This window comes from Georgenia sp. SUBG003 (assembly GCF_000715355.2).
Taxonomy (GTDB): Bacteria; Actinomycetota; Actinomycetes; order Actinomycetales; family Actinomycetaceae; genus Georgenia.
Genome location: NZ_CP180204.1, coordinates 3518375 through 3742379, shown reverse-complemented (window position 1 = coordinate 3742379; position 224005 = coordinate 3518375). Strand labels below are relative to the sequence as shown.

Here is a 224005-nt window from a genome sequence, read left to right as displayed (position 1 = left end):
CGGCGTCTACCACGACGCCGGGGACGTGCCGCTGCGCACCCTGCTCGACGCCGGGGCGCGCGTGGCCCTCGGAGCGGACGACCCGCTGCTGTTCCTCTCCCGGCTCAACGACCAGTACCGCGTCGCCCGGGAGGACCACGGTCTCGACGACGCGGCCCTGGCCTCGCTGGCGCGCAGCTCGATCGACGTCTCGCTCGCGTCGGAGACGTCCAAGCGGGCCATGCTCGCCGACGTCGACGCCTGGCTGGCAGCCCCGGTTATGGTCGGATGAGGCCGAGCCGGTGCCCCTCGGGGGCGAGGCTGCGCCGCGGCGCCCTCGAGGTGCGTCCGCAGGGGGCGACGGCGCTCGGACCTGCCGACCGGCTGTGCAGCTCGCTGCTGCGCGTGGGCCGTACCTGGGTCCGTGTGCACCGCCTCCTCGGCGAGTCCAGGGGCCCGGCCGCCGGTGCCGTGGGCGACCGTCCGCCGGCGTTCGTGCTGCTGCACGGTGCGGGGCTGTCCGCCCGGGAGTTCGCGCCGCTCGCCCGTGCGCTCGCGCCCGCCGGGCCGGTGCTGCTGCTGGACCTGCCGGGGCACGGCGGGCTCCCCCGGCCGCCGGGGTGCACGCCCGAGATCGCCGGCCTCGCCGCTGTCGTGGTGGAGGTGCTGGACCGGCAGGGTGTGCGGGAGGCCGTGCTCGTGGGTCACTCGATGGGTGCCCAGGTGGCCGCCGAGCTGCGCGCGTGCCGCCCGGACCTCGTGGCGGGTGCGGTGCTGGTCGGGCCGGTCGTCGACGCGGCCAGGGCGCGGGCTCCTCGCCCAGGCCGTCCGGTTCGCGAGGTCGAGCGTGCACGAGTCGGGGCGCACGGTCGCCGTCGCCCTGCGGGGCTACGCCGCCTCCGGGGTGCGGTGGATGACCGAGGTGCTGCCGGCGATGGTGCGCTACCCGATCGAGCGCCGCCTTGCCGGACCGCTCGCGCCGGTCGCCCTGGTACGTGGCGAGCACGACGTCATCGCGCCCCCGCGGTGGCTGGAGTCGCTGGAGCAGCGGCTCGGCGAGGCGGCCGCGGGGAGCGTGACGGTGCCCGGCGCCGCGCACAACGTCGTCGTCGAGGACTTCGAGATCGTGGCTCGCGTCGCCCTCGAGGTCCTGGACCGGGCCCGCGGGGGCGCACGGTGAGCCCGGACCGGTTGCGGCTCCGGACCCGGGCAGCCGACTACGCCTACGCCGTGCGCCACGAGGCCCGGGCGCTGCTCGGCCGCCGCACGGACCCAGGCGGCGACGACGACCGTCAAGGACCCCGAGGACTGGACCACCGGCGACGAGCCGGCGACAGGCGCAGATGAGCTACCTGAGCACGCTCGCGCGCGAGGCGGGCAGGGAGCTGCCCGAGAGGCTCAGCAAGGCGGACGCGTCGAAGCTGATCGACGAGCTTCAGGGGCAGAGCGGCGGTGGCGACAGCTGACCGCCTCCGCACGCGAAAGAACCCCGGGCTGACGCCCGGGGCTTCGTGCATTCTCTGGTGGAGCTAGAGGGATTCGAACCCTCGACCTCTTCCATGCCATGGAAGCCGTCGAGGCGCGGCCCGTCCGGCCCGCGGCTGCGCCTCGGGCGCTGGTGCTGCTGGGATCCCTGGGGCTGACGGTCGGCGCCGTCGTCGTCGCGCTCAACGTCTTCACCGGAGAGAGCGCCTCCGGGACCTGCGTGGCGACTCTCGACGACGGCACGCGCGCCGCACTCGACGCCGACCAGGCGGACAACGCCGCGCTGATGGCCGCGATCGCGGTGCGCCGGGAGCTGCCCGCGCGCGGGGTCACCGTCGCGGTGGCGACGGCGCTGCAGGAGTCCAAGCTCCGCAACATCGACTACGGCGACCGGGACTCGGTGGGGCTGTTCCAGCAGCGTCCCTCCCAGGGCTGGGGCACCGTCGAGCAGATCATGGACCCCGTCTACTCGACGAACGCGTTCTACGACGTCCTCGTCACCGTCGAGAGCTGGGAGTCCAAGGCCGTCACCGAGGCGGCGCAGGACGTCCAGCGTTCCGCGTTCCCCGACGCGTACGCGCGGCACGAGGGCCGCGGGCGCGCCTTCGCCTCCGCGCTGACCGGTCACTCCCCCGCAACCCTCGTCTGCCACCTCGACGACGTCCCCGAGGACGACGGCGCCACCGCCGGGACCGCCGCGGGGACGACGACGGAGGACGGACCCACGGCGGGTGGCACGACGGCGGCCGCTCCCGCCCTGGCCGGCACGGAGCCCGCCCCCACGGCGCCGCAGCGCCTGGCCGCCGTGCGCGACCGTCTCGGACGGGACTTCGGCGCGATCGACGTCGAGGTGGCGCCCGGTGGCGTCCTCGTCGTGGACGCGGCGTCCCTGCCACCCGGGCTCGACGCGGCCCCCACGCGTCGCGCCTGGGCCGTCGCCCAGTGGGCGGTGGCCACGGCGAGCACCACGGACGCCCGGGTGGTGGCGACCGACGGCCGGGCATGGGTGCGGGCCGACGGTGACGGCGCCGCCTGGACGCCGGTGGCCGAGGCCGACGTGCCCTCCGCCGTCGTCGACGCGATGACGCAGTCCGGGCCGGGCAGCGTCGTCATCGGGTGAGCGGACCGGGGGTCCGCCGTTCCGGCCACCCTGCTCTCCGCGCCCACCGCTCGCCCGTCCCCGCCCACCGGTGCTGTCGGTGCCCAGCACGACGGTCTCGTCCTCCGCGGTGGTCTCCGCCTCGGCCGCTGCCGCCGCCGGCACCGGCCGACGTCGTGCCTCGCGGCCGGCGAGCACCTGCAGCGCGAGGAGCGCGAGGCCCGCGATCAGCAGCAGACCACCGAGGATGAGCCGGGCACCAGCCAGGGCGTCCGGACCTCGACGTCCCACGTCATGGAGACCTCCGGCGCCGGGGCGGTGCCGTCGGTCGCGGCCAGCAGGCTCCACCGGCCGTCGCGGTCGGCCCAGTCAAGCTCGGCGCTGCCGGTACCGGCCTGCTGCACCACCCACAGGTCGGAGCCGGCGGGGTCCGGCAGTGCGGCCGGCTCGGACGGCTCCTCCGTCGCCCCCTCGGTGGGCTCCTCGCCGGCGTCCCCGGCCGCGACGTCACCGACCTCCAGCTGCTCCCAGCTCTCGAGCCCCGTGATGCGGGTGTGCGCCGCCGTCCCCACCCATGCGTCCACGTCGGCGGTGCGGCCGACGGCGAGGACCACCGGCTCGTCGCCCCCCCGCCGTGGCCTCGATCCTCACGTCGGGTCCGACGGCGTCGAGGACCCCGGCGTCGGAGACGACGACGGGCGTGTCGGGCCGGGTCGGCAGGGAGAGCGTTGCGGTGTCCGTCGGTCGCCAGATCGTCGCCGAGGCGATCGCAGCCAGAATGGCGATCGCACCAAGGACGATGAGCGCGACGGAGAGGGTCCGTCGAGTCACGTGGGTGGGTTTCCTCCCGTCGGGATGCCGGGCGGCATCGTCAACTCGCCAGAATACGGCGCACGCCCGCCCCGCGCCTCACCACGTGCGCGATCCCCACCATGCCAGCCCGGGCGCCGGGGCGCACGTGCGCGCCCCGACGCCGCACGACCGAGCCACGCCACCGCGCGACCGTGCGCCCGGACGCAGCGCGACGGAGCGCCCACCGCGGCTAACGTGGACGACGGACCAGCGAGGGAGAGAGGGCGGCGGACATGCAGGAGCCCCGGACGAACGAGGACCGGCCGGCCTTCCCGGTGGTCATGCGCGGCTACGACAGGGCGCAGGTGGACCAGCGCATCCACGCGCTGGAGACCTCCCTGACCGACGCCCGCCGCGAGGTGGCCACGCTCGACTCGCGCCTGCTGAAGATCTCCGGGGAGCTCTCGGAGGCCCAGCAGCGCCTGAGGGAGAACGAGCGCCCCACCTACGCCGGCCTCGGCTCGCGCGTGGAGCGGCTGCTGCGCTCGGCGGAGGAGCAGGCGCTCGACGTCGTCACTCGCGCGAACGCCGACGCCGAGCGGACGCTGACCCGGGCGGCCCAGGCCGCCAAGGCGCTGACGGAACGCGCGGAGCAGGAGTCGGCGGCGCTGCTCGCCGACGCCCGCCGCGGGTGCTCCGGCCGGGGCTGAGCCTCGAGGGCTCGGGGAGCGCGCGCACCGCCATGAGGGCGGGCAGCACGACGGCGACGTGAAGCAGGTAGGGGAGCACCTCGGGCGCGGCGCCCACTCCGCCGTCGCCGCGGTGAGCACCGGACCGAGACCGAACCCCACGCTCAGGCCGATCGACGCGCGCCTGGCCCCCGCCCCGACGGCGGCGTGGTCGAACGGCGGGGCGGACAGCTCCTTCACCCAGCTCGTGGCCGCGGCCATGGCGAGGCCGACGGAGACGCCCGTGACGAACCGGCCGGGGAAGAGCAGCCAGGCACTCAGCGGCCCCGTCGCCATGACGGCGGATCCCAGCAGCGCGGCCAGCACCGCCCACGTCGTCACCGGACGACGCCCGAGCCGGTCGGAGGCGGGCCCGCCGACCATGAGGGCCGGGATCAGGCCGAGGACGTACACGCCGAGCACGGCGTTGACCCACACCGAGGACAGTCCGAGCGTGTCCCGGTAGAGCAGCATCAGCGGCGTGAACTGGTTGCCGCCCCAGCCGACGAGGGTGAGGACGAGCGTGGCCGGGACCCAGGGCGCGACACCGCGACGCGGGTGTGCCGGGCCGGCCACGTCCACGGCCGTCGTCCTACGCGGGGAAGGGGTACCCATGAGGCGGAGATGCTAGTCCTGCGGTCGTCCGTCGCCGCCGGGGTCTCGCAGGCGGCCGCCCACCCCGTCGCACCGGCGTGGCGCACCGACAGGCTCGCGACCTCGACGCCGCGGGCCAGGGCGTCGAGCCACCCCGCGCCGGAGGCGAGCGGCCGGCGGACGTCTCGACGGGCCGGGAACCGACCCCTCAACGCCGCCGGAACGCCGCCCGCGGAACGGCCTGCCGCGCCAGGCCCGCCAGCTGACGGCCGCGGTGGGCGATGCCCCACGCCGTCGTCCGCCACAGCGCCTCCAGGACGATCGCTCGGCTCATCTTGCTCTGACCCTCGTCGCGCTCGACGAAGGTGATCGGCAGCTCCACGATCGCACCGCCGCCGCGGTGCACGCGCCACGTCATGTCGACCTGGAAGCAGTACCCCTGGGACTCGATCTCCCGCAGAGGGAGGCGGCCCAGCGTCGCGGCCCGGTACACGCGGAAACCCCCGGTGGCGTCCTGCACGGGGAGCCCCAGGGCGAGGCGGACCCACAGGTTCCCGCCGCGCGAGAGCAGCTCGCGGTGCGCCGGCCAGTTCACCACCTGCCCCCCGGGCACCCACCGGGACCCGAGCACGAGGTCGGGCTCGTCCGGCTCCGCGGCCCGCGCGAGGAGGGCGGGCAGGTCCTCGGCGCGGTGCGAGCCGTCCGCGTCCATCTCCACCACGAGCTCGTAGTCGCGGGCGAGCGCCCAGCCGAACCCGGCGACGTAGGCCCGGCCCAGTCCCTCCTTGGCGGCGCGGTGGAGCACGTGTACCCCGGGGTCCGCGGCCGCGGCGGCGTCGGCGAGATCGCCGGTGCCGTCGGGACTGGCGTCGTCGACGACGAGAATGTCGGCGTCGGGCACGGCCTGCCTCGTCCGCCGGACGGCACGGGGCAGCGCGTCCCGCTCGTTGTAGGTCGGGACGATGACGAGCGTCCTCATCGGCGCCCTCTCCCCCGGGCCGTCGCACCGGCCCCGCGGTGCCGCGCGCGGGCGGCAGCGGTCATGGCGGTGCTGGTCAAGACGAAGGCCTCTCCTGGCTGCCTACGAGGTGAGCTGTCGGGTTCGGGCGGGAGAACGCCCGGCACGCCCCGGCCACCGGCCGGCCACGCGCTTCACCCCAAGACCCGGACCAGAAGCCCGGGCCACGAACACTGGGTCCCCCGTCCCTGCCGCGGGATCTCGCACCGACCCCGGGCGGCGGCAGGGTTCGGCATCCCGCCCGGAGACTCCACGAGGAGGGTTCGTGGAGCGAGTAGGACACTACCCATGGACCATCCGTATGTCACGTTTGGATCACGACCGTGTCTCATGTCACCGAGGCGCCCCTCCTTCCCGACACATCGCATCCATATCGAGGCAGGGCAAAAGTCCCAGATCACGGGCTTCCGGCCCACGATCAAGCGCTCGCTGACGGCCGGGTCGACGCGGAACTGCCCGTGTCGCGGTAACGGCACCGTGAACCGCGGCACGGAACTCAGGCGTCGTCACGCCGCGGTCATCGGGACGGAGCGCGAACGCGAGCATCCGGACGGTGTTCGGGGCGCTCGTGAGGACGGAGTGAGAGCGCGGTCGGCCGGAGGTGTTCGGGGCGCTCGTGAGGGTGGAGGGATGTCCCCGACGTTGCCAGGGAGGACCGGACGGCGCTGACCGACCGGACCGGACCGGGTCAGCGGGTGACGAACAGGTGCCGCGTGATCTCCTCCGGCACGTCGAGCTCGACGTCGGCGCCGGGCGCGTGGAGCGACACGAGATCGACCCCGTCGCGGACGCGCAGCTCCAGGCGCCGGCCGGGGCGCAGCCCGGCCTCCGCCATGCGCGCCAGCAGGTCCACGTCCACCTGCAGGGGCTCACCGATCCGCTCGAGGACGACCTCGTGGGCCTCGGCTTCCGCGCTGCCGGCGGCCGCGGAGGCGCCGGCCGGCTGGAGTTCCGCGACGACGTCGGACAGGGACCGCACCTCCGGCTGCGAGGGGGCCGGGACAGCCCCCTCCCCCCAGGTCCTGCAGCCCCGGGATCGGGTTGCCGTACGGGTCGACGTGCGGGTGGTCCAGGAGGTCGAGGAGACGTCGCTCGACGCGCTCGCTCATCACGTGCTCCCAGCGGCACGCCTCCTCGTGGACGTGGGGCCAGTCCAGCCCCACGACGTCCACGAGCAGCCGCTCCGCGAGCCGGTGCTTGCGCATGACCTTGGTGGCCTTCTCGCGGCCCTCCTCGGTGAGCTCGAGCTGGCGGCTGCCGGTGAGCACCAGCAGCCCGTCCCGCTCCATGCGGGCGACGGTCTGGGAGACGGTCGGTCCGGAGTGCCCGAGACGTTCGGCGATGCGGGCGCGCAGCGGGACCACGCCCTCCTCCTCAAGCTCGTACACCGTCTTGAGGTACATCTCCGTGGTGTCGATCAGGTCGCTCACGTATCAGCCGCTCCTTCCGCCCGCGCCGGCACCGGCTGTGCCGGCGCGCAAGCCGTCCGCCCCCAAGGATAGGGACGAACGACGACGACGTGGCGCCCGTCCGGACGGCACCGGGCGTCGTGGTCCGGGCGGCGGCGCCCAGACGCTGCCCGTCACCGCCGCCCGCGACGCCGGCCTGCCCGGCGGAGCTCCTCGACGGCGTCGCCGCACTGACCCGCGACTCATCCGGAGGGCCGCATGAGCGCCACACCGCTGCCGGGGCACGCAGCCGGGGCCGACGGCGCCGGCGAGCCGGGCCCCGCCCTGCACCTCGTCACCTCCGACCCGCTGTACGACGCGGTCGCCCAGCGCGCGGCCGCGGCGGTCATCGACGGCTACTCGACGTCCTTCGGGTGGGCGTGCAGGCTGCTGCGCGAGCCGGTGCGCACCCAGGTGCGCAACATCTACGCGCTGGTGCGCCTGGCGGACGAGGTCGTGGACGGGCGTGCCGGGGCGGGCGACCCGGTCCAGGCCGGAGGGGTCCTCACCGCGCTGGAGGAGGAGACCTACGAGGCGCTGCGCACCGGGCGCAGCACCAACCTCGTGGTCCACGCGTTCGCGCTGACCGCGCGCGCCGTCGGCATCGGCCCGGAGCTTCTGGTGCCGTTCTTCGCCTCGATGCGCACCGACCTGACCGTCACCGCCCACGACGCCCGCAGCCTCGACGCCTACGTGTACGGGTCGGCGGAGGTGGTGGGGCTGATGTGCCTGAAGGCCTTCGTCGCCGCGCCCGACGCCCGCGGCGCCTCCTACGCGCGACTGAGCCCCGGGGCCCGGCGCCTGGGGGCCGCGTTCCAGAAGGTGAACTTCCTGCGCGACCTCGCCGACGACCACGACCAGCTCGGCCGCACCTACTTCCCCGACGTGGACGTCGACGAGCTCGACGACGCCCGGCGCGACCAGCTCCTCGACGACATCGACGCCGACCTCGCCGCCGCCGCGCGGTCGGCGGCCCACCTGCCGCCGAGCAGCCGCTCCGCGGTGCTCGCGGCCCACGGGCTGTTCGCCGAGCGTGCGTCCGGGGCGAGGGCGTCCGCAGAGCCGGCCGCGGCGACGGCAGGCACGAGAACGTCCACCGGCAGGTCCGTCGTACCGGGCACCGTCGGGGCCTCGCGCTGGGTCGTCTGCGTCATGGCGGACACGCTAACCCCGCCCACCGACACGGCCGTCACCGCAGCGCCGAGGTGCGGACGGCGCGGAGCCCCCCGCCGCGTCAACGGGGCGCAGCGGGCCCGCATAGGCTGGGGCGATGAGCCGATCCAGCACGCCCGTGGGCAGACGCACCGGGTCGGGCTGGGTGATCGGCCGGGTGGGCGGCATCCCCGTGGTGCTCGCGCCGTCGTGGCTGCTCGTCGCCGCCGTCCTCGTGACGCTGTACTACCCGGTCGTGCGTCAGTTCGTCCCCGGCGTCGGCACGGGGACCGTGGTGCTCACCACGCTCGCGTTCGTCGTGATGCTGTTCGTCTCCGTGCTGGTCCACGAGCTCGCGCACGGGCTGACCGGGCAGCGGCTGGGCGCCCGTCCCCGCGAGTACGTCCTGACGTTCTGGGGCGGGCACACCTCCTTCGAGACGGAGCTCCGGGGCCCCGGCTCCTCCGCCGTCGTCTCCGCCGTCGGCCCCCTCGCCAACGCCGCGCTCGCGCTCGGCGCCTGGGCGGCGACGGCCGCCCTGGACCTCACCGGACCGGGCCAGCTGGTGCTGTGGGGCGCGATGATCTCGAACGGGTTCGTCGCCGGGTTCAACCTCCTGCCCGGGCTCCCGCTCGACGGCGGGCAGATCCTCGAGGCGCTCGTCTGGGCCGCCACCGGTGACCGCACCCGCGGGACCGTCGTGGCCGCGTGGGGCGGGCGCGCCGTCGTCGTCGCCGTCCTGCTGTGGTTCCTCGGCCGCCCGCTGCTGGAGGGCCGGCAGCCCGACCTGTCCACCGGCATCTGGATGATCCTGCTGGGCGCGTTCATGTGGTCCGGCGCGGGCCAGGCGCTGCGACGCGCCGAGGCGCGGCGCGCCGCCGAGGGGATCGACCTGCGCCGGATGGCCGTGCCGACGCTCGTGCTCGACGACGCCGCCACCCCGAGCTTCGCGAGCAGGTGCTCGCCCGCGCCGTCGCCCTGGGACCGCGCTGGCTCGGCGGCCACGGCGCCCAGGTCACCACGCTGGCCACCCGCGGCCTGGACGACCTCGAGCCGTACTTCGTGCGCTACCTGCCGCAGCTGCTGCTCGCGGCCACGGTCACCCCCGCGACGCTCGCCGTCGTCCTGGCGCTCGACCTCTCCTCCGCCCTCATCGTCACCGTGACGATCCCGCTCATCCCGGTGTTCATGTGGCTGATCGGGGTGCTCACCCAGCGCTTCGCCGCGGACAAGCTCGCGGCCATGGAGCGCCTCGGCGGCCAGCTCCTCGACCTGCTCGCCGGGCTGTCCACGCTCAAGGCGCTGGGGCGCGAGCACGGCCCGGGCCGCCGGGTCGGGCAGCTCGGGGAGGCGTACACGCGCACCACCATGGCGACCCTGAAGGTCGCGTTCCTCTCCGGCGCGGTCCTTGAGTTCCTCGCGTCGATCTCCGTGGCCCTGGTCGCGGTGACGATCGGCATGCGCCTGGTCTACGGCGACGTCGACCTCACCACCGCCCTCGCGGTCCTCATGCTCGCCCCCGAGGTCTACAGGCCGCTGCGGGAGGTGGGCACGCAGTTCCACGCCGCGGCCGACGGCGTGGCCGCCGCCGACCAGGCCCTCGGGATCCTCGACCAGCGGCCGGCCGCCGCGGGGACCGCCGCCGCGCCCGACCTGCGGCGCACCGACGTCGTCCTCGACGCCGTCACGGTCGTCCGCGGCCCGCTCGACCGCCGGGTCGCCCGCACCGTCCACCCCGCCCCGGCCGAGGCCCGGGTCGGGCGGCACGGGCACGAGGACGAACAGGTTCTCGTGGCCCGCCGGTGCCACGGTGGGGTCGGTGCGCGAGGGGGCGCACACGTACGCCGACGCCGGGTCGGGCACGCGGGGGCCTGCGCCCGAAGATGTCCGCGAAGTTCCGGTCCCAGTCGGCGGTGAAGAACAGCGAGTGGTGCGCGAGCTGCGGCAGCTCGCCGCGCACGCCGAGGTAGACGAGCACCGCGCCCGGGCCCGGGTCGCGCCGGTCCCAGTACCGCTGGGGATAGGTCTGCAGGTGCGGCGGCAGCAGCTCGGTCTCGAGGTGGTGCAGGTCCGCCGCGCCGACGACGACGTCCGCCTCGCTGGCGTGCTCGGCTCCCGCCGCGTCGCGCCACCGCACCCCCGTGACGCGGGCCCGGCGGCCGCTCCTCCGGCCGGCGGGCGAGGCCCCACCGGGACCGGGACGACGGCGCGCGGGCGGCTGCGTCGTCGTCACCGCGGTGACGGTGGCACCGGTGCGCAGGACCACGCCCTCGCGCTCGGCGAGCCGGGCGACCGCCTCGACCAGCCGGCCGAAGCCACCCTGCGGGTAGTGCACGCCGTCGGCGAGGTCGAGGTGGCTCATGAGGTGGTACATGCTCGGCGCGCGGTCGGGCGAGGAGCCGAGGAAGACGGCGGGGTAGCCGAGGATCTGCCGCAGCCGCGGGTCCGTGAAGTGCCGGGCGACGTGCGCGCCGAGCGGGCGCAGCAGCAGCTCGACGAGGCGCCGGGACCGGCGCAGGACGTCCGGGCGCACGAGCGTGGTGAAGGACTCGAAGCTCGTGTAGAGGAAGCGGCGGACGGCGAGGTCGTACGCCTCGCGCGCCGAGCCGAGGTACCGGCGCAGCCGCTCCCCCGCGCCCGGCTCGAGCGCCTCGAAGGTGGCGACGTTGATCTCCAGGTCCGCGCGCACGTCCACGTGGCCGGGGTGGTTCTCGAAGAAGACGCGGTAGCCGGGGTCGAGGCGCGTGAGGTCGAGCTGCTCGGCGGCGGAGGTGCCGAGCAGGGCGAAGAAGTGGTCGAAGACCTCCGGCATGAGGTACCAGCTCGGGCCGGTGTCGAAGCGGAAGCCGTCATGCTCCCAGGTGCCCGCGCGGCCGCCGAGCGCGTCGCGCTGCTCGAGCAGCTCGACGTCGTAGCCGTCGCGGGCGAGCAGGGCCGCCGAGGCGAGCCCGGCGATCCCGCCCCCGACGACGACGGCGCGGCGGCGGCGTCGCCGCGTCCCGGCGGGCGGCGGGCCGACCCGCGACGTCGGCGCTCACCCCTGGGGCGCCCCCGCCCGGTACCCGACCCCGCGCACGGTCACGACGACCTCTGGGTGCTCGGCATCCTTCTCCACCTTCGCGCGCAGCCGCTGCACGTGGACGTTGACCAGCCGCGTGTCGGCGGCGTGCCGGTAGCCCCAGACCTGCTCCAGCAGGACCTCGCGGGTGAAGACCTGCCACGGCTTGCGCGCGAGCGCCACGATGAGGTCGAACTCCAGGGGCGTGAGGGCGATGGCCTCGCCGTCGCGGGAGACCTCGTGGCCGGCGACGTCGATCTCGAGGTCGCCGATGCGCAGCCGCTCGGGCTCGGTCTGCTCCTGGCGCCGCAGGCGCGCGCGGACCCGGGCGACGAGCTCCTTGGGCTTGAACGGCTTGGCGATGTAGTCGTCCGCGCCGGCCTCGAGCCCGGCCACGACGTCGACCGTGTCCGACTTGGCGGTCAGCATGACGATCGGGACGTCCGACTCGGACCGGATCATGCGGCAGATCTGGATGCCGTCCAGGCCGGGGAGCATGAGGTCGAGCAGGACGAGGTCCGGCTGCTCGGCACGGAACATCTCCGGCGCTGGGTGCCGTCGGCGCAGAACACGGCGTCGAAGCCCTCGGCCTCGAGCACGATGCCGATCATCTCGGCGAGGGCGGTGTCGTCGTCGACCACGAGGAGTCGGGCAGTCATGCCCCCTATGTTCCCATCCCGGAGGGGCCGGGCCGCGCAGGCCGTGCCGCACGAGCCCGCGCAGCGCCCCGACGTGGGACGATGGCCCCGGTTGAACGACCGGGGGCGGGGCGAGGGTCCCGCAGGAAGGCAGTCCATGTCGAGCGACGAGGGCCGGCAGCGGGAGCAGGACCAGCCCGCGCCCGAGGGCGCGGGGCGCCGCGACGACGCGTGGGGCGAGGCGGGCGCAGACCGGTACGGGCAGTACGGCGGGGCGCCGCGGTACGGGCAGTACGGCGGGCCCGGCCACGAGCAGTACGGCGAGCCCCGCCAGGGGCAGTCGACGTCCTCGGCGGAGGCGTACGCGACCCGGCGCGCGACCTCACCGGTCGCGGGGTCGAACACCTCCCCCGACCGCGTCGAGCTGCCGGGGAACGGCCCGCCGTCCACCCAGTGCGCCACCGTCGAGGTGGCCGTGGCGGACGCGGTGGTCTGGGCGGCAGTCATCGTCGGTCTCCTCGTGGTTCATGCCTTCGCCAGGACGTGCGCGCGCAGCGCGGGGATGACGTGCTCACCGTACTCGCGCAGCGTCTCCTCCTTGTTGTCGTGCATGAGGTAGCCGGCGAACTGCGTGACGCCGAGCCCGGCGAGCTCCTTGAGGCGGGCCACGTGCTCCTCCCACGTGCCGAGGAGGCAGAACCGCTCGACCACCTCGTCGGGCACGAAGTCCGTGTGGGTGTTCCCGGCCCGGCCGTGCTCGTTGTAGTCGTAGTCCTTGCGGCCTGCGATGTAGTCGGTCAGGGAGCGCGGCAGCTGCGAGTCCGTGCCGTAGCGGGCGACGAGCTCCGCCACGTGGTTGCCGACCATGCCGCCGAACCAGCGGGTCTGGTCGTGCATGTGGGCGCGGTCCTCGCCGACGTACATCGGTGCGGCGACGCAGAACTGCAGGGCGTCCGGGTCTCGTCCGGCTTTCGCGGCGGCCTCGCGCACCACGCGGATCGTCCAGGCGGTGACGTCCGGGTCGGCGAGCTGGAGGATGAACCCGTCGGCGACGTCACCGGTCAGGGCGAGGGTCTTGGGGCCGTACCCGGCCACCCAGACCTCCAGCTGCGACGTGAGCGTCCACGGGAAGCGCACGGTGGAGCCGTTGACCCGCACCGGCCGGGCGTTGCCGAGCTCGCGGATCACGTGCACCGCCTCGCGCAGCTGGGCCAGCGTGGCCGGGCGGCCGTTGAGCACCCGGACGGCGGAGTCGCCGCGCCCGATCCCGCACACCGTCCGGTTGCCGAACATCTCGTTGAGCGTGGCGAAGGCCGACGCGGTCACGGTCACGTCCCGGGTGAGCGGGTTGGTGACCATCGGGCCGACCATCACCTTGCGGGTGTGGGCGAGGATCTGGCTGTAGACGACGAAGGGCTCCTGCCACAGCAGGTGGGAGTCGAACGTCCACACGTGGGAGAAGCCGTGCGTCTCCGCCAGGCGGGCGAGATCCACCACCCGCGACGCCGGCGGGTTGTTCTGCAGCACGACACCGAAGTCCATGGGTCAGGCCTCCTCTACACGAGGTACTGCGACAGGCAGCGGCGCAGGTACTGGCCGTGGCCGGCCCGGCCACGGAACTGACCATCGTCGACCACGACCGTCCCCCGCGAGATGACGGTGTCCACATGGCCGTCGACCTCGAACCCTTCGTAGGCGGAGTAGTCCATGTTCATGTGGTGCGTCCGGCCGACCCCGATGCTCGTGTGCCCGTTCGGGTCGTAGACCACGACGTCGCCGTCAGCCCCCGGGGCGATGACGCCCTTGCGCCCGTACAGGCCGAACATCCGGGCCGGCGTCACGCAGCACAGCTCCACCCACCGCTCGAGGGTGATCTCGCCGGTGACGACTCCCTGGTACAGCAGGTCCATCCGGTGCTCCACCCCCGCCGATCCCGTTGGGGATCCTGGCGAAGTTCCCGACGCCCATCTCCTTCTGGTCCTTCATGCAGAACGGGCAGTGGTCGGTGGAGACGACCTGGAGGTGGTTGGTGCGCAGGGAGTGCCACAGGTGGTTCTGATGACCCTCCGCCCGCGAGCGCAGCGGGGTCGAGCAGACCCACTTGGCGCCCTCGAAGCCGGGGGCGCCGAGCTGCTCCTCGAGGGAGAGGTAGAGGTACTGCGGGCACGTCTCGCCGAAGACGTTCTGCCCGCGGGCGCGGGCCGCGGCGATCTGGTCGGCGGCCTGCCTCGCGGAGACGTGGACGATGTACAGGGGCGCGCCGGTGAGGTCGGCCAGCATGATCAGGCGGTGGGTGGCCTCCTCCTCGGCCTGCCACGGCCGGGTGAGGCCGTGGTAGACCGGGTCGGTCTCCCCGCGCTCGATCGCCTGCTGGACCAGCACGTCGATGACGGAGCCGTTCTCCGCGTGGCCCATGATCATCGCACCGGTGTCCGCGGCGCGCTGCATCGCCTTGAGGATCTGGCCGTCGCCGGACAGGAAGACGCCCTTGTAGGCGGTGAAGAGCTTGAAGGAGGTGACGCCCTCGTCCATCAGCTCGTTCATGGCCGTGAGGGTGGAGTCCTGCACGTCCGAGAGGATCTGGTGGAACCCGTAGTCGATCGCGCAGCTGCCGCGGGCCTTCTCGTGCCAGGCCTGGTACTGCTCCACCGGGTGCTGCCCGGGGTACTGGACCACGAAGTCGACGATCGTCGTGGTGCCTCCCCACGCTGCCGCCGTCGTCCCGGACTCGAAGGTATCCGAGGCGAAGGTGCCTCCGAAGGGCATCTCCATGTGGGTGTGGGCGTCGATGCCGCCCGGTATGACGTACTTTCCGGTCGCGTCGATCACGGTGTCGACGTTGGCGGCGACGTCGAAGCCCAGGATCGTCGACCCCGGGGGCAGGACGGCCGCGACGGTCTCGCCGTCGATGAGGACGTCGGCCTCCGAGCGGCCGGTCGAGCTGACGACGGTGCCGCCCGTGACGAGTGTCTTCACGGTCCTGGCTCCGTCACGGCGCCGTGACGGCGATGTAGGAGTCCGGCCGGCGGTCGCGGTAGAACTGCCAGCGGTCGCGGACCTCGCGGATGAGATCGAGGTCGATCTCCCAGACCTTCAGCTGCGGCTCGGTGCTCGAGGCCCACTCCCCCACGAACATCCCGTCCGGGCCGACCACGTAGGAGCTGCCGTAGAAGGGCACCGCGTCGTCGCCGTACTCGTTGGTCTCGGCGCCCACCCGGTTGGCCGCGGCGACGAAGTACTCGTTGGCCAGCGCCGCGGCCGGCTGCTCCAGCTCCCAGTTGCGGTTGGAGATGCCGGGCGCCGTGGCGTTGGGGTTGAAGACGATCTCGGCACCGTTCAGGCCCAGCTCCCGCCAGCCCTCGGGGAAGTGCCGGTCGTAGCAGATGTAGAGGCCTACCTTCCCGATCGCGGTGTCGAACACGGGGTAGCCGAGATTGCCGGGGCGGAAGTAGAACTTCTCCCAGAACTTCGGCAGGTGCGGCAGGTGGTGCTTGCGGTACCTGCCCAGGATGCTGCCGTCCGCGTCGACGATGACGGCCGTGTTGTAGTAGATCCCCGGCCGCTCCTCCTCGTAGATCGGCAGGACGATGACCATGCCCAGCTCCTTGGCCAGGGCGGCGAACCGCTCGGTGGTCGGGCCGGGGACGGGCTCGGCGTAGGCGTAGTACCTCGTGTCCTGGGTGATGCCGAAGTAGGGGCCGTAGAAGAGCTCCTGGAAGCAGATCGCCTCGGCTCCCTGGGCGGCCGCCTCGCGCGTCCAGTCCTCGTGACGGGCGATCATCGACTCCTTGTCACCCGTCCACGGGGTCTGGGTCAGGGCGATCTTCCGGACGGTCATCGAGTCCTCCATCAGGGGGTGCGACACGGTGCGGTTCTGACTCCCCCGGCCACGCTGCCGGCGGTCTCGCTAGGTGCCCATGGTGCACCGCGGCGCGTACGTGCGGGTGCGAATGCGGCGCAGGACCTGGCTACCATGAGTTCCGGACCCCGGGTCGGCACTGACCTGGAGCGACGGCCTGGACGTGGGTCACGGTCCGCCGAGGCGCAGCGCAGTGACTGCGGCGACCAGCCCCACAACCTCCGGAGCCTTCTCGTGCCCCCCGCTTCGCCCACCTTCTCCGCCCGCCTCGCCGCAACGGCCACGCCCGGTGACCTCCCCGCGTCGCAGCGCCCCCTCCCCCGGTCCGGTCGCTCTCCCCGACGGCGGATCCTGGCCGTCCTCGCCGCCCTCGCCGTGGGTGGGTCTCTCACCGCGTGCGCCGGGTCGGACGCCTTCGGCCCCGGCGGGCCGGCCGGGGCCCGGGCGGCTCCGTGCCGCCCGCAGGCACCTGGCGGCTCCCTCCCCGCCACACCGGACGACGCCGTCGCGCACGCGCGCACGGCTACCCACCCGCCCGCACCCGCGGGCGGACCACCGAAGGAGAGAGCGGTCATGACGGTACGGAGAACTTCACGGACGGCGGCGCTCGCGCTGGCCGTCTCCGGCGTCGTCGGCGTGAGCGGCGCACTGGCGACCACCAACCCCGGCGGCCGGCCGGAGACCCCGCCCGGGCTCGACCAGCAGCTCGAGCTCGGCGTCGAGGTCCTGCTCGAGGACCAGATCGACATGCTGGAGGGCAAGCGGGTCGGCCTCATCACCAACCCCACCGGCACGACGAGCGACCTGACGCACACCATCGACGCCCTCATCGCCGGCCAGGAGGAGGGCGACTACGAGCTCACGGCCCTGTACGGCCCCGAGCACGGCGTGCGCGGCGGCGTCCCGGCGGGCGCCTACGTCGAGAGCTACACCGACGAGCGCACCGGCCTGCCCGTCTACTCGCTCTACGGGCCGACCCGGACGCCGAGCGCCGAGATGCTCGCGGACGTCGACGTCCTCCTCTTCGACATCCAGGACATCGGCGCGCGCTTCTACACCTACATCTGGACGATGTACTACGCGATGGAGGCCGCCGCGGAGAACGGCAAGACGTTCGTCGTCCTCGACCGGCCCAACCCGCTCGGCGACCGCATCGACGGTCCCGTGCTCGACTACCCGCAGATCAGTTCCTTCGTCGGCCTGCGCGAGATCCCGCTGCAGCACGGCCTGACGGTCGGCGAGCTCGCGCGGCTCTTCAACGACGAGTTCCTCGAGACGCCGGCGGACCTGAAGGTGGTCGAGATGGAGGGTTACGACCGGTCCTCCATCGTCAGCGACTGGGACCTGCCCTGGGTCCTGCCCTCGCCGAACATCCCCACCCGCGAGACGGCGATCGTCTACCCCGGCACCGGGCTCATCGAGTCGATCAACGTCTCCGAGGGGCGCGGCACCACCACGCCGTTCCTGTGGTTCGGGGCGCCGTACATCGACGAGACCGAGTCCTACGCCCTGGCCGAGGACCTCAACGCCCGCGGCCTCGAGGGCGTGACGTTCCGGCCCATGTCCGCCACCCCGAGCGCCAGCAAGCACGCCGGGCGCTTCTCCGGCGGCGTCCAGGTCCACGTCCTCGACGAGGCCGCGTACGAGCCGGTGCGCACCGGCCTGCACGTCCTCGACGCGCTCTTCGACCACATCGACGAGGTCGACTGGCGCGAGGGCGAGAAGTGTCGCACCGAGGCCGACCTGTGCTGGATCGACCAGCTCTCCGGCACCAAGGACGTGCGCGCCCAGCTCGAGGCCGGCGTGGACCCGGACGAGATCGTCGCCGGCTGGGCGGACGAGCTCGCCGCCTTCGACGAGCTCGCGGAGAGCTACCGCCTCTACGACGACGGGCCGGGCCGGCCCGACCACGCCGGCACGCCCGGCGAGGGCGCGAAGGGCTGACACCGGCAGCGCGCCAGCCGTTCCGGCCGCCCGCCGTCACGCCTCCGGGACGACGGCGCAACCGCACCACCCCACCCCTGCCCGGCGGTCCCTCGCGGGACCGCGGCCGGTCCACCTCGCCTGGAGGGCGTCATGAACAAGACTCTGACCGCGGCGGCTCTGGGAGCCGCGCTCGCGGGGGCCGCCGTCGTCCCCGCGGGAGCCGCGACCCACGCCCGGCGCCCGCGACCGCGACCCCCGCCGACCGCCAGCACCATGGCCACCACGAATGCCGCGCAGGCCCCGGCCGACGCCGGGACCCGGCCGCTCCGCCGCCGCCACCGCCGACCCCCTGGGACCGGACCACCTCCCCCGCCGCGCACGCTCGAGGACGGGAGGACCAGGGCGTGCGGGTCCGCCATCACCGGGCGCGAGCGCAGCGCGGCGAGTCCCTGCTGCTCCCCGTGCAGCCGGGCGCGGACCGCGTGCCGGATCCGCTGGCGGGCGTGCGTGAGCTGGCGCCGCTCCTCGGCGACGTCGGGCACGATCCGCTTCGCGGCGTCGGTGGGTGTCGACGCCCGGTAGTCGGCGACGAGGTCCAGCAGCGGGGTGTCGGTCTCGTGCCCGATCGCGGAGACGAGCGGGGTGCGGCACGCGGACGCCGCCCGCACGAGGGACTCGTTGGAGAAGGGCAGCAGGTCCTCGACCGCGCCGCCGCCCCGGGCGACCACGATCACCTCGACGGCCGGGTCGGCGTCGAGCTCGGTGATCGCCTCGCACACCGCGGCCACCGCACGGGAGCCCTGCACCGCCACCTCGCGGATCTCGAAGCGGACGGACGGCCAGCGGGCCCGCGCGTTGACCACCACGTCGTGCTCCGCCTTCGACTCACGCCCGCACACGAGCCCCACGGTGCGCGGCAGGAACGGCAGCGGGGTCTTCCGGCCGGCGTCGAACAGCCCCTCGGCGGCCAGCACCCGCTTGAGGTGCTCGATGCGCGCGAGCAGCTCGCCGACGCCCACCGGGCGCAGCGCGTCCGCCTGCAGCTGCAGCGTGCCCCGCTTGGGCCAGAAGACGGGCCTGGCGTGCACGACCACGTGCGCGCCCTCGTGCAGCGGGGCCTCGACCGCCGCCAGCACCCGGGCGCTCACGCTCACCGGCAGCGACATGTCCGCATCGGTGTCCCGCAGCGTCAGGAACGCCAGCGTGGCGCCCGGGCGCCGGTTGAGCTGGACCACCTGGCCCTCGACCCACAGCGGCGCCATCCGGCTGACGTACTCGGCGATCTTCGAGGAGAGCAGGCGGACCGGCCACGGGTTCTCCGCGGTTGTCTCCAGCGCCCCGTGCGGCGAGGCGGCGCGGGGCGGGGGGAGTGGTGGTCGGACGTCACGGTGCCCACGGGCGTCACAGGCCTTCGAGCACCTCGACGGCGCGCGGGTCGGAGTCGGTGAGCAGCTTCCTGCAGCGGGCGTCCTCGTCGTCCTCGCCGATGGCCGCGGCCGCGTCGGCGAGGGCGAGCACCGAGAGCAGGAAGCCCTGGTTGGGCAGGTGCGCGGCGGGGACCGGGCCGGCGCCGCGCCACCCGGCGCGGCGCAGCGCGTCGAGCCCGCGGTGGTAGCCGGTGCGCGCGAACGCGTAAGGCGACGCCCGGAGGCGTAAGCGGGCAGGAGGAGAGAGAGCGCACGGCCCCGGCGGGCACCGCCCAGCGGGGCGCGGACGTGGCCTCCTCCACGAACGGGGCCGCCTCCGCCGGCAGGAACGTCACGCAGCGCCGCCCTGCGCGGACCGCGTGCCGGTGGCGTCGAGCACGCCGGACGCGTGATCGAGCCCGTGCGCCGGGGCGTCGCCGACGCTCACGCCGACCGCCACGGCCTGCACCACCGGTGCGACCAGCTCCCGCTGGGCGACGTCCGGGACCGCACCCGTGACCAGGACGAGGTCGTGAGGGCTGTCCGGGAGCGCCAGCCCGACGACGCACACGCCGTACCGCGGACGGTCGCCGTCGGCGTGGGGGTCGGGGTGGGCGGCCCCGTCGGGGTCGGGGCCACGGGCGCCGGCCGTGTCCGGGCCGGTGCCGCTGAGGTCCACCTGCACCGCCGCACGCCCGTCCACCATGGTGAGGTCCGTGACCGCGTCGACGGTCCCGACGGCGCCCGTCAGCGCCGCACGCTCGACGAGCCCCGCCGGGTTCAGCTCGGGCTGGTCGACGTGGTGCAGGGTGGTCGTGAAGGCCCACACGGCGGCCTGGTCCTCCACGAAGGTCAGCACCAGCCCGGCCGAGACGACGCCGGTGCCGGCGACCTCGCGGCGCTGCGCCGCGAGCGTCTCGTACAGCGCGTCGGCCGCCCGGTCCCCCACCGTGGCGCGGGCCGGTTCGACCATCTCGCGCCAGTGCTCGCGGGCCCGGTCGTCGTCGGCGAAGGCGGCGACCTCCACCCAGCCGGGCGGGGTGGGGACCCAGACGCCCGGCTTGGCCGTCGCGGTTCCGGCCGGGACGACGTCGTCACTCATCGGGCGGCCTGCTTGTCCGTCACGAAACCCTCACCCGAGAAGACGTTCTCGAACCGCTCCCGTGTGCGCGAGACCGGGTTGCCGACCGTGTTGACGCCCTCGATCGTCGAGCGCACGCCCGACGCCTGGTCGTGGGCCTTGGTCAGCAGGTAGCCCCAGGTCGCGAGCGGACCGACAGGGCTGTACTGCAGGGTCGCAGTCGCTGTCGCCCCCGCCCCGCCCGTGCCGCGCGAGACCCCGGCGAGCGCCGGGACCATCCCGGACATCCCGCCGGCGTTGCCGGCCATGCCGAGGAAGCCGGACGCGAGCTTGCCCAGCGCGCCACCGGTGAGCACACCGGCGAGGCCGAGCAGCATCTCCTGCGGCCCCTCGCGCCCGCCGGCCACCTGCAGGGCGTCGATCCCCACGGCGCCGACGCCGAGCCACAGCCCGACCGTCCCGGCGGTGCTGATCATGCCCATGACCGCCGCGAGCCCGACGGGGTTCATGACGGCGACGACGACGGCCGCGGCCAGCAGCAGCACGACGGCGATCCCGACGGCGACGGTCAGGATGTCGACGATGTCCTCCAGCACCGGGAGGACGTACTCCTGGAAGTCGTCCCACAGGTCGCCGAGCCCGTCGAGCAGCCCGGAGAACATGCCCGCCTCAGGGGCGGCGTCCCCGGCGTCCTGCAGCCGGGCGGCCACGTCCTCCGCCTCGGCGGCGTAGCTGCCCGCGAGGGAGTGCGCCTCGGCACGGACCTCGTCCAGGGCCGACGTCGCGAGGTGCAGGCGCATGCCGGCGCCCTCGACGTCGCGTCCGGGTCCTCGCTGCCCTGGGCCGCGCTGAGCGCGGTGGCGGCGCGGTCGACGTTCTCCATCGCCGCACGGGCCCGCGCCTCCAGCGCCTCGGCACGGCGCTGGAAGCCCGCCAGGGAGACCGCCCAGGTGTCCAGGGCGTTCGCCGCGGTGGCGAAGCTCTCGGCGGCGGTCACCACGCGGGGCGTCAGCTCGCCGTCGACGGTCGAGTGGAAGGCCTCGGCCGTCCTGCCCTGCCAGTCCTGCTGGCCGGTGCCGCCGAGCACGTCCCCCCGCCTCGCGGATCTCGGCGGCCGCCCGGGCGACCCGCTCGGCCAGCGACTGGGCGGAGGCGAGGTTGCCGGGTGCCGGGTCGAAGCCCAGCGCCGGGAAGTAGCTCATGACTCCTCCGAGCTGAGAGAGGCCGCGAGCTGGGCGTCCAGCTCGACGAAGGTCTGCCGGATCGTGGTCAGGGCGCTCGCCGCGGCGCCCGAGAGCTCCGACAGCTCCGCGATGCCGTGCTCCCAGGTGCCGGCGAAGGATCGGAGTCGCCCCTGCAGGCCCGCATGACCGCTGACGTCCTCCGGCACAGCGCCCATGGCCTGGGCCGGCCCCGTGAGCCTGGTGCCGATGTCGGACAGTGTCCGCTCGGTGCGTCCGAGCGCCGCCATGTCGATGAACAGGTCTGCCACGTTCCCCCTCCTGTGCCTGCGTTCCGGGCCGGTCGACGAGCCGGGTCAGATGCCGGCGGCGAGCTGAGCGTCGGTGTCCGCCAGCGCCTGCGCGGCGTTGGTCAGGTACTGCGATAGGTCCTGCAGACCCTCGATCGTCTGCTGCGCCCCGGTGGTGAACTGCTGGTAGGACTCGTTGAACCGCACCGAGGCCTGGTCCGTGACGAACCCGGACTCCACCAGCCCCTGGATCTGCGCCTGCAGCCGGTTCAGGTCCGCGATGATCTGGTCCTTCGCCGTGACCAGGTTGTTGGCCTCGCGCTGCATCTCGTCGTAGGAGACGTTGATGTTCGACATCGTGCGTCACTCCCCCTCGTGGGATCGAGGACCCGCCGCCTGCCGGCGGGATCCGCTGGGAACATTCCTACCGGTCCGAAATGCGCCTTGTCGCCCACCGGCCATGGGGACAACTCCCCCCCGGGGGACAACTCCCCCGGGTCAGCTCCCCGGGTCATTCCTCGCCGATGTCCTCGTTCCACAGCGCCGGTTCGGCGGCGACGAACTCGCGCATCAGCGCCACGCACGCGGGATCGTCGAGCACGACCACCTCGACCCCGCGCGAGCGCAGCAGGTCCTCCGCACCCAGGAACGTGCGGTTCTCGCCGATCACCACACGCGGGATGCCGTAGAGAAGGATCGCTCCCGCGCACATGTCGCACGGGGACAGGGTGGTCACCATCGTCGCGCGGGCGTAGACGCGCGCGGGCAGCCGCCCCGCGTTGGCGAGGCAGTCGGTCTCGCCGTGCAGGATCGGGCTGCCGTCCTGCACGCGGCGGTTGCGTCCGACGGCGAGCACCTCGCCGTCGACGACGAGCGCCGCGCCGATGGGCACGCCCCCCTGCGCGGGACCCGTGACGGCTCGGCGCGGAGCCCCCCGACGGCGCGGCGCGCGGACGCCGTGTCGGTGGCTGCTGGCATCGTTCGCGGCATGGAGATGACCACAGTCCTGCTGCTCCTGCTGACTCTCGTCGTGGGGACCGTCCTCGGTTACGCCGTGGCGGTCGCGCGGGGCGCCGCGCTGCGCGGGGACGGCGCCACCGCGGCGGAGGTCGCCGAGCTCCGCGCACGGGCGGCGGCCGCGCAGGCCCGCGCCGACCGCCTCACCGAGGAGGTCGAGCAGCTGCACGAGCGCGCCCGTCAGGACCAGGACGTCCTGCGCGCCCTCGCACCGGTCCAGGCGACGCTCGCGCAGGTGGGCGAGCACGTCGCCCTGCTCGAGCGCGAACGCACCGAGCAGTTCACCGTCCTCACCGAGCAGCTCCACCACGCCCGGCGCACGGACGCCGAGCTGCAGCGGACGACGGCGCAGCTGGAGTCCGCGCTCCGCTCCACCTCGGCCCGGGGCCAGTGGGGCGAGATCGAGCTCCGTCGCGTTCTGGAGGCCTCCGGGATGCTGCGGCACGTCGACTTCACCGAGCAGCGTGCGCTGGGCGCGGCGGGGTCCCCGGGACGGTCGCGCACCGGGGGCGGCCGGCCCGACGTCGTCGTCCACCTGCCCGGCGAGAAGTACCTGGCGGTGGACGCCAAGGTTCCGATGGACGCCTACCTCGAGGCGAGCGCGCTGGGCGAGCGCCCCACGGGCGAGGACGCCGACCGACGCGAGCGGCTGCTCGCGGCCCACTCCCGGGCGCTGCGCGGGCACGTCGACGCGCTCGCGAGGCGGGCCTACCACGAGCAGCTGCCGGGCTCGCCGGAGCTCGTGGTCATGTTTGTCCCGTCCGAGGGGCTGCTGGCCGCCGCCCTGGAGGCGGACCCGACGCTGCTGGAGCACGCGCTGCGCCAGGGGGTCGCCCCCACGTCACCGTCCTCGTTGCTCGCGCTCCTGCGCACGGTGGCCTCGGTCTGGTCGGCCGAGCAGGTGAGCGCCGAGGCCAAGGAGCTGCTCGAGCTGGGCCGCACCCTGTACGACCGGCTCGGGGTCGTCGCCTCGCACCTGGGCGGCCTGGGACGCTCGCTGCGCTCGAGCGTGCAGCACTACAACCGGGCGGTCGCGTCGATCGAGCAGCGCCTGCTCGTCACGGCCCGCGACCTGGAGTCGATCGGCGGGCGGGACCTCGAGGTCGAGCCGATCTCCGCGGACGACGCGCAGGTGCGCACGTTCACGGCGCCGGAGCTCGTCACCGAGGACGACGCCGGGACCGCGATGTTCGCCGGTCGCGCCGGCTAGCGCTCGGCCCCGCGGCTGCGGCTGGTGCTCAGCCCCGCGGCGCGGCGGCCGCCCAGCGGCTGGCGCACCGGACCGGTCACCTCCTCGACCCGCCGCCAGGGTCTGCGCGCGGTGGCGGGCCGCTGCACCAGGACGTACCCGAACCCCGATGCCCTCGACGCCGCGGGCCCCGAAGTCGGCCAGCCACGCGGCGTACGCGGCCTCGTACCCGGCGCGGTCGAGCTCGGGGCGCATCCCGCCGTCGCGCAGCCACAGCTCGGCGTACTCGGCCGGGTCCTGGACCTCCCGCTGCACGACCCAGGCGTCGCACCCCTCCGGCAGCCAGCTCGCCACACGCTCGCGCCAGTCCTGGCCGGCGTGGTGCTCCCAGTTCCCGAGGAGCTGCGCCACCCCGCCAGGCGCCAGGTGCCGGCCGACGGCGGAGACGAGGTCGTGCACGAGGTCGTCCCCCCCGCGCCCGCCGTCCCGGTACTCCATGACCGGCAGGCCCGCGTCGTAGGCGGAGGCCGGGGTGATCACGAACGGCGGGTTGGACACCACCAGGTCGAAGATCTCCCCCGCCACCGGCTCGAGCAGCGACCCCTCGCGCAGGTCCAGGTCGACCCCGGCGAGGGCGGCGTTGAACGCTGCGAAGCCGAGCGCCCGTGCCGAGAGGTCGGTCGCGACGACGTGCTGGCTGTGGCGGGACGCGTGGAGCGCCTGCACCCCGCACCCCGTGCCGAGGTCGAGCGTCCGCCGCCGCGGGGCGCGCATCGTCACCTGCGCGAGCGTGAGAGAGGCGCCGCCGATCCCCAGCACGTGGTCGGACCGCAGCACACCGCCGGTCGCCAGCTCGCCGAGGTCGGACGCCACCCACCACCTGGCCGTGCCGGCCCCGTCCGCGGCCGCGTACGGTCGCAGGTCGACGGACGGCGGTCGCGGCGTCCGCCGGACCGGCACCGGCCGTGCGCACGAGTCCGAGGCGCTGGGCGCCCTCGGCCCCGGCCGCCGGCAGGGCCCGGTCGAGCTCGGCGCGGGGTGACGTCGTCGCCGAGCATGAACAGGCGCAGGAGCACCGCGGCAGGGTGGTCGTTGCCGCGCGCCGCCAGCAGCGCCGGCAGCCCCGGGCCGGCGGCGGGGCATGCTGCGCCGCCCGCGCGGGCCGTCCACCCGGGGCGGGCTCTCCGGCCGCCACCTGCGGACGGCGTTTGCCGCATATCTGCGCCGAATACTTCGCTCCGGGTTCCCTCTTTCAAGGGGTGTGCAGGGGTCCGGGTCGTCTCGTAGCCTGGCTGCATCCGGGGGGTCACGTTCAAATGATGAGTGCCGTCTGGGGAACACATGCCGTACGTGCTGGGCATCGACATCGGGACGACCTCCACGGTTGCCGCGACGACGCGACCGGACGAGGACCCCGCGCCTCAGCTCCTCGGGCTCGGGACGCGCGGCGCCGCCGTGCCGTCCGTGCTCTACCTCGACGAGGTGGGCGACGTCCTGGTCGGCGAGGCCGCCGAGCGGCGCCTCCTCTCGCACCCCGAGCGCGTGGTGCGCGAGGTGAAGCGGCGCGTCGGGGACACGGTCCCCGTCTCGGTGGGTGACGTCGCGGTGGCGCCGCACGATCTGTTCGCGGCGCAGGCCCGCTGGGTGGCCGACCGCGCGGAGGAGAGGGAGGGCGAGGCGCCCGCCGCCGTCGCCGTCGCCGTGCCCGCCACGTGGGGGTCCTACCGGGTCGGGCTGGTCCGCGACGCCCTCGCGGACGCCGGACTGACCGGCGTGACCCTGGTGAGCGAGCCGCGGGCCGCGGCCCGTCACTACCTCGCCCAGCAGCGCGTCGCCGAGGGCGCCACCGTCGCCGTGTACGACTTCGGCGGCGGGACGTTCGACGCGGCGGTCCTGCGCAAGACCGGCCCCGACACCTGCGAGATCCTCGGCAGGCCGGAGGGGCTGGACCGGCTCGGCGGCTCCGACCTCGACGAGCTGGTGCTCGCCCACGTCGCTGACGCCGTCGGGGACCGCCTGACCGGCCTTGACCCTGCGGCGCCCGGCGTGCTCGCCGGCCTGGCGCGGCTGCGGCGCGAGTGCACCGAGGCGAAGGAGGCGCTCTCCGCGGACGCCGAGACCACGGTCCCGGTGCTGCTGCCCGGCCTGCAGACCCAGGTCCGGATCGTGCGCGCCGAGCTCGAGGAGCTCATCACTCCCGCCGTGGAGGAGACGGCCACGGCGCTCGCGGCCGCCCTCGACGCCGCCGACGTGACGCCGGAGGAGCTGGAGGCGATCCTCCTGGTGGGCGGCTCCTCGCGCATCCCGCTGGTCGCCGAGCTGCTCTCGGCGCGCTTCCGCCGACCGGTCGCGGTCGACACCGACCCGCAGGGGTCCGTGGCGCTCGGCGCGGCACGGGCCGCGGCGGGGGGCCCAGGAGTGTGTGACCGGAGGCAGCCGACGCCGGAGTCGGAGCGCCGGAGATGCCCCTGGCGGGCTCCCTCGGCTCCGCGGGTCGGCCCGCGGCGTCTCAGCCGAAGCGCTCGACCAGGGCGGCGCTCTGGTGCGGACCGAGCCCGCGGACCCGTCGTGCCTCGGAGATGCCGATCTCCGCCATCAGCGACCGGGCGGTGGCCTTGCCGACGCCCGGGAGCGACTCCAGCAGAGAGACCACCTTCAACTTGCTGAGCGCCTCGTCCTCCTTCGCGGCCTCGAGCACCTCCGAGAGGGAGACCTGTGAGTACTTGAGCTTGCTCTTCACCTCGGCGCGGGTGGCTCGGGCGGCGGCGGCCTTCGCAAGGGCGTCGGCTCGTTGCTCAGGGGTCAACGGCGGCAGTGCCACGATCGGTCACCTCGTCAGCTCACGGATGGTGCGATGTCAGGACGTTAGCGGTCCCCCGGACGCCCGGCAACGGCGGGCCGTCCCGGCGGCCCTGCAGGTCACCGGCGCGGGCAGGCCTTGGCGCACCGCCCCGCGAGGCCGTCGGCGTTACCGGGGATGCAGCCTTGGCGGGGCTGGCGGGGGCCACCGCGATGTCGACGCCGGCCGCCCGGGCCATCACCTCGTTGCGCAGCGCCTGCGCCTCCGCCTCGTGCAGGAAGCCGATCACCACGTTCGACTCGCCGCCGCCGGCCGTCTCGACCCGCACCTGGGCGAGCCCGAACAGCCGGCCCAGGAGCGGCTGCACCACGTCGACGGCCTGGATGCGGACCAGGCGGGCATGGCGCTGCTGGCGGAAGAGGATGCCCGTGTGCAGGTCGACCGACTCGCTGGTGACCACGAACCGCGTGCGGCGCCACGCGAGCATGGAGTACAGCCCCGCCACCAGAGCGACGAGCACGAGCACCCCGACGACGGCGAGCACCACCGTCGTGCGGTAACGGGCCACCGACTCCCACACGCCGGGCAGGTTGGTGATCTGGTCGGAGATCTGCCAGATCGTGGCGGCGACGACCGCCGCCACGACCTTCCAGGCGTTCAGGAGCGGGGTGATCTTGTGGACGCGGCGCCAGGCCACGGCGTCGTCCTTGCCGGTGCCGCCGCCCGGGGCGTCGTGGCCGTCCGCGGCGGCCGCGCCGACGGGCCCACCGCGTGGGAGAGCCGCGCGGAGACGGCGTCCACCTCCGCCAGGGCGGTGCGCAGCGAGACGGACGGCCGCGCCACTGCGTCGGCGAGCACCGCCCGCACCTGCGCGATGCCGGTGTGCTCCAGCGCGGACGTCGGGAGCACCCGCACCCCGGCCAGCCCTTCGGAGGCCAGGAGCTGACGCACGTCGTCGGCCACCGTCGCGACGGCGCGCGGGGACAGCGTGTCGGCGTGGTTCACCAGCACGAGCATGGCCTCGCTACGCCCGGCGAGCGCCGTGAGGTAGCGGTCGTGCAGCGCGTTGTCGGCGTACTTCTGGGGGTCGACCACCCAGACGAGCACGTCGACGAGCGGCAGCAGCCGGTCCACCTGGACGGCGTGGTCCCGCGCGATCGAGTCGTGGTCGGGCAGGTCGAGCAGGATCATGCCGCTCAGCGCCCGCTCGTGGTCGCCGTCGAGAACCGACTCGCGCTGGATGCGACGCGCCGGCGAGACCTGCAGGAAGTCGAGCAGCTCCTCCGCCGCACCGCCCCACACGCACGCCGCGGCCACCTCTGTGGTGGGCCGCAGGGCTCCGACGTCGGCGAACCGCAGACCCGAGATGGCGTTGAACAGCGAGGACTTGCCGGAGCCCGTGCCACCGACCAGCGCCACGACGGTGCGGTCCGCCCCGAGGGCGAGCCGCTCGGCGACGGCATCCAGGTCCGAGCGCGCCCGGGCGGCCTCGAAGGGGTCGATCAGACCGTCGGCGGCGCCGAGCGCGAGCACCAGCGAGTCGGCCCGGTCGGCGAGCGCCGCCGCGTCGACGTCGGCGGGAGCCGCCGGGGCGTCGGCACCCAGCGCAGCCGTGGGGACGGTGACGGTGGTGGTGGTAGTCATGCATGCTCCTTCAGCTCGGACGCTCGCAGCCGCAGCGCGGTGCCCGGCTGCAGCGGCAGCGCGTCCAGGTCCTCGAGGTACGGCTCGACGGCGGCGCGCACGGTGGTCGCCGCCAGCCGGGCGAGGTCGTCCCGCGCCTCGTCCACCAGCGCGTCGCTGCCGGTCAGGCGTCGCACGGCCGCGGCGCGGCGGCTGCGGCGTCACGCGCGCGACGGGCGCGGTGCGGGCGGTCGGGCTGCTCGCCCGCGGCCTTCAGGTCGCCGCGGAGGTTCTTCGGCAGCGAGAACATGATGTCCTCGGTCGCCGTGCGGACCTCCTCCACGCCGGTGTAGCCCAGCGACTTCAGCCGGTTGATCACGTCACGCACGAGGATCTCCGGCACGGACGCCCCGGAGGTCACCCCGACGCTGGTGGCGCCCGCCAGCCACGCGGGGTCGACCTCGTCGGCCTTGTCCACGCGGTAGGCCGACCCGGCGCCCGCCTCGAGGGCCACCTCCACGAGCCGGACCGAGTTGGAGGAGTTCGCGGAGCCGACGACGATAACCACGTCCGCGTGCGGCGCCAGCTTCTTGACCGCGACCTGCCGGTTCTGGGTGGCGTAGCAGATGTCGTCGCTCGGCGGGTCCTGCAGGTGCGGGAAGCGCTCGCGCAGCAGCTTCACCGTCTGCATCGTCTCGTCGACCGAGAGGGTGGTCTGGGAGAGCCAGATGACCTTCTCCGGGTCGCGCACCTGGACCCTGTCCACCTCGTCCGGCCCGTTGACCACCTGGATGTGCTCGGGCGCCTCGCCCTGGGTGCCCTCCACCTCCTCGTGGCCGTCGTGGCCGATGAGGAGGATGTCGAAGTCGTCCCTGGCGAAGCGGACGGCCTCCTTGTGGACCTTCGTCACCAGCGGGCACGTCGCGTCGATGGTGGCGAGGTTGCGGGCGGCGGCCTGCGCGTGCACCGCCGGCGAGACGCCGTGGGCGGAGAACACGACGCGAGCCCCCTCGGGCACCTCGTCGGTCTCGGACACGAAGATCGCGCCGCGCTCGGAGAGCGTCTCGACGACGAACTTGTTGTGGACGATCTCCTTGCGCACGTACACCGGTGCGCCGTAGAGCTCCAGCGCCTTCTCGACGGCGTCGACGGCACGGTCGACACCGGCGCAGTAGCCGCGCGGCGCCGCGAGCAGGATGCGCTTCCCGTCGGGCGCCGGGGTGCTCTCGACCGTGCCGGGGAACGCGGACGCGCCGGCGAGGGAGCTCACCCTCGGCGCGGGTCCGGAGGACGCGGGGGTGGTCGTGGGCGTGGTCACCCGGCCAGGGTACGTGCGAAGCCGCGAGCAGGGCTATCGAGGTGTCCGAAAGCACAGGCGGCGGGCCGGTGTCACGGGCGGGTGCGACGATGGCCCCCATGAACCGGAACCTTCTCGAGCCCGACCCGGTCCTGCTGCCCCAGGACCACCCGACGTGGCCGCGCGCACGGCGCTCGACGCGGGCGAGGACCCGCGCGCCGTCGCCGCCCGCCACCCGGCCCCTGCCAGCTCCTGCTGCCGGCCCGCACCTCGCCGCGGACCTGCGAGTCTGCCACGGGCGGGGCTCCGTCCAGCGCGTCACGCGGTCCTTCCTGGGCCAGGTCATGGCCACCTCCGCCTGCGCGGCCTGCCAGGGCCACGGCACGGTCATCCCGGACCCCGTGCCAGGACTGCTCCGGCGAGGGCCGGGTGCGCACGCGCCAGACCCTCCGGGTCGAGGTGCCCGCGGGCGTGGACTCCGGCACCCGCATCCGCATGAGCGGGCAGGGCGAGGTCGGTCCCGGCGGCGGGCCCGCCGGCGACCTCTACGTCGAGATCCGCGAGAAGCCGCACCCGGTGTTCGTCCGCCGCGGCGACGACCTGCACTGCACCCTCGGCCTGCCCATGACGGCCGCCGCCCTCGGCACCGTGACCACGCTCGACACCTTCGACGGCGCCCGGGAGATCGACATCGAGCCGGGCACGCAGCCCGAGCAGGTGTACACCCTGCGCGACCTGGGCGTCGGGCACCTGCACCGCGGCGGTCGCGGGGACCTGCACGTGCACGTCGACGTCCAGGTGCCCACCCGGCTGGACGAGCGGCAGCGCGAGCTGCTCGCCGAGCTGGCCGAGCTGCGCGGCGAGGTCCAGCCTGAGCCGCGTCTGGCCACCTCCGGCACCGGGGTCTTCGCCAAGCTTCGCGACCGGCTCTCCGGCCGCTGAGCCGACCGGTGACCACCGCCGTCTTCCACGCCGACGCCCGGACCCTGGCGACGGCGGCGCCGGCCGCCCGGGTCGGAGCGGTTCCAGGGCCGCCTGGCCGACGGCGCACGCACGCCCGAGGGGTACCGCGCCCTGGTCGACCGGTTCGCCGCGGGCATCCCCGCCTGGTCTCCGGTGGCGTGGGCGGGGGACGCCGCGCACCTCGTCGAGTACGTCGTCCACCACGAGGACGTCCGCCGGGCGGGGCCGGACCCGGCGGAGCCGCGGGTCCTGCCGACGGACCTGGTGCTGGCGGTGTGGGAGCGCCTGGTCCCGCTGGCCAGGATGGCCTACCGGTCCAGCCCGGTGGGCGTGGTGCTCGCCGTGCCGGGCGGGCCGCGGCGCGTGGTGCGCCGGGGCGCCGACGCGGTCGTCGTCCTCGGCGACCCGGTCGAGCTGGCGCTGCACGCCCTGGGCCGCGAGGAGGTCGCGGAGGTGGACGTGCTCGGGCGGGACGAGGTCGTGGACCGGTTCCTCGCGAGCCGGTCGTAGCGGCGCGGCGGCCGGACCGCGAGGAAGGGAACACCACGGCCGCGCCGGTGGTTGCCCACCTCGGCCCGGCGGAGCGGCAGCCGGACCGGACGGCCGGGACGGGGCGAGGAAGGTGGCACATGACAGAGCTCGAGCGCGAGCAGGCGTACGTCGACGGGCTCTACGCCCGCGTCGACGAGCTGCGCGCGCAGGTGGCCGAGGAGCTCTCGGAGGCGCTGCGCGAGCGCGGCGTCTCGGCTCGCGACCTCGTCGAGCGCGAGGCGAGGGTGGACCGGCTGACCGAACGGGCCGTCGCCCTCGACCACGCCGAGAACGGGCTGTGCTTCGGGCGCCTCGACCTCGACGACGGACAGGCGCGCCACATCGGCCGGACGGGCCTGCGCGGCCCCGCCCCCGACCGCACGCCGCTGCTCCTGGACTGGCGCGCCCCCGGCGCCCGGCCGTTCTACGTCGCCACCCCGGCGGACAACCACGGCGTCGTCCGGCGCCGGCACCTGCGCACGGACGGCCGGCGCGTCGAGGCGCTCGAGGACGAGCTGCTCGACCTCGACGTCGCGCCCGGCAGCGTCCAGCTGCAGGGCGAGGGCGCCCTCATGGCCGCGCTGACGGAGCACCGCACCGGCCGGATGCGGGACATCGTCACCACGCTGCAGGCGGAGCAGGACGAGGTCGTCCGCGCCGGCACCGACGGCGTGCTCGTCGTCCAGGGCGGCCCGGGCACCGGAAAGACCGCCGTGGCCCTGCACCGCGCCGCCTACCTCCTCTACGCCCAGCCCTCGGTCGCGCGACGCGGCGTGCTCGTCGTCGGCCCGACGCCGACGTTCCTCGACTACATCGAGCAGGTCCTGCCCTCCCTCGGGGAGACGCAGGTGGTGCTGACCACGCCCGAGACCCTCGTGCCCGGGGTGGCGCCCGTGCGCCGGGAGGAGCCGGCGGTGGAACGGCTCAAGGGCGACATCGTCATGGCCGAGGTTCTCGCCCGCGCCGTCCGGGCGCGGCAGGCCCCCCGACGACGACGTCGAGATCACCTTCGAGGGCGACGTGTACCGGCTGCCCGCGCACCTGCTGCAGGCGGCCGCCGAGCGGGCCCGCCGTTCGGGCCGCCCGCACAACGTCGCCCGCCGGCACTTCCGCGCCGAGGTCGTCACCGCGCTCGCCCTCGAGGTCGTCGGTGCGAGCTTCCGGCTGATGCAGGACGTCGAGGAGGGCCTCGAGGACGAGCTGGCCGCCGTCGACAGGTCGCTGGCCAGGAACCCGGACGCCGTCGTGGCCCGGGTCGACGCCGCCGGCAGCCAGGTCGACGGGCTCGCCGCCGCGCACGAGGTGCCCCTCGTGGAGCGCGAGCTCCTCGCCGACCCGGCGGTGGCCGCCGAGCTCGAGGACCTCTGGCCGCTGCTGACGCCCGAGACCCTGGTGCGCTCGCTCTTCGCGGACCCGCGCCTGCTCGCCGCCGCCTCGTCGGGTCTGCTGGACGACGACGAGCGGAACCTCCTGCGGCGCGACGTCGGGACGGAGTGGTGCGTCGCGGACGTCCCGCTGCTGGACGAGGCGGCGGAGCTGCTCGGCGTCGACGAGTCCGCTGCGCGGGCGAAGGAGGAGGCACGGCGCCGGGAGAACGCCCGCTTCGCGCGTCAGGTGCTGCGCTCGAACGACCTGCTCGGCGAGGAGGGCGACGGCGACACGGTCCGCGCCGGCGCCCTCCTCAGCGACGACGAGCTCGCCCGCCGCCACGGTGAGACGGACCGTCGCACCTTCGCCGAGCGCGCCGCGGCGGACCGCACGTGGGTGTACGGCCACGTGATCGTCGACGAGGCCCAGGAGGTCTCCGCGATGACGTGGCGCACGCTGTTCCGTCGGTGCCCGGCCGGGTCGATGACCGTGGTCGGGGACGTCCATCAGGCGTCCGGCCCGACGGCGGTCGAGAGCTGGGAGCTCGCGCTCGCGCCTCACACCCGGGCCCGCGTGCGCCGTGCCGAGCTCACCGTCAGCTACCGCACCCCGCAGGAGGTCATGGACGCCGCGCTGCCGGTGCTGCGCGCACTGGACGCGGCCGCCCCCCGCTCCCGTCTGCGCACGGTCCACCGGTGCCGTGCCCGCGCGGGTGCGGGTCGCGGAGGAGGCCGCGTCCAGGAGGACGACCATCTGCTGCATGTACTCGAACTCGAGGTGGCCGGGGTCCTCCAGGTCGAGCGAGGAGCTCTCGGTGCTCCCGAGCAGCAGCGTCACGCGGTTCGGGGCGCCCGGGTCACGGCGCAGGCTCGCCGTCCCGAGCGAGGTCTCGACCGGTCCGGTCGGCAGGTCGGCCACCCTCGGGGCGGCACGGGCGGGACGACGACGACGGTCTGGCACCGGGCCACGTTAGCCTGGGGCCGGGCGGCGAGAGGGGGTGCGTGGTGAGCAGAGCTCCCCGCAGCGCCGCTGCCCGGCGTTCCTGGGGCGACGACGACTCCGGCTGCACCATCCTGCACGTCGACATGGACGCTTTCTTCGTCTCCGTCGAGCTGCTCGACCGTCCGGAGCTGCGCGGCCGGCCCGTCATCGTGGGCGGCGACCACCGGGGCGTGGTCGCGGCGGCCAGCTACGAGGCCCGGGCGTTCGGCGTGCACTCCGCGATGCCCGCGGCGCGGGCGAAGGTGCTGTGCCCGCAGGCGGTGGTGCTGCCGGGGAGGCACGACCGCTACGCGGAGGTCTCGCGCGAGGTGATGTCGGTGCTCGCCGACGTGACTCCGGCGATGGAGCAGGTGAGCATCGACGAGGCGTTCCTCGACGTCGCCGGCGCCGTGCGCCGCATGGGGCCGCCGGTGGAGATCGCCACATGGATCCGCCAGGAGGTGCACCGACGGTGCGGCGTACCGGCGTCGGTCGGCGTGGCCGCGAGCAAGCACGTGGCGAAGCTGGCGTCCACCCACGCCAAGCCGGACGGACTCCTGTTGGTCCCTGCGGACGCGACGGTGGCCTTCCTCCACTCCCTGCCGGTCGGAGCGCTGTGGGGAGTGGGGGAGAAGACCCAGGAGGCGCTGGAGCGGCACGGCATCGAGACCGTTGCGCAGCTGGCCGCCACCCCGCTCACCGTGCTCCACCGGACCCTCGGTGTCGCCGCGGGCCAACGGCTCCACGAGCTGGCCTGGGGCATCGACCCGCGCCGCGTGGAACCGACGCGGGTGGAGAAGTCCGTCGGTACGGAGACCACGTTCGCGGAGGACGTCACGGACCGTTCCCGCCTCGAGAAGGTCCTGCTCCGTCAGGCGCACGAGTGCGCCGCGCGGCTGCGCGCGGACGGGATGCTCGCGAGAACCGTCGCGATCAAGGTCCGCCACGCCGACTTCACCACCCTGAGCCGGTCGCGGACCCTGCCGGTGCCCACCGACCTCGCGCACGGCATCAACGTCGCCGCCAGGGAGCTCCTCGCCGGCGTCGAGATCCCGCCGGGCGGGATCCGGCTCCTCGGCGTCCGCGCGGAGCGGCTGACACCGGCAGCCACCACGGGCGTCCAGGGCGTCCTCGACGACGACCCTCAGCGGGCGCTCGCCGAGCGGGCGATGGACGGCGTCCGCGCGCGTTTCGGCTCCCAGGTTCTCCGCCCGGCCACGTTGCTCGACAACAAACGGGACTCCGCTTTCAAGAGCGCGTCCGGGGACCTATCCTGATCTCCATACCGCCGGTGACAGGCGGCTCGTGGCGAGACTGGAGGTCCAATGCCTCTCTCCGAATATGAGCAGCGGATGCTCCAGCAGATGGAGCAGCAGCTGCGCTCCGACGACCCCAAGCTCGCCAACACGCTGGCCGACAAGTCGCGGCCGAACGTGCGCAGGCTCAGCCTGGGCATCCTGCTCTTCCTGCTCGGTCTGGGCGGCCTGGTCGGCGGTGTGGCGACCGGGTACAACTGGCTCGGCGTGCTTGTCGGTGTGCTCGGGTTCCTGGCGATGCTCGGTGGCGTCATGCTGGCGATCACCGGACCGCGCGGCGGTGCTGCCAAGGGAGGCGGCCGCGGCGGTGTCCGGCGTCCCGGTGGCAAGGTGCCCCCGTCCGGCGGGTTCATGCAGCGGCAGGAAGACCGGTGGAACCGGCGCAACGAGGAGCGCGGGCGCTGAGGCCCGCACGTCGTACCCCTCGCTGACGCAGCCCGTGGCCTGACGGTCACGGGCTGCTTGCTTCCCAGGACCGGTTGACGGGCGGGCAGTTCCCCAGAGCCGCCCCCACCTCGCTCGCTGGTGGCTCGCTCCACCTTGCTCCCCGGGGCCGCCTCCACTTCGCTCCCCGGGGCCGCCTCCACTTCGCTCCCCGGGGCCGCCTCCACCTCGCTCCCCGGGGCTCGCTCCACCTTGCTCCCCGGGCCGCCTCCACCTCGCTCCCCGGGGCTCGGCCCAGCGCTGCCCGAGCGGGCGCAGCTCCACCTCGCGGGCCGCGGGAGCACCGAGGTCCGCGAGCTCGGGCACGGCCGCGTCCGTCGCGCCGTCGGAGCCACGGGGGCGCCGCACGTCGATCTCCAGGCGGTCGGCGGACAGCGACTCGACCTTGCCCGCGCCCCACTCGACCACGGTGACGGAGTCCTCGAGCGAGGTGTCCAGGTCGAGGGCGTCGACCTCGTCCAGGGACCCGAGCCGGTAGGCGTCCACGTGGACCAGGTCGGGGCCGGCGCCCAGCGACGGGTGCACCCGGGCGATGATGAACGTCGGGGAGGCGACCTGGCCCCGCACCCCCAGCCCGTCCCCGATGCCCTGGGTGAGGGTGGTCTTCCCGGCGCCGAGGTCGCCGGACAGAAGGACGAGGTCCCCCGCCCGGAGCACGGCGGCGAGGCGCCGCCCGAGGTCGCGGGTGGCGTCGGGGTCGGCGAGGGTCAGGGTGTAGGTCACGGGCGAACCTCCGGGTCGACGTGCAGGCGCGGCACCCGGGCGCCGAGCCGGGTGACGATCTCGTAGTTGATGGTGCCGCTCGCCTCGGCCCAGTCGTCGACGCTGGGCACGCCGTCTCCGTGCCCGAAGAGGACGGCGACGTCGCCCTCGCGCACGTCGGCGGCGTCCGGCCCGAGGTCGACGACCACCTGGTCCATGCAGACGCGGCCGGCCACGTGCAGACGGCGCCCGGCCACGGTGACCGGGCCGCGGTTCGACGCCGCCCGCGGGACGCCGTCGCCGTAGCCGAGGGGGACGACGGCGACATAGGTGTCCGCCGTCGTCCGGGCGGTGTGCCCGTAGGACAGCGGGGTGCCCGCCGGGACGGCCTTGACCACGGTCAGCCTCGCCTCGAGCCGCATCGCCGGCCGCAGGCCGAGCGCGGCGGAGCCGGCGACGTCCGGCGCCGGGGTGAGGCCGTAGACGGCGATGCCGGGGCGCACGAGGTCGAAGTGCGTGGCGGGATGGAACAAGGTGCCCGACGACGCCGCGAGATGGCGGACCTCGGGGTGCACGCCCGCCCGCGCCGCCTCCTCGAGGGCGGCGGTGAAGATCGCCGTCTGCTCGGCCGTCACCGGGCTGCCGACCTCGTCGGCGCAGGCCAGGTGGGACCAGATCCCGACGACGTCGACGGTCCCCTCGGCCCGGGCCCGGCGGGCCGCGTCGAGCAGGGTCCCCGAACCGCCTCGGGGCGCGCGCCGCCCCTCCCCATGCCGGTGTCGACCTTGAGGTGGACCCGCGCGACGCGTCCGGTCGCGCGGGCGGCGCGCCGGCTGGAGACGCACTACCGGACCTGTGCGACATCGAGTTCACCATCGAACGCGGCAAGCTGTGGCTGCTGCAGACCCGGGTGGGCAAGCGCACCGCGGCCGCGGCGTTCCGGGTGGCGACCCAGCTGGTGGACGAGCATCTGATCACCATGGACGAGGCGATCTCGCGGGTCTCGGGGCCCAGCTGTCCCAGCTGCTGTTCCCGCAGTTCGACGGCGACGCGGACCGCCAGCTGCTCACCCGCGCCATGGCGGCCTCGCCCGGCGCCGCCGTGGGCGAGATCGTCATGGACAACGCCCAGGCCCTCGAGCGGTCGAACGCGGGCGCGAACGTGATCCTCGTGCGGCGGGAGACCAACCCCGACGACCTGCAGGGGATGATGGTCGCCGCCGGCGTCCTCACGGCCGAGCCGGCAACGCCGGCGCCGACCGCGGCCGAGAGCCCCGCGTCGACCGAGCCGGCGGCGCCCGCCGAGGAGTTGGCGGAGTCTGCGGCGTTCCTCAAGGTGAACTTCACGTTCACCGACAAGGACGGCTACACCTACCTCGTCGACGGCCCGGTCACCATCCTGCGCACCTACTCCGACACCTTCACCGCCCCGCCCGGGCAGATGAACGTCCGATTCGAGTTCGCGCCATCGTTCACCGTCACCAACACCACGCCCGGCCGGCAGGCCCCGCTCCCGACCGTTGGCTTCGCACCGCTGTGGGACGCGGACTCCCTCGTCTGCCAGCACCTGCCCTTCCCCCCAGCCTGCCGGGGACGGCACCTGCAAGATCCTCGGGGCCTACGTCGACAGCAACACCAACGTTGACCCCACCGAGCAGGACATGGCCCCTGACGAGATGCGCGAGGTCATGGACTGGTCCGCCACGGAAGCGACCGTGCCGGAGGACGTCGGCCCCGCGCTGATCGAGGCGCTGCTGAGTCCCGACGTCTGGGTGGTCTTCGCAGAGGACGTGCAGCAGAGCGACCGAGCGAACGACCTGTACGAGACGGAGCGCTTCATCCTGCAAACGATCGACAAAGGGTGACTGCACGCCCGTGAGCGCAGCCGCGCGGACCCGCCCGACAGCCGCGCCGCACGCCCACTCACCCGCTTGGACGGTTCCTCCGCCGCATCACCCGGCCGCGCCGGCGTGCCCGGGGAGTGAGGACCTGCGACCCTGACACATCGACGAATACGACGGCGACGAGGGTGGTTGGTCCCGCCACCCCCGACCGCACCTCACGTCCGCCGGGGGCTGCATAAAGTATCGCCGGCTTGCCGCACCTATTGCACGCCGGCGATACGGCCGGACGTGCCGGCTCCGAGCCGCGCTCAATCACAGAAGCGCTGCTGGGCGTTCTGGCGGGTGGTGCCGAGCGTGTCGCCGATCTCTTGCCAGGTCGCACCGTCGCGACGGGCGAGCCGCACGGCGTGCCGCTCCATCTCACGCACGGCGCGGGCCACGGCGCGCAGGCCGGCGAGAGCGTCGAGCCCGCGGTCCTGTTCCAGCGCGCCCAGTGCGTCCTGCAGCGCCCGGGGCGCGCCCGAGCGGAGTGCCTCGAGGGAGGGCGGCGGGAGCGCGACGTCGACCTCGGAAGGATCGGTGACCGCCAGGCCCGGCAGGGCGTCCTGGCGGGGCGGTGACACCGCGGTCGCTGCGCCGCCGGGCTGGACGGTCGACGCCATCAGTACCACCCGCCGGGGTGCCCGCACTGCCAGAGATCATCGTCGACCCAGACCGGCATGAGGTCGGCGGGCACCGCGTGGTTGTCCACGACCCAGGACCCGACCCGCTCGGGGCCGAGGTAGAGGCGCTCGGCCGCCCGAAAGCGGAGCGCCTCCCCGGGGCCGAGCCGGACCTCGATCGGGCGCGGCTGCCCGGCCGGGACGGCGATGTCGTACGAGCCGTAGCGCAGCGACCACACCTGGCGGCCACTACCGTCCGTGTCGAGGGCGACCACGTCGGGGATGTTCGACTCCGCGACCGACACCGCCGCGTCGGTCGCGTTGGCGAGCGTTCCAGTAAGGACCCAGTCCCACCACCCCTCGACGCCGCTCGGGACGGCAGTGGCGTCGTCGACGGAAGCGACGAGCGTTCCGACCGGGCACTGCACCTCCGGCACGGGCGGCGCGGGCTCGGGCTGGGCCGGCGGGGCCGGCGCGAACCAGTCGGCGGGCGGCGGGGCGCATCTCACAGCGCCCGGGCTGTCCCGCTCGCCGGCACCAGCGACAATGTCGCGGTGAGCGCACTGCAGATCGGACCCGTCGGCGTGGGCACCCCCGTGGTCCTGGCCCCCATGGCCGGAGTGACGAACCCGCCGTTCCGGAAGCTGTGCCGGGAGGCCGGCGTCGACGGCCTGCCGGAGGGCGCCGCGCCGGCCGTGCCCGGGTCGCACGCACCCGCGGGGCTCTACGTCACCGAGATGATCACGTCGCGTGCGCTCGTCGAGCGCACGCCCGAGACGATGCGCATGATCACCCCCGACCCCGACGAGCCCGTCCGGTCGGTCCAGCTCTACGGCGTCGACCCGGCGACGATCGCCGCCGCGGTCCGCATCCTCGTGGCCGAGGACCGCGCCGACCACGTCGACCTCAACTTCGGGTGCCCGGTGCCGAAGGTGACGCGCAAGGGCGGGGGAGGGGCGCTGCCGTGGAAGCGGGACCTCTTCGACGCCATCGTCACCGACGCCGTGAGGGCGGCCCGCGAGGCCTCGTCCGGGCGTGAGAAGGAGGTTCCGGTCACCGTCAAGATGCGGATGGGCATCGACGACGAGCACCTCACCTACCTGGACGCCGGGAGGATCGCCGAACGGGCCGGGGTCGCCGCGGTCGCGCTGCACGCCCGGACGGTCGCCCAGCACTACTCGGGCCAGGCCCGCTGGGAGTCGATCGCCCGGCTCAGGGAGGCCGTGACGACCATCCCGGTGCTGGGCAACGGCGACATCTGGTCGGCCGAGGACGCCACCGAGATGATGCGGCAGACCGGCTGCGACGGCGTGGTCGTCGGTCGTGGCTGCCAGGGACGCCCCTGGCTGTTCACCGATCTCGTGGCGGCCGCGCACGGCTCGGACCGCCGGGTCACCCCCGGGCTGGGCGACGTCGCCGCCGTGGTCCGCCGGCACGCCGAGCTGATGGTCGAGCACTTCGGCGAGGAACCCCGCGCCCTCCGGGAGATGCGCAAGCACATGTCCTGGTATCTCAAGGGTTACGTGGCCGGCGGGGAGGCCCGCCACGCCCTCGGCCTGGTCTCGAGCCTCGCCGAGCTCGACGACCGCCTCGCAGCCCTCGACCTGGACCAGCCCTACCCGGGCGAGGCCGCGGAGGGGCAGCGCGGGCGCGCCGGCACCCCGAAGCAGCCCCACCTGCCCGACGGCTGGCTCAGCAGCCGGGACGTCGACGAGGAACTGCGCGGCGTCCTCGCCCAGGCCGAGCTCTCCGTCTCGGGCGGGTGAGCCCTGCCCCCGCGGCGCCCCGCCGGCGCGGGCCGGGCCCCCTGTCCCCCGCGACGGCGGCCATCGCGGCAACCGCCGAGGCCCCGCAGATCGCGGTGCCGGTGGCCAGCAGCAGGCGCAGCGTGGCCGGCACCCGCAGCAGCCGGCCCACGAGCAGCGTGAGTGCCCACGTGCCGACGACCGTGAGGACGACGACGGCGATCGCGCCCCACCCGAGGTCGATCACCTCGGGGACCGAGAGCTGCAGGCCGAGCAGCACCACGCCGAGCCGCAGGACCGTGCGGGCGCTGTAGCGCACGCCCTCCTCCGCGGCGGCCGGCAGGAGCCGGGTGTTGCGCAGCAGCACACCGACGAGGATGGCGACGAGCAGCGCGGAGACCACCGGCACGGCGCGGTTGGCGGCCAGCGCCAGGAGGGCGACGACGGCGGTCAGGGCGAGTCCGGGCGCACGCTGGCGCCAGGTGGTCAGATCGGGCACCGCCCAAGGATGCACGCTCCGCGGGCGCGTCCTGGACCGCGGCCGGTCCGCATCCCGAGCAGATCCAGGTCCCCGACCGGTCCGCACACCCCGGCGGGCTCCGCTCCCCAACGGGACCACACCCCCGGCGGGCCCCGCTTCCCGAGCGCTGCTCGACACCTCGAGCGCAGGTGCACCACCCGCGCTCGAGGTGTCGAGCAGCGGTGGGGGTCAGCGTTTCTCCGCAGCTCCGCGCAGACGACGCGTGCAACGGGCCGAAACGGGTGCGAGCGTGCTTGAGTTGCCGCGTGGGCGGCTCGCGGCAGGCACGGCGGACGCCCTCGCCGCGCCGGACGACCTCGCCGCGCCGGACGACCTCGCCGAGAGCCGCCACGAGGCCGGGTGCGCCCGGCACGACCCTGGCACCGTTCCCCGCGACGACGACGGCGACGACCGCGACGGCGACCCCGCCGGCCAGCCCCAGCGCCGAGGTGACGCTCTCGTGCCTGCGTGCGGCGACGAGTGTGGCGGCCGGGGTGTTCTCGGGCCGGCTCCCGCGCCCGGCACGGGCGATCCAGGTCGAGAGCACGACGGCGACCGTGACGGGGACGAGCACGAGGACGAACGAGAACAGCGCCATGGTCTCCACTCCCTCAATGAACTAATGCATTGGTACAAAAAGTGTGGTGGTGGCGGGACGCGGACGTCAAGCCCGGGCGGGTCAGCGGAGGGCGCCGAGCTCCCGGACGGCGGACCCCACCGCTGCGAGGAGGTCGCCGTCACCGAGCACCCGGAAGTGGCCGGCACCCGCGAGCCGGACGTTGCGCAGGGCGCCCGGGAGCTCGCCCGTACCGGGGATGTGCGGGTCCCACGAGGGGGCGAGGGCGACGATGCGCGCGTTGACGCCACGCTCGCGGGCGAGGGCGAGGATCTGGCGGTCACGGGGGGCGAAGTGCCGCACCGCCGAGCCGGGCGGGAAGAGCCGGGCGTACACCGACCCCGACCAGGGGGTCGCGACGGCGACCATGCCCGCCACCCGTGCGCCGCCGGCGGCGAGCATGAGGGTCTTGCCGACGAGCCCGCCCTTGGAGTGGGCGACCAGCACCACGCCGGAGAGGTCCTGCTCCGCGAGGTACCGGGCGGCGCGCGCGGCGGTCTCGACGACGGGCCGCCGGTTGATCCCGAGCGTGCTCACCACGTGGACCGGGTGGCCGGCGGCCGCGAGGTGCGCGGCGAGCGGTTCGAGGAAGCGCCACGTCTCGTACACGCCCGGCAGCAGGAGGACCGGGGTCCCGGCGGCAGCGCCGGCGTCCGGCGCCGCGCCTCCGCCCGAGCCGGTCCGCACCAGGCCGGGCACCCCGTCCGGGGCCTCGGCGTGGGCGGCGCGCACCCGCAGCACGCCGTCGCGCCGGTCCGCCTTGAGGTCCACCCGTGCGACCAGGTGCTCGCCGAGCAGGAACGGCAGCACGTAGTAGCCGTGCGTGCGCCTGGCCCGGGGCGTGTAGATCTCGATCCGGTAGTGCATGCCCCACAGGTCCAGGAGCCGGCGGCGCTCGAACACGAGCGGGTCGAACGGGGCGAGCAGCGCCCGGGCGGCGGTCCGTCGGGGCACCCGGGCGTCGGCGTGGACGAAGGCGGCACGGGTCCAGCTGGTCACGCGCACCGGCACCAGCGTCCCCTCCTCCACCAGCTCGTTCACCGCGCGCGCCGTGGCGTCGGTACGCAGCCGGAAGTAGTCGGCCAGGCACCGCACGCTCCCCACGCCGTGCGCGCGGGCGGCGATGCGCACGAGCTCACGCACGGCGTCGGCCTCGTCCGGCACCGGGGCGGCGAGCACGTCCGGCGGCAGCACCCTCTCCGTGAGGTCGTAGGCACGCTCGAACTGGGCGTTCCGGCCGGCGGCCGCCACCTCGCCGATCTCGAACAGGTGCTCCAGCGCATGCTTGGCGGGGGTCCAGTTCCAGCCCCAGTGCTCCTTCGCGCCTCTCTCGTGCCCCAGGACGGCGTGCAGCTCCCGCGCGGTGACCGGGCCGTGCCGGGCGACCAGGTCCCGCACCGCCTCGACGAGCCCCGGCTCGTGCGAGAGCTCGCGCCCCCAGTGGCCGCGCTCGCGGTGCCGCTCCATCCGCCAGCGCAGCAGCTGGAAGGTGCGGGGCGGGACGTACGAGGCCTCGTGCGCCCAGTACTCCACCAGCCGGCGGGGTGCCCGCCCGCTCGCCCGGTCCAGCAGCCCCACGTCGTACGGGCCCAGCCGGGAGAAGACGGGCAGCAGGTGCGCCCTGGCGAGGACGTTCACCGAGTCGATCTGCAGCAGCCCGGTCCTGTCGATCACCCGTTGCAGGTGGGCCATCGTGACCCGTCCCCGGCGCCGGGCGCGGCCGGTCCAGCCCCTGGGCGGCGACGGCGGTGCGCCGCGCCTGCCCGGCCGTCATCGTCGCGACCGCCGGTGCCGTCCTGACGTCCGCAGCGCTGCTCACGCCAGCCATCCTGCCGTGCGCCACCCACACCGGGCGACGACGCCCCGGCTCGGCCCGCCGGCACCTCATCCGGCAGCGGCGCGCAGGTCCTCGACCAGCGCGTGGAACGCCTCGTCCCAGCCGGGCCTGCCGCGCAGGCGGAGCACCGCGGATGGATGCGTCGTGACGACCACCCCGGCCGCCCCGGTTTCGACCGCCGCACGTGGCACGTGCGCGCGAACGCGGTGGTCGTCGCCTGGTTCGTGGCGGCCCTCGCCGTCGCCCTCGCCCACCGCTGGGTTCCGGAGCACGGCTGGCTGCTGGTCCACCTCACGCTGCTCGGCGCGGTGACGTCGGCGATCCTCATCTGGTCGAGCCACTTCGCCGACACCCTTCTCGGCCGCCCGGCCCCCGGCGGGCAGCCGTTCATGGTGGCGCGCCTGGCCGCGCACAACCTCGGGGCCGTCGTCGTCATCGCCGGGATCCTCACCGCGAACGACGTCCTGACCACGGTCGGGGGCGTGCTGGTGGCCCTGGTGGGGCTCGTGCACGGCGCCGTCGTCCTGCGCCAGCGGCGCGGGGCCCTCATGGCTCGCTTCGGCAGGCTGTCGTTGTTCTACGTCGCCTCCGTCGCCTTCCTCGCGCTGGGTGCTGGCCTCGGCGTGCTGCTGGCCCGCGCGTCTGACGACGCCGAGGCCCAGGCCCATCTCTACGTCGCCCACGTGGGCACCATGCTTCTCGGGTTCGTCGGCCTCACCGTGCTCGGCACCCTCGTGGTGCTGTGGCCCACCATGCTGCGCACCAAGATGGTTCCCGGCGCCCCGTCGGCGGCCGGCCGGGCGCTGCGCGTGCTCGTCGCCGCGGTGGTGGTCGTCGCCGCGGGCGCGCCCGCGGGCCCGCCACCCGCAGCCGGCACCCCGGCAGCCCGGTCCCCTGGCCCGTCGAGGAGGTCGCGATCACCGGGGCCAGGCTGGGGCCGGCGCTGTACACCGCGCCGTCCGGGACGGCGCTGCTCGTCCCCGCCTACGAGCTCACGGCCGACGACGGACGCACCTGGTCCGTCATCGCCGTCGCCGAGGAGGCGCTGGACCTGGCGGGGTGAGCCGCACGCCGAGCGCGGCCATGCCGGGCTCACCCGCGCACCGGGGGGGGACGGGTGACGCCCTAGTGTGGGGACCATGCGGGTGGACGACGTGCTCTCGAGGCTCCCGTGGCGCCGGAGGCCCGAGGTGACCGGGCTGGTCCTCAGCGGTGGTGGCGCCCGCGCCAGCTTCCAGATCGGGGCGCTGCGATTCCTCTACGACGAGGTCGGGATCCGCCCCGCGGTCATCGCCGGCACGTCGGCGGGGTCGGTGCTCGCCGCGGTGCTCGCCCAGTCCGACGAGCCCGCGGAGCAGCGCCGCCTCGTCGGCGAGCTCGAACGCGTGTGGCGGGAGATGCGGCACAGCTCGGACATGTTCGTGCCGCTCGAGTGGTTCAGCCGGCTGCGCGAACGCGGACCGGAGTGGATGGCGGCGTTCACCCGGCGCCAGCAGCGTCAGGGCCCGCTCGGCAGGACCTTCACCCGGGTGACGAACCTTGCCACCCCGAGGCTGACGACGACGCCCGCCGAGGACCGTCCCGGCGCGGCGACCGCCGTCGAGGTCGCCGCCGCGGCGGCCGAGCGTCGAGGAGGCCCCGGCGGCGGCCCCGACCCTCGAGCGCCCCGAGCCGGTGGCCGGGCGCATGCAGCGCCTGCGCGCCCGCCTCGCAGGCTCGGGGCGGGTCGGCCAGACCCTGCTGTCGATCCTCTCCCGGGGCGACCTGAGCGAGAGCGACTGGGAGGAGATCGAGGAGACCCTCCTCCTCGCCGACGTCGGCATCGGCCCGACGACGGAGCTCATGGACACGCTCCGCACCCGCACCAAGGTGCTCGGCACCACGGACGCGGACACCGTGCGCGCCGTGCTGCGCGAGGAGCTGCTCAAGCTCGTGGACCCGACCATGGACCGCACCCTGCACCTCGGCCCCGTGGTCGCCGACGACGGCGAGCCGCACCCCGCGACCGTCCTGGTGGTCGGCGTCAACGGCACCGGCAAGACGACCACCGTCGGCAAGCTCGCGCGCGTCCTCGTCGCGGAGGACCACGACGTCGTCCTCGGTGCCGCCGACACCTTCCGCGCCGCGGCGGCCGACCAGCTGAGCACCTGGGGGTCGCGCGTCGGCGTGGAGGTCGTGCGGTCCGAGCGCGAGGGCGCCGACCCGGCCGCGGTCGCGTTCGACGCCGTCAGGCACGGCCGCGAGACCGGGGCCGACGTCGTCATGGTCGACACCGCCGGGCGCCTGCAGAACAAGGCCGGGCTCATGGACGAGCTCGGCAAGATCAAGCGCGTGATGTCCCGGCAGGCGCCCGTCCGCGAGGTGCTGCTCGTCCTGGACGCCACCACCGGGCAGAACGGCATGCGGCAGGCCCAGGTCTTCGCCGAGGTCGTCGACGTGACCGGGATCGTCCTGACCAAGCTCGACGGCACCGCCAAGGGCGGCATCGTCGTCGCCGTCCAGCGCGAGCTCGGCGTGCCGGTGAAGTTCGTCGGCCTGGGCGAGGGGCCCGACGACCTCGCCCCCTTCGAGCCCGCGGAGTTCGTGGACGCCCTGCTCTCCTAGCGCGCCACCGGGTGGCGCCGCCGCACTGCCCCCCCACGCCCTCGCCGTCCCGCTCCGTGGGACGGCGGGGGCGTCGCAACATGATCGTCACGATCCGGCCCGATCTGTCACACGGCGGAAACACAACGAGGCGTCCGGCGAAATCTCGCCGCAGGAGTCTGGTCCCCGACCAGCCGATCGAGCTGGTGAGGGAGGAACCATGGAGCTGGATACCGGAGCGACCGCCTGGATGCTGATGTCAGCGTCCCTCGTGCTCCTCATGACCCCCGGGCTGGCGCTCTTCTACGGCGGCATGACCCGGTCGAAGTCTGTGCTGAACATGATGATGATGTCCTTCGGGGCGATGGCCGTGATCGGCGTCATCTACGTGCTGTGGGGCTGGTCGATGTCCTACGGCAGCTCGGTCGGCGGGATCCTCGGGAACCCGTTCGAGCAGTTCGGCCTCGCGGGCACCGTCTACGACGGCGAGGGCAACTTCGTGATCGACGACTACGGCGTGCCCGCCGTCGTCGGCGTCGCCTTCCAGGTGACGTTCGCGATCATCACCACGGCCCTGATCTCCGGCGCCATCGCCGACCGCACCCGCTTCTCCACCTGGATGGTCTTCGTCGCGCTGTGGGTCACCCTGTCCTACTTCCCGATGGCCCACATGGTCTGGGGCGGCGGGCTGCTCAGCGGTGACGGCCCCTTCGGCTCCATCGCGACGCCGATCGACTTCGCGGGCGGCACGGTCGTGCACATCAACGCCGGTGTCGCCGGGTTCGTGCTGGCGCTGATCATCGGCCGGCGCAAGGGCTTCGGCACCGTGCCCATGAAGCCGCACAGCCTCCCGCTGACCATGCTCGGCGCCGCCCTGCTGTGGTTCGGCTGGTTCGGCTTCAACGCCGGCTCGGCGTTCACCGCCGACGGCGTCGCCGGGCTCGCCTGGGTCAACACCACCACCGCCACCGCGGCCGCGGTCCTCGGCTGGCTGGCCACGGAGAAGATCCGCGACGGGCACGCCACCTCGCTCGGGGCGGCCTCCGGCATCGTCGCGGGCCTGGTCGCCATCACACCCGCCGCCGGCTCCCTGTCGCCCGTCGGGTCCATCGCGCTCGGTGCGGTCTCGGGTGTTCTGTGCGCCCTGGCCGTCGGCCTGAAGTACCGCTTCGGCTACGACGACTCCCTCGACGTCGTCGGCGTCCACCTCGTCGGCGGCCTCGTCGGCACGGTCGCCATCGGCTTCCTGGCCACGGAGACCGGCCTGTTCTACGGGGGCGGCCTCAACCAGCTGGTGGTCCAGGTGATCATCGCCGTCGTCGCCATGATCTTCACCGCCGTGGTCACCACCGTGATCGGGCTCGGGCTGAAGGCCGTCATGGGCTGGCGCGTGAGCGAAGATGTGGAGGTGAGCGGCATCGACCAGGCCGAGCACGGTGAGTCCGCCTACGAGGCACTCGGGGTGGGACGGTTCAGCACGGACACCGGCGCAGGTGCACCCGCACCGGTGCGGCGGTCCACGACGGAGGCAAACGCATGAAGCTCGTGACAGCGGTCGTCCAGCCCCACCGGCTCGACGACGTCAAGAAGGCCCTCGAGGCGGCCGGGGTACACGGCATGACCGTCTCCGAGGCGAGCGGCTACGGCCGGCAGCACGGACACACGGAGGTCTACCGCGGCGCGGAGTACACGATCGAGCTCGTGCCGAAGGTCCGGGTGGAGGTCGTCGTCGACGACCGTGACGCGGACGCCGTGGTGGACGCCGTCGTCGGGGCGGCGCAGTCCGGGCGGATCGGTGACGGCAAGGTCTGGACCGTGCCGGTCGAGGACGTCGTCCGGGTGCGCACCGGTGAGCGTGGCGCCGACGCCCTGTGACGTGACCGGGCCCGGCGCAGCTCTCCCGAGGCTGGGGAGCTGCGCCGGGCCCGTCTCGCCGTCCCTCCTCCCGCGCCGGGTGCCGGGCCCGCGCCGGAGCCGCCTACCGCCGTCGGCCAGGCCGAAGCCGACGACCTGCCCCGGCGCGTCGCCGGCGTGCCTGGCCGCCAGGCGGGCGAGGGCGCGGGCGTCGAGCGGGTGGCGCGTGCGCGAGGCGGCGACGATGACGCCCACCTCCACGCCGGTCGCCTCCGACGCCGCCCTGGCCTCGTCGAGGACGATCTCCAGGGCGGGGGTGATGCCGCCGACGAACGGCGCGTACGACGTCGGGTCCACCTGGATCTCCAGGCGCCGCGACCCCTCCGCGGCGTCGTCCTCGGCCGCCTCGCGCACGATCCGCCGCATGGCGGTCTCGGACCGGACGACCGCGCGGGCGGCGTCGTAGGAGCGCTGGAACCGGAACCAGCCGCGTTCGGAGGCGGGCACCCGCAGCGCGTGGGCGTCGGTGAGCGACCCCGGCAGCCGGATCCCCTGCTCGGCCGCGAGCTCCTGCAACGTCGAGACCCTCATCGACCCCGTGAAGTGCAGGTGCAGGTGGGCCTTGGGCAGGGTGGTCAGGTCGCGCACCTGCGTGAGTCTGCCACCGTGGCCTCGTCGGGGCCGTGTCCGGCCGGTACGAGGCGCCGGAACGTGGTCAACTTGCCCCATGAGCGTCCCAGCTGCCGCCGAACGTGAGCCGGCCGACGTCGCGCTGCTCACCGGCACCGAGGCCGGCGACATGCTGGCCGGCGCGCTCGAGGCCGAGGGCGGCCGGCTGCTGAGCTGGCAGGTGCACACCATCCACCACCGCCCCGGCGCCGGCGTCACCGTCGGGTACACCGCGACCGTCGAGCGCGTGGACCACGTCGGCGACGTCGTGCAGAGCGAGGAGTACCTGTGCGCCACCACGGCCCGGCTCTCGCGCGCAGCGGGCCCCGGCCTCGTGCGCCTCGAGCAGCCCGACGGCGGATCCGTGGTGCACCTCTGGCGCCACCCGGCCGACCCGGAGCTTCCGGCGCTCGCGGTGGCCTGCGACGCCACCCTGCTCACCGAGCGCCTCGGGGCCGAGGTCACAGTGGAGCTCCTGGCCTACCGGCCCACCCGGCGCGCGGTGCTGCGGGTGCGCCGGAGCGGGAGCGGTGCCGAGGCGGCGTACCTGAAGGTCGTGCGCCCCTCGGCCGCCGGGGCGTTCGTCGAGCGGCACCGCACGCTGACGGAGGCCGGTGTGCCGGCGCCGGAGGTGCTGCAGGCGGACGAGGACGGGCTGGTGCTGCTCGCCGCCGGTCACGGCACCCCGCTGGCCAACTTGCTGTCGCGGGGCCTGGGGGACGGCGCGGACGCCGTGCTCGGTGCGCTCCTGCGGACGCTGGACCAGCTGCCGTCCGCCGTCCTGGACCTGCCCCGGCGGCCGGCCTGGTCGGAGCGCGCCGACCACTACGCGCACGCGGCGGCCACCGTGCTGCCCGAGCACGCCGCTCGGACGCGGGCGCTCGCCGACGGGATCAACGACCTCATGGTGAACTCCGACCCGGGGCCGCTGGTGCCCACCCACGGAGACTTCTACGAGGCGAACGTCCTCATGGACCCGCGGCCGGACAGCGTCGCGGTGACGGCGCTGCTGGACGTGGACGCCGTCGGCCCCGGCCACCGCGTCGACGACCTCGCCTGCCTCCTCGGCCACGTCTCCGTCCTGCCGCACCTCGCGCCGCAGACCTATCCGTACGTGCCGGACGTGCTCGACGCCTGGACGCGGGCCTGCTCCGCCGTCGTCGACCCGGTGGCGCTGCACGCCCGGTGCGCGGGCGTGGTGCTCTCGCTCGTCGCGGGCGCGCGCCGCACCGACGGGGCCCACTGGCGCTCCGACGCCGAGGGGCGCCTGGCCTGCGCGGAGGCGTGGCTGGCTCACGGCCGGGAGCAGCTCGCGCGCCGAGGGCCTCGCTGAGCCGGCTCGTCCTCGCTGCGGCTGCGCGGGCGCGGGCCTCGGTGCGCCCGCGCGGGCCTCGGACCGACTGCGGGGGCCTCGCCGGGGCTGCCCGACGGCGATGAGAAAGCTGTCATCTTCGCCTCCTTCTCGTCTCACCCCGGTCCGAGAGAGTTGCCGTCATCGAGGGAGAGGCCGCCGCCTCTCCCTACACACCGAAGGAGGGACACACCATGAACCGCAAGTTCTGGATCACCACCGGCACCCTGAGCGTCCTCGCCGCCGCGAGCGGCGCGGGGGTCGCCTTCGCCGACACGAACGACGGTCAGGACGTCTCCGGCGTCGAGGTCCCGGCGCCCGGGGCCGACGGCACCGCGACGCCCGGCACCGACGGCACGGCAGCCCCCGGGTCGACGGTGACGCCGGCGCGCCGAGCGTCCACCGCCGCGCCTGCCGCGAGGCGTGGACCCTCGGACGGGCGAGGCACGACGGCTGCGTCCGCGCCAGGATGGGTCCATGGCGCAGACTCAGGAGACGGTCGTCGAGACGGACCAGCTCGACAGCAGGACCGCCGAGCAGGTGCTCGCGCTCGCCGACGCGGTGGCCGCGGCCGACGGGGTGGAGGCCCTGTCCGAGCAGACCCAGCTCGACCTGCGTGCCCCGGTCCGTCCGGTCCGCCACCTCCTCGTGCGCGGCTCGGACGGTCCCGAGGCGCCCCTGCTCGCGTACGCCCAGGTCGACGCCGACGGGACGAGCGCCGAGCTCGCCGTCCACCCGGGCGAGCGCCGCCGCGGCATCGGCCGCGCCCTCCTGGACGCGGTCCGCGCGGCGGCACCCGGGGGTGGCCGTGTGGGCGCACGGCGACCTGCCGGGCGCGTGCGCTGGCCGCCTCCGCCGGCATGGACCGTGTGCGCGAGCTGCTCCAGATGGCTCTCGAGCTCCCCGGGCCGTCCGGCGGGTCCGCCGCCGGCCCCGGGGCGGCCGGGCCGCAGGTGCGGACGTTCCGCGTGGGCGAGGACGAGGCGGCCTGGGTGCGGCAGAACGCCCGTGCCTTCGCGGACCACCCCGAGCAGGGGCGCATGACCGTCGAGGACCTGCGGGCCCGCGAGCGCGAGGAGTGGTTCGACGCGTCGCTCTTCTGGCTCGTGCACTCCGACGACGGCACCGAGGTCCTCGCGTCCATGTGGGTCAAGGTCGTCCCCGGCGAGGACTCCGGCGAGATCTACGTGCTCGGCGTCGACCCGGGGGCGCAGGGCCGGGGCCTCGGCTCGGCGCTCACCGTCTTGGCGCTCGACGAGATGTCGCGCCGTGGCCTGCGCCGCGCCACGCTGTACGTCGAGGGGGACAACCTGGCGGCCCGTCGGACGTACGAGAACAAGGGCTTCCGCCGTGTCGCCACCGACGCCCAGTACCGGTGAGGCGACGGGCGGGCGGGGAGTCCGCGGGCACGTCACCCCCCCGGACACCTTCCGGTGCAACGATGTCACCCATGAGCGACACGGAGGAGATTCACGTGGACGACGAGCGCGGCGACGGCAGCCTCGCGGAGGACGCCGCCCCGGGGCTGCTCTCCCAGGACGACGCCGCGGGCGGGTCCGACGGTGCCCGCACCGTCCTCGCGCGGGCGGAGGCCGGCCACCTCGGCGGCGCCGTCCTCCAGGAGCTGCTCGGCGGCGGAGACCCCCAGGTCGACCGCGAGGCCGAGGAAGACGTCCGGCCGGACGGCGACGCCGCTTACCTCCATCGTCTCGGGCAGGCGGTCCAGCTCCTCGACGGCGGTGCCGACCAGGCTGCGCGTCCCGGCGGGGTCGAACACACCGGCGCGCAGCTCGAGGCGCGCGGGGGTGCCGCCTTCGGCGAGGAGGAGCTCCGCGTGGGCCGCCACGGGTGCGGTGCACCCGGCCTCCAGGGTGCGCAGGACGGCCCGCTCGGCCAGCACGGTCAGGCGGGTGGCGATGTTGTCGATCGTGCGCATGGGCCCGCCCAGGGCGCCGTGGAGGTCCTCGGTGCGGCACTCGACCGCGAGGGCGCCCTGCCCGGGGGCGGGCAGCATGACGTCGGTGTCGAGGGTCTCGGTGACGTGCGCGAGCAGCCCCAGCCGGGTGAGTCCGGCGGCGGCGAGCACGACGGCGTCGAGGTCGTCCCCGACGCGTCCGAGGCGGGTGCCGACGTTCCCGCGGATGTCGACCACCTCGACGTCCGGGCGGGCCAGGCGCAGCTGCGCGGCCCGGCGGGGGGACCCGGTGCCCACCCGGCGCCGGGGGGCAGGGTCGCCAGCGTCCAGCCGTCGCGGGCGCACAGCACGTCCCGGTGGTCGGCCCGCTCCGGGAAGGCCCCGAGGCTCAGCCCGGCCGTCGGTGCGGTGGGCAGGTCCTTGAGCGAGTGCACGGCGACGTCGCACTCCCCGGCGAGCAGTGCCGCGCGCAGCGCCGCCGCGAAGACGCCCGTGCCGCCGAGCGCGGAGAGGGACGCGTTCGACCTGTCGCCCTCCGTGCGGATGCGGACCAGCTCGACCTCCCGGCCGGAGGCGGCGGCGAGGGCGTCGGCGACCGTCCGGGTCTGGGTGAGGGCGAGGTCGCTGCCCCGGGTGCCGATGCGCAGGGGTGCGGTGGACGAATTCACGGCGTCCAGTGTCGCAACGGTGCGGGGAAATGTCGAAGCAGAGTTTCTGACAATGCGTCACGTCCTTGATCTGACGGGATGTCAGTTCATTTCCTGACAGGGCGTCAGCATCAATTTCCGGACGAGGTTCGGAATACGGTGCGGGAAATCGTGTCGCAAATCACGTCCCCGATTTTCCGGGGGTCTGCGTCCGCCCGCGGTCGAGCGACTCTGCCGCGGCGCGGGCGTGCGGCACGACGGACGCCAGCCCGGTGCCCGCCACCCACGCACCGGTGACGGCGAGGCCGGGCACGGTGGTGACGCGCGCCTGCAGCTCCGTCACGGCCTCGCGGTGGGCGGGCGTGGTCGGGGCGAGCGCCCCCTCGCGGACGACGACGACGGCGTCACGCACCTCGTCGATCGCCTCGCCGAGGAGCACCTCGGCGTCGGCGCGCGCCCGCTCGGCGTCGACCTGTGCCGGCGGTTCCCCGGGACGCCCGTACGGACAGCCGCAGCACGTGCTCTCCCGGAGCGCCCGCAGGCGCAGCTGCTCGGACTGGCCGTGGACGGTGACGAGCTGCTCGACCGATCTCGCCGGAGCACCGCCGTGGGGGGACGGTGCGCCCCGCCGACGGTGGGCCCGGGAGCGCCCCGCCGGGCGGGGACGGTGCGGGCCACGATGAGCTCCCCGTCCTCGACGGCGGCACCGGCCTCCTCGGCGCGCGCGGCGGCCGGGCCCTCCGGGGCGACGACGAATGCGCCCTCGACGACGGCACGCTCCGCCCCGTGACGCACGAGCGCCGGGTCGGCCTTGCCGCCGAGCAGGAGGGCGAGGCTGGTGAGGACCATCGTCTTGCCCGCCCCGGTCTCGCCGGTGATGACGGTGAAGGTGGGCGCCAGGTCGAGCTCGGCGCCCGCGATGACCCCGAGGTTCTCGATCCGGACCTGTTCGATCACGGCCGCGTGCGCACCCCCCGCCACCCCTGCACGGGCAGGTTGAACTTGGCCACCAGCCGCCCGGAGAAGGGCACCTCCGTGAGCCGCGCGAGGCGGACCGGCTGGGCGCCGCGGCACACGGTGATGCGGGACCCGGCGGCGACGTCCATGCGGCGGCGCCCGTCGCACCAGACCACGGCGTTCTTGTTCTCGTAGGGAAGCACCTCGACCTCGAGCACCGAGCGAGGACCGACCACCATGGGCCGGGCGAAGAGCGCGTGGGCGGCGATGGGCACCACCAGCAGCGCCTCGACGTCGGGCCAGACCACGGGGCCGCCGCCGGAGAAGGCGTAGGCGGTGGAGCCGGTGGGCGTGGCGAGGACGACGCCGTCGCAGCCGAAGCTCGACAGGCCCCGCCCGTCGACGCCGATGGTCGCCTCGACCATGCGCGCCCGCTCGCCCTTCTCGACGGCGGCCTCGTTGATCGCCCATCCCTGCTGGCGGGTCCCGTCCGGGGCGGTGGCGACGACGTCGATCGTCATGCGTTCCTCGACGTGGTAGTCCCTGGCGACGGCGCGCTCGACGACGTCGGGCAGCGCCTCGGGCTCTGCCTCGGCGAGAAAGCCGACATGCCCGAGGTTGATGCCCAGCAGGGGCACGTCGTGCTCCCGCGCCACCTCGGCGGCCCGCAGGATCGTGCCGTCGCCGCCGAGGACCATGACGAGCTCGGCGCCGTCGGCGCTGCCGTCCCGCACGACGTCGATGCCGTGGCGCGTCAGGTCGTCGCAGACGCGGTCGGCCGCGCGGACGGCCTCGGGCCGCCCCTCGTGGGTCACGACGAGGATCCGACGGCCGTGCCCGCCTGGCCCGGCGCTCCCCGCCCCGTGCCGGCCGACGAGCTCCTGCCGGAGCGCATGCTCAACGGCGACCCGCTCGCGCGCCGCACCCTGGTGGAGGACCTCTACAAACCGCTCGTCGCGGCGGGCGGGCCCCTGGTGCAGACGCTGGAGGAGTACCTGGCGCAGGGCCGCTCCCTCGAGGGCGCCGCCCGGGCGCTGTACGTCCACCCCAACACCGTCCGCTACCGGCTGCGCCGCATCGGGCAGGTGGTCGGCTGGGACCCCACCGACGCCCGGGAGGGCTTCGTGCTGCAGGTCGCGCTCGCCGTCGGGCGCCTCGCCGGGACCGGCTCCCGGCACAGCGGGCTGTGAGCCCGCGGCCGACCGTGAGATCACGACAGACCCCGTCGACCGCCGTCGCCGGGCACCAGGGACGACGCCGTGTCCCTTCCCACACGTTTGTGGGGAACCGACAAGGCGCCCTCGGCGAGTTGGTAGGCGTCGTAGGCGCGGCGGGACAGGGTGCGGTTGGCAAGGTGGGACGGTGCTAGCCCTCCTCTGCCCTGGTCAGGGCGCCCAGACTCCCGGCATGCTCGCTCCCTGGCTCGAGGAGCCGGCGCTGCGCGAGCGCCTCGGGCGCTACGCCGAGGTCACCGAGCTCGACCTGGTCTCGCTGGGCACCACCGCCGACGCGGACACCATCCGGGACACCCGCGTGGCGCAGCCGCTCATCGTCGCGGCCTCGCTGCTCAGCCACCGCGCGCTGGCGCTGGATGACGTGCCCGCGCCCGACGCCACCGCCGGTCACTCCGTCGGCGAGCTCGCCGCCGTGGCCGTCGCGGGAGTGCTCACGGAGGAGCAGGCGCTGGTTCTCGTGCGCGAGCGCGGGCGGGCGATGGCCGACGCCGCGGCCGCCCGGCCCACCGGCATGACCGCCGTCGTCGGCGGCAGGCCCGAGGAGGTGGCGGAGGTGCTCGCCCGGCACGGGCTGACCGCGGCCAACGTCAACGGCGGCGGCCAGGTGGTGGCGGCCGGCACGGCCGAGCAGGCACGTCGGCCGCCTGGGCGTGGTTGAGCGCCTCCACGGTCTGCGGCATCACGCCGTCGTCCGCGGCGACCACGAGGATCGCGATGTCCGTGACGTCGGCGCCGCGGGCACGCATGGCGGTGAACGCCTCGTGACCCGGGGTGTCGATGAACGTGATCGCGCGGTCCTGGCCCTCGTGATCGGTGCGCACCTGGTACGCGCCGATGTGCTGGGTGATGCCGCCGTGCTCCTCGGCGACGACGTCCGTGGACCGGATGGCGTCGAGGAGCTTGGTCTTGCCGTGGTCGACGTGACCCATGACGGTCACGACCGGCGGCCGCGGCCGCAGGACGTCGTCGGACTCCCCGGCCTCCTCCGCCTCGAGGTCGATGTCGAAGCTCTCGAGGAGCTCGCGGTCCTCGTCCTCCGGGGAGACGATCTCGATGACGTACCCGAGCTCGGACCCGAGGGCCTTGAACGTGTCCTCGTCCAGCGACTGGGTGGCCGTGGCCATCTCGCCGAGGTGGAAGAGCACGGTCACCAGGGACGCCGGGTTGGCGTCGATGCGATCCGCGAAGTCGGCCAGCGAGGCGCCGGCCCGGATGCGGACGATCGTGCTGCCGTCCCCGCGGGGAACCTGCACGCCGCCGAGCGACGGCGCCGACTGCTGCTCGAACTCCTGGCGCTTGGCGCGCTTCGACTTCCGTCCGCGGACGGGACGGCCGCCGGCGCGACCGCGGTGGCCTCGTCGCGCACCGCTGCGTCCGGCGCCTCCGCCGCCAGGCCCAGTCGATCGCGCGCGGCGGGGCCGCGTCCGCCCACGAGCACCTCCGCCTCCGCGGCGGCCTTCGCGTCCCGCAGCGGCAGCCCGGTCGTGCGCGCCTGCGCCAGCAGCGCCAGCTCGGTCAGCTCGTGCGCGCCGGCCCGGACCCGTTCCAGCGCTTCCGTGAGGCCCTCGGCGCCCGGCCGCGGCCGCTCGCGCAGCAGCTGCTCGACGGCGACGAGGGCGGAGCGGGCCTTGAGGTGGTCGGCGCGTGCCTGGAACTGCGCGTCGAGGAGGGCGAGCAGCTGGTCGAGCCCGCTGCGGCGCACCATGGCGTGGGCCAGCGCCGTGGGGTCCGTGGTGCCGCCACGCACGAGCGCCACGCCGAGGCGGATCCCGAAGATCCCGAACCGTTCCAGCAACGCCCGGCGCCGCTCCGGCGCGACGTCGACCGGGGCGGACGGGGCCGCGAACCGGTCGGCGGAGATCAGCATGCGCTCGCGGACCGGCCGGTCCAGCGCGGCCAGGTCGGACAGCGCCGCGAACTCCCACTGGCGCAGCGTCCGCGCGCTCTGCGCCACGAGGCCCGCCACCGGAACGACCCCCAGGGCCAGGGGGCGCAGCGTCGGGTCCTGCCGGTACCGGTCGGCGACGACGCCGGCGGAGATCATCGCGTCGATGCGGCCGGCGCCGATCTCGTCCGCCCGCGAGAGGACGGCGATCGCGTTGACGGTGCCCGACCGGCTGGCCTCCGTGTCACGGAAGGACTCGAGGAAGCCGAGGTCCGAGGCGTGCAGGTGCCGCATGAGGTAGACGACGGCGTCGGCCTGGGCCGGGGCGTCCTGCGGGGTGAGGAAGTCGGTCGTCCGGGCGGAGACGTCCCTCGCGAGGGAGGCGATGCCGGGGGTGTCCACGAGCGTGAGCCGGCGCAGGCTCGGCACGGGCCACTCGATCTCGAGACGTCCGACCCGCTCGGGCGGCACGCCGTCGAGGGTGAGGAGGAGGCGCCCGTCCGCCCGGCGCACCGGCAGCGGCCGGGGGGCGCCGTCGACCGGGAAGAGCGTGACCCGCGGCGTGGCCCCGTACCGGTACCAGGTCACCACCGTGGTGCACTCCCCCGCGTCCGTGGGCGCGATCTCCTCACCCAGGATCGCGTTGAGCAGCGTGGACTTGCCCGCCTTGACCATCCCGGCGACGGCCACGCGCAGCGGCTCGTCGAGGCGCCGCTCGTACGCGCGCAGCATCTCGGCGGCGGGGTCGCCCGACCTGGCGTCGCTATGGTGAGGCCGTGACTGGCGCGTCGCAGAATCCGAAAGCCCGTATCTGGGCGAATGCGATGTTGGCCGTCGGTATGCTCCTCAGCGGAATTGGACTCGTCCTAGGTCTGAGGAGCGACGGCGCGACGTCACTCCGCTATGCGCTCCTGGCAGGATGCGCTGCTCTGTTCGTGGTCTTCATCGTGCAGTTGATCCTTGCGTGGCGGCGGCTCAAAGAGGATCGCCGCCTGGGGCGAAGCGACAGCTCAACACCGCGCTAGGGGTTCTGGATCGGCATACCGATTGCGCCTGAGTGGCATCTCCCCCACAACCGGGACCCCGGGCAATAGCGTTTTAATCCGACGGAGGGCGGTGGGACATGAGCGAGTCGCCGTGGAGTGTTTCGTGGAAGGTGCCGCTGACTCTGTGGTTGCTCGGGCTGATCGCGAAGATCGGGCTGAGTGTGTTCGTGAGTGACAGCCTCGGTAACTGGGTGGGCGGCGTATTGGGGTTCCTTGCTTTGGTGACTTTGGGGCTATGGGTCGCATCTAGGGAGCGGAACTCGGGAGAAAGATCTGACCAGTAGTCGTCTCCCCGCGGGTGGACTGCTTCAAGGAGCAAGACTTCTTCGTCAACGGCGTGAGGATCGAGTCGTTCTTTTCGGTGGACTGGTAGAGCTGGCTAAGGATGAGGCCGGAGTAGTTGCTATATCGCTGGGACCTGTCGGCGCCGGGCGGCGGTCAGACGTTCGACAGAGGCGCGGCCCGGCCGGCGGCCTCAAGCAGCGGCTCCGTGTCGAGTTCGGTGGTGACCGGCGGGATGTCGCGGCCCGGCCAGGAGCACAGGAATCGGAGGGTGCCGGCAGGCGGAAGAGGTGAGAGCCAGAAGGTTGCGGTCACCTCCGCCTCGCTTTCGCCCGCCGAGCCGCTGGTGTACAACGGAATGACCACCGGCGTCTCTGGAGCGCTGTTGCCGACGTCAGCACCGGCAACGGCGGTCGCACCGTCAGGGTACGTAACAGTCCACTGCAGGTGGTCTTCGCTGGTGCTGTATCCGGACACCTGGTCGAAAAGGTCCGGTCCGGGATGCTGTGCATGGACGATCAGGTTGATCTCAATGCCGGCAGGGAAGCAGCGCACGGTGCTGATGGCGACGACGACGTCGGAACCGCGGGCGAGCAGGACGGCCACCGGGGCCACACCGGGCAGGAAGTTCCTCAGCGAGGTGATCCAGGGCGCCGCGTCGTCGGATCCATCGTCCACCAACAGGCTCCCGTCATCATTGATAGAGCGATCAGTCGGACTCTAGCGCCCGCTCCGAGCAAGCCAGCTGCTTGAGCCACGCCTCTGACGCCACCGCGGACCGACTTTGGCCGTGCCTGTAACCGGCCACGCAGTCCATATCCGTTGGTGATGGCGGTTCCTGGGATTGTCAACGGAGAGGGCCAGAGTGAACACGGATCGTCCGGCTCTGTGTTGCTCTACGTTGGCGGGATGGGGACGCCGCTCACAGGGGATGCTCCGCGGACTGACGCAGAACGTGAATTCCTTCTCGCCTTCGCCGCCCACGTCTCTCACTGGGCCGTCCCCGACGTAGCCCTGGACGCTTTCCGGGTCGTCGCGGGCCTCCGCCCGTTGGTGGTGATGACCGACGTGCCCGGGGGTGGATGTACCGCCTGGGCATTGCACCCTGCAGATCGGCTACTGGGACGACGGCCGGGGATGCCGGGCGCTCCAAGGCGAGTGGGGTGATGAGTATCTGCTCGACAACCATGAGTACACGAACGACGGATTGACGGTCTTCGGCCTCCAAGAGGAGCCGGGCACCTACGGGACGCTGGCCGCCAAGTGGCTCGAGCGCCAGCTGCAGCGCCCGGTGGACCGGCAGGACTGGTTACGCGACGCCACAGTGGTGCGGTCTCGCTGGGTGTTGCCGGACACCGGCAAACGAATTGCGCGGACTCAGGACAGAGCCTGGTTCGTGCGAGGCGCCCCGCACCGCACCACGCGGGTACGCGGGGAGCAGCAGAAACGTCCGTAAGCGTGAATTTGAGATTGGCCGGCATCGAATCTCTGCTGGCGCAGTCTCACTTAGCCCCGGGCGAGCGCAGTCACATCGCGAGCGACCTGCGAGAGCTGCTCGCCCGGCTCAAGGGTGATATCGCCGATCGCCCGCCAGCCTTCGTTGTCCCAGTCAGACCGATCGTGGCGCACGACCACGGTCAGGCGAACATGCCCATATTCGTGACCTGCCTCAATCGTGAGGTTCTGCTCGAGCGACTCCCAGCTGCGGGCGTCGTGCCACCCACGCCAATCCCTTTCGAGTCCTTCGAAGAACTCGGCGAGATCGCGAAAACCGATCGGATCATTTCCGAGCACTCGAGCCGTAGCGGTTAGGCCCTCCAATTGGAGAGTCGCTATCAGCACAGCAGCCGTCCCGTCGCCACCCTTGGAGGTCAGCAACAGGTGCTCAGTGAGCGACCCGATTCGTACGGTGGGAATGCCGGACATCAGGTCGCCGCCGCAGGGGCGCCGCCCGGCTGCGGTCCCCGTCTACCGATGAAGCGACCAAACGCTGAAACTAGGGCGAGCAGTGACGACACGCCGGCCGCCCACACGGCAAGGCGAACGTCTTCCGCCCTCGTCTCCGCGGTACCGACAGGTCGAGCTTGATGCGGTGCATCAGGCGGGTACTCCACCGTCAAGTAGCCGCCCGGGGCAGGAACGGCCTCCTCAACGACGTCCTCGGCTCGGACACGAGCGGTAACCGCCGTGCCGGCGTCGACAAACCAGACGACAAGCTCGCGGTCGCCAAGACCGAGCCACCCGTGATCCCAAGCCAGCACCTCGGCATGCGCTGTCGCCATGTCCCCGCGAAACGGCTCCTCCGCATGCCACGTCCACAGCGAAACTCCGGCGAACACCACGCCGAGGACGGCAAAGACAGCGATAAGGCTGACCGGTACAAGCGGATCATGGCCCCGTCGCCGCCACCCGGACATCTCCGGCGATCCGACGTGGCGCCCCGACCTTCTCCTCCCCGCTCCCGACACCACTTCATCCGGGCCCAGGCCCATTACCCACAACACACCAAGAACTAGAACCGCGTAGATCGCCCACACGGCCACGGCCGCGAGCCCGACCATGGCGCCGTCAAAGAACGCGTCCTCCACGCTGCCTTGTGTAACGGCCGCACCTAGCGCCCCGACCCCACCAGCAGCACCAGCGAACGCGAACATTCCCACCAAGAAGCGCATCGGTACACGTCCACCGGAGGCTTCACCAGCGAGATACAGCCGGCACGGCGCGACGAGAAACACCCAGCGCAGTACCGCGACCGCTCGGGCCGACAGCCCCCTCATACGAGCGGTCCGTTCGGCCCGTCGCCCAGGCACCGCCACCGTAGGCGAGCTCGTCTCTCGTTCAGCACACACCAAGTCTGATGCACCGCTGTGCCGGAAACCTGCGATTCCGACGGCAGGTAGACGGATATCAAAGGCGCGGTTCCTCATGACGACAAGGCCGCGTGATCATCGCAGTTACAGCCGTCCGGAACCGTTGGTCTGTCGAGGGGTTGGAGGGCGAAACGTCGGAGAACCCGCCGCCCTGCATGCCACGATGACCGGCATGGGCGTCGCGGATGACGGAGACAAGCGCGGCTCGCTGCCGCCACGGGAGTCATGGCATCACATCCTGCGGCGACCGATGATGTACTCCAACGCCTTCTTCAGCGCCGTCGGCCTGGTGCTCGCTATCTCGTGGATCTTCGCTCGGGGGCGGGACTCGCCCTCATATGTTGTCGCGTCGTTCTCCTTCGTGAGCCTGTTCGTCATGTTCGGATTCGGGGCGTGGGTGGCCTACAAGACCCGGATCGAGGCCGATCTGAACGGTCTCCACATCATCACGATCGTAAGAAAAAAAGACATTCCATTGGACTGATATAGCGGAAATCCGGCCGAGGGGCACGAAAAGGTTCAAGAGGTGGCTCGTTCTAGCCCTGCGTGGGGGGGAGGGCTATCGACTTCCCACTCGACGTCGAACATCTTTCCGCAGTGCGGCGTTGGCACGCGGCTGCGGCCGGGACCCAGCACAGCCCCTGACCGGTTGAAAATGATCCGACGAACGCCTCGGCATGGTCAGAGACGTCCGAAACTGCATCCCACGCGCTGGATAAGACTTAGTTCCGGACGGAGTCTGGACGGTGCGATAGCGTCCAGCTCCAGCACCGTCCGATCTAGGGAAGGTTCCAAATGTGGAGAAAGCTGCCCGCGGGTGCGTCGGCTGTCGTAGTAGTGACCGTGTTTGTCGCTGGCTGCAGCGCCAATAGCGGCGCCGAGGCGATGTCAACTGAGAGCGCTCCGACGGCGTCTTCGTCGACCGCCGCCGTCGTGGCGGACGACGCCGTTTGCGCGGGGTTCAGCGATGTCATGACGATCGTGGAGAACGCGGACATCGGTGTTGGTGATGGGCGCATGGAGCGCCAGGAGCAGCAGGGCTGGTACGGGATCGCCACGCGCGTGCTCGATCGTTTGCCATCAGGCAGAGACGGTGCCGTCAGTCATGCGATCGCCGACCTTCGAAGGATCGCCCCCGCGGTTGCGCCCGGGTCAGGAATGGAAGCGGTCGGCATCGGATCCGCGGAGTGGCACGGCGCCACGGAGGCCCTCGCCGCGGCGTGCCGGGACGCAGGTGTGGAACTGGCGATCGGCGTCTTCACCGGGGGGATGACGCAGGCCTTTCACCACCGGCGTTACCGGGTGTCCTGTCGCCTGTGCTTCCGGTGTTGAGCCGAGTTGAGGGGGGGTGGGGTGCCTCGTTCGGACGTTAGTGCCCCCGAGCGGTCCGGGCTCATGATGCGCGGCTGTGAGCGTGGTTGAGGGTTGCTAGCCCCGAGCGAGGTTCGGTGCGTTGCTGAGCTTCCGATCGAGTGCGTAGGCGAGGGTGCATGCGCCGGTGTAGGCGAACAGGTCCGCGATCCCGAAGGTGGTGCCCAGCACCAGTCGAATGGGCGGCCAGGATTGCGCCGGCTGAGCGGGCAGGCCGGTGAGTTGGAGTGCCTCGATCAGCAGGCAGACCGCTATTGCTGCGCCCGCGATCATTGCCCTGGGCCTGCCGGGAGACAAGATTGCGACGAGCAGATAGATGAGGACGGCGTACAGGGCGTCGCCGGCCGGTCCCGTCCACGCGCCATCGGTAAACGTGCGGATGCTCAGCCCGAGCGCGACGGTTATCAGTGCGATGACGCACAACGTGGCTTGCCTGGTTCTGCTCGATGCGCCGGTGCGCGACAGGGGTGGCGGGTACTGGATGGTCTGCCATGGACTCTCCAACTTGCGTGGAATCCCGCCGCCGTCAGGGCGAGAGTTGCGACTTAGTGTCCCTAACTCAGCGAATTCGATAGTGGTCAGTTAGTCGCCCGCTTGCCGTGAACAGTACGAAGAGCTGTCTGGTTCGTGAAATGCTGAGGATAGTTGTCTGGGTGCGGATCGGAACTTTGCGGGAGATCGGATGAGTAAACGACTCACGTGCATGTCGCTTGCGTGTGCCGTTGTGCTCATCGTTTCGGCCTGCACCGCCTCGGACACCGCGCCCCCGGACAACACAGTGGTGGCCACTTCCGACCCGGCGCCGGTTATGAGCAAGCCGGAACCCTCAGCCGCTGCGCCCACCTCGAGGGCTCCAGCGGCCAAGGGTGGTGATTGCCCGGACCTGGAGTTCGCGGGGCCGGGGGATCCCGAGGCGGTGGCCGGCTGGAAGCAGCAGGTTCCCGTCGACGGTGGGCCACGGGAGTTCGCGACCGGCCCGGCGATCCTGGACGATGGAGGAACGCCCGTGGCGTACACCGTGGCCGCCGGCGACGTGGGGGCTTTCATCGCCGAGCGCTTCTGCGTCAACCTCTCCTACCTGAATGCGATCAACGGGGTGCGCCGGAACGGGGCGACCAACCTGCATCCCGGTGACACGCTCAATCTCGACCCCCATACGATCTTGTCGGTCGGGGACGAGCAGGGTGTCGTCCTCCAGAACCGCCCCCCCGTCGCCCATGCCGTCGCAACGATGAGTAGGTAGGGCATCCCATGCGGACCGTTGGCTACTGAGCCTCGTCAGAGGTTGCGACGGTGTGAGTCCTGCCCCGGTGCCGGCGGCTTATGCACGAGGATGTGACGGTGCGCAGGAATGCAGATCGTGAACTGCCTAAGCAGTATTGCGCCGTCGAAAAGGACATCACCGATCGCTCGGAAGCCACCTTCGTGTCCACCGCCACCACTGCGGAGGCCGTGACGTCTGCACCGTGCACAAGCTTTCGAAAGTGCGTTCCTCCGCGTGATCGGTCACGACCTCAGCGCAGTCATCTGCGCCACCGTCTCAAGACCGTCTGCTCCGCTGGAACCGCCCGCCTCCGCACAGTCGCAAAGCTCGTAAAGACGAGCGGGATCCCCGTGCTCACTGAGATCCTCGGCTACCGCCAGACCACCCCTTACACGCCATGTTGTCGCTCAGCCGCGGCCGCTGCACCGCCACATCGCTGAACGGCGAGCAAGCCGAGCCTTCTTAGCTCAATACGCTGAAGGCGATAAGCGCAGCAATCACGACGAGCGTTACCAAGATCGAGACGAGGATCGGCCATGGGCGTCGGGGGGCTCTGCCGCGGTGCGTCTCGAAAGCTCGGCTGCATCCAGTTGTCGTTGACACCGGGGCGCATTCCGAAAGGAAATCGATCGTTCCCACCATCAGTCATCTCGACCTCCGCAGCCTGTTGAAGAATGGCGCTGTCGGTCAGCCTGCCACAACGAGGGCGGGTCTCCAGCGGAGAACGCAGAACTGTCTGTAGTGCGACGCTGAAGGTGGCTGCAGCTTGGGGCCGCAGCACGGCCTCTGACACCGACTGAGCCGACGCGTGCCTCGGGTATGGCCAGAGACGTTGGTAAGCGACGCGCCGGACGCACACTGTTCTGTTCCGTCGCCGAAGCGCAGCGTTCCGAACTCGCCCGCACTCCCGCGTGGCGGGTACTACATCCAACCGATCCACCGCAGGGATGTCAGGAGGACTCGGGCCATCTCTATAGCCGGTCTACTTTCCATCGAATAGTTTCTTTGCCGCGATAACGACGATGATCCCGTAGCCGACGATCGGGATGGCGAACCAGAGGGAGATCTCGAGCAGTCGGCTTGTCAGGGCAAAAGTGGGAGCTCCGCCAAGGAGGATGAGCACCAGAAGTGCGTTTCGGAGCCGTCGTCTAGTTCGAGAATTCCGCGTCGGGTGCTCATCCGTCGCCATACCCGAGTTCTCCTCCCGCATGTGTCGACGGTAGTGCTCGAACCAGAGAGAGGGCGGCGGTTCCGTCGCTGAGCGAGGTCCGCAGCCCGGTCATTCTTGCGGTACTTGCGTGCACGGCTTCAACCCGTAGCGCAGGTGGCGGCTGCGACGATCGCCGGCGCACACACCCTGAGTGCCGATGCGCGACACCTCCGCCACCATCGCCGCGCCCTCGGCGCGGCCCTGGGGAGGGGGTCACTTGCTCCGGCTCTGATCCATGAGCCGGCGTCCGGCGTCGCGGAGCTCGCCGGCGGGTGAGACGTAGCGATAGAGAGTCTGGCGGGTGACGCCGAGTTCCTTGCAGAGGTCGCCGACGTTGGTGTCGGGCTGCCCAATGGACGCCCGGGCGAGGCGGAGCTTGGCGGGGGGTCATCTTGTTGGGGCGGCCGCCCGTGCGGCCGCGGGCCCGGGCGGCGGCGAGGCCGGCGATGGTGCGTTCGGAGATGAGTTCGCGTTCGAACTCGGCGAGGGCGGCGAAGATGCCGAAGACGAGTTTGCCGGAGGCGGTGGTGGTGTCGATGGCCGCGCCCTGGCCGGTGAGGACCTTCAGGCCGACACCGCGGTCGGTGAGGTCGTGGACGATGTTGACCAGGTGGCGCAGGTTGCGGCCGAGCCGATCGAGCTTCCACACCACGAGGGTGTCACCGGGGCGCAGCGCCTTCAGGCACGCGGCGAGGTGGGGGCGGTTGTCCGTCTTGCCGGAGGCCTTGTCCTCGTAGAGGGCGCCAGGATCAACGCCGGCGGCCAGCAGGGCGTCGCGCTGCAGGTCGGTGGTCTGGGACCCGTCGGCCTTCGAGACCCGCATGTACCCGACCAGCACCGATGCACTCCCTTGTCACTTAAACGACCGATTACGTGACAATTGGGGGGTGCGGCCGTGTCGGCGCTGACTGTGTGTCACTTAACCCGTCACTTAATCTATGTCACGAAAACGGGTCCTCCGCTATTTAAGTGACAGTCGGCCTGGCTTGGTCGGGCGCCAGCCGGACGGGACTACCTGCGTGAGCGAACGACTGCCGCTACTGAGTTTCCTGCACTGTGAAGAGCGGCGCGCAGCATCCTAGCGAGCGGCGAGCAGCCGCCGTGGCACGGGAGGTTGATACCCTCCGTCGGTCTGCAGTTGGAACTCGGGTTAGCCATTTCAAAGTTGCGGCATGTTATTCCTGAGACGCTAGCGCGGTGACGCAATCGCTTATCGGGCTCGCCCGTGTGTCGACGACCCGCGTGGCCTGCCGGACCGCGGCCGACGTCGGTGCCGTCGCGGTGCTGTGCCTCGCGTTCCCGCTGCAGACGCCGGGGCGGCCGGACCGGCCGAGCCGACTGCCCGAGCTGGAGCAGGTCACCGTGCCGGTCCTCGTCGTGCAGGGGGAACGTGACCCCTTCGGCATGCCGCCGTCGGCACCCGGTCGGACGGTCGTCCCGGTCGCGGGCGACCACAGTCTCGGCAAGGACCTCCCGGCGGTCCGTTCCGCCGTCGCCGGCTGGCTCGCCGCGGTCCTCCCCGCCTGACCCTCCTCGGGCGGGCGGGTCGGGTCAGGCGAGGAGGCGGGCCGCGACGTCGTCGTCGAAGGGACCGACGACGACCAGCGAGCGCGGCGCGGCGGCGAGCTCCGCCGCGAGGTCGCGCACCTGCCCGGCGGTCACCTGGGAGATCCGGGCGATCAGCTCGTCCAGGCTGATCAGCTCGCCGTGGACGATCTCCGCCCGCCCGAGGCGGGACATGCGCGAGCCGTTGTCCTCGAGTCCGAGAACCATGTTGCCGCGCAGCTGGCCGACTCCCCGGCGGAGCTCCTCCTCGCTGATGCCCTCCTCGGCGAGGCGCCGCCACTCGGCGTCGAGCAGCTCGGTGACCTGCTCGACGTTGCCGGGTGCACACCCGGCGTACAGCCCGAAGGTGCCCGCCTCGGCGTAGGAGGACGCGAAGGCGTAGGTGGAGTAGGCGAGCCCGCGCTTCTCGCGGATCTCCTGGAACAGGCGCGAGCTCATGCCGCCGCCGAGCACGGTCGTGAGCACCGAGAGCGTGTAGCGGCGCTCGTCGCCGGCCGCGATGCCCGGGCCGCCGAGGAGGACGTTGGCCTGCTCGGTCGGGCGTCCCACGGTCACCGCGGAGCCGCGACCGGGCAGCAGGGCGGACTCCGGGCCGGGGACGACGACGGCGCCGGAGCCCGCCCGCGGCCCCCCACACGGCGGTCGCGGGCGCCTCCACCCGACCGCCGCGCACCGCGGCGAGCAGGTCCGCGCGCATGTGCGCCGCGTCGGAGTAACGGTCGTTGCGGTCCTTCGCGAGAGCCTTGAGGACCACGCGGTCGAGCACCTCGGGGATGTCCGGCGTGACGCTGGACGGGGTCTTCGGGGTCTCGCCGACGTGCTGGTACGCGACGGCCAGGGCCGAGTCACCGGTGAACGGGGGCTGACCGGTGAGCAGCTCATACAGGAGGCAGCCCGTGGAGTAGAGGTCGGAACGGGCGTCGACCACCTCGCCGCGCGCCTGCTCCGGCGAGAGGTACTGCGCCGTGCCGACGACGGCGTGGGTCTGGGTCATCGTGGCGGCGGAGTCGGTCATCGCGCGGGCGATGCCGAAGTCCATGACCTTCACCTGGCCGGTGGGGGTCAGCATGATGTTCCCGGGCTTGATGTCCCGGTGGACGATGCCCTCGCGGTGGGAGTACTCCAGCGCCGAGAGGACACCGACGACGATCTCCACGGCCTCCTCGATCGGCACGGGGTCGCCGCCGGAGAGGAGGCTGCGGACGGTGTGCCCCTCGACGTACTCCATGACGATGAACGGCACGGTGATGTGCTGGCCGCCGGCGGTGGCGACCTGCTCCTCGCCGGTGTCGTACACCGCGACGATGGAGGGGTGGTTCAGCGCCGCGGAGGACTGCGCCTCACGCCGGAAGCGCGCCTGGAACGTCGCGTCCCGGGCGAGGTCCGAGCGCAGCACCTTGATCGCGACGGTGCGGGAGAGGCGGTTGTCGTAGCCGATGTGCACCTCGGCCATGCCGCCGCGACCGATCAGCTCGCCGACCTCGTAACGCCCCGCAAGCACGCGCGGGATCTCGTCCACCACTAGTCGTCCTTCACTGAGATCGTGGGATAGGGAACCGCCGGACCTCCGGCGGCGGAGCTGTCGGCGCCGCCCAGACTACCCAGGGCGGCGGCGACCAGGATCGTGAGCACCAGCAGGATGACGCCCATCGCCCCGAGCCAGAGCCGGTCGGAGGCCAGCTCCGCCCAGGTGGGCAGCCGCCAGCGCGAGGCCGGGCCGGAGCCCGGGCGGGTGGCCGCGTCCCGGGACGCACCGCCGTCGGGCGCGGGCGTGCGACCCGGGTGCGCGGGGGTGCGACCCGTGCGCTCAGGGGTGCGCCCCCGGTCGCTCAGGGGTGAGCCCCGACGGCACGGGGACGCGAGCCGGGCGCCTGGCCGGGGAGCGGCCGCCGGACTCCCGGAGCTCGCGCCGGGTCTGTATCACGGGCACGGCGGGGGTGACGACGGCGGAGCGGGGGCCCGCTGCTGAGGCGGCGGCGGAGCAGGGGCCCACCGGTGAGGCGACGGCGGACGCCGAGGGGACGACGGCCCGGCTGGCACCGGTCGGCCGCGGGGGCCGGCGAGGCGGATCCTGCGCGCGGCGGACCGGGCGAGGGGCGGGGAGGCTGACGCGACGTCCATCCCGTCGCACGCTACCTGCCAGGGCCGCGCTCGCAATCGGCGGGGCGGGACGCGGCCGCGCAGGGCGGGGCGGGACGTGCCCGGGATCGGCGGGCGGGCTTGACGCGCTCATCGGGCTCAGCGGGCGTGAGGCTGGCCGACGGTCACGTCCGCGGCTCGGTTGCACGCCTCTCTCGAGGGCAGCGCCCTGCCCCACCGGTCCCAGCAATCTCTCTGGCCCCAGCAGTGACCTCCAGCCCGATGTTCGTGAGCGGACGCACACGCCCAGGCACCCTCACAGGCGCGCGAGAACGGCGTCGGCGCCTACCCTGGAGAGACCGAGCGGCCCGTCCGGCCGCCCTGACAGGAGCCGCTGCGTGACCACACTTCGCACGGGGCCCGCCGTCGCGGTGGGCAGCTCTGGGCCGACGACGGCACGGGTCGTGGCGCTCGACGCCGCGCGGGCTGTCGCGATCCTCGGGATGCTCGTGGTGAACGTGGGCCCCCGGGACGACACCGGGGCGGCGGCCATGGTGATCCGGGCCGCGCACGGCCGTGCGTCGCTGCTGTTCGTCCTCCTCGCGGGCATCGGGGTCGCCCTGCTCACCCGCCGCGCCCGGCAGGGCGGACCCACGAGACGGGGCACCCTGGTGTGGCGCTCGGCGTTGCTCCTGGTGTCCGGGCTGGCGCTGCAGCTCCTCGACCACGACGTGAAGGTCATCCTGCCGACCTATGCGGTGCTGTTCCTGGTCGCCGTCGCCGTGGCCCGCCTGCCGGACGCCTGGCTGCTGGTGTGCGCCGCCGGGGCGACGGTGCTCGGGCCGCTCGTCTGGATCGCCGGCCAGCGGGGCACAGACTTCGACATGGAGCCCGCGACCCTCGCCAACGCGCCGGCCGAGATCCTCTCCGCCGTGGTCCTCAGCGGGCCCTACCCCGTGGTGACCTGGGTCGCGCCGTTCCTCCTCGGGATGTGGCTCGGCCGCCGTGACCTGACCGACGCTGCGCTGCAGGTGCGGCTCGCCGTCGTCGGGGGCGGCTGCGGGGATCGGCGGGATGGTGGTCTCACGCGTGCTCGTCGGGCTGGTGGGCCAGCCGGGTGAGGAGGTGGGGCCGGACCGCCTGGTCTCCGCCGTCGCGCACTCGCAGATGCCGCTGTGGCTGCTCAGCGGGACGGGCAGCGCGGTGCTCGTCGTCGCCGTCGCGCTTCTTCTCGTGCCACGGGCCGGGGCCTGGGTCCGGCCGCTCGTCGCCGTCGGTCAGCTGTCGCTGACCGTCTACGTCGCGCACCTCTTCGTCATCGCGGCCCTGGTGCGGCCGGGCCCCGGGTCGGCCGCCGACGGCCTGGTGGTCTCGCTGGTGATCGGCGTCGCGGCCGTCGCCTTCGCCACGGCCTGGCGGGCGGCGTTCCGGCGCGGCCCCCTCGAGACGCTGCTGCGCGCACCGAGCCTCTGGCGGCGACGCGACGCCCAGGAGGCCCGACGGCCGTGGCACTCCGGTCGGCCGGCCCGGCCGTGCGGCGCGCTCGGGTCCGCCGTCGTGCCGTCGCGGTGACCCGCCACGAGACCCGTCCCGGCGGGCCCGTAGGGTGGGCTCATGCACGGTGAGTACAAGGTTCCCGGGGGGAAGCTGGTCGCGGTCGACGTCGACGTCGAGGACGGGCGCCTCGCCCGCGCCCGGCTCTCGGGCGACTTCTTCCTCGAGCCCGACGACGCGCTGGAGGACATCAACTCCGCCCTGGACGGCATGCCCGAGACGGCGTCCTCGGCCCAGCTGGCCGCCGCGATCGAGAACGCCGTCGACCACGGTGTCAGCTTCGTCGGTTTCAGCCCGGAGTCGGTGGGGATCGCCGTCCGCCGGGCGCTGGGTCACGCGACGAGCTGGCGCGACCACACCTTCGACGTCATCCACGGCGCACCCGTGCACCCGGCGCTCAACGTCGCGCTCGACCAGGTGATCCCCGAGGAGGTGGCCGCCGGCCGCCGCGGCCCCACCATGCGCATCTGGGAGTGGAACGCCCCGCTGGTGGTCATCGGCTCCTTCCAGTCCGTCCGCAACGAGGTCGACAGCGAGGCGCTGGAGCGTCACGGCATGTCCGTGGTGCGGCGGATCTCCGGCGGTGGGGCCATGTTCATGGAGCCCGGCAACTGCATCACCTACTCGCTGGTGGTCCCCGAGTCCCTCGTCGAGGGCCTCAGCTTCGAGCAGTCCTACGCGTTCCTCGACGACTGGGTGCTCGGCGCGCTGGCCGACGTGGGGGTGAAAGCCCGGTACGTACCGCTCAACGACATCGCCTCCGAGCACGGCAAGATCGGCGGCGCCGCACAGAAGCGGTTCGCCTCGGGCGTGGTGCTCCACCACGTGACCATGAGCTACGACATCGACGCGGACAAGATGCTCGACGTGCTGCGCATCGGCCGCGAGAAGCTCTCCGACAAGGGCATCAGGAGCGCGAACAAGCGCGTGGACCCGATGCGGTCCCAGACCGGGATGGCGCGCGAGGACATCGTCGCCGCGTTCGTCGCACACTTCCGCGGCCGCTACGACACCCGGATGTCGGACTACCGGCCCGACGAGCTCGCGCGTGCGGAGGAACTCATGGAGACGAAGTTCCTCAGCGACGGGTGGACCTACCGCGTGCCGTGAGCCCGGCGCGGCCGGCCCTGGCGGGCGGGCCGCGCGGCGCCGTCGGGCGGCGTCCCGCGCGCGCGGACCGGCGCGCGGGCCGCCGTCGTCCGCGGGTACGTTGCGGACCATGACGGACGACAACCGGACGATGCGCGAGCGGATGCTGGCGGGCGAGCCCTACATCGCCGACGACCCCGAGCTGGCCGAGCAGAACCAGCGGGCCCTGGACCTGATGGACGCCTACAACGCGACGTCGGTGCGGCAGGGACCGCTCCGCCGTCGCCTGCTGGAGGAGCTGCTCGGGTCCGTCGGGGAGCGCACGGAGATCCGTCCGCCGTTCTACGTCGACTACGGCGCGCACATCACCGTCGGGGCGCGGACCTTCGCCAACTTCGGGCTCGTGGCGCTCGACGTCGCCCGGATCACGATCGGCGACGACGTGCAGATCGGGCCGAACGTCCAGCTGCTCACGCCGACGCACCCGATCGAGCCCGGACCGCGACGGGACAAGTGGGAGGCCGCAAAGCCGATCACCATCGGGGACAACGTCTGGCTCGGCGGCGGGGTCGTCGTGTGCCCGGGCGTCACGATCGGCGAGAACACGGTGGTCGGCGCGGGCGCCGTCGTCACCAGGGACCTGCCCGCCAACGTGGTCGCCGTCGGCAACCCGGCGCGGGTCGTGCGGGAGATCGGCGACTGACCGGACCGGTCTCGGCCGGGGCGCGCCCCGCCGGGCAAGGGCCCTCCTGCCCAGGAGGCCACCCGCCGGCGCTCCCATACTGGCGAAAGGGGCTGCGCGGCCCCGCCGTCGTGCGATCGGAGCGACTCGTGGAGCTCGGCATCTTCTCCCTGACCGACATCCGTGCGGCGGTCGACGGCGGACCTCGCCCCACCCCTGGCCAGCGGCTGGACGACGTCGTGGCGTACGGCGTCCTCGCCGACCGGCTGGGCCTCGACGTCTTCGGCGTCGGGGAGCACCACAGCCACGACTTCGCCGTGTCCTCGCCGGCGCCGGTGCTCGCGGCGGTGGCGCGGGCGACCGGTCGCGTTCGGCTGGTCGCGACCGCCACCGTCCTGACCGCGCACGACCCGGTGCGGGTCTACCAGGACTACGCCACGCTGGATCTCCTCAGTCACGGGCGCGGCGAGATCGTCGCGGGGCGCAGCGCGTTCGCCGAGCCCCTGCTCCTCTTCGGCGTGGACCCGGACCGGCTCGACCAGGTCTACGGGGAGAAGCTCGACCTGCTGCTCCGGTGCCGTGACCACGAGCGCGTCACCTGGACGGGCACGTCACGGCCGGACCTGCTGGACGCCGAGGTGCCCCCGCGCCCCTGGGCCGACCCGCTGCCGGTGTGGGTGGGCGTCGGCGGCTCGCCGACCAGCGCCCTGCGTGCCGGCGACCTCGGGCTGCCCATGATGCTCGGTCTCGTCGGCGGCACGCTCGACAACGCCCGCCGCCTGGTGGACACCTACCGTCTCGCCGGCGAGGAGGCGGGCCACGACGCGACGACCCTGAGGGTGGGCCTCGCCGCCTCCCTCTACGTCGGGGCCGCCACCGCGTTCGCCCGGGAGGACGTCTACCCGTACTACCGCCGCTACCTCTCGGCCGGGCCGGGCCGCGCGGGCGGCTGGGACGTCAGTCGCGACCAGATGAACGACCTGTCCGAGCGCGGCGGAGCGCTCCTCGTCGGCGGGCCCGAGCAGGTGTCGGCGAGGATCCTCGACCTGCACGAGCGGCTCGGCGTCGACCGGTTCCTCGGGCAGGTCGACTTCGGTGGCATGCCGCGCGCGATGGTGGAGGAGTCGGTCGGACGGTTCGCCGAGGAGGTGGCCCCCGCCGTCCGGGCGGCCGTCGGCTGACCGGTTCGGGCGCCGCCGTGCGACGGACGGGCGGCCAGACCCTGACGGGGCGGTCCGGCCGCCGCGCCCGTGGAGCCGGCCGAGGACGAGCAGACCGTCGACACCGGCGAGCCGGCCGACGGCGGGGAGCCGGCCGCCGCCGCGGGCGACCTCCTCCCGCTGGGGCAGGCCGCCGAGATCGGCGACTACACCATCACCGTGAACGGCCTGAACCTCGACGCCGACGACGCGATCGCCGAGGCGGACGAGTTCAACCCGCCGGCGGACGGCCGCTACGTCGTCGCCGACGTCTCCGTCGTCTACAACGGCGCGGAGGAGGGCAACCCGTGGATGGACCTGTCCTACATCTTCATGGGCTCCGACAACGCCCAGTACGACGACGGCACCTGCATGGCGATCGAGGAGAACTCCGTCGTCAACGTGCCCACGCTGAACACCGGCGGCGCCGCCGACTACAGCGTCTGCATGGACGTCCCCGTCGAGGCGATCGAGGGCGGCAGCTTCGCCATCGAGCCGCTCTTTTCCCTCGACGAGTCCGACCGGGCCGTGTGGGCGATCAACTGACCCGGCCCGCGGCTCGCTGAGCCGTCACGAGCGAGGCGCCGGAGGATCTCCTCCGGCGCCTCGCTCTTTCGACCTCGGCGATCGCCTCGGGCGGCGTCTTCCTCACCCGGCGTCGAAGCGCTCCTCGCCCTCCTGCTCGGGGCTGTCGACCGGCGCGTCACCGGTCTGCTGCTGGTCCTTCGACGTGCCCGGGGCGTCCTCCTTGAGGTGCTGCGTGGACTCGTCCTGCTCCGGTGTCTGCTCGCTCATGCCCCCAGCGCACCACGTCGGGCGCGGCCCCGCACCCGCTGGCGGCAGGCCCAGCGGCCGCCTGACCCGGGCGTCAGCGTGCCGTCCGCCCGCAGGCAGGAGGAGCGGGTCGGGTTGCGCGGGCGGACCATGGTGCCGTGCCCGCGCCTACCCACCGCCGCCCCCGTGGCCGCCCGCGGTGGCGCCCGACGCGAGGGCGGCGTTCATCGCGTCGATCGCCTGCCTGACCGCCTTCCCGGCCCACTCGCCCTCGGCGATCTGCTTCGCCCTCGCCCGCAGCTCCCGCTTGGTCAGGCCGAGCGGGACGGGATCGACGACCTTGTGCACGGCGCCCAGCGCCGCGAGGAGCGAGATCAGCGCAGCGGTGCGCGCGTCGGCGGCCGCACCGACGCGCAGCGCCTCGACGAGGCGCGCGCGGACCGCGGACTCGGGGACGGCGTTCTCGGTGGGCCAGCGGCGGGTCGGGAGGAGGCCGAGCACCCTGCCGTTCTCGGCGCGGAGCACACCCGCTGCGACGAGGCGGTCGTAGAGCCGGGGGCGGATCTTCTTGCCGAGCTTGGTCACCACGGTGCGAGGCTTCTTACCCTCCTTGGCGACGACGGCGGCCAGGGCCTCGTCGAGCAGGTCGTCGCCGGTCCGGGTGGCGTTCCTGACGATCAGACGCCCCTCCCGGACGCGGTCGTCCGGGCCGGCGACGTCGACGAGCTCGCGGTGGGCGAGCTCGACCAGGAGGGCGCCGCCGAGCGCCACGTCCACCTCCGCGCCGGAGACCAGCAGCTTCCCGGTGGCATCGTCCGTGACGGCGAGCAGCAGGTCTTCTGCGACGAGCATGCCTCGAGCGTAGCCAGCCCGTCGGAAGCGTTGCCAGCCCCTTCGCCCTACGTGCCCCACCTACCGAGGGGCGGGGCAACGACCTCGCACGGGGCGCCCGCGCGAGCCAGCCGTTGGTCGGTGGTCACGAGCGGGACGCCCCGTTCCGCCGCGAGCGCGACGTAGAGGCCGTCGAGCACACGGAGACGCCCCCGGAGCTCGAACGCCGTCCTGAGGTGCGCAGCGGTCGGCGGGACGATCTCCTGCGGCAGCGACGCGACGGCCGCGAGGGCGTCGGCCGCGGCGTACGCCGTGAGCACCTCCGCCCGCTCCAGCCGCGCGAGAGCCGACAGCGCCTCGGCGGGCTGGTGCGCAGGCGCGACGACCTCGTGCCCCTCGAGCTGCCCTGCCGCCCACACGCCGTGACGCTGGTCGGCGACGATCTCGACGAGCGCGGAGGCGTCCAGGACGATCATGCGCCGAACTCCCGGCGCACCTCGTCCATGAGGCTCCCGACGTCCACCTGCCGCTCGGCACGCGGGGGCCGGGCGCGCTCCCGCGACACCCAGTCGGCGACGTCGGCCGTCCGCAGTGCGCGCTCCACCGCCTCCTGCGTCACCGCCGAGAGGGAGATGCCTCGCTCCCTCGCGCGACGGTACAGCTCGTCGGGCAGGTAGACGCTCACCTTCGGCATGCCCCCAATGTACCCCCGCCCGTCGTCATGGCCGGTCCCCAGGCCGCCCGGTCCGGTCGTCCTCCGCCACGTCCGCCGACGGGTCGGCCGTCGTCCCGCCGTCGGCCGTTCCGGTCACGTAGTCGGCGAGCAGGTGCGCGGCGTGCCGCTTGAGGTTGCCGCGGGCGCGGTCGTACATGGCCGTCATACGCGGGTCGGCGTGGCGGGCGGCGATCTGGACGTCGCGCAGCGAGGCGCCGGCGTCAAGGGAGAGCGTGACGAAGGCGTGGCGCAGCACGTGCGGGTGGACGTGCTTGCCGAGGGCCCGGTCCCCGAGCTCGCGGATCCACCGGTAGGCGCTGATCCGGGTGAGCCGGGTATCGCTCGGCCGCAGCAGCAGCGGGCCCGCCGCCCGGTCGCCGGCGGCGGCGTCGACCGCCTCGGCCACCGGGGGCGTGAGCGCACGGACGCGAGGCGGTCCGTGGCCCTCACCGTGCGGCCCGGGTGGGCCGAGGTCCGCGTCCGCGACGGCGGGCCGGGGTTCGACCCCGGCACCGTCCCGGCGGGCCGCCTGGGCGTGCGCGGGAGCATCGTCGGCCGCATGTCCCGGCTGCCGGGCGGCTACGCAGAGGTGCGCTCCACGCCCGGGGCGGGCACCGAGGTCGTGGTGGGGTGGCGGGCGTGAGCGGTCGCGGTCCGGCGCGGCCGGGACTTCTGACGCCGTCACACCCGAGCTCCGGCTCGCGGGTGTTCCGGGGTGGGCGGTGGTCCTGTGCTACGTCGGCTGCAACCTCTTCCTCGTGGCAACCACATCGCTCGGAGCCGGCCCGTTGTGGCCGCAGGTCGTGGCACTGGTGGTGTTCGCGGCCGCGGCGGTGGCCGCCGCCCTGCTCCCCGAGCGTCGGCTGACCCGCCCCGTCACGGCCGTCCTCGCCGTCGTGCCCGGGACGCTCGCGCTGCTCGTGTCCTGGTCCATGCCGACCGACCGGTTCCCCGGCTACGCCGCCTGGCACCTGGGCGCGGGCACGTTCGTGCTGTTCTTCCTCGCGGCACGCGTGCGTCCCGTCTCGGCGTGGTGCGGGATGGCGGGCCTGCTGGCGGTGACGCTGGCGTGGGTGGACACGACGGGCCAGACCTGGGCGGGGCTGCCCGACCTGCTGCTGACCCACCTGAGCCTGCTGGTCATCGGCACCCTGGGCGGCGTCGTGCTGCAGCGCGCCACCCGGCAGGCGGCCTGCCTGGCCGCACGCACCCACGCCCGCAGGGTCGCCCAGGCGGCCCGGCTCGCCGAGGCCGCGGAGCGTAGCCGCCGCGTCGCGGGGCTCGAGAGGACGGTGCGGCCGACGCTGGAGCGCCTGGCGGCCGGGCACGTTCCCGGGCCGGAGGAGCGCCGGGAGCTCGCGGCCCTCGAGGCTGAGCTGCGGGACCGGATCCGCGGCGCCGCGCTCGACGTCCCGGCCGTCGTCACCGCCGTACGGGCGGCAAGGCTGCGAGGCGTGGTGGTGGAGGTCATGGACGACGGCGGACTCGCCGTGGTGCCGGACGCGGCCGCGGTGCTGGCGCCGATCCCGGCCCTCCTGGGCGCGGCCGAGGAGGGCAGGGTCGCCGTGCGGATCCTGCCGCCCGGGCGGCCGGCCGTGGTCTCCGTCGTCGTGGAGACGGCGGAGGGCACGGTCCGCTCGACGATCGACGCTGCGGGCCGGCTGCAGCACGCCGACCTCGTCGCTCACGGCCCGGCGAGCACCACGTCCTCACCGGTCAGCGAGAGCCGGAGGCCGCCGTCGGCCGGGGCGACGTCGACGAGGGTTAGCCCGAGCGGCAGGTCGGGCACGTCCAGGTCCAGGTCGAGCAGGTCCTCCCCCACCAGGGGCGGTAGGTCCTCGACGTCGATCTCCGCGCCGCCGAGCAGCACACGCGTGACCCGCACGCCGATCCCACCGTCGCGGACCTCCGGCCCGGCGACGAGGGCCAGCTCGACCCCGAGCACCTCGGTGGTCAGGTGCACGCCGTCCGGGGCGGAGGCGACGGTCACGCCGGGCACCCTCTGGCGCACCATCTCCTGCAGCGCTTCGTCGGGCAGGGTCCCGACGAGGTCGAGCCGGCCGGCCTTGTTCGGGGACCCGACGGTGACGGCGCGCGCGTGCGCGGTGACGTCGACGAGGCGCACGCCGTCCGTGGCGACCGCGTCGGCCGTCGCGCGGACGCTGTCCAGCTCGCCGGCCGCGGCCTGCGTGAGGAACGGGAAGCCCTCGACCGTGACGTCCGGCTCCCCTGTGACGTCCACCGCCGCCGACAGCTCGCGCGCGATGCTCTCCTCCGCGCTCGCGTGCAGGATCCGGTCGACGGCGACGGCAGCCGCCACCAGGAGGGCCGCCGCGACGAGCGCGGCGAGGAGACGGCGCATGACGTCCACCGTAGGGCGTTTCGAACTACGACGTCCCGAACGACTGCGATATCCCTGTCATTCTGGAAGCATCAAGTATTCCGGGGGGGAAGGAGAGGCCGCAGTGACGGTGCGCGTAGGGATCGTCGACGACCACCAGTCGGTGGTCCTCGGTATCGAGGTGGCTCTCGGGCGTGATCCCGCGTGCGAGGTCGTCGGATCGGCCGGCACCGTTGCGGAGCTCCTCGCGCTCGGTCAGGACATCGACGTCACCATCCTCGACCTCAGGCTCGCGGACGCCACGCACCCCGGGGAGAACGTCCGCGCACTGCGCGCGGCGGGCATGCGCGTGCTCGTCCTCACCGCCGGGGACGACCCGCACGCCATCCGGCTCGCCGCCGGCGCCGGCGCCGTCGGGGTGCTCCAGAAGGCGGCGCCGGTGGAGACCATCGCGGCGGCCGTGGTCGCGGCCACCCAGGACGAGACGGTGCCCTCGGCCACGTGGGCGGCCGCCATCGACGGCGACCCCGACCTCGACTCCGCCGGCCTCTCGCCGCGCGAGGCGGAGGTGCTGGCCCTGTACGCCGCCGGCGAGAAGACCGTGCGGGTGGCTCGCGCTCTCGGCATCAGCGAGCACACGGTGATCGAGCACCTGCGCTCCATCCGCACCAAGTACGCGCGGGACGGCCGCGACGCACCCACGAAGGTCGATCTGTACCGCCGGGCCGTCGAGGACGGCTTCCTCCCGGCCCCTCGCCGACGCCTCCGGTAGTCCGGCCGGCACCGTCCCGCCACGCACCGGCGTGCCGGCCCTGTGTAGGGTCGGATCCGATTCGTGGAGGTGATCATGGACGGCGGGAACGATCTGGAGCGTCAGGCGGCCGACCCGAGCACGCCGTTGACGACTCTCCAGCACCTGGCGCAGCACCATCCGGAGCTGCGCGCGACGATCGCCGAGAACCCCTCGACCTACCCTGCGCTCCTCGAGTGGCTGGGAAGGCTGCGCATGCCCGACGTCGACGCGGCTCTCGCCCGGCGAGCGGCACGCGCCGCGGCCGCCGGGGCCGCGGCGCTCGAGGCTGCGGCCTCCGCGTGGGAGCGTGCAGCGGAGCTGACGCGGGACCCAGCGGAGCGGGCCGACCGGCTCTACGCCGCCGCCCGGGCGGCCTGGCTGGCGGGACAGGGGCAGCGCGCACGGCGGTTGGTCGACATCGCGATCCCCGGCGCCGGCGATCCCGGCTCCCGCGCGGACATGGTGCGCCTGCGGGCGCGGATCGAGTGGAACACCGGCTCCCTGCCGCTGGCCCACCGGATGATCATGGAGGGCGCGGCGCAGGTGGCCCCGCACGACGTCGACCGTGCCCGCGAGATGGCCATGTTCGGCGCCGCTGTCGCGTCCTTCGGCGGCGACTCTGGAGTGGGCATCGACCCGGCCTCCCTCGCGTTCGCCGACGCCGCCACCACCACCCGCACCCGCGCCTTCGCCGACCTGCTGCTCGGTCTCACGCACGTCAACGAGGGCGACTGGGCCGCCGCGGCACCGCCGCTGCGGGCGGCCTTCGCCATCACCGAGGACCTCGACGACGAGAACCAGGACCTGCTGCCGAACCTCGGGATCGCCGCGGTCCACCTCGGCGACGACGCCGGCGTGCGGCGGCACCACGAGCTCCTGCTCGCCCGCGCGCGGAGCACGGGCGCGCTGCTCATGGTGCTGTACTCGCTGACCCGCCGGACGTCGGCGGACGTCACCATGGGCCGGTGGCGTGAGGCGGAGGCCGGCTCCTCGGAGGCGGTGCAGCTGGCCGACACCCTCGGGCAGGCCGGGCTCGCCGCGATGCCGCTCGCCTGGCTCGCCCTGCTCGCCACCCTCCGCGGCGACCCGTCCCGTTCCGAGCTGCTGACCCGCGCCGAGGAGACGGCGGCCAGGCACCCCACCGGGATCACCGCCAGCACGGTGGCGGACCTGCTGCGCTGGTGCCGGGGCGTCGAGACCGCCGCGCGGCCGGACGTCGCGCTGCACCACCTCGAGCAGATGGAGCTCGGCGGCATCCGCCGGATGGCGGCGCTCGACCGGATCGAGACCGCGGTGCGCGCCGGCCGGCCGGGCCTCGCGGCCGCGTGGGTGCGAGATCTCGAGGAGTTCGCGACGGCGACCGCGCAGGCGTGGCCCGCCGCCGCGGCCGCCCACGGGCGCGCGCTGCTCGCGGACGGTGCCGACACCGAGCACCACTTCGAGACCGCGCTCGCCCGTCACGCGGACTCGCCGCGCGTCGTCGACCGTGCCCGGACAGAGCTGGCCTACGGCGAGTTCCTGCGGCGCGGGAGGACCTTCGGCGGGTCGCGTCGCGGTCACCGCGCCACCTCGAGGCCCGCCAGCTGCTCCGCGAGATCCGTCACGGCCGGCACGTTGCGCACCCCGGCCTCCGTCGCCGGGAAGGGCACGACCAGGTACCGCTCCTCCTGCACGGCGGGCAGCGAGGCCGTGACCGGGTTCCCCGCGAGCGCGGCCTTCTTGTGCTCGGCGGTGTTCCACGCGGCGTCGACCAGCACGATGACGTCCGGGTTCGCCTGCGCCACCGCCTCCCAGCCGAGCGACGTCCACGTGTCCTCCACGTCCGCGGCGACGTTCTCGAGCCCGACCGCGTCCATGATCATCTGCGGGGCGCCGATTCCGGCGCGACGTACGGGACGTCCTCGCCGGAGGAGTACCACAGCGCGGTCAGCCCGGCGTCGGACGGGACGACGGCGTCGAGCTCGGCCCTCTGCCCGGCGACCAGGCCGGCCGCCGCGTCGTCCTCGCCGAGCATGCGCCCGACCTCGGTGATCTCGTCGAAGACCAGGTCGAACGTGAGCCGTTCCGGCCGGTGCTCGGCCCCCTTGCACGCCGACGGCGAGACGTACGTCGCGACGCCCAGGTCCTGGTACATGTGCCGCTCGCCGGCGCCGTCGGCACTGAGGTTGGACTCCCACCCGGCGTAGAGGAGGTCCGGCTCGAGCTCGAGGACGGCCTCGGTCGAGGGGTTCTTCTCCGCCAGCACCGGCACGTCCGCGGTCGAGGTGAGGTCGGCCGGCGCCGGCCCGTCGGCGAAGGCGGTCCCCACCAGCCGGTCCCCGGCGCCGAGCGACAGCACCATCTCGGTGGCCGAAGACTTGATGGTGACGATGCGCTCGGGCGGAGCCTCGAGCGTCGCCTCCACGCCGCACGAGGACACGGTCACCGGGAAGCCGCCCGCCGTCGCGCCGGAGGGCGCCGCGCCGTCGGTGCTGCCCGAGGACGACGCCGCCGCCCCGGCTCGTCGTCGACGAGCAGGCGGATCAGCTTGCCGTTGGTGACGTTGACGATGGCCTGCCCGGCCTCCGGGTAGCCGTAGCCGCCCTCCGGGTAGGGCAGCGGGTGGTGCTCGAAGACGCCCGAGACGTACGTGCCGGGGGTGACGTTCGGCTCCCCTCGTCGAAGTTGCCGCGCAACCCGATGTGGCCGTTGGACAGCGCGAACACGGACTCGGTCTGCCCCAGGTGCTCGAGGTCGAGCTCCCTCTCGCGCAGCACCCACGGGTCGCGTCCGAGATCGGCATGTCCCTTCACAGCAGCTCCTCCAGCTCCTTCACGACGACGTCGGCCCCCGCCGCCCGCAGCGCGTCGGCCTGCCCGAGCCTGTCGACGCCCACCCCCGCCATCACAGGCCCTCGGCGGGGCCGCCGACCCGTTCCGCCGTCGGGCACCTGGCCGATTCCCGGACCGTGCTCGCCGAGCCGGATCTCGCCGGCGGCCGCCACCTGGTCCTCGGGGGGACATGTGCTCCCCGCGGGCGCGCTCGGCGGCGGTGAGCACCGGGGGGCCGGTCGCTGACGTGGCGGTCCTCGGAGGAGAGCCACACGGGCCGCGCCGGCCGCTTGCTCACGGGGGCGAAGATCCGCGCGAGCTCGGTCTCGTTCAGCGTCTCGTGCTCGAGCAGCTCGAGCACCAGGTGGTCGAGGACGTCGCGGTAGGTGTTGAGGATCTCCCACGCCTCGTCGTGGGCGGCCTCGATGAGGCTGCGGACCTCCTCGTCGACGATGCGCGCGATGTCCTCGGAGTAGTCGCGCTGGTGGCCGATGTCGCGGCCCAGGAACGGCTCGCCCTGGGTCTGGCCGAGCTTGATGGCGCCGACGCGCGAGCTCATGCCGTACTCGACGACCATCTTGCGGGCGATGGCGGTGGCCTTCTCGATGTCGTTGGAGGCGCCCGTGGTCGGGTCGTGGAAGACGATCTCCTCGGCCACGCGACCGCCCATGGCGTAGGCGAGCTGGTCGAGCAGCTCGTTGCGCGAGGTGGAGTACTTGTCCTCGCTGGGCATGACCATGGTGTAGCCGAGGGCGCGGCCACGCGGCAGGATCGTCACCTTGGTGACCGGGTCGGTGTAGCGCAGGGCGGCGGCGGCCAGGGCGTGGCCGCCCTCGTGGTACGCCGTGACCTTGAGCTCCTTCTCGTTCATCACGCGGGTGCGCTTCTGCGGGCCCGCGATGACCCGGTCGATGGCCTCGTCGAGGGCGCGGTCGTCGATGAGCTGGGCGTTGGAGCGCGCGGTGAGCAGCGCGGCCTCGTTGAGCACGTTGGCCAGGTCCGCGCCGGTGAAGCCGGGGGTGCGCTTGGCCACCATGTCCAGGTCGACGCCCGGCGCCATCGGCTTGCCCTGGGCGTGAACCTTGAGGATCGCGGAGCGGCCGTGCAGGTCGGGCGCCTCGACGGCGACCTGCCGGTCGAACCGGCCCGGGCGCAGCAGGGCCGGGTCGAGCACGTCCGGCCGGTTGGTCGCGGCGATGAGGATGACGTTGGTGTGGACGTCGAAGCCGTCCATCTCGACGAGCAGCTGGTTCAGGGTCTGCTCGCGCTCGTCGTGCCCGCCGCCCATGCCGGTGCCTCGGTGGCGGCCGACGGCGTCGATCTCGTCGACGAAGATGATGGCCGGCGCGTTGGACTTGGCCTGCTCGAAGAGGTCGCGCACACGGGAGGCGCCGACGCCGACGAACATCTCGACGAACTCGGACCCGGAGATGGAGAAGAACGGCACGCCGGCCTCGCCGGCCACGGCACGCGCGAGGAGCGTCTTGCCCGTCCCGGGCGGGCCGTAGAGCAGCACGCCCTTGGGGATCTTGGCGCCGACGGCCTGGAACTTCTCCGGCTCGGCGAGGAACTCCTTGATCTCCTGGAGCTCCTCCACGGCCTCCTCCTCGCCGGCGACGTCGGCGAAGGTGACCTGGGGGTTCTCCTTGTTGACCATCTTGGCCTTGGACTTGCCGAACTTCATCATGCCGCCGGCGCCGCCCTGGGCCCGGGAGAGCAGCCACCAGAAGACGATGAAGATGATGACCATCGGCAGCATGAACGTCAGCAGCGACGTCCAGATGGACGTCGTCGGCACCACGGAGTTGTACCCCTTGTCGGGGTCGGCCGCCTCGACGGCCCGCACCACCTGGTCACCCTGGGGCGCGACGTAGAAGAACTCCACGCTCTCGCCCTTGTCCACGGTGCCGCCCTCGCCGTCGTCGGCCTCGAAGGGCTCGGACAGCGTCAGGCGCACCCGCTGGGCGCCCTCCGTGATCTCGACCTGCTCGACGGTGTCCCCCCCTGAGCAGCTCGAGGCCCTGGGAGGTGTCGATGCGCTGGGTGCCGGACTGCCCCAGGAGGGACCATCCCAGGGAGATGAGCACGAGCATGATCAGGATCCAGACGAGTGGACCCCGCAGCAGATTCTTGGCGTTCATCGAGTGTGGGCTAGGCCCTCGTCCCTCCTGGGTCGCGCGGTTTCCACGACGGTATACGACAAACCTGACCGTGGGCTGGGTGCTGGCTCGATGTTCGCGCAGGGCGGTACGGCTCCTCGCACGGGCGCAGGGCGGTACGGCTCCTCGCACGGGCGCCGGGCCGGGCCGCCGTCGGCGGGCTGGTCAGCCGCCGTAGACGTGGGGGGCGAGGGTGCCGACGAACGGGAGGTGCCGGTACCGCTCGGCGTAGTCGAGCCCGTACCCGACGACGAACTCCGGGGCGATGTCGAAGCCCACGTAGCGCACGTCGACGTCGACCTTCGCCGCCTCCGGCTTGCGCAGCAGCGTCGCGATCTCGACGGACGCCGGGCCGCGGGAGCGCAGGTTGGCGAGCAGCCAGGACAGCGTCAGGCCCGAGTCGATGATGTCCTCGACGATCAGGACGTCGCGCCCGTGCAGGTCCGTGTCCAGGTCCTTGAGGATGCGCACGACGCCGGAGGACTTGGTGCCGGACCCGTAGGAGGAGACCGCCATCCAGTCCATCTGCACCGGCAGGTGAAGCTTGCGGGACAGGTCGGCCATCACCATCACCGCGCCGCGCAGCACCCCGACGAGCAGGACCTCCCGGCCCGCGTAGTCGGCGTCGATCTCGGCGGCCATCTCGGCCAGCCTCGTGTCGATCTGCTCCTGCGTGAGCAGCACCTTCTCCAGGTCCTGCCCCATGTCCTGCGCGTCCACTCGGATCTCCTCGCTGTGCTACGTCCGTGCCGGGCCGACCGGAGCGCCCGGGTCGTCCGGGTGGTCCGGGCCGTCCGGGCCGCGCCGGCCCGGCGCCAGAGTTAGCCTGCCACACCGACGGCGCGCGACCACCGGCCCGGGCAGCGGCACCGGCCCCTGACCGTGGTACCGGGTGACGAGCGCGTCGAGGGCCTCGACGTGGACCGCCGTGGCGCGCGGCGTCGCGCGGGAAGGCACGGCCCGCAACTGGGCGACGGTGACGAAGCTGCTGGAGATGTGCCGCGCCGTCGGCCGTTGACGCCGTCCGCGCCCCGGCCCCTTCTCAGCGGGCCGGCGCAGGCCCCAGCACGGCGGCGACGGCGGAGTACACCAGACGCTCGAGCGGGCCGCGGCCGAGGAAGCGGCGCCACAGCCACGCGCCGGCGAGCGCGACGACGATGAACCACACCAGCACGGCGTTCGACTCCGGGTACCAGACCACCGCGTTGCCGAGGACGGAGATCGCGACGATGTGGAACGAGTACACGCTCAGGGTGGCGGCCCCCGCCGCAGCGACCGGGGAGAGCACCGCGGACGCCGCCCGTCCGGCCGCCGTCCCCGGCCCGGTGAGCAGCAGGCACACGCCCACCACGGCGATCGAGGTGCCGCAGTTCCCGACGACCTCCAGCGTGGAGTCGTCGTGCGCGGCGGCGCTGGCGAGGCGGACCATCAGGGGCGAGGCGTCCGGGCCGAGCGCGTCGAGGACCAGGCGGGAGGTGCCCCACGCGGCCGCGGCGAGGACGGTCCCGGAGCCGACGAGCGCCAGCTGGACCCGGACGGAGCCCAGGTTCGACCGGCCCACGAGCATCCCGAGCAGGACGTACGCGAGGAAGATCAGCGCCGGGTACGCCCCGGTCGCGAACTCGTCCATCGGCAGCTCGACCGGGTCCGCCATCCCCGTGAGCCGGGCGGCCACGCTTGCCCCGCCGCGTTCCAGCGGGGTGGTGAGCAGGAAGATGACGGCCGGGGAGACCACGGCAGCCGTCACCGCACCGAGCAGCAGCGAACGGCGGTCCGCCCCGAGGAACGGCAGGGCCAGCACGAACATCGCCGCGTACGCCGGCAGGATCACCAGCACTGGGGTGCCGAGCAGCACCAGCACCACGCCGATCACGAGCAGCACCCCCGCCCGCACGAGGGTCGCCAGCCGCGCCCGGGTCAGCGCGAGCCCCGACGGCGGCACCTGACGGCCGTTGGCGAGCGCGAGCGAGACGCCGGCCAGCAGCGCGAAGAGCGCGGCGGAGCGGCCGTCCGCGACGACGAACCACTCCGGGGTCGTGCCGGCCGCCCGGTCCGTCGTCGCCGCTGCCGTCGAGGCAGTTGCCGCTTCGCCCGCCGGCTCGCCGGCGTTGCCGGCGGCCCCGCCTCCGCCGGCGGCGCAGGCCGTCAGCACGAGAAGAGCCAGCCCGTTCGAGACGCACGCGAGCAGTCGACGAGTAAGCGGTGGGCGCACGGCATCTCCTTCGGGGCGGTGGATAAGCCGAACCTATCCGGAGGCGGCCTTCCGGGATGGCGGAATCGAACACTGTCCGGACCCTGGCGCCGGGCCACCCGCGCTTCTGCCGTCCCCGTCCCGCTGGTCAGGCGCGGCGAGCAGATAGGTGGTCTGGTGCCTGTAGCAGCGGAGAACCGCCCTTAGAGGCGGCCCACATGGAGGCCTCAGCCGTCGAGTTTGATGGCCACCATTCCTGTCACAACCGCTATCCCGTTGACGGTGGCCACATCGAATGGCAAATGGCCATTCAATGTGTCAGGTCACAGCCGCGTCAGCGAAGCAGCTTCGACATCCGCCGGTCGGCGAGGACCTTCCCGTCCGTCTGGCAGGTCGGGCAGTACTGCAACGAGGAGTCGGCGAAGGAGACCTCCCGGACGGTGTCGCCGCACACGGGGCACGCCTGTCCGGCCCGGCCGTGCACGCGCATGCTGCGCCGCTTGCTGTCCTTCAGCTCCGCCGCCGGCTTGCCCGAGGCCTGCTCTACGGCGGCGGCCAGCACCTCGTGGATCGCGTCGTGCAGCCGTGCGGCGGTCTCGTCGTCGAACGACCTCGTCAGGGCGTAGGGACTGATCCGGGCGGCGTGCAAAATCTCGTCGGAGTAGGCGTTGCCGATGCCGGCGATCACCGACTGGTCCCGCAGCAGCCCCTTGACCTGCTGGTTGCGGGCGGCGAGCAGCAACCGCAGGCGCTCGACCGTCAGGTCGGCCGGATCGACGCCCAGCGTCGCGACCGCCTCGACAGCCTCGGGCCGCGGGACCACGTGCACCGCGAGCCGCTTGCGGGTGCCGGCCTCCGTCAGGTCGAACCCCGCGCCGTCGTCCAGGCGCACCCGCAGGGCGATCGGCGACCGGCCGGGACGGAGCATCGCCTTCGGCACGGTGTCGTACCAGCGCAGCCACCCCCGCCTTGGCGAGGTGGAAGACCAGATGGACCGGCTCGCCGTCGCCGGTGGTGAGATCCAGCCACTTGCCGTGCCGGGCGACCGCGGTGATCTCGCGGCCGACCAGGTCGGTGGGGGCGGGGGAGAAGGTCTTCAGGGCGCTGACGGCGCCGATCTCGACGGCTGCGACGGTGCGGCCGACGGCGCGCTCGCGGAGGAAACCGGCGAGTCCCTCCACCTCCGGCATCTCGGGCATGGCCCCATCCTGCCCTGCGGCGGCCGACCGCGGCAGCGGAAGGCGCCACACGGTGGGCCTGCCGGTCCCGGCGTGTCCCCGCACCGGGCCGGGAGGCTTGCGTCCGGTGCCGGCCGTGGGCGTCGGTAGGCTGGCCCGCGTGCTGATGAAGATGTCGTCCCTTTTTCTGCGGACCCTGCGGGAGGACCCGGCCGACGCCGAGGTCGCCAGCCACCGCCTCCTCGTGCGGGCGGGCTACATCCGCCGGGCCGCGCCCGGGATCTACTCGTGGCTGCCGCTCGGCCTGAAGGTGCTCGCCAAGGTCGAGCAGGTCGTGCGCGAGGAGATGGACGCCATCGGCGGCCAGGAGGTGCACTTCCCGGCGCTCCTCCCCAAGGAGCCCTACGAGGCGACGGGCCGCTGGGTCGAGTACGGCCCGAACCTCTTCCGGCTGCAGGACCGCAAGGGCGCCGACTACCTCCTCGCCCCGACCCACGAGGAGATGTTCACCCTCCTGGTCAAGGACCTGTACAGCTCCTACAAGGAGCTGCCGCTCGCGCTGTACCAGGTGCAGACGAAGTACCGCGACGAGGCGCGTCCGCGCGCCGGTCTCATCCGTGGTCGCGAGTTCATCATGAAGGACGCGTACTCCTTCGACGTGGACGACGCCGGGCTCGAGCGTTCCTACAACCTCCAGCGGCAGGCCTACCAGCGGATCTTCGACCGGCTCGGCCTCGAGTACGTCATCGTCCGGGCCATGAGCGGTGCCATGGGCGGGTCCCGGAGCGAGGAGTTCCTCCACCCGACGGCGATCGGCGAGGACACGTTCGTCCGCTCGCCGGGCGGGTACGCCGCCAACGTCGAGGCCGTCACCACCCCCGTGCCGGACCCGCTGCCCTTCGACGGCCTGCCCCCCGCCGAGGTGCTCGACACCCCGGACTCCCCGACGATCGACACGCTCGTGGACGCCGCGAACCGGCTGCACCCGCGCGAGGACCGGGCCTGGACGGCGGCGGACACGCTCAAGAACGTCGTCCTCGCCCTGAGCCACCCCGACGGCACCCGCGAGGTGATCGCCGTCGGCCTGCCGGGCGACCGGGAGGTCGACCTCAAGCGGCTCCAGGCCGCGGTCGAGCCCGCCGAGGTCGAGCCCGCCACCGAGGAGGACCTCGAGGCGCACCCCGAGCTCGTCAAGGGCTACATCGGCCCCGCCGTGCTCGGCCCCAACGGTGCGCCGCGCGAGAGCGACGACGACGGCAGGCCGGTGGCCGGCACGGGCGCGATCAGGTACCTCCTCGACCCCCGCGTGGTTCCCGGCACCTCCTGGATCACCGGCGCCGACGCCGAGGGCAGGCACGTCTTCGGTCTCGTCGCGGGCCGCGACTTCACCGCCGACGGCACCATCGAGGCCGCCGAGGTCCGCGCCGGCGACCCCGCGCCCGACGGTCCGGACCCCTCGAGCTCGCCCGCGGCATCGAGATCGGCCACATCTTCGCCCTGGGCCGCAAGTACGCCGAGGCCCTCGACCTCAAGGTGCTCGACCAGAACGGCAAGGCCGTCGTCGTCACCATGGGCTCCTACGGCATCGGGATCACCCGCGCGCTCGCCGCGCTGGCCGAGGGCAACAACGACGAGAAGGGGCTGGTCTGGCCGATCCAGGTGGCGCCGGCCCACGTGCACGTGCTCGCCACCGGCAAGGGCCAGGAGATCTTCGACACGGCCGACGGCCTCGCCCGCGAGCTCGAGGCCGTCGGCGTCGAGGTCCTCTACGACGACCGGCAGAAGGTCTCCGCCGGGGTGAAGTTCGCGGACGCCGAGCTGCTCGGCGTACCGCTGAGCCTCGTCGTCGGACGGGGACTGGCCGACGGCGTGGTGGAGATCCGCCACCGGGCCGGCGGCGAGCGGGAAGAGGTCGCGCCCGACCTGGCCGTCGCGCGACTGCGCGAGCTCGTCGACGACGCACTCGCCGGCTGACGACGGGCCGGACGGCGACCACACCTCCCGGCCGTGCCCGGCCTGCTACCCTCGGCGGCGACCTCCTCCACCGACCAGGCCACGTCCGCCGGCACGGACACCGACGGGGAGGTCACCATCGCCGAGAGCGCCTCGGAGGTCAGCGAGGTCACGTCCACCTGGGGCAGGGCCTGGGTGGACCCGGACTCCGGGGCGGCGGCCGCGGTGGACGCGGCCATCGTGATCGCCAGGCCCGAGGACGCCACCGTCAGCAGCGAGCGGCGGGCCGCCGGCCCGGAGACCAGGGACGAGAGCGGGGTGGACGGGCGCCGGGCGGCGCGGTGCCGCGCGCGGGCGGCAGCGGTCATGGCGGTGCTGGTCAAGACGAAGGCCTCTCCTGGCTGCCTACGAGGTGAGCTGTCGGGTTCGGGCGGGAGAACGCCCGGCACGCCCCGGCCACCGGCCGGCCACGCGCTTCACCCCAAGACCCGGACCAGAAGCCCGGGCCACGAACACTGGGTCCCCCGTCCCTGCCGCGGGATCTCGCACCGACCCCGGGCGGCGGCAGGGTTCGGCATCCCGCCCGGAGACTCCACGAGGAGGGTTCGTGGAGCGGTGCAGACGTTAGCGCGTCGGTACCACCAATGTCACGTTTGGGTCACGGACTGTGGACGACGGTTTCGCGGGAGGCCCGGAATGCTGCGGGAACCGACGCGGTGAGATCCGTCACGCCGGCGTGTCTCCCGACGGGGTGGCTCGTCACGGCGGGCTTCCGACGCGACGGTGCGGGCTGGTTATCGCGGGCTGGGTGGGCCGATCCGGGCCGGCGACGAGGTGCGGGCGACGGCCACGCCTGCGCGGTGGCACGTTGAGCCTGGAGCGGCCGAACCCGACCCGGGCCGGCGACGGGGTGCGGGCGACGGGCGCGCCTGCTCGGTGGCACGGTGAGCCGCGAGCGGCAGAACGTTGGAGCGGTTCGGCCCGGACGGGCCCGGGAAGCACGATCGGGTGCCCGCCGCAGAAGCGGGCACCCGATCCGAGTGCGGAGGATGGGGGATTCGAACCCCCGAGGGCGTTAACCCAACACGCTTTCCAAGCGTGCGCCATAGGCCACTAGGCGAATCCTCCTGGGAAAGACGCCTTGCGGCGGACTTTCGAGTGTCGAGGATACCCGACCGGGCGCGGGGCCTCGACCACGGCGGCGTGGGCCGCGGGGTGGGCTTGGTCACCCGTGCGCACAGGTGCGCGGCGGTCCGTTAGACTTGTCGGCGACCCCTCGTGCGGCGTCATCTTGCCGAACTCCCCCAGGGCCGGAAGGCAGCAAGGGTAGGTGAGCTCTGGCGGGTGCACGGGGGGGTCCTCTCATGCCCGTGCGCGGCTGTGCACAGCCCTGACGAGGGTGTGTGCCAGGTGTGGGTGCGCGCGGCTAACCTCGGTCCGTGAGCACAGCCCTGTACCGCCGCTACCGGCCCGAGACCTTCCAGGAGGTCATCGGCCAGGAGCACGTCACCGAACCTCTTATGGCGGCGCTGCGTGCGGACCGGGCCAACCACGCCTATCTCTTCTCCGGGCCTCGCGGCTGCGGCAAGACGACGTCGGCCCGCATCCTGGCCCGCTGCCTGAACTGTGAGAAGGGCCCCACCGACACCCCGTGCGGCACCTGCCCGTCGTGCGTCGAGCTGGCGCGCGGCGGACCGGGCTCCCTGGACGTCGTCGAGATCGACGCCGCCTCCCACAACGGTGTCGACGACGCCCGCGAGCTGCGTGAGCGTGCCAGCTTCGCCCCGGCCCGCGACCGCTACAAGATCTTCATCCTCGACGAGGCCCACATGGTGAGCTCGCAGGGCTTCAACGCCCTGCTCAAGCTCGTCGAGGAGCCCCCCGCCCCCACATCAAATTCATCTTCGCGACGACGGAGCCGGAGAAGGTCATCGGCACGATCCGGTCGCGCACGCACCACTACCCGTTCCGGCTCGTGCCGCCGGAGCAGCTGCTGGCCTACCTCGAGCAGCTGTGCGCCTCCGAGGGCGTCCAGGTCGGTGGTGGGGTGCTCCCGATGGTGGTGCGGGCGGGCGGCGGCTCGGTCCGCGACACCCTGTCCGTGCTCGACCAGCTCATCGCCGGCGCGCAGGACACCGGTCTGGACTACGAGCGCGCGGTCGCGCTGCTGGGCTACACCGACTCGGCGCTGCTGGACGACGTCGTGGACTCCCTCGCGGCCCGTGACGGGGCGAGCCTGTTCCGGGTGGTCGACCGCGTCATCGAGTCCGGCCACGATCCGCGGCGGTTCGTCGAGGACGTCCTCGAACGGCTGCGCGACCTCGTCGTCATCGCGATGGCGGGCGACCACGCCGCGGCCGCGCTGCGCGGCGTGCCGGCGGACCAGCTCGATCGGATGCGGGCCCAGGCCCGCCACCTGGGCGCGGCGCAGCTCTCGCGGGCCGCCGACCTCGTCAACGGCGCCCTCACCGAGATGAGCGGCGCCACCTCACCCCCGTCTGCAGCTCGAACTCCTCTGCGCGCGGCTTCTGCTGCCGGGAGCCGACGAGGGGGACGCCGGCTACGGTGCCCGTCTCGACCGCCTCGAGCGTCAGCTCGTCGACGGCGGGGCCACCCTTCCGCCGCGCGCGCCGGCACTGCGGGGATCGGTCCAGGAGACTCGCGCGCCGCGGCCGGTCCAGGCGGCTCCGGCGTCGCAGACGGTCGACGCGCAGAACGACCGGGCGCCCCAGCAGGACCCCCGGACCCAGGCGCCGCAGGCCGCGCCGGAAGAACGGCCCGTACCGGCAGGGCACGCCTCCCCGGGGCCGGCTCCGTCCCGCACCCCGCGGGCCCGGCGACCACCTACCGGCCGCGCTCACGCGTGCGGCTGCGGGTGCGCCTGCGTCACAAGCTCCTGCACCTGCTGCGCCGCTGGCGCTCCTCGCTCACCGTCCGCGTCGTCGCCTCCACCGTCGTCGGCGGACTGCTGGCGCTGGCGGTCATCGGCGGCGTCCTCTCCCTGCAGATCCGCGACGGCCTCTACGACGAGCGGGTGGGGCAGATGCTCGAGGACGCGGCGCTCCGCCAGCAGGACGCCCAGCAGACCTTCGACTCGGCGACGGCGACCACCAGCCAGCAGGTCCAGTCGGTGGCCAACGCGTGGATCCGTAACCTGGACACCGCCGGCTCCGGCGCCGTCGGCGCCCTGCTGATGCGCTCGCCGGCGGAGACGTCCGCCGTGACGATCGCCGACCCGGGCACCAACACGGGCATCGACCTGCGGGCCCTGGTCACCCCCGAGATGCGCACCGCCGTCGGCACGGCGGGCGGGCAGCACTGGCAGCCGGTGAGGCTGCCCGGCCAGGCGGGCGACGCGCCGGGGGATCGTCGTCGGCTCCCCGGTCACCCTCCCGGCGGCCGGCGCGTACGAGATGTACCTGGTCTACACGCTCTCGCCCGAGGAGGAGACGATCTCCCTGGTGCTGCGGGTGCTCTCGGTCGGGGCCATCGGGCTCGTGGTGCTGCTCGGGGCGATGACGTGGGTGATCACCCGGTGGGTGCTGCGCCCGGTGAAGCAGGCGGCCCTGACGGCGGAGAAGCTGGCCGACGGCATGCTCGACGAGCGGATGGACGTGCGTGGGCGCGACGAGCTCGCCGTGCTGGGGGAGTCCTTCAACGAGATGGCCGCCTCGCTGCAGCGGCAGATCGAGCGGATGGAGGAGCTCTCCCGGCTGCAGCAGCGGTTCGTCTCGGACGTCTCCCACGAGCTGCGCACGCCGCTGACCACCATCCGCATGGCGGGCGAGCTCATCCACGACGCCAAGGACTCCTTCGACCCCGCGGTCCGGCGTTCCGCCGAGCTCCTGCAGACCCAGCTCGACAGGTTCGAGTCGATGCTCGCCGACCTGCTCGAGATCTCGCGCTTCGACGCCGGCGCCGCCGTCCTGGACGTGGAGGAGCGCGACCTGCGCGACCTGGTCGAGCACGTGGTGGAGCTCAACACCATCCTCGCCGACGCGAAGGGCTCCGACGTGCGGGTGGACGCGCCGGACGCCCCGGCCACCGCCGACGTCGACCCGCGCCGGGTCGAGCGCGTGCTGCGCAACCTCCTGTCGAACGCGATCGAGCACGGCGAGGGCCGCCCCATCGACATCACCGTCGGCGTGAACGGCTCGACCGTCGCCGTGAGGGTCCTCGACCACGGGGTCGGGATGGACGAGGAGGCGGCGGCCCACGTGTTCGACCGCTTCTGGCGTGCCGACCCCGCCCGGGCCCGCACCACCGGCGGCACCGGCCTGGGCCTGGCGATCGCCATGGAGGACGCGCGCCTGCACGGCGGCACGCTGCGGGCGTGGGGCCCGGCCGCGAGCCGCCGGCGCACGCGGCCGCCGAGCAGCAGCGCGGTGACGAGAACACCGGCGAAGGCGAGCACGACGAGGGCGGGCACGACGGCCGGCGGGGTGACGGCCCCGATGCGGCCGATGCCCTCGAAGAGGCTGAGGAACCACTCGCCCAGGCGCTGGAGCAGGCCCGGGTCGTCGGAGTAGATCTGCCTGGCGAGCTCCTCCTCCGCCCAGCGCTGCGCCTCCGCGGCGTCCGGGTCGACGGGCACCCCGGACACCGGCACGAGGGTCGGCCCCACCTCAGCGTGCCTCGGCCGCGCGGGCCAGCTCGACGTCGAGACCCTCCTTGCGCATCCGGACGTCGATGTAGACCAGGGCGAGGACCGCGGCGAGGAACGGCGTCGTGAGCGCCGAGACGAGCACGGAGATCACGGTCGAGACGATCATCGTCACGACCATGGCGGTCATGTCGGTGCCCGTGAACGCCATGCCCAGGCTGAGGGGGATCATCAGCGCGTACGAGATGACGCTGACGATGACCACCGCCAGCGCCAGGGAGCCGAAGATCCGCCAGAAGTGGCCGCGGGTCAGCGACCACGAACGGCGCAGCGACTCGAGGACGCCGGTCCGCTCGAGCATGAGGGCGGGGGCGGAGAGCGTGAGCCGCACGGCGAAGAAGGCAGCGCCGACGACGGCGGCGAGGATCACCAGGAGGACGACGATCACGGCCACGGCCGGCGCGGCGTCGCCGAGCGCGGCGACGATGCCGCCGACGAGCAGGGCCGTGAGCACCGCGATCGCCACGACCACGACCACCCACCCGACGCCGAGCAGCAGGGTGAGGCCGACGAGCCGCCAGACCTGGCCCCTCGCGTTCGCCCACACCTCGCCGACGGTGGCGACGCGTCCGATCACGGACTGGCTGACCGAGATGATCAGCAGCGCCGTCAGGACGATCGAGGCGATGTAGACGCCGATGCCGGTCGCGAGCATGCCCAGGGCGCTGCCGGCGCCGAGGGCGGAGAGCGTCTCGGGCGACGTCGTCGAGTCGAGCAGCGGGATCACCTGGCCCATGAACAGACCGAGGATCACGGCCTCGATCACGGCCATGGCGCCCATGACGAGCAGGGAGAGCCCGAACATCACCTTCGGGTTGGCCCGGATGGCCCGGAAGCCGCCGTCGAGGATCTCCCCGACGTTGAGCGGCCGCAGCGGCACGATGCCCGGCTGGGCGGCACCGCCGAAGCCGCGGGGGACGTGCTGCCCGGCGGCCGGGCCGTACTGGCCGTACGCCGGGGCGCTCTGGGGGACGGCGGCGGGACGGCGGAGCTGCGGGCCTCCGGCGAGACCGCGCGCCGGCGCGGCGCGGACGTGGCCGCCCCGGCGCTGACGCAGCAGGAGCAGCAGGTGGCACGGCTCGTCGCCGAGGGCATGTCCAACCGCGACGTCGCCGCCCGGCTCTTCCTCAGCCCGCGCACCATCGACTTCCACCTGCGGAACGTGTTCACCAAGCTCGGCGTGACGTCGCGGACGGAGGTGGCCCGGGCGCTGGCCGCGTCGTCCGACTGAGTCTCAGCCCGCCGTCCCGGCGAGGTGACGCGCGTAGCACACCGACAGCGGCTCCCCCGCGTACGGCCCGAAGTTGTCGATGCGCTCGTACCCCTCACGCTCGTAGAAGCGCATGGCGTCGGGCTGGGCCGTGCCCGTCTCGAGCAGGAGCCGCGTGACGTCGCGGCGGAGCGCCTCCGCCTCCAGGGCCCGCAGGATGGCCGCAGAGACGCCGGTCCCGCGGGCTGCCGGCTCGACGTACATACGCTTGATCTCCGCGGTGCCCGGCTGCAGCAGGCGCAGGGCGCCGCACCCGCGAGCCTCCCCCGGCGGCGTCGCGAGCCACGAGGAACACGGTGACGTCCCTGGCCGTGGGCTTGGCCCCCGGCTCGCTGTCCGAGCCGTACCGCGCGTCCAGCTCCGCGCGCTGGGCGGCGCGAAGCCGTACCCCGTCGGCGCCGTCCCACGGTTCCGCACCGACCTCGACGCTGATCACCACTGGCCTCTCCCTCGTCCCGGCAACACACGGCTCGCGACGGCAGAACCTATCGCGACGGCGGAGGGCCGGGCGCCGCGGTACCAGCGCCCGACCCACCGACGAAGCGTGCTCCCGCGACCTCCTACTGCGCGGCCACCGCGTGGAGCACGTCCAGCCGCGCCGCTCGCCGGGCCGGCAGCATCCCGGCGACGAGCCCGCCGACGGTGGCCACGGGCCACCACCAGCAGCAGCCGGTCCACCGGCCAGGCACGGGTACGGGCTCCCCACCGGAGAGCGCCCGGACGGTCGCGGCGCCGAGGCCCGCGCCGAGCCCGACGCCCAGCACGCCGGCGAGCACGGCCACGAGCGCGGCCTCCCAGCGGACCATCCACGCCACCTGCTTGCGGGTCATGCCGGTGGCGCGCAGCAGCCCGATCTCGCGGGTGCGCTCGACGATCGAGAGGGCGAGGGTGTTGGTGATGCCCAGCAGGGCGATCGCGACGGCGAGCAGCAGGAGCACCGTCACCATCCCGAGGATCTGGTCGACCGCTCCTGCCCGTGCCGCCACGGCGGCGGCCAGGTCGCGCACGTCGGCGGTGGGGAACGGCTCGAGCGCGTCGGCCACGGCCCGCTGCCCCTCCTCGGCGTCCACCCCGTCCCGCAGCCCCACCAGCAACGAGGCGTCGACGTCCTCGGTGAAGTTCTCGGCGTAGGTGTCCATGGAGATGAGGTATCCGGTGGCGAGCGCCTGGGCGTCGCCGTCGTCGACGAGCCCGACCACCTCGAGGGTCTGGTCGCCGGTGCGCGAGAAGGTGAGGGTGAGGGTGTCGCCGACCGCGAGCCCGCGCTCGGCCGCCTTCTCGGCGCCGAGGACGATGCCGCCGTCGGCCAGGGCCTCCAGGGACCCGGCGACCATGTCCACGTTCGTGACCTCGCCGATCGTGCCGGGGTCGACCGCGGTGAGCGCGCTGGTCGCGCCGGCGTCCTTCCAGTGCCCGTACCGCATCCGGGAGACGACGGCGACCTCCGGCACGTCCTCGACGGCGTGGTGGACGTCGTGCGAGAGCCCGCCGAGCATCTCGGCGCGGGCGCTCTCGACCACGAGGTCGGCGGTGACGACCTCCTCGTAGGTGCTGGCGGTCGTGGCCTTGACCGACTGGCCGAGGATGGTCATGAACGTGATGAGCGTGAGCCCGATCGCCAGCGCGGTGGTCGTGGCCGCGGTGCGGCGGGGGGCCCGGGCGGCGGACTCCCGGGCCAGGCGGCCGGTCATGCCGACGGCGTCGAGCGGGCGGCCGACCAGCCGCGCCAGCCGCGGCGCAAGCACGGGCCCGAGCAGGGTCAGCGCCACGAGTGCGGCCACGGCACCGGCCGCCACGACGGTCACGTCGGCCCCCAGGGCCGAGGACCCGACGGCGAGCGCGGCGATCCCCGCCGCGACCCACCCGAGCACGGCCCGCCGCGGGGACGGGGGCACGATGCCGCTGTCCCGCATGGCCTCGACCGGCGAGACCCTGGCGGCCTTGCGGGCCGGACCGACCGCGGACAGCACGGTCACGACGACCCCGATGCCCAGCGAGATCAGCAGCGTGCGCGGCGCGACCACGAGTCCGCCGTCGGGAAGCGCCACCCCGAAGGCGCGCGCGAGGTCCCGAAGCCCGTACCCCGCGAGGATGCCGAGACCCGTGCCGACCACCGACCCGGCGGCGCCCACCACCAGCGCCTCGCCCAGCACCGAGCGGCGCAGCTGCCGGGAGGTGGCGCCGGCCGCGCGCAGCAGCGCGAGCTCGCGGGAGCGCTGGAAGATGACGATGGCGAAGGTGTTGGCGATGAGGAAGCCGCCGACCAGCAGCGCCGCCCCCGCCATGGACAGCAGCATCACCCGGATCATCGACAGCTTGGAGGCGGCGGCCGCGGCGCCGGCGGCCACGGTGTCCTGGGCGGTGGCGAGGTCGTACTCGCCACCGAGCGCCGCCCCGACAGCGGTCTGCAGGGCGGTGGGCGTGATGCCGTCGGCGGCGACGGCCTGCACCTGGGTGACCTGGTCGCCGAGCTCGAGGAGACGCTGGGCGGTGGGCAGGGAGACCAGCGCCATGGTCGTGTCGGCCAGACCGTCCTCGGTGCCGAACCCGGCGAGGCCGACCACCTCGAGGGTGTCGACGACGTCGGCGCGGACCGTCACCTCGTCGCCCAGGGCGATGCCGTAGGTCTGCGCGGTGGCGACGTCGAGGACCACCTGCCCGTCCGCCGTCGGCTCCGTGCCCTCGCGGATCTCGAAGGCGCCGAAGGGTGCCGGCGACCAGGACGAGAGCACGGACGCCCCGGCCGGGACGAGCGGTTCGCCGTCGGCCTCGAGGAGGCCCTGCCCCGCGGCGGAGGCGGCGGCGTCGGCCACCCCGTCGACGGCACGGACCCGGTCGAGCAGCTCGGCCGGGAGCGGGTCGCGCTCGACCTCCACGCCCATGGCGGAGTCGAAGGCGGCGGCGTCACGGACGGTGAGGTCCACGCCCGCGGAGGCCGTGCGGAACTGGTCCTCGAAGAGTCTCTGGGAGGTGTCGGTCAGCACGAGGCTGCCGGTGACGAACGTGACGCCGAGGACGACGGCGAGCAGCGTGAGTGTGAAGCGGGAGCGGTGGGTGCGGATGTGCGCGAGGGTCAGGTGCCACATGTCGGATCACTCCTCGCCCGCGCCGAGGCGGGTCATCGTGGTGAGGACGGCGGCGGCGGTGGGGTCGGCGAGCTCGTCGACGATGCGGCCGTCGGCGAGGAAGACGACGCGGTCGGCGTGCGCGGCCGCCCGCGGGTCGTGGGTGACCATGACGATGCTCTGGCCGAGCTCCCGCGCCGCGTACTGCAGGAAGCCGAGCACGGCGCCACCGGAGCGGGAGTCCAGGTTGCCGGTGGGCTCGTCGGCGAAGACGATCTCTGGCCGCGCGATGAGTGCCCGCGCGACGGCGACGCGCTGCTGCTGCCCGCCGGAGAGCTCGGTGGGCCGGTGGGTCAGACGGTCGCCGAGGCCGACGACGTCCACGAGCTGTGCCATCCACTCCGGGTCGGGCCGGCGGCCGGCGAGGGTGAGCGGCAGGGCGATGTTCTCGGCGGCGGTCAGCGACGGGACCAGGTTGAACGCCTGGAAGACGAACCCGATCCGCTCGCGGCGCAGGAGCGTGCGCCGGTCCTCGCTGAGCGTCGTCAGGTCGGTGCCGCCGAGGAGCACCTCGCCGGAGTCGACGGTGTCGAGCCCGGCGAGGGCGTGCATGAGGGTGGACTTGCCGGAGCCCGAGGGGCCCATGACGGCGGTGAACCGGCCGGTGGCGATGCTCAGGTCGGCGCCGTCGAGGGCGCGGACCGCGGTCTCGCCGCGGCCGTAGGTCTTGACGACGGCGCGGGCCTCGGCGGCCACGGCGGTCCGGGTGGCACGGGTCCCCGAGCTGGCAGCGGCAGTGGGGGCGGTGGTGGTCATCTCGGTGGTCCTCTCAGCGGAAGGTGGTGGTCAGGCGGGGCGCATCGGTGCTCCCGCGGCGGATCAGCCGGCGGGTGCGGGCGGCCGCGGCCTCGTGGACGAGGTCGGCGGTGCGGTACAGGTGCAGGTCGAGCCAGGTGTCCATGGCGATCTCTCCTCGGCTTCAGCGGGTGGGGTGGCCGGTGCCGTCGATCGCGTCGACGACGTCGGCGCGGTCCACGGGACGGGCGGCGGTGACGGTGGCGACGCCGGCCGCCAGGTCGACGTCGACGGCGGCGACGCCCGCCAGGGCGCGGATCGCGCCGGTCAGGGCGTCGGCGCAGTGGCCGCACGTCATGCCGGCCACCTCGAAGGCGGTGGTGCCGACGAACGTGCGGGGCGTGCGGTGCATCATCGGGGGTGCTCCTCTCAGGTTCGTGTCCAGACTTCCGGCCGGGGCGCCCGGGTCGCGCCGGTGGAATCGCCGGGTCGGTCACCGGGATCTCGCCGGGTCTGCCGTCCCCGCGGCGCGGTGCGGGCGGATACTGACTCCGTGGAGCGGGACGCGCTGCTCGCCCGGGCCCGGACGGCGTTCGCCGACCGTCGGTGGCTCACGGCGTCCGCCGCCTTCGGCGAGGCCGAGGCGCTCCAGCCGCTCGAGCCCGACGATCTCGACCGCCTCGCGGTGTGTGCGGCCCTGCTGCACCGGCCCGACGACTACTTCGCCGTGCGGGAGCGCGCCTTCCACCGCCAGCTCGAGGCCCTGGACCAGCACGGTGCGGCCGTGAGCGCGCTGTGGATCGGCATCCAGCACGCCGCCATGGGCGACCCGGCGCTCGGCTCCGGCTGGCTGCGGCGGGCGGCCCGGCTGGCGAAGTCCGGGACGCCCGACGACCACGTGCTCGGCTACCTCGCCTTCGCCGAGACGTTCGCGGCGGCGGCGGCCGGCGACGTCGTCCGTGCCGTCGAGCTCGCGGAGCAGGCGGTGGTCACGGCCCAGCGGTACGACGACGGCGACCTCGCCGCCCTCGCCCTGCACCGGGAGGGTCTCGTGCTCATCCGCGCGGGCCGCCCCGGCGAGGGGCTGCGGCTCCTCGACGAGGCCATGGCCGGGGTCACCGCCGGGGGAGACGTCACCGATGATCACCGGCATCGTGTACTGCGAGGTCATCTCGGGCTGCTGGGCCGTCTACGACCTCGACCGGGCCGACCAGTGGACCACGGCCCTGTCCGGGTGGTGCGCGTCCCAGCCGGAGCTGCGCAACTTCGTCGGCGAGTGCCGGGTGCGGCGGGCCGAGCTCCAGCAGCTCCACGGGGGACTGGGACGGGGCCCGGGACGAGATCGTGGAGATGGAGCGCGACGTCGACGTCGACTGGGCCGGCACGGCCGTGTACGTCCGCGGCGAGCTGGACCGGCTGCGGGGGCGGTACGACGCGGCCGAGCAGTCGTTCACCGACGCAGCACGGCTCGGTCACGAGCCGCAGCCCGGGCTCGCGCTGCTCCGGCTCGCGCGCGGCAGCACCCAGGCGGCCGCGGCGATGGTGCGCCGGTCGCTCGCCGAGGTCCGCGGCCCGGGCCGGCGGGTGGCCGTGCTGGTCGCGGCGGTGGAGGTGTTCCTCGCCGTCGGGGACGACGAGGCGGCGTCGTCGGCCGTCCAGGAGCTCGACGGGCTCGCCGCCCGGCAGGACAGCGACGTGGTCCGGGCGCTCGCGGCGCAGGCGCGCGCGGCTGGCTGCCCGCCGCGCCCGCGCATCTTCGTTCCGGGGCGGACGATGGCCGCCCGGCACCCACCGGCACCCCCAGGCGGTGCCGACGTCGGTGGCGCTCGCGGCGGAGTGCGCGTTCGACCTGCAGCTCGTCGCCCCGAACCTGCCCCCGCACCCCGTGCCGGACGGGCACACCGAGGCCACCTGGCTGCGCGAGCTCACCTACCGCGGCGCCGCCGACCGGTACGGGCCGCGCGGGGCGGAGCGGGTGCCCGGCGCCTACGACATGATCGAGCACGAGCTCGAGATCATCACCGACCTCGACTTCCCCGGCTACTTCCTCATCGTCCACGAGATCGTCGAGTTCTGCAGGGCCCGGGGGGATCCTGTGCCAGGGGCGCGGGTCGGCGGCGAACTCGGCCGTCTGCTACGCCCTCGGGATCACCGCCGTCGACGCCGTGACGCACCGGTTGCTGTTCGAGCGGTTCCTCTCGCCCGGGCGCTCGGGGCCGCCGGACATCGACCTCGACATCGAGTCCGGCCGGCGCGAGGAGGTCATCCAGTTCGTCTACGGCCGCTACGGGCGCGAGCACGCCGCCCAGGTCGCCAACGTCATCTCCTACCGGCCGCGCTCGGCGGTGCGCGACGCCGCCCGGGCGTTCGGCTACGACGTCGGCCAGCAGGACGCCTGGTCCAAGACCATCGAGCGCTGGCGCTCCCTCGTCCGCCCCGACGAGGGCGGCGAGGCGTTCAGCACCCGGGACGGCCGGGCGGCCGGCCCGGCCGACGACGTCGCAGGCATCCCCGCGCCGGTGATCGAGGTGGCCGAGCAGATGCTGCGCCTGCCGAGGCACCTCGGCATCCACTCCGGCGGCATGGTGCTGTGCGACCGGCCGGTGATCGAGGTCTGCCCGGTGGAGTGGGCCACCATGCCCGGGCGCACCGTGCTGCAGTGGGACAAGGACGACTGCGCCGACGCCGGCCTGGTGAAGTTCGACCTCCTCGGCCTGGGCATGCTCACCGCCCTGCGGCTGGCGTTCGAGACCATCAACGCCCGCGGCCAGGCGGCCCGGTGGGGGATCGACGGCGACCTCGGCCTGCACAACCTGCCGCAGGAGGACCCGGCCGTGTACGACCTGCTGTGCGCGGCGGACACCGTGGGGGTGTTCCAGGTGGAGTCGCGCGCCCAGATGGCCACGCTGCCGCGGCTGCGGCCCAGGTGCTTCTACGACATCGTCGTCGAGGTCGCGCTCATCCGCCCCGGCCCCATCCAGGGTGACTCCGTCAACCCCTACATCAGCCGGCGACGCGGCCGGGAGAAGGTCACCTACCTCCACCCGCTGCTCGAGCCCGCGCTGTCCAAGACCCTCGGGGTGCCGCTGTTCCAGGAGCAGCTGATGCAGATCGCCATCGACGTGGCGAGCTTCAGCCCCGCCGAGGCCGACCAGCTGCGCAAGGCCATGGGTTCCAAGCGCTCCGAGGAGCGGATGGAGGCCCTGCACGGCCGGCTGCTGCGGGGCATGGAGGACAACGGGGTGCCGCCGGACGTGGCGGAGAAGATCTACGACAAGCTCAAGGCCTTCGCCGACTTCGGGTTCCCCGAGTCGCACTCGTTCTCCTTCGCCTACCTCGTCTACGCCAGCTCCTGGCTCAAGGTTCACCACCCCGAGGCGTTCTACGCGGCGCTGCTGGCGTCCCAGCCCATGGGCTTCTACTCCCCGCAGTCCCTCGTGGCCGACGCCCGCCGCCACGGCGTCGCGGTGCTGCGCGCCGACGTCAACGCCTCCGCGGAGCAGGCCTGCGTCCAGCCCCTGACGACGGCGGAGCTGCGGGCGGAGGCTGGCCTCGCCCGCGCGTCGCGCGGTCCAGGAGCTCGCGCACCGGCTCGCCGGCGAGCGGCCGCGCCGGGCCCGGCGACGCGGCCCCGCGGGCCTGCTACGGACGCGCTGACGGTCCTGACAGACTGGCGCCATGCGCCTCTACCTGCCGGCGACCGCCACGGACCTGGACAGCCCGACCGGGATCGCTCCTCGCTGGGCCCACGCCGTCACGGCCGCGCTGCGTGCTGAGCTGCCGGACGAGGACGACGAGGGGTTGGAGATGGCGGCGACGCTCGCCGCCGCGGACGAGTCCGTGCGCCTCATCGCCGCGGACGGATCTGTGCCGCGCAGGGTCGTGGTGGCGGCGGACGTGCCGGACGACGCCGTCGAGATTCCGGAGGTCCTGGGCGAGGAGCAGCTGCCCACCGCCGTCGAGGTCGTCTCCCCGGTGCCCTGGGGCACGGTGGTCTCGGTGCACGTGGACGAGCGGGCGGCCGCCTCCGACGTCCGGGCCGCCGCCGCGGGCGACGACGACGCGCTCGAGCGGGCCGCCGACCGTGACCTGCTCTGGTACGACGTCGTCGAGCTGGATGACCTGCGCCGCGAGCTCTCGGACGCCCGGTAGGGGCCCGCGAGACGCTCGGCCGGCACCCGCAGCCGGGCAGGGAACGGCAGCCCCGGCCGGGGGCGACACGGCAGCCTCAGCCCGGGCAGAAGCATCAGCCCGCGCGGCGCAGGGACCGCCGACCCGGCCGGGCCGCCTCAGCACCGCACGGTCAGCGTGGAGGCCCCGGACGGCAGCCTGCGGACCTCGATCCGCTCGGGGATGCGGTCCTTCAGCTCGGAGACGTGCGAGACGACACCCACGGACCGCCCGCCCTCGCGGAGGCGGGCAAGCTCGCCCATGACCGCGTCGAGGGTGGTCGGGTCGAGCGAGCCGAACCCCTCGTCCACGAACAGGGTGCCGAGCTCGACGCCTCCCGCCTCCGCGCGCACCACGTCGGCCAGGCCGAGCGCCAGGCAGAGGGACACGTAGAACGTCTCACCGCCCGAGAGGGTGTGGGGATCACGAGGAGCCTCCGTGACGTGGTCACGGACCCGCAGGCCGAGCCCGGCCTTGCGAGAACGTTGGCCGCCCTCGCGCTCGTCGATGCGCTCGAGGGTGTACCGGCCGTCCGACATGAGCGAGAGGCGGTCGTTGGCCGCGGCGACCACGTCCTCGAAGCGGCGCAGCAGCACGTACGTGGCGAGCGTGGTGTCGATCGTGTTGCCGTCCCCGGCGGTGGCGAGCGCGGCGGCACGCAGGACCGGCGCCGCCCGCCGGGCCCGTTCCTCGTGCGCGGCGAGAGCGGACAGCAGGTCGTCGGCCGCCTCGCGCGACTGGCGGCGTCGCCGCCGGCATCGTCCCCGCCGCGCACGGCAGCGACGGCGGCGGCTCGATCCGCATCCCGGCCGCGGCCTGCGGCCTCGTGGGACTGAAGCCCTCCCGCGGCCGGGTCTCCAAGGGCCCCCACGGCGTGGACGGCTCGGGACTGACCACGGACGGGGTGCTGACCCGCACGGTGCGCGACACCGCCGCCTTCCTGGACGTGCTGGCTCAGCCCTGGCCCGGCGACACCTACCTCCTGCCCGCGCCGCGCGGGACGTTCCTCCAGGCGTGCGAGAGGGACCCGGGCCGGCTGCGGATCGGCGTGCTGACGGAGCCGGTCAACGTGACCGACGCGCCGGTCCACCCCGAGGCGCTGGCCGCCGTCGGGCGTGCGGTGCGCCTGCTCGAGGGGATGGGTCACCACGTGGACCGGGCGCCGCTGCCCTTCGGCGAGGCGGAGTGGGACGCCTTCATGCCGCTGTGGTCCGTCGGCCCCCTCCAGGCGCCCCTGCCGCCCGGAGGCGAGGAACGGCTCGTCCCGCTCACCCGCTGGATGCGCGAGCTCGGCCGGTCGGTCACCGGCCGGCAGTACGCAGACGCCGTCGCGGGCGTCCAGCGTCTGACCCGGCAGACGGCGCTGGCCTGGTCGGCCTTCGACGTGATCCTCAGCCCCACGCTCGCGCAGCCGCCCGTGCCGGTCGGATCCATGCGCGACGACGCCGACCCGGCCGCCGACTTCCAGGCGCAGAAGGAGTTCACCCCCTGGACGTCCGCGTGGAACATCATCGGTGCGCCGGCGATCAGTCTGCCGCTCCACCGTGCCGTGGTCGACGGCACCGAGCTGCCGTTCGGCGTCATGCTCGGGGCGCGCACGGGCCACGAGGAGACCCTGCTGGCGCTCGCGGCCCGGCTCGAGGCCGCTGACCCGTGGCCCGCCTTCGCCCCCGGCCTGCCCGCCTGAGCAGACACGGGCCGGGTGGCTCGGCCGTGACGGGCGGCCGTCCGCCGCCGTCGTCCTGGCACGCCGTGAGGCACAGCACGACGCCGACGACGAGGACGCCCGCACGCCGCCGGGCGGCCCTCACCCGCCGAACTCCCACTCCCAGCCCGCCTCGCCGTCAGGCGCGTACACGACCACGCCGCTGTCGCTCACGGAGTCCAGGACGACCTTGCCCGTCACCGTCCGGCCCGGCTCGAGGAACGGCGGAAGGAGCTCGTCGTCGTCGAAGCAGGCCCAGGAGGCGTCGGTGACCGTGCTTCCCTGCACAGCGCCACCCGGTCCGACGATGTCGAAGGTCTCGGCCACGAGCGGCATGAAGACATCCTGGCCCCGGTCCGCTCCGGCGGCGACGTCCGCGCTGAGCGACGCGGTCACGTCGAGGACGACGAAGTGCCCGTTCGCCGGCGAGACGTCGATGCCCCGGCCGGGGCAGGTGGCCGAGACGGTCGCGGAATCGACGCTGATCTCGAAGACCGCCCTACCGTCGGTGGCGTCCGCGAGCCCGCCGGGTTCGCCGAGGTCCTTGCGGACGTGACCACGTTCCGAGAGTTCGGGGGAAGCCGCCCCGGTGCCCTCCGGCGCGCTCCGCGCCACCGCGATCCCGGACGGGGACGACGGCGGCGTGGGCGGCCGCCGCCGTCGGCCAGGGCCGGGGCGTCGGCGCGCGCCTCTGGGTCGGCCGTACGGTCCGCCCGGTCGCCGACGCCGCCCCGGCCTGCCGTGTGCGCGTGGACGGTCATGCGACCGTCCCGCCGAGGAACGCGGCGAGGCGGTCGACACCGCGTGTGCCGTCGAGGCGGTCCCGGGTGAGGCCGTCGACGGTGCGGGGGTCGCTGAGCTCGTCGACGCGGTCACGGCCGGGCGCGAGCCGGAGGCTCGCCGTGCCGAGCAGGGGCTGCAGGATCCCGTTGCTCACCGCGAACCAGCCGCACACCGGCAGGCCCCGGTTCTCCTGCTGCGTCAGGTCCAGGAGGTGCACCGCCTGCACCTGCGTCCGGTGCGCCTTCATCGCGGAGATCACCGCCGGCAGCACCGGCTTGACGTCGATGGTCAGGTCCACCTGCTCGGGCGGGACCACCAGCGAGGGCAGCTCGTGGTCCGGGGACATGGTGCCGAGGGCGTCGCGGCGCACGCCGAACTGCGGCTGGTGGTCGACCATGGTCTCGAGCCAGTGCAGGGCGGCACGGAACCGGTCCGCCGGCTCGACGACCCAGCCGACGACGGGGACGTCCCACGGCTCCGTGCCGGCCAGGGGGTCGTCGGCCTCCGTGCGCGGCGCGGCGTCGGCGGCGAGGTCGACGGCACGCATGGTGATCTGGTGCACCTGCACGTGGTCGGGATGGCCGTAGCTGCCGTGGGGCTCCTCGGTCACGACCACCTGCGGGCGGGCGCGGCGCACGACGGCGGCGAGCAGCCGCGCCGTCACCTCCACGGGAACGGACACGAGCGCGTCGGCGCCCGCCTCCGTGCCGGGGCCGTCGCTGTGCGCGCTCGTGCTCCCCGCGGCACCCCGCCCGCGTGCCCGTGCCGCCCGCCCCCCCGCGCGTCACCGCCGTCGACGGGCGGGCCTGGATGCGGGCCGCCCGGGTGGGGGCCGCGGCGTCGGTGGTGTGGGCGCTGGCCCAGCTCGGCCACCTGGTGCTCACCCTCGCCTCGGTCCTCGGCACCTTCGGCGGCCCCGAGTACGGGGCGCAGCTCCAGCAGTTCGTCACCGAGATCGAGCTCGGGCGCAACCTCATGTGGTCCACGGTGCTCACCGCCGTGGTCGCCCTGGTGGCCGCGGCCGTCGCGTCGTACACCTCCGCCGCCTGGGCGGGGGTGCTCGCGCTCGTCGCGCTCGTCCCCCTGGCCCTGACGGGCCACGCCGCCGGGGCCGCCAGCCACGAGATCGCGGTGTCCTCCTGGTGGATGCACGTCGCCGCCGTGTGCGTGTGGGCGGGCGGGCTCACCGTCCTGTGCCTCGTGGCGGGCAGGCTCGGCCGCGACCTGCCCGACGCCGCCGGGCGCTACTCGCGCGCCGCCCTGTGGTGCTACGTCATGGTCGCGTACTCCGGCGTCGTCAACTCGACCATCCGGCTCGGTTCGCCGGCCGACCTCGTCACGGACCCCTACGGCCGGCTGCTCCTCATCAAGATCGTGCTCACCGTCGCCCTCGGCGTCGCCGGCTGGGCGCACCGCCGTGCCACCATCCCCGCCATCGCTGCCGGCGCCGACGGCGGACGCCGCCCGGGCGCCGCGTTCTGGCGCCTCGCTGGCGGCGAGGTGCTCGTCATGGGCGCTGTCGTGGGCGTCGCCGTCGCGCTCGGCTCCTCCGCCCCGCCGGTGCCCCAGGAGCCCGTCACCGACGCCAGCCCCACCTTCCTCGTCACCGGCAACGCGGTTCCCCCGTTCCCGACGGCGCTCACGTACCTCACCCAGTGGCGGCTCGAGCCGGTGCTCGCGTTCGCCGCCGCGGCGGCCGTCGTGGTGTACCTGACGTGGGTGGCCCGGCTGCGTCGGCGCGGCGACGCGTGGCCGGTGACGCGGACGGTCGCCTGGGCGGCCGGGATGCTGCTGTTCCTCTGGGTCACGAACGCCGGGCCGACGGTCTACGGCTCCGTGCTGTTCAGCGCCCACATGGTCCAGCACATGCTGCTGGCGATGGTCGTGCCGATCTTCGTGGTGCTGGGGGCGCCGGTGACCCTGGCGGTCCGGGCCCTGCCGCACCGGCGGGACGGGTCCCGCGGGCCCCGGGAGTGGCTGCTGGCCCTCGTGCACTCGCGGTGGGCGGGCTTCTTCTCCAACCCCGTGGTCGCGGGCATCAACTTCGCGGGCTCGCTGGTGGTCTTCTACTACACCGCGCTCTTCGAGCTCGCCCTGACCACGCACGTGGGGCACATCCTCATGGTCGTGCACTTCACGCTGGCGGGATACCTCTTCGCCAACGCGCTCATCGGCATCGACCCAGGTCCCGCGCGCCCCTCCTACCCGCTCCGCCTGCTCCTGCTGCTCGCCACCATGGGGTTCCACGCCTTCTTCGGGATCTCGATCATCTCCCAGACCTCCCTGCTCGCCGCCGACTACTTCGGCTGGCTCGGGCTGCCCTGGGGGGGTGGACGCCCTCGCCGACCAGGAGAAGGGCGGTGCCATCACCTGGGGCATCGGCGAGTTCCCGACGCTCGCCCTCGCCATCGGCGTCGCCGTCGCGTGGGCGCAGGACGACACCCGGGCGGCCCGCCGGTCCGACCGCGCCGCGGACCGCGACCACGACGCCGAGCTGCGCGCCTACAACGCGATGCTCGCCGCCCGGGCCGGGCAGCCGCCCCAGGGCGTTCCCGGGCCCGCCGCCGGCCGGGCGGACGTCGGCACCGGCCGGGCGGACGTCGGCACCGGCAGTACGGGCGGGCCCGCGTCCACCGTCGGCCCGGGCGACGACCAGGGCGGCCGACGGCCGACTCCTGACCCGGACACCTGCCGCGGACGGCCTTCGCCCAGTACCGTTCGGGCACTGACGGGAGGCGGCATCGAGGTGGAGCTGGACGAGCGGGCGCAAGGGGCACCGGCCACGGAGCCCGACCACGGCCACAGCCACGTCGTCCGCGTGGTGAGCGGGCTCATCGGCGTCGCCGGGCTCGCGTTCTCGCTGACGGTCGTGCACCTGCCCGCCACGCACCGCGACGACCTCGCGCCGTGGTGGGTCGCCTCCGCCTTCGTCCTGGTCGGAGGGCTCGTCGTGCTGGCCGGGCTCGGTCCGCTCGCCCGTCCCCCCGCCACCGTGGTGCGCGCGGCGGCGGGCACGTGGGCCCTCCTCTTCCTCGCCGTCGTCGCGTCCGTGCCGATACTGATCGCAGGCGGCGGCGAGTCCGACAACCACCAGTCTCAGTGGCTCGGCGGCTTCGTCGGGGCCGCGCTCGCCGCGGCCGCACTCGCCTGGCGACTCAGCGTGTCGATGACGTACCTGGTGCTGGCGTGCACGCTCCTGGGGGTCGCGCGCTGGTGGGACTCCGACCGGACGGACGCGCTGGTCCCGGTGCAGGACGCGGTGTACACGGCGACGTCGGGCCTGATCGTGATGTCCGTGGTCTGGATGGTGCTGCGTGCCGCGCGGGCGGTGGACGCCGCCGCGGCGACGGACGCGGCGCAGGCCGTCACCGAGGTGCGCGCCGTCTCGCGGGCCGCGGAGCGGGAGCGGCTTGCCGCCGTCGTCCACGACGGCGTGCTCGCAGCGCTCCTCGCCGGCGCCTCCGGCACCGTGCCGCCCGGCGCCGTCGCCCCACGGACCCACGTACGTGCGCAGCCAGGTCAGGTCCTCGCGCAGCCGCTCCGCCCGCGCGCCGGCGGCAGGGGCTCGAGCGGGTCGTCCCAGCCCGCCGTCTCGGCACCGAGGCCCAGCGCCACCAGGGCGCCCTGGGCCACCCGCTCGTGGCCCTCCGTCGAGAGGTGGATGCGGTCCTCGGCCCACATGCGCCAGTCCTTCAGCGAGCGCATGCCCCAGACGTCGAGCACGTGCGCCCCGTGGCGGCGCGCGATGGTCCACAGGTGCGCGTTGAAGACTGCCACGCGCGGCCGCGTGGCCCGGACGACGGGGGAGGTGAGCGCGTCCATGCCGGTGGCGAGCAGCACGTCGGCGCCGGTGGCGCGCACCCGGGCCACCGACTCCTCGAGGAGGGCGGCCAGGGCGTCCGGGTCCGCGCCGGGGCGCAGCAGGTCGTTGCCGCCGCCCACCAGGGAGACCAGGTCCGCGCGCATCTCCAGGGCGACGGGCAGCTGCTCGGCGACGATCTCGCGGAGCAGCCGGCCCCGCACGGCGAGGTTGGCGTACTCAAGCGGGCCGTCACGGCGCTCGGCGAGGCGCCTGGCCAGCAGGTCCGCCCACCCGCGGGGAATCTCCGGGGTGGCGGGGTCGAGGTCCCAGAGCCCCTCGGTCATGGAGTCGCCGAGGGCCACGTAGCGCGCCCACCGGGCGGCGGGTGGAGGTGCGGTGCTCACAACGCGCCCTCCTCCTCCAGCGCGGCGACGGCCAGGATGACGTTGGCGCTGGACCAGGTCAGCGGCGCCACGGCCGCCGGTGCCCCGTTGGCCAGCACCTTCTCCGGGATGGCGCCCGACGCGGTGCGGTGCTCGGCCACCCAGTCGAGCCACGCCGTCGCACGGTGCGGGTGGCCGTTCTCCGCGGCCGTGAGGGCGTACAGCGTGGTCTCGGGCGTCCAGGAGATCCCGTCCCGCTTCCACCCCGCTCCCGGGGCCACGCCGCCCGCGGGCCGGGCCATCTCCTCCGTGGAGAGCAGCCACGCCTCCTCGGCCCCGGGCAGCGCCTCGGCGGTGAACGGCGGCAGGAGCATCGCCGTCGCGGTGTCGCGCCCGTCGGCGCCGAGCAACGAGGTCATCGGCGCGTCGTCGGCGTAGCGCTCGTACCCGCCGGGGCCGAAGGTCGTGGCGACCGCCGAGCGGAGCTGCTCGGCCCGCCGGCTCGCCTCCGCGGCCCGGTCCGCCGCGTCCTGGCCGGCGTAGACGACGGCGACGCGCTCGAGCCCGGCGAGCATCGGCGCGACGGTGCCCAGCGTCAGCTGGTCCTCGCGCACCTCCCAGTAGTCCGCCGACGGCGGCGGCAGGTGCGGCGCCTCGGCGGTGAGCTCGAGGACGTGGTCGGTGGCGGTGTCGATCAGGGGCCGCAGCTCCTGGAACGCCGCCCGGCGCTCGGTGTCGTCGATCTCGTCCAGCACCGTGGCGGCGGACCACAGGACCCAGCCGTTGCCGTCGAGCTGGATGCCGCGACCGTCGGGCACGCCGGAGCCGTCCGGCAGGTAGCGCGCCTGGAAGCCGCCCTCGCCGCTCTGGACGTCGCCCACGAACCGGAGCACCGCCACCGCGTCGTCGACGTGGCCGGTGCGGGCCAGCGCCGCGGCGACGAAGGAGGCGTCCCGCGGCCAGACGTAGCGCCAGCGGTCCGTCCATCCGGCCACGACGGCGCCCGGCGCCGCCTCGGTCCCGGCGCCCTCGTCGTCGAAGGTCGCCCCGGTGAGGGTGCGGATGTCCAGCAGCGCGTTCGTGACGAGCTCCTCGTACCGGGTGCCCGCGCCGGGGACGGTGCCCTCGGCGAGCCAGTCGCGCTGAGCCTGGGCGAGGGCCTCCGCGTCGGCGTCGCCGGCGTGGACGGCGAGCACCCGGGAGCCGGGCAGGTACTCGGCGGCCTCGTGGGCGCGCACGTCCGCGACCGTGCCGTCGGGCTGGAGGTGGACGCCGTCGAGGTAGAGGTCGATGAACTCCTCGGTGGTCTCGTTCACCTTCAGGTGCACCGACCACACGGCGGTGACCGCGTACACCACCACCGCGAGCGACCAGCCGACCACCCGGCGGGTGCGGCGCCGTCGGCGGGCGGCCGGCGGCGGGGCAGGGGCCGCCGTGCGTTGCTCGGGCAGGACGGCGGTGGTCACCGCAGCAGGGTACGGCAGGGCGTCGACCGTGGTTGATCCCGGGGCGGGCCCCTTACTCGGACGGTGCCGTCATGATCGGCTCGCCGTCGGGGCCGAGGACGAACCACACCCCGTTGACGTTCTGGCCGGTGGTGTCGCCCGGGGCGGCGTCGTTCTGCCAGTAGTACAGGGGCCAGTCGTTGTAGGCGGCCTGGACCGTGCCGTCGCTGCGCTCGATCGAGCCGAGCAGCGACTCGTCGACTCCCTCGCCCGCGGTCGGGGTGCCCTCGAGCGGCGGCCAGGCCACCAGGCAGTCGCCCTCGCAGGCGGAGGTGCCGGGGGAGTCCTTCGTGAACATGTAGAGGGTCATGCCCGTCCCGTCCACGAGGATCTGCCCGAGATCGGTGTCGGCGACCCCCAGCGTGGTCGCCGCCGCCGCGCTACCGTCGGTGCCGTCCGTGGTCCCGGTGGCGGGGCCTCCGGGCATGTAGCCGCCGGGCGCGGAGGTCCCGGGCGTCTCGCCACCTGTCGCGGTCGCGCCGCCTCCCGCGGCGTCGCCGCCACCGCCGCCCCCGCAGGCTGTGAGCAGGCTGCCGAGCAGGACGGTCGTCGTCAGGGCCCGCAGGCCCGTTCGTGCACGCATGGCTCCTCCGGAGGTCTCGAACATGCCGAGGTGGTGGCGGCCGGACGGCCCCGCGAACGGGCCGGACGGCGCGTCGAAGGAGGTACGTGCCGCAGGCCCCCACGGATGCGCCCGGGCGGCACGGTTCCGGCGACCGGCTCGGGCGGCGCAGCTTCCGTGGGCCGCTCCGGCGCAATCCCGGTGGCCGGCACAGACGTACCTCCGGACGTGCAGCTCTTCCCGCGGACCGACCGCGCGGCCGACGCGGCGCTGGTCGACGGGCTGGCGGTGGACCGACCCCGACGCGGCCGCGGCGTTCGTGCGGCGCTTCCAGGGCGCGGTGTTCGGCCTCGCCGTCTCGATCACCAGGGACAGGGCCCTCGCGGAGGACGTCAGCCAGGAGGTCTTCGTCCGCGCCTGGCGGGCCGCGGCGAGCTACGACGTCCGCCGCGCCTCGGTCCTGACCTGGCTGCTGACGATCACCCGCAACGCCGCCATCGACGCGGTCAGGGCGCGGCGCTCCGCACCCACCGACGCCGAGGTGCTCGAGCAGCTCGTGGACGCCACCCTGCGCCCGCCGGACCCTGAGGAGCAGGCGCTGCGCGGCGTCGACGGCGAGCGCGCGGCGCGCCGCCTGATGGAGATCCCGCCCGAGCAGGCGCGGGCCGTGGTGCTGGCCGCTGTCGGCGGGCTGACGGCCAGGGAGGTCGGCGAGCACGAGGGCATCCCGGTCGGGACGGCCAAGACGAGGATCCGCACGGGCCTGATGCGCGTGCGGCAGGCGATGGAGGACGAACGTGGCTGAGCAGCTTCGCGGCCGCGCCCGAGGCCGACCGCACCGACGACCGGCCGTCGTTCGCCGAGACCTTGTTCGGTGGGCTCTGGCCGGAGGGCGGTCCCCGCACGGCCCAGGGCGCGCTGCTCGGGTCCCTCGGCATCGGCGTCGTCGGCGCGTCGTGCTCCCCGAACGGGCGACGGGGGTCGCGACGCTCCTCGTCCTCCTCCTCGCCGGCCTCCTCGTGCTGCGCCTCAGCGCCCTGCGAAGCCGCCCCTGGACGCTGCTCTCGGCGGCGCTGTGCCTGGGACTGGGGGCGCTCACCGTGCTCAGGGCCGCGGAGTGGGTCAGCGTGCTGGCCCTGCTCGCCGCCGGCCTCCTCGTGACGACGGCGCTGACGGACGCGCGCCGGACACTGGGCGTGCTCGTCGGGCCGGCCGCGTGGGTGCTCTCGGCGGTGCGCGGCCTGCCGCTGCTCGGGCGGACCGTCACAGCCACCAGCGACCGGCGGCTCCTCTGGCCCGTGCTGCGCACGGCGGCGGTCTCCCTGGCCGCGCTCGTCGTCTTCGGCGGCCTCTTCGCCTCCGGTGACGCCGTCTTCGGCTCTTGGGTCTCCGCCGTCGTCCCGGACCTGGCGTGGGACTCGGCGATCCTCCGCACGTTCGTGCTCGTGGCCGTCGCGGGCACCGTCCTCGCAGCGTGCTACCTCGCGCTCAACCCGCCGCGGCTCGACCGCCTCGCGCTGCCCGCCGGCCGGCCCGTGCCGCGGGCGTGGGAGTGGCTCGTGCCGGTGGGCATCGTCGTGGCGGTGTTCACCGCCTTCGTCCTGGCGCAGGCCACGGCGATGTGGGGCGGTCACGACTACGTCCGCCGGCAGACCGGCATGAGCTACGCCGACTACGTCCACCAGGGCTTCGGGCAGCTCACCGTCGCGACCACGCTCACCCTGGTCACCGTGGCCCTCGCGGTGCACAAGGCACCGCGCGCGACGGCACGCGACCGGCTCGTCCTGCGCCTGGCGCTGGGCGTGCTGTGCGTGCTCACGCTGGTGGTCGTGGCATCCGCGCTGTTCCGGATGGCCGTGTACCAGCAGGCGTTCGGTTTCACGGTCCTCCGGGTGCTCGTCGACGCCTTCGAGGCGTGGCTCGGCCTCCTCGTGGTCCTGGTGATGGTCGCGGGCGTGCGCTGGTCGGCCTGGTGGCTGCCCCGGGCGGCCCTCGCGTCGGGTGCCGCCCTGCTCCTCGCCGTCGGCCTCGCCAACCCCGAGGGCTGGGTCGCCCGGCAGAACATCGAGCGCTACCACGAGACGGGGAAGATCGACACCTGGTACCTGTCGTCGCTGGGGCCCGACGCCGTCCCCGCCGTCGTGGCCGGGCTCCCCGAGGAGCTGCAGCGGTGCGCCCTGCCCTCCGGCGGGGACCCGCGGCCGGACGACCTGCTCGGGTGGAACCTCGGGCGCGCACGTGCCGCCGAGCTGGTGGGGCCGGGAGCACCGGCCGACCGGAGCGACTGCCCCTGAGCGACGTCGGGCCCGAGGCGCCGCTGGTGGCCGGGGTGGTCGACGTCGTGCGCGAGGCCGGCGTCCCGTGCTTCGGCCCCGGCCGGGCGGCCGCGCGGCTCGAGGGCTCGAAGGCCTTCGCCAAGGAGGTCATGGCCGCGGCGGAGGTGCCGACGGCCATGGCCCACGTCTGCACCACGATGGAGCAGGTCGCCGAGGCGGTGGACGCCTTCGGGCCGCCGTACGTCATCAAGGACGACGGCCTGGCGGCCGGCAAGGGCGTCGTCGTGACCGAGGACCGCGACGCCGCCCTCGCCCACGCCCGCGCCTGCCTCGCCAAGACCGACGGCGACGCCGCCACGGACGGCGAGCCGGCCGTCGTCGTCGAGGAGTTCCTCGACGGCCCCGAGATCTCCCTGTTCTGCCTCTCCGACGGCACCGACGTGGTCCCGCTCGAGCCGGCGCAGGACTACAAGCGCCTCGCCGACGGCGACGCCGGCCCGAACACTGGCGGCATGGGCGCCTACTCGCCCCTCCCGTGGGCGCCGGAGGACCTCACCGAGCAGGTGCTCGAGCGGGTCGCGCGGCCGGTGGTGCGCGAGATGGCCCGCCGCGGCACGCCCTTCACCGGCCTGCTCTACTGCGGGCTCGCGCTGACCTCCCGGGGGCTGCGGGTGGTGGAGTTCAACGTCCGGTTCGGCGACCCGGAGACCCAGGTCGTCCTGGCCCGGCTGGAGTCCCCGCTCGGGGAGCTGCTCCACGCCGCCGCCACCGGAAGGCTCGGCGAGATCGAGCCGCCGCGGTGGAGCGACGACGCGGCCGTGACCGTCGTCGTCGCTGCCCACGGGTACCCGGGCCAGGTCCGCAAGGGTGACCCGATCTCCGGCGTGGACGAGGCCGAGGAGCTCGACGGCGTCCACGTGCTGCACGCGGGAACAGCGCGCGACGGCGACGGCACGCTCGTGAGCGCGGGCGGCCGGGTGCTGAGCGTGGTCGGCGTCGGGCCGGACCTTGCGGCCGCCAGGGAGACCGCCTACGCCGGCGTGGCTCGGATCGACCTGCCGGGCTCCCAGCACCGCACCGACATCGCGGCGGGGCGCTGACGGCGAGAGCCTTCGCCGAGGCGCTGACGACGGCGGCCGGTCACCTTCAGAGGTGACCGGCCGCCGTCGTGCGTGGGCCGTGAGCCCTGGGCGTGGAGCCCGGGTCAGGACTGCTTCTCCTCCGAGCGGTCGCCCGACCACAGCGTGTGGTACACGCCCTCGGCGTCGACGCGCTGGTAGGTGTGGGCGCCGAAGTAGTCGCGCTGGCCCTGGATCAGGGCGGCCGGCAGGCGCTCGGCGCGCAGCGCGTCGTAGTAGCTCAGCGACGAGGCGAACACGGGCGTCGGGACCCCGTTGAGCGCGGCCTGGGAGACGATCCGGCGCCACGCCGCCACGCCGTTGCCCACCGCGTCGGTGAAGTACGGGTCGGCCAGCAGCAGCGGCAGGTCGGGCGTGCGCTCGTACGCCTCCGTGATCCGGTTGAGGAAGCGGGCGCGGATGATGCAGCCGCCGCGCCAGATGCGGGCCATGGCGCCGCGGTCGATGCCCCAGCCGTTCTCCTCCGAGGCCGCGGTGATCTGGTCGAAGCCCTGGGAGTAGGCGACGACCTTGGAGGCGTAGAGCGCCAGGCGCACGTCCTCGACGAACGCGTCGCGGTCCTGCACGTCCCAGCTGCCGGAGTGGGCCGGCAGGACGCCGCGGGCGGCCTCGCGCTGCGGCACGGAGCCGGACAGTGCGCGGGCGAACGTGGCCTCGGCGATGCCGGTCACCGGCACCCCCAGGTCGAGGGCGTTCTGCACGGTCCAGCGGCCGGTGCCCTTCTGCTCGGCGCGGTCGAGCACGACGTCGACGAACGCCCTGCCGGTCTGCGGGTCGGTGTGCCCCAGCACCTCCGCGGAGATCTCGATGAGGAAGGACTCGAGGTCGCCGGAGTTCCACTCCTCGAAGATCTTGCCGATCTCGGCGGCCGACGCGCCGAGGCCCTGCCGCAGCAGGTCGTAGGCCTCTGCGATGAGCTGCATGTCCGCGTACTCGATGCCGTTGTGGACCATCTTGACGAAGTGGCCGGCGCCGTCGGGCCCGACGTAGGTGCAGCAGGGCACGCCGTCGACCTTGGCGGAGATGTCCTCGAGCATCGGGCCGAGGCGGTCGTAGGACTCCCTGGTGCCGCCGGGCATGATGGACGGCCCGTTCAGCGCGCCCTCCTCGCCGCCGGAGACCCCCGAGCCGACGAAGTGCAGGCCCTTCTCGCGCAGGGCGTTCTCGCGGCGGATCGTGTCGGGGAAGTGGGCGTTGCCGGCGTCGACGATGATGTCGCCGGGCTCCATGTGCTCGGCGAGCTGGTCGATGACTGCATCGGTCCCCGGGCCCGCCTTGACCATGATGACCGCGACGCGCGGCCTGGAGAGCGAGGCCACGAAGTCCTCGACCGACTCCGACGGGATGAAGACCCCGTCCTCGCCGTGCTCGGTGACGAGCTTCTCCGTCTTGGCCCAGGAGCGGTTGTGCACCGCCACCTTGTGGCCGTGGCGGGCGAAGTTGCGGGCGAGGTTGGAGCCCATGACCGCCAGTCCGGTCACACCGATGTCGGCGGTGCCGACGGGCTTCTCCGATGCCATTTGCGTGTTTCCTCCTGTTGCCGTGGCGCGCGTCGCGCGTTGCCCTCGGAACGGTACGCGGTCCCGGTGCCGTCCACCGCACCGTGCCGGATGTTGTCGGCGCCCCCCGGCGCCTCAGCCGTGCAGCTCGAGCAGGTGGTCGGCGAAGCGGTCGACGGCGTCCGGGGAGTGGCCGAGGAACAGCTCCGGCTCGACGAGCTCGAGCTCCATCACGGAGGGCTCGCCGTCGACCTCCACGAGGTCGACGCGCGCGTAGGTCACGTCGGCCGGGAGACGGCGTGCGCGGGTGCGCCGGCGCCCTGGGAGGATGGTGACCATGAGCACCCCCGGCAGCTCCGCACCTCGCCTCGAGGGCTGGACGCACACGTACTCCGGCAAGGTCCGTGACCTCTACGTCCCCGACGGGGGGTCGCCTGACGGCGACGTCGTGCTCGTCGTGGCGTCGGACCGGATCAGCGCCTACGACCACGTGCTGCCCACGACGATCCCGGACAAGGGCAAGATCCTCACCGCCCTGAGCCTGTGGTGGTTCGACCAGCTCGCGGACGTCGTTCCCAACCACGTGGTCTCCACGGACGTCCCGCACGAGGTGGCCGGCCGGGCGATGGTGTGCCGCCGGCTGCGGATGTACCCGGTCGAGTGCGTCGTCCGGGGCTACCTCACCGGCTCGGGTCTGCAGGAGTACCGGGAGACCTCCGCCGTCACCGGCCTGCCGCTGCCCGCCGGGCTGCGTGACGGCGACCGGCTGCCGGAGCCGCTGTTCACCCCGGCCGCCAAGGCCGAGGTGGGCGAGCACGACGAGAACATCACGTTCGAGGAGGTGGCGTCCCGGGTGGGGCAGGGGCTCGCCGAGCGGCTTCGCGAGCGCACCCTGGAGGTCTACGCGCGGGCCGCGGGCGTCGCCGCGGAGCGGGGCATCATCATCGCGGACACCAAGCTCGAGTTCGGCGCCTCGCCCGTGCCCGGGGAGGGCGACGTCGTGCTCGGTGACGAGGTCCTCACCCCCGACTCCTCCCGGTTCTGGCCCGCGGACGAGTGGGAACCGGGGCGGTCCCAGGCCAGCTACGACAAGCAGTTCGTCCGCGACTGGCTCACCTCGCCCGCGGCGGGCTGGGACCGTGGCGGCGACGTGCCGCCGCCCCCGCTGCCCGGAGACGTCGTCGGGCGGACCCGCGACCGGTACGTCGAGGCCTACGAACGCCTGACCGGGACGAGCTTCACGGGCTGAGCCCGCGCGGCGCGCCCGCACGGGGCCGTGTGCCCGGAGCCGTCTGCACGGGGAAGGAGCAGGTATGGGACGACGAACGGTGCGCGGCGGCCCGCCCCTGCGGACCGCCGCTCTGGTCCTGGCCGGCGTCCTGGTGCTGGCGGCCTGCGGGTCGCGACGACGCCCGGCGCGCCCGGGCCGACGGAGCCGCGTCGTCGTCGTCTCCGTCGGCGCGGTAGGGACGCTGGTGCGTGGGGTGCTGCGTACGGCGGGTGCCGCGTGACGATCGGGTGGTCGGCGGGCGTCGCGACGACCGTGACCAGCGGTGACGGGCCGGCGGGAGCTGGGCCGTCGCCCGGCCCGAGATGCCCGCCGTGTGGTCCCGCCGCATGATGAGGTTCTCGAGGTCTGCCCGTCGCGAAGGAGCGAGAGCATGTCTGACAGGAGCCACGGCGGGCCGGGGAGCGAGCACCGCCCGCCCGCCACCGCCACGGAGCCCGCGGGTGAGGTGCCGGCGCGGCCCGGGGCCACCACCACCGAACGGGTCGGCGGGACGTACCGCACGTTCGACGAGGTGCAGGAGATCCTCAGTCCCGCCGAGCAGAGGCTGGAACGGATGCGCCGCACGGCCGGCCTGTTCGTCGGTCCGCTCGCCGGGATCGCCGTCTACCTCGCCGCCGGGACCCTCGACGAGCCGGCCCAGCGGCTGGCCGGGATCCTCACCTTCGTCATCATCTACTGGATCACCGAGGCCATCCCTATCCCGGTGACGGCGATCCTCGCGATGTCGGTGGTGGTGATCTTCCAGGTCGCTCCCGCCGACGAGGTGTTCGCCCTCTTCGGCAACTCCACGCTGTTCGTGTTCGTCGGCGGGTTCATCATCGCCGAGTCCATGCGCAAGCACGGCCTCGACCGCCGCTTCGCGTTCGGCGTGCTGAGCCTGCCCGGCGTGGGCAGCTCGGCCGTAAGGATCATCATCGCGTTCGGCGCGATCACCGCCCTGCTCAGCGCCTTCGTGTCCAACACGGCGACGGCGGCCATGATGATGCCCATCGGCGTCGGCATCGTCACCTTCATCACCGGCGTCATGTCCTCCGAGTCGGGGAAGGAGGTCGACCCGCGCCGCCTGCGCTTCGCCACCGCCCTGATGCTCATGGTCGCCTACGGCGCGAGCGTCGGCGGCCTGCTCACCCCGGTGGGGAGCCCGCCGAACCTCATCGGTCGCGGGCTGATCGAGGAGGCGACGGGAGAGACCATCCCCTTCTTCACCTGGATGGTGCTCGCCTTCCCGATCGTGCTGCTGATGTTCGTCGCGCTGTGCGTCATCCTGGTCGCCCTCAACCGGCCGGAGGTCAAGCGCATCTCGGGCGTGAACGAGTACGTGCGCCTCGAGCGGGAGCAGCTCGGGCCGATGGGCCGCGGCGGGCGCAACACCCTCATCGCGTTCGCCGTCGCCGTCGCGCTGTGGGTGACGCCCGGTGTCATCGCTCTCTTCACGGGCGGGGAGGGGGAGTTCTACGAGAACGTGACCGCGCGGCTGAACGAGGGCGCCGTGGCGGTGGTCGCGGCGAGCCTGCTGTTCCTGCTTCCCATCGACTTCTCGCGCCGCCAGTTCACCATCAGCTGGAACGACGCCGCGAAGATCGACTGGGGCACCATCCTTCTCTTCGGGGCCGGCATCACCCTCGGCAGCCTGCTGGGGTCGACCGGGCTCGCCGAGACGATGGGCGGCGCCCTGAGCGACCTCCTCGGCGTGAGCTCGCTGCTCGGCCTCACGCTGCTCGCCACTGTCATCGCCGTCATCATCAGCGAGACCACCTCGAACACCGCCAGCGTCGGCGTGGTGGTGCCCATCGTCATCCCGCTCGCCGAGGCCGCCGGCGTCAACCCCGTCATCCCGGCGGTCGCGGCGATCTTCGGGGCGTCGTTCGGGTTCATGCTCCCGGTCTCCACGCCGCCGAACGCCATCGTCTACGGCACCGGCATGGTCCCGATCATGAAGATGGTCCGCTCCGGCATCGTCTTCGACGTCATCGGCATCATCCTCATCGTCGCCGGCGTCATGACGATGGGGGGCGGTGCTCGGGCTGGGGGTAGCCGGGCGCGGGCCGGGCACGCGCCGCCGCCGCCGACGCCGAGCCCCTCGCCGAGGTCGGCTCCGCACCGCTCAGCGCCGTCGTGCGTCACATGCTCAAGGCCTCCGACAACTCCGTCGCCGAGGTGCTCGCCCGGCTGGTGGCGGTCGAACGGGGCCAGGAGCCCGACTTCCCCGGCGGCACCTCGGCGGTGCGCGGGCAGCTGGCCGAGCTCGGCGTGGACGTCACCGGCGTCACCATGGCCGACTCCTCCGGGCTGAGCACCGGCACGTCCGTGCCGCCGGCGGTCCTGACGGACGTGCTGCGCCTGTCCTCCGACCCGTCCCACCCCTCGCTGCACGGGCTGGTCCCCGGCCTGCCCGTCGGCGGGCTGGACGGCACCCTGTCCGGCCGGCTGTCCGGCGAGGCCGCCGGGCACGTGCGCGCCAAGACGGGCACGCTCGTGCGGGCGGTCTCCCTGACCGGCAGCGTGACCACCGCAGACGGCCGCCCGCTGCTCTTCTCGCTGCTCGCCTCCGACCTGGAGGTCGGCACGGCCGGCCAGGCCCGGATCGCCGTCGACTCCTGGGTCTCCTCCCTCGCGGCGTGCGGGTGCTCCTGAGCGGATACCGTGGCCCCCATGAGCAGCGCCGTCGACTGGCAGGTGGCCGTGCGCCGCGCGGGAGCCTGTCGCGCCCCCGGCCCCCCGCGGCACCCGGGCCGAGCTGCGCGCCCTCATCCAGGTGCTGCGCTCCGCCGCGTCCGAGGCGCCCGGCCACGTCGGTGACATCACGGGCCTCCACCGCGCCGCCGCCAAGGTCGCGGCCACCCCCCGTGTACGTCGTGGACCGCCCCCCGGTGGGCCCAGGCGAACGTGGAGATGTTCGCGCACCTCACCGACGGGCTCCTGCCGGCGCCCAAGGTCCCCGGCTCGGCGCGGGTCGCCGGGGAGGAGATGGGCGTCATGCTCGCCCTCCTCTCGCCGAAGGTCCTCGGCCAGTTCGACCCCTTCACCCCGTCAGACGGCGCGGCGGGCCGGCTCCTGCTCGTGGCCCCCAACGTCCTCAAGGTCGAGCGTGAGCTCAACCTCGACGCGATGGACTTCCGGCTGTGGGTGTGCCTGCACGAGCAGACCCACGCCGTGCAGTTCGCCGCGGCGCCGTGGCTCGTCGACCACCTGGCCGGACGGATGCGCGACCTCGTCGGCGGCGTCACCACGACCACCGACGGCTCCGAGCGGCTCTCCCGGGCCGTCCGCGCCGTCGTCGAGACGCTGACCTCCGCCGTCGGCGCCGGGGAGAACCCGGTCTCCGAGCTCGGGGGCCCGCTCGTCGACGCGTTCCTCGACCCCGAGGAACGGGAGGCGATGGGGGAGATCGTCGCCGTGATGAGCCTGCTCGAGGGGCACGCCGACGTCGTCATGGACGCGGTGGGGCCCGCCCGGCTGCCGTCGGTGCGCCGGATCCGCGCCGCGTTCGAGAAGCGCCGCGACGGCACCTCGACCCTCGACGTCATGCTCCGCCGGCTGCTCGGGATGGACGCGAAGGTCGCCCAGTACCGCAACGGCGCCCGGTTCGTGCGCGCCGCCGTCGAGAAGGTGGGGCACGCGGGGCTCAACGCGGTGTGGACGGCGCCGGACCTGCTGCCCACCGCCGCCGAGGTCGCCGACCCGGCGCGGCCAGCGGCCGGTCGCCGGCGGGCAGGGCGCCGGTGGCGTCGACGACCCGGGCGATGCGCTCGTGCCCGACGAGGGAGCGTGGCAGCTCGCCGAGGACGAAGCCGATCGCACGGATGGGCATCGTCATGACGGTGAGCAGGTAGGCGACGGTGACGACGTCGCCGGTCTGCGCGTCGCCGGCCCGCACCTGCAGCGCACCGACGGCGATGACGGCCAGGGTGGCCGCCGACGGCAGCAGCTCGATGACCGGGTCGAACACGGAGCGGATGCGCCCCATGGTGACGTTGGCCGCGCGCAGCTCGTCCGTGGCGGCGCCGAAGCGGGTCTGCTCGACGTCGGCCGTGCCGAGGCTCTTGACGAGGAGGGCCGCCTCGAAGCTCTCGTGGGCGACGTCGGAGACCTTCGCGCGCAGCCGCTGGGAGTGCGTGGCCGCCGGCGTCATGCGCCGCCGGAAGATCGCGTTGGCCGCGACCACGAGCGGCAGCACCGTCACGCCGATCAGACCGAGGAACGGGTCGGCGAGGAACATCGCGACGGCGGCGACCACCATCATCACGACCACGCCGACCGCGAAGGCCAGCGGAAAGAACACCCCCGGCGGCGGCCTCGGCGTCGGCGTTCGCGTTGGACAGCAGCTGTCCGGTGGGGTGGCGGCGGTGCCAGCTCACCGGCAGCCGCAGGTACTGCCGGGTCACGCGCAGCCTGTGGGCCGCCTGGATCTCGAAGGACGACCAGCCGCCGTAGATGCGGCGCAGCGCGACGCTGCCCGCGGTGACGAGCCCGACGAGCAGCAGCACCGCGCCGGCGCCCCACAGCCGCCCCCGCGTCGACCTCGCGGGCGGTCAGCGCGGGGGCGATCACGTCGTCGGTGATGCGGCCGAGCAGCCACCCGGAGGCGCGGACGCGGCCAGGCCCTCGCGGGCGAGCGTGGCGAGGTGGTCGCGCAACCGCCTGGTGGCGCCGCGGCGGTCGGCCCACCAGCCGTCGGGACGCGACCCGACGACGTTCGCGGCGTCGACCACCAGGACGAGACGGCGCAGCATGGCCCGAAGCTCGGGCAGGGCGTCCGCGAAGGCGGGCAGCAGGGCCAGGCCGTCCAGCTCCTCCAGCCCGGCCCAGCGCACCTCCAGACTCTCCGGGTCGGTGACGGCTGGCGCGACGGGGGCGACGGCCTCGGCGAGCACGGTCGTGTAGCTCCAGTCGGGATGGGTCAGGGCACGGTCCGCCCGCAGCCGTACGGCCGCCGCCGTGATCCTGGCCTCCTCCACGGCCTCGCGGACGGCGCCTGCCCGCGCGCTCTCGCCGTCGGTGATCGCCCCGCCGGGCAGGCCCCAGGTGCCGCCGTGGTGGGACCACAGGGCGCGGTGCTGCAGGACGACCTCGACCCCTGCCGGCCCCGCTCGCCACAGCAGGAGGCCGGCCGCTCCGTTGAGCCCCCAGTGGCGGTCCCCGCACCCGCACTCCACCCAGCCGTCGCCGCGCTGGCGGTGGGTGCGGGCGTCGGGTGGGGGCCGGTGGGCGGGCGGTGTCACACGCGTCAGCCTCGCACACGCTGCGACCGACCGACCGACCGACCGACCGACCGACCGACCGACCGACCGGTCCGGCCGTTCGTGACTGTCGTCGGGGCAGCCGCGGGGGACTGGCGCATCGACCTGAAGCGTGTCGTCGCCGCGGAGCTGCCGGGGGACCCTCGCGCAGGCCGGGGAGCCCTGGACCCTTCCGCCCGTGCCCCGCGCGGGCGTAAGGGCGTCGCGCTCGTCGGGTCCCGGCCGCCCCGGTGCGCGCCGGCGTCAGTTCGCCGAAGCGTCCTCCATGGGATCGATCTGGCAGATCACCGCGCCGGTGGCGACGTTCTGCCCGACCGCCGCAGCCATGCCGTGCACGCGCCCGCCGCGATGGGCCACCAGCGGCTGCTCCATCTTCATGGCCTCCAGCACGACGACGAGGTCGCCGGCCTCGACGATCTCGCCGTCGGCCACGGCGACCTTCACGATCGTGCCCTGCATGGGCGAGGTGAGGGCCGCGCCGTTGCTGCCGGCGGACGCCGTCGTACGGCCCGACGAGCGGCGCACGGGCCGCCGGGAGGAGCCGCGCAGCCCGCCGGAGATGCCGAGGCCGGCCGGCAGGACGACCTCGAGGCGCTTGCCGCCCACCTCGACGACCACCCGCTCGGTGGGCTCGGCCTCGGCCGGCTCGGGGGGCCGGCGGCGGGGTCTCCGGCCGGGAGGACGGCAGCGCCCGCAGCTTGTCGGCGTAGTCCGTCTCGATCCAGGTGGTGTGCACGCGGAACGTCTCGGCCCCGCCGTCGGCGACGAAGTCGGGCTCGGCGAGCACCGACCGGTGGAAGGGCAGAACGGTGGGCAGCCCGACGATCTCGGTCTCGCGCAGCGCGCGCCGCGCCCGCTCGATGGCCTGGGCGCGGGTGGCGCCGGTGACGATGATCTTGGCGAGCATCGAGTCGAACGCGCCCGAGACGGAGTCGCCGCCCACGACGCCGGAGTCGACGCGCACGCCCGGCCCGGACGGCCACGTCAGGGACGCGATCGTCCCGGGGGCCGGCATGAACCCGGACGCCGGGTCCTCGCCGTTGATGCGCAGCTCGATGGAGTGGCCGCGCGGGGCGACGGAGTCGTAGCCGAGCTCCTCGCCGGCGGCGAGGCGCAGCTGCTCACGCACGAGGTCGATCCCGGTGATCTCCTCGCTCACCGGGTGCTCGACCTGCAGGCGCGTGTTGACCTCGAGGAAGGAGATCGTCCCGTCGACGCCGACGAGGAACTCGCAGGTGCCCGCACCGACGTAGCCGGCCTCCTGCAGGATCGCCCGCGACGCCTCGACGAGCTGGCGCTCCTGCTCGGCGGTGAGGAACGGTGCCGGGGCCTCCTCGACGAGCTTCTGGTGCCGACGCTGCAGCGAGCAGTCGCGCGTGGAGACCACGACGACGTTGCCGGCGGCGTCGGCCAGGCACTGGGTCTCGACGTGGCGGGGCCGGTCGAGGAACCGCTCGACGAAGCACTCCCCGCGGCCGAACGCCGCGGTGGCCTCGCGGACGGCGGAGTCGAACAGCTCGGGGATCTCCTCGCGGGTGCGGGCGACCTTCAGGCCGCGGCCGCCGCCGCCGTAGGCGGCCTTGATCGCGACCGGCAGCCCGTGGGCGTCGGCGAAGGCGAGGACCTCGGCCGCGTCCGCCACCGGGTCGGCCGTGCCCGGCACCAGCGGTGCGCCGACCCGCTGGGCGATGTGGCGGGCGGTGACCTTGTCGCCCAGCGCCTCGATCGCCGCGGGCGGCGGGCCGATCCAGACGAGGCCCGCGTCGAGCACCGCGCGGGCGAAGTCGGCGTTCTCGGAGAGGAAGCCGTATCCCGGGTGGACGGCGTCCGCGCCGGAGCGGCGCGCGACGTCGAGGATCTTGCCCGCGTCCAGGTACGTCTCCGCGGCGCGCATGCCACCGAGGGCGAAGGCCTCGTCCGCCAGCTTCACGTGGAGCGCGTCGCGGTCCGGGTCCGCGTACACCCCGACCGTGGCGACGCCGGCGTCGGCGCAGGCCCGGGCCACCCGGACCGCGATCTCGCCGCGGTTGGCGATGAGCACCTTCCGCAGCGGGCGATGCGGGCCCGGCAGGATGGAGGTGCTCGGCATGGGGCGCTCCCGTGGTGGAGAGGTGGAGGACTGACCGCACCACGTTAGCCGCGCGCCGAGGCTCGGTCACACTCCGACCCGACGGCGGGGGCCAAGTCTGTCCATCCCTTCAACCGTGCCGAACGGCGTTTGTCCTCTTCCCACAACTGGGGGCGGTGTGACGCGGATCATGCGCCACCCGGTTGTAGCAGGGGTACAAACGCGCGCGCCGACCGGCATCGCGCGGTGCCTCCGTCGCCCCGCGCTGGTCCTGCGCCGTCGGCGCCGCCATGATGACTGACGTGCCCGACGCCGCCGCACCCCTCCCGCACCCCGTCACCGGCCGGCTCTTCGCCTCCCCCGGTGCCGCCGGGGGAGCGGCTGGCCCGGTGACCCCGCCACTCCGGCGACGCCGGTCGCCACCTCGGCCGTGGACGTCGCCGCCCTCGCCGCGTCCGCGAGCGACGTCGCCGACGTCGACGCGCTCGTCTCCGTCTGCCGGGCCTGTCCGAGGCTCGTCACCTGGCGCGAGGACGTCGCGCGGACCGGGCGGCGCGCCTCCTTCGCGGACCAGCCCTACTGGGGCAGGCCCGGACCGGGGTTCGGCGACCGGCGGCCGCGGGTGCTCGTCGTCGGCCTCGCCCCGGCCGCCAACGGCACCAACCGCACCGGCAGGCTCTTCACGGGTGACCGCAGCGGCGACTGGATCTACGCGGCGCTGCACCGAGCCGGCTACGCGAACCAGCCCGGCAGCGTCGCGGCCGGGGACGGCCTGGAGTTGACGGGCCTGCGGATCGTCTCTGCCGTGCGGTGCGCGCCTCCGGCGAACCGGCCCACGCCCGAGGAGCGGCGCACCTGCGGGACCTGGCTCGACCGGGAGCTCGACCTGGTGACGCCCGGCCTGGAGTCGATGCTGGCGCTCGGAGCCATCGGCTGGGACGCCGCCCTTGCCGCGGCGCACCGGCTCGGCTGGGCGGTGCCCCGCCCTCGGCCGCGGTTCGGGCACGGGGCCGAGACCGTGCTGCGCGCCCGCGACGGCCGGGCCGTGCGGCTGCTCGGCAGCTACCACGTCAGCCAGCAGAACACCTTCACCGGTCGGCTCACCGAGGAGATGCTCGACGCGGTGATCGCCCGGTTGTGAGGGCGCCGTCCTCGTGCGGGCAGTCAGTCCCACCACGGTCACGCGGGCGGGGGACCTCGAGCCGGCTCAGGGGCGGCTCGCGGAGGCCCAGAGGTCCGGCACGGTCACGCCCACGCGGGCGAGCAGGTCCCGCAGCAGCGGCAGGCTCAGGCCCACGACTCCGTGGTGGTCGCCCTCGATGCCGGTGACGAACGGGCCGCCCAGCCCGTCGACGGTGAAGGCGCCCGCCACCCGCAGCGGCTCGCCGGTCGCGACGTAGGCGTCGATCTCGGCGTCGGACAGGTCCGCGAAGTGCACGAGCGTGGAGGACGTCGCCCCCACCTGCTGCTGCCCGCGCACCAGCCAGTGACCGGTGTGCAGCCACGCGGAGCGGCCGCGCATGGAGCGCCACCGGGCCACCGCGTCGGCGGCGTCGGCCGGCTTTCCCACCACCTCGGCGCCGTCGGTGCGTCGAGCTCCAGCATGGAGTCGCAGCCGAGCACCAGGTCCGCCTCCGCGGCCGCCGGGGCGGAGGCGACCACGTCGCGCGCCTTCGCCCGCGCCAGGAGCAGCACCTGCTCCGCGGCGGGGAGCTCGCCGCTCCCCGCGGCGGCGGCCTCCTCGGCCGCGCGGGCCACGCCCGTCGCGGCCCCGACCGCCACCCCCACCGCCGCCGAGATCGACGCGATCGTCGCGGACATGACCCTCGACGAGCTCATCGGCCAGATGACCTGGACGCACGTCTACGGCTCCTCGGCCCACGACACGTCGATGAAGGCCAGCAACCAGGCCCGCTACGGCGTCGACACCCCCGCCCAGGTCGTCGAGAAGTACGACCTCGGCGGCGTCCTCTACTTCGCCTGGTCCGGCAACACCAAGGAGCCCAGCCAGATCGCCGCCCTGTCCAACGGCCTCCAGGAGGCCGCCCTGGGCGACGACGGACCCGGGATCCCGCTCGCCGTCACCATCGACCAGGAGGGCGGGATCGTCGCCCGGGTCGGGCCCCCCCGCCACCGTCCTGCCGGGCAACATGGCGCTCGGCGCGACCTTCGACGCCGACCTCGCGCACGAGCAGGGGCAGATCCTCGGCGAGGAGATGCGCGCCATGGGCGTCAACGTCGACTTCGCCCCAGTGCTGGACCTCAACTCCAACCCGGACAACCCGGTCATCGGCATCCGGTCCATGGGGGAGGACCCGGACACCGTCAGCAGGCTCGGCGTCGCCCAGATCCAGGGCATGCAGGAGCACGTGGCCGCGACGGCCAAGCACTTCCCCGGCCACGGCGACACCAACGTCGACTCGCACTACGGCCTGCCCGTCGTCACCTACGACCGCGCCACCCTGGACGAGCACCTCCAGCCGTTCCAGGCCGCGATCGACGCGGGCGTCGACATGGTCATGACCGCGCACATCATCGTCGAGGCGATCGACCCCGAGCTCCCCGGCACCCTCTCCCACGACGTCCTCACCGGTCTGCTCCGCGAGGACATGGGCTTCGACGGGCTCGTCACCACCGACGCCCTCGACATGGCCGCGATGGCCGCCAACTGGAGCCAGGAGGAGATCGCCGTCATGACGATCCAGGCCGGTTCCGACATCCTCCTGAACTCGCCCGACGTCGACGCCTCCTTCGCGGGCGTGCGCCAGGCCGTGGCCGACGGTGTCCTCACCGAGGAGCGGCTCGAGGAGTCGGTGCGACGGATCCTCACCTGGAAGGCGGAGCGCGGCATCCTCGAGAACCCGTTCGCCGACCCCGACGCCGTCGACGACGTCGTCGGCAACGCCGACCACCTCGCCACCGCCGCGACGATCGCGGACCGCGGCACCACGCTGCTGCGCAACGAGGGCCGCACGCTGCCGCTGGCCGGCGACGAGACCGTGCTGGTCGTCGGGTCCGGCTCCGGCTGGCCCGAGCGGGTGGGCCCGATGCTCGCCGGGCGCGGGATCGACGTGGTCGAGGACTACGAGAACGGCACCTCGCCGTCGGCCGCCTACCGGGCCCGCGCGGTGGAGCGGGCCTCGCAGGGCGACGTGGACGCGATCGTCTTCACGTCGTACAACGCGACCTCCAACACCGCCCAGCAGCAGATGGTCGCCGAGCTGGCAGCCACCGGAGTGCCGGTGATCGTCATCGCCACGCGCAACCCGTACGACATCAGCGTCTTCCCCGACGCCGACGCCGTGGTCAACAGCTACGGCTGGAACGTCGTCAACTTCGAGGGCGCCGTGCGCGTGCTGCTCGGGGACGTCAACCCGGCCGGCCGCCTCCCGGTGGACATTCCCACCGCCGACGGCGAGGGCATCCTCCTGCCGCTCGGGTTCGGCCTGTCCTACGCCGGCGCCCCGCAGCACGCCGGCCCGCCGGAGAACGCCGGACCGAAGGACGGCTCCGGCGCCCCCCGGCCACGCCGGCCCGCCCGAGCACGCCGGCCCGGCCGAGGGCAACCAGCACGCCAGCGCGCTGGCCCCGAGACGGCGGCGTCGGTCGCGCCCACACCGACCGGCGCCGCCCCCGGAGGCTCCACAGATCCCCCGTGCAGGACGCGCGGCACGCCGGCCGGACTCCCGCCGCGTCCCAGCCGCCCACGCGGCTCGTCTACGACGCGCTCGGCATCGACATGCCGGTCGTCCCGGTCGGCGTGGCCGACGACGGCCAGATGGAGGTGCGCCCGGACGTCCTGGAGGCGGGCTGGTACCGCTTCGGCCCGACCGTCGGCGCGAAGGAGGGCACCGCCGTCGTCGCGGCCCACGCCGGCTCCTACGTCACCCCGCGCGGCCCCTTCTACGACCTCAAGGACGCCCGTCCCGGCGACGTGGTGCGCGTCGCCCGTGCGGACGGTGCCGTGCTTGCCTACGAGGTCACCTCGGTGGAGAACGTCGACAAGGACGTCATCGACCTCGAGCGGTACTTCCGCCGCGACGGTGACCCGCGGCTGGTGCTGTTCACCTGCGGCGGGCGGTGGGACGAGGCCCGGCAGAGCTATGACGACAACGTTGTGGTGTCGGCGAGGCCCGCCGATGGGTAACGTCCCCACCACGGCGGTCGGTCCCCCGGCCGCGGCACGGCCGCGGGAGGTGCGTGTGGACGACGACGAGTCCCGCCCCGCGCTCGAGGCCGCCTTCCGTGCGGGCCGGCCCGAGGCCGTGCGCGCGCTGTACGACCGCTACTCGCCGCTCGTCTACACGATCGCCAGGCGCTCGCTCGGCTCCGTGGCCGACGCCGAGGACGTCACCCAGCAGGTGTTCGTCGCCGCCTGGCGCGGGCGCGCCCGGGTTCGACCCCTCGCGGGCGCCGCTGCAGGCGTGGCTCGTCGGCATCACCCGCAACACGGTCGCCGACGCGCACGCACGGAGGATGCGCGAGCTGCGCGCGGCGGACGCGGCCTCGCGGACGGCCGAGGAGGTCGCCCCGCCGGCCGACGACCCGACCCGGGTGGTCGACCAGGTCGTGGTCGCGCACGCCATCGACGGCCTGGGCGAGCCGCAGCGCGAGATCATGAGGCTGGCGTTCTTCGACGAGCTCACGCACGTGGAGATCGCCGAGCGCGTCGGGCTCCCGCTCGGCACGGTCAAGTCACACATCAGGCGAAGTCTGGGACGGCTGCGCAGGAGGCTGGAGGTGGCAGATGTCGCATCTTGACGACGAGACGATCGCCCTCCGCGCCCTCGGCGAGCACGTCGGCGCGCAGGCCCAGGCGCACCTGGAGAGCTGCGAGCGGTGCCGGGCGGAGGTGGCGGCGCTCGGGCGGGTGACCTCCTCCGCGCGCGGGGCGGGGACCGGCGGGCTCGAGCGGCCGCCGAGCAGGTCTGGGACCGCATCGCGGACGAGCTCGGCCTTGCGGAGGAGGGGCTGCCGTTCCTGCACTTCCGCGAGAAGGGTCGCTCGCCGCGTGAGGGGTTCACGGACCACCACGAGCCGGTCGAGAACATCGACAGGTCGGAGGAGCTGGCATGAGCGTCGAGAACCAGGGGAGCCGGGCGGGGGTCGACGTGGCGGCCAGCGCGGCCGAGTACCGGGCGCGCAAGGGGACGAGAAGCCGCTCCTGTCCGTGCGGGACCTGAGGCTGCGGTTCGGCGGGGTCAAGGCGGTCGACGGGCTGACCTTCGATGCCTACGCCGGGGAGATCATCTCGGTGATCGGCCCGAACGGCGCGGGCAAGACGAGCGCGTTCAACTGCATCACCCGCCGGGCCAGCGGTCTCCCGACTGCGATCGACCGCGGCCGCCGGGCGGCGGGCCGTGCGGCGCCCCGAGCGGGGTCGCCCGCCGCGACGTAGACTTCCCGGCGGACCCCGTCTCCTCCCGGATGCGGGGCTCGCGTGCTGCCACGCCGCCGCCGGTGCCCCGCCCGTCCGGGGACGACGACGCGCGGCGCGCCTTCCGTCGTCGTCCCTCGCGAAGGACCCATGAAGCTCACCGGACTTCTCCCGCTGCTGCGCCGCGACCCGGCGATCGCCGACGCCGTCAGGCTGGCCGGCGAACCCGTCCTCCCGCCCCTGGTGCACGTCAACGTGCCGCTGGGCGTGCGGGCCCCACTCGCCGCGGAGGTGGCGGCCACCGGCCGACCGCTCGTCGTCGTCACCGCCACCGGCCGTGAGGCCGACGAGGCCGCAGCCGCGCTGCGTCACTTCCTCGCCGACGACGACGTCGCAGTCTTCCCCGCCTGGGAGACCCTGCCGCACGAGCGGCTCTCGCCCCGCAGCGACACCGTGGCCCGGCGGCTGGCGGTGCTGCGCCGCCTCGCGCACCCCACCGCCGACGGCGGGCTCTCCGGCGAGATCAAGGTTCTCGTCATGCCCGTGCGCGCCCTGCTGCAGCCGGTCGTGCAGGGGCTCGGCGAGCTCGCGCCGGTCTCGCTCGCGGTGGGCCAGGAGGCCGACCTCGAGCAGGTGGCCGCGGACCTTGCAGCCGCCGCGTACACCCGCGTCGACATGGTCGAGCGGCGGGGGGAGTTCGCCGTGCGGGGCGGCATCCTCGACGTCTTCCCGCCCACCGAGGACCACCCGATGCGGCTGGAGTTCTGGGGCGACGAGGTCGAGGAGATCCGCTGGTTCGCCGTCGCGGACCAGCGCTCGCTCGAGGTCGCCGAGCACGGCCTGTGGGCACCGCCGTGCCGGGAGATGCTCCTGACCGAGCAGGTCCGGCAGCGCGCGGCCCGCCTGGTGGAGGACCTGCCCGGCGCCGCCGACATGCTCGAGCGGATGAGCCAGGGCATCGCCGTGGAGGGCATGGAGTCCCTCGCGCCGGTCCTCGTCGACGGCATGCAGCCGGTGCTCGACCTCGTCCCGGGTGACGCGCTCGTCGTCCTGTCGGACCCGGAGCGGGTCCGGCGCCGCGCCCACGACCTCGTGGCCACCACGGAGGAGTTCCTCGCCGCCGCGTGGGCCTCCGCCGCGCAGGGCGGGAAGACCCCGCTCGACCTGCGGGCCGCGTCCTTCGCCGACCTGGCGGAGGCGCGCGCGCTCGCGCTGACCCGCGGGCTCGGCTGGTGGTCCTTCTCCGCGCTGCCGACCGACGCCGAGCTCTCTGACCCCGGGCTGGCCGGTCCCGAGTCCGACGCCGAGCCGGCGCCCGGTGCCGCCGGCGAGGACGACGGCGTCGAACGCGCCGGCGTCCGCCGCGGCCGTCCGCGGGCCGACCGGCCCTGCGTGCGGCCCCTCCGCCGTCGCCATCCGCGTCAGTCCGGCCGTCGCCAGTCGCCGGAGCGGCCGCCGGACTTGGCGACCACCTTCACCCCGGTGATCTCGGCCGAGCGGTCGACGCCCTTGACCATGTCCACCACCGCGAGCGCCGCCACCGACACGGCGGTGAGGGCCTCCATCTCCACCCCCGGTGCGGTCGGCGGTGCGGACCGTGGCGGTGACGACCACGCGGTCCTCGGCCAGCTCGAGGTCGACCACGGCCCCGTGCACGCCGATCGTGTGGGCCAGCGGGAGCAGCTCGGGGGTGCGCTTGGCGGCGGCGATCCCCGCGATGCGGGCGACGGCGAGCACGTCGCCCTTGGGGACGGTGCCCTCGCGCAGCGCCGTCATCACGGTCGGGGAGCACCGGACCTCGCCGGTGGCGACGGCCTCGCGGACGGTGGGCTGCTTGGCGGTGACGTCGACCATCCGGGCGTGCCCGGCGTCGTCGAGGTGGGTCAGGCGGATCTCGCTCACGGCACCATCATGACGGTCACGACGTCGCCCTCCGCCACGGCCTCGACCTCCGCGTCGACGATCGCGAGGGCGTCCGCCTCCGCCAGCGACGCCACCAGGTGCGACCCGGATCCCCCGGAGGAGGCGGGGCGGGCGAGAAGGTACGGTCCGCCGTCGTCGTCGGGACGGTCGTCCAGGACCACGGGCATGTACTGGCGGCGTCCCGGCGGGCACCGCCAGCCCTCGGCGGCCACGGCGTCGACCAGGACCGGCTGGAGGGTCTGGGGCGCGGCCGTCGTCCCGCGGCCCGCCATGACCCGCAGCGCGGGCTCGACGAACACCATGAAGCTGACGAAGACGCTGACCGGGTTGCCCGGCAGGCAGAAGGTCGGCACGCCGCGGCCGTCCTCGTGGAGAACCCCGAAGCCCTGCGGCTTGCCCGGCTGCATGGCCACCGTGGTGAAGGCGACCTGGCCGAGCGGTGCGAGGACCTCCTTGACCACGTCGTACGCCCCCGCGCTGACGCCGCCGGTCGTCACGATCGCGTCGACCCGGGCCAGGCTGTCCTGGAGGCGACGGCGCAGCGCGTCCGCGTCGTCGTCGACCGCCCCGAGGGGCACGGCGGTCACGCCGAGCGTCTCGGCCAGCGCCGCCACCATGGTGGAGTTCGAGTCCGGGATCTGCCCGTGGGCCAGCGGCGCGCCGGGCTCGACGAGCTCCGACCCGGTGGAGAGCACGCCGAGGCGCACCCGCGGGTGGACCGGGAGGCTGCCGTGACCGGTGGACGCGGCGGTCGAGAGGTCGCGGGGGCGCAGCTCGATCCCCGGCGGGGGACGACGACGGGCGTCGCGCTCACCCGCGGCCCGCGGCCGCCGCGGCCAGCCGGGCCGCCTCGTCCATCTCGACGGCGGAGGCGATGACCGGACCGAGGTCGCCGTCGAGCACGTGGTCGAGGTTGTAGGCCTTGTAGCCGGTGCGGTGGTCGGCGATGCGGTTCTCGGGGAAGTTGTACGTCCGGATGCGCTCGGAGCGGTCCACGGTGCGGACCTGGGATCGGCGCTGCTCGGAGGCGGCGGCCTCGGCCTCTTCCTGCCGGGCGGCCAGGAGCCGGGCGCGCAGCACGCGCATCGCCTGCTCCCGGTTCTGCAGCTGGGACTTCTCGTTCTGCATGGACACGACGATGCCGGTGGGCACGTGCGTGATGCGCACGGCGGAGTCGGTGGTGTTGACGGACTGCCCGCCCGGGCCGGAGGAGCGGTAGACGTCGATGCGCAGGTCGTTCGGGTCGATCTCGACCTCGCCCGGGTCGTCCACCTCGGGCAGCACGAGCACGCCGGCCGCCGAGGTGTGGATGCGGCCCTGGGACTCGGTGACCGGCACGCGCTGGACGCGGTGCACGCCGCCCTCGTACTTCAGGTGGGCCCACACGCCCTCCGACGGGTCCTGCGGCACGCCCTTGGTCTTGATGGCCACGGAGACGTCCTTGTAGCCGCCGAGGTCGGACTCGGTCGCGCCGATGACCTGGGCGGACCAGCCCTGCCGCTCGGCGAAGCGCAGGTACATGCGCAGCAGGTCCCCGGCGAAGAGCGCGGACTCCTCCCCGCCCTCGCCCGCCTTGACCTCCAGGATGACGTCGCGGGCGTCGTCGGGATCGGTGGGGACGAGCACGCGGCGCAGCTCCTCGGCCGCCTCGTCGCGGGCGGCCTCGAGCGCGGGAAGCTCCTCCGCGAAGGCCTCGTCGGCCTCGGCCAGCTCGCGGCCCGCCGTCAGGTCCCCCTCGGCGCCCCCGCCACGCGCGGTAGGCGTGCACGATGCGCCCGAGCTCGGCGTAGCGGCGCCCCAGCGTGCGGGCACGTCCGGCGTCGGCGTGGACGGACGGGTCCGCCAGCGCACGTTCGATCTCGGCGTGCTCGGCCAGCAGCGGCTCGACGGCCGCGAGGTCCTCGCTCATGCCTCTCCCTCGGTGGTCCGCCCCCCGGGACTGCGGACGATCTGCGGTGCTACGTACGACGACGCCGGCGGGGAGCCGCGGATCGTGTCCGCGGCGTCACCGCCGGCGCCGGTCGGGTCGCTACTTGCTGCGCTTGCCGTAGCGGGCCTCGAAGCGGGCCACACGGCCACCGGTGTCGAGGATCTTCTGCTTGCCGGTGTAGAAGGGGTGGCAGGCGCTGCACACGTCGGCGTGGATCTCGCCGGACGTGGCGGTGCTGCGGGTGGTGAAGGTGTTGCCGCACGTGCACGTGACGGTGGTGGTCACGTACTCGGGGTGGATGCCCTGCTTCATGTCTCTCCTAGGTTCGTGAGTGCCCCGGGTCGGGCGCGAGGGACGCGTCCGTGAACCGGAGGCCGACGAGATATTGTGCCAGACCGCACCTGACGGCCGGAACCTTGTTGTCAACGCCGCGGGCGTCCGCCCTGTTCCCGCCTGGGCGGACGGCCCGCAGATGTGAGCGACGTCTCCGCGTCAGCGGATGGCGAGCTCGGGCTCGTGCGTGGGCGTCGGCGTCGTCTTCTGCACGGTCATGAGGAACTCCGCGTTCGACGCGGTCTCCCGCAGCTTGCCCAGGAGCAGGTCGATCGCCTGCTGCTGGTCGAGCGCGCCCATGACGCGGCGCAGCTTCCAGACGATCTTGAGCTCCTCCGGCGCCATGAGCAGCTCCTCGCGCCGGGTGCCGGAGGCGTTGACGTCGACTGCCGGGAAGATCCGCTTGTCCGCCAGCTGGCGCGAGAGCCGCAGCTCCATGTTCCCGGTGCCCTTGAACTCCTCGAAGATGACCTCGTCCATCTTCGACCCGGTCTCCACCAGCGCGGACGCGAGGATCGTCAGGGAGCCGCCGTTCTCGATGTTGCGGGCGGCGCCGAAGAACTTCTTCGGCGGGTACAGCGCCGAGGCGTCGACACCGCCGGAGAGGATGCGGCCCGAGGCGGGCGCGGCGAGGTTGTAGGCGCGCGAGAGGCGGGTCAGGGAGTCGAGGAGCACCACGACGTCCTGGCCCAGCTCGACGAGCCGCTTGGCCCGCTCGATCGCGAGCTCGGCGACGATCGTGTGGTCCGAGGCGGGCCGGTCGAAGGTGGAGGCGATGACCTCGCCCTTGACCATCCGCTCCATGTCCGTGACCTCCTCGGGGCGCTCGTCGACGAGCACCACCATGAGGTGGACGTTCGGGTTGTTCACGGCGATGGCGTTGGCGATCTGCTGCATGATGATCGTCTTGCCGGCCTTGGGCGGGGCCACGATGAGCCCGCGCTGGCCCTTGCCGATGGGCGACACGAGGTCGATGACGCGCGGCGTGATCGCCTTCGGGGTCGTCTCCAGGCGCAGCTGCTCCTGCGGGTACAGCGGGGTGAGCTTGCTGAAGTCCGGGCGCTTGCGCGACTGCTCGACGCTCATGCCGTTGACCGTGTCCAGGCGGACGAGGGCGTTGAACTTCTGCCGCTGGCCGGACTGCTGCTCGCCCTCGCGGGGCTGGCGCACGGCACCGGTGATCGCGTCGCCGCGGCGCAGCGCGTTCTTCTTGACCTGCCCGAGCGTCACGTAGACGTCGTTGGGACCCGGCAGGTACCCGGAGGTCCGCACGAAGGCGTAGTTGTCCAGGACGTCGAGGATGCCGGCGACGGGCAGCAGGACGTCGTCCTCGCCGACCTCGACGGGCTCGTCGAAGGCGAAGTCGTTGCCGCGGCCGCGGCGCTTGCGGTCACGGTCGCGGTTGCGGTCGCGGTTGCGGCGGCGCGAGCGCGAGGAGCCGTGCTCGTCCTCGTCCCGGCGGTTGCGGCTCCCCTGCTGGCCGGCGGACTGCTGGTCCTGCTCGCCGTCCCCCTGACGGCCACGACGGCGGGCGGCGGCCTCGCCGAGCGCGTCCAGGGCCCGGCGCGCACGCTCCTCCTCGCTCTCCCCGCCCTGCTCCGGACGGCCGGCGCGGTCGGCGAGCTCGCGCCTGAGAGCCTCCTTGCCTGACGCCGCGCGAGCTCGGCGTCGAGGTCGCGGTGCGTCGGTGCGGGCGCGTCGGGATGTCCTCCGGCGGAGGCGGGAACGAGGCCCGTGGAGGCGGGAGCGGCGGACGCGGCGTCGTCGTGGACGCGCAGCCGGCGGCGTCCGCGCGCGGCGGGGACACGCTCGTCCGTCCACGCGGCACCGTCCCACCGGCGCAGGTAGGAGGAGTCCTCCGGGTCCGGGTACCAGCCTCGGGCGGGTACCCGTCGTCAACCTTGTCAGCCACGATCTGCCCTTTCCGGCCCCCCTCGCCTCGTCTCGCCCAAGGTAGCTCACGCGAACCGAGACCGTCCGCAAAACCGTTACCGAGCTGTGGATCAGGCGGGCACAAGCTGTCACCGAACGGTGGAACGGCCGTCCGTAACGTTCTTGCCAAGCCTTCCGGACCACCACCGCACCGAATCGGAGAAGACCCATGAACGCTACCGCCGCCACCACCACGCCCGCCCGCCGAGGCCGTCGGGTCCTCGTCCCGCTCGCCACCCTCCTCGCCGCCGGCGCCGTCGCCGTCGGTTCGGGCGCGACCTTCACCTCGACCTCCTCCAACGCGATCAGCGGCGTCGCCTCCGGCACGCTGTCCCAGTCGAACTCCGCCGCGAACCAGGCGATCTTCAACCTCACCAACATGAAGCCCGGCGACACGGTCACCGGCCAGCTCACGCTGACGAACACCGGCTCGATCCCCGCGGCCTTCTCCCTCACCGAGAAGAGCTCGACCAACGGCTTCTCCACCGGCAACCTCGCCCTGAGGATCGAGGACACCACCGCCGGCACGGTCGTCTTCGACGGCAGCTTCGGCGACCTGGTCGACGACCAGAAGACCGAGCTCGCCGACTTCGCGGCCGGTGAGGCGCACACCTACAGGTTCACGGTCACCCTCCGCGAGGCCGCGAACAACAACGACGACCAGGGCAGGTCGGCGAGCGCCGTCTACGAGTGGGACTCCGTCCAGCTCGGCGGCGAGGACACCAGCTTCGTCGACGGCCTCCTCGCAGCCGTCCCCGTGATCGGCGGCTGACCCGCGGGCGGCCGACCGGTCGGCAGCGACCCCCTGACGCTGCCGCCCGCGCCCGCCGCTGAGCCGGCCGGGCGGCGCGGTGGTGGCGGGACCGCCCCGCCCGGGTGCGGACGGCGCCGTTCAGCCGAGCGGCGGACGCGCGTCCCGGTCCTGGCCGGGAACTGAGAGGGTGGAGGACCGTGACCATCACGACGACCCCGCCGCAACGGCGCGGAGCGCATCGACGCCTACCACCGGTGGTCGTTGTACCTCCTGCTGCTCACGATCCCGGTGCTGGCCCTCGGGGCGGTCGGCGAGGTCGCCGCCGACGCGCCCACGGCGACGGCGGTGTACGGGCTCGGCTCCCTCGTGCAGACGGCGCTCGGCCTGGCGGTGACGTCCACGGGGCTCAGGCAGGCCCTCGGCGGTGCGCGGGCGCCCCGCGGGCTGCTCGCCGGACTCGGTGCGGTGACCCTCGCCCTGGTGCTCGTCGCGACCCTCGAGGTTCCTGCCACCGAGTCGCTTCCCGGGCGCAGCGGGGCGATCGCCCTGGCGCTGGGCGTCGCGCTCGTCGCCGGCGCACCCTTGATGAGCACCCCCGGGGTGACGCTCGGCTCGGTCGCCGTCGCCGCGGCGGCCGCGCTCGAGCGCAGCCTTTCGGCAGTGCCCGGCGCGGTAGGGATCGGCACGCCGGTCGGGGCGTTCGTCGCCGTGGGTCTCCTGGTCGGCGGAATGGCCGCGACCTTCAAGCTGTCCGCCTGGATGCTCGGCGTCGTGTGGGAGCAGGAACGCAACCGTACCGTGCACGCGCGTCTCGCCGTCGCCGAGGAGCGGCTGCGCTTCTCCCGTGACCTGCACGACGTCGTCGGCCGCACCTTCTCCGCCATCGCGGTCAAGAGCGAGCTGGCCGCCGAGCTCGCGCGGCGCGGCCAGGAGGGTGCGGTCGAGCAGATGCTCGAGGTCCGCGAGCTCGCGCAGGACTCCCTCAGGGACGTCCGCGGCGTGGTCGCCGGCTACCGCGCCGCGGACCTGGCGGCCGAGCTCGACGGCGCCCGCTCCGTGCTCCGCTCCGCCGGCGTGGAGACCAGGGTCCTCGGCGACGGCGCGGCCCTCCCGGCACCGGTGCAGGAGGCGCTCGGCTGGGTGGTGCGCGAGGCTGTCACCAACGTGGTCCGGCACGCGGACGCCGCCCGGTGCACCCTCGATCTGGCCGTGGTCGACGCGACGACGGCGCGGCTGACCGTCCGCAACGACGGCGTGGGCCGTGCCGCCCGCGGTGGGTCCGGGTCCGGGCTGGTCGGTCTGCGGGAACGGCTCACCGCGGTCGGCGGCGAGCTCACCACGGCACGGGAGGGGGCGACGTTCACGCTCACGGCGGTCGTGCCCCTGGATGGGAGGATGACGGCACGATGATCCGCATCCTGCTCGCCGACGACGAGACCCTCATCAGGGACGCGCTCGCCGGCCTCCTCGGTCTGGAGGACGACCTCGACGTCGTCGTCACCGCGGCCTCGGGCGCCGAGGCGCTTGCCGCCGCCCGCAAGCACGCCCCCGAGGTCGCCGTCCTCGACCTGCAGATGCCCGACGGCGACGGCATCGAGGCCGCCCAGCGGATCGCCGCCGAGGTGCCCGGCTGCCGGTCCGTCGTCGTCACCAGCCACGGCCGCCCCGGCTACCTGAAGAAGGCCCTGGCCGCCGGCGTGTCCGGCTTCCTGCCCAAGACGGTCTCGGCCCGGGTGCTGGCCGACGTCGTCCGCCAGGTCCACGCGGGCGGACGGTACGTCGACCCCGGAGCTCGCCGCCGAGGCGATCAGCGCCGGCGAGTCTCCGCTCACCCCGCGCGAGGCCGACGTCCTCGAGCTGGCCGCCGACGGTGCGCCGGCCGAGGAGATCGCCCAGCGGGCGCACCTGAGTCCCGGCACGGTGCGCAACTACCTCTCCGCCGCCGTGACGAAGCTCGGTGCGGCGAACCGGCACGAGGCCGTGCACGTCGCGCGACGGCACGGCTGGATCTGAGCCGCCCGCCGGGCCGGGCCCCGCCGTCCCGGAGGCCCCCAGCCCTGCGACGACTACCATCGCGAGCGTGCAGCCACGAAAGCAGTCGGTCGTCTACCGGTTCCTCGTCGGGATGCTCCGGCCCACGATGACGTTGATGACGCGGCGGACGTGGCGCGGCGGGGAGCACCTGCCGGCCTCCGGCGGCTTCGTCGCGGTCGCCAACCACGTGAGCAACATGGACCCGCTGACCTTCGCCCACTACCTGTACGACCACGGCGCGGCCCCGAAGTTCCTGGCGAAGTCCTCGCTCTTCCACGCGCCGGTCCTCGGCAGGCTCCTCGCCGCCGCCGACCAGATCCCGGTCTACCGCGGGACCTCCCGCGCCGGGGAGTCGCTCGTGGCCGCGGAGCGGGCCGTCCGCGCGGGGGAGTGCGTCGGGATCTTCCCGGAGGGCACGCTGACCAGGGACCCGGACATGTGGCCGATGACGGGCCGCACCGGAGCCGCCCGCCTGGCACTGGCGACCCGGGCCCCCGTGATCCCGGTCGCCCAGTGGGGCGCCCACCGCCTGCTGCCGAGATACACCGCGCGCCTCCGGCCCTTCCCGCCCAAGCACGTCACCGTCGTGGCCGGGCCGCCCGTCGACCTCGGCGACCTCTACGACCGACCGCTGGACCAGGAGGTCCTGCGCGACGCCACCGCCCGGATCATGGCCGCCGTCACCGCCCAGCTCGCCGGGATCCGTGGCGAGGAGCCTCCGCCGCGGCCCTACGACATGCGACGCGACGGCGACCCCCCGCGCCGCCCACGACGCCGCCAGCGCCCAGCGGCTCGCAGCCCGCCTGGAGCGCCGTGCCGTGGCGGCGGCCGGACCGGGGCGCGTGCCGGGGGCGTGCGCCGTCACCGGAGCCTGGGCGGCCGACGGCGGGTGCTGGGCGCGGCGCTCGCTGACGATCCGGCCGTCCCGCATTCCGATCACGCGGCCGCACCAGGCGGCGACGTGCTCGTCGTGCGTGACGACGACCAGGCTGGCTCCGGTGGAGCGGGCGGCGCCCGTGAGGACCTCCAGCACCTCGCGGCCCGAGCCCTGGTCCAGGGCGCCGGTCGGCTCGTCGGCGAAGATGACGCCGGGGGGAGGCCGCCATGGCGCGGGCGATCGCCACCCGCTGCGCCTGCCCGCCCGACAGCTCGCCGGGCCGGCGCGACTCCATTCCGCGCAGGCCGAGCCGGTGGAGCCACGCGCGTGCGGCGGCCACGGCGTCGGGACGGCTCACGCCCCGCAGCATCAGCGGAAGGGCCGCGTTCTCGTCGGCGGGCAGCTCGGGCAGGAGCTGGCCCGACTGGAAGACGAAGCCGAAGTCGGTGCGCCGCAGCGCCGTGCGCGCCGCGTCGGGCAGCGAGCCGATCGGGCGACCGCGCCAGACCACCTCCCCGGAGGTGGGGCTGACCACGCCGGCGAGGCAGTGCAGCAGGGTGGACTTCCCGGACCCGGACGGGCCCATGACGGCCACCGACTCGCCGGCGCGGACGGTGAGGTCGACGCCGGCGAGCGCCGTCGTCGTGGAGGAGGCCGAGCCGTACGTCTTGGTCAGGGCGTGGGCGACGAGGTCGCTGGTGCTGGGCATGCCACCAGGCTCGCGCCGGTGGGGAGCCGGCGTCGTCGGACCCTGGGCGCGCGGGACCGGGCCGCCGTCCGACGCCGGTCGCGGCCCGTTCTACGCCGGCGGTCGCGGCGGGCGTCCACCCACGGGCTGACGCCTGCGCCGGTGTTCGCTCAGACTGAGGCCATGGACCTGCGACTCGCCCGCGTCTACGACAGCCCCGGGCAGGACGACGGCTACCGCGTGCTGGTGGACCGGGTGTGGCCGCGCGGCGTCAGCAAGGATGCCGCGAAGGTCGACCTCTGGGTGAGGGAGGCGGGGCCGTCGACCGGGCTGCGCCGGTGGTTCGGGCACGACCCGGAACGCTTCGGGGAGTTCGCCCGCCGCTACCGCGCGGAGCTGGAGGGGAACCCGGCCCTCGGGGAGCTGCGCCGGGTCGTCGCCGAGCATCCCGTGGTGACGCTGCTCTACGGCGCGCGGGACACCGAGCACAACCAGGCTGTCGTGCTCGCGGAGGTGCTGGGCGCCTGACGCCCGTCCCTCGGGCGCCGGCAGGGCCGAGGCCGTGGTCCACGATGTCGTCCGCCGTGCCTGCGTCGAAGGTGCCGACGTCCCCGGCCAGGTAGCGACTGCTCGGACACGCCGGCCAGGGTGTCGACCGGCCGTGCTACCTCCCGTCCGCGTCCGGGGGAGGGCCGGCGGTCCGCGGTCGCGTCGCCGAGCCGGACTGGTCAGACCCGGCAGGCCGAGGCCGGCGACGAGATCAGGGGATCTCCTTCCCGCGCTCGGGCGGGTTCGGGTTGCGTCCGCGGTCGAGGCGATCGAGGAGATCGTCCCGGCCACGCACCTCGGGGCCGGCGTACAGCGAGTCGAACAGGTCCCGGTTCGGCTCGGAGTGGTCCATCACGGCGACCTCGGGATGGTGCAGGTCGAACGCCGGACGCTCGGAGCGGATCCGTGGCAGCACGGTGAAGTTGTGCCGCGGCAGGGGGCACGAGGTGGCCCACTCGAGGGAGTTGCCGAAGCCCCACGGGTCGTCGACGAACACCGTCCGCGGCCCGCGCTGGGTGATGTAGACGTTCCACAGGAACGGCAGCGTGGACAAGGCGATGAGGAAGGCTCCCACCGTCGAGAGCTGGTTGTACAGGGTGAACCCGTCCTCCACCATGTACTCCGCGTAGCGGCGGGGCATGCCCTGGGCCCCCAGCCAGTGCTGGACCAGGAACGTCGTGTGGAAGCCGATGAAAAGGATCCAGAAGCTGATCTTGCCGAGCCGCTCGTCGAGCATCCGCCCGGTCCACTTGGGCCACCAGAAGTGGAAGCCGGAGTACATCGCGAACACGACGGTGCCGAACACGACGTAGTGGAAGTGCGCCACCACGAAGTAGGTGTCGTGGACCTGGAAGTCCATCGCGGGGCTGGACAGGATGACGCCGGTCAGGCCGCCGAACAGGAACGTGACGAGGAAGCCGAGGGCGAAGAGCATGCCGCGTCGAACGTGATCTGGCCGCGCCACATCGTGCCGATCCAGTTGAAGAACTTCACGCCCGTGGGCACGGCGATGAGCATCGTCATCAGCGAGAAGAACGGCAGCATGACGCCGCCGGTGGTGAACATGTGGTGCGCCCAGACGGTCATCGACAGCGCCGCGATGGTGATGGTGGCGAAGACGAGGCCCTTGTAGCCGAAGATCGGCTTGCGGGAGAAGACCGGGATGACCTCGGAGATGATCCCGAAGAAGGGCAGGGCGATGACGTAGACCTCGGGGTGGCCGAAGAACCAGAAGAGGTGCTGCCACAGCAAGGCTCCGCCGAAGTCGGGGTTGTAGATCTGGCCGCCGAGCACCCGGTCGATGCCCAGACCGAACAGGGCCGAGGCCAGGACGGGGAACGCCATGAGCACCAGGAGCGAGGTGATGAGGGTGTTCCACGTGAAGATGGGCATCCGGAACATGGTCATGCCGGGGGGCGCGCAGCGTGACGATCGTGGCGATGAAGTTGACGGCGCCGAAGATGGTCGCGAACCCGGTCATGGCCAGGCCGAGGACCCAGAGGTCACCGCCGAGGCCGGGGGAGAACATCGGGTTCGACAGGGGCGTGTAGGCCGTCCAGCCGAAGCTCGCCGCCCCCTTGGGCGTGAGGAAGCCGCCCACCACCAGCAGCCCGCCGAACAGGTAGAGCCAGTACGAGACCATGTTCAGCCGCGGGAACGCCACGTCCGGCGCCCCGATCTGGATCGGCACCATGACGTTGGCGAACCCCGTGAACAGGGACGTCGCGAACAGGAACATCATGATCGTGCCGTGCATCGTGAAGAGCTGGTTGTACTGCTCGTTCGACTGCACGAGATCGAGCGCGGGCGTGAACAGCTCGGTGCGGACGAGCATCGCCAGGACGCCGCCGACCAGGAAGAACATGAACGACGACGTCAGGTACATGTACCCGATGACCTTGTGGTCGGTGGAGGTCACCCAGGAGACCACGGTCCTGCCCCAGCTCTGCCTCTCGGGACGCAGCCCGGGCAGGGGAGGAGGCACGGTGCGGGGCGTCGTCGTCAGGGCCATGGTGCCCTCCCAGGAAGTCGGACCGGGTACCCACTCCGGTCCAGAGTCCTCCCGTTGCCCGTCCCGCGCAACGGTTCCGGGCCGCTGCGTCCCGCTGCGCCGAGGTCCGGCGCCGGGCGGCCCCGCGGCCCGCGTCGGTCCGGTTCCACGGCTACGCCGGGTAGATCGCCACCTCGGCGGCCTTGACCGTGAAGAGCACGCCGGCACCGGGCGAGAGGTCGAGGCTTGCCACCGAGGCGGGCGTGATGTCGGCGGCGAGACGGTGGCCGCCCGGCGCCGCCGCGCGCACGCGGACGAGCTCCCCCTGGAGCTCGAGCGAGTCCACCGTCACCGGGACGGTGTTGCGCGGGCTGCCGCCCGGCGGCTCCCGGTGCACCGAGACGGCTCGCGGGGAGAAGGTCGCGGCGACGGCGGATCCGGGCCTGCAGACCGGGTCCGGCAGCCCGTGCAGCTCCAGGCCGCCACCAGCCAGTACCAGCGCCTCGCCGCCCGCCCCGGCGAGGGTCCCGGCGACGAGGTTGATCCCGGCCAGGCTGGCCGCGAACGCGCTCGAAGGTCCGGACGCCGAGGACGGCGCGGGCGCCGCTGCCGCGATCGCCTCGGCACGCGCGACGTTCTCCTCCCGGCGCCGGCGCTCGGCCTCGAGGGCGGCCTGACGGTCGCGCTCCAGCTCGACAGTCGTGTTGCGCTGCTCCGCGAGCTGGCCGATGAGCTGCTCGCGGCGCTCGTTCGACAGACTCACCTGGGTCTGCGCCGCGGCGAAGCTCGACTCCGCCTCCTCCGCGGCCGCGGCGAGCGCGTCGGTCGCCTCCTGCTGGGCGGCGACGGAGTCGTCCGCGCGTCCTTGCAGCGTGGAGTGGATCTGGCGGAGCGCGTCGAAGCGCTGGACCTGGCTGTCGGCACGGCTGCCCAGGCGGTCGAGGGTGTTCGTGCGCGCCATGGCGTCGGCGAAGCTCTCTGCCGACAGGTACGGCGTGATGCCCGAGAGGCTCCCCGCGCCGTCGCGGTAGAGGGCGGCGCCGATCTGCCCCAGCTCCTGCTGCGCGGCCGCGAGGTCCTCGGCCGCGGCGTCCGCCTCCACCTGGGCCTTCTCGGCGGCGGCGACGGCGGCGTCCAGCTCGACCTGGGCCTCGAGGTAGTCCTCGTTCGCGAGCTGCGCGCGGACCTGGGCCTCCTGCGCCTGCGCGGCCACCTGGGCGAGCTCGATCTCGAGGTCGGCGATCTGGCTGGAGGTGGACCGCTCCGCGGAACGGGCGGCCTCGACGTCGTCCTCGCTGGGTGCGGCGTTCGCGCCGGATGCGAGCAGCGTGCTGCCGAGTGCGAGCGCGGCGAGCGCCGCCGTCGCTCTCACATGACGCCTGAGGGTGGTCGCCACCGTACCTCCGAGTACTTCCTGCAGACCCCGGCCTGCGCGCGGTGCGGCGTGTCGGGTTGACGCCAGAGGGAGGCGCCCGGGGGTGACGCTATCGGACGATCGCCGAATTGTGAACAGCAGCAACTCCATTCACATGAGTCACACCGGTAACTTCCGGGAGGCCCCGGCGGGCGCCGGGACGTCCGTCCCGGCGCGGAGGAAGGCGCTCAGGGGCGCGTCCACCATGCAAGACACCCCTGGTCGGGCACTGGAACCGTCCCTAAAGTCGCCCACATGTTCCTTCGCCGAATGTGCCGCTGACGCGCACGTTCGGCATGCCCTCGTACCGGTCGCGACCGGTCGGACGCCCCTGACGGGGTGGCGGAGGGCGCCACACCCCGACGTGCACGTCACTGCCAGCCCGACCGCGGGCTGACGGGACAGGCGGCGCAGTCCGCGGCTCGTCGGCCCGCTCCACCCCCACCTGGAGCAGACCATGAGCAGCGAGACCCCCGGGACCACCACCTGGTCCTTCGAGACCCTGCAGATCCACGCCGGCCAGACTCCCGACGCCGCCACCGGCGCCCGTGCGCTGCCGATCTACCAGACGACGTCGTACGTCTTCGAGGACGCCGCCCAGGCAGCCGGGCGCTTCTCTCTCGCCGAGCCCGGGCCCATCTACACCAGGATCACCAACCCGACCCAGGAGACGGTGGAGAACCGCATCGCCGCGCTCGAGGGCGGCGTCGGCGGTCTGCTCGTCGCCTCCGGCCAGGCCGCCACGACGCTGACGATCCTCAACATCGCCGAGGCCGGCGACAACATCGTCGCCAGCCCGAACCTCTACGGCGGCACCGTCAACCTGCTGGTGCACACGCTCAGCAAGTACGGCGTGACCACGAAGTTCGTCGAGGACCCGGACGACCCCGAGTCCTGGCGCACGGCCGCCGACGAGCGCACCAAGCTCTTCTTCGGCGAGACCGTCGCGAACCCCAAGAGCGCGATCCTCGACATCGAGGCCGTCGCCGCGGTCGCCCACGAGGTCGGCGTGCCGCTCGCCGTGGACAACACCATCGCCACTCCGTACCTCATCCAGCCGCTCCGGCACGGCGCGGACATCGTGATCCACTCCGCCACCAAGTACCTCGGGGGCCACGGCACCTCCATCGCGGGCGCCATCGTCGACGGCGGGACCTTCGACTGGTCCGCGCACCCGGAGCGGTTCCCCAACTACAACACCCCGGACCCCAGCTACAACGGGCTCGTCTACAAGGACCTCGGCGCCCCCGCGTTCATCCTCAAGGCCCGCGTCCAGCTCCTGCGCGACATGGGCCCGGCCGTGTCCCCGTTCAACGCCTTCCTCATCGGCCTGGGCATCGAGACCCTGTCGCTGCGGGTGGAGCGCCACGTCGAGAACGCCCAGCGGGTGGCGGAGTTCCTCGAGGCGAACGACCAGGTCAGCCGCGTCGCCTACGCGGGACTGCCCTCCTCGCCGTGGTACGACCGGGCGCAGAAGTACGCCCCCAGGGGCGCCGGCGCGGTCCTGGCCTTCGAGCTCGCCGGCGGCTACGCGGCGGGCCTGGCGTTCGTCGACGCCCTCCAGCTGCACTCGAACGTCGCGAACATCGGTGACGTCCGCTCGCTCGTCATCCACCCCGCCTCGACCACCCACTCCCAGCTGAGCCCGGAGGAGCTCGAGGGCGCCGGCGTCAGCCCCGGGCTCGTCCGTCTCGCCGTCGGCATCGAGAACATCGAGGACATCCTCACCGACCTGCGGATCGGGCTCGAGGCGGCCGCCTCCTTCACCGCCACCCCCGGCCGCGCCGAGGCCGCGCGTGAGCACCGGCAGCTCTGCGGGGGTGGTGACCGGCAGGTCGCAGACGAACCCGCGGCACACGTACGCCGCAGAAACGCCGCGGACGAGGGGCCGGTCCGCCAGCAGCGGCACGCCGGGCGTCCGGCGCCCCCGACGGCGACCACGAGCCCCGGCGAGGTGCTCGCCCGGGCGAGGGCGGCCAGCTCCGCGGCTGCGTCGTCGTCCCCGACGACGGCGACCTGGAGCGGTCCGGCGGCCACGGCCTCAGCCACGGCCAGGCTCCAGCCGGCGAAACGTGGTGCCGAGCGTGCGATGCCGCCCGCCGCGGCGAGCGCGCTCTCCGCCGCCTCGCGGTGCCGGGACGAGCCCGTGAGCGCCGAGTAGGTGAGCAGGGCCCCGGCGAGGGAGGACTGCCCGGACGGCTCGACGTTGTCGCTTGGGTCCCTGGGGCGCGTGACGAGCCGCTCGGCGTCGTCGGCGACGTCGAAGAACCCGCCCACGCCGTCGGCGAAGTGGGTCAGCGCGGTCTCCAGGAGGTCCCCGGCGGCGTCGAGCCAGCGCGCCTCGCCGGTTGCCTGGTGCAGGGCGAGCAGGCCCTCGGCAAGGTTCCCGTGGTCGTCCGCGACGCCCGCCGCCGGGCCGACCACGCCGCCGCGCGAGGCCCGCCGGAGCCGGCCGTCCACCAGGTGGGCGCCGAGGAGGAACTCGGCGCACGCGCGGGCCGCGTCGAGGTACCGCGGCTCGCCCAGCAGCACCCCCGCCTCGGCGAGGCCGGCGATCGTCAGCCCGTTCCAGGAGGTGACGACCTTGTCGTCACGGGCCGGCTGCGGCCGCTGCGCGCGGGCGGCGAGGAGGCGCTCCCGCACGGCCGCCCACCACGCCGCGTCGTCGGGGTCCCGGAGCAACTGCAGCGTGGAGCTGCCCCGCTCGAACGTGCCGAAGTCCGTCACCGAGAGCAGCTCGGCGGCCCGTGCACCGTCGTCGGGGCCGAGAACCTCGGCGAGCTCGGCGGGCCGCCAGACGTACGTCAGACCCTCGACCCCGGCGGCGTCCGCGTCGAGGGAGGAGGCGAAGGCGCCCTCCGGGGTGATGAGGTCCCGCAGCAGGAAGTCGGCGGTCTCGCGCACCACCCGCTCGGCCAGCTCCGACCCGGTGGCCCGGTGGAGGTGGAGGTAGACGCGCAGGAGCTGGGCGTTGTCGTAGAGCATCTTCTCGAAGTGCGGCACGATCCATCGGGCGTCCACCGAGTAGCGGGCGAAGCCGCCGGCGAGCTGGTCGTACATCCCGCCGCGGGCCATGGCCTCGCAGGTGGCCTCCACCATGTGCAGCGCGTCGTCGTCGCCGGTGCGGGCGTGATGGCGCAGCAGGAACTCCAGCACCGGCGACGGCGGGAACTTCGGGGCGCCGCCGAAGCCTCCGTGCACCCGGTCGAAGTCGCCGGACAGGGCCGCGACGGCGTCGTCCAGGGCGGCCTCGTCGAGCGCGTCGGGGGAAGCGGCGCGGGCCATCTGCCCCAGCGCCCGGGCGACGTTCGCGCCGGTGGCGTCGACCTGGTCGCGGCGGGTGGTCCAGGCCTCCCGCACCGCGCCGAGAAGCTGGAGGAACTGGGCGCGCGGGTAGTAGGTGCCGCAGAAGAACGGCTCGCCGTCCGGGGTGAGGAAGCAGGTCATCGGCCAGCCGCCCTGGCCGGTCATCGCCGTGGTCGCCGTCATGTACACGGCGTCGACGTCGGGGCGCTCCTCGCGGTCGACCTTGACCGGGACGAACCCGCTGTTGAGGACGACGGCGACGTCCGGGTCCTCGAAGGACTCGTGCGCCATCACGTGGCACCAGTGGCAGGCCGCGTAGCCGACCGACAGCAGGACCGGCACGTCGCGGCGGCGCGCCTCGGCGAAGGCGGCCTCGCCCCACTCCTGCCAGTCCACGGGGTTGTCCTTGTGCTGCAGGAGGTATGGGCTCGTCGCTGAGCCGAGACGGTTCCCCATCGACCCACCGTAGAACGTCGGTCTCGGCTGGGCACGCCGCTTGGGAAGATCCCCGCAAAGATCGGCGTCGACCGTGCCGGACGGGTGGCGGGAAGGTGCTGATGTACGGCTGACGGCCCTCGCCCAGGTGGTGAGCGACACGACGGCCGCCCCGGCCCCCGCTCACTCGGGGCGCGTCAGCACCTCCAGGAACTCATGGTTGACGAAGAGGACCTCCCGGCCGACCTTGACGTCGCTGAGAAGCCCTGCCTGAACCAGGGCGTGCAGCCACGACGACGCGGTTTGACGCGAGACGTCGCACCGGTCGGCGACAGTGTTGATCCGGCAGTAGGGCTGCTCGAACAGGACGGCCAAGAACTGCGCGTCCCGTCCCCCAGGAGTAGCGGCGCGAGCTCGCTCGGCAATTTCCTCCTGGCACGCGCGGATGGCTCCGATCTTCCGCGTCGTCGACCTGGCCGACTCACGGACAACCTCGAGCATGTAGAGGACCCACTCGATCCAGGCGTGATCGGCCGTCACGGCCCGCAGGAGTCGGTAGTAGTCGCCCTTGCGGGCGATGATCGCACGCGAGAGGTAAAGGATCGGGTCGTGCAGCAGGCCGGCCTCGATCAGCATGAGAATGTTGATGACGCGGCCTGTGCGCCCGTTGCCGTCGTGGAACGGGTGAATCGCCTCGAACTGATAATGGGCTACCGCCATGCGCACCAGCGGGTGAGATCGTCCTCGGCGTGGACGAAGTGCTCCCAGGCCGCGAGCTTCTCGCGAATCAGTTCGGCACCCTCGGGTGGTGCGTACACGACCTGCCGTGTGGTGGGGTTTGCGATCCGGGTGCCAGGTGCCGCACGAACAGACATGTCCCGGCCCTGCAGCTCGGCGCAGATCCGAGCAGCCGTCGCCGCAGTGAGTGGCCGGTTCCTGATCGACTCGACTCCCGCAAACAGCACCCTCCGGTAGCGCAAGGCCTCCTTGGTGGCGTGGTCGCCCCCACCTGAGTCGACGTGCTTGAACAGCTCGTCGGCGGCAGTCACGATGTTCTCGATCTCGGAGCTGGCCTGCGCCTCGAGCAGCGGGTTTGTGGGACCTGTCAGGTGTCTGGACGCGTCTGCGTCGCCGGCAGGAGACGGGAGTTCGGGTGCGGCACACTCGCCAGGTGAGCACCACACCGCGACGGCCCACCCCGGAGGAGCTCCGGGCCTGCGCCGGCCGCAGCATCCCGCCGGTCATCGCGCCGGGGCTGACGGTCCTCATGTGCGGGATCAACCCCGGGCTGTACTCGGCCTGGACGGGCCACCACTTCGCCCGGCCCGGCAACCGGTTCTGGCCGGCCCTGCACCGCTCCGGCATGACGCCACGGCTCCTGGCGCCCGCCGAGCAGGAGGAGCTGCTCGCCTCCGGCATCGGCATCACCAACGTCGTGGACCGCGCCACCGCGACCGCCGCGGAGCTGACCTGCGACGAGCTTCGCGAGGGCGGGCGACGGCTCGAGGAGGACGTGGAGCGGTACCGGCCGCGGTGGCTGGCCGTGCTCGGGATCACCGCCTACCGGGCGGCGTTCGCGGAGCCGAAGGCCGTGCTCGGCCGGCAGGAGCTCACACTCGGGTCCACCCACGTCTGGGTGCTGCCCAACCCGAGCGGGCTGAACGCCCACTTCCAGCTCGACGACCTCGCCGAGCTATTCGGCGAGCTGCACGCCGCCGCGCAGGACTGACGCGCGGTCGCCGCTCGGCGCTGATGCTGCACCCTCACCCGAGGACGACCTGACCGGCGGGAGCCTGCGTCGCCGTGACGTCCGTTCCGGGCCGTGCGCGCGGCCCGTCAACCGCGGAACGTGAGGCCGGCGTGGTCGAGGGTGCGCGGCAACGGGGCACCGGCATCCAGCCGACGAGGTGCGGCGATCGTGAGACCGCGCCCCCGCACGACGGCGGCCAGCAGCTCGCTCGTCAGGTCCAGGACGAGGGTGCGGCCGGGGCACCGGGCGGGCCCGGCGCTGAAGGGCACGAGCGCGCGGGAGGCCTCGGCGCGCCCGTCCAGCCAGATCTGCGGCTCGAACCGGTCCGCCCACGGGAGGGTCTCCTCGTCGCGGTGGAAGAACGACGAGGCGACGGCGAAGCCGGTCCCGGCCGCGGCGTGGCGCCCGGACCAGCTGGTGTCCTCGACGCTGTCGCGCAGGATCACCATCGTGGTGGGCCACAGGCGCACCGACTCCAGGACGCTCGCCCGCGCCAGCGGCCGCAGCCCCCCGGTGCGCTCCCGGGTCCTCGGTGCGGACGCCGGCGAGGACGTCCGGGTGCGCGGCGAGCAGCGCGAACGCCCGGTAGGTGGCGATGGCCGCGGCGTCGAACGCGAAGAGCCAGTGCGGGATCTGGCCGACCGGGGAGGGCGGCGGCCGCCGGGGCGCCGCCGGGCGTGACTGTGCCGACCAGCGGCGCCGCCACCGAGATCAGCGCCGGAAGGGCCAGCAGCGCCAGCGCCATGAGGATGATGCCGGCGAGCAGCGGGACGAGGCCGGTGCCGTCGTCGGTGACGAGGCCGGTGTCGGTGAGCTGGAACGCCGTCGCGTAGACGATCGCCACGGCCGGCTTGTACAGCACGAACGCGACGATCCACGCGACCACCCGCGAGAACCAGGAGCGCCCCACCGCGGTGTTCGTGAACGCCGCGGACAGCGGGAAGATGCCGGCCAGGATGACGAGCATCGCCCCGCGCAGCACCAGCAGCATGATCTGGACGAACGCCACGACCACGGCGAGCAGCCCCAGCACGATCACCAGCAGCACGCCGAGGGAGTCGGAGAGCACCACCATCTCGCGCACCCGGGCGCCGAAGTCCTGCCCGCCGGTGACCCGGCCGAGCAGCCAGGCCGCGAACCCGTCCGCCGCGACGACGGCGAGCCCGATCACGGTCAGTCCCGCGCCGGCCACCACCACGAGCGTGAGCAGCGAGCGCACCAGGTCCCGCCCGGGTGCGGCGCGCTGCTCCCACGCCATCTTCGCGCCCGCCACGATCACGGAGAGGACGGCCATCGCCGCGGTGAACCACCACAGGGCGTTCTGCGTCGTGGCGACGGCGCCGGAGCCGCCGGCGAACCGCTCCGGCGGCACCAGGGCCCCCACCACCGCGGAGGCGCCAGAGATCAGCAGCACCCCGCCCAGCACGAGGCCGATCCGCCCGAGCTGCCGGCCGCCGTCGCCGCGCCGCCCGGCAAGCGCGAGCCACGCGCCGAGCGCGAGCAGGGACATGACGGCGACGCCCAGCGAGATCCACACCACCCAGCCCAGGACCGTCTCGACCGCGGCGACCGAGCCGGGGGCCACCGCGCCGGCCTCGACCGCACCCTCCCCGTCGCCGGTCAGCGTGGGGGTGGCGACGTTCTCCCACATCGTGCCCAGCGAGGAGAGGGTGGTGTCGAGAGCCTCCGCGACGGCGCCCGCGAGCTGGTCGAGCGCCGTCGCGTTGCCGTCGTCGGCTGTCCAGGTTGAGGTCGCGCAGGTGACGTCGAGCGGGTCGCAGCCGCCGGGCGGGGCGGGCGTCGTGGGGTCGGCGGTCGACATCTACGCCCCCGACCACAGGGTGTAGCCGGTCAGGTCCGGCACGGGCGCGGGCAGGCTGCCGAGTCCGCCGTCGTCGGTCAGGACGACCTTCCAGTCGCCGTCCTCCCACCGCAGGTCCAGCACGAAGCTGCCCGTGAGGCCTCCGTCGACGCCGAGCGCGACGTCCACCGACGCCTCGGTGCCGGTGTAGTCCAGGAGCCGGAATCCGCGGATCTGGTACCGCACCCCGCCGGGGATCTCGGGGGCGCCGTCGGCCTCGAGGTGGTCGAGCGCCGCGTCCCGGCCCGGGCCCTCGGCGGTCATCTCCTCGGTCATCCGCCCGACCAGCTCGGGGGAGGACCCCATCGCGGCCACGTTCGCGGCGGCCAGCACCGCTCCGGTGGGCGTGCGGGCGTAGCAGGTGCGCAGTCCGTCGTCGTCCTCGCCGGGCCCCATGCCCTCGACCGACGGCGCCGCCACCGTGCCCACCAGCTCCCACTCCGCCGACGGGGCCCTGGTGAGGGTGCCTGAGTCGGCCTCCGCGGTGAGCCCGCAGACGGACGGCTCGGCGGAGGCGGCCCGCGTTGGGGCGACGCGGTCGGCCGGGGGCTCTCCGACGGCGCGGCCGAGGTCTCGCCCGGCGCGGGCGCGTCCGGGCCGGCGGGGGCGTCCTCACCACGCACGAGCAGCCAGACGACGAGGATCAGCAGGGCCACGAGCAGCACGGCGGAGACGACGAACGCTGGGCGCGTCCACGCGCTACGCCCTTCGTCCCCCGGCACGTCCGCTCCCTACGCCAGCGCGCCGACGACGAAGTAGGCGCCCGAGATGACGACCACCCCCCGCGAGCGCCATGCCGATGCGGCCGAGGTGCTCCCCGCCCTCGCCGCGCCGGGCGTGACGGCCATGAGGGCGCCCGCGACCATGAGACCGAGCACGCAGATGCCGAGGGCGACCCACTTGGTCCACGAGAGCAGCTGGACGAAGCCCTCCATGCCGGGGGGGCGCCTCGCCCTGGCCCGGGTCGGGCACGTTGGCGAGGACGAGCGTGGCGGTGGTCAGCGCACCGGCGGCGGAACCGAGCACGTCAGGCCTCCCGGTCCGGCAGGAGGGTGGCGAGGTCGCGGCGCAGCACGCCGACGGCGTGAGGGACGGCGTCGTCGCCGGAGCGCCACGCCTCGACCCACGGGCACGGTCCACACCCGCGGCACGCCACCGCCCACGAGCTGGGCGAGGTCGCGCAGGCGCGGGGGAGCCGGCCGGGGGCGTCGGCCATGAGCACGAGCCCGAGGAGCTCGGGACGATGGTCCGCCGGCCGCGGACGAGCCGCCACCCCGCGCGCCGTACGCGGAGCGCGAGGTCGGCGTCCTCGCGGTAGGCGCGCGGGAAGCGCTCGTCGAAGCCGTGCACCGCGGCGAGCGCCTCCCGCCGGTAGGCCATGTCGGCGGTCGCCCACAGCGCCGTGGTGAGGCCGGCGGTGTTGCGCTCCCAGTCGGTCGGGCGCCGGTGAGCCGGCAGCGGGACGAGGATGTGGCCCTGGTTCCCTCCGACGGGGGTTCGCTCCGTCGTCGTCCGTGGCGGCGAGGTCCGCGGCGAGGCGGCACGACCAGTCGGCCGGCAGCAGGACGTCGTCGTCGAGGAACGCCACCCACTCGGCGGTGGTGGTGCGCCAGCCGGCGTTGCGCGCGGCCGCCGGGCCGCGTCCGCCGCTGCGCACGACCCGCACCGGCCAGGGGAGCTCGGGCAGCTCCAGGGGCGGCGGGACCGCGGCGCGGGGGAGCGAGGTCGAGCGGCCGGTCGTCGACGAGGACGATCTCGGCCGGGGCGGCGTGGTCGGGATCGTCCGCCTGGGCGGCGAGCGAGTCGAGCAGCACCCTCAGGGAGGGCCGCCCGATCGTGGGGACGACGACGGCGTAGGAGAGAGTCGCGCTCACCGGACCGCCTCGAGCTCGGTGGACGAGACGTCCGCACCCGCGAACATCGCCCCCCGGCGCACGAGGTGCGGTCCCATCACGAGGAGGTCCACCGGGGCGGAGCCGAACAGCTCCAGCGCGTCGCGGGGGTCGTCGACCATGGGCCGCCCGGCCGTGTTGAGCGAGGTGTTGACCACGACGGGCAGCCCCGTGCGGCGCTCGAAGGCCTCGATCGTGGCGCCGAGGCGCGGCTGGGTGGCCGGGTCCACGGTCTGGATGCGGGCGGTGCCGTCCACGTGGACGACGGTGGGGATCCGGTCGCGCCACTCGGGCGCGACCTCGTGGACGAAGAGCATGTAGGGGCTCGGGAGGGGGCCGCCGGAGAAGATCTCGGCGGCGCGGTCGGCGAGCACCATGGGGGCGACGGGCCGGAACTGCTCGCGCCCCTTGACGTCGTTGAGGCGCTCGAGGTTGGCCGCGACGCCGGGGTTGGCGATCAGCGAGCGCTGGCCCAGCGCCCGCGGGCCGAACTCGCTGCGCCCGTCGAACCAGGCCACGACGCCGTTGCGCGCCAGGACGTCGGCGACCTCGCCCGCGAGGTCCTCCGGCGTGGTGAACGCTCCGCTACCAGGCGGAGTGCGTGGTCACCGGCGCCGAGGAGGGCGTCCGGGTGGCGACGGCGGTGCGTGCCGGCCGTTCCGACGCCTGAGGGCGCCGCGTCGCAGCAGCCACCAGCCGGCCAGCGCGGCACCCGCGCACAGGCCCAGCAGCCCGAGCGATGCCCCGCGCCTCGGCAGCAGCGGCACGGGCCGGGCGAAACGTCGCACCTCCCAGCCACGCGTGCGGGCGAGCCGGAGCAGGGCGCGGTCGGGGTTGACGGCGACCGGGTGCCCGACCGTCGCCAGCATCGGGACGTCGGTCACCGAGTCGGAGTAGGCCCAGCACCGCGCGAGGTCGTAGCCGCGGTCGGCAGCGAGCTCGCGAACGGCCGCGGCCTTGGCCGGGCCGTACGCGTAGTAGTCGATCTGCCCCGTGTAGCGGCCGTCCAGCACAGCCATCCGTGACGCCACCACGTGGTCGGCGCCCACCAGGCGGGCGATCGGCGCGACCAGGTCCTCGCTGGAGGCGGAGACGATGACGACGTCGCTGCCCTCGGCGTGGTGGCGGGTGATCAGCTCGATCGCCTCGAGATAGACGTACGGCCGCACGAACCGCTCGACCGCCCGCTCGACCACCTCCTGCAGGCGCGCGACCTCCCAGCCGTCGACGACGCGGGAGAGCTGCTCGCGCACGCGCTCGCTGCGCCGGTGGTCGGCGGCGAGAAGGGCGTAGCCCAGCTGTGCCGAGGCCGAGCGAGCGACGTCCGCCCGGGTGAGCAGGCCGGCGGCCAGCAGCGGGCGGCCCAGCGCCAGTGAGGACGACCTGGCCAGGACCGTCTTGTCCAGGTCGAAGAAGGCGGCGGCGCGCGCGGGACGCCCGGCGGTCTGCATGGCTCACTCTCCCATCCGCCGCACCGGTCCGTCTCGGGCCACGGGTCCTGTCCACACCCGCCCGCCGGTCCTGGCCCGTCCACACCCGCCCGGCGGCACCTCCTTCGCCGGCGAGATGCTCGGGGCCGAACCTGAGGAGGATCTATGACGACGACCGAGACCGCCGTCGCCCTGCGCAGCGACGACGCCGCCCTCGCCGAGCGGGTCGGGCGCCTGGCCGACCTGGCCGGGGGTGGGGCTGACCGTGGTGCCGACCGACCGGGTGCTGCCCGACGCGCCGGTGGTCCTCGACGGCTCGGTGCCGGGCGGGCTGGCGGTGCGGGTCGACCCCGGACGCACCGTGGCGGCGGACGTCCCCTGCCGGCCGCCGTGGTCCTGCCCGGGGACGAGGCCCCGCTGCTCGACGTGCTCGTGACGGCCGCGAACGTCCGCCGCCGGGCCGGCCGTGGACAACAAGGCCCCCAGCCCGACGGCGAGCCCGCCCGAGAGAGCCGGGGCGATCATCCTGGTGCGCACGGCGCCTCCTCCTCGGCGGTCCCGTTCCTTCGGCGCTCCGGCGCGCCCTCGCCGTCGGTCACCATCGGAGGTAGTCCCCCGACGGGATCCGTGTGCCGCGGTCGCGGGCGATGCCGGCCCAGCGCGGCGTCGCCACGTACACCCAGGCGCTGACGCCGGGATGGGACGTCGCACGGCGTTCCCGCGTGTAGAGCTGTGCGCTCGCGGGCTGCGACGGGTCGTAGCGCTCGTAGCGGTCCAGCCTGGCGATGTCGCTCGCGTAGGTGCTGGACGGGAACCAGAACAGCTCGCCCGCGATACCGTCGGTGCTCGCGGCGTTCGCCACGGCCCAGGGGAAGCTGTACCCGCTGATGAGGTAGAGGTCGAGCCCCGGTGCCCGGCCCGGCAGCTCCTTGGTGGTGCGGCCGACGACGCCGTGGCCGCTCTGACCGGTGCGGAGGGTGCCGTACGCGAACACGGGAGGCTGCGTCGAGGGACTCGCGGACGCCGGGGGGCGACGAAGACCCAGCGTGTCCGCGCCGTCGCCGTCCCAGTCGCCGGCGAGGGCGGCGTCGGAGGTCTGGCCGTACGTGACGACCCGGTCGGCCTCACCGCCGCGCAGGCCGTTCTTGACGTAGTACGTGCTGCTCCGGCGCACCGCCAGGGTGTCTCTGCCGTCGCCGTCCCAGTCGCCCACGAGCACCACGTCCGCGGGGTGCCCGTACCCCACCACCCGGTCGGCCTCACCGCCCGACAGGTCGTTCTTGAAGAAGTACGTGCCTGCCCCGGCGCACCGCCAGGGTGTCCCTGCCGTCCCCGTCCCAGTCACCCGCCACCACTCGGTCGAGCACCGTGCCGTAGACCAGCTGGCGGCTCGCCACCGTGCCGAGGTCGTCGGAGAAGAGGTAGAGCTGGCCGGAACCACCGATCTCGCCTCCCTTGGCGGTGGCCGGAGCTCCGGCGGCCAGACCGACGAGGAGAGCGCCCGCGATCAACGCGCGGGCCACGGCGTGGCGGGGGGAGAGGCGACCCGGACGGCGCACGGGCGGGGAGGACGGCATCGGACCCGATCCTCCCACGGCCGCCGCGCGCGGACGCGCCACCGGGTTGAGTAGAGTCGACCCCTGACCGCATCCCCCCCCGGACCAGGAGTGACACCGCGATGAGCCCCGCCCGCCGAGACGACCTCCCCGACCGCCTGCGCGGCGCGCTCGGACCCGTCGTCGACGCCGCCGGCCTGTACCTCGAGGAGGTCAGCGTGGCCGCGGCCGGGCGCCGCAAGGTGGTGCGCGTGGTCCTCGACCTGCCGGACGGCCCCGGCGGCGTGGACTCCGACCGGCTCTCCGAGGTCTCGCGAGGGATCTCGTCCGTGCTCGACGACGTCGACCTGGTCGAGGGCGCCTACACCCTGGAGGTCTCCACCCCGGGAGCCGACCGCCCGCTGCGCGAGCCGAGGCACTTCCGCCGCGCCGTCGGCCGCCTCGTCCGTGCCCGCACCAGCGACGGCAGGGCCGTCACCGGGCGGCTGGTCGAGGCCGACGACGTCGCCGCGGTGCTCGACGTCGACGGCCGCCGTCAGGAGCTCCCCTACGCCGAGCTCACTGACGCGCGTGTCGAGCTCGAGCTCAACCGTCCCGACCAGGCCTGAGGAGTACCGATGGACATCGACATGACCGCCCTCCGGCTGATCGAGAGCGAGCGCGGCATCCGCCTGGACGTGCTCGTCCGGGCGATCGAGGAGGCTCTCCTCCTGGCCTACCACCGGACCCCCGGGGCCGTCGCGAAGGCCCGCGTCGAGCTCGACCAGCGCACCGGCCGGGTCACCGTCTGGGCCACCGAGGTCGACGATGACGGCAACGAGATCGGCGAGTTCGACGACACGCCGTCAGGCTTCGGCCGCATCGCCACCGCCACCGCGCGCTCCGTCATCGTCCAGCGCCTGCGCGACGCCGAGGACGAGCAGGTCATGGGGAACTACCGCGACAAGGCGGGGGGAGATCATCTCCGGCATCGTCCAGCAGGGTCGTGACCCCCGCGTGGTGCTCGTCGACATCGGAGACCTCGAGGCCGTCCTGCCCCAGCACGAGCAGGTGCCCACGGAGACCTACGTGCACGGCGACCGGCTGCGCGCCTACGTCCTCGAGGTCTCGCGCGGTGCCAAGGGCCCGTCGGTCACGCTCTCGCGGACCCACCCCAACCTCGTCAAGAAGCTCTTCGCGCTCGAGGTGCCCGAGGTCGCGGACGGCAGCGTGGAGATCGTCGCCCTCGCGCGCGAGGCGGGCCACCGCACGAAGATGGCCGTCCGCGCCACGGTGCCCGGCCTCAACCCCAAGGGCGCCTGCATCGGCCCGATGGGGCAGCGCGTGCGCGCCGTCATGGCGGAGCTGGACGGCGAGAAGATCGACATCGTCGACTACTCCGACGACCCCGCCACTTTCGTCGCCAACGCGCTGTCGCCGTCGAAGGTCACCAGCGTGGAGGTCGTCGACGCCGACGCACGCGCGGCCCGCGTCGTCGTGCCCGACTTCCAGCTGTCCCTCGCGATCGGCAAGGAGGGGCAGAACGCCCGGCTGGCCGCCCGGCTGACCGGCTGGCGCATCGACATCCACTCCGACACCGAGGACGTCGAGGCGTCCGACGTCACAAGTTCCGCCGCGGAGCCGGGCAAGCACGCCGGCGGCGCGCAGGGGTAGAGTGTCCGTTGGGCACGCGCCCGGAACCCATGAGTCGACCCAGCAAGACACCTACGCCCGCAGGGCCGGTGAGGACCTGCGTCGGCTGCCGAGGCCGTGCCCCGAGGTCCGCCCTGGTCCGCCTGGTCCTGGACGACGCCACGTCTCGCGTGGAGGTCGACCCGGAACGCGGCGCACCCGGACGGGGCGCCTGGCTCCACCCGAGCCGGGAGTGCCTGGACCTCGCCCTGCGGCGCCGAGCGATCGGCCGGGCCCTGCGAGCAGCGGGGGCGGCCGGCACCGACGCGGTGGTGGCGTGGTTCGACCAGCACGTCAGTCGGCGGGCGTCAGATGCGCCCGACGATCAGCGAGTCATCGACGAAGAAAGCGGGTTGGAAGCCGATGGGCACCCGATGAGTACCCAGCGATGAGCTGCCAGCACTAAACACGGTCCTCCCTGTCCCGGGATGGGCCGAGACAGGAGAGTTGTGGCAAAGGTCCGCGTCCACGAGCTTGCCAAGGAGCTCGGCGTCGACAGCAAGACGGTGCTCGCGAAGTTGCGCGAGCAGGGAGAGTTCGTGAAGTCGGCGTCGTCGACCATCGAGGCTCCCGTCATCCGTCGGCTGCGCGAGGCGTTCCCCGCCGTCCCGGCGGAGGGCACCACCCAGAAGAAGTCCGGGGCCACCCCTGCCCCCCGCAGGCCCGCCCCGAAGGCGGCTCCCGCCCCGACGGCGGAGCCGGCCGACCAGACCCCCGCAGGCTCGACCCGCTCGCCGTCGAGCTGCTCGCCTCCCTCGGCACGTGGCTCGGGGCGGGGATCTCCGACCTCGCCGCGATCGTCGACCCGGAGCTGGCCGTCGTGGGCGGCGGCGTCGTCGACGCCGGCGACCTGCTGCTCGCCCCGGCCCGCGACTCCTTCCTGCGCAACCTCACCGCCCGGGGCTTCCGCGGCGAGCTGCGGATCGTGCCCGCCGAGCTGGGGAACGAGGCGGGCATCGTCGGCGCGGCGGACCTCGCTCGGCACTGAGCCGCTCAGACGACGGCACCGTCCCCCGGTCCCCGGTCGTCGGGGCCGGCGGGCATCCGCCACAGGAGCAGGCCGATGCCGCCGAGCAGCGTGGCCGCCAGGGTGAGCAGCACCCAGGTCGGCAGCGACTCGTTGACCACGAGGAGGATCAGGCCGACCAGGAGCGAACCGACCGTCGCGACCCAGCCCAGTGCGAGGGCGGGGTCGGAGTGGGAGAAGGGGTCGGGGTCCGGCGGGACGAACCCGTCGACGCCCGAGGAGGGGTCCTCGTCGTCGTCCGTCCCGGGCCCGGGCTCGTAGTCCCTGGGTCCGGGAGCGGGCACGCGGCGCGGGGGCTCGGGCTCGGCGGGGGTGGCGCGAAGCTCGTCGTCGGTGGGGACGTGGAGCTCGCCGAGGTCCCTGGTCAGCTCGGCCCAGCGCTCGGCGACGGTGGCGTCGTCGAGCGGCTCGTCGCTGTCGGTGCCGCCGTCACGAGTGGGTCCGGCCATGGCATGCACTCTAGAGTGAGTCCGTGTTCTACCGGCTGATGAAGGCGACCCTCGGGACGATCCTGCGGGTCTTCTACCAGCCGTGGATCCGCGGTGCGGAGAACGTTCCCGGCACCGGACCGGTGATCCTCGCCTCGAACCACCTCGCGGTCATCGACTCGTTCTTCCTGCCGCTGATGATCTCGCGCGAGGTCGTGTTCCTGGGCAAGCAGGACTACTTCACGGGCAAGGGGCTCAAGGGACGGTTCGTCGCCGCCTTCATGCGCGGCGTGGGCACGATCCCGGTGGACCGGGCCGGCGGCAAGGCCTCCGAGGCCGCTCTCCAGACCGGACTGCGACGGCTGCGCGAGGGCGGGCTCTTCGGGATCTACCCGGAGGGAACCCGCAGCCCCGACGGGCGCCTGTACCGCGGCAAGACAGGGGTGGCCCGGCTGGCGCTCGAGTCGGGCGCGCCGGTGGTGCCGGTAGCCATGATCGGGACGAACATCGCCCAGCCCATCGGCAGACGCATCCCGAAGATGCACCGGATCGGCGTGGTCGTCGGCCGGCCGCTGGACTTCTCGCGCTACCGCGGGCTGGAGAACGACCGGTTCGTGCTCCGCTCCATCACCGACGAGATCATGTACGAGCTCATGAGGCTGTCCGGGCAGGAGTACGTCGACGTCTACGCGGCGACCGTGAAGAACCGGCTGGCCGCGGCCGGGAAGGAGGCCGCGAGCACGGAGGTCCCGGTCGGCGCGGGCGCGCCTGGCGGCCGGCCCGTCCCCGTCACCCAGGTGCCCACCCCGACGCCGGAGGACGAGGGCCCGACGCGAGCCGGCTCGCCGACGCCCAACCGCTGGACGCCACGCAGCCGATGGCGCGTGTTCGTCCCGACGCCACCGAGCCGGTTCAGCCCCCCGTCCGGGCCCCCCGTGCGGCGGTGCCCGACGAGACGGCCACGGGCGGTCGGCCCAGCGACGAGCCGCTGCGCGAGGGGCCCGAGATCGACGCGTCGCCCACCGTATTCGTGCCACGGGTTCCCCTGGCCGAGCGGACGGCACGGCGGCCTGAGCCTGTCGCCGAGGACCGTGGGCCCGTCGACCCGAACGCCACAGCCATATACGCCGAACCCGACGAGCAGGCCGCACCCGGCGGGGCGGCCGCGGCAGTCGAGGCAGACGAGGCAACCGAGGCACCGCCGACGTTCGAGCCGCGGCAGCGGACGGGAGCACCCACCGCCGCCGGGCCGTCCGACGCCCCCACCACCGCGATGCCGCCTGTCGTGCCCACCTGGACCCCGACGCGCGGAACCCCGGTGCGGCCCGGGGCGCGGTGCAGCCCGGCACACCGGTGGAGCCCAAGTCCCCAGCACGGACCTCTGCGCGCAGCACCGGGCGGGGCGGACCGGACCAGGCGGACGCCCGCCGCGGCCACCATCCGCCACCTCCGGCGCACGGTCGTGCCACCTCGGCATCATCGGGTGGCGAGCGGCGGCAACGGCCCTCGTGGCTGCCGCTCGCGATCCTCGCGGCCGTGGCGCTCATCCTGGTGCTGATCGTCCTCGTCCAGCTCTCCGGCGGCGAGGACGAGGAGCCGCCGCGACCGGGCAGCACATCGGCGCAGCCACAGAGCACCGGTTCCCCCGCCGCCCCCGCGCGAGGACGCCGAGGCGGCCAGGGCAGCGCTGGCCGGCCTGCCGGCGGCCTCCTCCTGCTCCGACCCGGCCGCCGACGCCGGGGCCTTCACCACGTACACGCAGGCTGCCGCGCCTGACGGGGCCTGGACGGACCCCGCCTCCGGCGAGCTCGTCGTCTCGACGCTGCAGGAGCTGCAGCAGTCGTGCGACGGCGTCTACGCCGTCTCCGTCGCCTCGGCCATCACCGGCGACGACGCGGCGCCCGAGGTGCTGCGCACCACGGTGACCGACGCCGGCACCGGCTGGGTCGAGCTCGTCCGGGCCGCCCCTCCCGGCGCGCAGGAGCTGTCCAGCTTCGCCTCGCCGTCGCAGAACATCGCCTGCGAGCTCGGGGACTCGGTCCGGTGCACGATCGGCGACCACGACTTCGCCCAGCCGGAGAACTGCCCCGGTCCGACGACGATCGTGGTGTCCCGCGACGGCAACGCCGCGCCCGACTGCTCCCAGCCCGTGGGCGGTGCCGGCTCGGTCCTCGACTACGGCCAGTCGGCGACGTCGGGCTTCTTCGCCTGCACCAGCGAGGAGAGCGGCATGACGTGCTGGAGCACGCTGTCCGGCCGCGGCTTCTCCGTCGCACGTGCAGGGTTCCAGACGTTCTGACCTGCGGGTCGCACGTGCAGGGTTCCAGACGTTCTGACCTGCGGGCTGCCCTGCCGGTCGCCTGCCGCCGCGTCCGCCCGGCGGGCCCGGCACCTGCACCGTCAGTCGGCCGTCGAGCCGTCAGGAGTCCCGTGCCGCCGCCCACGCCCGCAGGCCGGCCGCGATCGCCTCGGCGTAGCGCTGCCGCCCGTCCTCGCTCTCCGCGAGGGCGGCGTCCTCGGCGTTGCGCATCTCCGCGAGCTCGAGCAGGACGGCGGGACGCTCGGCCCAGTTCAGGGTGCCGAGGTCGGCCCGCTCGCTCAGTGCCCCCGCGTAGGACCCCGACGGCGCGAAACCCGCGTCGCCGAGCGCGGCGAGCAGGCGGGCGGCGAGCTCGCGCGACGGCTCTCCCTGCGCGTCGTTCAACGGCGGGTCCGAGACGATGGCGAAGTAGCCCCGCGCACGCGGGTTCTCCGAGCCGTTCGCGTGGATGGACACGAGCACGTCGGCGTCGACGTCGCCGACCGTGCTGCCGCGCACGTCCACGCAGGGCCCGACGCTCTTGTCGTCCTGGCGCGTGAGCGTCACCCCGGCCCCGTCCGCCTCGAGCACCTCCTGGGTGCGGCGGGCGACGTCCCACGTGAACGCGTGCTCGGTGTAGCCGCTGAGCGTGGACGTGCCCACCGTGTTGCACGCCTTGGTCCCTCCGCGCCCGTCGGCGACGGCGGCGTTGACCTCCGCCGGAGCCGCCGCGTTCCCGCCGTTGTGGCCGGGGTCCAGGACCACGCTCACTCCCGCCAGCGGCGCCGTCGGGGTGGGGCTCGGAGCCGGGGAGGACGACGGCGAGGGGGCGGGTCCCGCGGGATCCGCCGTCGGAGAGGTGCCGCCGGGCAGGGGCCGGGAGCCCACGAGCAGCCCCGCGGCGAGCACCACGAGGAGCAGCAGAGCGCCGACGGCACGCAGCACCCAACGGGCGGACCGCGGGTGATTGGCGTCTGGCACGCCGCCCATCCTGACACCCGTTCGCTCCACGCGCGGCCGAGGGTCCTCGCGGCCCTTCCGCACAACTCCGCCCGGTGCTACCACCGGACACCGTACGTCCGTGATGGGATGTACGGGTGACAGAGACCACAACGGCGACCCGCACGCCCTTCCACGACCTCGACGAGTACGTCGCGCTGCCGCGGCTGGCGTCGCTCACCCTCTCGCCGGACGCGCGCGCCTCGTCACGGGGGTCAGCACCCTCGACGACGACGGCACCCGCTACGTCACCGCCCTGTGGGAGATCGACCCGGCCGGGCGACGGCCCGCCCGGCGCCTGACGCGCGGGGCGAAGGGCGAGTCGCAGGCGCGGTTCACCCCCGCAGGCGACCTGCTCTTCGTCGCCGCGCGCCCCGACGCGGCCGACGACTCGGACGACGACCTCCCGGTCGTCGAGGAGGGCGAGGGCGGCCGCGACGATCGCGGCGGGCTCCGGCAGGCGGCCGGGACCGCTGTCGGCGCCGGTGAGGCGGCCGGAGTCCGGGTCCAGGACGTGCACCCCGCGTGCGCGGAGGGTGGCGACGTTCGCCTGGGTCGCGGGGTGCAGCCACATCTCCGTGTGCATGGCGGGCGCGATCAGCACCGGGCAGGTCACCGTGAGCAGGGTCGCCGTGAGCAGGTCGTCGGCGAGGCCGGTTGCCGCCTTGGCGAGGAGGTTCGCCGTCGCGGGGGCGACGATGACGAGGTCCGCGCCGCGGCCGAGGGCGACGTGGTCGACGTGCTCGGCGTCGTCGAACACGGTGGTACGTACGGGCTCGCCGGACAGGGCCTCCCACGTCGGGCGGCCGACCATCTCCAGCGCCGCCTCCGTGGGGACCACGCGGACGCGGTGACCGGCCTCCTTGAGCAGCCGGAGGACGAGGGCGGCCTTGTACCCGGCGATGCCTCCGGTGACGCCGAGGACGATGCGCAACGCGCCGCCCGACGAGGTCGTGGCGGCGCGTTCCTGTGTGCTGCTCATGCGGGAGATTCTGCCCTGTCCCCGACGCAGGTGGCGTCGGGGACGAGGCGGGTGCTCACTCCTCGATGCGGGTGAGGGTCAGCATGCCCTCGTTGACCTCGCGCATGGCGATGGAGAGCGGCTTGTCCTCCTGCGCGGCCGGGACGAGGGGGCCGACGAACTCGAGCAGACCCTCCTGCAGCTGCGCGTTGTAGGTGTTGATCTGACGCGCACGCTTGGCGGCGTAGATGACCAGCGCGTACTTGGAGTCGACCTTGTCGAGCAGCTCGTCGATCGGCGGGTCGGTGATGCCCTCGGGGGCGGCGACGGTTCCGTACATGGGTACCTTCTCCGGGCTCGGAATTCAGCGGGTTCGTGGGTGGCCGGGACGGCGCGACGGACGACCCGCACACATACAGCGGTCTACTCTACCCGTTCGGGCACGCCCATGAGGGTGAGCAGCTCGTCCGTGGCGCGTCCCACGCTGTCGTTGACCACGACGTGGTCGAACTCGTCGACGGCGGCGAGCTCCTCGCGGGCCGTGGCGAGGCGGCGGTCACGCTCCTCCGGACCTTCCGTGCCGCGTCCGGTGAGGCGACGCACGAGCTCGTCCCACGACGGTGGCGCGAGGAAGACGAACTGGGCGTCGGGCATCGCCTCGCGGACCTGCCGGGCGCCCTGCAGGTCGAGCTCGAGGAACACCGGCCGGCCGGCGGCGAGCTCACGCTCGACCGGGCCGCGCGGGGTGCCGTAGCGGTTGCGTCCGTGGACGACGGCCCACTCCAGCATCTGACCGGTGCTGACGAGCTCGTCGAAACGCTCGGGGCTGAGGAAGAAGTAGTGGACGCCGTCGACCTCGCCGGGGCGCGCGGCCCGCGTGGTCGCCGAGACAGAGATCCAGACGTCGGGGGCACGGCGCCGCATCTCCGCCATGATCGTCCCCTTGCCCACGGCCGTCGGTCCGGACAGGACGGTCAGGCGTGCGTGGGACGTCTCGAGCGGAGGGACGGCGTCGGTCATCCCGCCATCCTGCCAGGTTCGTGGGCGGGGTCCGAGTGGGGCCCGAACAGGGACAGAAGGACGTCCAGGACCGGCGTGCCGGGAGCGGCGGAGGACCGGGTCTGGGGCGTCGGAGACCGTGAAGGCCGGGGAGCGGCGGAGAGCGGGGGTCCTGGAGGCGCTGAGGACCGTGGGGCCGGCAGTGGCCGAGCGTCGGGTCCAGGAGGCGTCGTGGACCGGGGGGCCGGCAGGGCCGAGGGGGTCCCGCGCACCCTCTTCACCCGTGCGGACTCCGAGCGGGCGGCCGCGGTCCTCCAGGTGCTCCCGGACGCGTTCCACGACCCCGAGGCCCGGCTGCTGGCGTGGCCGCCGGCTCCTCCCCGGCCCGCCGGCGGGCTCGTCGTCGTCGCCTGCGCGGGCACCTCCGACCTGCCGGTGGCCCGGGAGGCGGCGCACACCGCCCGGTACCTCGGCCGTCGCACCGAGCTCGTGGTCGACGTCGGCGTGGCGGGGCTGCACCGGATCCTCGCCCGGGCCGGCCTGCTGCGCTCCGCCGCGGCGGTGGTCGTCGTCGCCGGCATGGACGGCGCGCTGCCCGGCGTGGTGGCGGGCCTCGTCTCCGCTCCGGTGGTGGCGGTGCCCACCTCCGTGGGCTACGGCGCCGCGTTCGAGGGACTCGCGCCGCTACTGACGATGCTCAACGCCTGCGCGCCCGGAGTGGGCGTGGTGAACATCGACAACGGCTACGGCGGCGGCCACCTCGCGGCGCAGATCGCCGCGCCGCGCCGGGACTGATCCCGGCGGCACCTGCCAGGATGTGCCCATGAGCACCGTGTTCACCCAGATCATCGACGGCCGGATCCCCGGACGGTTCGTGTGGGCGGACGACCGCTGCGTCGTCTTCTCCACCATCGCGCCGATCACCGACGGGCACATGCTCGTGGTGCCGCGCGAGGAGGTCGACCAGTACACGGACGCCGACGACGAGCTGCTGGCGCACCTTGCCGTGGTGGCCAAGCAGGTGGGACGTGCGCAGCAGGCGGCGTTCGGGTCGCCGCGCGCGGCCGTCCTGGTGGCCGGGTTCGAGGTGGAGCACTTGCACGTCCACGTGCTGCCGGCCTGGGACGAGCAGTCGCTGCGTTTCGACAACGCCAGGCACGACGTGCCGGGTGAGGAGCTCGACGCCGCGGCCGAGCGGGTGCGCGGGGCGCTCCGGGAGGCGGGGCACGCCGGACGCGTCCCGGTGTCGCTCGACTCCCCCGCGCTCGCCTAGGTCGCCGTCCCCCGGCCTGGGTCGCCCCGTCCGGCCCAGGCCGCCCTCGTCCCGCCGCGGGCCGTCGGCCCGGGGCCGGTCAGGCGAGGACCAGCAGCCACTGGTCCCAGAAGATCACGGCGGCCGCGGCGACGACGAGCACGTACCAGACGGCGACGATCAGCCAGCGGTCCTGCACGAGCACGCGGCGGAGGCCGTCGGGAAGGCGGACGTGCCCGGCCTGCGCGCTGCGCGCCAGCACGTTGACGAAGATCGGGATGGTCACCACCCAGACCACGAGGCAGTACGGGCACAGCATCCGGATGCTGAAGAAGGCCTGGTACTGGAACCAGAAGATCGCCGCGATCGCGCCGGCGGCACCGGCCGTGAGCGCGACCCAGAACCAGCGCGCGGGCCGAGATCCGGCGAGGAACATCACGCCCACCGTGAGGCAGGCGGCGAACGCGACGGTGCCCACCACCGCGTTGGGGATCCCGAGCGCGTGGGCCTGCCACGTGGTGATGAAGCTGCCGCAGCCGATGAGCGGGTTGAAGTCGCACGCCAGGGCGGCGTCCGGGTCCGCCGCCACCTTCAGCTCGGAGAGCACCAGCTCCACCGCGGACCACAGTCCGAGCAGCCCGCCGACGACGAGGATCCAGCCGAGCTCCCGCGGCGCCCCGCCGGCGCGCTGGTGGTCGCTGGGCCGGGCGCGGTCGAGGGCGGCGAGCTCGGCCTCGAGCTCGTCGTCGTTCAGGTCGTCGACGTCCCTCGGCGCGTGCGCGCCGTCGACGTGCGATGACGAGCTGCTGGTGCCCACGCGCGCCCTCCTCTGTCCGGTGACAGGTGCCAGTATGCGGCCTGGGCGGCCGGACCGGGTGGCGCGAGCTCGGCCGCCGCGAGTTCTACGACGCCTGCCGCGGGCCGGACCTCGCCCTCGTCGTCGCCACCGGGGACCAGCGCCTGTACGCCAACCTCCTGCTCACCCTCGGCGTACGCGGGCCCGGGAGCTGAGGAGACACGCCGCCCGCGCCGACCGTCACGACCGAACGAAAGCCCGAAGCCCCGACGAAGGAGACCCCGTGACCGCCACGTACGCCTTCCCCGCCCCGTCGACCTGCCCCAGGCTGAGGAGAAGGTCGTCTACCTCACCACCAGCGGAGACCTGCGCGAGCCCGCCAACGTCGCCGGGTGGGCGACCCAGGAGGCCTTCGAGTCCGTCCTGGCGGCCGCCTCGGGAACGAGGGCTGGTCCGTGCGCCGCGCCTTCGACGTCGACCCCGGGAGGGGCCACGGGTTCGTCACCTCCCAGCGGCACGGCATCGAGACGTCCGCAACATCCGAGCGCCGGAACCCCCCGTCTCCGTGCACGGGCCGAGGCGGCCGAGGAGGTCGTCGAGGACGGGCTCGCGGCCGAGCGTCGGCGCGCGCAGGCCGAGCGCGGCCAGGCCACGGCGGGCGACGGCGTGCCGCCCGACCGGCCGCCAGACGGCCACCGCGTGCGCCTTGCCGCGCAGCGTCACCTCGCCGGCCGGCTCCAGCGCGAAGACGTGGGCGACGCCGAAGGCCGTCTCGGGCCCGAGGAGCACCTCGCCCGGGGGCGGCCGCCGCCTGGAGGCGGGCGGCGGTGTTGACGACGTCGCCGGTGACCCGCCAGCCGTCGCCGACGCGCGAGACGACCACCTCGCCCGTGTTGACGCCCACCCGCAGGTCGAGCGTTCCGGCGAGCAGGCCCAGCGGCGCCTCGGTCTGGCGCGCGGCGAAGCGCAGCTCGGTCGCGGCCCGGACCGCGCGGACGGCGTCGTCGTCCGAGGCGACGGCGACCCCGAACGTGGCCATGACGGCGTCGCCGATGTACTTCTCGACGACCCCCGCCGTGCTCGGCGAGAGTCGCGGCCGCACGGGCGAAGAACTCGTCCTGGATCCGTGCGACGTCCTCGGGGTCGAGCCGCTCGGACAGCGCGGTGAAGCCCACGAGGTCCGCGAAGACCACGCTGACGACCCGACGGACGACGCCTGCCACGGTGGAACGGTAGTGGCCGTCCGCCCCGGCGGAACGTGGAACGGCGGCAGTTTTCGGTCGCAGCTGTGCGCCCTTCTGCGAGGATGGACGGAACAGCCCGGACGAAGGGGATCGGTGCGGCTGCCCACGGGAGACGGTGAAGCGGGGAGGACCCGGACGCTCCTGCGCTGCGGCGTCGTCGCCGGGCCCTGCTTCGTGGTGACGACGGCGGCCCAGGTCGCCTGGCGGGACGGGTTCGACCTCCGCCGGCACGGGATCAGCCTGCTCAGTCACGGCGGGCTCGGCTGGGTCCAGGTGACGGCGTTCGTCGGGACGGGCCTGCTGGTGATCGCGTTCGCCGCCGGAGTCCGGCGGCTGCCCCGTGCCGCCGGGGGCGGCCCGCCCACGGCGGTCCCCCTCGCCGTCGCGGGGCCGGCCGGACAGCGGTCCGGCCGGCCCCTCGCGGGGTCGGTCACGCGGTGCGCGGCACCGGTCAGCGCGCGAAGGCGCGGGCCATCAGGTCCGCGTTCTCCTCCTTGTGACGCCTGCCGGAGCCGGTCGACGGCGAGGCCGCCGCCGGGCGGGAGACGACGCGCAGCTCGCGGCCGCCCAGGGCGTCACCGAGGTGGTCGGAGACGAACGTCCACGGACCCTGGTTCTGCGGCTCGTCCTGCACCCAGACGAGCTCGGCGCCCGCGAACACGTCGAGCTCGGCCCTGATCTGCTCCAGCTCGAGCGGGTACAGCTGCTCGAGGCGGACGATCGCGGTGCGCGAGTCGTCGTTCCTGATCCGCTGGGCCGCCAGGTCGTAGTACACGCGGCCCGAGCACAGCAGCACGCGGTCCACCTGGTCCGCGCCCTCCCGCACCCGGGACTCGACCTCGCCGATCACCGGGCGGAAGGTGCCCGAGGTGAAGTCCTCCACGGACGAGGCGGCCGCCTTCAGGCGCAGCAGCTGCTTCGGGGAGAAGACGATCAGCGGCCTGCGCGGCCGGGCGTAAGCCTGGCGGCGCAGCATGTGGAAGTGGTTCGCCGGCGTCGAGGGCTGGACCACGACCATGTTGTCCTCGGCGCACATCTGCAGGAAGCGCTCGATCCGGGCGGAGGAGTGGTCCGGCCCCTGCCCCTCGTACCCGTGCGGCAGCAGCAGCACGAGCGAGGAGGACTGGCCCCACTTCTGCTCGGAGGAGGAGATGAACTCGTCGATGACGGTCTGGGCCCCGTTGGCGAAGTCGCCGAACTGGGCCTCCCAGAGCACCAGGGCGTCCGGGCGCTCCACGGAGTACCCGTACTCGAACGCCATGGCGGCGTACTCGCTCAGCGAGGAGTCGTACACCCAGAACTTCGCCTGGTCGGGCGTGAGGTACATCAGCGGGGTCCACTCGGCGCCCGTGCGGTGGTCGTGCATCACCGCGTGACGCTGCACGAACGTGCCGCGCCGGGAGTCCTGCCCGGCGAGCCGCACCGGGGTGCCCTCCATGAGGAGGGAGCCGAAGGCGAGGATCTCGCCGAAGCCCCAGTCGATGCCGCCCTCGCCGGCCATCTTCTCGCGCCGCTCGAGGAGCTGCTTGAGCTTGGGGTGGACGTCGAAGCCCTCCGGCGGGCGCACGTGCGCCTGGCCGACGCGCTCGAGCACCTCGGGGGCCACGGCGGTCTGCCAGCCGACCATGGTGCCGGCGTCCTCGCGCTGGGACTCGGGCAGCTCGAGGCCGGCGATCTGCTCCGCCTCGACCGGCGGCGTCCAGCCGCCCTCGCGGGTCTCGGTGAAGGCCCGCTCCAGCTCGCGCTGGAAGTCCTTCAGGGCCACCTCGGCCTGCTCCTCCGTGATGTCCCCGCGGCCGATGAGCGACTCGGTGTAGAGCTTGCGCACCGAGCGCTTGTTCTCGATCAGGGAGTACATCACCGGCTGGGTCATCGAGGGGTCGTCGCCCTCGTTGTGACCGCGCCGGCGGTAGCAGACCATGTCGACGATGACGTCCTTGTGGAAGCGCTGGCGGTACTCGAACGCCAGCTCCGCCACCCGGGCGACAGCCTCGGGGTCGTCGCCGTTGACGTGGAACACCGGGATCTGCAGCCCCTTGGCGATGTCCGTCGCGTAGTAGGACGAGCGCGAGCTGGACGGGCCGGTGGTGAAGCCGATCTGGTTGTTGACGATGACGTGGACGGTGCCGCCGGTGCGGTAGCCGCGCAGCTGGGAGAGGTTCAGCGTCTCCGTCACCACGCCCTGGCCGGCGAAGGCCGCGTCGCCGTGGATGAGCACCGGGAGGACGGAGAAGCCCTGCTCGCCCAGGTCGATGCGGTCCTGCTTGGCGCGGACGACACCCTCGAGGACGCCGTCGGCCGCCTCCAGGTGGGACGGGTTCGCGGCGAGGTAGACCTTGGTGGTCTCGCCGTCCGGGGCGGTGTACTCCCCGACGGTGCCGAGGTGGTACTTCACGTCGCCCGAGCCCTGGACGGTGCGCTCGTCCTGGTTGCCCTCGAACTCGGAGAAGATCTGCCCGTAGGACTTCCCGGCGATGTTGGCCAGGACGTTGAGGCGGCCGCGGTGGGCCATGGCGATGCCCACCTCGTCGAGACCGTCCGCGGCGGCGCCCGTCAGGACGGTGTCCAGCAGCGGGATGAGGGACTCCCCGCCCTCGAGGGAGAAGCGCTTCTGCCCGACGTACTTGGTCTGCAGGAAGGTCTCGAACGCCTCGGCCTCGTTGAGCTTGCGCAGGATCCGCAGCTGCTGCTCGCGGGTGGGCTTGGCGTACGGGGTCTCCAGCCGCTCCTGGAACCAGGTGCGCTGGGCGCGGTCGGCGATGTGCATGTACTCGACGCCGATGGTGCGGCAGTAGGAGTCGCGCAGGCGGCCGAGGATGTCGCGCAGCGTCATCCGTGCGGCCTTGCCGAAGCCGCCGGTGGGGAAGGTGCGCTCGAGGTCCCACAGGGTGAGGCCGTAGTTGGTGATGTCCAGGTCGGGGGTGCCGGCGCTGGCGGTAGGCGAGCGGGTCGGTGTCCGCCATGAGGTGGCCGCGCGAGCGGTACGCGTGGATCAGCTCGGCGATGCGCGCCGGCTTGCCCATCTCGTGCTCGGGGTCGTACTCGACGTCGTTCTTCCACCGCACGGGCTCGTACGGCACGCGCAGGGCGGAGAAGACCCGGTCGTAGAAGCCGTCGTTGCCGAGGAGCTTGTTGTGGATGATCCTGAGGAACTCGCCGGAGGCCGCGCCCTGGATGATGCGGTGGTCGTACGTGGAGGTCAGCGTCAGGACCTTGGAGACGCCGAGGCGCGCCAGGGTCTCCGCGGACGAGCCGGCGAACTCGGCCGGGTAGTCCATCGCCCCGACGCCGACGATCGTGCCCTGGCCCTTCATCAGCCGCGGGATCGAGTGGACGGTGCCGATGCCGCCGGGGTTGGTCAGCGTGATCGTCGTGCCGGCGTAGTCCTCGAGCGTGAGCTTGTTGTTGCGCGCCTTGCGGACGAGGTCCTCGTAGGCCGCCCAGAACTGGGCGAAGTCCATCTCGTCCGCCTTCTTCACCGAAGGCACCACCAGGCTGCGGGTGCCGTCCGGCCTGGGCAGGTCGATGGCCAGGCCGAAGTTGACGTTGGCGGGCTGGAAGACGCCCGGCTTGCCGTCGTCGGTCTGGGTGTACGAGTAGTTCATGTCGGGCATGTCCGACAGCGCCTCGACCATGGCGAAGCCGATGAGGTGCGTGAAGGAGATCTTGCCGCCGCGGCTGCGCGAGAGGTGGCTGTTGATGACGATGCGGTTGTCGACCATCACCTTGGCCGGGACGGCCCGGACGGACGTGGCGACCGGCACCTCGAGGCTGGCCTCCATGTTCGTCACGGTGCGCGCCGCGACGCCGCGGAGCTTGACGGTCTCGTCCTGCGCCTCCGCCGGCGCCTCCTCGCCGCCGGCGCGGCACCGGTCCTGGTCAGCGCGGCGCCGGCGGTGCGCCGCTCACTCCCGGAGCGGCTCGCGCAGCCCGCTGGCCCGGCGCACCGGGGTCGTCACGGCCTTCCGGACCGCTTCCTCGGTGCCGACGACCCGCACGGACCCGCTCGCCCGGGTGACGGCGGTGTAGAGCAGCTCGCGGGTCAGCAGCGGCGAGGTGGCCGGCGGCAGCACGATCGAGACCTTGACGAACTGGCTGCCCTGGCCGCGGTGCACGGTCATCGCGTGGACCGTCTCCACGGCCCGGAGCCGGTGCGGGCGCACGCGGACGGGCCTGGCCGGGTCGCCGAAGACGGCGACGACACCGCCGGCACCGTCGGCGACGACGACCCCGGTGTCCCCGTTGTACAGACCCGTCTCACGGTCGTTCGCCGTGACCAGCAGCGGCCGGCCGGGATGCCACGGGGCGTCCGCGGCGCCGTCCGGGCCGGCGGCCTCCGTCACCCAGTCCTCGACCAGCGCCGCCCAGTGCGCCACGCCGGCCGGGCCGCGCCGGTGGGCGAGCATGAGCCGGTGCGCCCCGAGCGCCTCCAGCGCCGCGAAGGCGTCACCGCGACGAGCCGCGTCGACGAGCCGCGTACCCGCCTCCTCGGCGTCCGCGCGCACGTCCGCGATCTCCGCCTCGGTGACCCGCTCACCGGCGACCTCGACGAACTGCACCGAGGGCGCACCGGCCCGCAGCTGGGCGAGGGCGGCCTTCGCGTTCCCGGCCCGGATCGCGGCGGCGAGCGGGAGGATCGCGCTGCCCTCGTCCTGGCGGTAGACGGTGGCGAGCCGGACGACGCCGTTGCGGAGCTGGTCCCGTTCGGCCGACCGGAGGTCGCCCGGGAGGTACGGGGCCAGCGCGGGCGGCATCTCGGCGGCCACAGGACCGCCGTCAGGTGCTCGAGGCTCCGTGTCCGGGGGCTCGGGTGTCACCGTCCGGGCGGCGGGGGCCCGCGCGGCTGGTGCGCGGGCGACGAGGTCGCCGAGGACCGCGCCCGCCTCGACGGACGCGAGCTGGTCGGGGTCGCCGACGAGGACGAGCCGGGCGTCCGGACGCAGCGCCTCGAGCAGCCGGGCCATGAGCGGCAGGGACACCATGGAGGTCTCGTCGACCACGACGACGTCGTAGGGCAGGTGCTGCCCGGCACCGTGGCGAAACCGCGTCGAGCTGCCCGGCCGCCAGCCGAGGAGACGGTGGATCGTCGAGGCGCCCAGCCGTCCCCACCCGCGCGCGGTCCTCCGGCCCGAGCCCGGCGACGACCTCGTGCACGGCCTCCTGCAGCCGGGCCGCCGCCTTGCCGGTGGGGGGCGGCCAGCGCGATGCGCAGCGGCCCGGCAACGTCCTGGAGGACGGAGAGCATCCCGCGCGACCGTCGTCGTCTTGCCCGGTGCCCGGCGCCGGTCAGGACGGTGATCCTGCCGGCGACGGCGGCCGCGGCGGCCAGCCGCTGGCGCGCGTCGGCCGAGGGCGGGAAGAGCCGGGCGAGCGACCCGCTCAGCCGCGCGGCGTCGATCCCGCCGACCGGGTCGGCGAGCCGGGCGTCGACGTGCCGGCGCACGACCATCTCGTCGCGCCAGTACCGGTCGAGGTAGAGGCGTCCGTCGACCCACCGCACGGGCCGGTCCGCCGGACCCGCGACGCCGACCGACACGAGCGGGCTCGCCTCCACGGAGGACCGCCACCCACCCAGCTCGGGCCAGGGCAGGTCGTCGACAGCGACGGCCTGCTCGTCGTCGGCGTCGGCGGCGAAGGACTCTACGTCGTCGAGGAAGATGCACACCGATCCGGCCCGCACCGCGCGGGTCGCGAGCGCGACGGCGAGGAGCACGCGCTCGTCGCGCTCCCCGGCGAGCGCACCGAGCCTCTTGGCGATCTGGACATCCCCGGCGCTGACCACGCCGGCGGTGTTGAACCGGGCGAGCAGCGGCGGGGCGTCGAGGGCGACGCGGGCGTCGCCGGCGGTGGTGGTGGAACCGTCGGCGGCTCCGCCGGCTGCCGGGACGAACGACGTGGGTACGCGCGTCATGACCGTCTCCCCTCGAGCAGGGCGGAGAGCTCGACGACGAGCGCGGCGGGCGGGCGCCAGGACATGACGCCGTGGGGCGTGCCGTCCGCCACGGGCGTGTCCGGGCCGGCCATGCCGCGGACGAAGAGATAGAGCCCGCCGCCGAGCTGCCGCTCGGGGTCGTACCCGCGGTGGCGCCAGCGCAGGAACCGGTGGAGGGCGGCGAGGTAGAGGAGGAGCTGGAGCGGGTAGTGCGAGCGCATCATCGCCTCGGCCAGCGCCTCCGGCCGGTAGTGCCAGAGCGTGAGGGCCTCGTCCGGCGGGGCGAGTCGGTTGGTCTTGTAGTCGACGACGAGGTACCGCGCGTCGGCGCCGCTGCCGCGGCGCAGGACCGCGTCGATGCTGCCGGTGAGGTAGCCGTGCAGCCGCTCGGGCCCGAGGGCGGCGAGCTGGTCGGCGTAGGGCGCGAACATGTCGTCGGCCGGCAGGTGCCGGCGCAGGAGGGCCGCGACGTCGACCAGGGTGGCCGAGGCACGGGACGGGGTGTCGCCGCCGGCGAGCGGGAGCTCGAACTCGAGCTCGGCGAGCCGGTCGGCCGGCGTCACGTCGGCGAGCGTGGCGCGTCGGCGAGCGGACCGAGCGGGGTGGCCGTGACGCGCTCGAGCGCCACCGCGAGGGCGTCCGGGTCCAGGCCGGGCACGCGGGCGGTGCCGGCCTCGCGGCAGCGGCTGCGCAGCTCGGCGGCCAGGTCGGGCGCGGCGGTGTCCACCTGCTCGAGGACCTCGTGGACCACGGTGCCGAACGAGGTGCCGCCCGGCAGGTCCGCCATCGGCGACGGCACGAGCCCCGCGGCGTCGGCGGGCCCGACCCGCGCGACGACGACGTCCGTCTCGTCCTCGACGCCGGTGGTCTCCGGCTCGCTGCCCACCGGCTCGGCGTGCGCGGCGGCGGTGAGACCGGTGTAGGACGTGCGCCGCCACGTGTGGTCGAGCGTCCGGCCGAGCTGCGCGACGGACAGCTCCGGTCGTTCCCGTGCGGGCGGCTCCCAGGCCACCGGGCGCGGACGCCCGGTGACGGGCTCGAGGGCGATGGTGCCGCCGGCCCTTCCGGCGACGGCGGACAGGGCGGCGGTGATCTTGTCGTCCGCGCCGGGCGAGACCCGCTCGGGCGGTTCCTCGCCGGGCGCGTGGTCGCCGAGCAGCAGGCGGGTCAGCGGCCCGGCCGGGGAGTTCGACGACGGAGCCCAGTGGACGACCACCTGGGTGGCCGCCCGGGTCAGCGCCACGTAGAGCAGGCGCAGGTCCTCCCCCCGCTCCTCGGCGAGGTGGCGGTCGCGGGCGTCGCCGTACCCAGGGTCCTCGGTGCCGCCGACGTGGAGCAGGCGGGTGCCGGCGTCGTCGTGGTAGCGCAGGATGGGCGGGTTCCGCGACTCGAACCGGTCCCACCCGAAGGGCACGTAGACCACGGGGAACTCCAGCCCCTTGCTGGAGTGGACGGTGACGACCTGGACGGCGTCGGCGTCCGTCTCCAGGCGGCGGCTGCGCTCCTCGGCGTAGTCCTTGTCGGCCTCGGCGATACGGCTGCGCAGCCAGTCGGTCAGCGCGGCGACACCGAGGTTGTCCTCGACGGCGGCGAGATGGAGCGCCTCGCCGACGTGCCGGACGTCGGTGAGCACCCGCTCGCCGGTGGTCGTGGTCATGAGCCGCTCGGCGACACCCTCGGTGGCGACGGACTCGAGCAGGGCGGCGACCCCGCGCTCGGCGAGGAGCCTGGACCAGCCGCGCACGGTGTCCGAGAGGTCCTCGCGCTCGGCGTCCGTGGCGGTGCCGAGCCGGGCGGCGTCCCAGCCGACGAACGGGGTCAGCGCCAGCGCGGCCGTCCGGCCGGCGTGGCCGGGCTGCTCCAGCGCGGTGAGGAGGGTGAGCCAGTGCCTGGCCGCGTCGGTGCCGAAGACGCTGAACAGGCCGGAGACGACGGCGGGGACGCCCGCGGCGGCCAGGGAGTCCCGGACCGCCTCGGCGTCGGCGTTGCGGCGGGCGAGCACGGCGACGTCGCCCGGATGCAGGGGCCGCCAGGTACCGCCGTCGTGGGTCCGGGTGGCGGTGAGCTGGGCAACGATGTCGGCGGCGACGTCGTCGGCGACGAGCTGGCGGACCTCCCCGACGCGCGGGTTCTTGGTGCCCCTGAGCCGGAACGGCTCGCGCGTGACCTGCCGCAGGCGCACGGGGCGCGCCGCCGTCGAGCCGACGGCCGCCGGTGTGGGAGGCGTCGACCGGGCGCACGACGATGGCCTCGTCGCCCAGGGCCGCACCCCGGAAGATCGCGTCGAGACCGGTGAGGAGCTCCTTGTCGCTGCGCCAGTTCCTGCTGAGGGTGGCGGTGTGGGGTGGCGACGTCGCGCGCCTGGAGGTAGGTGACGACGTCGCCGCCACGGAAGGCGTAGATGGCCTGCTTGGGGTCGCCGATGAGGACGAGGGTGCGGTGGTCGTGGAAGGCGGCGCGCAGGATCTCCCACTGGACGGGGTCGGTGTCCTGGAACTCGTCGACGAGGACGACGGCGTAGCGCTCCCGCACCCGGCGGGCGGCGGCCTCGCCGTGGACGGGGTGGGTGAGGGCGTCGCTCAGGAGGGTGAGGAGGTCGTCGTAGTCGAGCAGGCGGCGGGCGCGCTTGCGGCGCAGCACCTCCTCCCGGACGGCCCGGGCGAGGGCGTGCCGGTGCCCGGGCAGCGAGTCGGGCGGGGCGTCGGTAGGGCGCAGGGCGGCCTGGTGGTCGCTGACGGCGTCCTTGGCGATGCTGCGCGCCTCGTCCGGCGAGAGCTCCGGGGGCGCGGGAGGTGGCGTAGCGGGCGAGGTAGACGTCGTCGAGCACCTCCTCGCGAAGGTCGGCGATGTCGGGGGACGAACGTCAGGTCGGGGTCGACGTCGGCGGCCACGCCGAGCGAGGTCAGCATCTGCTGGCAGAAGCCGTGCGTCGTCGTGATGGTGGCGGCGTCGAACTGGGACAGCGCCCGGGTCAGGCGGCGACGGCGGAGGTCGACCTCGGCGTCGTCGACGGCGGCGAGGTGCGAGACGACGGCGTCCTCGCTCCCGCGGGCGGCCGCGGGGTCGCGCAGGGCGTGCTCGGTGCTCAGCAGCCGGTCGCGCACGCGGTCGCGCAGCTCGGAGGTGGCGGCCCGGCCGAAGGTGACGAGCATGAGATCGGCGAGGTCGACGCCCTCCTCGGCGACGTACCGGGTGGCGAGCGCGGCGATGGTGAACGTCTTCCCGGTGCCCGCGCTGGCCTCGAGGACGGTGGTCCCGGTGGGCAGCGGCCCGCACACGTCGAACACGGGCAGGTCCGTGTCGAGGGCGGCGCCGGGGCGGGTGCTGATGTCTGCGTGAGTGCTGGTGTCGGTCACGGCTTGTCCACCTGTTCGTGGGCGAGGAGCGGCTCCCACACCCGCCGGGCGAGGACGCCGAGCCGGGTGCGGTCCTCCGGGTACCAGGCGCGTTCGTCGTCGGTGGGGACGCCGAGGATGTCGTCGAGGCTGGCGCCCGGGCCCCAGCAGATGACGTGGTGCTCGTCGTCCCGGAGGAACTGGTCGCCGTTCCAGGCACGCTCAGCACTGACCAGGGCCATGTCCGCGGAGTCGCCGGCGGCGCGGGCGGTGGCGTAGGTGCAGGCGACGGGGACCGGGACGGGGAGCGGTTCGCGCAGGGCGAGGGAACGCAGGTGGACGAGCTGGTCGAGCAGCTCGCGCGCCTCGCTCTGCGTCGGCGCCACGAGGCGGGCGACGAAGACGCCGGGCCGGTTGTGGCTGGGGCGTCCGATGGTGGCGGTGCGCCACGGCCGGCCCGGGTGCGCGGCGGCCAGCGCGAGGAGCTGGACCCAGGCGCGCAGCCGGTGCTTGGGCGCCAGGCGGGAGTAGGTGGCGCGCACGACGGTGGTGCCGTGGACGCCCGGGACGGTGCCCGTCAGCGTGACGCCGGAGGGCAGCTCGACGAGGACGTCGACCGCCTCCGCACCGCCGACGCGCTCCTGGGCGGCGGCGTCGGCGATGGGCACGACCTTGCTGCCCACCTCGAGCAGCGCGGTCCGGCCGAGCTCCTTGGGCGGTGCCATGCCGCGGCGCCACTCGACGTTGATCGCCTGGTTGTCGGGGACGCCCTCCAGCCTGGCCTGGAGGAACCTCTCGCCGGTGCCCCACGCATCCAGCGCGTCGAAGGTGAGCGGGAGACGGTCCTCGACCTCGGCGACCTCCCCGGAGACGGACAGTCCGAGGCGGCTCCGCAGGAAGTACTTGACCGGGTGCTCAAGCACGGCGACGAGGTCGCTCAGGTCGACGGTGCCCGCTCCCTCGCCGTCGAGCACGGCGGCCGGCGGGAGCGGTGCGCCGAGGAACGGCGGCCGGTCCACCCGGTCGCCGCGGCCGGCGAGGGCCGCGCGGTGCGCCACCGTGTCGAAGCTGAACGGCCGGCCGGCACGGCCGAGCGCGCCGGGGGTGAAGTTCCGCTCGTCGACGACCTGGAGCGGGTGGTGGCGCAGCACGTGCTCACGCACCGGGCGCCCGTCCCCGGTGGTGGCGGCGCGGTCGACGGCGTCGAGGAGCTCGCCGACGGGGGACGGCGGGCGGCCGGGCGGCGCCGGTGCGCTCGTGGGCGCCGGAGTAGAGGACGACCAGGTGGTCCTCGGCCGCGGTGACGGCGTCGAGGAAGAGCTGGCGGTCCTCGCTGCGGCGGTCGCGCTCGCCGATGCACGAGTCGCGCAGCAGGATGTCGTCGCCGTCCTGGCTGGTGCCGCGGGGGAAGGCGCCGTCGTCGACGCCGAGGAGGCAGACGACCCGGTGGGGCACGGCGCGCATCGGCTCGAGGGAGCAGACGGTCAGGGACCCGGTACGGAAGCCCGAACGGGTGGGGCGCCCGGCGAGCCGGTCGGCGAGAAGGGCGCGCAGGTCCGGCAGCCGCAGCAGGCCGCCGGGGTGGTCGCCGGCGGCGCCGGCCCGGACGTCGCCGAGGATCCGGCGCGCCTGGACGGCCTGCCACGTCTCGGTCGGGGCCGTGTCGGCGAGGAGGGTGACCGCCCGGTCGAGGGCGTCGAGCCAGTGGTCGAGCGGGTGCGCTCCGTCCAGGTCGTCGAGCAGCGCGGCGAGCCGGTCGAGCAGCTCGGCGAGGCGGCCGGCGAGGTCGATGTCGGTGCTGTCGACGTCGTCGAGCGGCAGGGCGTGCCCGACGTAGCGGTGGTCCTCCTCGGCCATCGCGGCGCCGAGGAGGATACGGTCGAGCGCGACCTGCCAGGTGCCCTGCAGCACGCCGGGCAGGTCGAAGCGGGCGCGCCGCTCGGCGTCCTCGCCCCAGTGCACCCCCGCCTCGACGGACCAGTCGCGGATCCGGTCGAGGTCGTCGTCGGAGAACCGGAACCGGCGGCGGACAGGCTCGGCGGCGGCGAGGTCGAGGACCTCCGACGCGGTGACCCGGCCGTCGGCCATGGCGAGCAGGTTCGCGAGAAGGGTCAGGATCGGGTTGGTGCGCCCGGGGGCGCGGTCGGCGAGCCGCACGCGCATCGTGTGCCCGGGGTGGACGTCCGTCGCGCCGTCGGGGGCGAGCCCGAAGCTGGCGGCGACGAGCGGGGCGACGGCCTCGACGTCGGGGCACATGACGATGACGTCCCGCGGCTCGAGGGTCCGGTCGCCGGCGAAGAGTCCGGCGAGCACCTCGCGCAGGACCTCGACCTGGCGGGAGAGTCCGTGGCAGGCGTGGACCTGCACGCTGTCGTCGCCGGCGGCGAGGTGGTGGGTCCGGTCGTCCGGGTCGTCGGCGGCGAGGCGCTCCTGCAGTGCGCCCAGGAGCGTGCCGGCCGGTCGGGGCGCCGGGTGGTGCGCGACGGCGACGGCGGTCCCGTCCGCCGCCGTCAGCAGGCGGGTCTGGAGCTCGGTGGCGTCGCGGGCCGTGGAGGCCAGGAACGGGTGCTCGGCGTGGTTCTGCTGGTCGCGGCGGCGCCGCGAGCCGGGTTCACCGGCCGCGACGACGGCGGTCCCACAGCGCCGGCGACGGGTGCGGGAGCCAGAGGTGCACGTCGCGATGCACCGCGAGCGCGCGCAGCACCCGCAGCTGGTCCTCGGGCAGGCGGGTGGGGCCGAACACACTCACCGCCCGGACCCGCCGGCTCGGGGACGACCTGTTCCTCGCCGCCCGCCCGGTACCCCGCGGCGACGCCCGGCCCGACGCCGGAGCGACCGCCCGGCACTCCCAGACCCACCCGCAGACCGTCCGACGGGGCGGCCGCAAGGAAGGAGAAAGCTGATGTTCACCGGACTCGTCGAGGAGGTGGGCACCGTACGCGGCCGCGAGGACGTCGACGGAGCCGCCCGCCTCCACGTCACCGCCCCCACGGTCGCGGAGGACCTCGCCGTCGGGGACTCCGTCGCCGTCGCAGGCGTGTGCCTCACGGTCGCCGAGCACGACGCGGCCGGCTTCACCGCCGACGTCATGCCCGAGTCGCTCGCCCGCACCACCCTCGGGACGCTCGTCGCCGGTGCCCCGGTGAACCTCGAGCGCGCCGTCCGGGCCGACGCCCGCCTGGGCGGACACATCGTCCAGGGCCACGTGGACGGCGCGGGAACCGTCGTCCGCCGTACGCCGGGCCCGCGCTGGGACGAGGTGGAGATCGCGCTGCCCGCGCCCCTCGCCCGGTACGTGGCGGAGAAGGGCTCGATCGCCGTCGACGGGGTGTCGCTGACGGTCACCGGCGTGAGCGGCACCAGCTTCGGGGTCTCCCTCGTCCCGACCACGCTCGCTGCGACGACCCTGGGCACCGTCGCGGTCGGCGCGTCGGTGAACCTCGAGGTGGACATAGTCGCCAAGTACGTCGAGCGGCTCGTGGGCCGGTACGCGGTCCGGACCGCGGAGGTCGGCCGGTGACCGCGGCGACGCCCGTCCGCGGCCCCGTGGCCGACGCACTGGCCGAGCTCCGTGCGGGACGTCCCGTCCTCGTGGCCGACGACCACGACCGGGAGGACGAGGTGGACGTCGTCCTCCCGGCCGCCACCGCGTCCGCCCGGTGGCTCGCCTGGACGGTGCGGCACTCGTCGGGCTACGTCTGTGCCCCCATGCCGGCCGCCCGTGCCGACGCTCTCGAGCTGCCGCTGATGGTCGCGGCCACGCAGGACCCCCCGGCGCACCGCCTACACCGTCACCGTGGACGCGGCCCGCGGCGTCGGCACCGGCATCTCGGCGGCCGACCGGGCCCTGACCCTGCGCACGCTCGCCGATCCGGCGACCACGCCGGCCGACCTCGTCCGGCCCGGTCACGTCGTGCCGCTGCGCGCCGTCCCCGGTGGCGTGCTCGAGCGGCCCGGGCACACCGAGGCCGCTGTCGACCTGTGCCGGCTGGCAGGAACGGGGGAGGTCGCCGCGATCGCCGAGCTCGTGCACGACGACGGCACCATGCTGCGCAGGTCCGCCGCCGAGGAGCTCGCCCGGCGTGAGGGCCTCGTGGTCGTCTCGATCGCGGACCTCGTGACCTGGCGGCGGGCGCACGACGCCGGAGCGCAGGACGTCCCCGGCGAGCCCCCACCTGTCGGTGACCTCCACCACACCGACGGCGCCACCCCGGCCCGTCCCGAGCAGAAGGAGCTGACGCGATGAGCGGCGCCGGTGCACCGAGGCTGGCCGTCGACGGGACGGGCCTGCGGGTCGTCGTCGTCGCCGCGCAGTGGCACACCGCAGTGATGGACGGTCTGCTGGCCGGCGCCCGCCGGGCGCTCGACGGCGCGGGCGCCCGCTACACCGAGGTCCGCGTCCCCGGCTCGTTCGAGCTGCCCGTCGCCGCCGCGGCGGCGCCCGGACCGGCGTCGACGCGGTAGTCGCCCTCGGCGTCGTGATCCGCGGGGGGACGCCGCACTTCGACTACGTCTGCCAGGCCGCCACCTCCGGCCTCACCGACGTGGCGGTCCGGACGGGCGTCCCGGTGGGCTTCGGGGTGCTCACCACCGACGACGAGCAGCAGGCGCTCGACCGTGCCGGGCTGCCCGGCTCGACGGAGGACAAGGGCGCCGAGGCCGCCGAGGCGGCGCTCGCCACGGCCCTCGCGCTGCGGACCCTGTCCGCCGTCGGGTGATCCGGTGGCCACCCTCAGCGTGGCTGCGGAGGACCGGTTCGCGGCCGGGTAGCGTGGGGGAGTGGCTCAGCGTGTGGAAGCGGCGGAACGGCTGCTCGACCTGGTGATCGCGCTGACGCACACCCGGCGGTGGATGACCAAGCAGGAGATCCGCACGAGGGTCAACGGCTACGCCGACGCCACGAGCGACGCCGCCTTCGAGCGGATGTTCGAGCGCGACAAGGACCTGCTCCGCGAGATGGGCGTCCCGCTGGTCGTCGAGCACGACCCGGTCCACGAGGACGACGTCGGCTACCGGGTGGACGCGGCGGGCTACACGCTCCCCGAGGTCGCCTTCACCCCGGCCGAGGTCGGCGTGCTGTCCCTCGCGGCCGAGCTGTGGCAGGACGCCTCGCTGCGCTCGTCGGCGCGCCGGGGAGTGACCAAGCTCCGGGCGGTCGGCCCCGCGCCGGAGCCGGAGGCGCACGCCGGGCTCGCGCTCCGCGTCCGCGGGCCCGAGGCGGCCTTCGCGCCGCTCCTGGAGGCGATCGACACCCGGCGCGCCGTCACGTTCACCTACCTGGCGGCCAGCACCGGTCAGGTGGCCCGGCGCACCGTGCAGCCGTGGCGCCTGCTGAGCCAGGACCGGGGCTGGTACCTCGTCGGCCACGACGTCGACCGCGGAGCGCCCCGCGCGTTCCGGCTCTCGCGCATCCGGGGCCGTGTCCGCGCCACCGGTGCCCCCGAGGCGTTCGAGGTGCCCGACGACGTCGACGTCGGCGCTCTCCTCGCCCGGGCACGGCCGCAGGAGGGGACTGCCCGGGTGGCGCTGCTGCCGGGGCGGGCGTCCGCCCTGCGGGCACGGGGCCGAACCGTCCCCGCCGCCGGTCCCGGACTGACCGCCGCCCAGCGCGCCTGGGCGGAGGCGGAGCGTTCGGCGCGCCGGGCCGGGGCGGTCGCCCCCAAGGGGTAGTTTGGGTCCCAGTCGTACACATGTTCACGGCCGCCGGTGCCGGTCGTCGCAGGTCCGCGGGTGACGCGGCCGAGGAAGGAACTGGATGATCGCGTCAGTGACCGGGACGGTCGAGGCCGTCGGGCTCGACCACGCCGTCGTCACCGTCGGCGGCGTCGGCATGCTCGTGCAGGCGACCCCCACGACGCTCGCCGGGCTGCGAACGGGCCGGGAGGCCCGGCTCGCCACCTCGCTCGTGGTGCGGGAGGACTCGCTGACCCTCTTCGGGTTCGCGGACGACGACGAGCGTCGTGTCTTCGAGACCCTCCAGACGGTCTCGGGCGTGGGTCCGCGCCTCGCTCTGGCGATGCTCGCGGTGCACACGCCGGACGGGCTGCGGCGTGCGGTCGCGGGCGAGGACCTCGCAGCCCTCCAGCGCGTCCCGGGCATCGGCCGGAAGGGGGCCCAGCGCATCGTCCTCGAGATCGGGGAGAAGCTGGGAGCACCGGGCGACGGCGCAGAGCCGGGCACGCCTCCGGCGGTGGGGCAGCCGGCCGAGGCCCCGGAGGTGGTCGACGCGCTCGTCCAGCTCGGCTGGAGCGAGAAGGTCGCCGCGGGCGCCGTCGCAGCCGTCCTGGGCGGGCCCGACGCGCCGGCCGACGTTCCCGCGGTCCTGCGCGCCGCTCTCCAGCACCTGGGCGGGCACGCGCGTGTCTGACGAGCAGGAGGTCATGGACGCCGGCGCCGACGACATCGAGCGTGCCGCCGAGGCGGCCCTCCGGCCGCGCCGGCTCGCCGACTTCGTGGGCCAGGAGGTGGTGCGCGACCAGCTCTCGCTGGTCCTGGACGCCGCCAAGGCCCGCGACACGCCGCCGGACCACGTGCTGCTCTCCGGCCCTCCGGGCCTGGGCAAGACGACGCTCGCGATGATCATCGCCGCCGAGGTCGACGGCGCGCTCAGGCTCACCTCGGGTCCCGCGATCCAGCACGCGGGAGACCTTGCGGCCATCCTGTCGTCGCTGCAGGAGCGTGACGTCCTGTTCATCGACGAGATCCACCGGCTCGCCCGGCCCGCCGAGGAGATGCTCTACCTCGCGATGGAGGACTTCCGGGTGGACGTCGTCGTCGGCAAGGGCCCGGGGGCGACGTCGATCCCGCTGTCGCTGCCGCCCTTCACCGTCGTCGGGGCCACGACGCGGGCCGGGCTTCTGCCCGCGCCGCTCCGCGACCGTTTCGGGTTCACCGGTCACCTGGAGTTCTACGCGCCGGAGGAGCTCGAGCGGGTGCTGCACCGCAGCGCCGGGCTGCTCGGCGCCACGCTGCACGACGACGCCGCGCGCGAGCTGGCGTCCCGGTCGCGTGGCACGCCCCGTATCGCCAACCGGCTCCTGCGCCGCGTCCAGGACTTCGCGCAGGTGCGCGGGACCGGGGTGCTGGACCTGGCCGCCGCGCACGGCGCGCTGGACGTCTTCGAGGTGGACCGACTCGGCCTCGACCGGCTCGACCGGGCCGTTCTGCAGGCACTGTGCTCCCGGTTCGGCGGGGGCCCCGTCGGGCTGACCACCCTCGCCGTGAGCGTGGGGGAGGAGCCGGAGACGGTCGAGACCGTCGCCGAGCCCTTCCTCGTGCGCGAGGGACTCGTGGTGCGCACGCCGCGGGGACGGATGGCCACCCTGGCCGCCTACGAGCACCTCGGTCTCGAGCGTCCCGGCGACGCGACGCTCTTCGGCTGACCGCGGCGTCCGGCTCGCGGTTGCGGGCACGCCGTCCGGCCGACCCGCCGGGCGTGCTGGGCCGCAGACCCGCCCGCCGCGCGGAGTGGACGCTGGTACCAGCCCTCCTGCGGTTGCGCCTAGACTCGTCTGGTCAGCCGTGCCCTCGACCGTTACCGGAGCCTGTCCCGATGGACCCCACAATCATCATCTTCCTCGCCCTCATGATCGGCATGATGTGGTTCGTCACGAGCCGCGGGAAGAAGCAGGCCGCCGCTCAGCGAGACATGCTGGCCAAGGCTGTGGTGCCCGGCGCCTCCGTGATGACGATCGGCGGGTTCTTCGGCCGGGTGGTCGACGTCGACGGTGACGTCGTCACCCTCGAGAGCCCGTCCGGGGTGGAGACGATCTGGCTCAGGAGCGCGATCAAGGAGGTCAAGGAGCCGCCGTTCGCCGTGGTCGAGGACGACGAGGACGCGGCCGGCACCTCCGCCGTCGTCCCCGACGACGCCTCCGCGCTCGACCCGGGCGCGGGAGGCGGGACCCAGTTCCGCCCGGGCGGCCCCGAGGTCGACGGCAGCGGCCGACTCACCCGTGACGACGAGAGCGGCGAGCCGGGCACCACGCCCCGAGCCTGACCCGGCCCACCCCGAGCGCGCTCTCCGGCGCGCCCTGCACGAGAGAAGACACCGGTGGCGCAACGCCAGAAGAGAGAACGCCCTCGCCGCACGCTCGGCTTCCTCGCCGTCCTCGTGATCGCTCTGTTCGCGTCGTTGTTCGCGGGTACGAAGCTGACCGAGGAAGCCGCGATGACACCGAAGCTCGCGCTCGACCTCGAGGGTGGGACCCAGCTGATCCTCACCCCGAAGACGACCGACGGCTCGGAGGTCACCCAGGAGGACGTCCAGCAGGCGATCGCGATCATCCGCCAGCGCGTCGACGCCTCCGGCGTCGCCGAGGCCGAGATCACGAGCCAGGGCGGGTCCAACATCGTGGTCGCGCTGCCCGGTAACCCGGACGAGGAGACCCTGGACCTGGTGCGCCGCTCGGCGCAGCTGCGCTTCAGGCCGGTCCTGACGGTCGCCGGTCCCGGCACGATCGACCCGGCCGCCTTCGAGGAGGCGCAGGAGACCCCCACCGACGGGGCGACGGAGGAGCCGAGCGCCGAGCCGAGCGAGGAGCCGGCGACGCCGCCCACGCAGGAGGAGATCGAGGCCGCCGCGCTCGAGGCCTCCGACACCGACGGTGACGGCGAGCTCTCCGACCAGCCCGCCGCCGAGCCCGCCAACAGCTCGGACCTGAACTGGATCACCGAGCAGGCGAGCTACGACTTCTACACGCTCGACTGCACCGCGTCCGAGAACCTCGTCGGAGGGGCGCAGGACGACCCGGCCGCCCCGCTGGTCGCGTGCTCCGAGGACGGCAGCGCGAAGTTCATCCTCGGCCCCACCACCCTCGAGGGCACGAACGTGGCCTCGGCGTCCTCCGGGATGGGGGTGAACAGCCAGGGCGGCGCGACCGGTGAGTGGGTCGTCAGCCTGGAGATGGACCGTGAGGGCACGGAGACGTTCGGCGAGTTCAGCGAGCGGCTGCTGAACCTGCAGCCGCCGCAGAACCAGTTCGCCATCGTCCTCGACGGCCTGGTCATCTCCAACGCGACCATGGAGGTCGCGATCTACGACGGCCGGGCCCAGATCAGCGGGAGCTTCACGCCCGACACCGCCGCGAACCTGGCGAACCAGCTCAACTTCGGCTCCCTGCCGCTGGACTTCGAGGTCCAGTCGCAGGAGGAGATCTCCGCGACCCTCGGGTCCGAGCAGCTGTCCAAGGGCATCCTCGCGGGCCTGATCGGCGCGGTCCTCGTCGTGCTCTACATGCTGTGGCAGTACCGGGGCCTCGGTCTCCTCTCGGTCGCCAGCCTCATCCTCGCCGGCATCATCACCTACGGCGTCATCGCCCTGATGTCCTGGCTGGTCGGCTACCGCCTCTCCCTGCCCGGCGTGGTCGGCCTCATCGTGGCGGTGGGCATCACCGCCGACTCGTTCATCGTGTACTTCGAACGCATCCGGGACGAGGTCAGGGAGGGGCGCACCCTCGCCGCCGCCGTCGAGCACGCCTGGCCGCGTGCCCGGCGTACCGTGCTCGCCTCGGACGCCGTGAACTTCACGGCGGCGGCGGTGCTGTACTTCCTCGCTGTCGGCGGCGTGCAGGGCTTCGCGTTCACGCTCGGCCTCACCACGCTCGTGGACATCGTGGTGGTGTTCCTCTTCACCCACCCCGTCATGCAGCTCCTCGTGCGCACCAGGTTCTTCGGCCAGGGGCACAAGCTGTCCGGACTGTCGCCCGAGAGTCTCGGCGCCACGTCCGTGACCTACCGCGGCCGCGGTCGCTTCGGCCCGCCCCGCGCCGGCTCACGCGCCGAGGAGGCACCCGAGCGCGAGCTCGTCGGTGCCGGCGTCGGTGCATCGGCCCGGCTCCGCGCTCTCGCCGATGCCGGACGAGGCCCCGGTGACCAGGGCGACAGGTCGGTCATCCCTCTGTCGTCCGGCCCGAGTTGGTCCCGCGGGACCGGATCCGGGAGCGACGGGGTCTGGACCGGCGCGGGAGCCGGACGGATGATGAGAGCCCCCGGTGTCGCGGGCGAGGAGCGGGGCCATGGCGCCGTCACGGACGATCGTGCGCGCGGCGGCCGCCGCGCTGGTGGCAGCCGTGGCGGCGTGCGCCCCGGACGCCCCGGGCGCCGACGTCGTCGCCGGGACGGCTGCCCCGCCGTCGGCCATCACGGGCGGGCTCGGCCCCACCATCGTCGACACCCTCGAGCGTGACCCGTCGGACTACGGGTTCGGCCAGGTGCGCGCGTTCCTCGTGGTCCAGGACGGCAGGCCCGTGCTCGAGCACTACCGGGAGAGCGCGCCGGAGACCACCTACGACGTGGGGTCGGTGACCACGAGCGTGGTGTCGGTGCTCGTCGGCATCGCCATCGACCGGGGCGACCTGGAGGGCCTGCAGCAGCCTCTGGGGGAGCTGCTCCCCGAGCACGCGGCGGTGATGGTCGACGGCGTCGGGGAGGTGACGCTGGAGGAGCTGCTGACCATGACCGGCGGACTGCCGGCGGCTCCCGTGGACCTCGGCCGGCCCGGCGACGTCGTGGCCGGGGTGCTCGCGGACGGCCTGAGCCTCCCCGCCGGGGAACGGTTCGTCTACTCCGACCGCAGCGCCCACCTGCTCTCCGCGGTACTCTCCCGCGCGACCGGCACCGACGTGCTCGCCTTCGCCCGTGAACACCTCCTCGGCCCCGTGGGGATCGACTCGGAGCCGGCCGCTGAGCCGGTGGCTCCCGAGGCCGACCTGCCGGCGTTCGAGCGAGCCTGGTTCGCATGGCCGGTGGATCCCCAGGGCAGGCACCTGGGCGCGACAGGCCTGAGGATGACGGCGTGGGACATGGTGCGGATCGGCCGGCTCATGGCCGACGGCGGTCGTCGCGAGGGCCGGCAGATAGTCCCCTCCTGGTGGGTGGCCGAGTCGACGAGCGAGCACGTCGAGCCTCACGGGGCCTTCCGGGCGACGGAGGGCTACGGCTTCGGGTGGTGGGTGACGACGGCGGACGGCCGGCCCGCCTTCGCGGCCATCGGGCGCGGCGGGCAGCTCATCGAGGTGGTGCCCGACCTCGACCTCGTCGTCGCCGTCGCGGGCGGCGGTCCCGGCCCGGGCCGAACCGCTGGACCCGACGGCGCTCCTCGACCTCGTGGACCGGGTGGTCGCGCCGGCCCTGTCACCCTGAGCTGCCACGGCCCGGGCCGTGCTCCACCCGGCCGCCCGACGGTTTCCTGGCCCCGGACCACCGGGCCGGAGCATGCTTGGTGTCCCGGCGACGAAGGGGTCGACCCATGGACGGGACGCAGCGGTCCGCGGAGGGCAGGCAGGGGCGGGTGGGGCACGGGTACGGGGGATCCGGGTCGGCTCGGGGCTGGACCCGCAGTTCGACGCCGCGCTCGAGAGGGCGTACGGGCACGCGCGCGACTGGCTCGGCAGCCTCCCTGACCGGCGCGTGCCGGCGCAGGTTGCGGTGGACACGGTCGCGGACGCGCTCGGCCGCGAGCTGCCGGAGGGGCCGACGGACCCCGCCGCCGTCGTCGACCACCTGGTCGCGGCGTGCGAGCCGGGCCTGACCGCCATGCCCTCGGGGAGGTTCTTCGGGTTCGTCATCGGCGGGACGCACCCGGCCGCACTGGCGGCCGACTGGCTCGTGAGCGCCTGGGACCAGAACGCCGTGCTCAGGCAGGTCACGCCCGCCGTGGCGGCGATCGAGGAGGTCGCGGCCACGTGGTTGTCGGAGCTCCTGGGCCTGCCCGACGGCAGTGGCGTCGGGTTCACCACCGGCGCCACCACGGCGAACGTCGTCGGGCTGGCCGCCGGCCGCGACACGCTCCTGCGGCGGGCAGGCTGGGAGCTGGACCGAGGGCTCGCCGGCGGGCCACGGGTGCGGGTGGTCGCCGGCGCCGAGCGGCACGTCTCCGTGGACCTCGCCCTGCGCTACCTGGGCCTCGGCCTGCCCGAGACCGTGGAGGCCGACGGCCAGGGCCGGGTGCGGCCGGACGCGCTGCGCCACGCGCTGGGCGAGGGCAGCGGCGAACCGACGCTGGTGGTCCTCCAGGCGGGCAACATCCACTCCGGCGACTCCGACCCGTTCGCCGAGTGCGTGCCCCTCGCGCACGGCGCCGGAGCGTGGGTGCACGTCGACGGGGCCTTCGGGCTGTGGGCGGCAGCCGCACCGGCACGCCGCCACCTCACTGCCGGGGTGGAGGAGGCCGACTCCTGGGCGACGGACGCGCACAAGACCCTCAACGTCCCCTACGACTGCGGCCTCGCGGCGGTCAGGGACGCCGCCGCCATGCGCACCTCCATGGCGGTGCACGGCGCGTACCTCGTGGAGGACGTGGTCGGGGACCCGCAGGAACGGGTGCTGGAGCTCTCGCGGCGGGCCCGCGGCGTGCCCGTGTGGGCGGTGCTGCGCAGCCTCGGTCGAGACGGCGTGGCAGAGCTGGTGGAGCGACTGTGCCTCCGCGCCCGCCAGCTCGCCGAGGGCGCCGCCCGCCTCGACGGGGCGGAGGTGCTCAACGACGTCGTCTTCACCCAGGTGTGCGTGGCGTTCGGCGACGACGAGCGCACCCGCCGCGTGGTCGAACGGGTCCTCGAGGACGGCACCACCTGGATGACGGGGTCGGTCTGGCAGGGACGTGCGGTGCTGCGGATCTCGGTCAGCAACTTCTCCACCTCCGAGGACGACGTCGCCCGCAGCCTCGACGCGCTCGCCCGGGCGGTGGCCGCCGTCGGGTGAGAGCGGTCGGGAGCCGGACGTTCCCGGAGGCTGTCTGCGGCGCCGTGCGTGCCCACGGATCCCCGCCACGCTCACAGGCGCCCACGGAGCTCAGGCAGCGCGAGGAGGCAGACTTCCTCCTGTGCCCGACCCGATCGCCCGCCTGCTCGCCGACCCGCCCGACCTCCCCGGTGCGGGACGCGCTGAGATCGACCACATCGCCGAGCGCGAGGAGGAGCTGGTCCAGCGCATCGGCCACGCGCGTGCCGAGCTCGCCCGCGTGGAGGAGCAGGTCGCGGCGGCCGAGGCCGTCGAGGGCCGGCTCACCGAGCTGACGGCGGCCGAGGTGGCCGCCGGGGAGCAGCTCGAACGGCGTCGGGCCGAGCTGGCCGAGTTCGACCGGGAGATGGTCGAGGCCCACCGCGTCGCCGAGGAGCAGCTCGAAGAGCTGCGCTCCGCCGTCGAGGGGGTCCGGCAGGACCACGCCGCGGCGGTGGCGCGGGCCGACGAGACCGCCGGCCAGCTCGACGAGCTCACCCGTCGCCGGGAGGAGCTGTCGCGCAGGCACGGCGAGCTCGTCCACGAGCACGAGGCGCTGACCGTCGCGCACCAGGCGCTGACGCGTGAGCAGGAGGAGCTCGGTCGCCGGCACGCCGGGGCGGTCGCCGAGTACGAGGAGCTGACCCGCCTCCACCAGGACCTCGGCCGCCGGCACGAGGAGCTCGCCGGCGAGCTGGAGACGCGCCGGGCCGAGCTGGCCGAGGCCGAGGGTGCCGTCGCCGCCGCGCGTGCCGAGCTCGTGGACCTCGGTGAACGTGTCGCGGTCCAGGACCTGGGGCTCTACGACTACCGCCACCCCGCGGAGGACTCCCCCGCGCTCGCCACCCAGCTCGCCGCCCTGCGCGAGACGATCGTGGAGACCCTGCGCGCCGGCGAGGCGATCACCGCCCCGAAGAACTTCAAGCTCGGCCACTCGGCCGCCAAGGGGCAGCAGGTCGTGGCGGAGGTGACCGCCCTCAGCCTGCGCGCCTACAACGCCGAGGCCGAGAACGCGGTGCGCACCGCGGGTCCCGGGGGCATCGACGGTGCTCTCACCCGGCTGATCCGCGCGCGCGACGCCGTCGCCCGGCACGGCGCGTGGATCGGCGTGGCGATCACCGACAGGTACCACGCGCTGCGCGCCCAGGAGATCGAGATGGCGGGCGAGCACAAGATCCGCAAGGAGCGCGAGGAGGCCGCCGCGGCGGCTGCCCCTGCGGCGTCTGGCACGGCCCTTCCGCCGGAGTACGTCCCGGGTGGTTCCGGCTACGGCGCCGGGTACGGCACCGGCGCGCCCGCGTACGGCACCGGGGCACCCGGGTACGGCGCCGGCTCCGGCAACCCGCCCGGTACGCCCGGTCACGCACCCGACGGCGGCCAGGTTCCCGGGCCCGGGACGCCCGGCTGGGAGCCGCCCTCGCCGGTGACCTCCAACGGCCGGTTCAGCCACTAGCGGGAAGGGACGGACGTGGACGACGACGTGCACCGCAGGTTTCCTCCGCCTACCGCCGCTGACCGGGTCGACGACGTCGACGCCGAGGGGACGGTGCCGGAGGGAAGGCCGAGGTCCCGCAGGTCCCGCCTCGCGCCCCCCGCGGCGGACCAGCGGGTCGAGCTGTCCCGGCCCCGGCAGCGCTACCTGGCGTGGGTGGTGCTGGTCACCCTCCTGGGCATGGCCGTGGCGGTCTACTTCCTGTTCTGACCGGAGCGAGCGCCGCCGCGCGGGCTTCGCAGCCGGCCTCAGGGCCCCGCGAGGGTGACGGCCGGGACGACCTGCGGTTCACCTCGCCGACGGTAGAGGCGTCCGTGCGGCCGGCGCCGGTGTGGGTGGCGGCTGACAGACTCCGCATCGTCGCGCTTCCCCAGGGTGGTCGGGCGCGGTTGACAAGCGTCGTTCCCGGACGAACACTGGAGGTCGATCGAACGTGCGTTCGAGGATGTGCCGGACGTGTGGCGAGGAGGAGTCATGAGGACCTCGCTCACGGCTGTGCCCACCACCGGAACCCATGACGCCACCCGTGATCCGCACGCCCGCCTGGCCGCGGCCCGCGCCGCGCTGAACCGCGCGGAGACGGCAGCCGGGCTGCGCACCCGCCTGGGCGGACCCGGGCTGAGCACCAGCCCGGTCCGTCACGGGCGATCCCGGCCGCGTCCCGGACGCGCCGCCGGTGTCCGGTCCCGCACTCAGCAGCGTCGCGCCGGCCGGGCCACGCGGAGCGCACGACGGCGCGGCCGCCGGCACCGTCTCGGCGCCCGACCCGTTCGGTCCCGGCGCCGACCGGAGCCTGCCCGTCCCGCAGGTCCTCGCCCCGCTCTTTCCCGGCGGCGCCCTCGCGCGCGGCAGCGTGGTCCAGGTGTCCGGGTCCACCTCCGTGCTGCTGGCGCTCGCCGCGGCCGCCGGGTCCGACGGCGCCTGCGGGCTCGGCCGCCCGGCTCGGCGCGGCGGACTGCGACTGCTTCGGTGCAGCGGTCCGCCCGGTGCCGTTGCCGTCGCCGCGGGCCTCGCGGATGGCGGCGACAAGGTCGCTCTTGCGCATCTTCGCCGTGCCCTTGAGCCCCATCTCGCCCGCGAGGGCCTGGAGCTCCGGGAGGCGGAGAGTGGTCAACGAGCCCCGACGCGGTGCGGCAGTGCCGGTGGTGGGGGCGTCGACAGTTTCGGTCACGAGGTTCCTTCCCTCGGTGAAACGTCCTCGGATCGTCGGTGCAAGGACGCGGGTCGGTTCGCCCAGCCGGAGGGGCTGGGTGGTGTGGGGGCCCCGGGCGCGGCCGCAAGATGCGCGTGGCGGTCGGGGCAGATGCTCCGTCTGTACGAAGACGCGGTCGACGCACCCAGGTGCGCGGAGACGTCCGCAGGGAGTCGGTGCACTCACGATGCTACCAGCCCTGACGGGCCGGTGCGGCACGATCCGGACGTGTGGCTCGACCCACGTCGCCGGAACTGCCGCGGTCAGCCCGCCAGGTACGCGCCGGAGGCGGCGACGCCGGGCTCGAGCACCTGCCAGCCGTGCTGCTCGAGCGTGCGGGCGGTGGCGTCGTCGAGCCGCTCGAGGACCAGCACGCTCGGGCCGCGCCGGAGACGACGGCGGGCCAGGTAGCCGGCGACGCGTCCCCGCGCGGTGGAGGTGTCGCTGGGGCCGGTGAGCAGGCCGACCCGCCGGTGCCCGAGGTCGAGCAGATGACCCGTCGCCTCCGCGGCGGCCGCTTCGTTGTCGACGGACACCACGGAGGCGTCGTCGACGCCGGCGACGCTGCGGTCGACGAACACCAGCGGGACCTCGCGGCTGCGGAGCCCGACCCACGCGTCGGTGTTGTCGGCCGTCGGGGTCGCGATCACCCCGCTCACCCGGCGTTCCCGGAGCGTGGCGATGCACTCGGCCTCCAGGCCCGGGTCCTCCCGGGTGGTCATGAGGATCACCTGCAGGCCGCGTGCGCGGCCCTCCCAGACCACCTCGTCCGCCAGCCTGGCGAAGAAGGGGTTGGTCACGTCGGCGAGCACCAGGCCGAGCGTGCTCGTCGACGTCGCCCGCAGGTCGCGTGCGTCGCGGCGCGGGACGTAGCCCAGCTCGCCGATCGCGGCGGTGACCTTGGCGCGGGTGCCCTCCGAGACGGGGCCGGTCCCGGGGTTCATCACGCGGGAGACGGCGGCGACGGAGACCCCGGCGCTCAGCGCGACGTCACGGATGGTCGGCGGCTTGGCAGACATGCGGGCAACCCCTAGTTGTGTAACAAGTGTGGAACCGTTTACAGTGAGCGTCATCATACCGCCGCGGGCAGTGATCGCCCACCGCGGCGCTTTCCCCCTTGGAGGCTGAACCCATGAACCTGCACCACCTTCTCCTCGAGCGCGAAGAATCCGGACGGCCCATCCGCGTCGGCCTCATCGGCGCCGGCCGGTACGGGACGATGTTCCTGGCGCAGGTCCGAAACACCCCGGGCATGCACGTCGTCGGGATCGCCGACATCAACGTCGAGCGGGCCCGCAACGCCCTCTCCCTCGTCGACTGGCCGCAGGAGGCCGTCGCGGGAAGCGTCGAGGAGGCGCTGGCCGGCGGTGGCACGGTCGTGCTCGACAACGCCGGTCCGCTGCTCGACGCCGACCTGGACGTGATCGTCGAGGCGACCGGCAACCCCGTCGTCGGCACGGACCACGCGCTGCGCGCGATCCGCACCGGCAAGCACATCATCATGGTGACGGTGGAGGCGGACGCCCTGTGCGGACCGGCCCTGGCCGCCGAGGCCGAGAAGGCCGGCGTCGTCTACTCGCTCGCCTACGGCGACCAGCCCGCCCTCATCTGGGAGCTGGTGGACTGGGCCCGCACGTCCGGCTTCAAGGTCACCTGCGCCGGCAAGGGCGCGAAGTACCTGCCGCACTACCACCAGATGAACCCCGACAACGTCTGGGAGAACTGGGAGTTCTCCAAGGAGCTCACCGAGTCCGGACAGCTCAACCCGTACATGCACACCTCCTTCCGCGACGGGACCAAGGCGGCCATCGAGATGGCGGCGGTCGCCAACGCGGCCGCGCTGTTCCCGTCGGACGAGGGGCTGACCTTCACGCCCGGCGACGTCGAGGAGATCGCCACCGTCTGCCGTCCCTCCGTCGACGGCGGCGTGCTGGCGCACAACGGGTCCGTGGACGTCATGAGCTCCGTGACCCGCGACGGTGAGTGGATCGACCACAACACCCAGGAGGGCGTCTTCGTCGTCGTCGAGGCGACCAACGACTACGTCTCCGGCTGCTTCACGGAGTACCCGTGGCACCCGGACCCCAGCGGTCGCTACGCGGCCCTCTACCGCCCCTACCACTACGTGGGCCTCGAGCTCGGCGTCTCCATCGCCAACGCCGCGCTGCGGGGCGTGGCCACCGGCAGCCCCGTCGGCTTCTACGCCGACGTCGTCGCCACCGCCAAGAAGGACCTGCGCGCGGGCGAGGTGCTCGACGGCGAGGGCGGCTACTGCGTGTGGGGCAAGCTCGTCTCGGCGCGGTCGTCGGTGGAGAAGGGGGCACTGCCGGTGGCCCTGGCCCACGGCACGCGCCTCGTGCGCGACGTCGCCGCCGGCCAGGTGGTGACGTGGGACGACGTCGAGATGGTGGAGGGCATGGACAACGCGCTCGCCATGCGCCGCGCGACCGAGGCGCTCATGGTCGAGCCGGCCCTGGCCGAGCGGGTCTGATGACGGGCGTCAACCCGGGGGACGTGGGGCTGCTCGGTCTCGGAGCGATGGGCGCGCCGATGGCTCGCGCCCTGGTCGCCGCCGGCCTGGAGCCGTGGGTGTGGAACCGCACCGCGGCCAAGGCCGAGCCGTTCGCCGAGACCGGCGCGCACGTCGCGGCCGCACCTGCCGATGCGGCGAGGCCGGTGACGCTCACCGTGCTGGCGGACCTGCCCGACCTCGAGGAGGTCGTCGACCGTCCGGACGGCCTCCTCGCGGGCTGGCGCGCCGCCGGCGTCGCCGCCCCGGTGCTGGTCGTCATGGGCACGGTGTCGCCGACCGGGGTGCGGCAGCTCGGGGCTCGGCTCGCGGGGCACGGGGTGCGCGTCTCGACGCCCCGTGTCCGGAGGGGGTGCTCGGGGGCCGAGGCCACCCCGACCCCGGCCGCGTCGGACGGCGTCTGGTCGTCCGCCCCGAGGGCGGGCGGGTCCAGGGCGGCCTCGGCTCCCAGCGTGCCGACGACGCCGTGACGGACGACGCCCGCGGCCTCCTCGCCTCCGGGCGCACCGAGACCCTCGAGTACGGGCCCGACGGCGAGCGCCGCGGCCAGGGCATGCGGGTGTTCGTCTCCTCCCACGCCCCCCGCCCGCGGATGCTGGTCTTCGGGGCGATCGACTTCGCGGCCGCCGTGGCGGGGATCGGGGCGTTCCTCGGCTACCAGGTGACCGTGTGCGACGCCCGGCCCGTCTTCGCCACCGCCTCGCGGTTCCCCGACGCCCACGAGGTGGTGGTGCGCTGGCCGCACGAGTACCTCGCCGAGGAGATCGACGCCGGCCGGATCGGCTCGCGCACCGTCCTGTGCGTGCTCACCCACGACCCGAAGTTCGACGTCCCGCTGCTCACCGCCGCCCTCACGGGGCCGGCCGTCGCCTACGTCGGGGCGATGGGCTCGCGCCGCACGCACACCGACCGGCTGCGGCGTCTGCGCGAGAGCGGGCTGACGGGCGAGCAGCTGGCGAAGCTCTCCTCCCCGGTGGGGCTCAACCTCGGCGCCCGCACGCCGGAGGAGACCGCGGTGAGCATCGCCGCGGAGATCATCGCCCTGAGGTGGGGCGGCGACGGCGGGCGGCTCACCGAGACCTCCGGCCCCATCCACCAGCACGCCGCGGCGTTCGCGGAGGCCGCGCCGCCCGTGCCGCCCGCGAGGCCCGAGGAGGACGCCAGGGGCATAGGCCTGGAGCAGGACGCCGAGCCGGCGGCGATCCCGGACGACGCCCGGCTGAGGAGCCTGGAGGAGGACGCCGAGCTGGCGGCGATCCAGGACGACGCCGAGCTCGCCTCCATCGAGGACGACCCGTCGGACGACGACGACCGTGACCCCGACGACCGTGACCCCGACGACCGTGACCCCGACGACGACGGCGCCATGACGCGGTCGTGACCTCCGCGTGCGATCCGGGTCACCGAAATGCTTGCCCGTTCTCCCGATGCCCGACATGATCCGAGGTGACGACGACGTCCCTACCTGGAGGATCCATGACACGCATCTCCGTGACCGTCGACGGCGCCCGGTACACCGACGAGGTCGAGCCCAGGACGCTCCTGGTGCACTACCTGCGTGAGTCCCTCGGGAAGACCGGGACCGTCGTCGGGTGCGACACCTCGAACTGCGGGGCCTGCACCGTCCACCTCGACGGCCGGTCCGTGAAGTCCTGCAACGTCCTCGCCGTGCAGGCCGACGGCCACGAGGTCACCACGATCGAGGGACTGGCCGCCGACGGCGAGCTCCACCCCGTCCAGCAGGCCTTCCACGACTGCCACGCCCTGCAGTGCGGCTTCTGCACGCCGGGCATGATCATGCAGGCCGCCGACCTGGTCGCCCACACCCCGGACCTCACCGAGGAGAAGATCCGCGAGGGCATGGAGGGCAACCTCTGCCGGTGCACCGGGTACCACAACATCGTCAGGGCCGTGCAGCAGGCCGCCGCGCAGCCCGTGCCCGTCATGGAGGTGCAGCCGTGACCGCCGTGGAGGACCGGCCGACCACAGAGGTCGGCGCCGCCCGGAAGCGCAAGGAGGACCGCCGGCTCGTCACCGGGCGCACCCGGTGGACGGACAACATCGTCCTGCCCGGGATGCTGCACCTGTCCATGGTGCGCAGCCCCTTCGCCCACGCACGCATCGCCGCCATCGACACGACCGCCGCTGAGGCGTCCGACGGCGTGGTCGCCGTCCTGACCGGGCGCGACGTCGCCGACGTCCAGGGCTCGCTGCCCAACGCCTGGCCGGTCACGCCGGACCAGAAGGCCCCGCCCCACCCCGCCGTCGCCGTCGACCGGGTGGCCTTCGCCGGCGAGATCGTCGCCGTCGTGGTCGCGCGCAGCGCGGCGGCCGCCCGGGACGCGGCCGAGCTGGTGGACGTCGACTACGAGGAGCTGCCCGCCGTCGTCGACCTCAGGGAGGCGGCCGCCGACGCGGTGCTCGCCCACCCGGAGCTGGGCACCAACGTCTCCGCGGTCTGGACGTTCGACTCGGCCGCGGCCGGCACGGGCACCGACGTCGAGGACGCGATCCGCGACGCCGAGGTGCTGATCGAGCGCGAGTTCCGTCAGCAGCGGCTCATCCCGTCCTACATGGAGCCGCGCTCGACGGTCGTCGACCCCACCGGTGAGCAGTTCACCATGTGGTCCGCCACCCAGGTGCCGCACATCCTCCGGCTCATGCTCGCCCTGACCCTCGGGGTGCCGGAGTCGAAGGTGCGGGTCATCGCCCCCGACGTCGGCGGCGGGTTCGGCGGCAAGCTCCAGGTCACGCCGGAGGAGGTCATCACCTTCCTCGCCGCCCGCCGCACCGGCAAGCCGTGCAAGTGGACCGAGACCCGCAGCGAGTCGCTCCTCTCCGGCCACCACGGCCGCGACCAGTTGCAGAAGCTCACCCTCGCGGCGAGGAGGGACGGCACGGTCACCGGCCTGAAGGTCGAGCTGACCGCCGACATGGGCGCCTACCTCGGCCTCGTCACCTCCGGGGTGCCGATCCTCGGCGCGTTCATGTTCAACGCCATCTACAAGTTCCCCGCCTACCACTTCACCTGCACGAACGTCTTCACCAACAAGACGTGGACCGACGCCTACCGCGGCGCCGGCCGGCCCGAGGCCACGTTCGCGATCGAGCGGATGATGGACGAGCTCGCCGTCGAGCTCGGCACGGACCCGCTGGCCGTGCGGGAGAAGAACTGGATCAGGCACGAGGAGTTCCCCTTCACGACGGTGGCCGGGCTCGAGTACGACTCCGGCAACTACGAGGCGGCGACGGCGCGGGCCAAGGAGCTCTTCGGCTACGACGAGCTGCGCCGCGAGCAGGCCGGGCGGCGCGCGAGCGGCGACCCGGTGCAGCTGGGCATCGGCATCTCCACGTTCACCGAGATGTGCGGGCTGGCGCCCTCCCGGGTGCTCGGTGCGCTGAGCTACGGCGCCGGCGGCTGGGAGCACGCGTCGGTCCGGATGCTGCCGTCCGGGAAGGTGGAGGTCGTCACCGGCTCCTCGCCGCACGGGCAGGGGCACGAGACGGCCTGGAGCCAGATCGTGGCCGACCGGCTCGGGGTGCCGTTCGAGGACGTCGAGGTCCTGCACGGCGACACCCAGATCTCCCACAAGGGGCTGGACACCTACGGCTCCCGCTCGCTCGTCGTCGGCGGGCAGGCGGTGGTCAGGGCCGCCGACAAGGTTCTCGAGAAGGCCCGCCCGCTCGCCGCGCACGTCCTCGAGGCCGCAGAGGAGGACCTGGAGTTCACCGGCGGGAAGTTCCAGGTGCGCGGCACCGACGCCTCGATCGGGCTCACCGACCTGGCCCTCGCCGTCTTCGCCGCTCACGACCTGCCCGACGGGATGGAGCCGAGCCTCGACGCCGACGCCACCTACGACCCCGTGAACTTTTCCTACCCGCACGGCACCCACCTGTGCGCGATGGAGGTCGACACCGAGACCGGGCAGTCGAAGATGCGCAGCTACGTGTGCGTGGACGACGTCGGCACGATCGTCAACCCCCTCCTCGTGGAGGGGCAGATCCACGGCGGTCTCGTGCAGGGCATCGCGCAGGCGCTGTGGGAGGAGGCCGTGTACGACGAGCAGGGCACCTTGGTCACCGGCTCCTTCGTGGACTACACCCTGCCCACCACGGCCGACACGATCTCCTTCGTCACCGACAACACCGTCACGCCGTCGACGACGAACGACCTGGGCACCAAGGGCGTCGGCGAGGCGGGGACCATCGCCTCGACCCCGGCGGTCGTCAACGCCGTGCTCGACGCCGTCCGGCACCTCGGGGTCAGGGACATCACCATGCCGCTGACGCCGGCGAAGGTGTGGCGAGCCGTCCAGGACGCCACGGCCGACGGCGCAGCCTCCGCCGTCGGGAAGGCTGCTGCCGACGGCCCGGACGCGACGGTCGACGCCATCGTCGCGGGCACGGCCGCCGGTCCTCCGCCGTCGGCCCCGGCGGCCCGGAGCACACGGGCGAGGTGTGGGCCGTCCTCGGGCCCCGGGTCGACGACGGCGACCTCGCCGCCGCCCGGCGCACGCAGCAGCCACGTGTTCGTGCCCTCGAGCGTCATCACACCGGGGTTGGGGGCGAGGACGCAGGAGGCGCGCCCGCTCAGCCGACCGCCCGTCCAGGTCGTGGCCGTCATGGCGTCAGGGTAGCCGCGCGGACCCGGCCGGGCCCGTTCCCGGCAGGACGCGACCCCGGGCTCGGACCCCGCCGGTCCCGGCCTGGCGGCCCTGCCGGAAAACTGCTGGGCAGGCCGGGGACCCTCGCGTACCGTCGTCGTGTGACCCACGCCATCCAGGCCGTCGGTCTGGCCAAGCGGTACGCGCAGGTCGTCGCGCTCGACGACGTCAGCCTCGAGGTGCCCACCGGCACCGTGCTGGGCCTCCTCGGCCCCAACGGTGCGGGCAAGACCACCTGCATCCGGATCCTCACCACGCTCCTGCGCCCGGACTCCGGGCAGGCTCGGGTGGCCGGCGCCGACGTGCTGCACGAGCCCGGCCTCGTGCGCGAGCGCATCGGGGTCTCGGGGCAGTACGCCGCGGTCGACGAGTACCTGACCGGGTTCGAGAACCTGGACATGATCGGCCAGCTCTACCACCTGGGACGGCGCCGCTCGCGGGAGAGGGCCCGCGAGCTGCTCTCCAGGTTCCGGCTCGAGGACGCCGCGGACCGGCCGACGAGAACGTACTCGGGCGGCATGCGCCGTCGTCTCGACCTCGCGGGGGCGCTCGTCGCGGACCCGCCCGTGCTGTTCCTCGACGAACCCACGACAGGGCTGGACCCACGCTCCCGGCTGGACATGTGGGAGGTGATCCAGACGCTGGTGGGCGGCGGGACCACGGTGCTGCTCACCACGCAGTACCTGGAGGAGGCCGACCAGCTCGCCGACGACATCGTGGTGATCGACCACGGCCGCACCATCGCCCGCGGCACCGCCGACCAGCTCAAGCGCCAGGTGGGCGGCGAGCGGCTGGAGATCGTGATGACCGACGCCGGCCAGCTGGCCCGGGCGCGGGCGCTCCTGGAGCCGCTTGCCACCGGCCCGGTGACCCACGACGAGCGCACCCGCCTGCTCGTGCTGCCCACCGCCGGCGGGACCCGGCCCCTGGTGGACGCGCTGCACCTGCTCGACGACGCCCGCCTCCCGGTCGACGACATCGGCGTGCGTCGGCCGACCCTGGACGACGTCTTCCTGACCCTGACCGGGCACGCGGCGGAGGAGCAGCCGGAGGCGGACGACGAGGCCGCGGCTCCGCCCGCCGGCCAGGACGGCCGTCGTGGCGGGCGCGGCAGCCGGGCGCGCGAGAGCGTGCGGGAGGCGCCATGAGCCTGCGCAGCGCCGTGAACGACGGTCGCGTGGTCGCCCGGCGCAACCTCATCAAGATCAAGCGGGTGCCCGACCTGCTCGTCTTCACCACCCTGCAGCCGATCATGTTCGTGCTGCTCTTCGCCTACGTCTTCGGCGGTGCCATCGACTCGGAGGGGGGCGGTGCGGCCTACCGGGAGTTCCTCATCGCCGGGATCTTCGCGCAGACGGTCGTCTTCGGCGCCACGATCACCGGCGCCGCGCTCGCGGAGGACATCAAGAAGGGCATCATCGACCGCTTCCGCTCCCTCCCCATGTCCGGCTCCGCGGTGCTCGTGGGGCGCACCCTCTCCGACGTCGTGAACAACGTCCTCGTGCTGCTCGTCATGGGGCTCACCGGACTGGTCGTGGGCTGGCGGATCCGCACGTCCGTCCCCGAGGCGCTGCTGGGGTTCTTCCTCCTGCTGCTCTTCGCCTATGCCATCTCCTGGCTGATGGCGTGGATCGGGATGCTCGTGCCGACGCCGGAGGTCGTCAACAACGCCGCGTTCATCGTGATCTTCCCGCTGACGTTCGTGGCCAACACGTTCGTCCCGCTGGAGTCCCTGCCGGGGCCGCTGCAGACCTTCGCCGAGTGGAACCCGGTCTCGGCGGTCACGCAGGCCGCCCGGGACAACTTCGGCAACCCGGACCCGAACCCGCTCGCGCCCGAGCCGACGTCCTGGGCGCTGCAGAACCCGGAGCTGTACACGGTCCTGTGGGCCGGGGCGTTCCTCCTGATCTTCATCCCGCTCGCCACGTGGCAGTACCGGCGCTCCACGAGCCGGTGACCCGATGGGTCGCCAGGGCAGCCTGCGGCGCTGGGTGGGACTGTGCGCGCTGGCCGAGGCCGTCGGCATGACGGCGGCCGCCACGGCCGCCCGCGTCGCCACCCGCCTCGCGGATGGACCGGCGGGCGCGGCGGGAGCGCTGGGCGTCGTCGTCCTGGGCGGGCTTGTCGAAGGCACGGTGATCGGCCTGGCCCAGGCCGCGGCGCTGCGGCCCTCGGTGCGCGGGCTGCGGACGGGCTGGTTCGTCGGGGTGACCGTGGCCGTCGCGGGCCTCGGCTGGGCCGCCGGCTCAGCCCCGTCCGTCCTGGCGGGCGACGCGCGGCCCTCCGGCGACTCCACCGAGGTGATGGACCTCGGGGAGCTGGAGGCCGCGCGGACGGCCTCGGAGGGGAGGGTGACCGGACCCGACGGGGCGGAGGAGCCCGACGGCGTGGAGAGCCGCCTGCTGCGCCGGACCCCGTTGCGCGAACGCACCGGACGTGCGAGCGCCGTGCCGGCTCCGGAGAGCACGGCCGTCCTGGCGGCGACGGCGACCGCCACCGGGCACGAGTCGTCCCTCTTCAGCGGCTCGCGGGAGGCGGAGGAACGGGCCCAGGCGTTCAGCGGCCCGGGCGAGCACGTGTACGAGGAACGGGAGCAGACCGCGGAGCGCCGCGCCGCGGACGACCGCGCGGCACAGGTGGGCGGAGCCGGCGACGACGGCGTCACGTCGTCGCTGCCCCCGGTGGACGAGGGCGTGGCACCCTCGGGGGTTCCGGCGGACGACCGGCGCCGTGGTTCCCGGGAGGAGCCGCCCACGAAGATCCTCGGCCGCGACGCCGCGCCTCACGCCGGCGAGGACGGCTGAGCCGCCGCCGCGTGCGCCCCGGCACCCGCGTGACGCACCATTGACCCATGACGAAGATCGAGAAGACCGACGAGGAGTGGCGGGCAGAGCTCGACGACTTCGAGTTCCAGGTGCTGCGGCGGGCCGCCACGGAGCGCCCGTTCACCGGAAAGCTCCTGGGCGAGGACCGTGAGGGCATCTACCGCTGCCGGGCCTGCGGCGCGGAGCTGTTCCGCCCGCACACCAAGTTCGAGGCGCACTGCGGCTGGCCCAGCTTCTACGCGCCGACGGACTCCGACGCCGTCGAGCTGGTGGAGGACCGTTCTCACGGCATGGTCCGCACCGAGGTCCGGTGCGCGGCGTGCGGTTCCCACCTGGGGCACGTCTTCGACGACGCGCCGCAGACCCCCACCGGCGAACGTTTCTGCATGAACTCGGTCTCGCTCACGTTCGAGGCCGACGGCGAGGCGGCCGGGTCCTGACCGGACCCGCCGTGCGCGTCCTCACCCTCAACCTCCAGCACGCCGCCCCCGGCCCGGACCGCCGCCGACCCAGGTCGGGGGTGCGAGGAGTCGTCGAGGACGTCTTCACCACCGCGTAGAGCGTGCCGTCCGACGCCGCGGCGACGTTGATGTGGCGTCCGCGAATCCCGAGCCCGCGGAGGCTGCGTAGGCCGCTCCAGGAGACTCGTCGCCGCCCCAGGTGCCCGGCGCCGCGCCGTTGGCGTGGAACCGGAAGCCGAAGAGGTCGGAACGCTGGTCCGACCACATGACGCCCACACCGCCGGACATCGCGGTCACCACGGCGATGTCGTCCTCGGTGATGCCCGTCTCGAGGGTGACGGGGCCGGAGAAGGAGCTGTAGGGGGAGTCGGCGTACCTGACCTGCACCGAGCTCTCGGTGTCGTAGCCCAGCCACATCCGTCCGGTGCCGTCGATGTCGATGGTGGCGGTCTCGCTCCCCGGGAGACTGACGGGCGTGGAACCCGGCCGGGCGCTCCAGGGTCTGTAGCTGCGGGAGCCGGAGTCGTACTGCAGCGACACAAGCTTGCTCGACCCGCCGTGGAGCAGCACGTGCACCACACCGCCGACCGCCTTGACGTCGGCCCGCAGCGTCGTGTCGTCGCTCAGCTGGTAGACGTCCGACCAGCCGCTGCCGTCGTGGCCGCCACACCCAGGTGCCGGAGACGTGGGGCAGGACGGCCCACCATGCACCGGCGTACTTCCACGTCGGGACCGGGGCGAAGAGCCCGGCGAGCATCTGCAGAGTCCCGATGACCGCGTGGTGCCGACCGCGGACGTGCGCCGCTCGTGCGCGAGCACGGCGGCGACCTGGTCGTCGTCCAGGCCGTCGAGCGTGCCCTGGGTCAGGACGATGCCGTCGCGTCGGCGGGGCAGGGCGTAGGCGGTCCGCTCGGCCGAGGGGACGACCCACGCCGCCGTGCCCTGCACCTGCCGCAGCTCGGCCACGGCGGCGAGCGTGCGCAGCTGGCGGCGCAGCTCCCGGCGGTACGCGATCAGTCGCACGGCCGCGTAGCCCAGCAGCCCGACCACCACGGCGGCGGGGACGAGGAGGAGCAGGTAGGTCGGGAGCACCTGCGTCGTCCACGGTACCGACGCGAAGGGGTTGGACGCCGTGAGGCAGCGACGGCACACCGCGCCGGCCGGACCGGGAAGGCCTGGACCGGCGACCGTCCACGCGAGCAGCGGCCCGACGCTGAGCAGCCCGAGCGCCCACAGCACCGCCGAGGAGGCCCACAACGCCATGCCCCACCTGGGGCGTGCGCTCAGTGCCGGGGCGAGCCGTCCGAGGAGAGCCGGCCCAGCGGTGGCCCCGAGCAGCAGGAGGGCCGTCAGTGCGGCGGCGACGGTCAGCACGGTCACGGCGAGCTCTGCCCGTCGGTGCCCCGGCCGGTCCCGCCGTCGGCAAGGAGGCCGCGCAGGAGCGCGACGTCACCGTCGGACATCGACTCGACGAAGTGCAGCAGGGAGGCCTCCCGGTCGGCGCTGGAGGACAGGGCCTCCGTCATGAGCCCGGCGACGTATGCGCCGCGGTCGTGCAGCGGGCGGTAGGCCCACGTGCGGCCCGCCGGCACTCGCTCCACCAGCCCCTTCTTGACGAGGTTGTTCAGGACGGTGGCGATCGTGGTGTAGGCGAGGGTCTGCGAGGTCTGCTCCAGCACGTCGCGCGTGCAGAGCTCGGTCGGGCAGTCCCAGAGGATCTCCATGACCTCCTTCTCGAGCGTGCCGAGCCGGGGGAGGTGCGCCTCAGCCACGGGCTACCGCCGCGGGCAGGGGGCAGGCGACCTGGCCGCGCAGCCGCACCAGCAGGGCCGCGGCCGTCAGGGCCAGGCCGGCCCCGGCGAGCAGCGGCTGGACGGGCGCGAACCAGGTCAGCGCGGCCCGTGTAGCCCGAGGGCCAGCAGCACGATCTTGTTGCACACCGGGCAGCCCACGGCGAACCAGGTGATGCCGTGTCCGGTCGGCTGGCCGGGTCGGGTGCCGTGTCCGGTCGGCTGGCCGGGTCGGGTGCCGTGTCCGGTCGGCTGGCCCGGTCGGGCGCAGCCTTCCGGCCCGTTCCGCCGTCGCCCCGATTTCCCGGTTCGTGGTGTCGATGGCATATCTTTGTTGACCGGATCACCTTTCCGGGGCCCGCGTCGCCCCGGTTCACGCAAAGAGGCGCTCGTCCCGAGAGCCGCAACGAGGAGGAACCACAGATGTCGAATGCTGAGCTCAGCCCGGCGAAGTTCGAGGTAGACGGGAAGACGCTCGAGTTCGACCGCGTGCCCGCCGTCGAGGGGAACGACGGGGTGAACATCTCTTCGCTGCTGAAGGAGACGGGCCTCGTCACGCTCGACCCGGGCTTCACGAACACCGCGTCGACCACGTCCGCGATCACCTACATCGACGGCGGGGCGGGCATCCTCCGCTACCGCGGCTACCCGATCGACCAGCTGGCCAAGGGCTCGAACTTCCTCGAGGTGGCCTACCTGCTGATCTACGGCGAGCTGCCCGACGCGCAGACTCTCGAGGCCGTCGAGCGCCGCATCAAGCGGCACACCATCCTCCACGAGGACTTCAAGGCGTTCTTCACCGCCTTCCCGCACAACGGGCACCCCATGGCCATCCTCCAGGCGGGCATCGCCGCCCTCGCCACCTACTACCAGCACACGCTGGACCCGCACGACCCCTACCAGCGCGAGCTCTCCACCGTGCTGCTCATGGCCAAGGTGCCGACGATGATCGCGTCCATCGCCAAGCGCGCCAACGGTCTGCCGCTGCTCTACCCCGACGCCTCGAAGGGGTACGTCGAGGACTTCATCCGGATGACGTTCGGGCTGCCCTACCAGCGCCACGACATCGACCCGGCGATCGTCAAGGCCCTCGACATGCTGCTCATCCTCCACGCGGACCACGAGCAGAACTGCTCCACCTCCACGGTCCGCATGGTCGGTTCCTCGCACGCGAACATCTACGCCTCGGTCGCTGCCGGCGTCGGCGCGCTGTCCGGTCCGCTGCACGGCGGCGCCAACGAGGCGGTGCTGGAGATGCTCACCAAGATCCAGGCCGGAGGCGGCGACGCCACCGAGTTCATGAAGAAGGTCAAGAACAAGGAGGACGGCGTCCGCCTGATGGGCTTCGGCCACCGGGTCTACAAGAACTACGACCCGCGCGCCGCCATCGTCAAGGAGGCCGCGCACGACGTGCTGGCGCGCCTGGGCAAGGACGACGAGCTGCTCGACATCGCCATGGGGCTCGAGGAGATCGCCCTCAACGACGACTACTTCATCGAGCGCAAGCTCTACCCGAACGTCGACTTCTACACGGGTCTGATCTACAAGGCGATGGGCTTCCCCACGCAGATGTTCACCCCGCTGTTCGCGCTCGGCCGCCTGCCCGGCTGGATCGCTCAGTACCGGGAGATGATCGCGGACCCGGCGACGAAGATCGGCCGCCCGCGCCAGGTCTACACCGGCGCCGCCGAGCGCGACTTCGTGCCGCTCGACCAGCGCTGACGCCCCCAGCGGCCCTTTAGCCGACGAACGCCCCGACCGGCCGGTCGGGGCGTTCGTTGTCGTGGCCCCGCTGCGCGCGATGCACGGAGCGACTGGGGGTCGCGCGCCGACTGTGCCAGCCATCGAGTGCTGGTGTTCGTGCACGCCGCGGTGGTCCGGCGGCGTCGAGTGCTGGTGTTCGTGCACGCCGCGGTCTTCACCGGCCGGTGCGCCCGGCGGTTCACCCGCACTGGGCGTCTGCGTGCGCACTGGGTGGCCGCGGAGCCTCGCTACCGCCTGCGGTCGCGACGCGCTGGCAGGATGCCTGCCTGCGCCAGGAGCCTGCCGAAGACCTTGATGCCGAACGCCTCGTCCCATACCCAGCGCACGACGCCACGGCACCGCCGGCGCAACCGGTCCTCGCGCCGCTTCTCCACCCAGACCACCTCTTCGGGCGGCACCCCGTCCGCGTAGCCGTCCGGCTGGTACTTCACCCGGCCGTCGAACTCGCCGGCCACGTCGACGTCCTCCCACCAGAAGTCAGATCGTCCGATGAGCCCCTGCTCGTCGAAGAACTCGCGCTGCAAGTGCGGTATCGGTACCCCCAGCACGTACATCTGCGCTCGGCTCACAGACTCCCCGACGGACTCGGCCCTGGCATCCGCCTTCTCCACGACGGACAGTGCGCGTCGGAACCCCCCGTCGACCACGCACCTCCTCGAGTGCCGTCCGCAGGTCCTCCACGGTCGCCGCGCCCGTCCGGAGCGCGAAGTCGGCAGCGGCCAACCCGGACATGAAGCTCCGTGTCCTCGCCAGGTCGATCACCGTTCGGGCCGGACCCGTCACAGCAATCCCGTCGACCATCACGACGTCGGGAACGTTCTGGACGCCGTGCCTGCGTATCCACGCACTCGATCTACCCCCTGAGGAGGTCCGGTCGGTCACCTGCACCTGATCCGGTATGGGGCCAACAAGCGGGATGCCGAGCAGGGCCGCCGCCGACTCGTGCGAGACAACGGGCCTGGTCCGCATGCCCTCGACGGTGGCGATCACGACCAGCCTGTGCCGCTCGTCCTGCCGAGCGTCGCTCCACGCGCCAGCGTCGACATAAGCACCGGGGCGCACCTTCGCGAGGGTTCTGCCCACCGCCCGCCGAGCTGCTCGTGGGTCCTCGCCGAGCTCCGCGAGGTCACGAGAGAGAAGCAGACCGGACGGGTGTCCTTGGAGGAGACCGGTAGCGGTGTCTGAGGGGTCGGAGCGTCTCGCGGCAGAAGGGCCCATCGGCCGAGCGTGCCCGAACGAGCACCATGATGGCGGAGCGGGTGTGGACAGCAGCGCCGGCGGGAGCCGTGCACATGGTGCGGCTGACCGCCCGTGCGGCCTCTTTCACCCACTGCGCTCAGAACGCCGTGCGCGGTCGCCCGGGATGGCGGCGGTGGGCGCGGACGGCGGCGGTGGGCGCGGACGGCGGTGGCGGGCGAGCATCAGGCGGCCGAGCGGGCACGCGAGGCGGCGGAGGTCGCGCAGCGCGAGCCCCAGGGCGCCGAGGTTCCCGCGCCCCGGGCGGCGCAGCTCTCGCGCCGGCAGCTGCGCGAGGCCGCGAACGTGGCGGCTGCGTCGGCGACGGCCCCGGCATCTCCCACCCAGGAGCCGCGCACCACTCCGGCGACGGCCGGGTCCCCGGACGAGGCGCGGGCCGAGCTCACCGGAGCTCCGGCGGACGGGGCGACCGTCTCCCGGGGCCGCAGCAACGCCGTCACCGAGGTTCTGCCCTCCGCCGAGACGTGGGCCCTGCGTCCCGACATCGTGCACGTGTCGGAGGCCCCGCAGTCCCGCCGCGCACTCCGGCACACCTCCAGGACTCCCGCGCGGACGACCCACGGTCGCTCCTGGGCGCCACGGGCAGCAGTGCTCGGCGCGATGGGGACGCTGACCATCGTGGCCCCGCTGACCGGCTTCGCGGCCCCCGACGCCGAGCGGGCCGAGGCCGTGTCCGCCGTCGCCCCCGAGAAGAGCATGCTCGACGCGTTCGAGCCGCAGGTCGCCGCGGCTGTCGCGCCGGTGCCCGCGAGCCTCCTGAAGGACCCCGCGGCCTCGAGCCGCGCCACGGTGCTGCAGACGTCCCGCGCAGCCGACCGCGACGCGCTCACGTGTGCGCCGCTCGACGGCGCCAGCGGGGCCCGTGCGGCCGTCACGGACCGCGCGGAGCAGCTCGTGCGACCGGTCGCGGAGGGCATGTACCGCAACTCCTCCCTCTACGGGAACCGCTCGCACCCCGTCTCGGGCTCCTACGGCTTCCACACCGGAACCGACTACGCCGCCCCGCTGGGCACGCCGATCCACGCCGTCGCCGACGGCACCGTCGAGTACGTCGGCGTCGGCAAGGACGGCCGGTCGAGCATGCTTGTGATCCTGCGCCACGAGATCGACGGGCAGACCGTCTACAGCTGGTACGTGCACATGTACCAGGACGGCATCCACGTCGCGGAGGGGCAGGAGGTCGCCGCGGGCGACGTCATCGCCGAGGTGGGGAACAACGGCAACTCCACGGGCCCGCACCTGCATCTCGAGATCCACCTCGACGACCAGGGGACCACGACCGACCCGCTCGCGTGGCTCGAGCAGCACGGGGCCGTCGAGGTCGCGGCGGTCTGCTGACCGAGTCGTCACGGCTGTCTGTCCGGCTCTCTCCGAGGCGTCCGACGTCCGGTCCGGGATGGCCCGGCAGGTCTGTGCGCGGACGGGGGCTCGGCCGCGCGGTCCGGCCGTACCGACCGACGGCGCGCGGTCAGTCCAGAAGGGCGTGAAGTCGCAGCGCCAGCTGGACCTCGAGCTGGCGGTCAGGGGTGTTCCAGCCCTCGCCGAGCAGGTGGGTGATCCGCTCGAGGCGCTGGGTGACGGTGTTGGCGTGGACGTGCAGCGCCGAACCCGTGCGGCCGAGGTTGCCGCCGTGCGCGAAGTAGGTGCGGAGCGTCTCGACGAGCGCGGTGCCGCGCTGGGCGTCGTAGTCGAGCACGGGCCCGAGCACGGAGCCCACGTAGGCGGGCACGTCCCGGTCGTCGCCGAGCAGGAGTCCCACGAAGCCGAGGTCGTCCACGCCGGCCACCTCGCCCCGGCGGCCCAGGACGAGCAGCGTCTGCAGGCAGCGGGCGGCCTCGTTACGGGCGGCGGCGATCTCGGCCGGACCGCGCGCCGGTCCGGCCGTGCCCGCGGTCACGGGCAGGCCGGTCGCCCGGCGGAGCTCCGCGCTGACGATCCGGGCGGCCTCGCGCGGCTCCGTGCGAGGCAGGACCAGGACGAGGCGACCGTCCTGGAGCGTCGAGCAGGCCGCCGTGCCCGCCCGACAGGAACGCGGCCGCCCCCACCGCCCGGGAACGGTCGCCCGAGGACCTCCGGTGACGACGACGGCGTGCGGGGCGTCGAGGTCCGCCCCCGCCGAGCCGGGCACGCTCGCGCAGCCCCTGCGGGTCCCGTCCCAGCAGGACGTCGTCGAGCAGCTCGCCGCGCACCCGCTCCTCGGCGGCGGCGACGGACCGGCGGAACAGCAGCTGAAGTGCGGTGACGAGGGCGGCCCGCTCCAGGATGCGGCGGTCCGCCTCGTCGAGGGGCTCCTCCCGGCGCAGCACGAGCGCGGCGAGCGCCTCCCCGCCCGCGAGCACCGGAGCTGCCACGACGCCCTCGCCGGTGCAGGTGCGGCTGGTCGTCACGGCGAGCCGCGCGACCGCGGAGTGCGGCTCGCTCACGTCCGCCGCACCGGGCTGCTGCGGCCCGCTCAGCGGCGCGCCGTCCGTTCCCACCGTGACGACGTCACCCCCCCAGCACCTCGCCGACCTCGCGCGCGACGTCGTCGACGTTCCCGCCCTGGAGGACCAGCTCGAGCAGCCGGTCGTGGGCGTCGGCGGCGCGCTCGACGCTCGTCGTGCGCCTCCGCAGCTCCTCGCCGGCCGCGCGGAGGTCGCCGAGCGCGAGCTGGGTCTCGCTGAGCAGGCGGGCGTTGTCGAGGGCGATCGCCGCGTGCGCGGCGAAGGAGCTGAGCAGGGCGATGTCGCTGCGGCCGAACGGCCGCACCGTCCGGTTGGCCGCGTACAGCACCCCGATGACCCGCCGGCCGAGCAGGAGCGGGACCCCCACGATGGACGTGATGCCCTCGTCCGCCACCGCGGAGTCGATGCCGTCGGTGTGGTGGAAGCGCTCGTCCTGGAAGTAGGCGGCCGAGGCGTACGGGGTCGCGGTCTGCGCCACGAGACCGCCCAGGCCGGCCCCCATCGGCAGCCGCACCGCGCGGAAGAGGTCGGAGGAGCAGCCGGCCGTGACCCGCATGTAGGTCTCGCCGGCCTCCTCGTCGTTGAGGGAGAGGTAGGCGACGTCGCTGCCGAGGAGCTGGCGCGAACGCCGGACGATCGCCTCCAGGACGGCGTCGACGTCGGTGAGCGAGGCCAGGTCGCTCGCCGTCTCGAACAGGGCCGTCAGCTCGGTCTCCCGGCGCCGGCGGGACTCCAGCACGCTCCGGACCTGCAGCGCGAGCGCCTTGGCCCGTTCGAGGCGCTCGAGGGTGTCGGTGCCGCGCCCGCGGTGCGGGCCGCGAGCAGCGGTCCCTCGAACTCGGCGGGCGGGGCGTCGCGCGCCAGCAGCTCCAGGTACTCCGTGCCTTCCACGCCCGTCATTGTGGCCGACGGCGGTCCGCGACGGGGAAGCTGCCACGGCTCCCGCGTCGGTGTGCGGGCGTGCCCGCCCGCGTCGATCGGGCAGGATGTCGGGCGTGAGCGCGTACCTCGACGGACCCGGCCCCATCGCCCTGGCGCACCGCGGCGGCGGGCTGGAGGTCCCGGAGAACTCCCGTGCCGCCGTCGAGCACACCGTCGCGCTGGGGCTCGGCTACCTCGAGACGGACGTCCACGCGACCTCGGACGGCGTGGTCGTGCTCTCCCACGACCCCACGGTGGACCGGGTCACCGACGGCACCGGTGCCGTCGGGGAGATGACGTGGGCCCGGCTCTCCCGGCTGCCGGACCGCTCGGGCGAGCGTCTGCTGCGTCTGGACGAGCTGCTCGGCGACTTCCCCGGGCTGCGGGTCAACATCGACGCCAAGAACGACGCCGTCGTGGCGCCGCTGGTCGAGACCGTGCGGCGCTCCGGTGCCGCGGACCGGGTGTGCCTGGCGTCCTTCTCCGACGCACGCCTCGCCCGGCTGCGGTCCGCGCTCGGACCGGGGGTCGCCACCAGCCTCGGGCGCCGGGACATCGTCCGCCTGGCGGCGGCGTCCCGGCTGCCCGGTCCGGCCCGGCGGTGGGCGCTGCGGCGCCTGCCGGGCCCCGCGGAGGGTGCGGTGTGCACCCAGGTCCCCGTCTCGCACCGTGGGGTCCCGGTCGTCACGCCGAGGTTCGTCGCCGCGGCGCACCGCCACGGCCTGGCGGTCCACGTCTGGACGATCGACGAGCCGGCACAGATGCACGCGCTCCTCGACCTCGGGGTCGACGGGCTGGTCTCGGACCGCCCGCGGGTCCTGCGCGACGTGCTCACCGCACGGGGCCCCTGGCACTGATCGCGAATCCATTTCGGCCACCCGCCCCCGGGTAACGGCGGCATGATGAAGCGGTGAGCTCAGACGGGTACCTGGACCCTCGGACGCGCCGCACGCGCGCGGCGCTGGGGCGTGCCATGGCGCAGATGGTTGTCGAGGCGCCGCTGGCGCAGGTGTCCGTCGCGGCGCTGTGCCGCGCCGCCGGCGTGCACCGGACGACGTTCTACAAGCACTTCAGCACCGTCACGGAGCTCGCCGGCGCCGTGCTGGGCGAGCTCTTCGAACGGATCGACGCGCTCGACGCCGGCAGTTTCAGGACGGAGTGGCTGGAGGACCTGCTCGACCACGCCGCGGACCGCCGGCGGGCGTACGCCGCGCTGGTCGGCCCCGACGGCGACCCGTCCCTCACCCGGGCGGTCACCGACCGCCTCATCGAGGCGGCGGGCCGCACCCTCGTCCCGCTCGAGAGCGTCACGGTGCTCGGGACGGACGCCCCGACGGTGGCGCGGGTGATGGGCTTCGCCTCGTACGGGGCGCTCGAGGCGGTCCTGCTCGGCGCGGACCCGCGCGTCACGGCGCGCGCCTTCGTGGAGGGCCTGCCGGCGCCGCTGGTCGAGGTGCTCGTCGGGCGCTGAGAGGACTGGCCGCCGGGACGACGGAGCCCCCGCCGGCGACGGCGGGGGCTCGGGGTCTCGGTGCCCCCTACTGGATTCGAACCAGCGACCTTCTGCTCCGGAGGCAGACGCTCTATCCACTGAGCTAAAGGGGCGCCGCTGCTGACAGCGCCTGGTGATGTTATCAGCCGTGAGGGCGCTCCTTCACCTCCGTCGCGGCCGCAGGGCGGGGGGAGTGGTGCAGGTCACGGCGGGGCGGGTGCTGTGACGAGGGCCGCACCGGCGGAAGCGGACGGGAATCTCGGGCCGTCCCGGGCTCGTACTACCCTGACCGGGTGACCCCAGCCCAGCTCGCCGCACTGATCCGCACCGTCCTCCGCGCGAGCCGGCGGTCAGTGCCGCGTCCGTGCCGGCCATCCCGCCGAGGTAGCCGACGTAGCCGGGCAGCAGCGGGAGGACGCACGGGGACGCGAACGAGACCCGCCCCCGCGATCGCCGCCACGGGCAGCGCCGCCAGCATCGACCCGTCCACGACGGTGCGCTGGAAGACCTCGGCGATCTGCTCCCACACGGTGCGCTCAGGCCCCCTCGGCCAGGACGTCGTCGATCAGGCCCCGCAGGATCGTCGGGTCGGCCTGGCCGAGGATCCGGGCGGCCACGCGCCCCTCCTTGTCCAGCACGACGGTCGACGGCATCGCCTGCAGCGGGACGAGCCCCTCCAGGGCGGCGACGCCGCGGGCACCCTCGTCGTGGAGCGAGGGGTAGGGCACGGAGAAGGTGCGCTCGAAGGCCTGGGCGGTTCCGGCGTCGTCCCTGGGGTTGATGCCGAGCAGCTGCACGCCCTGGTCGGAGTAGTCGTCGTGGACGGCGGCCAGATCGGGCGCCTCGGCGCGGCAGGGCGGGCAGGCCGCGTACCAGAAGTTCAGGACGACGACGTCGCCCCGCCAGTCGGCGAGGTCGATCTCGGTGCCGTCGTAGCTGGTGCCCGTGTGCTCGACAGGGTCGCCGCGCTCCCCGGCGTCCCACGTGGTGAAGGAGCCGTCCCCGGCCTCGTAGCCGGCGTCGACGGCGCCGGCCCCCTCGGTGGTGCCGCCCGGGGCGCAGCCGCCCAGCAGGGCGGCCGCCAGCCCGAGGGCGACGGCGGAGCGGACGACGGCGGAGCGGACGACGGCGGACCGGGCGCTACGCGCGGCGCCGACGCGGGCCGGGACCCTCACGCGCCCGCCTCCCCCTCGTTCTCGGCGGCCGCCGAGGTGCCGGGCACCATGTCGGTGGCACCGAGCAGCAGCTCGCCCGCGGGCTCCCAGTAGCTGAGCCCGACGAGCCGGCGACCCTCGAACGTCAGCGACGTGAGGGAGGCGAGGGAGCACTGCCGGCGCCTGGGGTCGTGCGCGAGCGGGCGGCGCTCGAGGTGCAGGCGCGTCACCCAGATGGGCAGCTGGTGACTGACGAGGAGCGCCTCGCCGCCCTCGGCGCGGTCGAGGACGCCGGCGACGGCATCACGCATGCGCCTGACCTGAGCGCGGTAGGGCTCGCCCCAGCTCGGCCGCAGCGGGTTGACGTACGCGGCCCAGTTGCGCGGGTGCGCCAGGACCATGCGGTTGGCGTTGACCGCGACCCCCTCGAAGTGGTTGGTGGCCTCGATGAGGCGCGGGTCGGTCTCGACGTCGAGCCCGAAGGAGGTCGCCGAGGGCAGCGCGGTCTCCTGGGCCCGCTGGAGCGGGGAGGCGACGACGACGCGGACGTCGTGACCGCCGGAGTGCAGCACGTCGGCCACCCGCGCGGCCATCTCCTGGCCGCGGCCGGACAGGCGGTAGCCGGGCATCCGGCCGTACAGGATGCCATCGGGGTTGTGCACCTCGCCGTGCCGCATGAGGTGGACGGTCGTTCGCTGCATGGGTTCAGTGTCGCAAACTCGCGGGCACTCCCCCGAACCCGCGACCGTGGTGGTGGCCAGACTCACGCGCGAGGACGTCGGCCGGCGCTCCCGTCAGTCCTCGGCGCTCTCGTCGCCCTCGATGAAGACGGCCATGATCTCGCCGAGCTGGCCCAGCTGCTCGGGAGTGAGGCGGTCGACCATGCGCGCACGGACGGACTCGACGTGCCCGGGTGCGGCCTCCTCCAGCCGCGCGTACCCCTTGTCGGTCAGGGTGGCGTTGACACCGCGACGGTCCTCGGTGCAGGTGGTGCGCTCGACCAGGCCGGCAGCCTCCATGCGGCGGATCGTGTGCGTGAGCCGTGACCGGGAGTGGACGAGCTCGTCGGCGAGCGCGGACATGCGCAGCGTGCGCCCCTCGGCCTCCGAGAGCCGCACCAGCACCTCGTACTCGCTCAGCGACAGCCCGGCCGACTGCTCGAGGTCGTGGTTGATGACCTCCTGCAGGCTGGCGCTCCCCCGCAGGTAGCGGCGCCAGGCGCGCTGCTGGTCGGCGTCGAGCCACCGCGGGGTGACGACGGGGAACCTCGGTGCTGGCATGGTGCCTTCCTCGTCCGGCGCCACCTCTGTGGCGCGACAGCTGGCTTCTCGTTGCGGCCCCGACGTCCCGTGGGAGGCGGAATCCTCGTCGTGCCGCAAATGTTAGGGCGGGGCGCGCGGATCCGGTCACGGTCCGTTCACCGGACCTTGATGTCCCACCTCTTGCGCTCACCTCGCACCCTGAGTATATAGTTCAAAAGTCAACTACTTCCAGCCCTTGCCGAGGGCCGGGAACCGGACCAAGGAGGACCGCTTCGTGAGCACCATCCCCGCAGGTACCTACGTCATCGACCCGTCGCACACGGAGGTGGGCTTCAGCGTCCGCCACGCCGGCATCTCGAAGGTGCGCGGCAAGTTCGACAAGTTCGAGGGCAAGATCGAGGTCTCCGAGAACCTCCCCGAGTCCTCCGCGATCGTCACCATCGACGCCGCCTCCATCAACACCGGCGACGCCAACCGCGACGGCCACCTCCGCTCCGCCGACTTCTGGGATGCCGAGAACAAGCCGACCTGGACCTTCGTCACCAACGGCCTGGAGGGCGACGGCGAGGAGTTCACCCTCAAGGGCGACCTCACCATCAACGGCGTGACCAAGCCGGTCGCGCTGGAGGCCGAGTTCAACGGCGCCACGACCGACCCGTTCGGCACGAAGCGCATCGGCTTCTCCGCCTCCACCGAGATCTCCCGCAAGGAGTTCGGCCTGACCTGGAACGCGGCCCTCGAGGCCGGCGGCGTCCTGGTGGGCGACAAGGTCAAGATCCTGCTCGAGGTCGAGGCCACCCCGCAGGCCGAGGACGCGGCCGAGTCCGCCGAGGGCGAGACGAACGCCTGATCCTCCTGCCGCTCCGACGGCTTTCCGGCGGCGCGCCGCCTCACCGGCGGCGCGGCCGCCCGCAGATCCGCGACGGCGGCACCTCCCCCCAGGTGCCGCCGTCGTGCTGTCCGGGGCCTGTGGGACGAGGCGCCGAGCACCCGCGCACGCAGGCCGCGGGTCTTCCCGGGTGCGTGCGTGCGTCCTCTCAGCGGAGGGCGGCGCGGGCCCGTACGTGCCCCCAGCGGAGGGCGGGCGTGCGTCCTCTCAGCGGAGGGCGGCGCGCACCCGGCCGGCGTCGATCCGCCAGTACCCCTGCTGAACGCCGTCCACCGTCACGACCGGCACGAGCTCGCCGTAGCGCTCGCGCAGCGTCTCGTCGGCGTCGATGTCGACCTCGACGAAGTTCTCTCCCGTGTCCTCGCGGACCCGCTCGAGCATGGTGCGCGCCTGGTCGCACAGGTGGCAGCCGGCGCGGCCGTACAGCACGACGCGCGCCTCGTCGACGTTGGGGTCAGCGGTCATGTCCATCCTCCGAGAGTACGACCGCTCCTCTGCCCGCCGCGCGGACCGCGGCCCCGGACGGTCAGGTGGGCACGACCGACTGCCACCCGCGCCGCTACGCTGGCGCGGGTGGACGTCCCCGAGGAACGCGCGCCGGTGCAGGCCGCCGTGGACCGCGTCCGGGGGGGACGTCGACCGGCCCCACATCGCGACCTACAACTCCTTCGCCGGGAACATCGCCCGCGACCACGCCCTGCGCGTGGGGGCCGACCCCGACGCGCGGCTCATCACCGAGGCGGGCGCCTGGCAGCTGGCGGACGACGTCGTCCAGGGCTGGGAGCAGGACCTCGCCACCGAACGCTCGCCCGGGGCCGTCACCCAGGCCGTGCTCGGGCTGGCCGGCGGGCTCGGCGAGAACCTCCTCGACCCCGGCGAGGCGCGCGAGCTCCTGGCCGACCTGCGCTCGGACCTGCTCGACAGGTCCCCGGACCGCCGGAAGAGGCCGTCGGCCGACGTTCTCAAGGTCGCCGCGGCCATCGAGGAGCGCATCGCCCTGCTGGACGTCGTCGAGGCCTACGAGCGGCGCAAGCGTGACCGTGGGCTGATCGGGTTCGCCGACCAGGTCGCCCTCGCCGCCCGCATCGCCGACGCGGTGCCGGAGGTCGGTGCCCAGCTGCGCGAGCAGTACCGCGTGGTCCTGCTCGACGAGTTCCAGGACACCTCCGTCGCCCAGCTAGAGCTGCTCTCCAACCTCTTCGGGGACGGTCACGCAGTCACCGCCGTCGGTGACCCCAACCAGGCCATCTACGGCTGGCGGGGCGCCTCGGCGGCGTCCCTCGCGGAGTTCCCGGAGAGGTTCCCGCACGTTGCCGCCGAGGGCGCCACCCGGCCGGCGACGACGCTCGCCCTGAGCACGTCGTGGCGCAACGGCAGGAGCATCCTCGCCGCCGCCAACGTGGTGTCGCAGCCGCTGCGCGCACCCGGTGCCGCGCCGGGACCGTCGGTGGAGGTGCCCGAGCTGCGCGCCCGGCCCGACGCCGCCGAGGGTGAGGTGATCGGCCTGTACGCCACCAGCCAGCGGGAGGAGGCCACCCGGGGTCGCGGAGTTCCTGGCCCGGCGCTGGACGCCGGCCGGGGAGGACACCGCGGCCGTGCTGTGCCGCAAGCGCAGCCAGTTCGCCGGAGTCGTCCGCGCGCTGCAGGAGCGCGGTCTGCCGTACCGGGTGATCGGGATGGGCGGTCTGCTCGCCACGCCGGAGGTGGTCGACGTCCGCGCCGCGCTGCAGGCGGCGCACGACGCCTCCCGCGGCGACGCCCTGATGCGGTTGCTGACCAACCTGCGCCTCGGCATCACGGACCTGCACGCGCTGCAGGACTGGGCACGTCACCTGGCCCGCCGTGCCGCCGTCGCCCTCAGTGCGGACGAGGAGCGGCGTCTCGACCCGCGCGAGGAGTCGAGCCTGGTCGAGGCCGTCGAGAACCCTCCGGACGCCGGCTGGACCGGTCCGCGGGGGCACACGATGAGCGACGCGGGAGCCGCCCGCGTTCGGCACCTCGGCGACGTCCTTCGCCAGGTCCGCTCTCTCGGGTATCTGTCCCTGCCCGAGCTCGTCGTGGCCACCGAGCAGCTTCTCGAGCTCGATATCGAGGTGGCCGCACGCGCGGGGGCCGGCGGAGCCGGTGCGGCCCGCGCCGCCCTGGACGCGTTCGCCGAGGTGGCTGCCACCTTCGCGGCCGACACCGACCGTGCGACGCTCGGTGCCTTCCTGGCCTGGCTCGACGCCGCGGAGGAACGCGAGCGCGGTCTGGACGCCGTGGAGACGGGGGAGACGGAGCCTGACTCGGCGGTCGTGCAGGTCTTGACCGTCCATGCCGCCAAGGGGCTCGAGTGGGACGTCGTGGCGGTCCCGGGCATGGTCGAGACCCAGTTCCCCGGCTACGACGGCAAGGTCCGGCCCGACCGCTCGGTGGCCAGCTCGGCCTGGCTGACGAACGTGGGCGAGCTGCCCTACCCGCTCCGCAAGGACGCCGACGCCCTGCCGCGGCTCGACGTGGCCGGTGCCGCCACGCACACCGACGTCGAGGACGCACGGGTGGCCTTCCGGGACGCCGCCGGCGCGCACCGGGTGGCGGAGGAGCGGCGGCTCGCGTACGTCGCGCTGACGCGCGCCAAGCACACCCTGCTGCTCTCGGGATCGTGGTTCCGGACGGGCAGGACTGCGTTGCCGCCCTCGCGGTTCCTGGACGAGCCGCGGCGCGCCGGGCTGCTGCTCGACGCCGACGACGACGGTGCATGGGCGTCGGAACCGCCGGCGGACGCGGAGAACCCCGACACCGAGACGCCGCCGGTGCGGTGGCCGGTCGACCCGCTCCCCCGCTCAGCCCGGCGAGATGTTGTGGTTGAGCCGGAAGAGGTTCTGCGGGTCGAAACGACGCTTCAGCGACACCAGCCGGGCGAGCTTCTCGCTGCCGTAGACCCGGCGCGCCGCCTCGGGGTCGGTGGGCGCCCCCGCGTCCCGCGCCGCGTCCGGGCCGGTGGCCGGCTCGCGGCCCATGAAGTTCACGTAGAGACCGCCGGTGGAGAACGGCTGCATGTCGTCGGCGAAGCCGCGCACCCAGGCGGTGCGGGGAGCGTCGTCGGCGGCGTCCTCCCACACGCCGTAGATGTTGAGCCAGAAGCGGGCGCTGCGTGCCGGGAACGGCGTCGCGTCCTCCGGAACACGTGCGAACGCCCCGCCCATGTGGTGGATGTCGATGCCGGTGCCGACCCAGCGCTGCTCGGCCGCGCGGCGGAGGACGACGTCCATGACCTCGTCGTCCAGGCGGTCGAAGGACGTGTTCTTCCAGTACCCGCGCCTGCCCTTGGTGGCGAGCACGTCGAACGCCGACTGCCAGGCCACCCAGTCGCTCTCGCGCTCCTCCTCGTCCGGCGGTGCCGCCCGGCGCAGCTCGTCGACCAGGCGCTCGCCGGCCGCCTGGTCGTCGGGGTCGGCCCACGCCAGGGCGAGGATGAGCAGCGGCTCGTCGCCGGCGTCGAGCTCGGGAGGGGGCACGATGAACGTCAGTATCGACTGCATGGCGTCGGGCAGGTCGCGGGTCCACCGTTCCCACGCGGCCAGCGCCGAGCGCCAGTGCGGCTCGGCGTACACGAAGTTCACCGCACACAGCTCGTGCACCGGCAGGCGGTGGGCGCGGAACGTGAACGAGGTGACCACGCCGAAGTTGCCCCCGCCGCCGCGCAGGCCCCAGAGCAGCTCGGGGTTCTCGGCGTCGCTCGCGCGGACCCGCTCGCCGGACGCGGTCACGAGGTCGGCCGCCACCACGTTGTCGGCGGCCAGGCCGTAGGCACGCGTGAGCCAGCCGACGCCGCCGCCCAGAGTGAGGCCGCCGACGCCGGTCCCGGAGACGACCCCGAGCGGGACGGCGAGCCCGTGCGGGACGGTGGCACGGTCGACGTCGGCGAGCGTGGCGCCGCCGCCGACCCGCACGGTGCCCTCGCGGGGGTCGACGTCCACCGTGCTCAGCTGACCGAGGTCGATCACCAGGCCCTTGTCGACGGTGCCGTACCCGGCCACCCCGTGGCCCCCGCCGCGTACCGCGAGCGGGAGACCGTTGCGGCTGGCGTAGCGACGACGGTGGCCACGTCGGCCTCGTCGGCCACCCGCACCACGGCGAGGGGGAACTTCTCGACCATCCCGTTCCACACGCGGCGGGCGTCGTCGTACCCGTCGTCGTCGGCGGTGACCACCGTCCCCCTGAGCTGGCCCCGGAGGTCGTCGACGGCGGTCTCGGGGGCGGTCCTTCGGTCGTCCATCGGTCTCTCCTCGCCAGGCCGCCCGCGGGAGCACCGAGGGGGAGCGGGTCCCGGGGCCCGCGGACGGTGCGGGCCGGTGGTCCGGACCCCGCCGGCGACGGTGATGGCCGGATGGTCCGACGGCGGGCGCGTTCCCCAGCATGCGCCCGAGGTGTCCCGGCCCTCAAGGGTGAGAGCGGCCCGAAACGTAGCCGGGCACGGCGGCGCAGCGCCGTCCGGACGCCCAGGACGGTCCGCGCCGCGCCGTCGGGAGAGCTCGAGAACGTCCGGCGCGACACCGACGTGACACCCGGGACTCCGGGATGCCGCCACGGGACCGAGGTGTCACCGTAGGCGTATGAGCCAGAGCGAGAACGACCAGCAGCCGGGGCAGTCGGACTGGGTCCGTGAGGGAGGCGCCCATCCGCGCGGGGAGCGGCCGGACGAGGCGGCGGACGGAGCCTCCGGCGACGCTCTGAGCCCGTCGCCCGCGGTGCACGGTGACGAGGGTGGCGGCGACCTCAACGCCGGCGCCGAGGAGGACTCGGTGCAGCGGGGCCCGGACGGCGGGCACCGCAGCCCCCCGGCAGGTGTAGCCCCCGCGCCGCGACGTCGGCCACGTGGGCCGCGGCGCTCGCCCCTGCCGTGACGTGGACGGCCGGACCGACGGTCCGCGGGATGCGGGAAGATGTCCGCGTGAATCTGCCGCTGGCCGATCGGGCGCAGGTCGGGCGCGCCCCCCGGATCGTCGTCAAGGTCGGGTCGTCCTCGCTGACGGGGCCTGACGGCAGTCTCGACCTGTCCTCGCTGCGCCACCTCGTCTCCGTCCTCGCCGCACGGCGGGCGGCCGGGACGCAGGTGGTGCTCGTCTCCTCCGGTGCCATCGCGGCGGGCATCTCCCCGCTCGGCCTGCCCGGTAAGCCGAAGGATCTCGCGACGGCGCAGGCCACGGCCTCCGTGGGTCAGGGACTTCTCGTGGCCCGGTACACCGAGGCGTTCGCCTCGCACGGTCAGACGGTCGGGCAGGTGCTCCTGACGGCCGAGGACCTCATCCGCCGGCAGAACTACGCCAACGCCCAGCGCGCGCTCGAGCGGCTGCTCGCGCTCGGCGTGGTCCCGGTGGTCAACGAGAACGACACCGTGGCCACCGACGAGATCCGGTTCGGGGACAACGACCGCCTCGCGGCGCTCGTCTCGCACCTCGTGCGCGCCGACGCCCTCGTGCTGCTCACCGACGTCGACGGCCTCTACGACGGGCCGCCGTCGCGCCCCGGCACCCGGCTGATCAGCACGGTCACCGCCGGGTCCGACCTGGCGGGGATCGAGGTCACCGGCCGGGGCAGCGACATCGGCACGGGTGGCATGGTCACCAAGCTCGATGCGGCCTCCATCGCCACCGGCTCCGGCATCCCGGTCGTGCTCACCTCAGCGGCCAACGTCGAGCCGGCGCTGGCCGGCGAGGAGGTCGGCACGTGGTTCGCCGCGACGGGCCGGCGCAAGTCGGCCCGTCGCCTCTGGCTAGCGCACGCCGCCCAGGTGCGGGGGCGGCTGCACCTCGACGCCGGTGCGGCCCGCGCCGTCACCGACGGCAAGCGCTCCCTCCTGGCCGCCGGCGTCACCGGGGTCGACGGCGCCTTCGAGCCCGGCGACGCCGTCGAGCTGGTCGGTCCGGAGGGTGTCGTCGCCCGCGGGCTGGTGGCCTACGGCTCGGCCGAGCTGCCGGCCATGCTCGGGAAGTCCTCCGACCAGCTGCGCGAGAACGGGGACGCCCTGCCACGCGCCGTCGTCCACCGTGACGACCTGGCCCAGGTGCGCCCGCGCCGGAGGCACTGACCGGAGGCCCGGGCGGGGCGGACGGTCAGCTGCCGTCCGAGCGGTCGAGAAAGGCCCCGTCGGCGAGCAGCGGGACCGCGGTGTCGGCGTCGCGCTCGGCCGCGGTCTCGACGTCGGCAGCCCAGCCCCGGTCGGCCAGCTCGACGCCCGAGGCGCACGTCCGCAACGCCGCGCCGACGTCGACGGACCTAAGGACCGCCCGCGCGGCGTCCGCCTCCGGCGAGAGAGTGGGCCGGAGACCCGGCCGTCGAGAGCCGCCACCACGGCCGCCGCTCCGAGGAGGTCCTCCAGCGCTGGGCGTAGGCCGGGCCATTAGAAGCTGAGCGGGAGAGAGGGAGTAGGGCCGTTCGGCAGCGACCTCGTCGCGCGGCACGGCGAGCTCGGCACCCACCCGGGTCGCGAGCTCGGCGGCCCGACCGTCACGCCCGCGTGCCGGGTGCACCGCAGTCCCGCGCCCGACGGCGATGCTCACGCAGGTGGTGAAGCAGAGCACGTCGGCGACGATCACGGCCGCCTCGAGCTTCACCCCATAGCCCTGCTGGACCCAGCACTCCTCGTCCACCCGGGGAGTGTGCCAGAGGCGCCGCAGAGTAGGGGGGAGGCACCGCTGCCGGATCGACCGTCCCGCCGTCGTCTCGGCCAGCGGGACGGAAGCGGGGGAGCGGGACCAGCGTCCCGGATCCCGGGACCGGTGCGGCGGATTCGGACGTCGCCGGCCCGGCCGTGCGAGCGTATCGGTCAGCAGGCGCGGCGCCCGCCGCTGCCACCGGACGACGGAGGAACGATGAGGGGATCGACGGCCAGCGCCGAGCTCGCCCTTCACGCCGCGGCCATGACGGCCCCCCGATCCTTCCGCGCCGGAACCTCTTGCTGTCGTCCCTGTATGCGCGGGTCCTGGACCTTCTGACCCCGTCCCGGTCCAGGACCATCCGGACACCGCAGGCCTGACCCCGCGCAGCGGCGCCGAGCCGCCCGGCTCGACGACGCCGTGACGTCGCCGGCACCCCGGCGGCCACGAGGGCGACAGGACGTCCCCGATGAGTGCCCGCGCTGCCTCGGCGGCGGTGTCAGGATTGCCACCTCGCCGGTCCCGGCCGCGACCTCGCCGGTCCCGCGACCTGGCGGGTGACGGGCGCCGGCCGTCCCGTCCGCCGGGGCGTCGCGCCCAGCCCCCTCCCCGTGGCGGCAGCCCAGTGCCGACGGCAAGCCGTGTCGCCGTGCGGCGCCTCTGCCGCGCGCGACGGGGCGCCCGTGCTCGGCGCCGGGTACGGGCCCCTGGCCGACGGCGAGCTGCTGGACGTCGGCGGCCTCGCCGTACGGGTGCTCGCCACTCCCGGCCACACCGGCGACTCGGTCTCCTTCCTCCTGGCCGAGGAGGGGCTGCTGCTGACCGGCGACACGGTGCTCGGCCGCGGCACGACCGTGCTCGGCTGGCCCGACGGGACGGTCGCCGACTACCTGCGCACCCTCGACACGCTCCTGGCCATGACGGGGGAGGGCCGGGTCACGCGGCTCGCACCGGGCCACGGTCCGCCGGTCGAGGACCCGGCCGCGGTCCTGGCGGCCCTGCGCGATCACCGGGTGGAGCGGCTGGGGGGAGGTCCGGGCCGCCGTCCAGGGCGGCGCCGAGGACGTCGAGGAGGTCGTGAC

198 protein-coding genes, 2 tRNA genes, 1 other RNA gene, 62 pseudogenes and 2 riboswitches (2 of these 265 cut by a window edge) are annotated in these 224005 nt (G+C 74.0%); of the genes and pseudogenes, 123 read left to right on the top strand and 140 right to left on the bottom strand.

Annotation, left to right across the window (positions count from 1 at the left end; translation table 11 throughout):
• The 5 genes and pseudogenes from DA06_RS19720 to DA06_RS19700 all read left to right on the top strand — a co-directional run.
• Positions 1-271 carry the end of an adenosine deaminase family protein gene (locus tag DA06_RS19720; RefSeq protein WP_418605806.1) on the top strand. The gene continues 305 nt to the left of window position 1, outside the view, so 271 of the gene's 576 nt are visible here — the last part of the coding sequence; its start codon lies beyond the left edge, outside the window; its stop codon occupies positions 269-271.
• A pseudogene (locus DA06_RS19715) lies at positions 268-954 on the top strand (alpha/beta fold hydrolase); the annotation flags it as partial. The gene DA06_RS19720 and the pseudogene DA06_RS19715, both read left to right, overlap by 4 nt.
• Before the next feature lie 201 nt (positions 955-1155).
• Complete coding sequence (locus DA06_RS19710) at positions 1156-1326, top strand: hypothetical protein (RefSeq protein WP_418608348.1); 171 nt, start codon at positions 1156-1158, stop codon at positions 1324-1326.
• Positions 1323-1445, top strand: a complete 123-nt coding sequence (locus DA06_RS19705; RefSeq protein WP_418605805.1) for a DUF3072 domain-containing protein — start codon at positions 1323-1325, stop codon at positions 1443-1445. The genes DA06_RS19710 and DA06_RS19705 overlap by 4 nt, the downstream gene beginning before the upstream one ends.
• 98 nt (positions 1446-1543) lie before the next feature.
• On the top strand, positions 1544-2584 hold the full coding sequence (locus DA06_RS19700) for a hypothetical protein (protein WP_418605804.1): 1041 nt from the start codon (positions 1544-1546) through the stop codon (positions 2582-2584).
• 206 nt (positions 2585-2790) lie between these two features.
• On the opposite strand, the gene DA06_RS19695 is transcribed toward DA06_RS19700, so the two are convergent.
• Positions 2791-3177 (bottom strand): hypothetical protein, encoded by a 387-nt coding sequence (locus tag DA06_RS19695; protein ID WP_043503468.1) that lies wholly within the window; start codon positions 3175-3177, stop codon positions 2791-2793.
• Between the two features lie 471 nt (positions 3178-3648).
• On the opposite strand from DA06_RS19695, the gene DA06_RS19690 reads away from it, so the two are divergent.
• Complete coding sequence (locus DA06_RS19690) at positions 3649-4065, top strand: DivIVA domain-containing protein (protein WP_418608346.1); 417 nt, start codon at positions 3649-3651, stop codon at positions 4063-4065.
• A 153-nt stretch (positions 4066-4218) separates the two neighbouring features.
• On the opposite strand, the pseudogene DA06_RS19685 reads toward DA06_RS19690, so the two are convergent.
• The 3 genes and pseudogenes from DA06_RS19685 to DA06_RS19675 form a co-directional block, all read right to left on the bottom strand.
• Positions 4219-4557 (bottom strand): annotated as a pseudogene (locus DA06_RS19685) (MFS transporter); the annotation flags it as partial.
• A 328-nt stretch (positions 4558-4885) separates the two neighbouring features.
• Entirely contained in the window at positions 4886-5656 is a 771-nt protein-coding gene (locus DA06_RS19680; RefSeq protein WP_043503460.1) for a polyprenol monophosphomannose synthase, read from the bottom strand.
• Between the two features lie 84 nt (positions 5657-5740).
• Positions 5741-5911: riboswitch (cyclic di-AMP (ydaO/yuaA leader) on the bottom strand.
• 472 nt (positions 5912-6383) lie between these two features.
• Positions 6384-7125, bottom strand: a pseudogene (locus DA06_RS19675) (metal-dependent transcriptional regulator).
• 237 nt (positions 7126-7362) lie between these two features.
• Here DA06_RS19675 and DA06_RS19670 point away from each other — a divergent pair.
• The 3 pseudogenes from DA06_RS19670 to DA06_RS19660 all read left to right on the top strand — a co-directional run.
• Positions 7363-8058, top strand: a pseudogene (locus DA06_RS19670) (phytoene/squalene synthase family protein); the annotation flags it as partial.
• Positions 8059-8413: 355 nt separating this feature from the next.
• Positions 8414-8944: pseudogene (locus tag DA06_RS19665) on the top strand (site-2 protease family protein); the annotation flags it as partial.
• 59 nt (positions 8945-9003) lie between these two features.
• Positions 9004-9750, top strand: a pseudogene (locus DA06_RS19660) (ABC transporter transmembrane domain-containing protein); the annotation flags it as partial.
• 237 nt (positions 9751-9987) lie between these two features.
• Here DA06_RS19660 and crtI read toward each other — a convergent pair.
• Together crtI and mtrA are read right to left on the bottom strand one after the other, a co-directional pair.
• A pseudogene (gene crtI, locus DA06_RS19655) lies at positions 9988-11251 on the bottom strand (phytoene desaturase family protein); the annotation flags it as partial.
• Positions 11252-11329: 78 nt separating this feature from the next.
• A pseudogene (gene mtrA / locus DA06_RS19650) lies at positions 11330-12012 on the bottom strand (MtrAB system response regulator MtrA).
• Positions 12013-12148: 136 nt separating this feature from the next.
• On the opposite strand from mtrA, the gene DA06_RS19645 reads away from it, so the two are divergent.
• Entirely contained in the window at positions 12149-12610 is a 462-nt protein-coding gene (locus tag DA06_RS19645) for a hypothetical protein (protein WP_418605803.1), read from the top strand.
• Here the strand turns inward: DA06_RS19645 and DA06_RS19640 are convergent.
• The 3 genes and pseudogenes from DA06_RS19640 to DA06_RS19630 all read right to left on the bottom strand — a co-directional run bounded on the left by DA06_RS19640 (position 12517) and on the right by DA06_RS19630 (position 15829).
• Positions 12517-13533 (bottom strand): TIGR03842 family LLM class F420-dependent oxidoreductase, encoded by a 1017-nt coding sequence (locus DA06_RS19640; protein WP_043503430.1) that lies wholly within the window; start codon positions 13531-13533, stop codon positions 12517-12519. The two genes, DA06_RS19645 and DA06_RS19640, sit on opposite strands and share 94 nt — an antisense overlap.
• Positions 13534-13547: 14 nt before the next feature.
• Positions 13548-14967: pseudogene (gene hydA, locus DA06_RS19635) on the bottom strand (dihydropyrimidinase).
• Between the two features lie 13 nt (positions 14968-14980).
• Positions 14981-15829: a nitrilase-related carbon-nitrogen hydrolase gene (locus DA06_RS19630; RefSeq protein WP_043503432.1), complete on the bottom strand. Its 849-nt coding sequence runs from the start codon at positions 15827-15829 to the stop codon at positions 14981-14983.
• 594 nt (positions 15830-16423) lie between these two features.
• Here DA06_RS19630 and DA06_RS19625 point away from each other — a divergent pair.
• Positions 16424-17794 (top strand): DUF1343 domain-containing protein, encoded by a 1371-nt coding sequence (locus DA06_RS19625; protein WP_052437006.1) that lies wholly within the window; start codon positions 16424-16426, stop codon positions 17792-17794.
• Here DA06_RS19625 and xseA read toward each other — a convergent pair.
• From xseA to DA06_RS19590, 7 genes and pseudogenes are all read right to left on the bottom strand, one after another.
• Positions 17731-19110, bottom strand: a complete 1380-nt coding sequence (xseA, locus tag DA06_RS19620) for an exodeoxyribonuclease VII large subunit (protein WP_418608108.1) — start codon at positions 19108-19110, stop codon at positions 17731-17733. The two genes, DA06_RS19625 and xseA, sit on opposite strands and share 64 nt — an antisense overlap.
• A 67-nt stretch (positions 19111-19177) precedes the next feature.
• Positions 19178-19411: pseudogene (locus DA06_RS19615) on the bottom strand (DUF3151 family protein); the annotation flags it as partial.
• 123 nt (positions 19412-19534) lie between these two features.
• On the bottom strand, positions 19535-20284 hold the full coding sequence (locus DA06_RS19610; protein ID WP_043503412.1) for a hypothetical protein: 750 nt from the start codon (positions 20282-20284) through the stop codon (positions 19535-19537).
• Positions 20281-21465, bottom strand: coding sequence for a hypothetical protein (locus DA06_RS19605; RefSeq protein WP_418605802.1), 1185 nt, complete (start codon positions 21463-21465; stop codon positions 20281-20283). The genes DA06_RS19610 and DA06_RS19605 overlap by 4 nt, the downstream gene beginning before the upstream one ends.
• Positions 21462-21755, bottom strand: coding sequence for a hypothetical protein (locus DA06_RS19600; RefSeq protein ID WP_043503406.1), 294 nt, complete (start codon positions 21753-21755; stop codon positions 21462-21464). The genes DA06_RS19605 and DA06_RS19600 overlap by 4 nt, the downstream gene beginning before the upstream one ends.
• A gap of 45 nt (positions 21756-21800) precedes the next feature.
• A complete protein-coding gene (locus tag DA06_RS19595) occupies positions 21801-22091 on the bottom strand; it encodes a WXG100 family type VII secretion target (RefSeq protein WP_043501166.1) in 291 nt (96 codons plus the stop codon).
• A 154-nt stretch (positions 22092-22245) separates the two neighbouring features.
• Entirely contained in the window at positions 22246-22626 is a 381-nt protein-coding gene (locus tag DA06_RS19590; RefSeq protein WP_418605801.1) for a nucleoside deaminase, read from the bottom strand.
• Positions 22627-22722: 96 nt separating this feature from the next.
• Here DA06_RS19590 and DA06_RS19585 point away from each other — a divergent pair, with 96 nt between their 5' ends.
• Positions 22723-23961 (top strand): DNA recombination protein RmuC, encoded by a 1239-nt coding sequence (locus DA06_RS19585; RefSeq protein WP_052437004.1) that lies wholly within the window; start codon positions 22723-22725, stop codon positions 23959-23961.
• Between the two features lie 555 nt (positions 23962-24516).
• Here the strand turns inward: DA06_RS19585 and DA06_RS19580 are convergent.
• Positions 24517-24714 (bottom strand): annotated as a pseudogene (locus DA06_RS19580) (methyltransferase); the annotation flags it as partial.
• A 112-nt stretch (positions 24715-24826) separates the two neighbouring features.
• On the opposite strand from DA06_RS19580, the gene DA06_RS19575 reads away from it, so the two are divergent.
• Together DA06_RS19575 and DA06_RS19570 are read left to right on the top strand one after the other, a co-directional pair.
• Positions 24827-24982 (top strand): hypothetical protein, encoded by a 156-nt coding sequence (locus DA06_RS19575; protein ID WP_418605800.1) that lies wholly within the window; start codon positions 24827-24829, stop codon positions 24980-24982.
• Between the two features lie 299 nt (positions 24983-25281).
• Positions 25282-26331, top strand: a pseudogene (locus DA06_RS19570) (Hsp70 family protein); the annotation flags it as partial.
• 118 nt (positions 26332-26449) lie between these two features.
• Here the strand turns inward: DA06_RS19570 and mihF are convergent.
• From mihF to DA06_RS19545, 5 genes are read right to left on the bottom strand one after another with little or no spacing between them, the layout of a single operon-like run.
• Positions 26450-26761: an integration host factor, actinobacterial type gene (gene mihF / locus DA06_RS19565; protein WP_043503391.1), complete on the bottom strand. Its 312-nt coding sequence runs from the start codon at positions 26759-26761 to the stop codon at positions 26450-26452.
• Positions 26762-26780: 19 nt separating this feature from the next.
• Positions 26781-27437 (bottom strand): PH domain-containing protein, encoded by a 657-nt coding sequence (locus DA06_RS19560; protein WP_418605799.1) that lies wholly within the window; start codon positions 27435-27437, stop codon positions 26781-26783.
• Positions 27398-28384, bottom strand: a complete 987-nt coding sequence (locus tag DA06_RS19555; protein ID WP_418605798.1) for a GTPase — start codon at positions 28382-28384, stop codon at positions 27398-27400. The genes DA06_RS19560 and DA06_RS19555 overlap by 40 nt, the downstream gene beginning before the upstream one ends.
• The gene (locus DA06_RS19550) at positions 28381-28560 is read right to left on the bottom strand and encodes a hypothetical protein (protein ID WP_418605797.1); all 180 of its coding nucleotides are present in this window, start codon (positions 28558-28560) and stop codon (positions 28381-28383) included. Before DA06_RS19550 ends, DA06_RS19555 begins: the two co-directional genes overlap by 4 nt.
• The gene (locus DA06_RS19545; protein ID WP_418605796.1) at positions 28548-29681 is read right to left on the bottom strand and encodes a 4-hydroxy-3-methylbut-2-enyl diphosphate reductase; all 1134 of its coding nucleotides are present in this window, start codon (positions 29679-29681) and stop codon (positions 28548-28550) included. The genes DA06_RS19550 and DA06_RS19545 overlap by 13 nt, the downstream gene beginning before the upstream one ends.
• Before the next feature lie 246 nt (positions 29682-29927).
• Between DA06_RS19545 and DA06_RS19540 the strand changes: the two are divergent.
• The 6 genes and pseudogenes from DA06_RS19540 to DA06_RS19515 all read left to right on the top strand — a co-directional run.
• A pseudogene (locus DA06_RS19540) lies at positions 29928-30602 on the top strand (DnaJ C-terminal domain-containing protein); the annotation flags it as partial.
• A 174-nt stretch (positions 30603-30776) separates the two neighbouring features.
• Entirely contained in the window at positions 30777-31133 is a 357-nt protein-coding gene (locus DA06_RS19535; protein ID WP_418605795.1) for a hypothetical protein, read from the top strand.
• A 119-nt stretch (positions 31134-31252) separates the two neighbouring features.
• Positions 31253-32869 carry a HelD family protein gene (locus tag DA06_RS19530; protein ID WP_418605794.1) on the top strand — a complete coding sequence of 539 codons (1617 nt, stop codon included), beginning with the start codon at positions 31253-31255 and terminating at the stop codon, positions 32867-32869.
• Positions 32769-33530: a hypothetical protein gene (locus DA06_RS19525; protein ID WP_418605793.1), complete on the top strand. Its 762-nt coding sequence runs from the start codon at positions 32769-32771 to the stop codon at positions 33528-33530. The genes DA06_RS19530 and DA06_RS19525 overlap by 101 nt, the downstream gene beginning before the upstream one ends.
• Positions 33527-34780 carry a DNA polymerase IV gene (locus DA06_RS19520; RefSeq protein WP_043503369.1) on the top strand — a complete coding sequence of 418 codons (1254 nt, stop codon included), beginning with the start codon at positions 33527-33529 and terminating at the stop codon, positions 34778-34780. The genes DA06_RS19525 and DA06_RS19520 overlap by 4 nt, the downstream gene beginning before the upstream one ends.
• Before the next feature lie 48 nt (positions 34781-34828).
• Positions 34829-35224, top strand: coding sequence for a DUF3040 domain-containing protein (locus DA06_RS19515; RefSeq protein ID WP_043503365.1), 396 nt, complete (start codon positions 34829-34831; stop codon positions 35222-35224).
• Positions 35225-35494: 270 nt separating this feature from the next.
• Here DA06_RS19515 and tsaE read toward each other — a convergent pair.
• The 3 genes and pseudogenes from tsaE to DA06_RS19500 all read right to left on the bottom strand — a co-directional run.
• Positions 35495-35986, bottom strand: a pseudogene (gene tsaE / locus DA06_RS19510) (tRNA (adenosine(37)-N6)-threonylcarbamoyltransferase complex ATPase subunit type 1 TsaE); the annotation flags it as partial.
• Positions 35983-36642, bottom strand: a complete 660-nt coding sequence (alr, locus tag DA06_RS19505) for an alanine racemase (RefSeq protein WP_418608106.1) — start codon at positions 36640-36642, stop codon at positions 35983-35985. The gene alr and the pseudogene tsaE, both read right to left, overlap by 4 nt.
• Positions 36597-36752, bottom strand: a pseudogene (locus DA06_RS19500) (hypothetical protein); the annotation flags it as partial. The pseudogene DA06_RS19500 and the gene alr, both read right to left, overlap by 46 nt.
• Before the next feature lie 104 nt (positions 36753-36856).
• Between DA06_RS19500 and DA06_RS19495 the strand changes: the two are divergent.
• Positions 36857-37609, top strand: coding sequence for a hypothetical protein (locus tag DA06_RS19495; RefSeq protein ID WP_418605792.1), 753 nt, complete (start codon positions 36857-36859; stop codon positions 37607-37609).
• 31 nt (positions 37610-37640) lie between these two features.
• Entirely contained in the window at positions 37641-37829 is a 189-nt protein-coding gene (locus tag DA06_RS19490; RefSeq protein ID WP_418605791.1) for a hypothetical protein, read from the top strand.
• A 287-nt stretch (positions 37830-38116) separates the two neighbouring features.
• Here DA06_RS19490 and DA06_RS19485 read toward each other — a convergent pair whose 3' ends face one another.
• Entirely contained in the window at positions 38117-38470 is a 354-nt protein-coding gene (locus DA06_RS19485) for a hypothetical protein (protein ID WP_043503350.1), read from the bottom strand.
• Positions 38470-38907, bottom strand: a complete 438-nt coding sequence (locus tag DA06_RS19480) for a hypothetical protein (protein ID WP_418605790.1) — start codon at positions 38905-38907, stop codon at positions 38470-38472. Before DA06_RS19480 ends, DA06_RS19485 begins: the two co-directional genes overlap by 1 nt.
• Before the next feature lie 117 nt (positions 38908-39024).
• On the opposite strand from DA06_RS19480, the gene dusB reads away from it, so the two are divergent.
• The gene (gene dusB / locus DA06_RS19475; protein WP_043503346.1) at positions 39025-40236 is read left to right on the top strand and encodes a tRNA dihydrouridine synthase DusB; all 1212 of its coding nucleotides are present in this window, start codon (positions 39025-39027) and stop codon (positions 40234-40236) included.
• On the opposite strand, the gene DA06_RS19470 is transcribed toward dusB, so the two are convergent.
• Positions 40163-40714 (bottom strand): putative sulfate exporter family transporter, encoded by a 552-nt coding sequence (locus tag DA06_RS19470; RefSeq protein ID WP_418605789.1) that lies wholly within the window; start codon positions 40712-40714, stop codon positions 40163-40165. The genes dusB and DA06_RS19470 overlap by 74 nt on opposite strands.
• 287 nt (positions 40715-41001) lie before the next feature.
• On the opposite strand from DA06_RS19470, the gene DA06_RS19465 reads away from it, so the two are divergent.
• Positions 41002-41358: a hypothetical protein gene (locus DA06_RS19465; protein ID WP_418605788.1), complete on the top strand. Its 357-nt coding sequence runs from the start codon at positions 41002-41004 to the stop codon at positions 41356-41358.
• 56 nt (positions 41359-41414) lie between these two features.
• On the opposite strand, the gene DA06_RS19460 is transcribed toward DA06_RS19465, so the two are convergent.
• Entirely contained in the window at positions 41415-43025 is a 1611-nt protein-coding gene (locus tag DA06_RS19460; protein WP_418605786.1) for a DNA glycosylase AlkZ-like family protein, read from the bottom strand.
• Between the two features lie 354 nt (positions 43026-43379).
• On the opposite strand from DA06_RS19460, the gene DA06_RS19455 reads away from it, so the two are divergent.
• The 5 genes and pseudogenes from DA06_RS19455 to DA06_RS19435 all read left to right on the top strand — a co-directional run bounded on the left by DA06_RS19455 (position 43380) and on the right by DA06_RS19435 (position 47646).
• Entirely contained in the window at positions 43380-44309 is a 930-nt protein-coding gene (locus tag DA06_RS19455) for a hypothetical protein (protein WP_418605785.1), read from the top strand.
• A gap of 18 nt (positions 44310-44327) precedes the next feature.
• Positions 44328-44567 (top strand): annotated as a pseudogene (locus tag DA06_RS19450) (patatin-like phospholipase family protein); the annotation flags it as partial.
• Between the two features lie 190 nt (positions 44568-44757).
• Positions 44758-45792: pseudogene (gene ftsY / locus DA06_RS19445) on the top strand (signal recognition particle-docking protein FtsY); the annotation flags it as partial.
• Between the two features lie 199 nt (positions 45793-45991).
• Positions 45992-47311 (top strand): ammonium transporter, encoded by a 1320-nt coding sequence (locus DA06_RS19440; protein ID WP_052436997.1) that lies wholly within the window; start codon positions 45992-45994, stop codon positions 47309-47311.
• A complete protein-coding gene (locus tag DA06_RS19435; protein ID WP_043503317.1) occupies positions 47308-47646 on the top strand; it encodes a P-II family nitrogen regulator in 339 nt (112 codons plus the stop codon). Before DA06_RS19440 ends, DA06_RS19435 begins: the two co-directional genes overlap by 4 nt.
• A gap of 102 nt (positions 47647-47748) precedes the next feature.
• On the opposite strand, the pseudogene DA06_RS19430 reads toward DA06_RS19435, so the two are convergent.
• Positions 47749-48273 (bottom strand): annotated as a pseudogene (locus DA06_RS19430) (adenosine deaminase); the annotation flags it as partial.
• Between the two features lie 79 nt (positions 48274-48352).
• Between DA06_RS19430 and DA06_RS19425 the strand changes: the two are divergent.
• The 3 genes and pseudogenes from DA06_RS19425 to mshD all read left to right on the top strand — a co-directional run bounded on the left by DA06_RS19425 (position 48353) and on the right by mshD (position 51024).
• On the top strand, positions 48353-49627 hold the full coding sequence (locus DA06_RS19425; protein WP_043503312.1) for a phosphotransferase: 1275 nt from the start codon (positions 48353-48355) through the stop codon (positions 49625-49627).
• A gap of 495 nt (positions 49628-50122) precedes the next feature.
• Positions 50123-50398 (top strand): annotated as a pseudogene (locus DA06_RS19420) (hypothetical protein); the annotation flags it as partial.
• Between the two features lie 107 nt (positions 50399-50505).
• Positions 50506-51024 carry a mycothiol synthase gene (mshD, locus tag DA06_RS19415; RefSeq protein WP_418605783.1) on the top strand — a complete coding sequence of 173 codons (519 nt, stop codon included), beginning with the start codon at positions 50506-50508 and terminating at the stop codon, positions 51022-51024.
• 206 nt (positions 51025-51230) lie between these two features.
• Here the strand turns inward: mshD and hemC are convergent.
• The 4 genes and pseudogenes from hemC to DA06_RS19395 form a co-directional block, all read right to left on the bottom strand.
• Positions 51231-52228 (bottom strand): annotated as a pseudogene (gene hemC / locus DA06_RS19410) (hydroxymethylbilane synthase); the annotation flags it as partial.
• Between the two features lie 160 nt (positions 52229-52388).
• Positions 52389-52550 (bottom strand): hypothetical protein, encoded by a 162-nt coding sequence (locus tag DA06_RS19405; RefSeq protein WP_418605781.1) that lies wholly within the window; start codon positions 52548-52550, stop codon positions 52389-52391.
• A complete protein-coding gene (locus DA06_RS19400; RefSeq protein ID WP_418605780.1) occupies positions 52547-53164 on the bottom strand; it encodes an AAA family ATPase in 618 nt (205 codons plus the stop codon). Before DA06_RS19400 ends, DA06_RS19405 begins: the two co-directional genes overlap by 4 nt.
• Positions 53161-53979, bottom strand: coding sequence for an NAD kinase (locus tag DA06_RS19395; RefSeq protein ID WP_418605779.1), 819 nt, complete (start codon positions 53977-53979; stop codon positions 53161-53163). Before DA06_RS19395 ends, DA06_RS19400 begins: the two co-directional genes overlap by 4 nt.
• Positions 53980-53991: 12 nt before the next feature.
• On the opposite strand from DA06_RS19395, the pseudogene DA06_RS19390 reads away from it, so the two are divergent.
• Together DA06_RS19390 and DA06_RS19385 are read left to right on the top strand one after the other, a co-directional pair.
• A pseudogene (locus DA06_RS19390) lies at positions 53992-54354 on the top strand (PucR family transcriptional regulator); the annotation flags it as partial.
• A 217-nt stretch (positions 54355-54571) separates the two neighbouring features.
• Complete coding sequence (locus tag DA06_RS19385) at positions 54572-55057, top strand: ACP S-malonyltransferase (RefSeq protein ID WP_418608105.1); 486 nt, start codon at positions 54572-54574, stop codon at positions 55055-55057.
• Here DA06_RS19385 and DA06_RS19380 read toward each other — a convergent pair.
• The 3 genes and pseudogenes from DA06_RS19380 to DA06_RS19370 all read right to left on the bottom strand — a co-directional run.
• Positions 55029-56231: pseudogene (locus DA06_RS19380) on the bottom strand (translation initiation factor IF-2 N-terminal domain-containing protein); the annotation flags it as partial. The gene DA06_RS19385 and the pseudogene DA06_RS19380 overlap by 29 nt on opposite strands.
• Positions 56232-56632: 401 nt before the next feature.
• Positions 56633-56959, bottom strand: a pseudogene (locus tag DA06_RS19375) (dynamin family protein); the annotation flags it as partial.
• An 809-nt stretch (positions 56960-57768) separates the two neighbouring features.
• Positions 57769-58290: a hypothetical protein gene (locus DA06_RS19370; protein WP_043503276.1), complete on the bottom strand. Its 522-nt coding sequence runs from the start codon at positions 58288-58290 to the stop codon at positions 57769-57771.
• 400 nt (positions 58291-58690) lie between these two features.
• On the opposite strand from DA06_RS19370, the gene DA06_RS19365 reads away from it, so the two are divergent.
• Complete coding sequence (locus tag DA06_RS19365) at positions 58691-59068, top strand: hypothetical protein (RefSeq protein WP_043503274.1); 378 nt, start codon at positions 58691-58693, stop codon at positions 59066-59068.
• Positions 59069-59118: 50 nt separating this feature from the next.
• On the opposite strand, the gene DA06_RS19360 is transcribed toward DA06_RS19365, so the two are convergent.
• Together DA06_RS19360 and DA06_RS19355 are read right to left on the bottom strand one after the other, a co-directional pair.
• Complete coding sequence (locus DA06_RS19360) at positions 59119-59538, bottom strand: DUF6228 family protein (protein ID WP_043503271.1); 420 nt, start codon at positions 59536-59538, stop codon at positions 59119-59121.
• Positions 59538-60200: a hypothetical protein gene (locus tag DA06_RS19355; protein ID WP_418605776.1), complete on the bottom strand. Its 663-nt coding sequence runs from the start codon at positions 60198-60200 to the stop codon at positions 59538-59540. The genes DA06_RS19360 and DA06_RS19355 overlap by 1 nt, the downstream gene beginning before the upstream one ends.
• Positions 60201-60645: 445 nt before the next feature.
• Between DA06_RS19355 and DA06_RS19350 the strand changes: the two genes are divergently transcribed.
• Positions 60646-60966 (top strand): hypothetical protein, encoded by a 321-nt coding sequence (locus tag DA06_RS19350; RefSeq protein ID WP_043503267.1) that lies wholly within the window; start codon positions 60646-60648, stop codon positions 60964-60966.
• A gap of 311 nt (positions 60967-61277) precedes the next feature.
• Complete coding sequence (locus DA06_RS19345) at positions 61278-61814, top strand: hypothetical protein (protein WP_418605775.1); 537 nt, start codon at positions 61278-61280, stop codon at positions 61812-61814.
• Positions 61815-61910: 96 nt separating this feature from the next.
• Here DA06_RS19345 and DA06_RS19340 read toward each other — a convergent pair whose 3' ends face one another.
• On the bottom strand, positions 61911-62276 hold the full coding sequence (locus tag DA06_RS19340) for a DUF2809 domain-containing protein (RefSeq protein ID WP_052436994.1): 366 nt from the start codon (positions 62274-62276) through the stop codon (positions 61911-61913).
• 493 nt (positions 62277-62769) lie between these two features.
• On the opposite strand from DA06_RS19340, the gene DA06_RS19335 reads away from it, so the two are divergent.
• Positions 62770-63096 (top strand): hypothetical protein, encoded by a 327-nt coding sequence (locus DA06_RS19335; RefSeq protein WP_418605774.1) that lies wholly within the window; start codon positions 62770-62772, stop codon positions 63094-63096.
• Positions 63097-64099: 1003 nt separating this feature from the next.
• Here the strand turns inward: DA06_RS19335 and DA06_RS19330 are convergent.
• Both DA06_RS19330 and DA06_RS19325 read right to left on the bottom strand, forming a co-directional pair.
• Entirely contained in the window at positions 64100-64327 is a 228-nt protein-coding gene (locus tag DA06_RS19330; protein ID WP_418605773.1) for a hypothetical protein, read from the bottom strand.
• A 213-nt stretch (positions 64328-64540) separates the two neighbouring features.
• A pseudogene (locus tag DA06_RS19325) lies at positions 64541-65165 on the bottom strand (recombinase family protein).
• 359 nt (positions 65166-65524) lie between these two features.
• Between DA06_RS19325 and DA06_RS19320 the strand changes: the two are divergent.
• A complete protein-coding gene (locus tag DA06_RS19320; RefSeq protein WP_418605771.1) occupies positions 65525-65854 on the top strand; it encodes an alpha/beta family hydrolase in 330 nt (109 codons plus the stop codon).
• A gap of 24 nt (positions 65855-65878) precedes the next feature.
• Here the strand turns inward: DA06_RS19320 and DA06_RS19315 are convergent.
• The 3 genes and pseudogenes from DA06_RS19315 to DA06_RS19305 form a co-directional block, all read right to left on the bottom strand.
• Positions 65879-66487, bottom strand: a pseudogene (locus tag DA06_RS19315) (M16 family metallopeptidase); the annotation flags it as partial.
• 28 nt (positions 66488-66515) lie between these two features.
• Positions 66516-67415: pseudogene (pknB, locus tag DA06_RS19310) on the bottom strand (Stk1 family PASTA domain-containing Ser/Thr kinase); the annotation flags it as partial.
• Positions 67415-67543, bottom strand: a complete 129-nt coding sequence (locus DA06_RS19305; protein ID WP_418605770.1) for a hypothetical protein — start codon at positions 67541-67543, stop codon at positions 67415-67417. The pseudogene pknB and the gene DA06_RS19305, both read right to left, overlap by 1 nt.
• Before the next feature lie 827 nt (positions 67544-68370).
• Here DA06_RS19305 and DA06_RS19300 point away from each other — a divergent pair.
• The 6 genes from DA06_RS19300 to DA06_RS19275 all read left to right on the top strand — a co-directional run bounded on the left by DA06_RS19300 (position 68371) and on the right by DA06_RS19275 (position 73042).
• Positions 68371-69093 (top strand): heparan-alpha-glucosaminide N-acetyltransferase domain-containing protein, encoded by a 723-nt coding sequence (locus tag DA06_RS19300; protein WP_418605769.1) that lies wholly within the window; start codon positions 68371-68373, stop codon positions 69091-69093.
• On the top strand, positions 69047-69544 hold the full coding sequence (locus tag DA06_RS19295; protein ID WP_418605768.1) for a DUF418 domain-containing protein: 498 nt from the start codon (positions 69047-69049) through the stop codon (positions 69542-69544). The genes DA06_RS19300 and DA06_RS19295 overlap by 47 nt, the downstream gene beginning before the upstream one ends.
• Before the next feature lie 42 nt (positions 69545-69586).
• Positions 69587-70636: a lipoyl protein ligase domain-containing protein gene (locus DA06_RS19290; protein WP_043503247.1), complete on the top strand. Its 1050-nt coding sequence runs from the start codon at positions 69587-69589 to the stop codon at positions 70634-70636.
• Between the two features lie 109 nt (positions 70637-70745).
• Positions 70746-71318, top strand: coding sequence for a sugar O-acetyltransferase (locus DA06_RS19285; protein ID WP_043503243.1), 573 nt, complete (start codon positions 70746-70748; stop codon positions 71316-71318).
• Between the two features lie 128 nt (positions 71319-71446).
• Positions 71447-72478, top strand: a complete 1032-nt coding sequence (locus DA06_RS19280) for an LLM class flavin-dependent oxidoreductase (RefSeq protein WP_418605767.1) — start codon at positions 71447-71449, stop codon at positions 72476-72478.
• Positions 72479-72547: 69 nt separating this feature from the next.
• Positions 72548-73042 carry a hypothetical protein gene (locus DA06_RS19275; RefSeq protein ID WP_043503234.1) on the top strand — a complete coding sequence of 165 codons (495 nt, stop codon included), beginning with the start codon at positions 72548-72550 and terminating at the stop codon, positions 73040-73042.
• Between the two features lie 102 nt (positions 73043-73144).
• Here the strand turns inward: DA06_RS19275 and DA06_RS19270 are convergent, their stop codons facing one another.
• The 5 genes from DA06_RS19270 to DA06_RS19250 form a co-directional block, all read right to left on the bottom strand.
• Positions 73145-73291, bottom strand: coding sequence for a hypothetical protein (locus DA06_RS19270; RefSeq protein ID WP_418605766.1), 147 nt, complete (start codon positions 73289-73291; stop codon positions 73145-73147).
• Positions 73292-73438: 147 nt separating this feature from the next.
• Positions 73439-74122 (bottom strand): GOLPH3/VPS74 family protein, encoded by a 684-nt coding sequence (locus DA06_RS19265; protein ID WP_043503232.1) that lies wholly within the window; start codon positions 74120-74122, stop codon positions 73439-73441.
• 47 nt (positions 74123-74169) lie between these two features.
• Positions 74170-74577, bottom strand: coding sequence for a type II toxin-antitoxin system VapC family toxin (locus tag DA06_RS19260; RefSeq protein WP_043503229.1), 408 nt, complete (start codon positions 74575-74577; stop codon positions 74170-74172).
• Complete coding sequence (locus DA06_RS19255) at positions 74574-74795, bottom strand: type II toxin-antitoxin system CcdA family antitoxin (protein WP_043503227.1); 222 nt, start codon at positions 74793-74795, stop codon at positions 74574-74576. The genes DA06_RS19260 and DA06_RS19255 overlap by 4 nt, the downstream gene beginning before the upstream one ends.
• Positions 74796-74820: 25 nt before the next feature.
• The gene (locus tag DA06_RS19250; protein ID WP_418605765.1) at positions 74821-75222 is read right to left on the bottom strand and encodes a tyrosine-type recombinase/integrase; all 402 of its coding nucleotides are present in this window, start codon (positions 75220-75222) and stop codon (positions 74821-74823) included.
• Positions 75223-75255: 33 nt separating this feature from the next.
• Here DA06_RS19250 and DA06_RS19245 point away from each other — a divergent pair, with 33 nt between their 5' ends.
• Positions 75256-75459: an ATP-binding protein gene (locus DA06_RS19245; RefSeq protein ID WP_043503220.1), complete on the top strand. Its 204-nt coding sequence runs from the start codon at positions 75256-75258 to the stop codon at positions 75457-75459.
• A gap of 312 nt (positions 75460-75771) precedes the next feature.
• On the opposite strand, the gene DA06_RS19240 is transcribed toward DA06_RS19245, so the two are convergent.
• The gene (locus DA06_RS19240; RefSeq protein WP_043503215.1) at positions 75772-76446 is read right to left on the bottom strand and encodes a hypothetical protein; all 675 of its coding nucleotides are present in this window, start codon (positions 76444-76446) and stop codon (positions 75772-75774) included.
• A 54-nt stretch (positions 76447-76500) separates the two neighbouring features.
• The gene (locus DA06_RS19235; RefSeq protein ID WP_043503223.1) at positions 76501-77178 is read right to left on the bottom strand and encodes a DUF2993 domain-containing protein; all 678 of its coding nucleotides are present in this window, start codon (positions 77176-77178) and stop codon (positions 76501-76503) included.
• 103 nt (positions 77179-77281) lie between these two features.
• Here DA06_RS19235 and DA06_RS19230 point away from each other — a divergent pair, with 103 nt between their 5' ends.
• Entirely contained in the window at positions 77282-77929 is a 648-nt protein-coding gene (locus tag DA06_RS19230; protein ID WP_043503213.1) for a response regulator transcription factor, read from the top strand.
• Positions 77930-78303: 374 nt separating this feature from the next.
• Here DA06_RS19230 and DA06_RS19225 read toward each other — a convergent pair whose 3' ends face one another.
• The 9 genes and pseudogenes from DA06_RS19225 to DA06_RS19185 all read right to left on the bottom strand — a co-directional run bounded on the left by DA06_RS19225 (position 78304) and on the right by DA06_RS19185 (position 86309).
• Positions 78304-79377: a hypothetical protein gene (locus DA06_RS19225; RefSeq protein ID WP_418605762.1), complete on the bottom strand. Its 1074-nt coding sequence runs from the start codon at positions 79375-79377 to the stop codon at positions 78304-78306.
• Between the two features lie 129 nt (positions 79378-79506).
• Positions 79507-80291, bottom strand: a pseudogene (locus tag DA06_RS19220) (putative F420-0 ABC transporter substrate-binding protein).
• An 80-nt stretch (positions 80292-80371) separates the two neighbouring features.
• Entirely contained in the window at positions 80372-80548 is a 177-nt protein-coding gene (locus DA06_RS19215) for a hypothetical protein (protein ID WP_418608103.1), read from the bottom strand.
• Entirely contained in the window at positions 80473-80655 is a 183-nt protein-coding gene (locus DA06_RS19210; protein WP_418608101.1) for a hypothetical protein, read from the bottom strand. Before DA06_RS19210 ends, DA06_RS19215 begins: the two co-directional genes overlap by 76 nt.
• A gap of 178 nt (positions 80656-80833) precedes the next feature.
• Positions 80834-82901: pseudogene (gene ftsH, locus DA06_RS19205) on the bottom strand (ATP-dependent zinc metalloprotease FtsH).
• 183 nt (positions 82902-83084) lie between these two features.
• The gene (gene hpt / locus DA06_RS19200; protein WP_043503200.1) at positions 83085-83639 is read right to left on the bottom strand and encodes a hypoxanthine phosphoribosyltransferase; all 555 of its coding nucleotides are present in this window, start codon (positions 83637-83639) and stop codon (positions 83085-83087) included.
• Positions 83640-83657: 18 nt separating this feature from the next.
• Positions 83658-83876: a hypothetical protein gene (locus DA06_RS19195; protein ID WP_418605760.1), complete on the bottom strand. Its 219-nt coding sequence runs from the start codon at positions 83874-83876 to the stop codon at positions 83658-83660.
• Between the two features lie 85 nt (positions 83877-83961).
• The gene (locus DA06_RS19190; protein WP_418605758.1) at positions 83962-85131 is read right to left on the bottom strand and encodes a heparan-alpha-glucosaminide N-acetyltransferase domain-containing protein; all 1170 of its coding nucleotides are present in this window, start codon (positions 85129-85131) and stop codon (positions 83962-83964) included.
• A gap of 313 nt (positions 85132-85444) precedes the next feature.
• Positions 85445-86309, bottom strand: a pseudogene (locus DA06_RS19185) (Fpg/Nei family DNA glycosylase).
• Positions 86310-86460: 151 nt separating this feature from the next.
• Here DA06_RS19185 and DA06_RS19180 point away from each other — a divergent pair.
• Positions 86461-88262: pseudogene (locus tag DA06_RS19180) on the top strand (proline--tRNA ligase).
• Between the two features lie 366 nt (positions 88263-88628).
• Positions 88629-88799: riboswitch (cyclic di-AMP (ydaO/yuaA leader) on the bottom strand.
• A 485-nt stretch (positions 88800-89284) separates the two neighbouring features.
• On the opposite strand, the gene DA06_RS19175 reads toward DA06_RS19180, so the two are convergent.
• Positions 89285-89369 (bottom strand) — tRNA-Ser (locus tag DA06_RS19175).
• Between the two features lie 139 nt (positions 89370-89508).
• Here DA06_RS19175 and ffs point away from each other — a divergent pair.
• Positions 89509-89606, top strand: an RNA gene (ffs, locus tag DA06_RS19170) — signal recognition particle sRNA small type.
• Positions 89607-89680: 74 nt separating this feature from the next.
• Positions 89681-91078, top strand: a pseudogene (locus DA06_RS19165) (DNA polymerase III subunit gamma and tau); the annotation flags it as partial.
• Positions 91079-91098: 20 nt separating this feature from the next.
• Here the strand turns inward: DA06_RS19165 and DA06_RS19160 are convergent.
• The gene (locus DA06_RS19160; RefSeq protein ID WP_418608345.1) at positions 91099-91629 is read right to left on the bottom strand and encodes a hypothetical protein; all 531 of its coding nucleotides are present in this window, start codon (positions 91627-91629) and stop codon (positions 91099-91101) included.
• Positions 91630-91654: 25 nt separating this feature from the next.
• Here DA06_RS19160 and mtrB point away from each other — a divergent pair, with 25 nt between their 5' ends.
• Positions 91655-92770, top strand: coding sequence for an MtrAB system histidine kinase MtrB (gene mtrB, locus DA06_RS19155; protein WP_418605756.1), 1116 nt, complete (start codon positions 91655-91657; stop codon positions 92768-92770).
• A gap of 96 nt (positions 92771-92866) precedes the next feature.
• Here the strand turns inward: mtrB and DA06_RS19150 are convergent, their stop codons facing one another.
• The gene (locus DA06_RS19150) at positions 92867-93784 is read right to left on the bottom strand and encodes a glycerophosphoryl diester phosphodiesterase membrane domain-containing protein (RefSeq protein ID WP_418605755.1); all 918 of its coding nucleotides are present in this window, start codon (positions 93782-93784) and stop codon (positions 92867-92869) included.
• A 39-nt stretch (positions 93785-93823) separates the two neighbouring features.
• On the opposite strand from DA06_RS19150, the gene DA06_RS19145 reads away from it, so the two are divergent.
• Positions 93824-94135, top strand: coding sequence for a helix-turn-helix domain-containing protein (locus DA06_RS19145; RefSeq protein ID WP_418605754.1), 312 nt, complete (start codon positions 93824-93826; stop codon positions 94133-94135).
• A 3-nt stretch (positions 94136-94138) separates the two neighbouring features.
• Here the strand turns inward: DA06_RS19145 and DA06_RS19140 are convergent.
• From DA06_RS19140 to DA06_RS19115, 6 genes and pseudogenes are all read right to left on the bottom strand, one after another.
• Positions 94139-94607: pseudogene (locus DA06_RS19140) on the bottom strand (GNAT family N-acetyltransferase).
• 127 nt (positions 94608-94734) lie between these two features.
• The gene (locus tag DA06_RS19135) at positions 94735-97260 is read right to left on the bottom strand and encodes an ABC transporter permease (protein WP_043503169.1); all 2526 of its coding nucleotides are present in this window, start codon (positions 97258-97260) and stop codon (positions 94735-94737) included.
• A 6-nt stretch (positions 97261-97266) separates the two neighbouring features.
• On the bottom strand, positions 97267-98055 hold the full coding sequence (locus DA06_RS19130) for an ABC transporter ATP-binding protein (RefSeq protein WP_043503168.1): 789 nt from the start codon (positions 98053-98055) through the stop codon (positions 97267-97269).
• Positions 98056-98068: 13 nt separating this feature from the next.
• Positions 98069-98200, bottom strand: a complete 132-nt coding sequence (locus tag DA06_RS19125) for a hypothetical protein (RefSeq protein ID WP_418605753.1) — start codon at positions 98198-98200, stop codon at positions 98069-98071.
• Between the two features lie 18 nt (positions 98201-98218).
• A complete protein-coding gene (locus tag DA06_RS19120; RefSeq protein ID WP_052436986.1) occupies positions 98219-98449 on the bottom strand; it encodes a heavy-metal-associated domain-containing protein in 231 nt (76 codons plus the stop codon).
• A gap of 78 nt (positions 98450-98527) precedes the next feature.
• The gene (locus tag DA06_RS19115) at positions 98528-99205 is read right to left on the bottom strand and encodes a hypothetical protein (protein WP_052436985.1); all 678 of its coding nucleotides are present in this window, start codon (positions 99203-99205) and stop codon (positions 98528-98530) included.
• 556 nt (positions 99206-99761) lie between these two features.
• Here DA06_RS19115 and dnaE point away from each other — a divergent pair.
• Positions 99762-101555 (top strand): annotated as a pseudogene (dnaE, locus tag DA06_RS19110) (DNA polymerase III subunit alpha); the annotation flags it as partial.
• A 157-nt stretch (positions 101556-101712) separates the two neighbouring features.
• A complete protein-coding gene (locus DA06_RS19105) occupies positions 101713-102186 on the top strand; it encodes a DUF6912 family protein (RefSeq protein WP_043503163.1) in 474 nt (157 codons plus the stop codon).
• 137 nt (positions 102187-102323) lie between these two features.
• Here DA06_RS19105 and DA06_RS19100 read toward each other — a convergent pair whose 3' ends face one another.
• A complete protein-coding gene (locus tag DA06_RS19100; protein ID WP_418605752.1) occupies positions 102324-102800 on the bottom strand; it encodes an SbcC/MukB-like Walker B domain-containing protein in 477 nt (158 codons plus the stop codon).
• A gap of 161 nt (positions 102801-102961) precedes the next feature.
• Between DA06_RS19100 and DA06_RS19095 the strand changes: the two genes are divergently transcribed.
• Entirely contained in the window at positions 102962-103891 is a 930-nt protein-coding gene (locus DA06_RS19095; protein WP_418608099.1) for an amidase, read from the top strand.
• Positions 103892-104011: 120 nt separating this feature from the next.
• On the opposite strand, the gene DA06_RS19090 is transcribed toward DA06_RS19095, so the two are convergent.
• Positions 104012-104524 carry a hypothetical protein gene (locus tag DA06_RS19090; RefSeq protein WP_418605750.1) on the bottom strand — a complete coding sequence of 171 codons (513 nt, stop codon included), beginning with the start codon at positions 104522-104524 and terminating at the stop codon, positions 104012-104014.
• 142 nt (positions 104525-104666) lie between these two features.
• Positions 104667-105374, bottom strand: coding sequence for a PIG-L family deacetylase (locus DA06_RS19085; protein ID WP_418605748.1), 708 nt, complete (start codon positions 105372-105374; stop codon positions 104667-104669).
• A gap of 80 nt (positions 105375-105454) precedes the next feature.
• Here DA06_RS19085 and DA06_RS19080 point away from each other — a divergent pair, with 80 nt between their 5' ends.
• Positions 105455-107371: a cytochrome c oxidase assembly protein gene (locus tag DA06_RS19080; RefSeq protein ID WP_418605747.1), complete on the top strand. Its 1917-nt coding sequence runs from the start codon at positions 105455-105457 to the stop codon at positions 107369-107371.
• A gap of 417 nt (positions 107372-107788) precedes the next feature.
• Here DA06_RS19080 and DA06_RS19075 read toward each other — a convergent pair whose 3' ends face one another.
• From DA06_RS19075 to DA06_RS19060, 4 genes are read right to left on the bottom strand one after another with little or no spacing between them, the layout of a single operon-like run.
• On the bottom strand, positions 107789-108160 hold the full coding sequence (locus DA06_RS19075; RefSeq protein ID WP_418605746.1) for a hypothetical protein: 372 nt from the start codon (positions 108158-108160) through the stop codon (positions 107789-107791).
• 51 nt (positions 108161-108211) lie between these two features.
• Positions 108212-108898, bottom strand: coding sequence for an SGNH/GDSL hydrolase family protein (locus DA06_RS19070; RefSeq protein ID WP_052436983.1), 687 nt, complete (start codon positions 108896-108898; stop codon positions 108212-108214).
• A complete protein-coding gene (locus DA06_RS19065; RefSeq protein ID WP_052436982.1) occupies positions 108895-110343 on the bottom strand; it encodes a hypothetical protein in 1449 nt (482 codons plus the stop codon). Before DA06_RS19065 ends, DA06_RS19070 begins: the two co-directional genes overlap by 4 nt.
• A 52-nt stretch (positions 110344-110395) precedes the next feature.
• Positions 110396-110965, bottom strand: coding sequence for a hypothetical protein (locus DA06_RS19060; RefSeq protein ID WP_418605745.1), 570 nt, complete (start codon positions 110963-110965; stop codon positions 110396-110398).
• A 298-nt stretch (positions 110966-111263) separates the two neighbouring features.
• Here DA06_RS19060 and DA06_RS19055 point away from each other — a divergent pair, with 298 nt between their 5' ends.
• From DA06_RS19055 to purD, 3 genes and pseudogenes are all read left to right on the top strand, one after another.
• Positions 111264-111749 (top strand): sigma-70 family RNA polymerase sigma factor, encoded by a 486-nt coding sequence (locus DA06_RS19055; protein WP_052436980.1) that lies wholly within the window; start codon positions 111264-111266, stop codon positions 111747-111749.
• Positions 111742-113028 (top strand): annotated as a pseudogene (locus tag DA06_RS19050) (DUF4153 domain-containing protein); the annotation flags it as partial. The gene DA06_RS19055 and the pseudogene DA06_RS19050, both read left to right, overlap by 8 nt.
• A gap of 14 nt (positions 113029-113042) precedes the next feature.
• On the top strand, positions 113043-114320 hold the full coding sequence (gene purD, locus DA06_RS19045) for a phosphoribosylamine--glycine ligase (protein WP_418608098.1): 1278 nt from the start codon (positions 113043-113045) through the stop codon (positions 114318-114320).
• A gap of 104 nt (positions 114321-114424) precedes the next feature.
• Here the strand turns inward: purD and gndA are convergent, their stop codons facing one another.
• Both gndA and DA06_RS19035 read right to left on the bottom strand, forming a co-directional pair.
• Positions 114425-115879: an NADP-dependent phosphogluconate dehydrogenase gene (gene gndA / locus DA06_RS19040; protein ID WP_043503133.1), complete on the bottom strand. Its 1455-nt coding sequence runs from the start codon at positions 115877-115879 to the stop codon at positions 114425-114427.
• Between the two features lie 114 nt (positions 115880-115993).
• Entirely contained in the window at positions 115994-116197 is a 204-nt protein-coding gene (locus DA06_RS19035; protein WP_052436978.1) for a hypothetical protein, read from the bottom strand.
• On the opposite strand from DA06_RS19035, the gene DA06_RS19030 reads away from it, so the two are divergent.
• The 5 genes and pseudogenes from DA06_RS19030 (at position 116196) to DA06_RS19010 (ending at position 120968) form a co-directional block, all read left to right on the top strand.
• Positions 116196-117107 carry a phosphoribosylaminoimidazolesuccinocarboxamide synthase gene (locus DA06_RS19030; protein WP_052436977.1) on the top strand — a complete coding sequence of 304 codons (912 nt, stop codon included), beginning with the start codon at positions 116196-116198 and terminating at the stop codon, positions 117105-117107. The genes DA06_RS19035 and DA06_RS19030 overlap by 2 nt on opposite strands.
• Positions 117108-117171: 64 nt before the next feature.
• Positions 117172-117369, top strand: a complete 198-nt coding sequence (locus DA06_RS19025; protein ID WP_418605744.1) for a hypothetical protein — start codon at positions 117172-117174, stop codon at positions 117367-117369.
• A gap of 150 nt (positions 117370-117519) precedes the next feature.
• A pseudogene (locus DA06_RS19020) lies at positions 117520-119136 on the top strand (SLC13 family permease); the annotation flags it as partial.
• A gap of 128 nt (positions 119137-119264) precedes the next feature.
• The gene (locus tag DA06_RS19015; RefSeq protein ID WP_418605743.1) at positions 119265-119783 is read left to right on the top strand and encodes a D-alanyl-D-alanine carboxypeptidase; all 519 of its coding nucleotides are present in this window, start codon (positions 119265-119267) and stop codon (positions 119781-119783) included.
• Positions 119784-120041: 258 nt separating this feature from the next.
• Positions 120042-120968: a zinc-dependent metalloprotease gene (locus DA06_RS19010; RefSeq protein ID WP_418608096.1), complete on the top strand. Its 927-nt coding sequence runs from the start codon at positions 120042-120044 to the stop codon at positions 120966-120968.
• 46 nt (positions 120969-121014) lie between these two features.
• Here DA06_RS19010 and DA06_RS19005 read toward each other — a convergent pair.
• The 3 genes and pseudogenes from DA06_RS19005 to DA06_RS18995 all read right to left on the bottom strand — a co-directional run.
• A pseudogene (locus DA06_RS19005) lies at positions 121015-121368 on the bottom strand (ABC transporter transmembrane domain-containing protein); the annotation flags it as partial.
• A 328-nt stretch (positions 121369-121696) separates the two neighbouring features.
• A complete protein-coding gene (locus tag DA06_RS19000) occupies positions 121697-122371 on the bottom strand; it encodes an NUDIX domain-containing protein (protein ID WP_418605742.1) in 675 nt (224 codons plus the stop codon).
• Positions 122372-122632: 261 nt separating this feature from the next.
• Positions 122633-124478: pseudogene (locus DA06_RS18995) on the bottom strand (biotin carboxylase N-terminal domain-containing protein).
• Between the two features lie 409 nt (positions 124479-124887).
• Here DA06_RS18995 and DA06_RS18990 point away from each other — a divergent pair.
• Positions 124888-125598, top strand: coding sequence for a uracil-DNA glycosylase (locus DA06_RS18990; RefSeq protein WP_418605741.1), 711 nt, complete (start codon positions 124888-124890; stop codon positions 125596-125598).
• A gap of 66 nt (positions 125599-125664) precedes the next feature.
• Here the strand turns inward: DA06_RS18990 and DA06_RS18985 are convergent, their stop codons facing one another.
• Positions 125665-126609: a Maf family protein gene (locus DA06_RS18985; protein ID WP_418605740.1), complete on the bottom strand. Its 945-nt coding sequence runs from the start codon at positions 126607-126609 to the stop codon at positions 125665-125667.
• Here DA06_RS18985 and DA06_RS18980 point away from each other — a divergent pair.
• The 7 genes and pseudogenes from DA06_RS18980 to DA06_RS18950 all read left to right on the top strand — a co-directional run.
• Positions 126608-127813 (top strand): annotated as a pseudogene (locus tag DA06_RS18980) (glycoside hydrolase family 3 protein); the annotation flags it as partial. The gene DA06_RS18985 and the pseudogene DA06_RS18980 sit on opposite strands and share 2 nt — an antisense overlap.
• A gap of 383 nt (positions 127814-128196) precedes the next feature.
• Entirely contained in the window at positions 128197-128604 is a 408-nt protein-coding gene (locus DA06_RS18975; RefSeq protein WP_043503112.1) for a class F sortase, read from the top strand.
• A pseudogene (locus tag DA06_RS18970) lies at positions 128561-128806 on the top strand (hypothetical protein); the annotation flags it as partial. The gene DA06_RS18975 and the pseudogene DA06_RS18970, both read left to right, overlap by 44 nt.
• Positions 128703-129218: an RNA polymerase sigma factor gene (locus DA06_RS18965; RefSeq protein WP_418608095.1), complete on the top strand. Its 516-nt coding sequence runs from the start codon at positions 128703-128705 to the stop codon at positions 129216-129218. The pseudogene DA06_RS18970 and the gene DA06_RS18965, both read left to right, overlap by 104 nt.
• A gap of 78 nt (positions 129219-129296) precedes the next feature.
• Positions 129297-129533 carry a hypothetical protein gene (locus DA06_RS18960; RefSeq protein WP_418605739.1) on the top strand — a complete coding sequence of 79 codons (237 nt, stop codon included), beginning with the start codon at positions 129297-129299 and terminating at the stop codon, positions 129531-129533.
• Positions 129534-129627: 94 nt separating this feature from the next.
• Positions 129628-129855 (top strand): ATP-binding cassette domain-containing protein, encoded by a 228-nt coding sequence (locus DA06_RS18955; RefSeq protein WP_418605738.1) that lies wholly within the window; start codon positions 129628-129630, stop codon positions 129853-129855.
• A gap of 129 nt (positions 129856-129984) precedes the next feature.
• A pseudogene (locus DA06_RS18950) lies at positions 129985-131172 on the top strand (transcription-repair coupling factor); the annotation flags it as partial.
• Positions 131173-131255: 83 nt separating this feature from the next.
• On the opposite strand, the pseudogene moaC reads toward DA06_RS18950, so the two are convergent.
• The 5 genes and pseudogenes from moaC to rho all read right to left on the bottom strand — a co-directional run bounded on the left by moaC (position 131256) and on the right by rho (position 135841).
• Positions 131256-131727: pseudogene (gene moaC / locus DA06_RS18945) on the bottom strand (cyclic pyranopterin monophosphate synthase MoaC).
• Between the two features lie 5 nt (positions 131728-131732).
• Positions 131733-132452 (bottom strand): molybdopterin molybdotransferase MoeA, encoded by a 720-nt coding sequence (locus tag DA06_RS18940; protein WP_418608093.1) that lies wholly within the window; start codon positions 132450-132452, stop codon positions 131733-131735.
• A 115-nt stretch (positions 132453-132567) separates the two neighbouring features.
• Positions 132568-133666, bottom strand: a pseudogene (prfA, locus tag DA06_RS18935) (peptide chain release factor 1).
• Positions 133667-133786: 120 nt separating this feature from the next.
• Positions 133787-133999, bottom strand: coding sequence for a 50S ribosomal protein L31 (gene rpmE / locus DA06_RS18930; RefSeq protein ID WP_043503093.1), 213 nt, complete (start codon positions 133997-133999; stop codon positions 133787-133789).
• Between the two features lie 180 nt (positions 134000-134179).
• On the bottom strand, positions 134180-135841 hold the full coding sequence (gene rho, locus DA06_RS18925; protein ID WP_418605737.1) for a transcription termination factor Rho: 1662 nt from the start codon (positions 135839-135841) through the stop codon (positions 134180-134182).
• Positions 135842-136121: 280 nt separating this feature from the next.
• On the opposite strand from rho, the gene DA06_RS18920 reads away from it, so the two are divergent.
• From DA06_RS18920 to DA06_RS18905, 4 genes and pseudogenes are all read left to right on the top strand, one after another.
• On the top strand, positions 136122-136724 hold the full coding sequence (locus DA06_RS18920; protein ID WP_052436973.1) for a TasA family protein: 603 nt from the start codon (positions 136122-136124) through the stop codon (positions 136722-136724).
• Positions 136725-136967: 243 nt separating this feature from the next.
• On the top strand, positions 136968-138116 hold the full coding sequence (locus DA06_RS18915; protein WP_052436972.1) for a histidine kinase: 1149 nt from the start codon (positions 136968-136970) through the stop codon (positions 138114-138116).
• Positions 138113-138719, top strand: a pseudogene (locus DA06_RS18910) (response regulator). Before DA06_RS18915 ends, DA06_RS18910 begins: the two are co-directional and overlap by 4 nt.
• A gap of 112 nt (positions 138720-138831) precedes the next feature.
• Positions 138832-139239: pseudogene (locus DA06_RS18905) on the top strand (lysophospholipid acyltransferase family protein); the annotation flags it as partial.
• Between the two features lie 181 nt (positions 139240-139420).
• Here the strand turns inward: DA06_RS18905 and DA06_RS18900 are convergent.
• Positions 139421-140203, bottom strand: coding sequence for an ABC transporter ATP-binding protein (locus tag DA06_RS18900; RefSeq protein ID WP_418608091.1), 783 nt, complete (start codon positions 140201-140203; stop codon positions 139421-139423).
• Between DA06_RS18900 and DA06_RS18895 the strand changes: the two genes are divergently transcribed.
• Together DA06_RS18895 and DA06_RS18890 are read left to right on the top strand one after the other, a co-directional pair.
• Complete coding sequence (locus tag DA06_RS18895; protein WP_418605735.1) at positions 140202-140456, top strand: hypothetical protein; 255 nt, start codon at positions 140202-140204, stop codon at positions 140454-140456. The genes DA06_RS18900 and DA06_RS18895 overlap by 2 nt on opposite strands.
• A 32-nt stretch (positions 140457-140488) precedes the next feature.
• Positions 140489-140833 (top strand): DUF488 domain-containing protein, encoded by a 345-nt coding sequence (locus tag DA06_RS18890; protein ID WP_418605734.1) that lies wholly within the window; start codon positions 140489-140491, stop codon positions 140831-140833.
• Positions 140834-141065: 232 nt separating this feature from the next.
• Here DA06_RS18890 and ctaD read toward each other — a convergent pair.
• Both ctaD and DA06_RS18880 read right to left on the bottom strand, forming a co-directional pair.
• Positions 141066-142865: pseudogene (gene ctaD / locus DA06_RS18885) on the bottom strand (cytochrome c oxidase subunit I).
• A gap of 151 nt (positions 142866-143016) precedes the next feature.
• Positions 143017-144240 carry a TOBE domain-containing protein gene (locus tag DA06_RS18880; protein ID WP_418605733.1) on the bottom strand — a complete coding sequence of 408 codons (1224 nt, stop codon included), beginning with the start codon at positions 144238-144240 and terminating at the stop codon, positions 143017-143019.
• A gap of 475 nt (positions 144241-144715) precedes the next feature.
• On the opposite strand from DA06_RS18880, the pseudogene DA06_RS18875 reads away from it, so the two are divergent.
• Positions 144716-146014 (top strand): annotated as a pseudogene (locus DA06_RS18875) (bifunctional o-acetylhomoserine/o-acetylserine sulfhydrylase); the annotation flags it as partial.
• Positions 146015-146065: 51 nt separating this feature from the next.
• Here the strand turns inward: DA06_RS18875 and DA06_RS18870 are convergent.
• The 3 genes and pseudogenes from DA06_RS18870 to DA06_RS18860 form a co-directional block, all read right to left on the bottom strand.
• A pseudogene (locus DA06_RS18870) lies at positions 146066-148020 on the bottom strand (thioredoxin domain-containing protein); the annotation flags it as partial.
• A gap of 162 nt (positions 148021-148182) precedes the next feature.
• Entirely contained in the window at positions 148183-148719 is a 537-nt protein-coding gene (locus DA06_RS18865; protein WP_418605731.1) for a Fic family protein, read from the bottom strand.
• On the bottom strand, positions 148710-149183 hold the full coding sequence (locus tag DA06_RS18860; RefSeq protein ID WP_418605730.1) for a Fic/DOC family N-terminal domain-containing protein: 474 nt from the start codon (positions 149181-149183) through the stop codon (positions 148710-148712). Before DA06_RS18860 ends, DA06_RS18865 begins: the two co-directional genes overlap by 10 nt.
• Here DA06_RS18860 and mug point away from each other — a divergent pair.
• On the top strand, positions 149171-149728 hold the full coding sequence (gene mug, locus DA06_RS18855) for a G/U mismatch-specific DNA glycosylase (protein ID WP_043503069.1): 558 nt from the start codon (positions 149171-149173) through the stop codon (positions 149726-149728). The two genes, DA06_RS18860 and mug, sit on opposite strands and share 13 nt — an antisense overlap.
• A 107-nt stretch (positions 149729-149835) precedes the next feature.
• On the opposite strand, the gene DA06_RS18850 is transcribed toward mug, so the two are convergent.
• From DA06_RS18850 to DA06_RS18805, 10 genes are all read right to left on the bottom strand, one after another.
• Positions 149836-150219, bottom strand: a complete 384-nt coding sequence (locus tag DA06_RS18850; RefSeq protein ID WP_418605729.1) for a cytochrome P450 — start codon at positions 150217-150219, stop codon at positions 149836-149838.
• A complete protein-coding gene (locus DA06_RS18845; RefSeq protein ID WP_418605727.1) occupies positions 150192-151571 on the bottom strand; it encodes a hypothetical protein in 1380 nt (459 codons plus the stop codon). Before DA06_RS18845 ends, DA06_RS18850 begins: the two co-directional genes overlap by 28 nt.
• On the bottom strand, positions 151572-152039 hold the full coding sequence (locus DA06_RS18840; RefSeq protein ID WP_052436969.1) for a hypothetical protein: 468 nt from the start codon (positions 152037-152039) through the stop codon (positions 151572-151574).
• 302 nt (positions 152040-152341) lie between these two features.
• A complete protein-coding gene (locus DA06_RS18835) occupies positions 152342-152545 on the bottom strand; it encodes a hypothetical protein (RefSeq protein ID WP_418605726.1) in 204 nt (67 codons plus the stop codon).
• 92 nt (positions 152546-152637) lie between these two features.
• Positions 152638-153267, bottom strand: a complete 630-nt coding sequence (locus DA06_RS18830; protein ID WP_418605725.1) for a glycosyltransferase family 2 protein — start codon at positions 153265-153267, stop codon at positions 152638-152640.
• A gap of 213 nt (positions 153268-153480) precedes the next feature.
• Positions 153481-154038, bottom strand: a complete 558-nt coding sequence (locus tag DA06_RS18825; protein WP_418608089.1) for a carbamoyltransferase C-terminal domain-containing protein — start codon at positions 154036-154038, stop codon at positions 153481-153483.
• A 69-nt stretch (positions 154039-154107) separates the two neighbouring features.
• Positions 154108-154953 (bottom strand): HAD-IB family hydrolase, encoded by an 846-nt coding sequence (locus DA06_RS18820; protein WP_052436968.1) that lies wholly within the window; start codon positions 154951-154953, stop codon positions 154108-154110.
• 3 nt (positions 154954-154956) lie between these two features.
• Positions 154957-155469, bottom strand: a complete 513-nt coding sequence (locus tag DA06_RS18815; RefSeq protein WP_418605724.1) for a hypothetical protein — start codon at positions 155467-155469, stop codon at positions 154957-154959.
• Positions 155470-155527: 58 nt separating this feature from the next.
• Complete coding sequence (locus DA06_RS18810; protein ID WP_418605722.1) at positions 155528-156181, bottom strand: gamma-glutamylcyclotransferase family protein; 654 nt, start codon at positions 156179-156181, stop codon at positions 155528-155530.
• A 10-nt stretch (positions 156182-156191) separates the two neighbouring features.
• Entirely contained in the window at positions 156192-156509 is a 318-nt protein-coding gene (locus DA06_RS18805; RefSeq protein WP_418605721.1) for a hypothetical protein, read from the bottom strand.
• 101 nt (positions 156510-156610) lie between these two features.
• Between DA06_RS18805 and rimP the strand changes: the two genes are divergently transcribed.
• The 5 genes and pseudogenes from rimP to DA06_RS18780 form a co-directional block, all read left to right on the top strand.
• Positions 156611-157096 carry a ribosome maturation factor RimP gene (rimP, locus tag DA06_RS18800; RefSeq protein ID WP_043503040.1) on the top strand — a complete coding sequence of 162 codons (486 nt, stop codon included), beginning with the start codon at positions 156611-156613 and terminating at the stop codon, positions 157094-157096.
• Between the two features lie 9 nt (positions 157097-157105).
• A pseudogene (nusA, locus tag DA06_RS18795) lies at positions 157106-158141 on the top strand (transcription termination factor NusA).
• A gap of 29 nt (positions 158142-158170) precedes the next feature.
• Positions 158171-158551 carry a YlxR family protein gene (locus DA06_RS18790; RefSeq protein WP_052436966.1) on the top strand — a complete coding sequence of 127 codons (381 nt, stop codon included), beginning with the start codon at positions 158171-158173 and terminating at the stop codon, positions 158549-158551.
• A 36-nt stretch (positions 158552-158587) separates the two neighbouring features.
• Positions 158588-158698: pseudogene (locus tag DA06_RS18785) on the top strand (translation initiation factor IF-2 N-terminal domain-containing protein); the annotation flags it as partial.
• Between the two features lie 197 nt (positions 158699-158895).
• Positions 158896-159147, top strand: a pseudogene (locus tag DA06_RS18780) (ROK family protein); the annotation flags it as partial.
• A gap of 5 nt (positions 159148-159152) precedes the next feature.
• On the opposite strand, the gene DA06_RS18775 reads toward DA06_RS18780, so the two are convergent.
• Positions 159153-159635: a hypothetical protein gene (locus tag DA06_RS18775; protein ID WP_052436965.1), complete on the bottom strand. Its 483-nt coding sequence runs from the start codon at positions 159633-159635 to the stop codon at positions 159153-159155.
• A gap of 23 nt (positions 159636-159658) precedes the next feature.
• Between DA06_RS18775 and DA06_RS18770 the strand changes: the two are divergent.
• The 3 genes and pseudogenes from DA06_RS18770 to DA06_RS18760 all read left to right on the top strand — a co-directional run.
• Positions 159659-160447 (top strand): annotated as a pseudogene (locus tag DA06_RS18770) (lysophospholipid acyltransferase family protein); the annotation flags it as partial.
• A gap of 520 nt (positions 160448-160967) precedes the next feature.
• Positions 160968-161390, top strand: a complete 423-nt coding sequence (locus DA06_RS18765) for a hypothetical protein (RefSeq protein ID WP_418608344.1) — start codon at positions 160968-160970, stop codon at positions 161388-161390.
• 130 nt (positions 161391-161520) lie between these two features.
• Positions 161521-161913 (top strand): hypothetical protein, encoded by a 393-nt coding sequence (locus DA06_RS18760; protein ID WP_043503020.1) that lies wholly within the window; start codon positions 161521-161523, stop codon positions 161911-161913.
• Positions 161914-162033: 120 nt separating this feature from the next.
• Here DA06_RS18760 and DA06_RS18755 read toward each other — a convergent pair whose 3' ends face one another.
• The 4 genes and pseudogenes from DA06_RS18755 to gmk all read right to left on the bottom strand — a co-directional run bounded on the left by DA06_RS18755 (position 162034) and on the right by gmk (position 164893).
• Complete coding sequence (locus DA06_RS18755; protein WP_418605719.1) at positions 162034-162894, bottom strand: N-acetylmuramoyl-L-alanine amidase; 861 nt, start codon at positions 162892-162894, stop codon at positions 162034-162036.
• Positions 162895-163324: 430 nt separating this feature from the next.
• Positions 163325-163846, bottom strand: a pseudogene (locus DA06_RS18750) (flavoprotein); the annotation flags it as partial.
• A gap of 103 nt (positions 163847-163949) precedes the next feature.
• The gene (gene rpoZ, locus DA06_RS18745; RefSeq protein WP_043503010.1) at positions 163950-164213 is read right to left on the bottom strand and encodes a DNA-directed RNA polymerase subunit omega; all 264 of its coding nucleotides are present in this window, start codon (positions 164211-164213) and stop codon (positions 163950-163952) included.
• A gap of 83 nt (positions 164214-164296) precedes the next feature.
• Complete coding sequence (gene gmk, locus DA06_RS18740) at positions 164297-164893, bottom strand: guanylate kinase (protein WP_043503005.1); 597 nt, start codon at positions 164891-164893, stop codon at positions 164297-164299.
• Positions 164894-165103: 210 nt separating this feature from the next.
• On the opposite strand from gmk, the gene larB reads away from it, so the two are divergent.
• Positions 165104-165667, top strand: a complete 564-nt coding sequence (gene larB, locus DA06_RS18735; protein WP_418605717.1) for a nickel pincer cofactor biosynthesis protein LarB — start codon at positions 165104-165106, stop codon at positions 165665-165667.
• A 28-nt stretch (positions 165668-165695) separates the two neighbouring features.
• Complete coding sequence (locus tag DA06_RS18730; RefSeq protein WP_043502994.1) at positions 165696-166145, top strand: HIT family protein; 450 nt, start codon at positions 165696-165698, stop codon at positions 166143-166145.
• Positions 166146-166224: 79 nt separating this feature from the next.
• Here the strand turns inward: DA06_RS18730 and DA06_RS18725 are convergent, their stop codons facing one another.
• Entirely contained in the window at positions 166225-166941 is a 717-nt protein-coding gene (locus DA06_RS18725; RefSeq protein ID WP_052436963.1) for a vitamin K epoxide reductase family protein, read from the bottom strand.
• Between the two features lie 26 nt (positions 166942-166967).
• On the opposite strand from DA06_RS18725, the gene DA06_RS18720 reads away from it, so the two are divergent.
• Positions 166968-167135: an RbsD/FucU domain-containing protein gene (locus tag DA06_RS18720; protein WP_418605716.1), complete on the top strand. Its 168-nt coding sequence runs from the start codon at positions 166968-166970 to the stop codon at positions 167133-167135.
• 134 nt (positions 167136-167269) lie between these two features.
• On the opposite strand, the gene DA06_RS18715 is transcribed toward DA06_RS18720, so the two are convergent.
• Positions 167270-168022 (bottom strand): adenylate/guanylate cyclase domain-containing protein, encoded by a 753-nt coding sequence (locus DA06_RS18715; RefSeq protein WP_418605715.1) that lies wholly within the window; start codon positions 168020-168022, stop codon positions 167270-167272.
• On the opposite strand from DA06_RS18715, the pseudogene DA06_RS18710 reads away from it, so the two are divergent.
• Positions 167958-168542, top strand: a pseudogene (locus tag DA06_RS18710) (DUF998 domain-containing protein); the annotation flags it as partial. The gene DA06_RS18715 and the pseudogene DA06_RS18710 sit on opposite strands and share 65 nt — an antisense overlap.
• A 73-nt stretch (positions 168543-168615) precedes the next feature.
• Here DA06_RS18710 and DA06_RS18705 read toward each other — a convergent pair.
• The 11 genes and pseudogenes from DA06_RS18705 to DA06_RS18655 form a co-directional block, all read right to left on the bottom strand.
• Positions 168616-172015: pseudogene (locus DA06_RS18705) on the bottom strand (multifunctional oxoglutarate decarboxylase/oxoglutarate dehydrogenase thiamine pyrophosphate-binding subunit/dihydrolipoyllysine-residue succinyltransferase subunit); the annotation flags it as partial.
• Between the two features lie 54 nt (positions 172016-172069).
• Positions 172070-172930, bottom strand: a complete 861-nt coding sequence (locus DA06_RS18700) for an ATP-binding domain-containing protein (RefSeq protein ID WP_418608088.1) — start codon at positions 172928-172930, stop codon at positions 172070-172072.
• A 138-nt stretch (positions 172931-173068) separates the two neighbouring features.
• A pseudogene (locus DA06_RS18695) lies at positions 173069-173659 on the bottom strand (AAA family ATPase); the annotation flags it as partial.
• 38 nt (positions 173660-173697) lie between these two features.
• Positions 173698-174075: pseudogene (locus DA06_RS18690) on the bottom strand (exodeoxyribonuclease V subunit alpha); the annotation flags it as partial.
• A complete protein-coding gene (locus DA06_RS18685) occupies positions 174072-174659 on the bottom strand; it encodes a PD-(D/E)XK nuclease family protein (RefSeq protein ID WP_418605714.1) in 588 nt (195 codons plus the stop codon). The pseudogene DA06_RS18690 and the gene DA06_RS18685, both read right to left, overlap by 4 nt.
• Entirely contained in the window at positions 174656-176278 is a 1623-nt protein-coding gene (locus tag DA06_RS18680; RefSeq protein WP_418605713.1) for a 3'-5' exonuclease, read from the bottom strand. The genes DA06_RS18685 and DA06_RS18680 overlap by 4 nt, the downstream gene beginning before the upstream one ends.
• Before the next feature lie 233 nt (positions 176279-176511).
• Positions 176512-176736 (bottom strand): annotated as a pseudogene (locus DA06_RS18675) (UvrD-helicase domain-containing protein); the annotation flags it as partial.
• Positions 176676-177452 (bottom strand): UvrD-helicase domain-containing protein, encoded by a 777-nt coding sequence (locus DA06_RS18670; protein ID WP_418605711.1) that lies wholly within the window; start codon positions 177450-177452, stop codon positions 176676-176678. The pseudogene DA06_RS18675 and the gene DA06_RS18670, both read right to left, overlap by 61 nt.
• The gene (locus tag DA06_RS18665) at positions 177449-178594 is read right to left on the bottom strand and encodes a hypothetical protein (RefSeq protein ID WP_052436962.1); all 1146 of its coding nucleotides are present in this window, start codon (positions 178592-178594) and stop codon (positions 177449-177451) included. Before DA06_RS18665 ends, DA06_RS18670 begins: the two co-directional genes overlap by 4 nt.
• Positions 178587-179798 (bottom strand): hypothetical protein, encoded by a 1212-nt coding sequence (locus DA06_RS18660; protein WP_418605710.1) that lies wholly within the window; start codon positions 179796-179798, stop codon positions 178587-178589. Before DA06_RS18660 ends, DA06_RS18665 begins: the two co-directional genes overlap by 8 nt.
• Positions 179799-180042: 244 nt before the next feature.
• Positions 180043-180174 carry an exodeoxyribonuclease V subunit gamma gene (locus tag DA06_RS18655; RefSeq protein WP_418608086.1) on the bottom strand — a complete coding sequence of 44 codons (132 nt, stop codon included), beginning with the start codon at positions 180172-180174 and terminating at the stop codon, positions 180043-180045.
• A gap of 159 nt (positions 180175-180333) precedes the next feature.
• Between DA06_RS18655 and DA06_RS18650 the strand changes: the two genes are divergently transcribed.
• The 12 genes and pseudogenes from DA06_RS18650 (at position 180334) to DA06_RS18595 (ending at position 191850) form a co-directional block, all read left to right on the top strand.
• A complete protein-coding gene (locus DA06_RS18650; protein WP_043502974.1) occupies positions 180334-180951 on the top strand; it encodes a riboflavin synthase in 618 nt (205 codons plus the stop codon).
• Positions 180948-181572: pseudogene (gene ribB, locus DA06_RS18645) on the top strand (3,4-dihydroxy-2-butanone-4-phosphate synthase); the annotation flags it as partial. The gene DA06_RS18650 and the pseudogene ribB, both read left to right, overlap by 4 nt.
• A 101-nt stretch (positions 181573-181673) precedes the next feature.
• Positions 181674-182149 (top strand): annotated as a pseudogene (gene ribH / locus DA06_RS18640) (6,7-dimethyl-8-ribityllumazine synthase).
• Between the two features lie 61 nt (positions 182150-182210).
• Entirely contained in the window at positions 182211-183101 is an 891-nt protein-coding gene (locus DA06_RS18635; RefSeq protein WP_418605709.1) for a helix-turn-helix transcriptional regulator, read from the top strand.
• Between the two features lie 85 nt (positions 183102-183186).
• Positions 183187-183798, top strand: a complete 612-nt coding sequence (gene ruvA / locus DA06_RS18630) for a Holliday junction branch migration protein RuvA (RefSeq protein ID WP_043502962.1) — start codon at positions 183187-183189, stop codon at positions 183796-183798.
• Between the two features lie 13 nt (positions 183799-183811).
• Positions 183812-184813 (top strand): Holliday junction branch migration DNA helicase RuvB, encoded by a 1002-nt coding sequence (ruvB, locus tag DA06_RS18625; protein WP_052436961.1) that lies wholly within the window; start codon positions 183812-183814, stop codon positions 184811-184813.
• Positions 184814-184983: 170 nt separating this feature from the next.
• Positions 184984-185430, top strand: a complete 447-nt coding sequence (gene yajC / locus DA06_RS18620) for a preprotein translocase subunit YajC (RefSeq protein ID WP_052436960.1) — start codon at positions 184984-184986, stop codon at positions 185428-185430.
• Positions 185431-185484: 54 nt separating this feature from the next.
• On the top strand, positions 185485-187617 hold the full coding sequence (gene secD, locus DA06_RS18615) for a protein translocase subunit SecD (protein WP_418605708.1): 2133 nt from the start codon (positions 185485-185487) through the stop codon (positions 187615-187617).
• Positions 187502-188833 (top strand): serine hydrolase domain-containing protein, encoded by a 1332-nt coding sequence (locus tag DA06_RS18610; protein ID WP_418605707.1) that lies wholly within the window; start codon positions 187502-187504, stop codon positions 188831-188833. Before secD ends, DA06_RS18610 begins: the two co-directional genes overlap by 116 nt.
• Entirely contained in the window at positions 188742-190130 is a 1389-nt protein-coding gene (locus DA06_RS18605; protein ID WP_418608084.1) for a pyridoxal phosphate-dependent decarboxylase family protein, read from the top strand. Before DA06_RS18610 ends, DA06_RS18605 begins: the two co-directional genes overlap by 92 nt.
• Positions 190131-190251: 121 nt before the next feature.
• The gene (locus DA06_RS18600) at positions 190252-191601 is read left to right on the top strand and encodes a DUF4041 domain-containing protein (protein ID WP_418605706.1); all 1350 of its coding nucleotides are present in this window, start codon (positions 190252-190254) and stop codon (positions 191599-191601) included.
• Positions 191602-191616: 15 nt separating this feature from the next.
• On the top strand, positions 191617-191850 hold the full coding sequence (locus DA06_RS18595) for a hypothetical protein (protein WP_043502947.1): 234 nt from the start codon (positions 191617-191619) through the stop codon (positions 191848-191850).
• Positions 191851-192127: 277 nt separating this feature from the next.
• On the opposite strand, the gene DA06_RS18590 is transcribed toward DA06_RS18595, so the two are convergent.
• Positions 192128-192811 carry a Rho termination factor N-terminal domain-containing protein gene (locus DA06_RS18590; RefSeq protein ID WP_418605704.1) on the bottom strand — a complete coding sequence of 228 codons (684 nt, stop codon included), beginning with the start codon at positions 192809-192811 and terminating at the stop codon, positions 192128-192130.
• A 284-nt stretch (positions 192812-193095) separates the two neighbouring features.
• Entirely contained in the window at positions 193096-193851 is a 756-nt protein-coding gene (locus tag DA06_RS18585; protein WP_418605703.1) for a LacI family DNA-binding transcriptional regulator, read from the bottom strand.
• Between the two features lie 113 nt (positions 193852-193964).
• Here DA06_RS18585 and DA06_RS18580 point away from each other — a divergent pair, with 113 nt between their 5' ends.
• The 9 genes and pseudogenes from DA06_RS18580 (at position 193965) to msrB (ending at position 203291) form a co-directional block, all read left to right on the top strand.
• The gene (locus DA06_RS18580; RefSeq protein ID WP_043502934.1) at positions 193965-195323 is read left to right on the top strand and encodes an NAD(P)H-dependent oxidoreductase; all 1359 of its coding nucleotides are present in this window, start codon (positions 193965-193967) and stop codon (positions 195321-195323) included.
• Positions 195323-195832 carry an NAD(P)-binding domain-containing protein gene (locus DA06_RS18575; protein ID WP_418605702.1) on the top strand — a complete coding sequence of 170 codons (510 nt, stop codon included), beginning with the start codon at positions 195323-195325 and terminating at the stop codon, positions 195830-195832. The genes DA06_RS18580 and DA06_RS18575 overlap by 1 nt, the downstream gene beginning before the upstream one ends.
• A pseudogene (locus DA06_RS18570) lies at positions 195730-196458 on the top strand (XdhC family protein); the annotation flags it as partial. The gene DA06_RS18575 and the pseudogene DA06_RS18570, both read left to right, overlap by 103 nt.
• A 380-nt stretch (positions 196459-196838) precedes the next feature.
• Complete coding sequence (locus DA06_RS18565; RefSeq protein WP_043502926.1) at positions 196839-197324, top strand: (2Fe-2S)-binding protein; 486 nt, start codon at positions 196839-196841, stop codon at positions 197322-197324.
• On the top strand, positions 197321-199999 hold the full coding sequence (locus DA06_RS18560; protein WP_418605700.1) for a xanthine dehydrogenase family protein molybdopterin-binding subunit: 2679 nt from the start codon (positions 197321-197323) through the stop codon (positions 199997-199999). The genes DA06_RS18565 and DA06_RS18560 overlap by 4 nt, the downstream gene beginning before the upstream one ends.
• A gap of 128 nt (positions 200000-200127) precedes the next feature.
• Positions 200128-201174, top strand: a complete 1047-nt coding sequence (locus DA06_RS18555; protein ID WP_418605699.1) for an ATP-binding cassette domain-containing protein — start codon at positions 200128-200130, stop codon at positions 201172-201174.
• A complete protein-coding gene (locus DA06_RS18550) occupies positions 201171-201983 on the top strand; it encodes an ABC transporter permease (protein ID WP_043502918.1) in 813 nt (270 codons plus the stop codon). Before DA06_RS18555 ends, DA06_RS18550 begins: the two co-directional genes overlap by 4 nt.
• Before the next feature lie 4 nt (positions 201984-201987).
• The gene (locus tag DA06_RS18545) at positions 201988-202830 is read left to right on the top strand and encodes a hypothetical protein (protein ID WP_418605697.1); all 843 of its coding nucleotides are present in this window, start codon (positions 201988-201990) and stop codon (positions 202828-202830) included.
• A 47-nt stretch (positions 202831-202877) separates the two neighbouring features.
• Entirely contained in the window at positions 202878-203291 is a 414-nt protein-coding gene (msrB, locus tag DA06_RS18540) for a peptide-methionine (R)-S-oxide reductase MsrB (RefSeq protein WP_052436958.1), read from the top strand.
• Between the two features lie 105 nt (positions 203292-203396).
• On the opposite strand, the gene DA06_RS18535 is transcribed toward msrB, so the two are convergent.
• From DA06_RS18535 to DA06_RS18525, 3 genes are read right to left on the bottom strand one after another with little or no spacing between them, the layout of a single operon-like run.
• On the bottom strand, positions 203397-204692 hold the full coding sequence (locus tag DA06_RS18535) for a M48 family metalloprotease (RefSeq protein ID WP_418605696.1): 1296 nt from the start codon (positions 204690-204692) through the stop codon (positions 203397-203399).
• Positions 204689-205084: a BlaI/MecI/CopY family transcriptional regulator gene (locus DA06_RS18530; protein WP_418605695.1), complete on the bottom strand. Its 396-nt coding sequence runs from the start codon at positions 205082-205084 to the stop codon at positions 204689-204691. Before DA06_RS18530 ends, DA06_RS18535 begins: the two co-directional genes overlap by 4 nt.
• Entirely contained in the window at positions 205077-205250 is a 174-nt protein-coding gene (locus DA06_RS18525) for a hypothetical protein (RefSeq protein ID WP_418605694.1), read from the bottom strand. Before DA06_RS18525 ends, DA06_RS18530 begins: the two co-directional genes overlap by 8 nt.
• Before the next feature lie 275 nt (positions 205251-205525).
• Between DA06_RS18525 and DA06_RS18520 the strand changes: the two genes are divergently transcribed.
• Positions 205526-206824 carry a citrate synthase gene (locus DA06_RS18520; protein ID WP_043502895.1) on the top strand — a complete coding sequence of 433 codons (1299 nt, stop codon included), beginning with the start codon at positions 205526-205528 and terminating at the stop codon, positions 206822-206824.
• A gap of 269 nt (positions 206825-207093) precedes the next feature.
• On the opposite strand, the gene DA06_RS18515 is transcribed toward DA06_RS18520, so the two are convergent.
• Both DA06_RS18515 and DA06_RS18510 read right to left on the bottom strand, forming a co-directional pair.
• Positions 207094-207513 (bottom strand): hypothetical protein, encoded by a 420-nt coding sequence (locus DA06_RS18515; protein ID WP_052436957.1) that lies wholly within the window; start codon positions 207511-207513, stop codon positions 207094-207096.
• A 37-nt stretch (positions 207514-207550) separates the two neighbouring features.
• Positions 207551-207835, bottom strand: a pseudogene (locus DA06_RS18510) (type IV toxin-antitoxin system AbiEi family antitoxin); the annotation flags it as partial.
• Between the two features lie 438 nt (positions 207836-208273).
• Here DA06_RS18510 and DA06_RS18505 point away from each other — a divergent pair.
• A complete protein-coding gene (locus DA06_RS18505) occupies positions 208274-209461 on the top strand; it encodes a M23 family metallopeptidase (protein ID WP_418605693.1) in 1188 nt (395 codons plus the stop codon).
• A 130-nt stretch (positions 209462-209591) separates the two neighbouring features.
• Here DA06_RS18505 and DA06_RS18500 read toward each other — a convergent pair whose 3' ends face one another.
• Both DA06_RS18500 and DA06_RS18495 read right to left on the bottom strand, forming a co-directional pair.
• Positions 209592-210251: a PucR family transcriptional regulator gene (locus DA06_RS18500; RefSeq protein WP_418605692.1), complete on the bottom strand. Its 660-nt coding sequence runs from the start codon at positions 210249-210251 to the stop codon at positions 209592-209594.
• 359 nt (positions 210252-210610) lie between these two features.
• On the bottom strand, positions 210611-211504 hold the full coding sequence (locus DA06_RS18495; protein WP_418605691.1) for a GAF domain-containing protein: 894 nt from the start codon (positions 211502-211504) through the stop codon (positions 210611-210613).
• A 58-nt stretch (positions 211505-211562) separates the two neighbouring features.
• Between DA06_RS18495 and DA06_RS18490 the strand changes: the two genes are divergently transcribed.
• Both DA06_RS18490 and DA06_RS18485 read left to right on the top strand, forming a co-directional pair.
• Entirely contained in the window at positions 211563-212345 is a 783-nt protein-coding gene (locus DA06_RS18490; RefSeq protein ID WP_418605690.1) for a glycerophosphodiester phosphodiesterase, read from the top strand.
• Between the two features lie 53 nt (positions 212346-212398).
• A complete protein-coding gene (locus tag DA06_RS18485; protein ID WP_052436955.1) occupies positions 212399-212959 on the top strand; it encodes a TetR/AcrR family transcriptional regulator in 561 nt (186 codons plus the stop codon).
• A 61-nt stretch (positions 212960-213020) separates the two neighbouring features.
• Here DA06_RS18485 and DA06_RS18480 read toward each other — a convergent pair.
• From DA06_RS18480 to DA06_RS18460, 5 genes are all read right to left on the bottom strand, one after another.
• Positions 213021-213093: transfer RNA gene (locus DA06_RS18480), tRNA-Arg, on the bottom strand.
• A gap of 167 nt (positions 213094-213260) precedes the next feature.
• Positions 213261-213509: a hypothetical protein gene (locus DA06_RS18475; RefSeq protein ID WP_418605689.1), complete on the bottom strand. Its 249-nt coding sequence runs from the start codon at positions 213507-213509 to the stop codon at positions 213261-213263.
• Positions 213510-213516: 7 nt separating this feature from the next.
• Positions 213517-214155: a TlpA family protein disulfide reductase gene (locus tag DA06_RS18470; RefSeq protein WP_418605688.1), complete on the bottom strand. Its 639-nt coding sequence runs from the start codon at positions 214153-214155 to the stop codon at positions 213517-213519.
• A complete protein-coding gene (locus DA06_RS18465; RefSeq protein ID WP_043502870.1) occupies positions 214152-214835 on the bottom strand; it encodes a histidine phosphatase family protein in 684 nt (227 codons plus the stop codon). Before DA06_RS18465 ends, DA06_RS18470 begins: the two co-directional genes overlap by 4 nt.
• 93 nt (positions 214836-214928) lie before the next feature.
• A complete protein-coding gene (locus tag DA06_RS18460) occupies positions 214929-215414 on the bottom strand; it encodes a MarR family winged helix-turn-helix transcriptional regulator (protein WP_043502876.1) in 486 nt (161 codons plus the stop codon).
• Between the two features lie 256 nt (positions 215415-215670).
• On the opposite strand from DA06_RS18460, the gene DA06_RS18455 reads away from it, so the two are divergent.
• A complete protein-coding gene (locus DA06_RS18455; RefSeq protein WP_052436954.1) occupies positions 215671-216246 on the top strand; it encodes a YceI family protein in 576 nt (191 codons plus the stop codon).
• Positions 216247-216492: 246 nt separating this feature from the next.
• On the opposite strand, the gene DA06_RS18450 is transcribed toward DA06_RS18455, so the two are convergent.
• Complete coding sequence (locus DA06_RS18450; protein ID WP_043502873.1) at positions 216493-216750, bottom strand: glutaredoxin family protein; 258 nt, start codon at positions 216748-216750, stop codon at positions 216493-216495.
• On the opposite strand from DA06_RS18450, the gene DA06_RS18445 reads away from it, so the two are divergent.
• Complete coding sequence (locus DA06_RS18445; RefSeq protein ID WP_418605686.1) at positions 216749-218569, top strand: UvrD-helicase domain-containing protein; 1821 nt, start codon at positions 216749-216751, stop codon at positions 218567-218569. The two genes, DA06_RS18450 and DA06_RS18445, sit on opposite strands and share 2 nt — an antisense overlap.
• Positions 218544-218909 (top strand): annotated as a pseudogene (locus tag DA06_RS18440) (3'-5' exonuclease); the annotation flags it as partial. The gene DA06_RS18445 and the pseudogene DA06_RS18440, both read left to right, overlap by 26 nt.
• 198 nt (positions 218910-219107) lie before the next feature.
• Here the strand turns inward: DA06_RS18440 and DA06_RS18435 are convergent.
• Together DA06_RS18435 and DA06_RS18430 are read right to left on the bottom strand one after the other, a co-directional pair.
• Positions 219108-220304, bottom strand: coding sequence for an FAD-binding oxidoreductase (locus DA06_RS18435; RefSeq protein WP_418605685.1), 1197 nt, complete (start codon positions 220302-220304; stop codon positions 219108-219110).
• The gene (locus DA06_RS18430; RefSeq protein ID WP_418605684.1) at positions 220268-220543 is read right to left on the bottom strand and encodes a hypothetical protein; all 276 of its coding nucleotides are present in this window, start codon (positions 220541-220543) and stop codon (positions 220268-220270) included. The genes DA06_RS18435 and DA06_RS18430 overlap by 37 nt, the downstream gene beginning before the upstream one ends.
• 337 nt (positions 220544-220880) lie before the next feature.
• Between DA06_RS18430 and DA06_RS18425 the strand changes: the two genes are divergently transcribed.
• Together DA06_RS18425 and proB are read left to right on the top strand one after the other, a co-directional pair.
• The gene (locus DA06_RS18425) at positions 220881-221171 is read left to right on the top strand and encodes a hypothetical protein (RefSeq protein WP_043502863.1); all 291 of its coding nucleotides are present in this window, start codon (positions 220881-220883) and stop codon (positions 221169-221171) included.
• Positions 221172-221200: 29 nt separating this feature from the next.
• On the top strand, positions 221201-222355 hold the full coding sequence (proB, locus tag DA06_RS18420; protein WP_043502865.1) for a glutamate 5-kinase: 1155 nt from the start codon (positions 221201-221203) through the stop codon (positions 222353-222355).
• 25 nt (positions 222356-222380) lie between these two features.
• Here proB and DA06_RS18415 read toward each other — a convergent pair whose 3' ends face one another.
• A complete protein-coding gene (locus DA06_RS18415; protein WP_418605683.1) occupies positions 222381-222917 on the bottom strand; it encodes a hypothetical protein in 537 nt (178 codons plus the stop codon).
• A 689-nt stretch (positions 222918-223606) separates the two neighbouring features.
• Here DA06_RS18415 and DA06_RS18410 point away from each other — a divergent pair.
• Positions 223607-224005, top strand: partial view of an MBL fold metallo-hydrolase gene (locus DA06_RS18410; protein WP_052436951.1) — the 5' portion only. Its footprint extends 72 nt past the window's final position; only the first 399 of its 471 coding nucleotides appear in the window; the start codon lies at positions 223607-223609; the stop codon falls past the right edge of the window.

Excerpts from the sequence above, each read along its gene's own strand:
- DA06_RS19705 (WP_418605805.1), top strand. The coding sequence starts at position 1,323 with ATGAGCTACCTGAGCACGCTCGCGCGCGAGGCGGGCAGGGAGCTGCCC.
- DA06_RS19700 (WP_418605804.1), top strand. The coding sequence starts at position 1,544 with ATGGAAGCCGTCGAGGCGCGGCCCGTCCGGCCCGCGGCTGCGCCTCGG.
- DA06_RS19690 (WP_418608346.1), top strand. The coding sequence starts at position 3,649 with ATGCAGGAGCCCCGGACGAACGAGGACCGGCCGGCCTTCCCGGTGGTC.
- DA06_RS19680 (WP_043503460.1), bottom strand. The coding sequence starts at position 5,656 with ATGAGGACGCTCGTCATCGTCCCGACCTACAACGAGCGGGACGCGCTG.
- DA06_RS19645 (WP_418605803.1), top strand. The coding sequence starts at position 12,149 with ATGTCGAGCGACGAGGGCCGGCAGCGGGAGCAGGACCAGCCCGCGCCC.
- DA06_RS19640 (WP_043503430.1), bottom strand. The coding sequence starts at position 13,533 with ATGGACTTCGGTGTCGTGCTGCAGAACAACCCGCCGGCGTCGCGGGTG.
- DA06_RS19630 (WP_043503432.1), bottom strand. The coding sequence starts at position 15,829 with ATGACCGTCCGGAAGATCGCCCTGACCCAGACCCCGTGGACGGGTGAC.
- DA06_RS19625 (WP_052437006.1), top strand. The coding sequence starts at position 16,424 with ATGACGGTACGGAGAACTTCACGGACGGCGGCGCTCGCGCTGGCCGTC.
- DA06_RS19610 (WP_043503412.1), bottom strand. The coding sequence starts at position 20,284 with ATGAGTGACGACGTCGTCCCGGCCGGAACCGCGACGGCCAAGCCGGGC.
- DA06_RS19605 (WP_418605802.1), bottom strand. The coding sequence starts at position 21,465 with ATGAGCTACTTCCCGGCGCTGGGCTTCGACCCGGCACCCGGCAACCTC.
- DA06_RS19595 (WP_043501166.1), bottom strand. The coding sequence starts at position 22,091 with ATGTCGAACATCAACGTCTCCTACGACGAGATGCAGCGCGAGGCCAAC.
- DA06_RS19585 (WP_052437004.1), top strand. The coding sequence starts at position 22,723 with ATGGAGATGACCACAGTCCTGCTGCTCCTGCTGACTCTCGTCGTGGGG.
- DA06_RS19555 (WP_418605798.1), bottom strand. The coding sequence starts at position 28,384 with ATGACTACCACCACCACCGTCACCGTCCCCACGGCTGCGCTGGGTGCC.
- DA06_RS19530 (WP_418605794.1), top strand. The coding sequence starts at position 31,253 with ATGACAGAGCTCGAGCGCGAGCAGGCGTACGTCGACGGGCTCTACGCC.
- DA06_RS19515 (WP_043503365.1), top strand. The coding sequence starts at position 34,829 with ATGCCTCTCTCCGAATATGAGCAGCGGATGCTCCAGCAGATGGAGCAG.
- DA06_RS19490 (WP_418605791.1), top strand. The coding sequence starts at position 37,641 with ATGCGCGAGGTCATGGACTGGTCCGCCACGGAAGCGACCGTGCCGGAG.
- DA06_RS19485 (WP_043503350.1), bottom strand. The coding sequence starts at position 38,470 with ATGGCGTCGACCGTCCAGCCCGGCGGCGCAGCGACCGCGGTGTCACCG.
- DA06_RS19440 (WP_052436997.1), top strand. The coding sequence starts at position 45,992 with ATGGAGCTGGATACCGGAGCGACCGCCTGGATGCTGATGTCAGCGTCC.
- DA06_RS19435 (WP_043503317.1), top strand. The coding sequence starts at position 47,308 with ATGAAGCTCGTGACAGCGGTCGTCCAGCCCCACCGGCTCGACGACGTC.
- DA06_RS19425 (WP_043503312.1), top strand. The coding sequence starts at position 48,353 with ATGAGCGTCCCAGCTGCCGCCGAACGTGAGCCGGCCGACGTCGCGCTG.
- mshD (WP_418605783.1), top strand. The coding sequence starts at position 50,506 with ATGGACCGTGTGCGCGAGCTGCTCCAGATGGCTCTCGAGCTCCCCGGG.
- DA06_RS19385 (WP_418608105.1), top strand. The coding sequence starts at position 54,572 with ATGCTCGCTCCCTGGCTCGAGGAGCCGGCGCTGCGCGAGCGCCTCGGG.
- DA06_RS19360 (WP_043503271.1), bottom strand. The coding sequence starts at position 59,538 with ATGTCCGGCATTCCCACCGTACGAATCGGGTCGCTCACTGAGCACCTG.
- DA06_RS19350 (WP_043503267.1), top strand. The coding sequence starts at position 60,646 with ATGACCGGCATGGGCGTCGCGGATGACGGAGACAAGCGCGGCTCGCTG.
- DA06_RS19345 (WP_418605775.1), top strand. The coding sequence starts at position 61,278 with ATGTGGAGAAAGCTGCCCGCGGGTGCGTCGGCTGTCGTAGTAGTGACC.
- DA06_RS19330 (WP_418605773.1), bottom strand. The coding sequence starts at position 64,327 with ATGCGGGAGGAGAACTCGGGTATGGCGACGGATGAGCACCCGACGCGG.
- DA06_RS19305 (WP_418605770.1), bottom strand. The coding sequence starts at position 67,543 with ATGGGCGTCATCCTGCTGGTGCTCACGATCCTGGTCGCCGCCGCCCTG.
- DA06_RS19295 (WP_418605768.1), top strand. The coding sequence starts at position 69,047 with ATGGTGGTCTCACGCGTGCTCGTCGGGCTGGTGGGCCAGCCGGGTGAG.
- DA06_RS19290 (WP_043503247.1), top strand. The coding sequence starts at position 69,587 with ATGCACGGTGAGTACAAGGTTCCCGGGGGGAAGCTGGTCGCGGTCGAC.
- DA06_RS19285 (WP_043503243.1), top strand. The coding sequence starts at position 70,746 with ATGACGGACGACAACCGGACGATGCGCGAGCGGATGCTGGCGGGCGAG.
- DA06_RS19270 (WP_418605766.1), bottom strand. The coding sequence starts at position 73,291 with ATGAGCGAGCAGACACCGGAGCAGGACGAGTCCACGCAGCACCTCAAG.
- DA06_RS19265 (WP_043503232.1), bottom strand. The coding sequence starts at position 74,122 with ATGCTCGTCGCAGAAGACCTGCTGCTCGCCGTCACGGACGATGCCACC.
- DA06_RS19260 (WP_043503229.1), bottom strand. The coding sequence starts at position 74,577 with ATGATCGTCCTGGACGCCTCCGCGCTCGTCGAGATCGTCGCCGACCAG.
- DA06_RS19255 (WP_043503227.1), bottom strand. The coding sequence starts at position 74,795 with ATGCCGAAGGTGAGCGTCTACCTGCCCGACGAGCTGTACCGTCGCGCG.
- DA06_RS19235 (WP_043503223.1), bottom strand. The coding sequence starts at position 77,178 with ATGCGCCGTCTCCTCGCCGCGCTCGTCGCGGCGGCCCTCCTGGTGGCG.
- mtrB (WP_418605756.1), top strand. The coding sequence starts at position 91,655 with ATGTACCTGGTCTACACGCTCTCGCCCGAGGAGGAGACGATCTCCCTG.
- DA06_RS19135 (WP_043503169.1), bottom strand. The coding sequence starts at position 97,260 with ATGTGGCACCTGACCCTCGCGCACATCCGCACCCACCGCTCCCGCTTC.
- DA06_RS19130 (WP_043503168.1), bottom strand. The coding sequence starts at position 98,055 with ATGACCACCACCGCCCCCACTGCCGCTGCCAGCTCGGGGACCCGTGCC.
- DA06_RS19125 (WP_418605753.1), bottom strand. The coding sequence starts at position 98,200 with ATGGACACCTGGCTCGACCTGCACCTGTACCGCACCGCCGACCTCGTC.
- DA06_RS19120 (WP_052436986.1), bottom strand. The coding sequence starts at position 98,449 with ATGATGCACCGCACGCCCCGCACGTTCGTCGGCACCACCGCCTTCGAG.
- DA06_RS19115 (WP_052436985.1), bottom strand. The coding sequence starts at position 99,205 with ATGACCTCGCAGTACACGATGCCGGTGATCATCGGTGACGTCTCCCCC.
- DA06_RS19105 (WP_043503163.1), top strand. The coding sequence starts at position 101,713 with ATGCGCCTCTACCTGCCGGCGACCGCCACGGACCTGGACAGCCCGACC.
- DA06_RS19060 (WP_418605745.1), bottom strand. The coding sequence starts at position 110,965 with ATGCGTGCACGAACGGGCCTGCGGGCCCTGACGACGACCGTCCTGCTC.
- gndA (WP_043503133.1), bottom strand. The coding sequence starts at position 115,879 with ATGGCATCGGAGAAGCCCGTCGGCACCGCCGACATCGGTGTGACCGGA.
- DA06_RS19030 (WP_052436977.1), top strand. The coding sequence starts at position 116,196 with ATGAGCACCCCCGGCAGCTCCGCACCTCGCCTCGAGGGCTGGACGCAC.
- DA06_RS19035 (WP_052436978.1), bottom strand. The coding sequence starts at position 116,197 with ATGGTCACCATCCTCCCAGGGCGCCGGCGCACCCGCGCACGCCGTCTC.
- DA06_RS19025 (WP_418605744.1), top strand. The coding sequence starts at position 117,172 with ATGGGACGACGAACGGTGCGCGGCGGCCCGCCCCTGCGGACCGCCGCT.
- DA06_RS19010 (WP_418608096.1), top strand. The coding sequence starts at position 120,042 with ATGTTCGCGCACCTCACCGACGGGCTCCTGCCGGCGCCCAAGGTCCCC.
- DA06_RS18985 (WP_418605740.1), bottom strand. The coding sequence starts at position 126,609 with ATGTTGCCCGGCAGGACGGTGGCGGGGGGGCCCGACCCGGGCGACGAT.
- DA06_RS18975 (WP_043503112.1), top strand. The coding sequence starts at position 128,197 with ATGCCGGTCGTCCCGGTCGGCGTGGCCGACGACGGCCAGATGGAGGTG.
- rpmE (WP_043503093.1), bottom strand. The coding sequence starts at position 133,999 with ATGAAGCAGGGCATCCACCCCGAGTACGTGACCACCACCGTCACGTGC.
- DA06_RS18920 (WP_052436973.1), top strand. The coding sequence starts at position 136,122 with ATGAACGCTACCGCCGCCACCACCACGCCCGCCCGCCGAGGCCGTCGG.
- DA06_RS18895 (WP_418605735.1), top strand. The coding sequence starts at position 140,202 with ATGACGGCCACCGACTCGCCGGCGCGGACGGTGAGGTCGACGCCGGCG.
- DA06_RS18900 (WP_418608091.1), bottom strand. The coding sequence starts at position 140,203 with ATGGGCCCGTCCGGGTCCGGGAAGTCCACCCTGCTGCACTGCCTCGCC.
- DA06_RS18890 (WP_418605734.1), top strand. The coding sequence starts at position 140,489 with ATGGACCTGCGACTCGCCCGCGTCTACGACAGCCCCGGGCAGGACGAC.
- DA06_RS18865 (WP_418605731.1), bottom strand. The coding sequence starts at position 148,719 with ATGGCGGTAGCCCATTATCAGTTCGAGGCGATTCACCCGTTCCACGAC.
- DA06_RS18845 (WP_418605727.1), bottom strand. The coding sequence starts at position 151,571 with ATGTCGACCGCCGACCCCACGACGCCCGCCCCGCCCGGCGGCTGCGAC.
- DA06_RS18835 (WP_418605726.1), bottom strand. The coding sequence starts at position 152,545 with ATGGAGGGCTTCGTCCAGCTGCTCTCGTGGACCAAGTGGGTCGCCCTC.
- DA06_RS18820 (WP_052436968.1), bottom strand. The coding sequence starts at position 154,953 with ATGCAGACCGCCGGGCGTCCCGCGCGCGCCGCCGCCTTCTTCGACCTG.
- DA06_RS18805 (WP_418605721.1), bottom strand. The coding sequence starts at position 156,509 with ATGCCGTCCTCCCCGCCCGTGCGCCGTCCGGGTCGCCTCTCCCCCCGC.
- rimP (WP_043503040.1), top strand. The coding sequence starts at position 156,611 with ATGAGCCCCGCCCGCCGAGACGACCTCCCCGACCGCCTGCGCGGCGCG.
- DA06_RS18790 (WP_052436966.1), top strand. The coding sequence starts at position 158,171 with ATGAGTCGACCCAGCAAGACACCTACGCCCGCAGGGCCGGTGAGGACC.
- DA06_RS18775 (WP_052436965.1), bottom strand. The coding sequence starts at position 159,635 with ATGGCCGGACCCACTCGTGACGGCGGCACCGACAGCGACGAGCCGCTC.
- rpoZ (WP_043503010.1), bottom strand. The coding sequence starts at position 164,213 with ATGTACGGAACCGTCGCCGCCCCCGAGGGCATCACCGACCCGCCGATC.
- gmk (WP_043503005.1), bottom strand. The coding sequence starts at position 164,893 with ATGACCGACGCCGTCCCTCCGCTCGAGACGTCCCACGCACGCCTGACC.
- DA06_RS18730 (WP_043502994.1), top strand. The coding sequence starts at position 165,696 with ATGAGCACCGTGTTCACCCAGATCATCGACGGCCGGATCCCCGGACGG.
- DA06_RS18650 (WP_043502974.1), top strand. The coding sequence starts at position 180,334 with ATGTTCACCGGACTCGTCGAGGAGGTGGGCACCGTACGCGGCCGCGAG.
- ruvA (WP_043502962.1), top strand. The coding sequence starts at position 183,187 with ATGATCGCGTCAGTGACCGGGACGGTCGAGGCCGTCGGGCTCGACCAC.
- ruvB (WP_052436961.1), top strand. The coding sequence starts at position 183,812 with ATGGACGCCGGCGCCGACGACATCGAGCGTGCCGCCGAGGCGGCCCTC.
- yajC (WP_052436960.1), top strand. The coding sequence starts at position 184,984 with ATGGACCCCACAATCATCATCTTCCTCGCCCTCATGATCGGCATGATG.
- DA06_RS18585 (WP_418605703.1), bottom strand. The coding sequence starts at position 193,851 with ATGTCTGCCAAGCCGCCGACCATCCGTGACGTCGCGCTGAGCGCCGGG.
- DA06_RS18580 (WP_043502934.1), top strand. The coding sequence starts at position 193,965 with ATGAACCTGCACCACCTTCTCCTCGAGCGCGAAGAATCCGGACGGCCC.
- DA06_RS18575 (WP_418605702.1), top strand. The coding sequence starts at position 195,323 with ATGACGGGCGTCAACCCGGGGGACGTGGGGCTGCTCGGTCTCGGAGCG.
- DA06_RS18565 (WP_043502926.1), top strand. The coding sequence starts at position 196,839 with ATGACACGCATCTCCGTGACCGTCGACGGCGCCCGGTACACCGACGAG.
- DA06_RS18550 (WP_043502918.1), top strand. The coding sequence starts at position 201,171 with ATGAGCCTGCGCAGCGCCGTGAACGACGGTCGCGTGGTCGCCCGGCGC.
- DA06_RS18545 (WP_418605697.1), top strand. The coding sequence starts at position 201,988 with ATGGGTCGCCAGGGCAGCCTGCGGCGCTGGGTGGGACTGTGCGCGCTG.
- msrB (WP_052436958.1), top strand. The coding sequence starts at position 202,878 with ATGACGAAGATCGAGAAGACCGACGAGGAGTGGCGGGCAGAGCTCGAC.
- DA06_RS18520 (WP_043502895.1), top strand. The coding sequence starts at position 205,526 with ATGTCGAATGCTGAGCTCAGCCCGGCGAAGTTCGAGGTAGACGGGAAG.
- DA06_RS18465 (WP_043502870.1), bottom strand. The coding sequence starts at position 214,835 with ATGCAGCGAACGACCGTCCACCTCATGCGGCACGGCGAGGTGCACAAC.
- DA06_RS18460 (WP_043502876.1), bottom strand. The coding sequence starts at position 215,414 with ATGCCAGCACCGAGGTTCCCCGTCGTCACCCCGCGGTGGCTCGACGCC.
- DA06_RS18445 (WP_418605686.1), top strand. The coding sequence starts at position 216,749 with ATGTCCATCCTCCGAGAGTACGACCGCTCCTCTGCCCGCCGCGCGGAC.
- DA06_RS18450 (WP_043502873.1), bottom strand. The coding sequence starts at position 216,750 with ATGACCGCTGACCCCAACGTCGACGAGGCGCGCGTCGTGCTGTACGGC.
- DA06_RS18430 (WP_418605684.1), bottom strand. The coding sequence starts at position 220,543 with ATGGACGACCGAAGGACCGCCCCCGAGACCGCCGTCGACGACCTCCGG.
- DA06_RS18425 (WP_043502863.1), top strand. The coding sequence starts at position 220,881 with ATGAGCCAGAGCGAGAACGACCAGCAGCCGGGGCAGTCGGACTGGGTC.
- proB (WP_043502865.1), top strand. The coding sequence starts at position 221,201 with ATGCGGGAAGATGTCCGCGTGAATCTGCCGCTGGCCGATCGGGCGCAG.